General features: G+C 46.5%; 205 protein-coding genes, 3 tRNA genes, 1 other RNA gene, 1 pseudogene and 2 riboswitches (2 of these 212 running past the window's edge). Of the genes and pseudogenes, 142 read left to right on the top strand and 68 right to left on the bottom strand.

The features are described 5' to 3' along the window. Positions 1 to 991: the 3' portion of an AAA family ATPase gene (locus SPIBUDDY_RS08090; protein ID WP_013607263.1), read on the top strand. It extends 2,432 nt beyond the left edge of the window; the window shows 991 of its 3,423 coding nt (coding positions 2,433–3,423); its start codon lies beyond the left edge, outside the window; its stop codon occupies positions 989 to 991. Positions 992 to 1,029: 38 nt separating this feature from the next. After that, complete coding sequence (locus SPIBUDDY_RS08085; RefSeq protein ID WP_013607262.1) at positions 1,030 to 2,250, top strand: MFS transporter; 1,221 nt, start codon at positions 1,030 to 1,032, stop codon at positions 2,248 to 2,250. On the opposite strand, the gene SPIBUDDY_RS08080 is transcribed toward SPIBUDDY_RS08085, so the two are convergent. Beyond that, complete coding sequence (locus tag SPIBUDDY_RS08080; protein ID WP_013607261.1) at positions 2,219 to 2,719, bottom strand: cyclic nucleotide-binding domain-containing protein; 501 nt, start codon at positions 2,717 to 2,719, stop codon at positions 2,219 to 2,221. The two genes, SPIBUDDY_RS08085 and SPIBUDDY_RS08080, sit on opposite strands and share 32 nt — an antisense overlap. 235 nt (positions 2,720 to 2,954) lie before the next feature. Between SPIBUDDY_RS08080 and SPIBUDDY_RS08075 the strand changes: the two genes are divergently transcribed. From SPIBUDDY_RS08075 to SPIBUDDY_RS08015, 13 genes are all read left to right on the top strand, one after another. After that, entirely contained in the window at positions 2,955 to 4,085 is a 1,131-nt protein-coding gene (locus SPIBUDDY_RS08075) for a GGDEF domain-containing protein (protein WP_172634191.1), read from the top strand. Between the two features lie 111 nt (positions 4,086 to 4,196). Next, positions 4,197 to 5,504 (top strand): TolC family protein, encoded by a 1,308-nt coding sequence (locus tag SPIBUDDY_RS08070; RefSeq protein WP_013607259.1) that lies wholly within the window; start codon positions 4,197 to 4,199, stop codon positions 5,502 to 5,504. Between the two features lie 2 nt (positions 5,505 to 5,506). Beyond that, positions 5,507 to 6,442 carry an efflux RND transporter periplasmic adaptor subunit gene (locus tag SPIBUDDY_RS08065; protein ID WP_013607258.1) on the top strand — a complete coding sequence of 312 codons (936 nt, stop codon included), beginning with the start codon at positions 5,507 to 5,509 and terminating at the stop codon, positions 6,440 to 6,442. An 11-nt stretch (positions 6,443 to 6,453) separates the two neighbouring features. Next, positions 6,454 to 9,609: an efflux RND transporter permease subunit gene (locus tag SPIBUDDY_RS08060; protein WP_013607257.1), complete on the top strand. Its 3,156-nt coding sequence runs from the start codon at positions 6,454 to 6,456 to the stop codon at positions 9,607 to 9,609. A gap of 1 nt (position 9,610) precedes the next feature. Next, a complete protein-coding gene (locus SPIBUDDY_RS08055) occupies positions 9,611 to 9,883 on the top strand; it encodes a PG0541 family transporter-associated protein (RefSeq protein ID WP_013607256.1) in 273 nt (90 codons plus the stop codon). 8 nt (positions 9,884 to 9,891) lie between these two features. Further along, a complete protein-coding gene (locus SPIBUDDY_RS08050; protein WP_013607255.1) occupies positions 9,892 to 11,154 on the top strand; it encodes a serine hydrolase domain-containing protein in 1,263 nt (420 codons plus the stop codon). A 115-nt stretch (positions 11,155 to 11,269) separates the two neighbouring features. Next, the gene (locus tag SPIBUDDY_RS08045) at positions 11,270 to 11,908 is read left to right on the top strand and encodes a hypothetical protein (protein ID WP_013607254.1); all 639 of its coding nucleotides are present in this window, start codon (positions 11,270 to 11,272) and stop codon (positions 11,906 to 11,908) included. Between the two features lie 2 nt (positions 11,909 to 11,910). Beyond that, a complete protein-coding gene (locus SPIBUDDY_RS15680; RefSeq protein WP_013607253.1) occupies positions 11,911 to 12,438 on the top strand; it encodes a DOMON domain-containing protein in 528 nt (175 codons plus the stop codon). A gap of 89 nt (positions 12,439 to 12,527) precedes the next feature. Then, positions 12,528 to 13,412 (top strand): glycoside hydrolase family 43 protein, encoded by an 885-nt coding sequence (locus SPIBUDDY_RS08035; protein WP_013607252.1) that lies wholly within the window; start codon positions 12,528 to 12,530, stop codon positions 13,410 to 13,412. Continuing rightward, on the top strand, positions 13,403 to 15,448 hold the full coding sequence (locus SPIBUDDY_RS08030) for a hypothetical protein (protein WP_013607251.1): 2,046 nt from the start codon (positions 13,403 to 13,405) through the stop codon (positions 15,446 to 15,448). The genes SPIBUDDY_RS08035 and SPIBUDDY_RS08030 overlap by 10 nt, the downstream gene beginning before the upstream one ends. Before the next feature lie 58 nt (positions 15,449 to 15,506). Next, complete coding sequence (locus tag SPIBUDDY_RS08025) at positions 15,507 to 16,166, top strand: YczE/YyaS/YitT family protein (RefSeq protein ID WP_013607250.1); 660 nt, start codon at positions 15,507 to 15,509, stop codon at positions 16,164 to 16,166. 114 nt (positions 16,167 to 16,280) lie between these two features. Then, entirely contained in the window at positions 16,281 to 16,958 is a 678-nt protein-coding gene (locus tag SPIBUDDY_RS08020; RefSeq protein WP_013607249.1) for a SatD family protein, read from the top strand. Further along, positions 16,955 to 17,629: a DUF3307 domain-containing protein gene (locus tag SPIBUDDY_RS08015; protein ID WP_013607248.1), complete on the top strand. Its 675-nt coding sequence runs from the start codon at positions 16,955 to 16,957 to the stop codon at positions 17,627 to 17,629. The genes SPIBUDDY_RS08020 and SPIBUDDY_RS08015 overlap by 4 nt, the downstream gene beginning before the upstream one ends. Positions 17,630 to 17,680: 51 nt before the next feature. Here SPIBUDDY_RS08015 and SPIBUDDY_RS08010 read toward each other — a convergent pair whose 3' ends face one another. Beyond that, positions 17,681 to 19,138: a pyridoxal phosphate-dependent decarboxylase family protein gene (locus tag SPIBUDDY_RS08010; RefSeq protein ID WP_013607247.1), complete on the bottom strand. Its 1,458-nt coding sequence runs from the start codon at positions 19,136 to 19,138 to the stop codon at positions 17,681 to 17,683. Beyond that, positions 19,119 to 20,474, bottom strand: coding sequence for a diaminobutyrate--2-oxoglutarate transaminase family protein (locus tag SPIBUDDY_RS08005; RefSeq protein WP_013607246.1), 1,356 nt, complete (start codon positions 20,472 to 20,474; stop codon positions 19,119 to 19,121). The genes SPIBUDDY_RS08010 and SPIBUDDY_RS08005 overlap by 20 nt, the downstream gene beginning before the upstream one ends. Before the next feature lie 323 nt (positions 20,475 to 20,797). Between SPIBUDDY_RS08005 and SPIBUDDY_RS08000 the strand changes: the two genes are divergently transcribed. The 4 genes from SPIBUDDY_RS08000 to SPIBUDDY_RS16160 are packed head-to-tail and all read left to right on the top strand — an operon-like array spanning position 20,798 to position 22,997. Next, a complete protein-coding gene (locus SPIBUDDY_RS08000) occupies positions 20,798 to 21,682 on the top strand; it encodes an ABC transporter ATP-binding protein (RefSeq protein WP_013607245.1) in 885 nt (294 codons plus the stop codon). Then, positions 21,682 to 22,476: a hypothetical protein gene (locus SPIBUDDY_RS07995; RefSeq protein WP_013607244.1), complete on the top strand. Its 795-nt coding sequence runs from the start codon at positions 21,682 to 21,684 to the stop codon at positions 22,474 to 22,476. The genes SPIBUDDY_RS08000 and SPIBUDDY_RS07995 overlap by 1 nt, the downstream gene beginning before the upstream one ends. Beyond that, positions 22,466 to 22,846: a GntR family transcriptional regulator gene (locus SPIBUDDY_RS07990; RefSeq protein WP_013607243.1), complete on the top strand. Its 381-nt coding sequence runs from the start codon at positions 22,466 to 22,468 to the stop codon at positions 22,844 to 22,846. The genes SPIBUDDY_RS07995 and SPIBUDDY_RS07990 overlap by 11 nt, the downstream gene beginning before the upstream one ends. Further along, entirely contained in the window at positions 22,830 to 22,997 is a 168-nt protein-coding gene (locus SPIBUDDY_RS16160; protein WP_013607242.1) for a hypothetical protein, read from the top strand. The genes SPIBUDDY_RS07990 and SPIBUDDY_RS16160 overlap by 17 nt, the downstream gene beginning before the upstream one ends. A 72-nt stretch (positions 22,998 to 23,069) precedes the next feature. Here SPIBUDDY_RS16160 and SPIBUDDY_RS07985 read toward each other — a convergent pair whose 3' ends face one another. Continuing rightward, positions 23,070 to 24,068 (bottom strand): lactonase family protein, encoded by a 999-nt coding sequence (locus SPIBUDDY_RS07985; RefSeq protein WP_013607241.1) that lies wholly within the window; start codon positions 24,066 to 24,068, stop codon positions 23,070 to 23,072. A 122-nt stretch (positions 24,069 to 24,190) separates the two neighbouring features. On the opposite strand from SPIBUDDY_RS07985, the gene SPIBUDDY_RS07980 reads away from it, so the two are divergent. After that, complete coding sequence (locus tag SPIBUDDY_RS07980; protein WP_013607240.1) at positions 24,191 to 26,143, top strand: ATP-dependent helicase; 1,953 nt, start codon at positions 24,191 to 24,193, stop codon at positions 26,141 to 26,143. A 195-nt stretch (positions 26,144 to 26,338) separates the two neighbouring features. Next, positions 26,339 to 27,232 carry an InlB B-repeat-containing protein gene (locus tag SPIBUDDY_RS07975; RefSeq protein ID WP_013607239.1) on the top strand — a complete coding sequence of 298 codons (894 nt, stop codon included), beginning with the start codon at positions 26,339 to 26,341 and terminating at the stop codon, positions 27,230 to 27,232. A 750-nt stretch (positions 27,233 to 27,982) separates the two neighbouring features. Here SPIBUDDY_RS07975 and SPIBUDDY_RS07965 read toward each other — a convergent pair. Beyond that, a tRNA-Val gene (locus SPIBUDDY_RS07965) sits at positions 27,983 to 28,054 on the bottom strand. Between the two features lie 595 nt (positions 28,055 to 28,649). On the opposite strand from SPIBUDDY_RS07965, the gene SPIBUDDY_RS07960 reads away from it, so the two are divergent. Continuing rightward, on the top strand, positions 28,650 to 28,898 hold the full coding sequence (locus tag SPIBUDDY_RS07960) for a hypothetical protein (RefSeq protein ID WP_013607237.1): 249 nt from the start codon (positions 28,650 to 28,652) through the stop codon (positions 28,896 to 28,898). A gap of 314 nt (positions 28,899 to 29,212) precedes the next feature. Then, complete coding sequence (locus tag SPIBUDDY_RS07955) at positions 29,213 to 30,142, top strand: InlB B-repeat-containing protein (protein WP_013607236.1); 930 nt, start codon at positions 29,213 to 29,215, stop codon at positions 30,140 to 30,142. Between the two features lie 269 nt (positions 30,143 to 30,411). Here the strand turns inward: SPIBUDDY_RS07955 and SPIBUDDY_RS15675 are convergent, their stop codons facing one another. Beyond that, positions 30,412 to 32,226: a PAS domain S-box protein gene (locus SPIBUDDY_RS15675; protein WP_245523759.1), complete on the bottom strand. Its 1,815-nt coding sequence runs from the start codon at positions 32,224 to 32,226 to the stop codon at positions 30,412 to 30,414. A gap of 18 nt (positions 32,227 to 32,244) precedes the next feature. Then, a pseudogene (locus SPIBUDDY_RS16510) lies at positions 32,245 to 32,520 on the bottom strand (PAS domain S-box protein); the annotation flags it as partial. Between the two features lie 538 nt (positions 32,521 to 33,058). Here SPIBUDDY_RS16510 and SPIBUDDY_RS07945 point away from each other — a divergent pair. Next, positions 33,059 to 33,976, top strand: coding sequence for an AEC family transporter (locus SPIBUDDY_RS07945; RefSeq protein ID WP_013607234.1), 918 nt, complete (start codon positions 33,059 to 33,061; stop codon positions 33,974 to 33,976). A 37-nt stretch (positions 33,977 to 34,013) separates the two neighbouring features. Here SPIBUDDY_RS07945 and SPIBUDDY_RS07940 read toward each other — a convergent pair whose 3' ends face one another. The 7 genes from SPIBUDDY_RS07940 to SPIBUDDY_RS07910 all read right to left on the bottom strand — a co-directional run bounded on the left by SPIBUDDY_RS07940 (position 34,014) and on the right by SPIBUDDY_RS07910 (position 40,549). Continuing rightward, complete coding sequence (locus tag SPIBUDDY_RS07940) at positions 34,014 to 34,613, bottom strand: outer membrane beta-barrel protein (RefSeq protein WP_013607233.1); 600 nt, start codon at positions 34,611 to 34,613, stop codon at positions 34,014 to 34,016. Positions 34,614 to 34,724: 111 nt separating this feature from the next. Further along, complete coding sequence (locus tag SPIBUDDY_RS07935; protein WP_013607232.1) at positions 34,725 to 35,645, bottom strand: alpha/beta hydrolase; 921 nt, start codon at positions 35,643 to 35,645, stop codon at positions 34,725 to 34,727. A gap of 81 nt (positions 35,646 to 35,726) precedes the next feature. Then, positions 35,727 to 36,488: a GNAT family N-acetyltransferase gene (locus SPIBUDDY_RS07930; protein ID WP_013607231.1), complete on the bottom strand. Its 762-nt coding sequence runs from the start codon at positions 36,486 to 36,488 to the stop codon at positions 35,727 to 35,729. Positions 36,489 to 36,538: 50 nt separating this feature from the next. Beyond that, positions 36,539 to 37,120 carry a uracil-DNA glycosylase family protein gene (locus SPIBUDDY_RS07925; protein WP_013607230.1) on the bottom strand — a complete coding sequence of 194 codons (582 nt, stop codon included), beginning with the start codon at positions 37,118 to 37,120 and terminating at the stop codon, positions 36,539 to 36,541. A gap of 41 nt (positions 37,121 to 37,161) precedes the next feature. After that, positions 37,162 to 38,067 carry a hypothetical protein gene (locus SPIBUDDY_RS07920; RefSeq protein WP_155816081.1) on the bottom strand — a complete coding sequence of 302 codons (906 nt, stop codon included), beginning with the start codon at positions 38,065 to 38,067 and terminating at the stop codon, positions 37,162 to 37,164. 327 nt (positions 38,068 to 38,394) lie between these two features. Further along, positions 38,395 to 38,991 (bottom strand): methyltransferase family protein, encoded by a 597-nt coding sequence (locus SPIBUDDY_RS07915; protein WP_013607228.1) that lies wholly within the window; start codon positions 38,989 to 38,991, stop codon positions 38,395 to 38,397. Between the two features lie 103 nt (positions 38,992 to 39,094). Further along, positions 39,095 to 40,549: a carbohydrate-binding domain-containing protein gene (locus tag SPIBUDDY_RS07910; protein WP_013607227.1), complete on the bottom strand. Its 1,455-nt coding sequence runs from the start codon at positions 40,547 to 40,549 to the stop codon at positions 39,095 to 39,097. A 138-nt stretch (positions 40,550 to 40,687) separates the two neighbouring features. On the opposite strand from SPIBUDDY_RS07910, the gene istA reads away from it, so the two are divergent. After that, positions 40,688 to 41,947 (top strand): IS21 family transposase, encoded by a 1,260-nt coding sequence (istA, locus tag SPIBUDDY_RS07905; protein WP_013607226.1) that lies wholly within the window; start codon positions 40,688 to 40,690, stop codon positions 41,945 to 41,947. Positions 41,948 to 41,962: 15 nt separating this feature from the next. Further along, positions 41,963 to 42,745 carry an ATP-binding protein gene (locus SPIBUDDY_RS07900; protein ID WP_013607225.1) on the top strand — a complete coding sequence of 261 codons (783 nt, stop codon included), beginning with the start codon at positions 41,963 to 41,965 and terminating at the stop codon, positions 42,743 to 42,745. A gap of 25 nt (positions 42,746 to 42,770) precedes the next feature. On the opposite strand, the gene SPIBUDDY_RS07895 is transcribed toward SPIBUDDY_RS07900, so the two are convergent. Then, positions 42,771 to 43,127 (bottom strand): hypothetical protein, encoded by a 357-nt coding sequence (locus SPIBUDDY_RS07895; RefSeq protein ID WP_013607224.1) that lies wholly within the window; start codon positions 43,125 to 43,127, stop codon positions 42,771 to 42,773. Between the two features lie 222 nt (positions 43,128 to 43,349). Between SPIBUDDY_RS07895 and SPIBUDDY_RS07890 the strand changes: the two genes are divergently transcribed. Further along, on the top strand, positions 43,350 to 45,356 hold the full coding sequence (locus SPIBUDDY_RS07890; protein WP_013607223.1) for an FAD-dependent oxidoreductase: 2,007 nt from the start codon (positions 43,350 to 43,352) through the stop codon (positions 45,354 to 45,356). Here the strand turns inward: SPIBUDDY_RS07890 and SPIBUDDY_RS15670 are convergent. Genes SPIBUDDY_RS15670 through SPIBUDDY_RS07875 form a run of 3 tightly spaced genes read right to left on the bottom strand, consistent with a single transcriptional unit; the run spans position 45,353 to position 48,013 of the window. Continuing rightward, positions 45,353 to 46,342 carry a prenyltransferase/squalene oxidase repeat-containing protein gene (locus SPIBUDDY_RS15670; RefSeq protein WP_049787859.1) on the bottom strand — a complete coding sequence of 330 codons (990 nt, stop codon included), beginning with the start codon at positions 46,340 to 46,342 and terminating at the stop codon, positions 45,353 to 45,355. The genes SPIBUDDY_RS07890 and SPIBUDDY_RS15670 overlap by 4 nt on opposite strands. Before the next feature lie 38 nt (positions 46,343 to 46,380). Further along, positions 46,381 to 47,307 (bottom strand): metallophosphoesterase family protein, encoded by a 927-nt coding sequence (locus tag SPIBUDDY_RS07880; RefSeq protein WP_013607221.1) that lies wholly within the window; start codon positions 47,305 to 47,307, stop codon positions 46,381 to 46,383. Next, the gene (locus tag SPIBUDDY_RS07875) at positions 47,282 to 48,013 is read right to left on the bottom strand and encodes a hypothetical protein (protein WP_013607220.1); all 732 of its coding nucleotides are present in this window, start codon (positions 48,011 to 48,013) and stop codon (positions 47,282 to 47,284) included. The genes SPIBUDDY_RS07880 and SPIBUDDY_RS07875 overlap by 26 nt, the downstream gene beginning before the upstream one ends. A gap of 164 nt (positions 48,014 to 48,177) precedes the next feature. Between SPIBUDDY_RS07875 and SPIBUDDY_RS07870 the strand changes: the two genes are divergently transcribed. Further along, positions 48,178 to 48,921, top strand: coding sequence for a nitroreductase family protein (locus tag SPIBUDDY_RS07870; RefSeq protein WP_013607219.1), 744 nt, complete (start codon positions 48,178 to 48,180; stop codon positions 48,919 to 48,921). Between the two features lie 131 nt (positions 48,922 to 49,052). Here the strand turns inward: SPIBUDDY_RS07870 and SPIBUDDY_RS07865 are convergent, their stop codons facing one another. Then, the gene (locus tag SPIBUDDY_RS07865; protein WP_013607218.1) at positions 49,053 to 51,884 is read right to left on the bottom strand and encodes a hypothetical protein; all 2,832 of its coding nucleotides are present in this window, start codon (positions 51,882 to 51,884) and stop codon (positions 49,053 to 49,055) included. Positions 51,885 to 52,188: 304 nt separating this feature from the next. Here SPIBUDDY_RS07865 and SPIBUDDY_RS07860 point away from each other — a divergent pair, with 304 nt between their 5' ends. Together SPIBUDDY_RS07860 and SPIBUDDY_RS07855 are read left to right on the top strand one after the other, a co-directional pair. After that, positions 52,189 to 52,881 (top strand): P13 family porin, encoded by a 693-nt coding sequence (locus SPIBUDDY_RS07860; protein WP_013607217.1) that lies wholly within the window; start codon positions 52,189 to 52,191, stop codon positions 52,879 to 52,881. 100 nt (positions 52,882 to 52,981) lie between these two features. Further along, a complete protein-coding gene (locus tag SPIBUDDY_RS07855) occupies positions 52,982 to 54,235 on the top strand; it encodes a S41 family peptidase (protein WP_041380654.1) in 1,254 nt (417 codons plus the stop codon). On the opposite strand, the gene SPIBUDDY_RS07850 is transcribed toward SPIBUDDY_RS07855, so the two are convergent. From SPIBUDDY_RS07850 to SPIBUDDY_RS07810, 9 genes are all read right to left on the bottom strand, one after another. Then, on the bottom strand, positions 54,232 to 54,762 hold the full coding sequence (locus SPIBUDDY_RS07850; RefSeq protein WP_155816080.1) for a hypothetical protein: 531 nt from the start codon (positions 54,760 to 54,762) through the stop codon (positions 54,232 to 54,234). The two genes, SPIBUDDY_RS07855 and SPIBUDDY_RS07850, sit on opposite strands and share 4 nt — an antisense overlap. A 20-nt stretch (positions 54,763 to 54,782) precedes the next feature. Next, positions 54,783 to 55,742 (bottom strand): ABC transporter permease, encoded by a 960-nt coding sequence (locus tag SPIBUDDY_RS07845; RefSeq protein WP_013607214.1) that lies wholly within the window; start codon positions 55,740 to 55,742, stop codon positions 54,783 to 54,785. A 4-nt stretch (positions 55,743 to 55,746) separates the two neighbouring features. Beyond that, on the bottom strand, positions 55,747 to 56,874 hold the full coding sequence (locus SPIBUDDY_RS07840) for an ABC transporter permease (RefSeq protein ID WP_013607213.1): 1,128 nt from the start codon (positions 56,872 to 56,874) through the stop codon (positions 55,747 to 55,749). Then, positions 56,861 to 58,399 (bottom strand): ABC transporter ATP-binding protein, encoded by a 1,539-nt coding sequence (locus SPIBUDDY_RS07835; protein WP_013607212.1) that lies wholly within the window; start codon positions 58,397 to 58,399, stop codon positions 56,861 to 56,863. The genes SPIBUDDY_RS07840 and SPIBUDDY_RS07835 overlap by 14 nt, the downstream gene beginning before the upstream one ends. 66 nt (positions 58,400 to 58,465) lie before the next feature. Further along, positions 58,466 to 59,590: a BMP family lipoprotein gene (locus tag SPIBUDDY_RS07830; protein WP_013607211.1), complete on the bottom strand. Its 1,125-nt coding sequence runs from the start codon at positions 59,588 to 59,590 to the stop codon at positions 58,466 to 58,468. A 73-nt stretch (positions 59,591 to 59,663) separates the two neighbouring features. After that, positions 59,664 to 60,737, bottom strand: coding sequence for an S-methyl-5-thioribose-1-phosphate isomerase (gene mtnA / locus SPIBUDDY_RS07825; protein ID WP_013607210.1), 1,074 nt, complete (start codon positions 60,735 to 60,737; stop codon positions 59,664 to 59,666). 14 nt (positions 60,738 to 60,751) lie between these two features. Next, entirely contained in the window at positions 60,752 to 61,525 is a 774-nt protein-coding gene (locus SPIBUDDY_RS07820; RefSeq protein WP_013607209.1) for an MTAP family purine nucleoside phosphorylase, read from the bottom strand. Positions 61,526 to 61,540: 15 nt separating this feature from the next. Next, positions 61,541 to 62,293, bottom strand: coding sequence for a DeoR/GlpR family DNA-binding transcription regulator (locus tag SPIBUDDY_RS07815; protein ID WP_013607208.1), 753 nt, complete (start codon positions 62,291 to 62,293; stop codon positions 61,541 to 61,543). Positions 62,294 to 62,410: 117 nt separating this feature from the next. Further along, complete coding sequence (locus SPIBUDDY_RS07810; RefSeq protein ID WP_013607207.1) at positions 62,411 to 63,646, bottom strand: hypothetical protein; 1,236 nt, start codon at positions 63,644 to 63,646, stop codon at positions 62,411 to 62,413. A gap of 235 nt (positions 63,647 to 63,881) precedes the next feature. Here SPIBUDDY_RS07810 and SPIBUDDY_RS07805 point away from each other — a divergent pair, with 235 nt between their 5' ends. After that, a complete protein-coding gene (locus SPIBUDDY_RS07805; protein WP_013607206.1) occupies positions 63,882 to 64,754 on the top strand; it encodes a helix-turn-helix domain-containing protein in 873 nt (290 codons plus the stop codon). Positions 64,755 to 64,778: 24 nt separating this feature from the next. Here SPIBUDDY_RS07805 and SPIBUDDY_RS07800 read toward each other — a convergent pair whose 3' ends face one another. Next, positions 64,779 to 65,225, bottom strand: a complete 447-nt coding sequence (locus tag SPIBUDDY_RS07800) for an NUDIX hydrolase (protein WP_013607205.1) — start codon at positions 65,223 to 65,225, stop codon at positions 64,779 to 64,781. A 209-nt stretch (positions 65,226 to 65,434) separates the two neighbouring features. Between SPIBUDDY_RS07800 and SPIBUDDY_RS07795 the strand changes: the two genes are divergently transcribed. The 4 genes from SPIBUDDY_RS07795 to SPIBUDDY_RS07780 all read left to right on the top strand — a co-directional run bounded on the left by SPIBUDDY_RS07795 (position 65,435) and on the right by SPIBUDDY_RS07780 (position 69,944). Next, positions 65,435 to 66,406 (top strand): ATP-binding protein, encoded by a 972-nt coding sequence (locus tag SPIBUDDY_RS07795; RefSeq protein ID WP_013607204.1) that lies wholly within the window; start codon positions 65,435 to 65,437, stop codon positions 66,404 to 66,406. 137 nt (positions 66,407 to 66,543) lie between these two features. Next, the gene (locus tag SPIBUDDY_RS07790; protein WP_041381220.1) at positions 66,544 to 68,118 is read left to right on the top strand and encodes a phytoene desaturase family protein; all 1,575 of its coding nucleotides are present in this window, start codon (positions 66,544 to 66,546) and stop codon (positions 68,116 to 68,118) included. Between the two features lie 33 nt (positions 68,119 to 68,151). Beyond that, positions 68,152 to 68,529 carry a DUF3795 domain-containing protein gene (locus tag SPIBUDDY_RS07785; protein WP_013607202.1) on the top strand — a complete coding sequence of 126 codons (378 nt, stop codon included), beginning with the start codon at positions 68,152 to 68,154 and terminating at the stop codon, positions 68,527 to 68,529. 35 nt (positions 68,530 to 68,564) lie between these two features. Then, a complete protein-coding gene (locus tag SPIBUDDY_RS07780; protein WP_013607201.1) occupies positions 68,565 to 69,944 on the top strand; it encodes a deoxyribodipyrimidine photo-lyase in 1,380 nt (459 codons plus the stop codon). On the opposite strand, the gene dnaE is transcribed toward SPIBUDDY_RS07780, so the two are convergent. From dnaE to SPIBUDDY_RS15665, 4 genes are read right to left on the bottom strand one after another with little or no spacing between them, the layout of a single operon-like run. Continuing rightward, positions 69,925 to 72,837 carry a DNA polymerase III subunit alpha gene (gene dnaE / locus SPIBUDDY_RS07775; RefSeq protein ID WP_013607200.1) on the bottom strand — a complete coding sequence of 971 codons (2,913 nt, stop codon included), beginning with the start codon at positions 72,835 to 72,837 and terminating at the stop codon, positions 69,925 to 69,927. The genes SPIBUDDY_RS07780 and dnaE overlap by 20 nt on opposite strands. Further along, positions 72,827 to 74,005, bottom strand: a complete 1,179-nt coding sequence (locus tag SPIBUDDY_RS07770; protein ID WP_013607199.1) for a DNA polymerase Y family protein — start codon at positions 74,003 to 74,005, stop codon at positions 72,827 to 72,829. Before SPIBUDDY_RS07770 ends, dnaE begins: the two co-directional genes overlap by 11 nt. Then, positions 73,966 to 74,793, bottom strand: coding sequence for a DUF72 domain-containing protein (locus SPIBUDDY_RS07765; protein WP_013607198.1), 828 nt, complete (start codon positions 74,791 to 74,793; stop codon positions 73,966 to 73,968). Before SPIBUDDY_RS07765 ends, SPIBUDDY_RS07770 begins: the two co-directional genes overlap by 40 nt. 41 nt (positions 74,794 to 74,834) lie before the next feature. Next, positions 74,835 to 75,857, bottom strand: a complete 1,023-nt coding sequence (locus SPIBUDDY_RS15665) for a GGDEF domain-containing protein (RefSeq protein ID WP_013607197.1) — start codon at positions 75,855 to 75,857, stop codon at positions 74,835 to 74,837. Between the two features lie 180 nt (positions 75,858 to 76,037). On the opposite strand from SPIBUDDY_RS15665, the gene SPIBUDDY_RS07755 reads away from it, so the two are divergent. The 8 genes from SPIBUDDY_RS07755 to SPIBUDDY_RS15650 all read left to right on the top strand — a co-directional run bounded on the left by SPIBUDDY_RS07755 (position 76,038) and on the right by SPIBUDDY_RS15650 (position 87,200). Further along, complete coding sequence (locus SPIBUDDY_RS07755) at positions 76,038 to 77,546, top strand: catalase (protein WP_013607196.1); 1,509 nt, start codon at positions 76,038 to 76,040, stop codon at positions 77,544 to 77,546. Positions 77,547 to 77,661: 115 nt separating this feature from the next. After that, the gene (locus SPIBUDDY_RS07750) at positions 77,662 to 78,441 is read left to right on the top strand and encodes an HAD-IIB family hydrolase (RefSeq protein ID WP_013607195.1); all 780 of its coding nucleotides are present in this window, start codon (positions 77,662 to 77,664) and stop codon (positions 78,439 to 78,441) included. Between the two features lie 122 nt (positions 78,442 to 78,563). After that, positions 78,564 to 79,922, top strand: a complete 1,359-nt coding sequence (locus tag SPIBUDDY_RS15660) for a PAS domain-containing protein (protein ID WP_155816079.1) — start codon at positions 78,564 to 78,566, stop codon at positions 79,920 to 79,922. After that, a complete protein-coding gene (locus SPIBUDDY_RS15655; RefSeq protein ID WP_013607193.1) occupies positions 79,915 to 82,752 on the top strand; it encodes an HD domain-containing phosphohydrolase in 2,838 nt (945 codons plus the stop codon). The genes SPIBUDDY_RS15660 and SPIBUDDY_RS15655 overlap by 8 nt, the downstream gene beginning before the upstream one ends. 143 nt (positions 82,753 to 82,895) lie before the next feature. Further along, the gene (locus SPIBUDDY_RS07735) at positions 82,896 to 83,825 is read left to right on the top strand and encodes a carbohydrate ABC transporter permease (RefSeq protein WP_013607192.1); all 930 of its coding nucleotides are present in this window, start codon (positions 82,896 to 82,898) and stop codon (positions 83,823 to 83,825) included. A 3-nt stretch (positions 83,826 to 83,828) separates the two neighbouring features. Then, a complete protein-coding gene (locus SPIBUDDY_RS07730) occupies positions 83,829 to 84,674 on the top strand; it encodes a carbohydrate ABC transporter permease (RefSeq protein WP_013607191.1) in 846 nt (281 codons plus the stop codon). Positions 84,675 to 84,705: 31 nt separating this feature from the next. Further along, on the top strand, positions 84,706 to 85,986 hold the full coding sequence (locus SPIBUDDY_RS07725) for an ABC transporter substrate-binding protein (RefSeq protein ID WP_013607190.1): 1,281 nt from the start codon (positions 84,706 to 84,708) through the stop codon (positions 85,984 to 85,986). Positions 85,987 to 86,237: 251 nt separating this feature from the next. Then, positions 86,238 to 87,200, top strand: coding sequence for a GGDEF domain-containing protein (locus SPIBUDDY_RS15650; protein ID WP_013607189.1), 963 nt, complete (start codon positions 86,238 to 86,240; stop codon positions 87,198 to 87,200). On the opposite strand, the gene SPIBUDDY_RS07715 is transcribed toward SPIBUDDY_RS15650, so the two are convergent. After that, positions 87,191 to 87,595: a hypothetical protein gene (locus tag SPIBUDDY_RS07715; protein ID WP_013607188.1), complete on the bottom strand. Its 405-nt coding sequence runs from the start codon at positions 87,593 to 87,595 to the stop codon at positions 87,191 to 87,193. The two genes, SPIBUDDY_RS15650 and SPIBUDDY_RS07715, sit on opposite strands and share 10 nt — an antisense overlap. After that, positions 87,586 to 87,664, bottom strand: a riboswitch (SAM riboswitch). Its footprint overlaps the gene before it by 10 nt. 283 nt (positions 87,665 to 87,947) lie before the next feature. Between SPIBUDDY_RS07715 and SPIBUDDY_RS07710 the strand changes: the two genes are divergently transcribed. The 10 genes from SPIBUDDY_RS07710 (at position 87,948) to SPIBUDDY_RS07665 (ending at position 98,475) form a co-directional block, all read left to right on the top strand. Next, positions 87,948 to 89,291, top strand: coding sequence for an ABC transporter substrate-binding protein (locus SPIBUDDY_RS07710; protein ID WP_013607187.1), 1,344 nt, complete (start codon positions 87,948 to 87,950; stop codon positions 89,289 to 89,291). Between the two features lie 71 nt (positions 89,292 to 89,362). Beyond that, a complete protein-coding gene (locus tag SPIBUDDY_RS07705) occupies positions 89,363 to 90,205 on the top strand; it encodes a carbohydrate ABC transporter permease (RefSeq protein WP_013607186.1) in 843 nt (280 codons plus the stop codon). After that, the gene (locus SPIBUDDY_RS07700) at positions 90,202 to 91,044 is read left to right on the top strand and encodes a carbohydrate ABC transporter permease (protein WP_013607185.1); all 843 of its coding nucleotides are present in this window, start codon (positions 90,202 to 90,204) and stop codon (positions 91,042 to 91,044) included. Before SPIBUDDY_RS07705 ends, SPIBUDDY_RS07700 begins: the two co-directional genes overlap by 4 nt. Positions 91,045 to 91,051: 7 nt before the next feature. Then, entirely contained in the window at positions 91,052 to 92,590 is a 1,539-nt protein-coding gene (malQ, locus tag SPIBUDDY_RS07695; RefSeq protein WP_013607184.1) for a 4-alpha-glucanotransferase, read from the top strand. Between the two features lie 100 nt (positions 92,591 to 92,690). After that, positions 92,691 to 93,539 (top strand): DUF72 domain-containing protein, encoded by an 849-nt coding sequence (locus tag SPIBUDDY_RS07690; RefSeq protein ID WP_013607183.1) that lies wholly within the window; start codon positions 92,691 to 92,693, stop codon positions 93,537 to 93,539. A 42-nt stretch (positions 93,540 to 93,581) separates the two neighbouring features. Continuing rightward, on the top strand, positions 93,582 to 94,676 hold the full coding sequence (locus tag SPIBUDDY_RS07685) for a hypothetical protein (protein WP_013607182.1): 1,095 nt from the start codon (positions 93,582 to 93,584) through the stop codon (positions 94,674 to 94,676). Then, complete coding sequence (locus SPIBUDDY_RS07680) at positions 94,673 to 95,437, top strand: DODA-type extradiol aromatic ring-opening family dioxygenase (RefSeq protein ID WP_013607181.1); 765 nt, start codon at positions 94,673 to 94,675, stop codon at positions 95,435 to 95,437. Before SPIBUDDY_RS07685 ends, SPIBUDDY_RS07680 begins: the two co-directional genes overlap by 4 nt. A gap of 2 nt (positions 95,438 to 95,439) precedes the next feature. Continuing rightward, positions 95,440 to 96,315: a PhzF family phenazine biosynthesis isomerase gene (locus SPIBUDDY_RS07675; protein ID WP_013607180.1), complete on the top strand. Its 876-nt coding sequence runs from the start codon at positions 95,440 to 95,442 to the stop codon at positions 96,313 to 96,315. 11 nt (positions 96,316 to 96,326) lie between these two features. Beyond that, positions 96,327 to 96,617, top strand: coding sequence for a toxin-antitoxin system YwqK family antitoxin (locus SPIBUDDY_RS07670; protein WP_013607179.1), 291 nt, complete (start codon positions 96,327 to 96,329; stop codon positions 96,615 to 96,617). 73 nt (positions 96,618 to 96,690) lie between these two features. After that, positions 96,691 to 98,475: a bifunctional metallophosphatase/5'-nucleotidase gene (locus tag SPIBUDDY_RS07665; RefSeq protein WP_013607178.1), complete on the top strand. Its 1,785-nt coding sequence runs from the start codon at positions 96,691 to 96,693 to the stop codon at positions 98,473 to 98,475. 17 nt (positions 98,476 to 98,492) lie between these two features. Here SPIBUDDY_RS07665 and SPIBUDDY_RS07660 read toward each other — a convergent pair whose 3' ends face one another. From SPIBUDDY_RS07660 to SPIBUDDY_RS07650, 3 genes are all read right to left on the bottom strand, one after another. Continuing rightward, entirely contained in the window at positions 98,493 to 99,395 is a 903-nt protein-coding gene (locus SPIBUDDY_RS07660; RefSeq protein ID WP_013607177.1) for a DUF5131 family protein, read from the bottom strand. A 100-nt stretch (positions 99,396 to 99,495) separates the two neighbouring features. Beyond that, complete coding sequence (locus SPIBUDDY_RS07655) at positions 99,496 to 99,684, bottom strand: type II toxin-antitoxin system antitoxin (RefSeq protein WP_013607176.1); 189 nt, start codon at positions 99,682 to 99,684, stop codon at positions 99,496 to 99,498. 19 nt (positions 99,685 to 99,703) lie between these two features. Next, positions 99,704 to 100,708: an SPFH domain-containing protein gene (locus SPIBUDDY_RS07650; RefSeq protein WP_013607175.1), complete on the bottom strand. Its 1,005-nt coding sequence runs from the start codon at positions 100,706 to 100,708 to the stop codon at positions 99,704 to 99,706. A gap of 286 nt (positions 100,709 to 100,994) precedes the next feature. On the opposite strand from SPIBUDDY_RS07650, the gene speA reads away from it, so the two are divergent. Genes speA through SPIBUDDY_RS07630 form a run of 4 tightly spaced genes read left to right on the top strand, consistent with a single transcriptional unit; the run spans position 100,995 to position 106,102 of the window. Next, positions 100,995 to 102,908, top strand: a complete 1,914-nt coding sequence (gene speA, locus SPIBUDDY_RS07645; protein ID WP_013607174.1) for a biosynthetic arginine decarboxylase — start codon at positions 100,995 to 100,997, stop codon at positions 102,906 to 102,908. Positions 102,909 to 102,911: 3 nt separating this feature from the next. Next, a complete protein-coding gene (locus tag SPIBUDDY_RS07640) occupies positions 102,912 to 104,117 on the top strand; it encodes a saccharopine dehydrogenase family protein (RefSeq protein ID WP_013607173.1) in 1,206 nt (401 codons plus the stop codon). Between the two features lie 3 nt (positions 104,118 to 104,120). Continuing rightward, positions 104,121 to 105,236, top strand: coding sequence for a carboxynorspermidine decarboxylase (locus tag SPIBUDDY_RS07635; RefSeq protein WP_013607172.1), 1,116 nt, complete (start codon positions 104,121 to 104,123; stop codon positions 105,234 to 105,236). Between the two features lie 8 nt (positions 105,237 to 105,244). Next, on the top strand, positions 105,245 to 106,102 hold the full coding sequence (locus SPIBUDDY_RS07630; protein ID WP_013607171.1) for an agmatinase family protein: 858 nt from the start codon (positions 105,245 to 105,247) through the stop codon (positions 106,100 to 106,102). Here SPIBUDDY_RS07630 and SPIBUDDY_RS07625 read toward each other — a convergent pair. The 6 genes from SPIBUDDY_RS07625 to SPIBUDDY_RS07600 all read right to left on the bottom strand — a co-directional run bounded on the left by SPIBUDDY_RS07625 (position 106,079) and on the right by SPIBUDDY_RS07600 (position 109,540). Continuing rightward, a complete protein-coding gene (locus tag SPIBUDDY_RS07625) occupies positions 106,079 to 106,504 on the bottom strand; it encodes a flavodoxin domain-containing protein (RefSeq protein WP_013607170.1) in 426 nt (141 codons plus the stop codon). The two genes, SPIBUDDY_RS07630 and SPIBUDDY_RS07625, sit on opposite strands and share 24 nt — an antisense overlap. After that, positions 106,501 to 107,061, bottom strand: a complete 561-nt coding sequence (locus SPIBUDDY_RS07620) for a DUF3793 family protein (protein WP_172634190.1) — start codon at positions 107,059 to 107,061, stop codon at positions 106,501 to 106,503. Before SPIBUDDY_RS07620 ends, SPIBUDDY_RS07625 begins: the two co-directional genes overlap by 4 nt. A gap of 97 nt (positions 107,062 to 107,158) precedes the next feature. Then, positions 107,159 to 107,986 (bottom strand): tetratricopeptide repeat protein, encoded by an 828-nt coding sequence (locus SPIBUDDY_RS07615; RefSeq protein WP_155816078.1) that lies wholly within the window; start codon positions 107,984 to 107,986, stop codon positions 107,159 to 107,161. Positions 107,987 to 108,029: 43 nt separating this feature from the next. Further along, positions 108,030 to 108,803 (bottom strand): class I SAM-dependent methyltransferase, encoded by a 774-nt coding sequence (locus SPIBUDDY_RS07610; RefSeq protein ID WP_013607167.1) that lies wholly within the window; start codon positions 108,801 to 108,803, stop codon positions 108,030 to 108,032. Positions 108,804 to 108,853: 50 nt separating this feature from the next. Further along, positions 108,854 to 109,375 (bottom strand): RNA 2',3'-cyclic phosphodiesterase, encoded by a 522-nt coding sequence (gene thpR, locus SPIBUDDY_RS07605; RefSeq protein ID WP_013607166.1) that lies wholly within the window; start codon positions 109,373 to 109,375, stop codon positions 108,854 to 108,856. Positions 109,376 to 109,467: 92 nt separating this feature from the next. Beyond that, positions 109,468 to 109,540, bottom strand: a tRNA-Met gene (locus SPIBUDDY_RS07600). Between the two features lie 95 nt (positions 109,541 to 109,635). Here SPIBUDDY_RS07600 and SPIBUDDY_RS07595 point away from each other — a divergent pair. From SPIBUDDY_RS07595 to SPIBUDDY_RS07560, 8 genes are all read left to right on the top strand, one after another. Continuing rightward, positions 109,636 to 109,845, top strand: a complete 210-nt coding sequence (locus SPIBUDDY_RS07595; RefSeq protein WP_013607165.1) for a zinc ribbon domain-containing protein — start codon at positions 109,636 to 109,638, stop codon at positions 109,843 to 109,845. 174 nt (positions 109,846 to 110,019) lie between these two features. Then, on the top strand, positions 110,020 to 111,519 hold the full coding sequence (locus SPIBUDDY_RS07590) for an ATP-binding protein (RefSeq protein WP_081454627.1): 1,500 nt from the start codon (positions 110,020 to 110,022) through the stop codon (positions 111,517 to 111,519). Further along, on the top strand, positions 111,516 to 114,314 hold the full coding sequence (locus SPIBUDDY_RS07585) for a Z1 domain-containing protein (RefSeq protein ID WP_013607163.1): 2,799 nt from the start codon (positions 111,516 to 111,518) through the stop codon (positions 114,312 to 114,314). Before SPIBUDDY_RS07590 ends, SPIBUDDY_RS07585 begins: the two co-directional genes overlap by 4 nt. Further along, a complete protein-coding gene (locus SPIBUDDY_RS07580) occupies positions 114,307 to 115,257 on the top strand; it encodes a PD-(D/E)XK motif protein (protein WP_013607162.1) in 951 nt (316 codons plus the stop codon). Before SPIBUDDY_RS07585 ends, SPIBUDDY_RS07580 begins: the two co-directional genes overlap by 8 nt. Beyond that, positions 115,254 to 117,401 (top strand): AIPR family protein, encoded by a 2,148-nt coding sequence (locus tag SPIBUDDY_RS07575; protein ID WP_013607161.1) that lies wholly within the window; start codon positions 115,254 to 115,256, stop codon positions 117,399 to 117,401. Before SPIBUDDY_RS07580 ends, SPIBUDDY_RS07575 begins: the two co-directional genes overlap by 4 nt. Further along, the gene (locus SPIBUDDY_RS07570) at positions 117,398 to 118,948 is read left to right on the top strand and encodes a DNA cytosine methyltransferase (RefSeq protein ID WP_013607160.1); all 1,551 of its coding nucleotides are present in this window, start codon (positions 117,398 to 117,400) and stop codon (positions 118,946 to 118,948) included. Before SPIBUDDY_RS07575 ends, SPIBUDDY_RS07570 begins: the two co-directional genes overlap by 4 nt. Positions 118,949 to 119,075: 127 nt before the next feature. Beyond that, positions 119,076 to 119,852 carry a YesL family protein gene (locus tag SPIBUDDY_RS07565; protein WP_013607159.1) on the top strand — a complete coding sequence of 259 codons (777 nt, stop codon included), beginning with the start codon at positions 119,076 to 119,078 and terminating at the stop codon, positions 119,850 to 119,852. 1 nt (position 119,853) lies between these two features. After that, entirely contained in the window at positions 119,854 to 120,435 is a 582-nt protein-coding gene (locus SPIBUDDY_RS07560; protein ID WP_013607158.1) for a CYTH domain-containing protein, read from the top strand. Here the strand turns inward: SPIBUDDY_RS07560 and SPIBUDDY_RS07555 are convergent. From SPIBUDDY_RS07555 to SPIBUDDY_RS07525, 7 genes are read right to left on the bottom strand one after another with little or no spacing between them, the layout of a single operon-like run. Further along, the gene (locus SPIBUDDY_RS07555; RefSeq protein WP_013607157.1) at positions 120,420 to 120,914 is read right to left on the bottom strand and encodes a heme-degrading domain-containing protein; all 495 of its coding nucleotides are present in this window, start codon (positions 120,912 to 120,914) and stop codon (positions 120,420 to 120,422) included. The two genes, SPIBUDDY_RS07560 and SPIBUDDY_RS07555, sit on opposite strands and share 16 nt — an antisense overlap. Before the next feature lie 3 nt (positions 120,915 to 120,917). Then, complete coding sequence (locus SPIBUDDY_RS07550; RefSeq protein ID WP_013607156.1) at positions 120,918 to 121,886, bottom strand: Gfo/Idh/MocA family protein; 969 nt, start codon at positions 121,884 to 121,886, stop codon at positions 120,918 to 120,920. A gap of 49 nt (positions 121,887 to 121,935) precedes the next feature. Next, a complete protein-coding gene (locus SPIBUDDY_RS07545; protein WP_013607155.1) occupies positions 121,936 to 122,679 on the bottom strand; it encodes a hypothetical protein in 744 nt (247 codons plus the stop codon). Positions 122,680 to 122,681: 2 nt separating this feature from the next. Continuing rightward, positions 122,682 to 123,353 carry a lysophospholipid acyltransferase family protein gene (locus SPIBUDDY_RS07540; protein WP_013607154.1) on the bottom strand — a complete coding sequence of 224 codons (672 nt, stop codon included), beginning with the start codon at positions 123,351 to 123,353 and terminating at the stop codon, positions 122,682 to 122,684. Further along, on the bottom strand, positions 123,350 to 124,120 hold the full coding sequence (locus SPIBUDDY_RS07535) for an ABC transporter ATP-binding protein (RefSeq protein WP_013607153.1): 771 nt from the start codon (positions 124,118 to 124,120) through the stop codon (positions 123,350 to 123,352). Before SPIBUDDY_RS07535 ends, SPIBUDDY_RS07540 begins: the two co-directional genes overlap by 4 nt. After that, on the bottom strand, positions 124,113 to 125,093 hold the full coding sequence (locus SPIBUDDY_RS07530; RefSeq protein WP_013607152.1) for a FecCD family ABC transporter permease: 981 nt from the start codon (positions 125,091 to 125,093) through the stop codon (positions 124,113 to 124,115). The genes SPIBUDDY_RS07535 and SPIBUDDY_RS07530 overlap by 8 nt, the downstream gene beginning before the upstream one ends. Continuing rightward, positions 125,090 to 125,965, bottom strand: a complete 876-nt coding sequence (locus SPIBUDDY_RS07525; protein ID WP_013607151.1) for an ABC transporter substrate-binding protein — start codon at positions 125,963 to 125,965, stop codon at positions 125,090 to 125,092. Before SPIBUDDY_RS07525 ends, SPIBUDDY_RS07530 begins: the two co-directional genes overlap by 4 nt. A gap of 53 nt (positions 125,966 to 126,018) precedes the next feature. Then, positions 126,019 to 126,196: riboswitch (cobalamin riboswitch) on the bottom strand. A gap of 57 nt (positions 126,197 to 126,253) precedes the next feature. On the opposite strand from SPIBUDDY_RS07525, the gene rnhA reads away from it, so the two are divergent. Genes rnhA through SPIBUDDY_RS07510 form a run of 3 tightly spaced genes read left to right on the top strand, consistent with a single transcriptional unit; the run spans position 126,254 to position 127,796 of the window. After that, positions 126,254 to 126,703 carry a ribonuclease HI gene (rnhA, locus tag SPIBUDDY_RS07520; protein ID WP_013607150.1) on the top strand — a complete coding sequence of 150 codons (450 nt, stop codon included), beginning with the start codon at positions 126,254 to 126,256 and terminating at the stop codon, positions 126,701 to 126,703. Positions 126,704 to 126,705: 2 nt separating this feature from the next. Further along, positions 126,706 to 127,254 carry a chromate transporter gene (locus SPIBUDDY_RS07515; protein WP_013607149.1) on the top strand — a complete coding sequence of 183 codons (549 nt, stop codon included), beginning with the start codon at positions 126,706 to 126,708 and terminating at the stop codon, positions 127,252 to 127,254. Next, on the top strand, positions 127,251 to 127,796 hold the full coding sequence (locus SPIBUDDY_RS07510) for a chromate transporter (protein ID WP_013607148.1): 546 nt from the start codon (positions 127,251 to 127,253) through the stop codon (positions 127,794 to 127,796). The genes SPIBUDDY_RS07515 and SPIBUDDY_RS07510 overlap by 4 nt, the downstream gene beginning before the upstream one ends. Here the strand turns inward: SPIBUDDY_RS07510 and SPIBUDDY_RS07505 are convergent. Together SPIBUDDY_RS07505 and SPIBUDDY_RS07500 are read right to left on the bottom strand one after the other, a co-directional pair. Beyond that, positions 127,762 to 128,340 (bottom strand): tetratricopeptide repeat protein, encoded by a 579-nt coding sequence (locus tag SPIBUDDY_RS07505; RefSeq protein WP_013607147.1) that lies wholly within the window; start codon positions 128,338 to 128,340, stop codon positions 127,762 to 127,764. The two genes, SPIBUDDY_RS07510 and SPIBUDDY_RS07505, sit on opposite strands and share 35 nt — an antisense overlap. After that, positions 128,340 to 129,404, bottom strand: coding sequence for a uracil phosphoribosyltransferase (locus tag SPIBUDDY_RS07500; RefSeq protein ID WP_013607146.1), 1,065 nt, complete (start codon positions 129,402 to 129,404; stop codon positions 128,340 to 128,342). Before SPIBUDDY_RS07500 ends, SPIBUDDY_RS07505 begins: the two co-directional genes overlap by 1 nt. A gap of 168 nt (positions 129,405 to 129,572) precedes the next feature. Here SPIBUDDY_RS07500 and SPIBUDDY_RS07495 point away from each other — a divergent pair, with 168 nt between their 5' ends. Continuing rightward, positions 129,573 to 130,202: an adenylate kinase gene (locus tag SPIBUDDY_RS07495; protein WP_013607145.1), complete on the top strand. Its 630-nt coding sequence runs from the start codon at positions 129,573 to 129,575 to the stop codon at positions 130,200 to 130,202. A 1-nt stretch (position 130,203) separates the two neighbouring features. Here SPIBUDDY_RS07495 and SPIBUDDY_RS07490 read toward each other — a convergent pair whose 3' ends face one another. After that, positions 130,204 to 131,250 carry a LacI family DNA-binding transcriptional regulator gene (locus tag SPIBUDDY_RS07490; RefSeq protein ID WP_013607144.1) on the bottom strand — a complete coding sequence of 349 codons (1,047 nt, stop codon included), beginning with the start codon at positions 131,248 to 131,250 and terminating at the stop codon, positions 130,204 to 130,206. 145 nt (positions 131,251 to 131,395) lie between these two features. On the opposite strand from SPIBUDDY_RS07490, the gene SPIBUDDY_RS07485 reads away from it, so the two are divergent. The 8 genes from SPIBUDDY_RS07485 to SPIBUDDY_RS07450 all read left to right on the top strand — a co-directional run bounded on the left by SPIBUDDY_RS07485 (position 131,396) and on the right by SPIBUDDY_RS07450 (position 142,414). Further along, the gene (locus tag SPIBUDDY_RS07485) at positions 131,396 to 133,249 is read left to right on the top strand and encodes a glycoside hydrolase family 13 protein (protein WP_013607143.1); all 1,854 of its coding nucleotides are present in this window, start codon (positions 131,396 to 131,398) and stop codon (positions 133,247 to 133,249) included. Positions 133,250 to 133,358: 109 nt separating this feature from the next. Beyond that, complete coding sequence (locus SPIBUDDY_RS07480) at positions 133,359 to 134,867, top strand: IMP dehydrogenase (RefSeq protein ID WP_013607142.1); 1,509 nt, start codon at positions 133,359 to 133,361, stop codon at positions 134,865 to 134,867. Positions 134,868 to 134,936: 69 nt separating this feature from the next. Then, entirely contained in the window at positions 134,937 to 139,379 is a 4,443-nt protein-coding gene (locus SPIBUDDY_RS15645) for an EAL domain-containing protein (protein WP_013607141.1), read from the top strand. Between the two features lie 36 nt (positions 139,380 to 139,415). Next, positions 139,416 to 139,487, top strand: a tRNA-Val gene (locus SPIBUDDY_RS07470). Between the two features lie 81 nt (positions 139,488 to 139,568). Beyond that, complete coding sequence (locus SPIBUDDY_RS07465) at positions 139,569 to 140,402, top strand: putative ABC transporter permease (RefSeq protein WP_013607140.1); 834 nt, start codon at positions 139,569 to 139,571, stop codon at positions 140,400 to 140,402. Then, positions 140,395 to 141,081, top strand: coding sequence for a YggS family pyridoxal phosphate-dependent enzyme (locus SPIBUDDY_RS07460; RefSeq protein WP_013607139.1), 687 nt, complete (start codon positions 140,395 to 140,397; stop codon positions 141,079 to 141,081). Before SPIBUDDY_RS07465 ends, SPIBUDDY_RS07460 begins: the two co-directional genes overlap by 8 nt. Beyond that, positions 141,081 to 141,413 (top strand): hypothetical protein, encoded by a 333-nt coding sequence (locus SPIBUDDY_RS07455; protein ID WP_013607138.1) that lies wholly within the window; start codon positions 141,081 to 141,083, stop codon positions 141,411 to 141,413. The genes SPIBUDDY_RS07460 and SPIBUDDY_RS07455 overlap by 1 nt, the downstream gene beginning before the upstream one ends. Continuing rightward, on the top strand, positions 141,413 to 142,414 hold the full coding sequence (locus tag SPIBUDDY_RS07450; protein ID WP_013607137.1) for an RluA family pseudouridine synthase: 1,002 nt from the start codon (positions 141,413 to 141,415) through the stop codon (positions 142,412 to 142,414). Before SPIBUDDY_RS07455 ends, SPIBUDDY_RS07450 begins: the two co-directional genes overlap by 1 nt. Here SPIBUDDY_RS07450 and SPIBUDDY_RS07445 read toward each other — a convergent pair. Both SPIBUDDY_RS07445 and SPIBUDDY_RS07440 read right to left on the bottom strand, forming a co-directional pair. Beyond that, positions 142,347 to 142,955 carry an MBL fold metallo-hydrolase gene (locus tag SPIBUDDY_RS07445; RefSeq protein ID WP_013607136.1) on the bottom strand — a complete coding sequence of 203 codons (609 nt, stop codon included), beginning with the start codon at positions 142,953 to 142,955 and terminating at the stop codon, positions 142,347 to 142,349. The two genes, SPIBUDDY_RS07450 and SPIBUDDY_RS07445, sit on opposite strands and share 68 nt — an antisense overlap. Beyond that, positions 142,952 to 143,530 (bottom strand): pentapeptide repeat-containing protein, encoded by a 579-nt coding sequence (locus tag SPIBUDDY_RS07440; RefSeq protein ID WP_013607135.1) that lies wholly within the window; start codon positions 143,528 to 143,530, stop codon positions 142,952 to 142,954. The genes SPIBUDDY_RS07445 and SPIBUDDY_RS07440 overlap by 4 nt, the downstream gene beginning before the upstream one ends. Before the next feature lie 73 nt (positions 143,531 to 143,603). Between SPIBUDDY_RS07440 and rsgA the strand changes: the two genes are divergently transcribed. The 5 genes from rsgA (at position 143,604) to udp (ending at position 148,650) form a co-directional block, all read left to right on the top strand. Continuing rightward, complete coding sequence (rsgA, locus tag SPIBUDDY_RS07435; protein WP_013607134.1) at positions 143,604 to 144,578, top strand: ribosome small subunit-dependent GTPase A; 975 nt, start codon at positions 143,604 to 143,606, stop codon at positions 144,576 to 144,578. Further along, a complete protein-coding gene (locus tag SPIBUDDY_RS07430) occupies positions 144,559 to 146,907 on the top strand; it encodes an endonuclease MutS2 (protein WP_013607133.1) in 2,349 nt (782 codons plus the stop codon). Before rsgA ends, SPIBUDDY_RS07430 begins: the two co-directional genes overlap by 20 nt. A 194-nt stretch (positions 146,908 to 147,101) precedes the next feature. Beyond that, positions 147,102 to 147,329, top strand: a complete 228-nt coding sequence (locus SPIBUDDY_RS07425) for a GIY-YIG nuclease family protein (RefSeq protein WP_155816077.1) — start codon at positions 147,102 to 147,104, stop codon at positions 147,327 to 147,329. Further along, the gene (locus SPIBUDDY_RS07420) at positions 147,326 to 147,805 is read left to right on the top strand and encodes a DUF6530 family protein (protein ID WP_013607131.1); all 480 of its coding nucleotides are present in this window, start codon (positions 147,326 to 147,328) and stop codon (positions 147,803 to 147,805) included. The genes SPIBUDDY_RS07425 and SPIBUDDY_RS07420 overlap by 4 nt, the downstream gene beginning before the upstream one ends. 56 nt (positions 147,806 to 147,861) lie before the next feature. Next, positions 147,862 to 148,650, top strand: a complete 789-nt coding sequence (gene udp / locus SPIBUDDY_RS07415; RefSeq protein ID WP_013607130.1) for a uridine phosphorylase — start codon at positions 147,862 to 147,864, stop codon at positions 148,648 to 148,650. Here the strand turns inward: udp and SPIBUDDY_RS07410 are convergent. Beyond that, positions 148,606 to 149,034: a hypothetical protein gene (locus tag SPIBUDDY_RS07410; RefSeq protein ID WP_013607129.1), complete on the bottom strand. Its 429-nt coding sequence runs from the start codon at positions 149,032 to 149,034 to the stop codon at positions 148,606 to 148,608. The two genes, udp and SPIBUDDY_RS07410, sit on opposite strands and share 45 nt — an antisense overlap. 44 nt (positions 149,035 to 149,078) lie before the next feature. After that, on the bottom strand, positions 149,079 to 149,393 hold the full coding sequence (locus tag SPIBUDDY_RS07405) for a GIY-YIG nuclease family protein (RefSeq protein WP_013607128.1): 315 nt from the start codon (positions 149,391 to 149,393) through the stop codon (positions 149,079 to 149,081). A gap of 250 nt (positions 149,394 to 149,643) precedes the next feature. Between SPIBUDDY_RS07405 and SPIBUDDY_RS07400 the strand changes: the two genes are divergently transcribed. Genes SPIBUDDY_RS07400 through SPIBUDDY_RS07370 form a run of 7 tightly spaced genes read left to right on the top strand, consistent with a single transcriptional unit; the run spans position 149,644 to position 156,803 of the window. Then, the gene (locus SPIBUDDY_RS07400) at positions 149,644 to 150,246 is read left to right on the top strand and encodes an ATP synthase subunit E (protein WP_013607127.1); all 603 of its coding nucleotides are present in this window, start codon (positions 149,644 to 149,646) and stop codon (positions 150,244 to 150,246) included. A gap of 9 nt (positions 150,247 to 150,255) precedes the next feature. Further along, complete coding sequence (locus SPIBUDDY_RS07395; RefSeq protein ID WP_013607126.1) at positions 150,256 to 150,789, top strand: DUF2764 family protein; 534 nt, start codon at positions 150,256 to 150,258, stop codon at positions 150,787 to 150,789. A gap of 11 nt (positions 150,790 to 150,800) precedes the next feature. Further along, positions 150,801 to 152,558, top strand: coding sequence for a V-type ATP synthase subunit A (locus SPIBUDDY_RS07390; protein ID WP_013607125.1), 1,758 nt, complete (start codon positions 150,801 to 150,803; stop codon positions 152,556 to 152,558). Positions 152,559 to 152,568: 10 nt separating this feature from the next. Then, positions 152,569 to 153,873, top strand: a complete 1,305-nt coding sequence (locus SPIBUDDY_RS07385; RefSeq protein WP_013607124.1) for a V-type ATP synthase subunit B — start codon at positions 152,569 to 152,571, stop codon at positions 153,871 to 153,873. Between the two features lie 9 nt (positions 153,874 to 153,882). Continuing rightward, the gene (locus tag SPIBUDDY_RS07380) at positions 153,883 to 154,494 is read left to right on the top strand and encodes a V-type ATP synthase subunit D (protein ID WP_013607123.1); all 612 of its coding nucleotides are present in this window, start codon (positions 153,883 to 153,885) and stop codon (positions 154,492 to 154,494) included. Positions 154,495 to 154,507: 13 nt separating this feature from the next. After that, positions 154,508 to 156,334 carry a V-type ATP synthase subunit I gene (locus SPIBUDDY_RS07375; RefSeq protein WP_245523827.1) on the top strand — a complete coding sequence of 609 codons (1,827 nt, stop codon included), beginning with the start codon at positions 154,508 to 154,510 and terminating at the stop codon, positions 156,332 to 156,334. A 31-nt stretch (positions 156,335 to 156,365) separates the two neighbouring features. Further along, positions 156,366 to 156,803: an ATP synthase subunit K gene (locus SPIBUDDY_RS07370; protein ID WP_013607121.1), complete on the top strand. Its 438-nt coding sequence runs from the start codon at positions 156,366 to 156,368 to the stop codon at positions 156,801 to 156,803. Between the two features lie 63 nt (positions 156,804 to 156,866). Here the strand turns inward: SPIBUDDY_RS07370 and SPIBUDDY_RS07365 are convergent, their stop codons facing one another. Continuing rightward, positions 156,867 to 157,325, bottom strand: coding sequence for a methylated-DNA--[protein]-cysteine S-methyltransferase (locus tag SPIBUDDY_RS07365; protein ID WP_041381203.1), 459 nt, complete (start codon positions 157,323 to 157,325; stop codon positions 156,867 to 156,869). Between the two features lie 128 nt (positions 157,326 to 157,453). Between SPIBUDDY_RS07365 and SPIBUDDY_RS07360 the strand changes: the two genes are divergently transcribed. From SPIBUDDY_RS07360 to SPIBUDDY_RS07280, 17 genes are all read left to right on the top strand, one after another. Then, positions 157,454 to 157,906 carry a YhcH/YjgK/YiaL family protein gene (locus SPIBUDDY_RS07360; protein WP_013607119.1) on the top strand — a complete coding sequence of 151 codons (453 nt, stop codon included), beginning with the start codon at positions 157,454 to 157,456 and terminating at the stop codon, positions 157,904 to 157,906. Positions 157,907 to 157,939: 33 nt separating this feature from the next. Next, a complete protein-coding gene (gene ispG / locus SPIBUDDY_RS07355; protein ID WP_013607118.1) occupies positions 157,940 to 158,983 on the top strand; it encodes a flavodoxin-dependent (E)-4-hydroxy-3-methylbut-2-enyl-diphosphate synthase in 1,044 nt (347 codons plus the stop codon). Beyond that, positions 158,973 to 161,807 carry an excinuclease ABC subunit UvrA gene (gene uvrA / locus SPIBUDDY_RS07350; RefSeq protein WP_013607117.1) on the top strand — a complete coding sequence of 945 codons (2,835 nt, stop codon included), beginning with the start codon at positions 158,973 to 158,975 and terminating at the stop codon, positions 161,805 to 161,807. Before ispG ends, uvrA begins: the two co-directional genes overlap by 11 nt. Before the next feature lie 46 nt (positions 161,808 to 161,853). Next, a complete protein-coding gene (locus tag SPIBUDDY_RS07345; RefSeq protein WP_155816076.1) occupies positions 161,854 to 164,904 on the top strand; it encodes an LPS-assembly protein LptD in 3,051 nt (1,016 codons plus the stop codon). Between the two features lie 8 nt (positions 164,905 to 164,912). Next, a complete protein-coding gene (locus SPIBUDDY_RS07340) occupies positions 164,913 to 165,893 on the top strand; it encodes a PhoH family protein (protein WP_013607115.1) in 981 nt (326 codons plus the stop codon). Beyond that, entirely contained in the window at positions 165,890 to 168,118 is a 2,229-nt protein-coding gene (locus tag SPIBUDDY_RS07335; RefSeq protein WP_013607114.1) for an HD family phosphohydrolase, read from the top strand. The genes SPIBUDDY_RS07340 and SPIBUDDY_RS07335 overlap by 4 nt, the downstream gene beginning before the upstream one ends. 4 nt (positions 168,119 to 168,122) lie before the next feature. Next, a complete protein-coding gene (gene ybeY, locus SPIBUDDY_RS07330) occupies positions 168,123 to 168,623 on the top strand; it encodes an rRNA maturation RNase YbeY (protein WP_155816075.1) in 501 nt (166 codons plus the stop codon). Beyond that, the gene (locus SPIBUDDY_RS07325) at positions 168,620 to 169,390 is read left to right on the top strand and encodes a hemolysin family protein (RefSeq protein ID WP_013607112.1); all 771 of its coding nucleotides are present in this window, start codon (positions 168,620 to 168,622) and stop codon (positions 169,388 to 169,390) included. The genes ybeY and SPIBUDDY_RS07325 overlap by 4 nt, the downstream gene beginning before the upstream one ends. Before the next feature lie 80 nt (positions 169,391 to 169,470). Beyond that, positions 169,471 to 170,475: a type I glyceraldehyde-3-phosphate dehydrogenase gene (gap, locus tag SPIBUDDY_RS07320; RefSeq protein ID WP_013607111.1), complete on the top strand. Its 1,005-nt coding sequence runs from the start codon at positions 169,471 to 169,473 to the stop codon at positions 170,473 to 170,475. 102 nt (positions 170,476 to 170,577) lie between these two features. Then, positions 170,578 to 171,756, top strand: coding sequence for a phosphoglycerate kinase (locus SPIBUDDY_RS07315; RefSeq protein ID WP_013607110.1), 1,179 nt, complete (start codon positions 170,578 to 170,580; stop codon positions 171,754 to 171,756). A gap of 1 nt (position 171,757) precedes the next feature. Further along, entirely contained in the window at positions 171,758 to 172,510 is a 753-nt protein-coding gene (gene tpiA, locus SPIBUDDY_RS07310; protein ID WP_013607109.1) for a triose-phosphate isomerase, read from the top strand. Between the two features lie 17 nt (positions 172,511 to 172,527). Continuing rightward, complete coding sequence (gene secG, locus SPIBUDDY_RS07305; protein WP_013607108.1) at positions 172,528 to 172,872, top strand: preprotein translocase subunit SecG; 345 nt, start codon at positions 172,528 to 172,530, stop codon at positions 172,870 to 172,872. Positions 172,873 to 172,945: 73 nt separating this feature from the next. Further along, positions 172,946 to 173,359 carry a flavodoxin family protein gene (locus tag SPIBUDDY_RS07300; RefSeq protein WP_013607107.1) on the top strand — a complete coding sequence of 138 codons (414 nt, stop codon included), beginning with the start codon at positions 172,946 to 172,948 and terminating at the stop codon, positions 173,357 to 173,359. A 59-nt stretch (positions 173,360 to 173,418) separates the two neighbouring features. Continuing rightward, entirely contained in the window at positions 173,419 to 174,465 is a 1,047-nt protein-coding gene (locus tag SPIBUDDY_RS07295) for a peptidylprolyl isomerase (RefSeq protein WP_013607106.1), read from the top strand. 1 nt (position 174,466) lies between these two features. Continuing rightward, positions 174,467 to 174,925 carry a transcription antitermination factor NusB gene (gene nusB / locus SPIBUDDY_RS07290; protein ID WP_013607105.1) on the top strand — a complete coding sequence of 153 codons (459 nt, stop codon included), beginning with the start codon at positions 174,467 to 174,469 and terminating at the stop codon, positions 174,923 to 174,925. Beyond that, a complete protein-coding gene (gene map / locus SPIBUDDY_RS07285) occupies positions 174,906 to 175,661 on the top strand; it encodes a type I methionyl aminopeptidase (protein WP_013607104.1) in 756 nt (251 codons plus the stop codon). Before nusB ends, map begins: the two co-directional genes overlap by 20 nt. 16 nt (positions 175,662 to 175,677) lie before the next feature. Beyond that, on the top strand, positions 175,678 to 176,298 hold the full coding sequence (locus tag SPIBUDDY_RS07280; protein ID WP_013607103.1) for a phosphoribosyltransferase: 621 nt from the start codon (positions 175,678 to 175,680) through the stop codon (positions 176,296 to 176,298). On the opposite strand, the gene SPIBUDDY_RS07275 is transcribed toward SPIBUDDY_RS07280, so the two are convergent. Further along, the gene (locus SPIBUDDY_RS07275) at positions 176,295 to 176,858 is read right to left on the bottom strand and encodes a hypothetical protein (RefSeq protein WP_041380640.1); all 564 of its coding nucleotides are present in this window, start codon (positions 176,856 to 176,858) and stop codon (positions 176,295 to 176,297) included. The two genes, SPIBUDDY_RS07280 and SPIBUDDY_RS07275, sit on opposite strands and share 4 nt — an antisense overlap. Before the next feature lie 58 nt (positions 176,859 to 176,916). Between SPIBUDDY_RS07275 and SPIBUDDY_RS07270 the strand changes: the two genes are divergently transcribed. From SPIBUDDY_RS07270 to SPIBUDDY_RS07245, 6 genes are all read left to right on the top strand, one after another. Continuing rightward, a complete protein-coding gene (locus SPIBUDDY_RS07270) occupies positions 176,917 to 177,564 on the top strand; it encodes a DUF624 domain-containing protein (RefSeq protein WP_172634189.1) in 648 nt (215 codons plus the stop codon). Positions 177,565 to 177,771: 207 nt separating this feature from the next. Then, complete coding sequence (locus tag SPIBUDDY_RS07265) at positions 177,772 to 179,160, top strand: ABC transporter substrate-binding protein (protein WP_013607100.1); 1,389 nt, start codon at positions 177,772 to 177,774, stop codon at positions 179,158 to 179,160. An 81-nt stretch (positions 179,161 to 179,241) separates the two neighbouring features. Further along, complete coding sequence (locus SPIBUDDY_RS07260; protein WP_013607099.1) at positions 179,242 to 180,147, top strand: carbohydrate ABC transporter permease; 906 nt, start codon at positions 179,242 to 179,244, stop codon at positions 180,145 to 180,147. Then, the gene (locus tag SPIBUDDY_RS07255; protein ID WP_013607098.1) at positions 180,137 to 181,024 is read left to right on the top strand and encodes a carbohydrate ABC transporter permease; all 888 of its coding nucleotides are present in this window, start codon (positions 180,137 to 180,139) and stop codon (positions 181,022 to 181,024) included. The genes SPIBUDDY_RS07260 and SPIBUDDY_RS07255 overlap by 11 nt, the downstream gene beginning before the upstream one ends. An 11-nt stretch (positions 181,025 to 181,035) precedes the next feature. Beyond that, on the top strand, positions 181,036 to 181,755 hold the full coding sequence (locus tag SPIBUDDY_RS07250) for a glycerophosphodiester phosphodiesterase (protein WP_013607097.1): 720 nt from the start codon (positions 181,036 to 181,038) through the stop codon (positions 181,753 to 181,755). Continuing rightward, a complete protein-coding gene (locus tag SPIBUDDY_RS07245) occupies positions 181,748 to 182,656 on the top strand; it encodes a ComEC/Rec2 family competence protein (RefSeq protein ID WP_013607096.1) in 909 nt (302 codons plus the stop codon). The genes SPIBUDDY_RS07250 and SPIBUDDY_RS07245 overlap by 8 nt, the downstream gene beginning before the upstream one ends. 74 nt (positions 182,657 to 182,730) lie before the next feature. Here SPIBUDDY_RS07245 and SPIBUDDY_RS07240 read toward each other — a convergent pair whose 3' ends face one another. Further along, positions 182,731 to 183,933 carry a hypothetical protein gene (locus tag SPIBUDDY_RS07240; protein WP_013607095.1) on the bottom strand — a complete coding sequence of 401 codons (1,203 nt, stop codon included), beginning with the start codon at positions 183,931 to 183,933 and terminating at the stop codon, positions 182,731 to 182,733. An 11-nt stretch (positions 183,934 to 183,944) separates the two neighbouring features. After that, positions 183,945 to 184,535 carry a TP0733 family outer membrane beta-barrel protein gene (locus SPIBUDDY_RS07235; protein ID WP_013607094.1) on the bottom strand — a complete coding sequence of 197 codons (591 nt, stop codon included), beginning with the start codon at positions 184,533 to 184,535 and terminating at the stop codon, positions 183,945 to 183,947. A 206-nt stretch (positions 184,536 to 184,741) separates the two neighbouring features. Between SPIBUDDY_RS07235 and folD the strand changes: the two genes are divergently transcribed. The 5 genes from folD to SPIBUDDY_RS07215 all read left to right on the top strand — a co-directional run bounded on the left by folD (position 184,742) and on the right by SPIBUDDY_RS07215 (position 189,243). Next, the gene (gene folD / locus SPIBUDDY_RS07230; RefSeq protein WP_013607093.1) at positions 184,742 to 185,626 is read left to right on the top strand and encodes a bifunctional methylenetetrahydrofolate dehydrogenase/methenyltetrahydrofolate cyclohydrolase FolD; all 885 of its coding nucleotides are present in this window, start codon (positions 184,742 to 184,744) and stop codon (positions 185,624 to 185,626) included. Beyond that, positions 185,623 to 186,924, top strand: coding sequence for a tRNA (N6-isopentenyl adenosine(37)-C2)-methylthiotransferase MiaB (gene miaB / locus SPIBUDDY_RS07225; RefSeq protein WP_013607092.1), 1,302 nt, complete (start codon positions 185,623 to 185,625; stop codon positions 186,922 to 186,924). The genes folD and miaB overlap by 4 nt, the downstream gene beginning before the upstream one ends. A 16-nt stretch (positions 186,925 to 186,940) precedes the next feature. Continuing rightward, positions 186,941 to 187,729, top strand: a complete 789-nt coding sequence (locus tag SPIBUDDY_RS07220) for an NAD-dependent protein deacylase (protein ID WP_013607091.1) — start codon at positions 186,941 to 186,943, stop codon at positions 187,727 to 187,729. 75 nt (positions 187,730 to 187,804) lie between these two features. Further along, positions 187,805 to 188,182, top strand: a transfer-messenger RNA (tmRNA) gene (gene ssrA, locus SPIBUDDY_RS16015). 92 nt (positions 188,183 to 188,274) lie between these two features. Then, on the top strand, positions 188,275 to 189,243 hold the full coding sequence (locus SPIBUDDY_RS07215; RefSeq protein WP_013607090.1) for a calcium/sodium antiporter: 969 nt from the start codon (positions 188,275 to 188,277) through the stop codon (positions 189,241 to 189,243). Positions 189,244 to 189,252: 9 nt separating this feature from the next. Here the strand turns inward: SPIBUDDY_RS07215 and SPIBUDDY_RS07210 are convergent, their stop codons facing one another. After that, positions 189,253 to 189,984 (bottom strand): metallophosphoesterase family protein, encoded by a 732-nt coding sequence (locus tag SPIBUDDY_RS07210; RefSeq protein WP_013607089.1) that lies wholly within the window; start codon positions 189,982 to 189,984, stop codon positions 189,253 to 189,255. A gap of 97 nt (positions 189,985 to 190,081) precedes the next feature. Here SPIBUDDY_RS07210 and SPIBUDDY_RS07205 point away from each other — a divergent pair, with 97 nt between their 5' ends. Further along, positions 190,082 to 191,257, top strand: a complete 1,176-nt coding sequence (locus SPIBUDDY_RS07205) for an SLC13 family permease (protein WP_013607088.1) — start codon at positions 190,082 to 190,084, stop codon at positions 191,255 to 191,257. Here SPIBUDDY_RS07205 and SPIBUDDY_RS07200 read toward each other — a convergent pair. The 3 genes from SPIBUDDY_RS07200 to SPIBUDDY_RS07190 form a co-directional block, all read right to left on the bottom strand. Beyond that, a complete protein-coding gene (locus SPIBUDDY_RS07200; protein ID WP_013607087.1) occupies positions 191,177 to 192,472 on the bottom strand; it encodes a tyrosine-type recombinase/integrase in 1,296 nt (431 codons plus the stop codon). The two genes, SPIBUDDY_RS07205 and SPIBUDDY_RS07200, sit on opposite strands and share 81 nt — an antisense overlap. 634 nt (positions 192,473 to 193,106) lie before the next feature. Further along, positions 193,107 to 193,577 (bottom strand): SsrA-binding protein SmpB, encoded by a 471-nt coding sequence (gene smpB, locus SPIBUDDY_RS07195; RefSeq protein WP_013607086.1) that lies wholly within the window; start codon positions 193,575 to 193,577, stop codon positions 193,107 to 193,109. Next, positions 193,578 to 195,029, bottom strand: a complete 1,452-nt coding sequence (locus SPIBUDDY_RS07190) for a formylglycine-generating enzyme family protein (RefSeq protein ID WP_013607085.1) — start codon at positions 195,027 to 195,029, stop codon at positions 193,578 to 193,580. A 65-nt stretch (positions 195,030 to 195,094) separates the two neighbouring features. On the opposite strand from SPIBUDDY_RS07190, the gene lepB reads away from it, so the two are divergent. The 7 genes from lepB to queA all read left to right on the top strand — a co-directional run bounded on the left by lepB (position 195,095) and on the right by queA (position 201,313). Continuing rightward, a complete protein-coding gene (gene lepB / locus SPIBUDDY_RS07185) occupies positions 195,095 to 196,102 on the top strand; it encodes a signal peptidase I (protein ID WP_013607084.1) in 1,008 nt (335 codons plus the stop codon). Further along, positions 196,102 to 197,265 (top strand): radical SAM family heme chaperone HemW, encoded by a 1,164-nt coding sequence (gene hemW / locus SPIBUDDY_RS07180; protein ID WP_013607083.1) that lies wholly within the window; start codon positions 196,102 to 196,104, stop codon positions 197,263 to 197,265. Before lepB ends, hemW begins: the two co-directional genes overlap by 1 nt. Positions 197,266 to 197,348: 83 nt before the next feature. Further along, a complete protein-coding gene (locus SPIBUDDY_RS07175) occupies positions 197,349 to 198,098 on the top strand; it encodes a YebC/PmpR family DNA-binding transcriptional regulator (protein ID WP_013607082.1) in 750 nt (249 codons plus the stop codon). A 3-nt stretch (positions 198,099 to 198,101) separates the two neighbouring features. Continuing rightward, on the top strand, positions 198,102 to 198,593 hold the full coding sequence (locus SPIBUDDY_RS07170) for a crossover junction endodeoxyribonuclease RuvC (RefSeq protein ID WP_013607081.1): 492 nt from the start codon (positions 198,102 to 198,104) through the stop codon (positions 198,591 to 198,593). After that, positions 198,593 to 199,225, top strand: coding sequence for a Holliday junction branch migration protein RuvA (gene ruvA, locus SPIBUDDY_RS07165; protein ID WP_013607080.1), 633 nt, complete (start codon positions 198,593 to 198,595; stop codon positions 199,223 to 199,225). Before SPIBUDDY_RS07170 ends, ruvA begins: the two co-directional genes overlap by 1 nt. Positions 199,226 to 199,236: 11 nt before the next feature. Then, positions 199,237 to 200,298: a Holliday junction branch migration DNA helicase RuvB gene (ruvB, locus tag SPIBUDDY_RS07160; RefSeq protein WP_013607079.1), complete on the top strand. Its 1,062-nt coding sequence runs from the start codon at positions 199,237 to 199,239 to the stop codon at positions 200,296 to 200,298. Continuing rightward, a complete protein-coding gene (gene queA, locus SPIBUDDY_RS07155; protein ID WP_013607078.1) occupies positions 200,273 to 201,313 on the top strand; it encodes a tRNA preQ1(34) S-adenosylmethionine ribosyltransferase-isomerase QueA in 1,041 nt (346 codons plus the stop codon). Before ruvB ends, queA begins: the two co-directional genes overlap by 26 nt. On the opposite strand, the gene tmk is transcribed toward queA, so the two are convergent. Further along, positions 201,303 to 201,914, bottom strand: coding sequence for a dTMP kinase (gene tmk / locus SPIBUDDY_RS07150; protein WP_013607077.1), 612 nt, complete (start codon positions 201,912 to 201,914; stop codon positions 201,303 to 201,305). The genes queA and tmk overlap by 11 nt on opposite strands. 144 nt (positions 201,915 to 202,058) lie before the next feature. Here tmk and SPIBUDDY_RS07145 point away from each other — a divergent pair, with 144 nt between their 5' ends. The 17 genes from SPIBUDDY_RS07145 (at position 202,059) to murJ (ending at position 227,675) form a co-directional block, all read left to right on the top strand. Next, positions 202,059 to 206,699 (top strand): translocation/assembly module TamB domain-containing protein, encoded by a 4,641-nt coding sequence (locus tag SPIBUDDY_RS07145; protein WP_155816074.1) that lies wholly within the window; start codon positions 202,059 to 202,061, stop codon positions 206,697 to 206,699. Positions 206,700 to 206,721: 22 nt separating this feature from the next. Next, the gene (gene bamA / locus SPIBUDDY_RS07140; protein WP_013607075.1) at positions 206,722 to 209,274 is read left to right on the top strand and encodes an outer membrane protein assembly factor BamA; all 2,553 of its coding nucleotides are present in this window, start codon (positions 206,722 to 206,724) and stop codon (positions 209,272 to 209,274) included. A gap of 2 nt (positions 209,275 to 209,276) precedes the next feature. Next, a complete protein-coding gene (gene mutS, locus SPIBUDDY_RS07135; protein ID WP_013607074.1) occupies positions 209,277 to 211,874 on the top strand; it encodes a DNA mismatch repair protein MutS in 2,598 nt (865 codons plus the stop codon). A gap of 22 nt (positions 211,875 to 211,896) precedes the next feature. Beyond that, positions 211,897 to 212,547, top strand: a complete 651-nt coding sequence (locus SPIBUDDY_RS07130) for a ComF family protein (RefSeq protein ID WP_013607073.1) — start codon at positions 211,897 to 211,899, stop codon at positions 212,545 to 212,547. 155 nt (positions 212,548 to 212,702) lie between these two features. After that, positions 212,703 to 213,167 (top strand): LSm family protein, encoded by a 465-nt coding sequence (locus SPIBUDDY_RS07125; protein ID WP_245523825.1) that lies wholly within the window; start codon positions 212,703 to 212,705, stop codon positions 213,165 to 213,167. Further along, positions 213,157 to 214,650: a transcription termination factor NusA gene (gene nusA / locus SPIBUDDY_RS07120; RefSeq protein ID WP_013607071.1), complete on the top strand. Its 1,494-nt coding sequence runs from the start codon at positions 213,157 to 213,159 to the stop codon at positions 214,648 to 214,650. The genes SPIBUDDY_RS07125 and nusA overlap by 11 nt, the downstream gene beginning before the upstream one ends. A 19-nt stretch (positions 214,651 to 214,669) precedes the next feature. Continuing rightward, positions 214,670 to 217,618, top strand: coding sequence for a translation initiation factor IF-2 (infB, locus tag SPIBUDDY_RS07115; RefSeq protein ID WP_013607070.1), 2,949 nt, complete (start codon positions 214,670 to 214,672; stop codon positions 217,616 to 217,618). Further along, entirely contained in the window at positions 217,615 to 217,977 is a 363-nt protein-coding gene (gene rbfA / locus SPIBUDDY_RS07110; protein WP_013607069.1) for a 30S ribosome-binding factor RbfA, read from the top strand. Before infB ends, rbfA begins: the two co-directional genes overlap by 4 nt. Next, positions 217,961 to 218,854 (top strand): tRNA pseudouridine(55) synthase TruB, encoded by an 894-nt coding sequence (gene truB / locus SPIBUDDY_RS07105; RefSeq protein WP_013607068.1) that lies wholly within the window; start codon positions 217,961 to 217,963, stop codon positions 218,852 to 218,854. The genes rbfA and truB overlap by 17 nt, the downstream gene beginning before the upstream one ends. Further along, positions 218,851 to 219,687, top strand: coding sequence for an FAD synthetase family protein (locus SPIBUDDY_RS07100; protein ID WP_013607067.1), 837 nt, complete (start codon positions 218,851 to 218,853; stop codon positions 219,685 to 219,687). Before truB ends, SPIBUDDY_RS07100 begins: the two co-directional genes overlap by 4 nt. Beyond that, the gene (rpsO, locus tag SPIBUDDY_RS07095; protein ID WP_013607066.1) at positions 219,684 to 219,950 is read left to right on the top strand and encodes a 30S ribosomal protein S15; all 267 of its coding nucleotides are present in this window, start codon (positions 219,684 to 219,686) and stop codon (positions 219,948 to 219,950) included. Before SPIBUDDY_RS07100 ends, rpsO begins: the two co-directional genes overlap by 4 nt. Positions 219,951 to 220,070: 120 nt before the next feature. Beyond that, positions 220,071 to 222,179 carry a polyribonucleotide nucleotidyltransferase gene (gene pnp, locus SPIBUDDY_RS07090; RefSeq protein WP_013607065.1) on the top strand — a complete coding sequence of 703 codons (2,109 nt, stop codon included), beginning with the start codon at positions 220,071 to 220,073 and terminating at the stop codon, positions 222,177 to 222,179. Between the two features lie 19 nt (positions 222,180 to 222,198). Next, a complete protein-coding gene (gene dut, locus SPIBUDDY_RS07085) occupies positions 222,199 to 222,630 on the top strand; it encodes a dUTP diphosphatase (RefSeq protein WP_215904727.1) in 432 nt (143 codons plus the stop codon). A gap of 29 nt (positions 222,631 to 222,659) precedes the next feature. Beyond that, positions 222,660 to 223,895 carry an LptF/LptG family permease gene (locus SPIBUDDY_RS07080; protein WP_281047971.1) on the top strand — a complete coding sequence of 412 codons (1,236 nt, stop codon included), beginning with the start codon at positions 222,660 to 222,662 and terminating at the stop codon, positions 223,893 to 223,895. Next, entirely contained in the window at positions 223,892 to 224,977 is a 1,086-nt protein-coding gene (locus tag SPIBUDDY_RS07075; RefSeq protein ID WP_013607062.1) for an LptF/LptG family permease, read from the top strand. Before SPIBUDDY_RS07080 ends, SPIBUDDY_RS07075 begins: the two co-directional genes overlap by 4 nt. A 9-nt stretch (positions 224,978 to 224,986) precedes the next feature. Further along, the gene (gene tgt, locus SPIBUDDY_RS07070) at positions 224,987 to 226,108 is read left to right on the top strand and encodes a tRNA guanosine(34) transglycosylase Tgt (RefSeq protein ID WP_013607061.1); all 1,122 of its coding nucleotides are present in this window, start codon (positions 224,987 to 224,989) and stop codon (positions 226,106 to 226,108) included. Beyond that, complete coding sequence (gene murJ / locus SPIBUDDY_RS07065; protein ID WP_013607060.1) at positions 226,086 to 227,675, top strand: murein biosynthesis integral membrane protein MurJ; 1,590 nt, start codon at positions 226,086 to 226,088, stop codon at positions 227,673 to 227,675. Before tgt ends, murJ begins: the two co-directional genes overlap by 23 nt. Here murJ and SPIBUDDY_RS07060 read toward each other — a convergent pair. Next, on the bottom strand, positions 227,610 to 229,313 hold the full coding sequence (locus tag SPIBUDDY_RS07060) for a glycoside hydrolase family 2 protein (protein WP_013607059.1): 1,704 nt from the start codon (positions 229,311 to 229,313) through the stop codon (positions 227,610 to 227,612). The two genes, murJ and SPIBUDDY_RS07060, sit on opposite strands and share 66 nt — an antisense overlap. A gap of 66 nt (positions 229,314 to 229,379) precedes the next feature. Then, positions 229,380 to 230,686, bottom strand: the final stretch of a protein-coding gene (gene greA, locus SPIBUDDY_RS07055; protein ID WP_013607058.1) for a transcription elongation factor GreA. 1,414 nt of this gene lie beyond the right edge of the window; 1,307 of the gene's 2,721 nt are visible here — the last part of the coding sequence; the start codon falls outside the window, past its right edge — the gene reads right to left on this strand; it ends in the stop codon at positions 229,380 to 229,382.

Raw genomic sequence — 230,686 nt, 5'->3', positions numbered from 1 at the left:
CCGATTCTCCCTTGGTATGGGCAATGGAACGTTCACTGCCCTGGATACAACGCTGAATCGCAGTTTTTCTCTTTCCGAGCTTTCAAGTGGTACCCGTGTGCAAGTATTATTTGCAGTGAGGATGGCTTTTTTGGAAATGCTTGAAAGCGGCAGCGAGTACCATTTCCCTATATTCTTCGATGAGCTGATGGCCAATAGTGATGATCAGAGGTCGATGTCGATAGCCCAGGCAATTGTTGAGATTGCCAAGGACAGACAGGTGTTTTATTGCACCGCCCAAATGGATGAGGTAATAAAGCTCAAGGAAGTTGCACAAGGCAAACTGGAAGTGATCAGGTTGGAGGACGAGAAGCGTAAGTATCGCTTGCAGGAAAGTCCCTTTACCGCGGTAAAGGTTGAGCGTACACCGATTATCGAGCTGGTTGAGGATTATCAGGAGTATGCAAAAGCTCTTGGGGTTTGTGCTCCACAGCTTCATGAACCGGTCGGGGGTATATCCAGTTGGTTTCTCTGCAACGAGAGCCGTGAATTGGAACAGCTTCTTAGTCGAGGGTTTGCAACTGCCGGTCAAGCGGAGCGTGTAGGACAGCCTTACCAAAGTCGGTTTGAACTCTTGGCTAAAGCCCAGGCTTTGGCAATCATCGGAAGACCCAGGGTGTTTACCGTGCATGATGCCTCTGATGAGAATCTGAAACTGAACCGCAGCACCACCTACTATGAGAATCTGCAGGTATTTCTCCAAGAAGAGCGCAGAACCGGTAATGACGTACTGGCGGCTATCGAGAATAAGTCGTTGAAGGGTTTCAGGGACAGTGCAAAGGATACCCTGCTAACCTACATGGAAGAACATGCATTCTCTACCGCTGACCAGATGTATCCTCTATCTGAGATTTTGAATCGGCTCTGTTTGGACAACCCACAAATGCGAGTGGATAGTGATGAGTATGGTCTTGTACATCGGTACCTGAAGAGTCTGGATATCGAGAATTAAGGTTCCTTTTTCTTTTGGCTTGTCGTATACTCTGCTTCATGTATCGAGCAACCATCCGCGCCTGTTATCTGGGCAACTTCGTTGGGGCATTGACCTGCAATCTTGCCCCCTTGTTGTATGTGACCTTCATGCATGAATTTGGCATAACCTTCGAGCAAGCCGGAAGGTTGACGTTGCTCAACTTCTTTACTCAAATTGTAACTGATTTGGCCTTCAGCCGCCCGGTGGACAAGTGGGGGGTAAGGCCTTTTATCACATTGGGGCATTTTTTGGCTTTTCTGGGCTTCTTGCTGCTGGCCTTTGCCCCCAGGCTTTTTCCTGGAAATCCGTATTTTGGATTAATGGTTGCCACCGTTATCTATTCCATCGGTGGTGGGTTGTTCGAGCTATTGCTCAGTGCCATTGTCCAATCAATCCCCAATGACTCCAAGGAGAAGGCGATGAGCCTGCTCCATTCCTTCTATGCTTGGGGGTTCATCGTAGTAGTTGTTGGCACAACTGTGATGATCAAGCTTTTTGGACGCGGCAATTGGCCGATTTTGGTCCTCATATGGGCACTATTTCCCCTGATAAACTTTTTTAACTTCCTACGTGTTCCCCTTGCACCAGCGGTCAGCGAGGAGAAACGTACAAAAATCCGTGAATTGCTCAGCAGTCGGTATTTTCTCTTTGTCGTGTTGGGAATTGCTGTGGGAGGAGCTACCGAAGTCTCCATGTCCCAGTGGACCAGTGCATTTGTGGAATCGTCACTGGGCCTTTCCAAGGAAGTAGGGGACTTGGTTGGATTGTGCCTGTTTGCTCTCTTGCTTGGTACGGTACGGGCTGTGTACGGCTCGTGGGGCGACAAATTCCCACTCTATAAGGCAATGCTCTTTGGTAGCGTACTTTGTGTTGCCTGCTATTTGGTTGCGGCTTTCAGTCCGCTTCCCATCATCAGCCTTATCGCTTGTATTTTTGCCGGGCTTGGCAGCGGTTTGCTGTGGCCGGGTTCCGTAGTCAACGGAGCGAACCGGTTCCCGTATGCAGGTTCTTCCTTGTTCGCCTTCCTTGCCGCAGGCGGTGATGCAGGAGCGGCCTTTGGACCCTGGCTTATCGGACTAACCGCCGATGTGACTCCTTCCTTGGTGAAAGTGGCACCCTGGCTCAAGCATCTTACGCTTGAGGAATCAGCACTGCGCAGCGGTATGCTTATTGGAGCAATTTTCCCCATTCTGATGGTGCTGTTTCTTACAAGGATGAAGAAGCAGGCCCAAGCGTAGAGCGGTTCTTCGACAATGCGAGCATTTCATCGGCTGAACGAAGCCTTCGGCTGATATCTCGAGCAAGATTGAGAATGAGCATGGTATAGGTCTTCAGGTTTTGTAAAGAAATCTGATACAGATCCTTATTCGATAGCGTGATGATATGAGTTTCAGTCAAACTGATTACCGATGCCGCACAACTTTGGATGTCGATGAGTTCCATCTCACCAAATGAGTCTCCTTTGTGCAGGGTGGTAATGATTCTACTCTGCTTTTTGCTCGTCTCGGCTTGGCGAACTATGGCTACCTCACCTTCGACGATAAAGTGCACACTGTTGTTGCTCTGCCCTTGTTGCAGGATAACAGTATTCTGGGGATAGGTATGCTCCTGTAGATAACTCTTGATCAGCAAGAGTTCATCATCCTGCAATCCCCCAAACATACTGTGCTTGCAAAGAAATTCATTTGCTACTGTGCATTCGCTCATGCTTAATCGTACAGGCGATGGAATGCCGGCGCAAGTTTCTTGCCCGTTTATTTCTAGTAAAAGAGTACAAACCTTTTCTATACATAAGCAATTACCGGCAGAGTATTCCATCAATTGTAGACTTGCAGGCCATGGTGCAGTACTCTATGAAGAAAAGAGAGCATATCAACACGTACAAGTGCAGCAAAGGAGGCCCCCTCTGATAGTCTATTACCTTCAGAATAATATCCTTGGCATGATAGTACTCCTTGTGTTGGTCTATTTCTTTTTCAAACAGCAAGGCAAGTTGGATACTGAAGGACGTATGTTCCTTGCTCTGTGTGCCACCAACTTCGCCTTATTGGCACTCGAGCTAGCCATCGATGTGCTGGGGATTGTCTATCCCAGAGCTTTTCTTGCTCCGGTAGTAACAGGTATTTCCCTTCTGTTCTATGTGCTCAATCCAGTACCGGGAATATTTTATTTTCTCTATATACAACAAGTAATAGGAAAGCGTTGTAGTAGAAAGTTTATACTTCTGCTCCTGCTGCCTTGGCTTGCCAATGCAGTGCTCTCAATTGCAAGTCCCCTCACGGGCTGGTTATTCCAGGTCAATGAACAGTCGGTGTATAGCAGAGGGCCGTATTTCGCCTTATTGGTTGTATTCAACTACTCCTATTTACTCGCCGGTCCGCTGTATTTGATTACTCACCACAGCCAATTGCAACGCAAAATTTTTAATACCTTGTTGGTATTCCCCTTTCCGGTAGCCATTGCCGGTGTATTGCAAATTGCATTTTTTGGTGTAGAGATACTTTGGGTAAGCCTTACCATTTCGCTGTTGATTCTTTTCTTCAATGTTGAAGCCAGTCAGGTTAATCGCGATTACCTCACAGGGTTGTTCAACAGGCGGTACTTCCAGAAAATGGCTACCCTTGCTTTTGCCAAAAAGAGGGCGGTGAACCCACAATGGGCTGTTCTTTTGGATATCGATGGGTTCAAGTTTATCAATGATACCTACGGTCATGCCAAAGGCGATGAGGCCCTGATTCTTGTTGCTCGTATATTAGAACAAATTGCACCTCCCCAGACTGTTGTCAGCCGGTATGGAGGTGATGAGTTTGCATTGCTTACTGTCGAGTTGCCCAAACTGGAGATTCTTACCATGTATGAGCGGCTTGAGCAAAAGCTTTCTGCTTCAAATTCCAATGGTATTTTTCCTGATTCCATTACGATAAGCGCAGGGTGTGCACCCTTGAAATTGAAAGAATATGCCGACCTCGATGCATTTTTGCACCATCTGGATATGAGCATGTACAAGGCAAAGATGGATAGTAAGAAAACCAACACTAAAGGTCGTTCAGTAGTATTTCACCTCTGCGAATGAGGAAAGGTCTTACAAGAGTTCTGATTTTTATTACAATTTCCTGCCCTATCAGTTGCCGTTTTTTCTTGACATGAGTATTGTTTGCTTGTTTCCCACTGAAAGGAATTATCTATGTCCAAGAAACTACTGATACGGGCAACTTTGTTGCTGCTTCTCTTATTCCCCCTCTCTGCATTATCTGCCATTACATTGGAAGAAGCCATGCAAATGGGGCGCGCCAACAATCTCTCGCTTGCCAGCACGTCCATCGATGTGAATGCAGCCAAGCGTGATGTCGATACATCATGGAATCTGTTTATTCCCTCCCTTTCCCTTTCTCTTTCCAATGCGGGGACTACTCCTGTATTCAAAGCTTCACCAGGGTCTTCTGCCATAAATACAGGGCTTGGATTCAGCCTTTCTGCAACTCTTACCCTTAATCCAGCAGTGAAAAGCCAGATGGATTCCTATCAGATTGGGTATCAGATTCAACAGGTCAGCTATGAGCAGGCAAAGGCCGAGGTGGAGCGTACCATCACAAAGCTGTTCTACTATCTAGTGATGGAAGAGCAGAATATAGCTGTACAGCAGGCAAATCTTGAACTTGCCCAGAAGCAATATGAAGAAGTGACACTCAAGTATGAACAAGGCTTTGCTTCGGAGCTTGAGGTTCTTACCAGCCAGCTCGCAAGTGAAAGGCTGAAGCCCTCCCTGCAACAGGCAACAAATCAATATGCTTCGAACCTTCTCTCCTTGAAAGCAATGCTGGGTATGGAGCTCGATGAAGAACTTTCGGTAGAGGGTGAAATCCCGGCCTTGATAAAAGAGCTTGAGGTGCAGGATTTGAAAGAGTACCTCCAAAAGAGTTATTCGATAGCCTTGCTTGATTTGAATATGGCTCAGCTGAGGACTACAATAGACTTGAACAGTCAGCAGGCACTGCTTCCTACAATAATGATAAAAGGCACTTATGAAATGTCTTTGTGGAATGAGATGAATCCGGTAAGTGATTTCAGTGATTCCAGTATGTATACGATTGCTCTTAGCATCCCCCTGGATGGGTTCATACCGAATTCCCGTACCAAGGTTGGGCTTGCCAAGCTCGACGATTCTTTGCAAAAGCTGGCGCTTCAGCGTCAACAGGCAGTAAAGCAGCTTGAGGTGAGTGTAGTGGGGAAGGTACAGAATTTGAACATGCTCTCAAGTCAGGCACAACTGGCCCAACAAAGTTTAGAGCTTACCGAGAAAGTCTACATCATGAACCATATACAGTATGAAAGTGGGTATATCGGCTCTGTTGCACTTGAGGAAGCTCAGAACAACCTCTTGGGAGCCCGCCAGCAGGTACTCTCCCTCCAGTTCCAATACGTTTCCTCCCTGATAGACCTTATTTATGATTTGAATATCCAACATGAGTATCGCACGAAGGAGTTGATCTAAGTATGAAGCAGCACCATTCCAAAAAGCATATTGCAGGACTGATCGTCCTTATTGTTCTTATCATCCTTGCCACCGCTTTGGTGGTGATAAATCCCTTTCAGTACCTGAAGAATAATAAGGCAACGGTAGTGGCCACAACTGATGAGGGCCCTGTTGAAGTGAGTGTCCGGGTTATGGATGTACAGCTCGTTGACCTTCAGAATACCATTGTAGGTAACGGCAACGTCGTCGACCCTTCCTCCATTGATGTATACAGCGAAGTCAACGGAACGCTTACCACGCTTTCTGTTTCACTCGGACAGCGGGTGGAGAAGGATCAGGTTCTTGGAACCGTCGACCCCTCCCGGGCCGGTGTTACGTACAAGCAAAGTGTAATAAAGGCTCCGGTTGCAGGAACCATCCTGTTGTTGCCGTTCGTCCAAGGCTCGAACGTCTCCATGCAAGCTCCTATTGCCCGTATTGGACTGCTTGAGGATTTGGAAGTTGTGTTGGATATTGCCGAGCGGCACATTGGAACGGTGGGCATCGGGACGAAAGCCGAGCTTTCCTTTAAGGCATTTGACGATCAGGTATTCCAAGCAGAGGTGATACGGCTCAGCCCTGTCCTCAATCCTGCTACCAGAACCTTGGAAATTGCCTTGAAGTTGCAGGATCCCGAAGGCAAGGTGAAAAGTGGCATGTTCCCCTCGGTAGTCCTCTTTACCGAGCGCCTTGAACAGGTTCTTGCCATCCCTCGTTCCTCCTTGCTGTACCTTGGCAACCAAGCCTATGTATATACCGTCGACTCAAACGGCCTCGCTCAGAAAAAGAATGTAGAGGTTGGCATGCAAGTCGATGACAAGGTGCAGATTACAACTGGTCTTGTCGTAGGGGATACATTGATCGTACAAGGGCAGAGCCTGATGACCGAGGGTACGCTAGTGCGTATCCTGCAGTAAGGAATGCAAGCATGAGTCTAACCAATACCGTTGTTCGCCGTCCCACTACCATTATCATCATATACATTTTGTTGACGGTGCTTGCTTTGGTGGTGTATCCCAACTTGTCGGTCGAGCTTTTTCCTGAAATGGACCTTCCCATGGTCATTGTGTACTCCTCGTATCGGGGAGCAAGTCCTGAAACCATGGAAAGCAGGGTCACCAAACTCATCGAGAGTGCCGTCTCCAATGTTGGGGGGATAAAGCAAGTCAGCTCCACCTCCTCCGAAGGACTTTCGATGGTGATGCTGGAATTTGCCTATGGCACTGATTTGGATAAGGCAAGTCAGTCGATAAACGACAATATCAGCCTGTATACGGATGTATTCCCTGAAGATGCAACTAAACCTACCATCTTCAAGCTGAATACAAACATGATGCCGATCATGAATATCGCCCTCAGGGGAAGCAACGGTCAGGATGCCAATGAACTGCGTGCAGTCCTTGAAGACATGGTGCAAAGCCGTCTTGAACGGGTGGCGGGAGTCTCTTCCACCTCGATCAATGGAGGACAGGATGCCTTCGTGCAGGTTGCCATCGATCAGAACCGATTGGAAGCCTATGGCCTGACTCTTTCCCAAGTTGCTTATACCCTCAATCCCCAGAACTACCAAATTGGAGCAGGAACCCTGATTGAAGGCGACCTCTCTTATTTGCTTCGTACTGATGCACAGTTCTCTTCCATAGAAGAAATTGAGGATGCTATGGTAGTTTCGTATCCCAAATACGATGCAAAGGGCACAATCATCGGTTCCAATGTTGTACGGCTTAAGGATGTCGCTACGGTTTCGTACGCTTATCGTGATGCTACCAGCCAGGTCTACATCAACGGGGAGAGCGGGGTATACCTCTCAATAAACAAGGAATCGGATGCCAACAGTGTACAAGTAGCCAAACGAGTCAAGGAAGTCATTGAAGATCTTAACAAGGAGTTGCCCAAAGGGATGAGCCTTGAGGTTATTGTCGATACCACCGAGATGGTAGAATCGACAATCAACACCGTCTATGAATCCCTGCTGTATGGTGTTGTGTTGGTTATGGTGGTGCTCTTCATTTTTTTGAGGAGTATAAAGTCTACCTTGATCATCGGCATTTCAATACCGGTATCCATGCTGCTCACCGTACTGGTCATGTTCTTTATGGGCTATACGTTGAACCTCATGACCCTTACCGGCCTGATATTGGGGCTGGGTATGACCGTTGACGGATCGATCGTAATTCTGGAGAACATTTTCCGCTACCGAGAGCGTGGTGCAAAACTCCATGCGGCAGCAATCCTTGGCACCAAGGAGATGATCGTCTCCATTACCGCCTCCATTCTGACTACTGTTTGCGTATTCGTGCCGATGGTACTGCTGCGCAGTAATTTGGAGATGCTTGGAGAAATCCTTACTCCGATGGCGGCGACGATCATTATCAGTTTGTTAGCCTCCTTGGTAGTGGCCGTCACCCTTATTCCGGTGCTGACCAGCTCCTACGTTAAGCTGTATACACGCAAGCAGAAGCCGTTGAAACTGCGTCTTCTCAGATACATCGACGACAAGGCCGAAGCAGCCTTTGAAGCTCTCGACCGTGGCTACAAACGTACGCTAGCACTCTTGCTCGACTACAAGTGGCTTACGCTTGTGTTGGTTGTCCTGATTATGGTGTTAACCTTCCAAGCCTATCAGGCAATGCATCAGTCGCTGTATCCAACCATGAGTGAGACGTCGGTCTCCCTGAGTGTGACCCTGCCTCAGGGTACCACCCTCGCAACTACCGAGAGTTTGTTGCTGGATCTTCAGGACAAGGCTGAACAAGATATCAAGGGATACAAGGACATTACGGTCACCGCAGGCGGTGGTGGCATGTTCGGCAACGGTGGAACAAACGCCGGGTCGCTGCAGATTTCCCTGCTCGACGAAGAGGGCGCTGACACCATGCTGATCGTGCAGGAGAAGCTGAGGCGCTACTTTGACCTCTACCCGGCAGCCAGTTTCTCATTCAGTCAAGTATCGATGGGACTGGGAAACCTCAACCCGGTCGACGTCGCAGTAAAGAGTGACAATCTTGAACTTGCGGTACAGACTGCAGACCAGATTCGTGACCTTATCGCTGCGAACCTCAGCGGAGTAACCGAGGCTCGTACCGACTTCAGCAAGGGCCTTCCTGAACTGAGAATCACAATCGACCGTGAACGTGCCTATGCCTACAACTTGACGATGCAGAGTATCGCCAGCGAGATCAGCAATAGTGTAAACGGTATCACTGCAACGCAACTCAAGGACAATGGAACTGACACCGATGTCGTAGTTCTGTTGGATAAGGCTGACCGCTCCAGCGAACCGGACCTCAAGCGGATTTTCATCCGCAACAGTTTCGGTGAAAAAATCAGTCTTGACAACCTTGCAACAATCCAGCGGTCGACCGGCCCGGTAGCGATCAATCGCGAGAATGAAATGAGAACCGTGCATGTCATCGGCGGCCTTGCTCCATCCTATGCAGCAAGTCAGGCTGAAGCCGATATCAAAGCCCTTCTTGCAAAGGAACTGCCTCTCACCGATGAGGTATTCATTGAATACGGTGGTGACTTTGCCGATATGACAGCCATGTTCAGCCAAGTCGGCCTGATTCTTGTGCTTGCCATCGTGTTGGTGTTCGGGGTAATGGCCAGCCTCTTCGAGTCATTCAAGAACCCGTTCATCGTCCTGCTCTCCATGCCGTTGATGATGGTGGGGGTAGTGGGAATTTACCTGATAACCGGTGAGACGTTCAGCCTCATCAGTGCAATCGGTATTGTCATTCTCAGCGGTATTGTGGTCAACAACGGTATTGTTTTGATCGAATACATCAACCTGCTCAGAAAGCGAGGCCTTCCTATCCGTAGTGCCTGTATTGAAGCGGGTGGAAACCGACTCAAGCCGATTCTCATGACCAGTTTGACGACCATTTTTGGTATGATTCCGCTTGCCTTCTTTGGAGGTCAGGGAGCTGAACAGATTCAGCCTATCGGTCAGACCATTATCGGAGGCATGGCTATCAGCACGCTGATGACAATCTTTTTCACCCCGGTTCTGTATGCTCTCTTCAACAAGGACAAGCAGAAGAAGGATGTGGAACGAATAGAGAATTACCTTCAGGAGGTGTGAGATGAGAAGGGTGGAAATTATTGGAGCCCAGGCAATTCTTGACGATGTGCTGGAGGCTCTTTCCCATTATGAAGTGCCCATGCACTACACGATCATTCCCACCGCCCATGGGAAGGGCAACACCATCCCCAAGCTTGGGGATGGTGTTTGGCCGGAAGAGAACTTTATCCTGATCATGTACTGCGAGGATGAAACCTTGTCCCGTATCGAGCAAGCCCTTGAATTGGTGAAAAAGAAATACGACCATGAGGGAATAGGGTACTTCGTAATCTAGGAGGGAAGGTGAAGGTTCTGCTTCTGATACTTGTCAGCTTGGCGGCCGGCAGTGGAGCTTGGGCTCAAGAGTATGAGGTTCTTGAGCAAATTGACCGGCTGGTCAATCTCTCGGGAATCGTCATGGTAGCCGATAGAGGGGAGGTCGTATACCAACAGAGCTTTGGATTTGCAGACCATCAGAGCAAGCAGGTAATTGATGAGCATACGCTCTTTCCGCTTGCCTCATTGACAAAGCCGTTTACCGCGATGGCGATAGGCCTGCTTCAAGAACAAGGCAGACTCGACATCGATGACCCGGTAGCTATGTATCTGCCTGAATTTGCATCGAATCCAAAGCTGACAATACGAAATTTGATAGAGCATCGTTCCGGTCTCATTCGGGACATCACCGACGAACACAAAATTTTTCCCTATGAACAGATTCCCCTGGAAGCCTTGATCGCCGGCATTAGCCGTGCACCAACAAAAAACGCGCCTGGATTTGCATATCAGTACAGTAATGCAAACTATCAGGTTCTGGCTCGACTGGTAGAGGTGGTCGCGCACCAAAGCTATGAAAGCTATCTGAGAGAGTACATCCTGAAACCGTCCGGTATGGCTTCAACTACCGTCCTGTATGGTTTTGCACCGCCTATGCTTGCAAAAGGGTATTCCCAGGGTAGGTTGCTTGATGGGTATCACTTCAGCTACGCTTATGGATCGGGCAACCTTGCCTCAACTGCTGCTGACCTGCACGCATTTGCAAAAGCACTGAGAACCGGAGTATTCGGTTCTCCTTCCAACATCGTTGGTTGGATGCACGGTTCACTGCAAGACCGGGCATATAGTGAGCATACCGGACACTTGGGATCGGGATATGCGACCTGTTTGCGATTCTTTGAGGACGAGGATTTGGTGGTCATCGTGCTGCTGAATATGCAGTTTCCCGATATATTGGAAATTGTTGATGTCCTCAGTGCAGCTGCCTTGGAATTAACAGTCAGATTTCAGGATGTCAGACCGTGGCTACCCACCGTGCCTATGCTTTCTCCGATAACCTTTTACAGTACTGAAGGACAACCATTGATGCTTCAGATGCGCAACCGCATCCTTATTGTAAAGACACAGGACGGCGGAACAGTCTACCTCCAGAATGCGGGGGATGGTTTGTATCGTGATCCTGAGCATCCGTTGTATTCCCTTCATCTCATTGCTGATGATGCCAATACGCTTTGTGCGTATGAACTACGTGGTTTGGTTCGGTCAAAGCGTTATGATAGAGTGCCTTAAGCGTATTGCAAGCAATAAAATCAAGAAAAATACAAATATGCCGGCCTGGAAATCTTGACGATAGAGTACGCCTCCTATACCCTATAAAAATACTAGAGTTTTATGGGAGGACCACATGAGACAACGATTAACCTATCTTGGATTTTTCCTTACCCCCTTTATCCCTGTGATCTTCTACTTGGTTTCAGCACAGTCAGGATACGATGCCTATGCGCTTTCAATAGTTTTTGGAGTCTATGCCTTTGTCTTGGTTTGCAATCAGTTCTACTTGGCATCACAACCGGCATTCCTCCTTACTTTACTTTCAGCAAAGCAGGTGAGGGCCCTCCATAGTACAGCACCTCTTTTACTGTTGGCTTTGGGGGTAGGACACGCACTACTCAAACTTTCAGTGGGTTTTACGCTCACTTCTGGCCAAGCAGTCGTGGGACTTCTTGCGTTTGTGCTCTTTTTTGTAGGAATACTCTCAGCCTTGCTGTTGTTTGCCAACACAGTGTTGACCAAACGAGCAGCCTTTGCTTCCTATCGGACGAATGTGATGGCAAAAAGCGGACTTACGCATCAGAAAGCTCGGGCTATGCACAATCTGATGGTTCCAACGGGACTTTTGGTTTTGGTGCATATGCTGCTTGCCTCAACCTCTGACTTTACCTACAACCCTTGGGGGATGGCCATACTGGTCACCTGGATGGTCTATTCCCTCCTGTCGTATCTGAACTATCGGCTCTCGGGCCGAAAGAAGCGAGGTAGCTGACTATGAAAAAATATATTCTCACCCTGGTTATAGTAGCCTTAGCGTTGCCGCTGACAGCCCAGATTATCAGCAGCTCCCCCATTGATCCGAAAGTTGATGGTGTTTTTGGTAGCCAAGAATATTCCAACACCCAAGAATTGCAAGGCATGAAGCTCGGATATACGCTATCCAATGATGGCAATACGCTCTATTTCGCACTGCGGGCCCCCGCCAAAGGCTGGGTGTCGGTCGGCTTGGGAACGAAGAGGATGCACCTCTCTCATATGGTGATGGGCTTCGATGCCTTGACAAGCCAGACCATCAGTGAGGAAACAGGCAGAGGCCACAGCCACAGCCCATCGAAAGACAAAATTGTGAAACTGAGCATAGTCAAAGAGAGTGGCAATGAGACCACCCTGGAGTTCTCCATTCCCTCAGCACTGTATGCAAACGGGAGTGAGTTGCCCCTCATTCTTGCCTATGGAACCAAGGACGATTTGAGGAGCAAGCACTCCAAGTATGCGAGTTATACCATCACCTACACTAAGTAAGTGGTAGTTGCTCCGTGAACGGGCACGCAATCGAGCTTTGCAGTTTGTAGAAGGTAGAGTATACTTGCTCTGAGTAAGGAGTACCTGCAATGCACCTGCAAGACATTCAAATGCGCGACCCGTTCATTCTCGCTGACGATCGGTCAAATTGTTATTATTTATACGGAACTACGGACAAAGAACCTTGGAAATCAGAAGGGGTGAGTTTTGAGGCGTATACCAGCACCGATTTGGTGCATTGGGAAGGTCCAACTGTCATTTTCTCTCCTGTCGAAGGGTTTTGGGGAACGCAAAATTTCTGGGCACCGGAAGTACATCAGTATCAGGAAAAGTACTATCTGTTTGCATCCTTTAAAGCAGAAAAGCATTGTCGGGGAACCCAGATACTTGTTTCTACTTCTCCTTTGGGCCCCTTTCTGCCTGTTTCTGAAAGGCCTGCGACTCCGCTAGATTGGGAGTGTCTCGATGGTACCTTCTTCGTGGATGAGCAAGGCCAGCGTTGGATGGTGTTCTGCCATGAATGGGTTCAGGTCAACGATGGAGAGATTTGCGCCATACAACTTTCCTCCGATCTTTCTCAACCTATTGGGGAACCTCAGCTTCTCTTCAAGGCTTCCTCTGCTGTATGGCCGAAGCTGTTGCCTCGTCGGGATGGATCGGGTCTCGTCGATGCACGGGTTACCGACGGTCCCTTTCTCTATCGCACAAAGAGTGGCAACCTGCTGATGCTTTGGTCCACCGTTTCAGAAAACGGGTATGCCATGGGGTATGCCAGCAGTGAATCGGGTAGGCTGGAAGGGCCCTGGATACAGCAGAAGCAGCCACTTGTCCAGTGTGACGGTGGGCATGGCATGATTTTCCGTTCCTTTGAGGGAGTCCTGTACTTGACCTACCATAGCCCTAACAAGACACCCAATGAGCGACCCTTCTTTGTTACGTTGGAAGAAAAGGATGGAGGCTTGGTATGCCGCTAGATCGAAGGGCATTGGTTCAGGAACATAATCCTCATATACAGGCATATGAAAGCGGATCGTTTGTCAGTGTTGGAAACGGTAATTTCGCCTTCACCGTCGACTGTACAGGCTTACAGTCATACCTGGACAACCGGGAAGGGAAAACTCCCCTGTGTACGATGAGCGGGTGGGCTATGCATTGTTACCCGGGCAAGGAGAAGGCGCGGTACGACCTGCTCAGACTCAGACAGTACGATTGTAATGGACGTTCTGTGGGGTACATGACCGACTCAACCGGACAGGAAGAACTGTTCAACGACCTCAGGGTCAACCCACATCGGTTTAACTTGGCGCGCATATCGTTTAGAGCCAAGGGTGTGGATGACAATACCTTTATTTCCTCCCTTTCGCATATAGATCAGGAGCTTGACCTCTATAGCGGCCTTATCACCAGCATATTCACCTACAAGGGTGAGGTGGTAAGGGTGCAAACGCTGTGTCATCCTTTGCAGGACCAACTATCGGTCAGCGTGGAATCAGCATTGATCGCCGATGGAACACTTTCGGTGGTGATCAGCTTTCCCTATGCATCGCATACAATAAGCGCATCGGATTATGGAAAGCCTGATGCTCACGAAAGTGTACTTTCCTTGGAACAAGGTCGCTATCATACCATCAAGCGCACGATGGACAGCTCTCGGTACGAGGTGCGTATGTATACCAATGAGGAGTGTGTACTGACCGAGCAGCAAAAACATACGTTTCGTATTTGTTCCTCTTCATTGGTCCTGGAAGCAAGTTTGTTGTTTGTTCAGGACGCAAACAAGGCTAAAGTCAGCTCGTTTGCAGAGACGAAGGCTCTCTGTGCGAACCACTGGGCTCGCTTCTGGTCTGAGGGCGCTTTCATCGATTTTTCGCTTTCCACCGATCCCCGAAGCCATGAACTGCAACGCAGGATGTTGCTTTCCCGATACTTGCTGGCTATCCAATGCAGCGGTGAGACTCCTCCTCCTGAAACAGGTCTTACGTGCAACAGCTGGTATGGAAAGTTCCATTTGGAGATGCACCTGTTGCATGCATCCCATTTTGCCTTGTTCGGCCAGGCTGTCTTGCTTGCGCGTTCGTTGCAGTACTACAAACATATTCTTCCCCTTGCCATCGATCGCGCAGCTTCTCAGGGGTACAAGGGTGCGCGTTGGCCGAAAATGACCGATCAAAGCGGCAATGATAGTCCCTCATCCATTGGGACACTGCTCTGCTGGCAACAACCTCATCCAATTTTCTACGCCTCCTTACTGAAGAAAACCAATCCAAACTCAGCCATTCTCAAAGAATGGACGCAAGTAATTGAAGCAACTGCCACCTTCATGATCGATTACCTGCAGTGGGACGATACGCATAAGCGGTATGTCCTCGGACCTCCTGTTATTCCGGTACAGGAGAACCATACGCCAGAGGAAACGCTGAATCCAACCTTCGAGCTTTCCTATTGGAGATGGGCGCTCCAGGAAGCGGTCAGCCTGCTTGAGGAAGCGGGAAGCAGCGTGGATGAACATTGGCTGGAGGTGATTGGAAAGATTTCACCGCTTGCTCATGACGGGGACGTGTATCTTGCCCAGGAGAACTGCCCCGACACCTATGGGGCGTATGCTTACGACCATCCTTCCTTGTTGTTCAGCCTTGGTTTGTTGGATGGTAGGGATGTGGATGCTCAGATTATGAATAATTCACTGGATAGGGTCCTCAAGCATTGGAAGCTCAATGAACTTTGGGGATGGGACTTCCCGCTGATGGCAATGACAGCGGCCCGTCTGGGTAGGTGCGAGGATGCAGTTGACCTATTGCTGATGGACTCTCCCAAGAATACCTATACCGCAAACGGACATAACGCCCAACTACCGAAGGCAGACCTTCCGCTCTATTTGCCGGGAAATGGTTCTCTTCTGATGGCCCTTGCCCTGATGGCAGGTGGTTGGAAAGGTTCCAAACATCCAGCTCCCGGTTTCCCTAGCGAGGGTTGGGTGGTGCAAACCGAGGGGTTGCAACGATTTTGGTAGATTGAGCTATCTTTTATTCGTTGTTTTGGGTAAGGTAGCGCAAAGGTAGGACGGACATATGAAGGCGGTAGTGATTCGACTGTTTCGCTTGTTCTTTGGGTTGTTTCTGTATGCGATGGGTATTGTGCTTACCATGCAAGCCCATATCGGATATGCTCCTTGGGAAGTATTCCATGCAGGTCTTGCAAAGGTGATGGGCGTGCAGATCGGAACCGTCTCCATTTTAGTTGGGCTCATAATCGGTATCGTAGTGATGCTTTTTGGGGAACCCTTGGGATTGGGAACGGTTTGCAACATGGTTGTGGTCGGTCTGTTCATGAATCTTCTGCTTGGCAGCGGCGTATTTGTAGAACTATCCAATCCTGTGTTGGGCGTCGTACAGTTGATCGTGGGCTTGTTTGTCATCTCCCTGGCTTCCTATTTCTACATTTCCTCAGGATTCGGGGCCGGTCCCCGTGACAGCTTGATGGTTCTGCTCTCACGCAAGACCAAATACAAGGTAGGGACCATCCGTTCAGCTATGGAAGTTACGGTTACCTTCGTGGGCTTTCTCTTGGGTGGCTTACTGGGGTGGGGCACGCTGCTCAGTGCAGTTCTTATCGGCTTTTGCATCCAGATTACGTTTAAGCTGTTGCGTTTCGATCCCAAGAAAGTGGTGCATGAGGACTTTGTTTCAAGCTATCGCAAACTGGGTATGTTTGTGCATAAGCGAGCGTAATCCAAATATCAATAGAATAGTGTAGATATAATATAAATCAACAAAAAATAATAGAAAATATAAATATAAACATAAAATAGTTGATTATTATGCAAACTATGCTATACTGCTGGTATGCAATACTACGCTTTGGTAGGAGATTTGAAACAATCCAGGCAGTCATCTGACCGAAAAGCTCTCCAAGAGTTGTTGCTTGGAACCATGAATTCCCTCAACATCAGGTATACCGAACATATGGCCGCCCTTCTCATGGTTAATTCAGGTGATGCCTTTCAAGGACTATTTTTTTTGGATGCACCCATTCTGGAAATTTGCGATCGTATCAGATATGCGTTGTCCAGCCAAAATGGTATACGTATGGGTATCGGTTTCGGGAGCATTGAAACGGCTATTGAACGAAAGCAGAGCATTCTTGCAGATGGTCCTGCGTTTTGGAATGCTCGGTATGCGTTGGCTCAAGTTCAGGACCATGACTATTACAATACACGCACCTTGGCTTTACGCATGGGTGAGAATTGTCACGAGCAACTGGAGACGTTGGTCAATCAAGTACTGGTCCTGCAGGATCAGGTTGCCTCGAAGTGGAAGAATACACAACTGGAACTTGCAAGGCATTACCTGTCAAGCCATGGGTATGAGAGAGTCTCTCAGACCCAAGTGGCCAAAGAGATGAAGCTTAGTACCCAACAAGTAAATACTACTGTACAGGCAATGGGTTGGTTTGCTTTTCTCGATACACGCAAAGAGACTGAACGAGTACTGCAGACGGTACTAGGAGGAGTAGACTCATGAGTACAACCATGATAATGATATTGGGTATGCACATTTTGGGTGATTACTATCTCCAAACCGACAAGCTTGCTCAGAAAAAACAACACGAATTTGGACAAGTACTGATACATTCGATTCTCTATGCCATTGCTTTTGTTCCCTTACTATTTATTGCTCCCTGGTTGATGTTCGTTTTATTGGTTGTCTCGCATGCCTGTATTGATTCATTGAAATATTTGCTTCGAAAAGTTACCAACCGAACTGCGGTGCTTTTTATACTTGACCAAACCTGCCATATAGCGATTTTGTATGGAGTTTCTCTTCTGTATCAAGGTTCTATCTCCCTCCCTATCGATTGGGAGCACTTGCTTAAAATCATCGTTCTTATACTTTGTGTGACCAAGCCAGTCTCGGTTGTGTTCATGGAACTATTTGATCAATATCGACCCTTGCAGCAGAATTCCGGAATACAAGGAGCGGGTAAGGTAATTGGATATCTTGAAAGGCTTCTCCTTACTGCACTTCTGGTAGTCGGCGAGTATGGGGTAATCGGATGGATCATTGCAGCGAAAACGTTGGCCCGTAGTAAACAGCTCTCGGACTCTCAAGCATTTTGTGAGTATTTCTTGGTAGGAACACTGGTAAGCATTCTTTCAACCTTTACGCTGTACCTTGCTTTGTATCGTTGGTAAAAGAAAAGGGCCGAAGACATCTGCCCTCGACCCTCATGATGAAATTTCCTGTTACTGTACTTGGCTTCCCAGCTTCTTGATCAAAGAGAGCAGTTCATCCAGATGTTGGTGGGTAACCAACGGATTGAGCAGGGTGAACTTCAGATACGTCCGTCCCTGATATACCGTCTGACCGATCACCACCTGATGGTGATGCAACAGCTCCCTGCGGACCTGCTTGTTCTTCTCACAGCTTCCACTAAGTCGGAACACCACACTGGAAAGCTCCGGTGCAATGGCCAGCTCGAACTGGTTGTCTGAAAGGATAGCTTGTGCAAGATAGGCGGCATTCCCGATGCAGGTGTCGATGATGGAGGCAAAGCCGTCCTTTCCCCTGCATTGGAAGGCCATCCAGACCTTCAGGGCATCGAAGCGGCGGGTTGTCTGCAGGCTTTTGCCTACCAGGTTTGTGTAGCCGTCCTCTTCATCCTCTTCGCGGTTCAAGTAATCGGCATGCAGCGTAAATACATCGAATTGAGACTTGTCTTTGATAAGCAATGCACCACAACTGATGGGAAGCAGAAACATTTTATGAAAGTCCACGGTTATGGAGTCACACAGACCCAGGTTGCCCAAACGGCTCTGATAGGTCTGGGAGAGTTGGACACCGCTTCCGTATGCTGCATCGGCATGCAAATAGAGGTTGTATGCATCACACAAGGCCCTCAGCTGTGCTACCGGGTCGATAGAGCCATAGTCGGTCGTCCCGATGGTTGCAACGATACAGAAGGGTAAAAGACCCTCTTTTAAATCATCGCTAAGCATGGTCTTTAGGGCATGCATATCCATTCTGCAAAGAGCATCCACAGGAACCTTGCGAACTGCATCGTAGCCGAGGCCCAGCAGGTGTGCACTCTTCTCCATGGAGAAGTGTGAAACTTCTGAGGTGTAGATCCTCAGCCTCTGGTAGCAGGAGGGAAGGCCTTTCTTTTTTACATCGTGGCCGAGGACAGTATTGCAATACCAATCACGGGCCAAGGTAAGGGCACTGAGATTCGATTGGCTTCCCCCGGAAGTAAAGACTCCATCTGAATCGGTTCCAAAATTGTAGAGCTTGCAAAGCTCATTGACCACTGCAACTTCCACCTCGGTGGCAATGGGAGACTGGTCCCAACTATCCATCGATTGGTTGAAGGTACTGAGAATGAGCTCGCTGGCAATTGACTCAAGCAGGGCGGGGCTGTGCAGGTGGGCCATGTAGTTGGTCGACCAGGTCCTAAGAAAGTTGGGAAGAATGGTTTTCTTCACTTCCTCAAGCACTGCATCCCAACCAGTCCCAGCTTGTGGCAGGATGGTTGTCTGACCCATGAGGCTTTGCAGCTCATCGACACCAGCACCTTTATAGGCGCCGGTGTCGGTTACTGAACTCGTGATAGCCTCAACTGTCTGGTCGATGATGGTGCGATAGGCTTCTTTTGCTTCAGACTCAGCACCAAGAAAGTACGGCAGCTTAGTGATGGGCTTTGACATCTGCATCTACCTTGCGGATCGCCTTCTCGCTAATATCGAGCATGAGCTTTACATCATCCTTGGTAACGTTGAGGGCGCACAGGCAGCGCATGACCGAGCCATACCTTCCGCCTTTTTCCATAATAAGGTGGTTGAGGAAACACTCTTTCTGTACCTTGGCGGCAATAACACCGCTTTGGGGGTAGGATCCGAGGTGGTCGGGCTGGCCATAGGGATCGATGAATTCGATACCGAGCATCAGACCTTTGCTGCGGATGTCACCAATAATGGAGACTTCCTGCATCAGTTTTTTCATGTGGTCTTCGATCATTTTGCCTTTTTCAATCACTTCAGCCAAAAACTCAGGTTTGCTGACCCGTTGCATGACAACAGTTCCTGCTGCCATGGCGAGTTGGTTGCCCCTGAACGTTCCTGCATGAGAACCAGGCTGCCAAGCATCAAGGTCCTTGTGATACACAACCACACTCATCGGCTGTGAACCACCGATAGCTTTGGAGGCAAGAATGACATCGGGTACGATATCGGCATATTCAAAAGCAAAGAACTTTCCGGATCGACCGATTCCACACTGAATTTCATCAACGATCATCGGGATTTCCAGTTCCTTGGTTACACGGCGTACAGTCTGCAGGAATTTAATCGGGGCAGGGATAACACCACCTTCACCCTGGATGGTTTCCAGAATGACTGCTGCGGGTTTTGTAATGCCGCTCTCAGGGTCCTTGAGCGTACGCTCAAAGATTGCACAAGCTGCATCGATACCAGCCTCGCCACCCAGGCCGAAGGGACAGCGATAGGAATGGGGATAGGGGAAGAAATGAACATCAGGCATCAGGCCATTAACCTGGCTTTTTGCATTGAGGTTGCCGGTGAGGGCGAGAGCTCCATGACCCATGCCGTGGTAGCCGCCGCTGAAGGCGATAACACTACTTCGTCCGGTTGCTGTCTTGCACAGCTTAATTGCTGCATCGACGGCATCGGTGCCGCTGGGACTGCAGAACTGAATTTTTCCATTGGTTCTGAGTTCTTCGGGCAGAAGGGAAAAAAGGGTCTGAACAAATGCATCTTTCACGGGAGTCGTGAGGTCTAGGGTATGGAGGGGGAAATCATTGGTCAGAAGATCGACCATTGCTTGATTGACTTCTTCGTCATTGTGTCCAAGGGCAAGAGTGCCTGCACCACAGAGGAAATCGAGGTATTTATTGCCCTCTACATCGATAAGGTAGGAGCCTTTTGCTTGTTTGATTGCGATGGGGAACTTGCGGGGATAGGTGCGTGCGTTGGATTCGGTTTGATTTTGCCGATCAAGATAGAATTGGTTGGTAGATTCGTTCATTACCCTTATTCCTTCTATACCATGGTGTTTTTTTTGTCTAAATGTACTATTTAGCCCTTTCATATAAAGTGTTTCCAACCCTCTCTCAAGAGAGGTGAAGGATGTTCTTATCTGCTCATTGGAACCCAATGCGCAAGAACCGATACTACCAGCTTATTTCTAATTTTGCTAGAGATTGTTTGGCAATTGTCTAGAAATATCGTAAAAGTTCCAGCCGGATAGAAATCAACATAAAAATATGAAAGTTTTGTAGTGAGATACTGGACAAGATTGCAATATTGGTGTATTAGTAAGCTAGTACAGTAGCAAATTAGGAGGCATGCATGGCAAGCCAAGTAGTACAAGAAGCACCAGCTCTTGCAATGGAGATGGATGTGGCAGTTCGTATGAATGACATTGGGTTCTCATACCAAAGTAAAAAGTTGTTCTCCCATCTGGATCTTGAGATTCGCCGGGGAAATATCTATGGGCTTTTAGGAAAGAACGGAGCAGGGAAAACCACCTTGCTGAAGTTGCTGTGCGGACAGTTGTTTGCACAAAGCGGAGCGATTGAGGTGTTCAACCAAAATCCTCAGAAGCGAATCCCTTCGTTGTTGCAGGAGATTTTCTACCTGCCCGAAGAGTTTCCACTCCCCAAGATGAAGGCAAATGAGTACCTTGCAATGCTCAGCCCGTTTTATCCGCGGTTCGACCACACCATGTTCGGTGTGTATTGCAAGGATTTCGAAGTTGATTTGAATCAGAGACTCGACCAGATGTCACTTGGTCAGAAGAAGAAGGTTCTGCTCTCCTTCGGTCTTGCTTCCAACACATCGCTGCTCATCCTGGATGAACCGACCAATGGATTGGACATTCCCTCAAAAAGGCAGTTCCGACAAACGGTTGCTTCGGCGATGACAGAAAATAGGACCTTCATTATTTCAACCCATCAGGTACGTGATATGGAAAACCTCATTGATCCGATTATTATCCTGCATGACGGTTCGGTCATTTTCAACGACACGGTTGCCAGTGTAGCCGATAAGTATGTGTTGAACCTGACCACCAGTGAGCCAAAAACAGATACAGCAATGTATACCGAGAAGGTGCTCGGTGGCTGGATGGTACTGAGCGAACGTACTGAAGAAACCGAGGGGCAGCCCCTTGATTTGGAAACCCTGTTCAATGTGGTGGTCCAGACCTCGAAAGGCACCATGGGAGGTGTATGATGAATAGATTGCTTGCATTGATTAAGCGGGAATGGAAGACGGGTCAAAGAGATTATACAATCTATGGATTGGTTGTTGTTTTGCTGCTTTTTGGTTTTGAGACCATGCAGAGCCTGATTGTACGGTATACCGGTATGGCTTCCTTTCCGATGGAAGTGTACTCAGAGATGTTTCCCGGCTTCTTGCTTCTCGGTGGTTTCATTACTACCAGCATGATGTTCAGCGAGGATATGTACTCCAAGAATTCCCAGCATAATTGGCTGATGCTTCCTGCGACGAACCTGGAGAAGTTCCTCTCCAAGGCCCTCGTGTCGACCATTGCCTATCCGATTGCTGTGACATTGGTATTCTTCTTGACCAGCGTTGTCACCGAACCGATTCAGCTCTTGATCTTCGGCAGTCCCGTAGGTTTGTTCAATCCGTTCAAGGGTAACGAGCTGGGGATGTTGCTTGCCCAATACTGGGTATGGAACTCGGTATTCATCCTGGGGGCTGCCTACTTCCACAAAGCCCACTTTGTAAAGACTGTGTTGGCTGTTGGCGTCATTGCGCTTGGATTTGGTGGCTTGGCTTTATTGTTCACCAGACTTGTGTTTGCGATCAAGTTCGGTTCAACCGTAAATTTCTTCGATACCCTAAACTTCAATTATCCTGATTTCCCTGAAAATTCTATGCTTTCGATCAAGGTCTTTACGGGTATTTCGAATGTGTTGTACTACGCAGTGCTGCCACTGTTCTGTATGGTAACTGCGTTCTTCAGGGTTGAGGAGGTCCAAGCAACAGATGCAGTTTAATACACTCTCTCCAATCTATCTGCAAATAGCCGAGTACATCCATGACCTCATACTCAATCGAGTCTGGGACGACGGACAGCGAATTCCCTCGGTACGCGATATGGCCATGGAGTTGGAAGTGAATCCTAATACGGTTATCAGGACGTATGCCTTGCTGCAAGATGAAGGCACCCTGGAGAACCAGCGGGGAATTGGCTATTTCACCGCAAAGGATGCACGAACACTGGTGCTCAAGCAGCGCCGCGAGAAGTTCATCAAGCGTGAGTTGCCAGCATTATTCTCCACCATGGAGACGTTGGGCCTCACGATGGAAGATCTGCAAACCTATGCAAAACAAACCAAGGAGGCTGAACATGAAGTCCAAGCTTAAGAAGAGTAATACAATGTTGATAGGGGCGGGCATCTTTCTTAGTGTCTACCTTCTGATAGCCATCCTGTTCGGAACGTCCTTGCTGAGCAAGGCTATCGCAAGTGGTACTTCCAATTCAGTCACCAAGGTGACGATAGTGAAGAACTGGTAGGCAAGGTACACAAGAAGATACAATGTTGAAAGAAAAATGAGAGAGGGCTGGGAAACCGGCCCTCTCTCTGCCTTAGTCGAAAAAAGTCAGGCACACAGGCTCAATAAGCTCGATTCGATGCATCGCAGACGAAAGTAATCCTGTTATCTGGTCGATGACATGCACCGTTACCGAGTTGCTGCCGGCATTGCCAACCAGAACAAAGGAATCAGAAGGGGAGATGCAGAAGTTCCTTGGTTCTTGTTCCACCATACAGTGACCAAGCAAGGTAAGAGAGCTAGTGCTTAGATCAAGAGCATACATTGCAATGCTGTTATGCCCACGGTTGGAGCAGTACAAAAAGCGTTGGTCGGATGAGAGGTGGATGTCCGCTACCGTATTCTCACCAAGGAAATCAGCGGGTAGGGTGCTGATGGTCTGGACCACGCTAGGTTCAGGTCCTAGTTGGATTACCAATACTTCATTGGAAAGTTCTGAGGCAACAAAGAGGGTGCCTTGGTCCAATGAGAGTGCTAGGTGTCGTGGTCCGGTTCCAGCGGGCACGGTGATGTAATGTTTGCGAGTGAAGGAATCCGTATACCAGATTATTCGATCGAGGCCCAAATCAGCAACCAACAAGGATTTTCCTGCTTCCAGCCAAAGGCTGCTGTGGATATGGCTACTTTGCTGCCGATTTGGATGTTTTCCTTTGCCTGGGAAGGTTTCAATAAAGTCAGGCCTTCCAAAACCCAGGAAGGTGAACACCCCATCAGCATAATTTGCGACTGCAAGGCCTTTGCCAGTAGGCTCGAGGGCTAGATGGCAGGGAGAGTCACCCTGACTGGGAACACAGAACAGCTTTTCACACGTCAGGGCAGGAGAAACTCGATAGGCATATACATGCCCATCCGTCTCAGTTTCGCTGACGGTGTAGAGTATTCGTTTCTCACGATCAAAACATTGGAAGTTTGGATACTCCACTCCTCCAAAGCCCGAGAGGTGCTGTAAGGCACCTGTGTGTTCATCGAATGAAAAGAAGTTGATACCTTGCTTATCAGCGTGAACTCTGCTTCCGATTACCAGTGTATGCATAGCCTATGGTAGTCCCCATGCACAACAAAAGCAAATACCTGTAGGGATGAACTTCTCTGCTCTATGCAATCATGCAAAGAGGTGGTAGGCTGTAATAACTATACATATGTTGAGGTGATGAGGTGGAACTCAATCAGCAACAAATGGCTGCAGTTGTGTATGACGGGCCAAAAAGAAATATTCTGGTGAATGCCGGGGCCGGGAGCGGAAAGACGCGGACCATTATCGCTCGCGCCGCCCATCGCATTACCCAGGGGACGCAAGCGGATAGGCTTCTGGTCCTCACATTCACCAATCGTGTGGCACAGGAGCTTCGTCATAGGTTGGCTCATGAAGTCGGATCAGCAGGGGAGTCGGTGCAGATGGGGACGTTCCATGCTTTCTGTCTGAAGGTCATGAGTTCACTTCCCAAAAGTTTTGCTATCAGTGGCCTATCGATTATCGACTCTGATGACCAGGACAATCTGATGGGCATGGTGAGAAAATCCCTCATCAAGAACCTCAAGGGACCAAAAAGAGGATTTCCCAGTTCCGATCACCTGCTTTCTCTCTACTCGTACAGTCGCAATACACTTCAAAATACAGATGTTTATCTTCACGAGCAAACGGATCTGGATGAAGAGCAGATAGACCTCTGCATGCAGATATTCAGTTTGTACCAGCAGAGAAAAGAGGAACGGGGCTATCTCGATTACGATGACCTTCTGATAAAATTCGATGAGGCGTTGACTAAGAAGGCAGCATTGCGGCATGCAGTTTGCACCCTGTTCGATGAAGTGTTGGTGGATGAGATGCAGGACACAAATCCCATTCAGTTCAATATTCTCAAGCACTTCAGTAGGGAGCAGGTGAACTTGTTCTGTGTAGGAGACCCGGCCCAATCAATCTACCGGTTCCGGGGAGCCGAGTTCACCCACATGATGGAGTTCGGGACAATATTCAGTGACAGCATTTCCTTTTCCTTGTCATTGAATTATCGCAGTTACCAAGAAATTCTCGATGTTTCCAACTGGCTGTTGTCGTGTTCCTCCTATCCTTATCAGCATACTCTTGAGGCGATAAGAGGCAGAAGTGAGAACTTGGTCCGTCTCGAGGATTTTGAGAACCAAGCCGATGAATGTTCGTGGATAGCCGACCAAGTGGTTGGCTATCAGGAACAGAAGATTCCTCTCTCCGATATTATGGTGTTATATCGTTCAAGTTTTGAGGCCAAGACGTTGGAAGCCGAATTGATCAGACGAAAGATTCCCTATCGCTTCATCGGTGGGTTGGTGCTGACTAAATCTGCCCATGTACGGGATGTGTTTGCTCTGTTGCGTTTGGTACGCAACAGCTCTGATGATCTTGCTTGGATGCGCTATTTGCAGTTGTTCCCCAGAATAGGGGAGATTTCTGCTGAGCGGATTGTGAACAATGTGTATAGTGCGGGCACCGCAAGCGATTCAGTCATCCAAACGTTGGAGAGCTTGCTTGGGAAGGACCATGCAAGTGTCACCGCTCTAGCGTCTGCGATGAAAGCTGGTACCACGCCTCTAGCATGCATTCAGGCTGCAATTCAACAGTTGAGTCCATTGTTAGCTGAGCGATATGACCACTGGAAGCAACGCAAGCAGGATTTACAGTTGTTGGAAAAAGTTGCCCGCACCTATCATACACTGGGACAATTCATTGATGATTTCACGCTTGAGCCGATGCATGGTACCCAGTTGAGCAACGAGAGCAGCGACGATGCCCTTACCCTTATCACCGTCCATAGTGCCAAGGGGACTGAGGCTCCCATCTGTTTTGTTGCTTCAGCCATTCCTTCCCAGTATCCTCACTCCCGCTCCCTAGGTGATCTTGAAGCCGAGGAGGAAGAACGTAGGGTTCTCTATGTAGCCTTAACCAGGGCAAAGAACGAGTTGATCATCACCAGGTATTCCAGAGCACGGAATTCTATGTGGGTAGATTCTTCTCCTGCTAAAAGCCAAGCATACTTTCTGGAGTCAATTCCCCAGAACCTGATACTCACAACCCTGCATGGTTATACAAGCAGGGGTATCAGTTCACTGAGTAGCTTGAGGGATGAGTTTTAACTATCCGATTTTCCATAGAAGCTACCAACTTTTTCAGAGCAATCTCTTAGTTGTTGAGTTTTTGAGTAGAAATCAACCCTTTTTATGTGAAGGTGCCGCTTCGTACTCGCACAATTGCTATATTCAAAACCAAATTTGGATTGAATGCAGTATGAAATGAGTGCCGGATTGCAGTTCGGACGGTAGGGTAAGCGGATGAAAGCAGGAAAATTAGTAGTATGCATTGGGTTGTTGCTTGTGGTGTTCACTGGATGCAGCGATATGATCAATGAGTTGGCAAACAGGCAAGTGACGGTTACGTTCGATGATCAGGGCGCAGATTCCAATGTGTATCCTGCATCCAAGAATGTGTTGCGGACTGCAGGAACTGATACGGTCGGGTCATTACCGACACCTCCTGGCAAGAGAGGCGATACGTTCGGCGGATGGTACACGCAAGTCAATGGCGGGAGGACAGCGTTCGACGCCTCCACGCCATTGACTGAGGACATTACCGTCTATGCAAATTGGATACCTGATTATGTTCCTGGAGACACTGGTCCTGCCGGTGGGATAGTTTTCTATGACAAGGGGACGTATCAAGATGAATGGCGGTTCCTGGAGGCTGCCCCTTCGGATATTACGTCGGAATTCGACACTACAAGGCCCTACATTCACTTCTATGGACTCTACCGATCAACACCTGGTGGTGCTAACCTTGCAGTGGGCACAGGTACAGCGATAGGAACCGGCAAGGCAAACACAGAAGCCTTGGTGAATGCGATGGGGACCTCTGCCTATTACATTTCTGATTATGATCCTATGGTATACAGTCCGACGGAGCACTATGCTGCAAGGGCCTGCAGCCTCTATGCAAACGGAGGGTATACAGATTGGTTTCTGCCGAGCAAAGATGAGTTGAACGTAATGTACGAGAATCTCTACCATATTGAGGTGCCTATTGGGGGATTAACTGATAGCTATTATTGGAGTTCATCAGAATTAGAAAACTCTTCATTCTATGCGATGCTTCAGTTTTTCACGAATGGAATGCAAAGCATGAACCCTCGAGATGGTATGTATAGAGTCAGGCCTGCACGAGCTTTCTGATGAGCAATTCAGCAACATGGAGGCAGAGGGTATAGAGCCCTCTGCCTTTTAGACTAAAATTTTACTTGCACATGAAGTGGTGTGGCTTATCACGTTTTGGCGATCACGGTAGTACCACAACCAGGACAGGATATTTTGATTTTTCCTTTTCCTTTGGGGACTCTGTAATGGCGTCCACATTCGGTACAGATGAAATAGCTGTAAGTCTTTCTGTTTGCATACACTTCTTTCCTGAACGCAAACCAATCTCTTGGTTTCTTTGTGAGGCTGAGGAATTTTTCGTTTTCAAGCCTTCGCTTCGCGGTATGTTTGGAAGAGGTTCTGAAACTTACCAATACCACAAGTACCAAGGAGATTACTACCAAGAATTGGAAACCCGGGATGAGTGACAATCCGATACAGACAATGCTTATGAAGTATAAGACTTTTGACAACTGATCATACCCATATCGTCCGTATGACCACTGCCCAAGAGCACGCTTTAGTTGTTGAAGGAACTTTTTCACGTTCTATCCTTTTTCTGTTTCTTTTCTGTATGAGGTTCATCTTCATTTCGGTAGACTTGCCTGCTCATGAAATACTATTGCACCTTGATTGAGTCAAGGTCGGTCTGTGCTATTCTATCAAGCTTTGGATTTGAAACAAGCGTATTCAGAGTGGAATACGAAATATGCACAGCCCGGAGCGTTTTATAAAAATTCTCCACCTACAAAAAAGCAACCAACTCTTGTAATAGAGCCAGTTGCCTGTTGGGCGCGATTGGGTTTGAACCAACGACTTCTACCGTGTGAAGGTAGCACTCTCCCGCTGAGTTACGCGCCCGAGTTACTTTGACAATAATACGGAAATACTAGATGCCTGTCCAGAGGAATTTTTAGGTTATGGGCATAATTTAGGAAACTAGGCCACTCGTATCGTGTGAAGGTGAAAGTCGTTATCTTTTGCATTTCTTACTATGAATCTTTTCCGTTCATCACTGAACAAACTAAATCCAATATCAATTTGGTCCAAAATTCTGTCTGCACCTACGATGAGCGAGACCCCTTAGCTCGCCTGCCTGGATGAGCCGTTAAGTAACCCTGATATCGTCTGTGTTGGGGATGAGGATACCACAAGGTACGGAATTACCTACACAGAATATAAATACAACTAATATAACCATGGGTTTTTTCACAAATCTGGAGTCATTATAAAAGACTGAGCAAGTCTTGTTGCAAGTCACAGGTAAGAAAGCATAAATATTTCACAGAGTGAATATTCTGTATATAACTTTGTTTTTAAGTAGAAATTTCAGCCAAGTAAGTCAATTCCAATTTTCTGGATAGGAACTCTTTCATAATCAACCCATTTCAAGCGTCAAAAGACCTCTTGAACATACTTATAAACATAATTTAAAAAGATAGCGAGGATTTCGATTATGAAGTTTTTCATTCGGACGGCCGCTTGCACAGTCATCCTGTTCTTCCTGAATTCTGTAGCTTTGTTTGCTTCTAGCAATCAGCTCTACTTCAAGGTACGAAACTCCGACAACCGGCTCCAGTCATTCCGTTATCAACAAGAACCGGATGCAAACGGTTCTTGGAAAACGTTGGATGGTTCTATTCCCATTCTATTACTGCAAGATTTTGATCCGGCCCAAGACAAGTTGTTCATCCAGCAATCGTAGGATGGTGCATCTTGGAACTTTACCTATGCATTACATACTAGGCAAAGTAACAGTTACGTGGAAAGAGAAAATCCAAAGGCTCAGACATACTATATTAGTCTCTTCTAGATTGTCTCGATACTTCTACCATCTACTTCTTTCTTGTAGGAGGAATGCATGAATTAGCTTCGTTCACAGTAATGCTTTGGTGCCATCGTGGTCCTGCTTACGTTCAGTCTGCAGGCTCTCACGATAAAAGAATAGTTGTTCTATCTCGTACAGAATGACAGTTCTGTTAAATCTTATCACTATGGTTGCTTACTAAGGGAAAAACAATGAAAAAAACAAAGATACTTACACTAACAATATTCTTTACATCAATCCTTCTTTCAGTCCTACTGCTTGGCTGCAACGATACGATTGATCCCAAGACTTATGATTCCTACACCATCACCTACAACCTGGATGGCGGAATCAACGATGACGGCAATCCTGAAACCTACACCATCAAGACACCGACGATAACACTGCAAGCTCCGACGAAACCCGGCTTTGTGTTTGATGGGTGGTTCTCCAACGCTGCTTTTGAAGGTACTGCTGTGACTACTATTGCGCAAGGTTCTATGGGGGACAAGGCTTTGTATGCGAGATGGACAGAGTATGCGGTAGGTGATAGAGGCCCTGCAGGCGGGTGGATAATCTATGTTTCGGATGAGTTTTACATCGAGAATGGTTGGCGGTATCTTGAGGTGGCTCCTGCCGACCTTTGGGTGGCTGGTAGTGGATCGGATCGCAGGGTTTCGATTGATACGGATGATGTCCCGGAAAGAGCTGATTACAGCCATATATTTGGGTATCACCGGCCTTCAGGTAGCAATACTATTGTGACAGGAGGGACTGACGTAGGAGTCGGGAGATGGAATACGCAGGACTTGGTGGATGCAATGGGAGACGAAGCCTATAGCTCAGAATCGGGAAACGACAAGACGGGGGACTATGCTGCGAAGTTGTGTGACGAGCTGGTAGTTGAAAAAGACGGGGTTGTATATGACAACTGGTTTTTACCCTCGAAAGACGAGCTGAACTTGATGTACAATGAATTAGCTTTGCTAAGCGCGCCTGGTTTTACTGATAGCGGATACTGGTGTTCCTACGAGTGTGCTGTTTACGCAGCGTGGAGCAGGAGTTTTGACTTCCCTTCGAATTTTATGCAGGCCTATAAAGACGTCGATGCCAGGGTCAGGCCTATACGGGCTTTCTTATGAACTATTTGCCCAATACCCTATGTAGTAATTGAAGTTCGGTGCAGGGGGGAGATGAACTTTCCCCCTGCTGTTTCTACGGGAATCGTCCTGAGGTATTTTCATTACTGGTTAGATTAACAATACAAGCGTACAAAAATATGATTGCCCCCGATTGTTAGAGTCAGCCTAAACGTTTCCACCGGGGTATTCACCTTCGTTCTAGCCCGAAAACAGCGTAAGAGTAGGGCAGTACCTGCCTGAGGGAAGCAAACACCGTATGATGAGTGGGCTCAATCCCAAGAAAAGTCTTTTTCTGTAACCACTTTCATACAAGCATCAACAACTAGCGGGTCAAACTTGCTTCCTTTGAAATTTTCTATCTCTTGCATCGCGGCTTCAATTCCTAGTGATGCGCGATAAGGCCGGTGTGAAGTCATCGACTCAACAACATCAGCAACCGCTAAAATCCTTGCTTCGAGAATAATATCATCGCCGGGCAGCCCCAAGGGATAACCAGTTCCATCGAGCCGTTCATGATGCTGATGAATCATCTCTGCAACCTGCCAGGGGAAATCAATCTCTTTTGCAACGTTATAACTTTGCTCCACGTGTGTTTGCAGGATTTGGACTTCAAGATCAGTAATCTTTCCTGGTTTGTTCAGGATGTCTGAAGGGATGTATACTTTCCCGATGTCATGAATGAGAGCCCCGAATGATAGGTTGACTAGGTCCAGTGGAGAAAACCCCAAACTTTTTGCAATGGCACAAGCGAGTTTTTCCACTCGTCTTTGGTGACCTGCAGTATACAGATCCTTGAGCTCTCCAATCTTCGAGATTGCATGTACCGATTGCTCGAGCATTTTCTCCAATCGTTCGTTCAATACACGCAAGTTGTCTCGATTATTTCGTATTTCATTCTCATATTCCATGCGATCGGAGATATCTCGTACCAAACCTTCCGTCCCAATAATCTTTCCTTCCTCATTCTTGACGAATTGCACATTCATTGAGACCCAGAATGTTGTGCCGTCGGCACGTAATGTCTTGCAATTATAGTCGTTTACCGAGCCATCATGCCGCAATCTACGTATCAATTTTTTCATATCTTCAGAATCGGCAAACAGTATGTCCGCAGGTTGTCCAACCAGAGTATCCAGGGAGACGAACCCATACAGAGACAATGCCTTCGGATTGATGACTGTGAAAGTACCATGCAGGTCGGTTTGGAAGTATGCATCCTGAAGGTTTTCAAGAATCCTCTTGTTCTGTGTCAGGCTCGTTCGTAATTCATATTCAATCTTTTTCCGTTCAGAGATGTCAACGAAGGTTTCCATCAGCAGCTCCTCGCCATTCATCTCAATCGGGGAGACTGATTTGATGATGAAAATTTCTTTCCCACCACCACATTTCAACATGCGTTCACTATTGTCAACTTTTAACCCATCATCGAGTATCGGACATTTCTCGGGTGCGGCGGTACAGAAAATATCCGTACAGAATTTCCCAATAATTTCATTCTCTTTAAGCTGCATCATCGTCATAGCCGAAGGATTCGACCAACGTATCTTTTTGTTCTTGTCAACTATGACTATACCGATGAGCGAGTTCTTTAAAGCAGTGTCAAAGTTTCGGTTGGCCGTTTCCAATGCCTTCTCGGTCAGTTTCCGTTCGGTAATGTCTTGGCCAAATACCGATATTCCTATCGTTTCACCGCTGATTTTTACTTCGTTGAACGAGAGGTTTAGAATGCGTTTGTTCACCGATGTCTCATAGTCGATCCTATAAGCACCTTGGGAAAGAACTTTTTCATACATATGCTCCCATACAATAGCATACTCAGGGGGAAGCAAGTCCGAAGGTGTCATCCCACGCGTGATATCGAGGCTTCGGCCGGTCTTAAAGTAGTGTATCAAGCTCGAATTGAACATGATAAGCCCGAAGTTTACAGGATCGACCACCCAAATCATGTCATCCGTGCTTTCGATCAGGGCACGGCTTTTTTCTATCTCTTCTTGTACTTGCCGATTGGTACTCTCAAGGTCGGGTATTCGTATATAGGTTTCCAGTATTCCGTTGAGGCGCTCTGTATCTAATAGGTTTTTCATGGAAATTCGAATGCTGGCATCATGTCCATCTTTGCAAGTCATTCTCACCAGCACATGCCCAACCGATCCCGGCCCCTTTGCAAGGAGCTCCCCAAATATTCGGGAATACTGATTTCTATCTTCTTCTTGCAGGTGATCAAGGACATGGGTGCCTATGAGTTCTTCTGGATGGAAAGCGAATGCCTTCTCATAGCTCGGGCTTCTGTATTGAATGACCATATTCTTGTCTACGATACCTACAGGGTCATCTATCTCTTCGATTAGAAGTCTATAGAACGATGTATCTTCAACCATATTTCTTTACCTAACTAGGTGAGTATATTTTTTAGATCAGGACTTCAAGAGTTCGGCAAGTCATCGAACTTTGTGACTTGAGAAAATTCGTTGCAGCATGTATAAGCTGCAGTAAAATCCTGAACACCGAGAGTTCGAATAGTCATATTCTGATTGGGAAGAACCTTTCTTTACTCCCTCCTTGTTGTCACAGAAAAAGAATTACGAAAGTAGTTGCGTCCTGATGTAATCATACTACAGAGTATTCCATAATACATACAAATATTTTGGGACTTGGGAATATGCCATGACTAGTCTATTTTAAAGATTCGTATTTCAACGCCAAGTATCAGCTAGAAACTATTTTACCAAGTTGCCAGTTTCTTACATCGATGTGATTCTTTGCGTCTTCAATAGTACCAAAATGTATCATGCAATTTTACGAGGTAATTATCAAATGGCTGAACTCGGCTACTAGCCATCCCCATTCTGTCTTTTCTTGCACCCTCTGATTATGCATGGTACTGTTTACCTACGTACTATAAATGGCAGGATAAGCATGTATTCAATACTTCCCGTCCTCTTTCTCTTCATACTAGGGTTTCTCTTGCAGAAAGGAAGCACACTGACACCGCACTCGGTTGCCGGGGCTAAACGGATAGTCTCTGATCTTGCGCTTCCCGCACTCCTGTTTCAGGCGTTCTCTACGCTGGAAATTGAGGGAAAGTATCTAATCTTGGTTGTCACCATATTCTTGGTCTGCTTCTTCATGGTCTTACTGGGAAAAGCCCTTGCAAAACCCCTCCATCTGGAAACTCCCTATTTCCCCCTCCTGCTTGGAGGTTTTGAAATGGGAATGTTAGGCTATGCATTGTTTCAAAGCGCATATGGAAGTGAACACCTGGGTAAAATGGCATTGATCGACCTGGGACAAGTCCTGTTTGTGTTCTTTGTGCTCATGGCGCTCCTAATCAAAGAACGTGATGGCGCTCATACCACCAAAGCGTTGCTGCGACAGTTCATAACATCCCCGGTAATTCTTGCAATATTTGGAGGTATTGTTGTAAGTTTTGTAGGCAAGTGGTTTTCACCCCATCCACTCTGGACTGCCATCGGCGAAGGTATCTCCCTGCTTGCCAGTTTGACCACGCCTCTTATTGCTCTCTCCATCGGATACGGCATTCATATCAAAAAGGAAGGATTGGCTTGGTCGATCAAGACAATCCTAGTCAGAAAACTCGTATTGCTAGGCTTGGCATTGTTGATCAACCATTTCCTTATCGACCAATTCCTAGGCATGGAGGCCATCTATCGATATGCCCTGCTTGTCATGTTTCTCACTCCGCCTCCGTTCGTTGTTACCATCTACATGCGTCCCAACGACACAGTGAATGCCGATTATGTAGACAACACACTCTCCTTGGACACCCTCATTTCCATACTCATGGTGATGCTAGTTGCTGTGCTGTATGTGTAGGTTGGTTTCTCGGAAGAAAAAGTGTAATTCTGATTCCCTAATACTGGAACGCCAGCCCAACGTAGGTGCCGAACCCCGATCCACTCTCAAGGGAGACCGTATCAGTGGTAGAGGAGGAACCGCTTTTGGTTGTTGTTGAAACACGGAACGGAATGCTGAATCGGACTCCACCAAGAAGCAATAAGTCATTGCCTACCTCGTATACTGCACCAACTTTTGCCTCTACCTTGGAAATACGAGACGTTGTTTCACTGGTTGAGTCCTCGTATGAACTCTGGGTATACCCATAGCCCAAAGCAGTTTCCAGCGTCCAATCACGGTTCAATGTATGCCTGAATGTACCCATGAGGCTTCCGGTGAGCACTGATTTCGGATCGCCTTCCAGCGTAAGAATGGAGGTCACAAATTTGGGTGTGGATGTGCCAAACCCGAATTGATAGGTAAGCCCAAAATGCTCTGAGGCGGCAAAGTAAGTTGCTCCCTCTATAGAGATTGCCCCCTGGTTGAAAATTACTTTGTAATTGTCCTCACTATACGTATCTTGCATAAAAGACAGACTGCCACCGACATATGAGGAAGCAAAGGCTAGGGACACAGTGGCAAGACTCAAGAGAAAGACCAAACTATATCGTTTCATGGTTACTCCATTAATTAACAGAAGTATATCCTACTTAAGAAATATTTCCAATAGGATAGAATTTTGGTGCATTTTTCATATTCCTATTGATAACGAGGCAAAACGTTGATCCTAGTCAGAGAACTGCTTCTGCATGTACTCAATTCTCTGTCTGATAATTGCTTGGGTATACTCACTCTTCCAATTGAGCTCAAACCCATGTACAGTCCCTTGCGTCTGATTAAGTATCACTTCAATACCAACATCCTGCAATTTTTTGGCATATGCAAGGGCTTCATCACGCAGGCAATCAAACTCATTGGCCTCAATATAGGCTTTGGGTAATCCCTCAAAAGAAAGGGCCTGAGAGGGAGAGCAATAGGCAGAGTTATCAGTCTCTTTGCAGTAAAGGTTCCACATTTTCTTGTTTTGTTTTGCATTCCAAATTGGAGTATCAATAAACCGTTTCATGGAATCGGAATTCTGTTGTGCATCCAGAACTGGATAGATGAGCATTTGAAACAAGGGATTAGCCAGCTTTCGATCACGGATCAGGTGGGTCAGTGAAGCAGCCAAGGCCCCTCCGGCACTGTCACCGCACATTGCTAGCTTTGATGCATCGATACCCAGCTCGCTTGCATGTGCTACCATCCACGCATAGGCTGCGTAACAGTCTTCAAGTCCATAGGGGAAGCGATACTGAGGAACAAGACGATAATCGACCAATACCACCTTGGCAGAACAACCAAGTGCATATAAAGCTATCAACCTCTTATGAAAGTCGTTGGCCGGAAGGGCGAAAGCGCCACCATGGAGAAATAGAATGCAAGGTGAATTTTGCACATGGTTCTGAGGACTGAAGAGTTCCAGGGGGAGTGCATATCCTTCGTAACTCGGAATGGTGAATTTCTGCTGGCTGATCGAACTGGGAACAGCTTCTCTGTCGTAGAGCAATCGAGTGAGCCGTTGAAAGAAGGGCAGCAGAGGGGCCTTCATGGGAAAGCCAATTTGCAGTTTGCTATAGTCCTCATGCACCGGATACTTGTTTTTCATACACACTCTCTGTTCGCAATAGTAAGCTGGATGATTCGAAGAAAGCAAGCTTCTTCAATTGAATAGGGAAGCATAGCAGCGTCAGCTGTGTATCTCATACGCAGTATACGCATAATCGAAGTGATACCCCAATTTTTGGGCAAGATGCAGGGAGGTTGTTGTATGGGCATCCCAGGAGGGAAATATACCTCGCTGTACACAGCACAGAATGAGCTGGGCGCAGCAAGCTGCTGCCAATCCCTGCTTTCTATACTCAGGATGGGTATCGACCTCAATTTCGATTCCACTCTCATAGGAGTAATACGAAGAGGCACCACTGACGATTTTCCCATCCTTCAGTGCACAAAATCCCAGACCATGTGCAGCATACTGATCATAGGTCGTAAACAATGCAACCAAATCCTTTGACCAGCTCTCACTGAGGCACTGATGGTACAAAGACTCGTCGATGGCTCTCAGTACATAGTCTTCTTTCAGCGAATCAACAATTTTTTGCAATGACGATATAGTGAAACTCTGCTCATCCTTTTTCAGAGCGTACCGAGTGATGGCGTGTGCCCGGCTGCCATAGACTGTCTCGATGAGATCATTCCACGGTTGGTCGGGACCTACCAGAATAAGGAATTTCTCACCCTGCATGGCTGAAAAATCCCTTAGTAAAGCCTCAGAGGGTTCTCCACCCAACAAAGCGAAGTCGCCAATACTGGCAATTGCACTTCTTGGATGCTCAAAGCTGTCTGCATACACAGATCCCATACCGCTAGAAAGGCAGGCTTCAAAGAAATTGCTCTTCTTTCCGGTGAACAAGGCTTTGGCATTGTTGGGGTTCTTTAGATTATCCATACAAGGATGAAGATACCATAGCTGAATAGTTTTTCAAGCTGTTCATAGCGTTATCCTATACAGCGAGCCATGGTAGCAATATCTTCAGCGGCCATTGCAAACTTCGATTTCTCAATGAGAATGTTTTTGCCGGTCATAATATATGACGGTATGACACGGATACTTCCATAATAAAACTCACTGTTTCTCAATTTGTAGGTTGGCGTGGAAGGAACGACAGGCTTCTTTGCAATCATGTTAAATGCCTTCTTGGCCACATCCCCCATAAGCATAATAACAGTAACGTGTGGGAACATTGCAATTTCCTGTTCCAGATAGGGTAGGCTCTCTTCGATGCTGCTTTTTTCAATCGAATACGCAGACTTGGGGACTTTAACTGCGTTTGTAATATAGATGCCCATCTGTAAAATGTCCTGCATGGTTTCAACGGGCAATCCCGCTTTCCTAAAAAGCGAAATTGTTGTGTGCAGATACTCTGCATCGGCTTGTCCGTAGAAATCCTGGAAAGGGTCTGAAGGAACCACCTCATTAATCATGATTGCTCTGATTTTCAGGGGATCGACATCAACATCATTGAACTGCATATGTTGTGTAGTTCCCAATACCTGCTGCAAAACTTGCTTGACATGCATGGTTCATACCTCTTATTTACGTTTTTGATACTTGTATCACCCTATACAGTATCCTTGGGAGTGAGTGTAACAATAATAGTATCGCTGTAGGTGCCTTCTACCAGGGTATCAACATCATGCTCCTGAATTTGAGTCACGTACACACCCTTGGTATACGTACTATTCACAAAGCCAACCCAATCTACCAAATCACCTGGGTCTATGATAGTGCCATTGAAGGAAAGCTTGTACTTGAGGGTGCTGAGATTTGGATCCTCTGTATTCCTCATTTCAAAAAATTCAGTATTCGTCTGATTTGTGAAGGTAAGCGTAACACCGCAGGGATTGGAAACATCGGCATTCGTGACGATCACCTCGGCTTGTGCCACATACGCTGTACCAGTACCATACGCATCACTAAGTTGGAAGCTTTCCTGTATATCGGTAATCGTAAAATCAAAGATGGGATCGGTGGGATCTACATAGGGAACCGGGTCATCGGGCGTAATAGTTCCAGGCCCTAGATAGGGTTGTTCAGGAATAGGCTCACCGTTCGTACCGGTAACAGGGGTGAAATCAGCATTCCAAAAGCCAACATCCTCAGTGGAATAGGAAACAGTAAAATTTCCTACAGTTCCTGACATATGAGCATAACTCTTGTCAGGAAGAAACACGTTGTCTTGATTGTAGGAGATCAAGTAGAAATCAATGGTAATTACCCCATACATCGGTGTATCAGTAGGATAAATCGGGTTTGTGTATCCCTGGTTGAGATTTGAATTGGTTAGTTGTGACCCATACTTGAGAATCGCCACACCATGAAACCCAAGTTGATCGGTTGTTAACGTAGGATTCCATAGTGTCGGCCCAGTGAATACGAACTCATTGGAGATGTTTGAAAGCAAAGCGAACGACCTGACTGTCTGTCCTTGCGTGTCGATGCTGAACCTTCCAATGTGCATTGCCATCAAATTTGGGTAGTGGTTCGTGCCTATACCACCATACTTGTTTTGGTAGATGGAGTTGTAGCTTTCAAGCTTCAAAGGGTAGGTAGAGTAGGTAGCTATGACACCGGCAACAAGTAACGACGAAAGAAGGAGTAGAATTGTAAGGAATACAATTTTCTTCACTCGGAAATCTTACCTTTGTCTTGTATGAAAATCAATAAAATATTCTTTCAGTTATGAAAATTATCTATGAGTAATGATATTTATCTCATCTACAGCCATACAGAATACATTTAGTGTCTAAATATAGGTTGGAATGAAAAGTTTCCCGTGTCATTGCATCAGGGATTAGCGCGTTCTCCGTCTGGGAATGAACATTCCTGTTCTCTTCTGATACTCCCGATAGCTTTGCCCATATCGTAGTATAAGATCTTTCTCCTCAACAAAGCACCACATGTTCCAGATGGGAGTGTAGAGGGCTGCGACCAAGGTCAGCAAGGGTGAATGAAGCACGAGTGCACATACATTCCAAACGGTAAGCTCGGCTATTGCCTGCGGATGCCTGATCGTATCGTAGATACCTGTGTAGAGCGTATGCTCCTTATCAGGCTTCATTGTTTCTTTCCCTGCATCACGTATCGCAACAACCATAAGCAAACCGGCAGGGATACCCAGAACAATTGCCAAGACCAAGCTTATCCAATATGGCCAGGGAAAATTGACGGGAACAGAAATGAAGGAAACAGGAAACCAGCGATACAGAACAAAATTGATGAAGGCAACTCCCATACAGAGGGAGCAAACCATTCGGTATCGAGCGGCAAGTTTGTAGGCATCCTTTCTATTAGTTATTTCCATATGTGCAGGCCTGACCGAAAGACTATAGAAAACGGTGAACCCTATTGAACTTACAAGCAAGGAAACTAGATTGACCATACCGAGCATGACTGGTTATCTCCTAGCTGTTCAGTATAGCCCTAACTAGGAGAAAACCAAGACAGAACCCGCCTTCAGAGGGTAGAAAGCGGGTTCTTGCATCTGTTTTAGCTTACTGTTGGAATACAGGAGGCTCAAAACCATGGGGTGGGTTCGGACCAAAACCCATGGATCTCAATTCCTCTCCCAGATGTGTTACCGATGCACTAAGGGTAATCGCCTCGCTTGTTCCTCCCGTATAGGTTGCTTTTCCAAGGGCAAGCCCATTGAACGTAGTAGTGGCTTTTAGTTTCCCTCCTATTGAAAGGGTAACTTCTTTTCCTTGCGTGAGTTTGTCTGAACTAAGAAGGAGTGCAGCCCCCTGTTCATAATAGGCTGGGACGGCATAGGCAATGATCGTGTTCTCCTGTGCATCGGCTAGGACGAAAGAAGTATCTGCAGCAAGCTTTCCTCCATAGGTCAGCACATTGCCTGTTGTGTCTTGTGCAAGGGGCGTATTGTTGGCAGCACCCCCGATGGCAACCACTGTTCCCCCGGTATAGGTGAAGTTTTGATTGGCATCGCAATCAAGAGCTGTCTCCGGTGCTCGAGAACCAAGGGCAACTAGAGTCCCTGCTGTGATAGCTATTGTTCCATTGGAATCGACTGCGTCGGCCTGGCTGCTGTGAGCCATAATCAAACCACCATGTATTTGAATGCTGGAGCCGGCATTCAGGGCATCGTCGGTAGTGGATACCTGAATCAACCCTCCATTGATGATCAAACTCTGTTTGGCCTCCAGGCCTTCCGGACTTAAAGAAGCCTCGTCACTGATTTCGTACGGCTTACCCGTAGTTCTCAGCGTAATTACCCCGTTGTTGATAATGAGATTGGGCGTTGGATCATCACGTGTATCCTCAGTTTCAGCATCCTCATCCTTATCCCAGCCGGCAGTCATAGCTTTCCCTACAGAGGTGATACCAATAGTTCCTCCGTTTACTACGAGGTAGCCTTTTGCCCCTGACTCGCTTTCAATCCCGTTGACTTTAATGCCTTTCCCTTCTTCCTGGTATACCGACCCGTTGGCCTCAATAGTCAGAGATCCATCGTCCATTATGAAGGCTTCGTCCACACTGATACCGTTGCCTTCGCTTGCTTCATTCGTAGTAATGGAAATGGTTCCACTCTGTATTCTCAAGGTGCCGTCAATCTTGAGAGCATGCTTCTTGTTGGCGACAACCTCCAAAGAACCTTCACCATGGATGATTACATCGCCTTCTGCGGTCAGCACTCCTTTCTTCTCATTATCCGAACTGTCGGAAATTATATTCTGTGTGCCTTGGGCAAGGTTGATGAAAGCCTTGGTAGAACTCTTCAGCTGGAGAGCCGGAAGGGTAGTTCCCGTAATACTTGCATTCTTGAAGGTGATTGCATAGGTTGCAGCATCACTGGTAATGGTTACTGTACCGACTATTGTCCCTGAGAGGACATAGTCATACAGCTTTGTACCTTCATTGGTGATGGTCAGGTTTCCTTCTTCAGACCGAGTGATAAAAACCTCTGAATTTTCTGAAACTGGCTCTTCCATGTTGGCGTCGGGCGAAAACAACCACAAATAGCCGGATGAAAACAACCAATACAAGACAATAGAAAATAACCAAAACAGAAATGGGACATGAGGCCCTATACTGGTGGATAGCCAAATCTGCCAAGTAAAGGAGAACACATGTCCCAAGAGATTACACAGGACATACTATCACAAGCAGTGAAAGATGTTATAGCCAAGTTCGGCAAGATGAACCTTGCCGAGCTGGAACGAATGCTACATCTTTCACGTCAACAGTTGAGGCACCTGCAGAAGAATGACTTCAAGCTCATGCCAAACGGGAATACCGGGAAGTCGAAGACGACGAAGATTTCGCCCTTTTCGGAATTCATCAATACTGAATACCTTGCCAAAGGAATCAAGAATTCGTCTGTTATCTTTGATGCACTACGAAGGCAAGGCTACAAAGGCAGCCATACTTCGGTGAAGGCTTACATCAGTAAGCATCTTGACCTGGTGCCTGCCCGCAGGATCCTTGCAGCAAACACGCCAAACCGTGGTCGACGATATGTCACTGAGCCTGGAGAGATGTTCCAGATGGACTGGGGTTTTGTAAATGTTTGCGATAATTACGGCAACATCTGGCAGTGTGCATGCTTTGCAATGGTATGCCATCACTGCGGTCTCCGATACGTGGAGTTCTTTCCGTCAGCCAAGCAGGAGAACCTCTTCATCGGCATGGTACATGCCTTCATGGTGATGGGAGTCCCAAAGACAGTCCTTACTGACAATATGAAAAGTGTTGTGATAAAGAGACTTGGCGATGGGACTCCTGTCTGGAACAAGGAATACGAGGCCTTCCAGACTTTGATCGGATTCAAGACCAAGCTGTGCAAGGTTGCTCATCCCTTCACCAAGGGGGCTGTCGAGCGGCTGATACTCTATGTGAAGCAGAACTTCATAGTCGGAAAGACCTTCACCAACATAACCGATCTCAACAACGAAGCCAGAACTTGGTGTTACGAGAAGAACAACGTCATTACCAGAAGCAGGGATGTCGTACCGATGGAAGAGCACTATAAGCACGAAGCTTTTTCCATCCTTCCTGAAATTGCTCGTCTAATCCCGTATCTTGCTCCCATGAGGACAATTTCTTATGACGGATACGTGAATTACGAGAACAGGATCTACGGTGTGCCCCTCTGCTATTCTGGCAAATTCGTGAGGGTCCAGAGAACGGGTGATGTGCTCAAGATTCTTACTCCTGACACACACGATGAACTCTATGCGCATCACGTGAACTGGTCAAAAAACCGAACAACTGCATCGGACAATGGTCTCTTGAACCGGAGGAACAGCCGACACAAAAAGTCACCTCGACATTGGCATTTGTCCCTCCAAGGGATACAAGTAGGAGGTTTGATAGGTTCTCTATCCTGAAGGAGGATTCGTTCAATGACAAGTGACGAATTTCTCATCGGGTACGAGAAGGCCGTAATGGAGCTGAAATTGCCTTTTTCACCGGATGATTTCCTGGGATGGAGCCTGACTTCTGATGTTACACCAACCGAACTCGACATCTTGGACAGGCTCCTTGGCGCAATGGTTGCGAAGAAGAACGCGTCTTCGATAAGCACTTTGAAGAAGCTTTCGAGAATTCCACAGAAAAATCCTCTCCTGTTCGGCAACTTCAACATGGATCTTCTCAACGAGAAGGCAAAAAGGCAGGTTCTATCATTGAAAAGCCTTTCCTTCATCAGTTCAAAGAGAAATGTAATAATGATTGGACCGACGGGAACTGGTAAAACCCACCTTGCTATGGCCATCGGGAATGAATGCTGCAGCAACAAGATGAAGGCGTACTTCATCAAGATGGATGAGCTGAAAGATAAGTTTCATGATGCGATTGTCGGAGAAAAGACCGGAAAACTCCTGAACGGACTTTCCAAGTATTCCTGCCTTATTGTCGATGAGGTGGGATACTGCAAGCTCAACAGGCAGGAGACGCTTCTGTTCTTCCAATTGGTTGACCGAATAGGACTGAAGGAGACGGGAAGCATTGTTCTTACCAGCAACAAAGATCTTTCTCAGTGGCCGGAAGTGTTTGATGAGGATGATGCTCTTGAATGTGCCATCGACAGACTTTGGGACAAGGCCATCTGCATGACCTTTTCTGGGCAGAGTCACAGAGGTTCGGATAGGGAGCAGATTGAGTTGAACTTCCTCAAGTTCAGATAAAGAAATGAATCTTGGCAGATTTGGTTTATTTACTCTGACTTTGGTTGTGACTGACCCAAATTGGTTCTTTCTTCCTGTCTCCTAATGGTTCAATCCGCCCGACCCTAACATCCAGGTTGATTGCAACCTCAGTAAAACCTGTCTCATCTACCAGGTCTTGGGCATCGTAATAGGTTTGGGGATTGCTCAGAGAGGATACCGAAACAAGATAGGGTGTAGTATCGATTGTGGATGAAAAGAGCGCTGGTTGCCCCGCAGAAGCGGTGAAATCAAAGGCGGCAGGCTCTGCCTGCGTTTGCTCTTTGGTAGCTGTGCAACCGGTGGCACCTACGAGTGCTGCCGCCAGAACCAAAATACTGATCATACGTGTTGGGTGTTTCATTGAATTTGCTCCGTTATTCTTACTATGCACCGTATATACGAGAGGAAAGAATGTGTTGGCAAGCACGTTGCTTGCAACTTCATGAATCTCTATGGATTCACCAAGCACTCTGTGGATTTCTCCAATCAGGGTCCTTTTTAGGGAGGAAAAAAAATCTGTATGAAATACTTGCCACTAGCAACTAAAAGTACTATATTCTGACCGTTACTAGAGGAGAACAGGATGAAAAACCTTTTAATAATCGGTGGAGTTGCAGCAGGAGCTACTGCTGCGGCGAGAGCACGAAGACTTGACAACAACGTCAACATAACTTTGTTGGAAGCAGGAGCAGATGTCTCTTTCGCCAATTGCGGGCTTCCCTATTACCTGGGCAGGGACATTGCCTACCGTTCATCACTGATATTAGCCAGTGAAGAGACATTTCATGACCAGTACCGGGTCAATGTACATACCCATACCCAAGCAGTTGCGATCGACCGTGAAAAGAAAGAAGTAACAGCTCATAATTCCCAAACCGGCGAAACCACCGTATTCCCGTACGATTCCCTCATCCTGGCACAAGGTGGAAAACCCATTGTTCCACCTCTCCCCGGTGTTGATAAAAGCCATGTGTTTCAGTTGTGGACACTCGAAGACATGGACCGCATGGATCGCTATATAACCGAAAAAGAACCCAAGAGGGCCGTGGTAGTCGGCGGTGGTTTCATCGGACTTGAGATGGTCGAAGCTCTGACCAAGCGGGGTATCGCCGTGACGCTGGTTGAAATGGCCAGTCAAGTCATGCCCAACCTGGATGGTGAATTTGCGGGCATGCTTACCAAAGAGCTCCAGGATTACGGGGTAAAACTCAAACTGGGCAAATCACTGCAGTCAGTCGAGGACAAATGTGTGCGTTTAAACGATGGAACGGCCATAGATACTGATTTCGTGTTGCTTTCCGTAGGAGTGCGACCCACGCTGCAATTGGTAAAAGATGCTAATCTGGAACTTGGCACCTGCGGCGGCCTGAAGGTGGACGAGCATCTGCGTACTAGTGACCCTTTCATTTATGCAGCCGGAGACATGATAGAGATTACCCAAAAGGTATCGAAAAAATTAGTGAGGCTTCCGCTTGCAGGTCCTGCAAACAGACAGGGAAGAATTGCAGCAGAGAACGCTCTCGGAGGAAATCATCCGTATACAGGAGCTTTGGGCTCCTCCATTGTGAAAGTGTTTGAAGTGGCAGCTGGTTCTACCGGATTGAGTCTTAAGGCGGCAAAGGACGCCGGCTTTGATGCCGATGCAGTTGTGGTCCACAAGGCCAGTCATACTGCCTACTATCCGGGGTCGGAAAAAGTGAGCCTGATGCTCGTATGGGACAAAGCCTCGAATACCGTACTCGGCGCCCAGGTTGCCGGTCGGGTGGGGGTGGACAAGCGCATCGATGTGGTGGCAACAGCCATTGCCGGCGGCCTTACCATCGATGACCTTGCTGAACTCGACCTTGCCTATGCTCCACCGTTCAACTCCCCCAACGGTCCGGTGAACATGGCAGCGTTTACTGCGATCAACAAGCAGACTGATTTCAGCCCCTCCATCCTTGCCCATGAATTTGAGCAGTTTGTATTGGAACAATCGCCGATCGCCATCGACCTTCGCGACCCGATCAGCTATGCAAAGGCAAACCTGCGCGGTACGAACAACCTCAGTCAGAATGTCCTGCGTGAGAACCTCGATCGCATTCCCAAGGAACAAACCATACTTCTGCTCAGCGACGATGGGCAGAAAGGCCACGTAGCCCTCAGAATGCTCAAAGGTGCAGGATTTGAAAAAGTTTACAACCTCAGTGGAGGGTACATCAGCTTGGAGCGGCATGCTCGTGCAGTAGGGTTTGAACACCTGAGTGTGGGACTGTTCCCGATTGAGAGAAAGACTGTCCACGACAAGAAAGAGGATGTTTCAGAAGGTTTGCAAGCAGAAGCTGCTTGTGAGACCGAGGAGTCTGGTCCGATCATTCTCGATGTCCGTACCCCGATGGAGTTTTCCATGGGTGCATACCCGGGGGCGATCAATGTCGGATTGGATAGTCTTGCCCAGTGGGCGGAAACAATTGAGGACAAGAATCGTGAGATTCTCATCTATTGTGCTTCCGGTGCCCGCTCTAGCTATGGCATGCGCATGCTCAAGCAGATGGGTTTCACCAACGTGGAGAACGGCGGCGGCCTGCATGACATGATGGCTCGCCGCTAAGCAAAGTAATCTACACCGGTGCTTTCAACTGAAGGCACCGGTTTGTCTTTTTCCATGCTTTCACACCTTCGTAAACCTACCTCCGCAGTCTTGGAAGCTTGGGCATATTGCATGAGTATCTGAATAGCCTTTACCGTAATGAACCGGCTGAATTGATGCACCTGCTCAAACTGTACATGAACCTTTCCAGGATGCACAAGCTGTAGATTCCACACTCCATCGTGTTGCTTGCCTACAAGCCAAACCAATGCCTGTTCTATGCTTTCGTTCCAAGGAATTTGAGCGTTTGCTGCAAACTCCAAAAAGCGAAGCAAGTCGTACCGATACCGATACGGGTATGCCATGCGAATGTACCTAGGGTCTTCACCGATGCAGAGATTCCTCTGGTATAAGCACTGAAGGGCTTGCTTGAGGCATGAGTCGATGGATGATGTACCCTGCGTAGCATATCGGTATGCATACAGCCCTTCCAACACACAAATCGTTGTATGGGGATCACCGATCGGTGACGCATAGTCCCAACTGAATCCCCCATCAGGTTTTTGGAAGGAGCGAATACACAAGTCAAGAGCAGCCAGACGTGCATCCTTCGGACAAAAGTAGCTGGCATACGCTAAAAACATCCCGTTGATGGCAATGTCAGAGGGAATGTCACTTTTTGCAAAGTTCAATCCGCCGTCTTTAAGCTGGCACTCGGTGAGGGCTCTTTCAACCATTTCTTTTGCAATTGGATTGGATGGTGCAAGGCCAAGTCCTTTTAGGTCGCAAAGAGTATAATGGGTGCACGTCCACTTGGGTTGATAATACCAGATTCCCCAATACCCATTCTCATTTCTTGCAGAAAGCAGCTGAGCACCAAACCCCTCTGTTTCGATTCTCTTCTGCAGTTGCTCAAGAAGCATGCTCTCAGCTTGCAGCAGGTATCGCTGGGTCTGGTATTGGATTGAGACATCGCCTTGAAGCAGCCATGAAAGGACTTGATTCATAGTCGTAAGCATATACCAGAATTGACTATACCGTAAGCTTATGGCATGCCGATCGTTGCAACGACTTCTTCAGCTATCGTGTTGTCCCGCTTGCTTGCATATTTTACGATGGTAATGCTGTTACTCACAACATCATAGGTGAGCACATACCAGACGGGGAGGGTGTTTTCAATAAGGCTGTCACGCCCATGAAACGACTCACTGACAAATTCGTGGGTGGTATCGGTATATGCATAGAGCTTACTGTCAATATGTAAATGTCCTCCTACATAGAGTCCGACCTTGTTCTTTACCATCGTCTGTACGATGAGGGCCCGTTCAAGGGGATCCTTGAGGGAGAAATAGAACATGTCAGGACCGGCGTAGAGTGGGACATGGGCGCAGAATAGTTTTGGATTCGGATCAGCAGCTACTGCTTCCATCAGGTTATCCAGCTGAGTTTTGCCCAAACTTGCGTTACCGGTGTCCAAGAGGTAGAAGGAGAATCCCTTATGGCTGAAACGGCGGGCAGTGAGGTCATTGATATACTGACTGAACAGAGAGCGGCCATCGCTTCGTACATCATGATTGCCCAGTACTGCATGGTTTGGCAGTGAACGATCAGTCAGTGATTGCAGGAAAGCGGCATACTGGCGATACTCCGACTCAGTTGAATCGGCGGTACCATCGCCTAGGTGCAGGGCAAAATCAAGCGTTCCGGGATAGGCATCCAGCCATGCATAGAACGCATCGAAATCCCAATAGACACCGTCCTCGGCCCTTCCTACATGCAGGTCACTGAACAACAGGAATGAGAATGATTGTCTTTCTTCTGTCGTATTGATGGGTTGGTCGAAAGAACCTCCCGGATGATTGAACTCGATTCTGGAAAACAGGTTCTGTGAGCAACTGGTGCAGAACAGGAGGCTGGTGATGAGAAGAAATAGAATACGGTTCGTATTACTTCTTCGGTTTGTACATGCCATAGACACCTACCTCCTTGGAAGTGATAAGAACCGCCTCAGGGCTTACATCGGAAAGTTGTACGTGGAAATTTCCTCCTACGGTAATCTCCTTACTGAGTTGCAAGGCAAGTTCAGCTCCCACTATGGGGCTGATCGACTGGCAAGCATAATTGAACAAGGTGTTTGTGGTACTAAAGAGCGTCAGGTAGCACCGATCGAAGAAGTTGTAGCCAAGCTTTGCCTTAAGGTACGGACTGGCATTGAAAAGAGGTTTCTCAAGAAAAGGGAAACATGAAGCACTCCCCTGAATGCCGAAGCCAAAGGTGAATGATGCCTTTCTAAGCGTGAATACCTGCTCATACCCTAGTACCAGATCCGTTAGGATGGAGTCGGCTGTGCCAAGGGAAGAATGGAAGTACGATACGACTCCTATGCCTTCGGCAAGCTTGTGGTGTACATACAGACTTATATCTTGTACCGGTTCTCGATTTCTGTATCCGATATCCAGTGTATAGGCTTCATTTTCGAGGGTGAGAACAGCAGAGAGCGCTAGTGTACGCTCCTTAACAACAAAGTCATGCCTTCCAACACCCACTGTGATGGTTTGTATGGCTAGCGGTGATGAAAAAGCTGAAACACAGGGAAAGACCAGCAACAAGAGGAACAACACATACGTGTAGCGCAGGGATTGCAAATTTGATTGGTGTCCAATTACTCTTGTTTGCATAGTGTGTTTTCTGTGATTGTCAGTATATATGAGTATAACCTACAGTCAAGAAAAACAGCTGAAATCTTGTTTTGGCTGTGATAGCAGGGCCTACAATTCAGAGATTTTAACATTTTTGTGGCCAACCGCTTTTGTATATGATAGAGAGAATACGTGAGGTACCCATGCAGGAATACTACGATCAGATCTTCAGACGGAAATCCTTTCACCGGTTCACAAAACCATTCAAGAGTTTGACAGCCGAACAATTGGCACAAATCGAGCTATGCTTTTCAACCGTTAAACCATTAGTCGAAGATATCAGAACACTGCTGCGCATTGTTCCCATCAGTCAGACTTCCTGCAGGCAAGGTGAATATGCCCTGTTGTTGTATAGTGAGCGCAAGCAAGGGTATGCACAGAATATCGGCTACATCGGCGAGCAGTTGGACCTTTTTCTAGCCAAAGAAAATATCGGCGCTTGCTGGTATGGTATGGGTAGGCCGAAAGAACGCGAGTATGAAGGGTTGCATTTTGTCTGCATGCTCTGTATAGCCAATCAGGATGGGGATAGCTTTCGTACAAAAGAGAATAGCCTGAACAGGTTGGAAATACCGGAAATGTGGGAAGGCGAGGGTCGGGGTGACCTCGCTTGCGTAGTGCGGTTGGCCCCCAGTGCCTGCAATACCCAGCCATGGCTGATGGTGCAACAGGGGGATGTTTTACTCGTGCATCGGGTGTTTCGTAAACGAGGGATTATACCTCCCTCATTGGTTTCCTATTATCAAAGCATGGATATCGGAATCTTTCTGCTGTTCCTGGAGCTGGCCTTAGAACACGCAACCACCAAATACTGCAGAACCTTGTATATGGAGGACCAAAAAGACGAGAGGAGCGTGCTTACTGCCCGGTATATACTTCAAAAATAAGCATAGGTGTGGAAAAGAAATTAATTAATCACGTAGAGAAAATACTTTTCTTGAAGGTTATAGAAGAAGTGGTACTCTGCTACCACCACAAAACAATCCCTCCAGGCAGTAACTGCCTGAAGGGTCTTTGATTAGTCTGCAAGCAACACAATGGCGTCATGAGCCTTAAGAACCAACGAATCGGTAACCAGGGTTCCCGAATTGGTCTGTGTATCATAACGGCCCCTGATGCGTCTGATATTGGTCCTGTTCATACTTCCCTTGATTTCACTCAAGCTGAGCGTTTTCTCCTCGTTTGAAGCATTAACCAGAACAATTCCATGTTCAAAATCACGTCGATATACCCCGCAATCAGCAGTGGAAATTCTCAGATTGCTCAATTCCACCGTACCGAATTTTGCAACATTCAGATGGTACATGACCGAGCCCTTACTTTTCACCGTGGTATGGTAGGTAGCACTTCCACTACTTCCTTCCATATTTGAACTCAGATTGTAGTTACCCATCCATTCATCATTGACCGCAAAACTTACAGTGGCAAAATCTGTAGCAGTAGAAAGGTTCTTCCAGTCAAACTCGAGAATAATCTGACGGCTTTCACTGGTTTTGTTGCTGCCTTCATAGAGTTTGAACCACTTGGTTGAGCGATTGCCCAGTACGATTGGTTTGGCTTGCTGATACACCTCTTCCTTATTGCTTACCAGATGCTCGCTCATGGTAAGGGGTTTTCCCAACCATCCCTTATTGGCGGCATCGGTGGTGCTCCAGCCCTGCTTGTCTACTAACATCTCATCGAAGATGAAAGGGGCACTTCTGCCATCTACCAGTGCAAATTCATAGAATGCATCGGTCAACAAGGCTGTTCCCAAAGCGAAGCGATGGAATGCCATATCTGACTCTGTAGCTTCACGTTTATCATTTGGAAGCACCCAATCCTTATACACTGGGGTGCCTTCCAGCACTACAGCCGAGGGTTGGTGGTAGAGGTTCTTTACGTTTTCATACGTATTGATGAAGGATCCCCACTGGCTTTCATTGAATTTGTTCTGATCATACTCCAGATACCACGCATAGTTATAGTTTGGTATAAGTGCACCATTGGTAAACGGTGCAATAACAGGGTCGAGTCCATTTCCGGTAAGAAGAATTTCATTCCAACCGACTTGCTCTCTGATGCTTCTCAACATCGTAAGACTAGCTGAAGCTGTCATTTCAACAATCCACAGCGGAGTCTCATCCTTTTTCAGGTTTCGATTGTAGTCTGCATCGACACGTTTCTTGGTGAACATGCCAGGTATTCTCCAGTTACCCACAGTAAGCGGTTCTTCCAGGAACACTCCATCCCATGTACCGTCCTTAAGCTTTTGGTCGATGGTTGTCTCTGTCCAATATTGGAGGTAGGTCTTGCCTGTATCGTTATAGGGACAGAAAGCGGATACATTGAGTGGGATTTGTGCCCATTCTTCATTGTCGTTGATCACCTCAGCTTTGGAATTCTTCAAGAACCAATCCTTGGAAATACCTTGTACATACTGCTCTTCAGCATTCAACCACGGATTGTATGCAAGGTTTCGCATTTCTTTAGGAAGGTTGACATTGTGCGTCTGTGTTGTGGGTAAGAGCACTATGTTGGGATTGATGGCCTTCAGCCTTTTTGAGAGGGCAGGGTCATTAAAGAGATACAGAGGATGAAGGCTGGTGATTATATCGCTGAGGGCCAGTTGATTTTCAAGTTCAACCAGGCTTATCAGGGGAGTTGAGCCTTGTGCGCTGCCACTTCCATTGTGGGCAGTCCATTCCCCATACACCGTAAAATTGTTTCCCAGTCTTGGAAAAGGCGCCTCAGTAAGAGGATGAACATCCGTAAGTTTCTGCTCAACGGTTACTTGCTTTGAGAGCTGGATATTACTGATTTCCAGCTTGACCTCTTGGTTGAAGGCAACCTCAAGAATATAGATGTCGTCCTGTGAGCCTGTTTTAACACCTCCGGTATAGTGGCCTTCTTTCACCTCATAGCCGGACATGCTGACAGCCCTACGTTCCAAATGTGGTTTACTACCCGAATACAGGCGTATCCAACCAATAATTTCTTCCTGTTTTGGGTTGTTCAAAACCTTGTAATCAAAATCAATGATAATGTTGGTATCGGAGGGGAATTGTACACGTTGTGAATCTGTCCACAACTTGGCAAACCCATTGGTAATCATGCTGAAGCCACCATTCACACTGCTTGAAGGGGCAATGGTGAAATTACCTTCGCTATGCAAGAAAGGAGCATGGGTGTGCACGTTGCCCTTTCCATCCTCATTGGCAACAATAAGGCCGCTATCCAAGTCCTTGATCTGAATATTGGTCACAGCCAACGAACCATTGCTGACCAGATTCATCAAGAGCTGGTAGTCGTCATATTGCTTCAATGTGGCAGTGAAAGCAGCGGTACCGGTACTGCCTGTCGGCTCCTTGAAATACAGGCTCTGTTCAACCCAGTTGTTTTGGTTGGCTCCTGTCTGGGAGAAGAAAATGGTCTCGAATCCTTCACGGGATGCTTCCAGGACTTTGTAATCATACCGTACTTCGTACCGACCATAGGGTCGCAAGTGAAGTACTTGTGGATTGGTTTTAAGGAAGTCGATATACATTTGGCCCCCGGGGTGTGTCCCGGTAATCCAAATATCCCCATCCTGTGTAGGGTAGCTTCCCGCTTTTCCTGCCATGAAACCTTGTGAGGGGCCGCGAAATACCGTATTGAATGTTTCCACGCCCAGGACTTCGTATTCCCTGCCATATCCTGTAGCATCAGGTTGCAAGGAAAGTGGTGATGTCGCCAATTCGTTGAACGTTGGTGAGTACGACAGCGCTACATCAGTCTCTTGTTGTGTATGTGAGCAGGATGTTAAGAACAGCAACAACAGGAGTGTGAACACGAGAAAGGCCTTTGCCTTTGTGTGTGCATACCTGTCCATAATTTGCTCCTTCATCAATAGTAATTGAACATAAATATTGATTCGTCAAGTAGATAAAGCTTTTTAAAAGAAAGAATTAAACGTTTCGATTGGTAGGTAAAGTACAAGGATTTAGTAGTTTCTATCCGTAAATAAGGACAGAATCTTTATAAGAAGGGATTTTACAAAGAACTGAAATACTGGGGATTGAACAGAGGAAATTGTAATTTTTCAACGTCCCGCTATTTCCATATATTAAAAATATTTCCATGGGTACAGGGCTTTCTATGGTACACTAGAAGAACTGTTTTCAAGGAGTAAGGGTATGAAACGCTTTCTCATGTGTTCATTGGTTCTTTTCTTTCTTGTTGTTCCCCTTTGTGCACAGTCTCTTTTGTTGTCGTTGGTGGGTACGGGTTTGGATGCCATGGACACACAGGATGGGATACCTGTTGAGATCGAAGGAGAACGGGTATATCTGGGCGGATCGACCCTTGGCTCCTTGAAAAGAACGTTGAAGAACCATGACTTCGGGCAGCTACCATTTGACCAACGACTGGCACTTTATGAACAGGCACAGATCTCCATTGCTTGGCCGGCCTTCAAAAACCTTTTGGCAGGTTTTGGGAGTGGGTCCAAACTCCAAGGCGACCTTGGTGGTCAACTGTTTGGTCAGATTGCCGATTGGACTGCTGCAACCACCATCGGGGTAGGGTTGGGTACCTATCTGATCGATCTCTTTTTCATTCAGCTCTTTGCAGCATCATCAAATTTTGATGATCCCCTGCAGGATTTTGCTGTGGGCACCATGGCGGTGGGAGCAATCTTTCTCCTCACTGAACGGGTGATTCAAGCAGTATTACCCATTCCCTATGGAGCGAGATACAATAAGACGTTACGTAATGGCCTGGGTGTCTCTAAAGATGGAAGCGATGCCTTGTCTATCAGTGTAGCATTCGTTCCCGGTATGCAGGCCTCACAGCTTGGAATGAAGATAGGTGCTTCAGTCTATTTCTAATTTAAGGTAATCTGAATTGTAACTCAATTGTCTGAAAAACATCGGTGAATTACAGGCAATGCCAATGAAAGTAATGTGGGTTTATGCTATAGTAGCGTGTATGAAAACGCGTTTTTCTCTTATATTGCTCTCTTTTTGTCTGGCTGTTCTCTTATTGCTTGCAGGTTGTACAACCAAGCTTGAGGTGAACAATCCAATGCAGGCCGATATTACGTACCTGTATGAAAAGCTACCTCGGTTGCATGTGGATTTTTATCATGCGACATCGAAGGCAGACTTTAGCAAAGCCTACCACAAAGCGATGGAAAATGCTGAGTCGGCATCGGATCTCGACTTCTATTTCTCCCTCAGGGAGTTGGTCGGGTATGCACAAGACTCTCATACCGCTGTCGGCCTTACCGAAGGTTTTGTTGCACAGCTTTCAGCGATACCCGCCCAGTTCTCCTATGTACAGGGCGCTTGGCGCCTTGGGGTGGTAGAGCGAAGCCATGCACACTTGTTGGGCAGTGAAATCATTGCCATCAACGACGTGCCGATCGAGGAAGTACAGAGACGTGCCTCGCCGTTGTTCAGCCATGACAATGAAGTATGGCTGCGGTACTACCTCTCCCAGCAATTCAATCTGACCAACCTCTATACGTATATAGGTATTGCTGACTCTCCCTCACTTTCTGTAAACCTTACGCTGAAACAACGCAGTACAGACCAAATCCATACGATTACCCTTACTCCCGTTTCGGCCAAGGAGTATGGTATGTTGAGCTTTGCAACGTGGTATCAGGCCCATCCTGAAACGGGTGCAAGCAACGCCCCCTATCGGGCATTGCTGCTTGAAGAAAACAACACCCTCTTTGTGCAATACAATGTGTGTATGTCCTATGAAGAATACCCTCTGCAATCATTCATCGATGAAATAGTATCCTTGGTCACATCGAAATCATTTGGTCGTGTGATCGTTGACTTGCGGTACAACAGTGGCGGTGACTCTCGGCTGTTTGAGCCCATGGTCGACGGGCTTGCAGCATTACAGACCGAACAAGGGTTTGCACTCGATGTTCTGATCGGGGAGGGCACGTTCTCTTCGGCTCTGATGAATGCGATGCACTTTCGACAGAGGACCCAAGCTCGCCTGGTAGGCACTCCTACAGGTGGTAGTCTGAATCATTATGGAGAGACAGCACATTTTACACTGCCCAACAGCGACATCGCAGTATCCTACTCAACCAAGCATTTTGTGATGGATCGAAACTACAAGGGAACCTCTCTTGTCCCGGATGTAGTCATCGAACAAACCGTTGAGGATATTCTGCTAGGAAAAGATACCGTGGTGGAAACGCTTCTTCATTCCTACTAGAGCAGTGTTGCCAGTTTTTCCAACCTCTCTGCACCTTTGTGGATGGCGACATAGCCTTTGTCACTAATGGAAATCTGGGGCTGGGTATCCTGTCTTTGCGTGCTCAACCATACTGCATCGCCAGCAACCACCCCCTGGCAGCGCTCGATAAAGTGGGTAAGCTTGTCAGAGCTTTTCGTATAGGCAAGCAGACCTTCATTGACGAATGTGTGCTCTTGCTTGCCTAACTCTACAGCATATGCTTCGGTATCCTCCAGCACCTGCTCAGCCAAACTCTTGTTGGAATCAACCAACAAAAAACTCATATAGAGTGAAGTTTCCAAGGCAAGTGGCCTGAATAGGCGCAATTGCAGGGTAGAGGAGGTCTGTCCCAAATACATGCTGGTCAAATCGCCATACTCAGCATAGGCTTGCGCTATCTCGGTTGCTACTTCCCCAATTGTTTCATTGACAGCATCCAAACGCTTTTCATCGGTCATATTCTGTCCTCCCGTCTCAAGCATGCTCTGACTTGTCAGTTCTTGCAAGAGGGGAGGCATACAACGTTCTATCGCTTCGCTTGGTCGTATACCTCACCGAGGGCACGTGGCGGTTTATTGGTAGAAGAGAAGAAGAGCAGTAAGACCAACGTAACAATGTACGGCAGGGTTAGCACCAAATCACCATAGGAAGAAGGCAATTTGAGTTTCTGTACGAGGACATAGCCACCGCTGCGGGCAAAACCGAAAAGGATACAGGCAAGGAAGGTTGGTCCGATTTTCCAGGACCCAAAAATGTATGCTGCTATAGCAAGGTAACCGAAACCCATATAGATGTTTGGTGAGAATGTGGTGGAAATGGAATAGGCAAAGCACATGCCTCCCAAACCCGACAACGCCCCGCTGGTAATAACCGACCAAAAGCGTACCTTCTGTACATTTCCTCCAGCGGCAGCCAACGCATGAGGATTGTCGCCACATGCTCGGATATGCATTCCTGCCGGTGTCTTGTAGAGCAGATATGCCATGAACAAGGCTACCGCAATGATGATCAACTCGAAGATATAAAAGTCAGTGAACACCGCCCCAATTAGGGGAATACGAGAGAGTAGTGGGATGGTAGCTTTGGGAAAGACTTCCAACAAGAACTTGTTGGAGGGTTGCCCGAAGAATGAGGCGTTGATCTGGTTGGCCAGAAATGCAGTCAGGGCAACGCTGAGCATGTTGATCACCACACCGCTGATAACCTGGTTCGCTTTGAACTTGATGCACATCAGGGCATGCAGCAGGGCTAGCAATGCTCCTCCGACCATGGCAAAACCAAGGGAGGCATAGATGAGAATGGTGGGATCGCCGCCGAAGGTTCTACTCAGAATTGCATAGCTGAGACCGCCGAAGAATGCCCCAAACCCCAGCAAACCTTCCAAGGCCAGGTTGGTAATACCGCTGCCTTCGCTATAGATGCCGCCTATGGCGATGATGAAGAGGGGAAGTGAGAAGGAAAGTCCTTCAATAATGATGGTATTCATACGCCTACACCTCCTCTGCTTCTTGTTGGAATCGATCTGCAAGGTTTCTGAAGAATATGCCGATTGCACTGAACAGCAGCAAAATACTGGTGATCAGGGCGGCAATTTCTCTGAGAACTTGCATGCGGGATGACATATAGGTAGTACCACAATCAAAAATCATAACCAAAAGGGAAGCAAATAGGCTGCCGATGGCGCTTGTATTACCCAGTAATGCAACGGCGATGGCGTCAAAGCCCAATGCAGGAAGTACTCTGGGCTGTATGGATGCATTGCTTCCCAGGTAGTAGGAAACTCCTGCCAAACCGGCCAACGCCCCACTGATGAGCATGGTACATACAACAGCCCTTCCTACCTGAATTCCTGCATAGTTGCTGGCTTTGCTGTTGCTTCCCACCGCTTTCAGCTCGAAACCGAATCGGGTTCGGTCGAGCATGAACTTAAGAGCAAACACTGCCAACAAAGCTAGCGGAAAGACCAAAGCGATCTCCATTTTCAGATTTCCCACCGGATAGTCGAAGAGGGTAAGGCGGGCATTCTGGCCGACTGCCACCGACTGGCGGGTGATCGGGTCGATGAACCGGGTTTGTATGAAGAAACTCACCACATAGCTGATAATGTAATTCAGCATAATGGCTACCACAACCTCATTCATATTGAAGCGATGTTTGAGATATCCAATGAGAATGCCGACCAAGGCACCCGAAAGAGCACCAACAAGGACTACCAGGATTTTTGCCACCAAAGGATTCAGATCGGAATACCCGACCAGTACGGTAGCCATGAAAGCTGAGAATACCATAATACCTGAAACACAGATGTTGAATATCCCACACTTCAGGGCGACGGCAACCGACAAGGCTGCAAACACCATGGGGGTCGTGTAGTTGAGCAGACTCATGAAGTCGGTGAGCTGGTTCTTTCTTCCTGCATAGCGGGGCTTGGGCAGGATGCCTGCTCCCTGGAGAATGCTTCTGTATGCTTCCAATGGATTTTTTCCCAGCAAAAGCAAGAGCAGTATTCCTGCAAGCAGGCTCAGAAAAATGCAGAACAAGGAGGTTCTCAAAAGTTGATGCCTGCCCTTGCCGCAACAAAGGATGAACAGACGCTTGATCAGGTTAGTTTTTTTCAACGTGTACCCCCATCATATATTCACCGACCTGAAGTTTTGTCAGTTCATTCGCTTTGCGTATGGTCTGTACCTTGCCGTTGTACATGACCAGAATGGTATCGGCTAACTGTAGGACCTCGTCCAGCTCCAAGGAAATCAGCAAAATGGCTTTGCCTTCTTTTCGAAGGGTGTTGATACGGGTATGAATGGCTTCAATGGCACCTACATCCAAGCCACGGGTTGGCTGGACGAACATAATCAGCTTGGAGTCGAGATTGATCTCCCGGGCAATAATCGCCTTTTGCTGGTTGCCTCCGCTCATGCTGCGCACCAGCGTGTCGTTGCCCTTGCTGGTTCGTATGTCAAACGCTTCGATCAGGGATTTTCCCAAATCCTCCATAGCCTCATACTGCAGTATCCCTCCCTTGCTGCTATAGGGCGGGCGGTAATACTGTTTCAGACAGAGGTTCTCCTTGAGCGGAAAGTCAAGGATCAAGCCGACGGCATGACGGTCTTCAGGAATGTAGCTGAGGCCTGCCTCAATGCGCTCGCGAACCTGTGCATTGGTGATGTCCTTTTCCTGCAGTTGAATGGTCCCCCCCTTGATGGGGATAAGCCCTGCAATTGCGTCGGCGATCTCTACTTGGCCATTGCCGGACACCCCGGCAATCGCCAGTATTTCACCCTCATGTACGCAAAAGCTTACTGAATCCACCAAGGTGATGTGGTCCTGAGAAACTACACTCAGGTTCTCCACCTTCAGAACTTCTGATCCTCTCTCATGCTCTTCTTTTTCCAACGTGAGAGAGACCTCGCGACCAACCATCAAGGCAGACATATGCTGGACCGAAGTCGAAGCAACATCCAGGACATCGATGAGCTTTCCCTTACATAAGATAGCACATCGGTCTGCGATTTTCTTGATTTCATCGAGTTTGTGTGTGATAAGAATTACGGTTTTCCCGCTCTGCCGAAGTGTATTGATAATTTGCAGCAATGATTCTATTTCTTGAGGAGTGAGAACAGCTGTTGGTTCATCGAAAATGAGAATTTCAGCGTTACGATACAGCATTTTCAAGATTTCCACCCGTTGCCGAGTAGAAACAGGAACGTTCTCAATGATTTCCTTAGGATTGACCTCAAGCTGGTAGTGAAGGGATAACTGACGAACCTTTTCGTGGGAAGCCTCGAGATCTACGACGGGAAACAAGCCGAATTTACGTTTCTTCGGTTCGATGCCCATAATAATGTTTTCAGTGATACTCTGGTTCTCGACAAGCATGAAGTGCTGGTGAACCATTCCAATGTTCAATGAGTTGGCCACCAAGGGACTGGTGATAACCTCTTTTTTTCCACGGACGAAAATCTCCCCTTCATCAGGGGTATACATGCCAAAAAGCATGCTCATCAGTGTGCTTTTTCCCGCTCCATTCTCGCCAAGGATGGCAAGAATCTCACCCTTGTGTACTGAAAGGGAGATGTCATCATTCGCAACAATGCCGGGAAATCGTTTGGTTATATGCCGAAATTCTACAAGGTTCTCCACGTCGGTCTACCTCTCTCAGATAAACACCCGTGCCCTTTTCAGGCACGGGTGATAGCACACAGGTTCTCAGTTCACCTTGAACTGTTCAGGGGTGAAACCGCCAAAGTTGGAAGCAGGAACAATCGTTCCCTTCTGGACTAAGGCATACGATTCGTCAAGCTTCTGGATTGTAGAAGTAGACAGCTGATTGCGTCCGCCCTTCTTTACGAAGCCGGTGGAATCGGTATCAGCCTTCAAGAGCATGTTTGCTCCCTTGAACGTTCCATCCTGAATCTGATTCAGCACGCGCTCAACGTTGAGGCTCATGACCTTGAGAACGCTGGTAAGGATAATGTTGCCACTACCGACTGTTCCATCGTCCCATTGGTCAACGTCACAACCGATTACCTTCAGCTTTCCGTTGCTCTCTTTTGCTGCAGTGAATACACCGTTTCCGGTTGCACCGGCTGCCACAAAAATGATATCGGCACCTTGGGCAAACAATTGCTGACCGATGACCTTGCCGGTTGCTTCGTCAGCAAATGAGCCGGCATAGTTTCCGCCGACATTGGCCCCCGTTACATCGGTACCGGCACGTGAAGCAAGCTCAAGTACCTGTACGTTTGTGCCGAGTTTCTGGTTTGCATAGATGACACCGGTCTCAAAGCCATACTGATAGTTGACATTGGAGGGGTAGGCTACGCCGTTGACAACTGCAACCTTGTTGGTTTTGGTTTCGAGAGCGGCGGCAACACCGGCGAAGAAGCCTGATTCCTGCTCGGCAAAGGTCATTGCGTACACGTTCGGAAGCTCAACGCTGTTGCCCTTTGCATCGGTGGGGTAGGTGTCAACAAGAATGAACTTGGTGTTGGGGTTTTCCATGGCAAGTTCGCCGATTCCAGCAAACTGGAAACCGGTACAGACCAGGACATCGTACTCAGCTACGACATCGGCTGCTGCCTTCAGAGCTGCTGCAACGTCACCGCTGGGTTCACGAATGGCCGTTACTTTTGCAGTAGGATGATTCTTTACAAATGCAAGAATCCCGTTGTAATTGTCCTGATTGAATGAACCGTCATCGACACCCGATGGTGTGGTGATAATGGCGATATTCAAGCCAGCTTCGGCTAGAGGCTGCTTTTCTGCAGCACCCGCTGCGAAGAGCAAACCGGTGATCAGAACCAGTGCGATGAATCCAAATACTCTCTTCATAACCTTCTCCTTACCTATGAAATACCCTAAACCATTATAAAAGATGGTAGTAGGTTTTACAAAGCGCAATATTTCAAACACTCCCCATTTCCAGATGCTTACGTACCTTCTCGGTGGTGGGATGCTCAATACGTCCTTTTTCAGTGATGATGGCTGTGATCAAGGAAGCATCGGTCACATCAAAGGCAGGGTTGTAGACCTTCACATCCTTGGGGCCGGTGCGTTTGCCAAAGCCATTTACTACCTCTTCCCCGTCCCGTTTTTCTATGACAATATCCGAGCCATGGGCGGTTTTCAGGTCAAAGGTGGAACTAGGAGCAGCTACATAGAACGGAATGTTGTAATACTTGGCAAGAATTGCCACCCCGCTGGTACCAATTTTGTTAGCAGCATCACCATTGGCGGCGATACGGTCGGCCCCCACGATGACAGCATCGATTTTTCCTTCCTTCATGACCAAGGAAGCCATGTTGTCACAGAGAATGGTGACATCGAGGCCTCCTTTGTTCAGCTCATAGGCGGTAAGACGGCTGCCCTGCAACAAGGGTCTGGTCTCATTTGAGTAGACAGAAAAGTGATAGCCCCTTTCATGACCCAGATACAGCGGGGCAAGAGCAGTCCCATAGCCGCTGGTGGCCAAGCCTCCTGCATTGCAGTGTGTCATTACGCCCCACGTCTTGGTCTTGTCAAACAGTGTCAGTCCGTGCTCCCCAATTGCCTTGCTCATGGCCTGATCTTCTTCGAAAATGGCTGTGCTTTCATCCAAAAGAGCCAATAGGACGTCTTGCTGCCTGGCCTGGGGATTACTCAATACAGTGTCAAACCTGATTTGCATCCGCTGCAAAGCCCAGAACAAATTTACCGCAGTGGGGCGGCTGGAGGCAAAATATTGCTTCAGTTCAGCAAAATCGAGCTTCATAGCAGTAAGGCTCGGGTAGCTCTGTTGAGCTAGGCACACATACATGCCGTATGCTGCGGCAATGCCGATCGCCGGGGCTCCCCGTACCCGAAGTTTCTTAATTGCCTCATAGATTGAGTCTCGACTATCCAAATGCAAGAAAAGCTCCTCTTCGGGTAGTCTGGTCTGGTCGAGCAGTATCAGCTTTACTGGATCATGCTGTAAGCTGACGGGAATAGTGGTATGCATGTACGTCTCCTGGTTTATAAATAAAGAACTGCCTTGGAGCAGTCACACCGTTCTTGGGTGAGTTCTTGTGAGCGGAATATGTGTGAAATAATGTGCATTGCTGTTTCTTTTGCCTCTGCGACACGCTTGCCATGGTCAATTTGTGCAAGGTTTTCGCCACGTATTCCACAAGCCATATTGGAAATCAGACCGATGGCAGCATAGCAAATGCCAAGCTCCTTGGCCAAAAAAACCTCGGGAATGCCGGTCATGCCGACGAGCGTTCCTCCCATTTTTTGCAACATGGCAATTTCGGCCTTACCTTCAAAGCGAGGCCCTTCGGTACAGACGTAGACTCCGCCGGTGTGTATGCCGACTCCTTGTTGCTTTGCAGTCTGTACAAAAAGATCTCGCAGGGTTCTGCAATAGGGGTCGCTCATATCAGTATGGGCTACCCTTTGGTCAGAACCATCGAAGAATGTTTTGATGCGGCTTGTCGTAAAGTCGAGAAAGTCCTCGATTACCACAAGAGAACCTTCAGTGATTGAGCTCTCCATCGAACCACTGGTTGCAAGGGCATATGCATAGCTGATGCCTTCCATCTTCAGAGCAGTCATTTGGGCCCGGTAATTGATGGCATGGGGGGGCGTGGTATGGTGGCTTCCGTGTCTGGGAAGAAAGAGAACTTCTTCGGTTCCTATCAGGCAACGATAGGTTTCAACCTCCCCATACTTTGTTCTCATGGTATAAGGGCCGCTTGTGTTGGGTAAGGAACCAACTCCAGTCCCTCCGATAATGGCTTTATTCATGTAATTTCCTTTGTACTATGAAAGATCAGAGGTATCGGCGATAATAAGGTTTGGCATATCCTTGGCTTGAATACCTGCCTTGGCAGTAGTGATGATATGATTAAAATCCTCAATCTTGGCAAACACATGAGGAGAGAAGGCAGCGAATTTGGTGGAATCGGCAATGAGAATGCGTTTCTGTGACCGGCTGATAACCTTACGGTTGATAACCGATACATCACGGTCGAATGAGGAGACCCCTGTCAACGCTACGGAACTTGCTCCGATCAGGCAGGTGGAAAAATTCATTCGATCGATTTCTTCCAGTACCTCAGGACCGTGGGTGATGCCATAGTTGTGATCCAACTGTCCTCCGATCACAATGGTCTTGATCTTATACTCCAGTAATTTCGACACATGGTAGATGCCGTTGGTAACAACAGTAACATTCTTTCCAGCAAGAAAGCCGATCAAATAGTCCTCGGTAGTACCAGGACCTACATAGATGAATTCATTGTTCTCAATAAACGAGGCTGCTTTGCTGCAAATCAGATACTTCTCATCGGAGTTCACTTCAAGTCGAGCGACAACCGAGTGTTCCGCCTCCTCGGTAAGTCTGACTCCTCCGCCGTTGAGCAGAATGATTTTCCCTTCCTCTTCCAGTTTCTTGAGGTCACGACGCACAGTCGGAAGTGATACCTTGGTCAAGTCCAGCAGGTCGTCGATATAGGCAATCTGTTTCATTTTAATGTACGAATATATCTGACTTTGGCGGACGTATGGAATCATGCTATAGGTTTCCCCTTATGAATAGGTCTCTTATGGTACAACATAAACTGACTCATGTGTGCAGGTTTTACCGATAAAGTCAGGCAACGAGCAACGCTGCCTGACTTGGAAAACGACTTACTGATAATCGGAACCGGTAAGATAGCGATGAAAGGCATTGTTTACGAACAAAGAGCGTTCCTGAACTTCAAGACCACTGAGATTCTGAAGTACATCGATCAAGTTTTGTTTGTTCTCAAGCAAAGAGAAGGGATGGATGGAGTAGCTGTTCTCCTGGAGAACGCAATCGACGATTTCCTGATATGCGCTCTCGTCGGCTTGGAAGGTTGTGCTATACAGTGGTTGCCACCATGCGCCCTTAAGCAGGGCAGTCTTACTGTCCTTGGCTTGGTTGGCATCATTTTTCTTGGCATAGGTGTTGATGAGTGCATCAAACTTGAGCAGGTCCTCGTTTGAGCTGAACTCAAACTTTGCATCGTATTCTACAGCATAGGCCAGATAGAAGTTTTCTCCAAACGCAAGAACCATATAGTAGGGACTGGGTGCGGGCACCGGACCCCAGTCGAGGAGGTACTCGTAGATGGATACTTTGGGTTCAATCTGCAGTTTGGCATCAATACCTTCGCTATTGAGCAGCACGGTCAATTGTTTGAGGTGGGTTTCATCACTGTGCCCATATTGGATGGTGCGGGAGGGGAGGAACTGTGCTTCATCAGCATCCTTTTTGAGGTTGTATCCGGTTGAGGCTCGCTGTTGAACAGTCAATGCCCCAATTTCGTCCAGGTTGCCGTCGCTGAACAGCGTGTAACCATCAAAGGCATTAGAGATACGCATCAGAATATTACTGTCACTGACATTACCGATATAATTGCGGCTTGCTCCCTTGGCATTTGCTACACTCATCAGTAAGTTTGCAGCTGTTTCAGAATCAATATAGCTTGAGGATAACAATTCCTTGGCTACCGATACAGGCAATAGATGGGCATCGAGAGAGCAAGCGACATAGCGCTGCAAATCAGAGGGAACAGCTTCGGTGATGCCATAATAGGAGAGGCGTTCAGCTGTCTTCTTATTGCTGTATGTCAAGGCCAACTCCCTAAGGTCGGCTGCCTCTACAAGGGCTTGGAAGATATCACTAGAAGCCTTGAGGGTAACTGGCTTACCGGTTATGGAGCTGAGTGCTGAACCAAATTGTGCAGCATCCAAGCCCCCCGATCCTAGGGTTATCTGGAAATAATGCTCCAGATATGCAGCATTACCTGGATCGGCAAACTGTGTTTCTTCGCTGATCCCAGCACCGAACAGCAAGGCTGCTATAAGCAGCATGCCTACCAACAGTGAATACTTTTTCATTTTTAACTCCTTGTGTATCACCCCACGTATGTGATGCTTTCACTCTAGCATTGAATTATTGAGATGTCTAGAAAAATCAAAAAATGAAATAATGTGATAAAAATGTGAACAAATATGTAATCGTAGATGATTAACCAGAGCTGTAAAAATGTCTTAGTCGATGCGATAATAGCAAGGACGGTCAAGAACAGTGGGCTTTTCTCTAGTACTATCAAGCTAAAGGACGATATTGACGATGGATGAGTATCAGAAGCATGCGGTAATGCGGATGCTGGCCTACATTGAGGAACATCTTGACGATCCCATCACCCAAAGGGAACTGGCCTCGGTTGCAACGTATTCCCCGTGGCATGCACAGCGACTTTTCAAGGATGCCACAGGATGTACTCCCTTCTCGTACCTGCGAAGCAGAAGGCTTGCAAGTGCTGCCCATGTTTTGGGTACGAGTAAGAAGAGTATTGTCGATGTAGCTTTGGAGTTTGTATTTGACTCACATGAAGGATTCACGCGTGCCTTCACCAAGCAGTTCGGTATGACTCCCTCTGCATTCCGCAAAGCTCTCGCTGCCTACCATCAGAAATCGGCTCTTACAACACTCAGTGAAGGAGAAACACGTATGGAAACTGTATTTGTCCAGGTTGTACAGCGACCCGAACGGAAGGCTGTGGTGAAGTTTGCCCATAAGGCAACGCACTACTTTGCATATTGCGAGGAAGTTGGGTGTGACGTTTGGGATACCCTTGGTTCCATCGACGGTGCATTGTTTGAACCGATCGGGATGTGGATGCCCGAGAATCTCAGGAAGTTGGGAACTTCGGAATATCTGCAGGGGGTGGAAGTGCCTCTTTCGTTTACCGGTCCCATTCCTGAAGGCTTTGACATCATCACCTTGCCTTCCTGCTCGATGATGGTATTCCAAGGCCCTCCCTTCGATGAAGAGCAATTCGAGAATGCGATCAATACTCTTTGGGAGTTGATGAAGACCTACGACCCCACCTTGTATGGGTATCAGTTCGCTGACGAGGATGGTCCCCGTTTCCAACTCGCTCCCATGGGATACCGTGGGTATATCGAGGCTCGCCCTGTACGACCGGTAAACAAAGCGTAAAAAACTACCTAGCCCCTTTCCCGATTAGGGGAGGGGGCTTCTCACCTTCTTCAATTGCCGTACCTGCGACGGCACAAACACCACCATGGGTTTGGGAAGTGAATCCAAAGTACACCACGTATACTCAGAGAATTCGTCCACAAAGGGTGGTTTAATTCTCGTTTTCACATAATATCCAAAAACGTTGTAGTGGAAATAGGGTAGGTGTAGCGTCCAAACTAAAGCCAAGCGATCGGGCTTGTCCACCTGCATTCCCATTTCTTCTTTGGACTCTCGTATTGCGGCAGCCTGGTAATTCACCTTGCCGTCACGCATACGCCCATCTCTAGGTTCCCAACCTCCACCAGGAAACGACCAGCGATGATTCTGTGGTCTCATGTTGCGCTTTCCCATGAGAATGGAGCGCTCTCCACGTTCAGTTTGGGTCCAGAAAATAATGCCTGCTCCATGATAGGGGTGTAATCGTTTCATAGGCTCATTCTATACCAGAAAAAATGCACATGCAAATTTGCAATGACAATTAATCCCTAAGCGAGCAGCATTTTACAGAACATGAACTGAAATATGTGCGTAGGTAATAGTGAATATTCACTGTAATACTGAATATTCACTTGTATCACGTGAATATTCATAGTATCCTGTTTTTACCATGAAAAGTATGTGTGACAGGAGGCTTTCCAATGCTGTATGAGAGCGAATCATTTGAACTAAAAAGAAGTGTATTGCAGGATTTGACATTTGATACTGCTGAAGTAGAGTTCAAGAATAGAAATATTGCTTTCACACAAGACAAGTATCGTGCATTGTTTTTACGTGATCCGGCAAAAGGCTTGTACACAAATCTTGCGTTCATTGTATCTGATCAATGTATGCATTCTGTCAAAATAGCAGTATTTAGTGACATCAGTAATACTATTTTTATAGACAGACGTGAATTCAGCGGTTCGATTTTCAAACAACTGAACGATGCGTATACCTATATCATGCTCAATAATAAAACTGAATCTGTAATTACGGGTCTACTCCGTGTTGATAGTATGGAATATCCTCCTGAGGCGATTCGCGAAGCTTTGTTGAATGCACTCATCCATAGGGATTATAGTTTCAGCGGCAGTAGCATCATCAATATCAACGCAGAACGAATGGAGTTTATATCGTTGGGTGGCCTTCCTCATGGATTGACTAAAGATGATATTGTAAATGGTATCTCTCTGCCTAGAAATCCTCAGCTTGCTCAGGTTTTCTTTCGTTTAAAGCATATTGAAGCATATGGGACGGGCCTTCGCAGAATCTTTGACCTCTACCGTGATTGTTCTGCCAAACCATCCATAGCGGTGACAGAGAACTCCTTTCGGATAACATTGCCAAACATGAATCTTGCGAAAAAGCGTGCAGAACATGCTGAAGAAGTATCCGATAACGCATCGAACAAAACAATCTATATTACCGACCAAATGCACAAAGTACTCGATTACTTGACTCAGAACAGCGAATGCAATGAAGAGCTTTTGATGAACTTGCTTGGCATAAAACGAACACGTGCCTATCTGGTTGCCAAGCAGATGGTGGATATGGGGCTGTTGGATGGAATTGGGCGAGGAAAAAATAAGAAGTATATCCGAAAAAATACTCCGAACAACCAGGGTTTTTAATGGTCATGTAGCTGCACGAATTCATTATCAAGTTTTTGTAATCCCATGATAAAGTATTGAAAAGCAGGTAACCTGGGGTGTGGCTCGTAGGTTTCCTGAAGAAGAGTCTTCTTGAATGTTCGATAGGGAAGAAAGGTATGAAGAAGGCATATGATGTAGTGGTGGTAGGAGGTGGCATTGCAGGTCTTACTGCAGCCGCTTATTGTGCTCGTGCAGGACTTTCCGTATTACTGTGCGAAAAGCAGGACCGCATAGGCGGGCTTGTCCATTCCTTTAGCAGAAACGGCTTTGTTTATGACCAAGGTATCCGTGCCATTGAGAATTCAGGCATTGTATTTCCCATGCTCAAACAATTGGGCATTGAACTCTCCTGGGTCCGCAGTCTGGTCACCCTCGCACTAGCTGAGAAAAAAGTAGCAGTACAAGACACGGCAAGTCTGGATGTGTACCAACGGATGCTTGAAGAACTATTTCCAGAGAATGTGGGTGATATTGCCCTGATCATGGCTGAAATCAGGAAAATCACAACCTATATGGACGTACTCTACGGTATCGACAACCCGCTGTTTTTGGACAATTATCAGGACCTTGGCTATGTAAGGAAGACTCTGTTGCCCTGGCTGTTCAAATATCTAAGAACCATCGGGAAAATCGGGAAATTGAATGAACCGGTTGTTTCCTATTTAGGCAAGTTCACCAAGAATCAGGTTCTGATCGACATCATCAGCCAGCACTTCTTTGCCGATACACCCACCTTCTTCGCCCTGAGCTATTTTGGCCTATACTGTGAATACCAATATCCAATGGGCGGTACCGGAAAGCTGACAGAAGCTTTGCATACCTACTTGCAGCATCATAATGTTGACATTAGGCTCAATTGCCAAGTCACCTCATTTGATGCAGAAAATCGCAGGCTTCTTGAGGACATCAGCTATGGTACACTCATTTGGGCTGCTAACTTGAAGGCGCTGTATCGCAGTGTGGATGAAAAACAGCTTTCTCTTAAGGCAAACAGACACAAACAAACGTTGGAAACAAAGCATGGTGGGGATTCGATTTTTACCTATTACATAGCTGTAGACCTTCCTCCCACTTACTTCAGTGCACTTTCAACACCGCATCTCTTTTATACTCCCTCGATGGTTGGACAAAGCACCGTAGACCAAACAGCCTTGGAGGAAACCTGTCATGACAAGGCGATGATTAAGCAGTATTTGCAGGCCTATTGTGCTGCCACCACCTACGAAATTTCGATTCCGGTGCTGCGCGATAGTTCGCTTGCCCCCGAAGGTAAAACAGCCTTGATAGTAAGTACCCTTGCCTCCTATCAACTGTTTTCAAAAATTGAAAAGGATGGCTGGTATGAAGAGGCCAAACTCTTCATGCAAGATTGCATGCGTACAGTCTTGCATAGCGGAATGTATCCCTGCCTATCCGACCATGTGCTGGAGGAATTCAGCGCAACTCCGCTCACATTATCCCGATTGACGGCGAACAGCGAGGGAGCCATAACCGGATGGGCCTTCACCGAAGGTGAGGTGCCTGTGGTTCATTCACTGAAGCGGATAACCAAATCAGTACATACTGAAATTGAGCATGTTCTGCAAGCAGGCCAATGGACGTTCAGCCCCTCGGGTTTGCCAATTTCCATTATGACAGGAAAGCTTGCAGCAGAGCAGGCTATTAAAGCAGCAAAAAGAGGGCGACTCTAGCACGATTGCGCTTGTGGGTGTATCTTTGGCCTTATGGAACATGAAAAAGGATTTGCCTATTGCGGCCTTGCATGCTGCCTGTGCAGTGAGAATGCATCATGCCCTGGCTGTAGAAATGATGGATGTACCGGCAATGATTGGTGCAAGCACTATACCTGTTGCAAGGAACAGGGCTTTTCCGGTTGTTGGCAATGCCCCGATTTCCCTTGTGATACACCCATGTTTGCAAAAGAGCGGATTCGAGCCTTCGCAACCTTTTTGCAGCGTCATCCTGAGTCTACCTTACTGCAAGTGCTTGCTCGTAATGAAGAGCTGGGAGTGCTCTATCACTACGAAGGTCAGCTTATCGGTGATTACGACTCGCTTGGAGACGAAGAAGCCATACTTTCCTATCTTGAACACTCCTTGTAGCTGTTTTCTGCAATAATCCGTGGTATGCTCTTGGTATGATCGAGTCCCAAAGAATTACCTTGTTGTCTTCTATGCCGGTCAATAAAGCTGGCTCTTTTGTCGTGTACTGGATGCAAGCCGCCCAGCGCGTAAGGCAGAACGAAGCACTTGCATTCGCAATCGAGCAAGCCAATGCATTGGGCAAACCCCTGGTAGTCTTTTTCGGGTTGGAACGAAGCTTTGCCGGTGCACAAGAGCGGCACTATCGGTTCATGCTTGAAGGACTTGCTGAAGTACAGCAGCAACTGCGTTTGCTGGGCATTCCCCTTTGGGTGCATGGTGATGGAATCATACCAGGCCTTGCTAAACTCGTACCCTTTATCAGTGTATTGGTGACCGACCGGGCCTATACCAGAGTCGAGCGGCAGTGGCGCAAACAAGTTGCTTCGTTTGTTTCCTGTCCTTTCTATGAAGTCGAGACCAATGTAATAGTCCCTCTTGAAGCTGTTTCGGACAAAGAGGAATATTCGGCTGCAACGCTCAGGCGCAAGATTGAGAGCATGATCGCATACTTCGCCCAGATTGTTGCAATCCAAAAGCCTCTGGTGGATGGACTGTCTGAGGAACCCCTGTTCGCCTGTGTCAACCTTGGTGACACCGCCATGGTGTTGAAAGCACTTGCTTTAGGCAAGATGGGCGGTGTATGTCCTCACTTGGTCGGGGGAGAAATCCAAGCCCATCAAAAACTTTCCCAGTTCATTGAGTCAAAACTGAGTGGTTACGCAATACACCGTAATGATCCTTCACAGCAATTCAGTTCCGGTCTCAGCCCCTATCTGCACTTTGGACAGATAAGCGCAATCGATATCTACCACGCTGTGAGGGAAATCGAGGTTGAGGACGTCCCCGTCTTTTTGGAGGAACTCATTGTGAGGCGGGAACTCGCCTATAACTTTGTTTGGTTCAATCCCCTGTATGATGCCTATGAGGGGTTGCCCTCCTGGGCACAGAAGAGCCTTGCCTTCCACGAACAGGACAGACGCCCAATTCTGTATTCCTTCGCAGAACTGGAACAGGCTCAAACACACGACCCGTATTGGAATGCAGCCCAGAAGGAACTCACTGAACTGGGTACCATGCACAATTATCTGCGTATGTACTGGGGAAAGAAAATTCTTGAATGGAGCCCTTCCCCCAAGGAAGCCTTCATGCGTGCCTTGGCTCTGAACAACACCTATCAGATGGACGGACGCGATCCCAATGGTTATGCAGGAGTCGCCTGGTGCTTCGGCAAGCATGACCGGCCATGGGCTGAACGCCCGATCTTCGGCAATATCCGCTACATGAACGACAAGGGCTTGGAACGAAAGTTCAACATGAGTGGCTATCTTGCACGCATCGAAAAGGAAATAGGACTCAACTCCCAACTTTCTTGAGGTGCTGGACTTCCACGATCAAGGCGCCTTGGTCGTCCTGAACTAACCCAAAAACCACCAAAGGCCACAGCGATGAAAGCAAGGGGTAGAAGCGTTGATAGAGGTCGGGAAAGAGAACCGTTTCATACAACGCTGTCTCATCCTCGAAGGAAACAAAGCTCATGCTCTCTCCTGTTTTGGTCATAACCTGTTTTTGGGTGATCTGATACCCGATTAGATTCACATAGCGTCCGACATACTGACTCAGTTCCGATGCCCTGACACGTTTGAGACCTTGCAGGTACGACGACCAAAGCAGTAGTGGGTGGTAGGAGCGCAAAAAACCAAGAGCGGAAAACTCTCGGTGCAGTTCGTCCTCGGTATGTTTGACCTGTACCAGTGAGCGTGTTTGCCCAGGAATGTGTTTCTCAGGGGCAAAGAGCTCCAACTGATCGGAACGTGTCGTTCGCTCTGCATTGGTAAGCAAAATTCTCAATTGTTCACTGCGCCGGTACTGACGGCCAAGGCTGTCGCAGCATCCACTTTCCACCAAGGATACCCAATCCTCACGGCACAAGTCCAATCGGGTGGAAGCGTCCTTGAGGTCAAAGAACAATCCTCCTTTCCGTCTTTCTGCCAGTATCTGCATTCGAGTCTGCTCCTTCAGGTTTGCGATTGCCATCAGGCCGATGAACAGGGTGTTACCTTGGGCATGGTAGCAGATCCTGCTCGTATTGATATCGGGTCCCTCAACGTTGATTCCCATTCTCCGTGCCTCGCTTATATATGCTTGACTACGGTAGTACCCGCCTTGGTTGGACAAAACGGCGGCCATGAAATGGGAAGGGTGGTGAACCCTGAGGTAAGCACTCTGAAAGGAGACCATGGCATAGGAGGCTGAGTGAGGTTTGCAAAAAGAGTAGCCGTCGAAGCTGAGCATCATTTCCCAGATCTGTTGGGTTGTTTGCTCACTCACGGCATTGGCCTTGCAGCCGTCGAAGAACTGCTTGCGGTAGACACGCAGTTTCTCCCCGCCGGCTTTCTTGGCGATGACTTTGCGCAGTTTGTCCGCATCGGCTTCATTGAAGCCGGCAAGGGCCACTGCTGTCTTGGATACGTCCTCCTGGTAGCAGAGAATGCCGTATGTCTCATCCAGAATATAGCTGAGCCTTGGATGCAGTGGTTCCCACTTTTTTCCCCTGAGGCGCTCAACATACTCGGCAATGAACTTGTTCGCCGCAGGACGGATGATTGAGGAGTGGATGACAATATGTTCGAAATCACCACGGCCGGTCTTTTTCTGCAGCTGCCGCATCGCAGGCGATTCAATGTAAAAAACTCCCATCGAGTCCCCTTTTTCTAGGGCTGCGATAGTAGGCCCATCCTCAGTGGGATGCCACAGCCGCTGGTCAATAGAGAGTTCCTCTTCCTTAAGATTTTCCAGGGTGTCGCGGATGACGGCAAGGGAGCGGTTTCCCAGCAGGTCGATTTTGACAAACCCTGCCATTTCGGTTCCTTCCTTCTCCCAGGCAAGCAAGGGATACCCATCACTGCTGAGCCTCAGCGGTGCATAACAGTGTACGGGTTTAGGTGTGATGACCAATCCTCCGCAATGCATGGATATTTCCTTGGGTAAGCCTTCAAGCTTTGTTGCTATACGGCAGATAGTCTGCCACAAGGGGTCGTCGAGGTCTTTTTGTCCGCTGATGAACAGCTTCTTCTCGGCCTCGGTGATTTGTGTGTCACTGAGACCGTAGCAACGGCCGGTTTCCCTGACAGCCCCGCGCAGCCTGAAGCAGTTGTGATTGGCCACCCGTGCACAGTGGTCAATCCCAAAGCGTTCGAATACCGCTGCAAAGACACCATCGCGCTCATCCCAGGCAAAATCGACATCGATATCCGGGGGGTCGAGGCGGGAAGGGGAGAGAAAACGTTCAAAGTAGAGGTGGTAGGCCAGAGGGTCTACATTGGTAATGAACAGGCAGTAGGAAACGATGGAGGCGGCACCCGAACCGCGACCACAGGTGCGGCTGCTCATTTGTACAATATCGTGCATGACCAAAAAGTAGGGAGCAAACCCCTTGTCCCTGATGATGGCAAGCTCATAGGTGATACGCTCCATAATGGCGTCGTTTACTTCCCCATACCGTACTTCCGCCCCTTTCAGGACTCGTGCTTCCAGCTCCTTTGCCGCATCCTCAACCGGATACTCGGGGAAAATGAGAGAAGAGGGGAAGGGGTCGTACGCTTGAAGGAGGTTTGTGTTATCCACCGCCTCAGGCCAGCAGGAAAAAGCCTGATTCCATTGATCAGGATCGAGCAGGACATTGCATTGTGCTGCACAATCCTCTTCCTGCAGTGATCCCACGGTCTTGTGCAAATCCATGCAACGCAGGATGCGATGGACTTCCTTGTCCTCTTTTTCCAACAAGAGTGCATCGTCGCAGGCAAGAAGGGGAAGCGCAAGGTGGCGTGCAGTCTGCACGGCTTTGAGACAGGAAGGGGTTATGGCTGCATACACCAACAGGTTCTTTTGGGCAAAGGCATGGAGCAGAACAGCACTGGTGGTGGCAAGAACTAGGCCGTCGCTTTCTCTGAGCAGGGAAGGAAGGTACGAAAAAGAAGGGTCTTGTGCCCGCTGGGTAAGCAGCAGGCAGAGTTTCTCATACCCCTTCTGGCTTTGCACAAAGGCGTAGAGGGTGTCGCTTCCCTGTGTCAGGCAGGCAGCACAGATTAACTCTATGTTGCATCGTTGTGCTTCTTCCCTACATGCCGGATAGCCGCACAGGCTGTCCCGGTCGGTGATGGCTACTTTGCCTACATTCCACTGCTTGAGTTGGTCGAAAAGCCTATTCGGCTGCATGGTGCCCCAGAGCAGGGAATAGCTGGTAGTCAAGGCGAGTCTAGTTTCCATGATACAGCGCCGTTGCATGGGTGAGGATGCCCGGTCCGAACTTCTGGCGTACCTCGTCGATTGTGTGTTGCAGTGATTCTCTCTTGTGCAAAATCTCGGGTATGAACAAATCGGTCTGCTTTAGTGCAGGGCTTATGTCGAAGAGCTTGATGGTGAAGGCCAAAAGCCTGACTCTGCGTCCCAGCGCCTGTAGTGCAGCGCCGAAGAGCTCGCTCTCGATCTCATGGTCGTACAGCCACTGGCCCTTGGTACGTTTGGTGGCCTCACTTGTTCGTCCGTCGCTCCAGAAAAGAATAACCTGGACTGCTTGGCAACCCATGGCTTCTTGCCGCATCTGCAAGGCTGCATCCTCGGCTGAGGCGACAAGGGCAGCCTTGAGTTCCTCAAGATTGAGAATTGGCTCTGCAAAATTGACCTTTCTGGTGAAACAGCGCTTGTTCATCGCCCCTTTTTGCAGCGAAGAGGTGTCTAGTCCCCGGGCGGCATCCCGCAGTGCAAGGCCCCGTCTGCCCAAGAAAGCGATGACCTGATTGTCGTCCAAAGCGGCTATCTGCCCAATTTGGGTGATACCTGCAACCGACAGGATTCTCCCGATGGCATTTCCCACCCCCGACAGAAGACTGACATCCTGACTGGCCAAAAAGGAAGCTTCCTCGCCCTCTCTGATTTGGGCAAGGCCGCAGGGTCTTATCGCCCTGGTTCCGATTTTTGCCACCAGCTTGTTGGAGGCAACAGCAACGGCTCCTTCAAGACCAAGCTGTTCGCGGATTTCTTTGCGGATACGCAGGGCACTGTCCACCACCGGACCGAAAAGGCGGCCCGTTCCCTTCATATCGAGGTAGACATGCCCGCCCCTGTCACATTGGATATCAGGTGAATAGGATGCTACCAGCGAGGCTATGGCACTGTCTGCCTTGGCCGCAGATTGGAGGTCGGGAGGCAACACTTCCAAAGAGGGGAGCATGCGTTGGGCTGTACTGACCGGCATGCCGACACGGATTCCCTCTTCCCAAGCCTTGCGGGAAGCTGTGATGATCACCCGCCTTGCAGAACCCTCAAGGGCGATCGCAAACGGGCGGCTTGCAAGACGCGGCTGCTTTGCAATCGCAACCGCTGCTGCAAAGTCGGTTATGTTGATGTGGACAATGCTTGCTTCGCGCTCATGCATGCCTCACCTCCGCTTGCACCAAGCAGTTCCCTGAGCCGTTTGGCATTGGCAACCGCCTGTCCCCTGCGATGGTTGTTGAAGTACACCAGGATTTTGTTGGCTCCTACCGTCAGTGAGAGCACCCGCTCCAGCACGGCTTTCAACTCACTGTCACTGTACAGGTAGTCATATCTGCTTGCTGCATCGGAACCCCACCAGGTCTCCTTGTTTCTCCCATGCAGGCGTAGGTAGGCAAGCGATGAGGTGGGGACATCCATAACCGGGGGATTACCCTGGATTTGGGGAAGGTCGAGAGAGACAAACGAGACCTGCCTCTCGCGTAGGGAATCCAGGGTGCGGTTGTTGTACCACTGGCTGTTACGAAATTCCACCGCCAAGGGTAGGGGAGAAAGGACTCTGAGTAACGAGTCCAAATATTTTCTCTGATCGATTTCATAATGGAAGGAGGAAGGGAACTGCAAGAGTACAGCGTCCAGGACATTGCTTGTAAGCAACGGCTCCAAAGAACGGCGGAACAAACTTGCCATCTCTTTCCACTGTTGGGAATCGATGACATGGGTGAGACTTTGATGGGCCTTGATGGAAAACCTGAGAGAGGGAGCCCCTTGGTGCATCAAGGCAAGTTGGGCGGCTTCGGGCATGCGGTAGTAGCTGAAGTTCAGCTCCACAGTAGGAAATAGCTGTGCATAGCAGCTGAGAAACTCCTCACTCTTGGTGCCCTTGGGATACACGGGGCCTACCCACTCGGTATAGCTGTAGCCTGAAGTTCCTATCAGAATCGTACTCATACTTCAGATATACTATATATATGTTAAGTAATCAAGAGGAACTAGTAACCAGATACTTGGTCTTTTCCCTTCTCTTTTGCCTGATAGAGGGCTTGGTCTGCTCGCTTGATGAACTCAGTAATATCCTCTGTGGTATGGTTATAGATTGCACAACCGCAGGAGATGGTCATGCTTCCAAGCGATTTGCCCTTGTACATCACCACATGGTTGCGTACCTTCTTAACCAAGGTCTCTGCAAGAAGCATGAGTTCCTCTTTCTGCGTTTTGGGTAGGAGGATTGCAAACTCATCACCGCCATAGCGGCAAATACTGATGGAGATGTCGAAGTGATGAAGCATTATATTGGAAAGTTCTATGAGTACGGCATCGCCGGCGTCATGGCCGTAGGTGTCGTTGAAACGCTTGAAGTAATCCACGTCGAGCAGGAGAATGCCCAATGAGTAATTTACCGATTGTACCCGCTTCAGCTTGTTTTTCAGGGTTTCCTCGAAGTACCGTCGGTTGAACAGGCCGGTAAGGTGGTCGCGGATGGAACTTTCCTGCAACTGGTTGATCTGTGTCTTGATAAGGTGGTTAGCGATCGTGCTCAGTAAGGAAACAAAGAGAATGAATATGAAAAAACTCGGCCAGTTCTGTGTCTGAAGGATTGGGGTTTTCAGCACGACAAGTACCAAAAGTACTGCGTGAGAGGCAATAACGGCAAACGTGGCCGCAATGGGAAGAAAGAGGCTGGATAGAATGATTGAGCCGGTTATGTAAACCAGCGGGAAAAAATCGCAAAGGACTGCCCTGCTGTTAATCAGGAAGGAAGCCCAGGTACCGATAAAGGCAACTGCTACAATTAAAAAGGCACTGAACAGGTAGTACCCCTTGCGTAATACAAACAGGGAGACAAGCAACAGGATGAAGAGAAACGCCAGAAGAAGGGTGTAGGCTTTCTTGTCAGGGTTATGATACGAGACAGGAGCCAGTACTGCAAGCAAAGCGATGAGCACGATACCCAGCATGAAGGGGTGCAGTTTCTTCAGCAGTTTAGGTCGGAGATCAAGCGTATTGTCCTGCATGAGCTCATCCTCTCTTGTTGCAATACTATCACGACATACGCATTTCACCTAGATTCAAAGAGAAGGTTATTATAATACAAAATATCAATAAGTATTCATTTTACTTGTATTCCCCGTTGTCTACACTATACTGAGTACATGAGAAACTATTGTTTTAAAAAGAAATAAGGAGGACAAAGTATGGCAGATCGAGATGGGCGTGATGATTCGAAAAAGAAACCGTTGACTTCAATCAGTGGCCGTCCTATTGCACAGAATGAGAATATCCAGACAGCAGGCAAGCGAGGTCCGGCGACTTTGCAGGATACCTGGTATTTGGAAAAGTTGGCACACTTTGACCGTGAGGTCATTCCCGAGAGACGTATGCATGCCAAGGGTAGCGGTGCCTTCGGTACATTTACCGTAACCAAGGATATTACGCATTGGACCAAGGCAAATATTTTTAGTGAGGTGGGTAAAAAAACTGAAGTATTCGTTCGTTTCTCTACAGTTGCAGGCGAACGTGGTGCTGCCGATGCAGAGCGCGACATCCGCGGCTTTGCCATGAAGTATTACACCGAGGAAGGGAACTGGGATCTGGTTGGAAACAATACCCCTGTATTTTTCTTTCGCGACCCGATGCTTTTCCCCGACCTCAACCATGCAGTGAAGCGCGACCCCAGAACCAATATGCGATCGGCGCAGAACAACTGGGATTTCTGGTCAGCTCTTCCTGAGGCGCTGCATCAGGTGACCATAACCATGGGAGACCGAGGCATCCCCAAGAGTTTTCGGCATATGGATGGGTTTGGCTCTCACACATACTCTTTCATCAATGCAAAGAATGAACGAGTTTGGGTCAAGTTCACCCTAAAAACCCAACAAGGCATTGAGTTCCTTACTGATGCAGAAGCTGCAGCAGTTGTTGCCAATGACCGGGAGAGTAATCAGAGGGATTTGTTTGAATCCATCGAGCAAGGCAAATTCCCCCGTTGGACGATGTCTGTGCAGATTATGACCGAAGAACAGGCTGCAAAGCATCCGGACAACCCTTTCGACCTCACCAAGGTCTGGTACCATGACCAGTATCCCCTGCATGAAGTAGGGGTGCTTGAACTCAACAGAAACCCGGAAAACTATTTTCAGGATGTCGAGCAGGCTGCTTTCAATCCTGCCAACAGCGTTCCGGGCATCGGCTATTCTCCGGACCGTATGTTGCAAGGCCGTCTTTTCTCCTACGGCGATGCCCAGCGCTACAGGTTGGGGGTGAACCATTACCAGATTCCTGTCAACCGCAGCAAGGTGGATACCAATCACTTCCATCGCGATGGCGCGATGCGTATGGATGGGAACTTCGGTGGCAGTGTTCACTACAGCCCAAATTCGTATGGGATGTATAAGGATCAGAATGCCCTCACCGAACCTGCCTATGACGGGGGAGGGCCTGTCGATCACTATGACTATCGTGAGGACGATGACAATTATTACGAACAGAGTGGTAAATTGTTTGCTCTTATGAAAGCGGATGAAAAGCAACGCCTCTTTGAAAATACTGCACGAAACATGCAAGGAACTACACTCTTGGTGCAAAAGCGGCATATCAGGCACTGCTACCTCGCCGATCCTTCTTACGGGGAAGGTGTGGCGTTGGCATTGGGCCTTTCAATTTCCGAGGTCGACATGAAGGATACTTACGGAGCCCGAGGTTGATTTTTCTCCCTTGTTCTCGTTTTCCTATCCTGCAGTCTATTCTGTACTGCAGGATAATTGCTTGTACCAACTACTATTCTTTGTCATACTATTTGCAAATTGGGCGGAGGTAGGTGTGAGTTTGTATGCAGGCATGTTTTTCTGTGATGTGGATGGTACCATCCTTCCTCATGGCCAGCGTGAGGTTTCGTCGGATTTTTTCTCCTTGGTTCATGAAGCGAAGAAGAAAGGGTACCTGTTCTGCATTTCCAGCGGACGGTTTCACCTTTCCTTGCTTCCCCTCTTTGAGCAAGTCAAGGACGAAGTGGTCTTTTCCGCTTCCAATGGCTGCAGGATCTTGTACCAAGGTCAGGAGTTGCTACCCAACCATACCATCCAAACTTCAGATGCCCGCCAAATAACCAACGACTTGCTCTCTCTTGGTGCAATCCCTCTGCTCTCGGGCAAAAAAGCCATCCATCTGCCTTTTTCTGCATTGGAGCAGGAGAAAAGCAAGGGATATCTATCCAAGGGGTTTACCCAGACTTTCGATGCCTTCTCTGATATTGATGATGAGATTCTCCAAATAACGGGAGTCTGCAGGCAGAATAAGGCTGCAATCCTGAATCAAAGTCGTAAGACTTGGGCAGCTCGTTACCATGTGGTAACCACCGGCAAGGAACTCTTCGATATTTGTCCTACCAGCAAGGGGGAATCGCTTCTTGCCATCAGCTCGTATTTCGGCCTTTCTCGACAGAATACTTATGCCTTCGGTGATGATGAGAACGATATTCCCATGCTCGGTGCAGCCGGAAAGGGGTATCTGATGGGCACCGCCCACGAGACACTGAAAGCACAGGAATTCGAACATTGTCATGATGTAGTGGGTACTGTGAACGCAATTTTGTTGCAATAATGAAAAATCAATTGTCTGAAAGCTAAAAATCTAGCGAGTTTGTTGTGGCTATGCTATCGTAAGGTATACCTTTTGATAAAGGAGTGGCACAGGTGCTCATCCCCTGTTTTACCGAGGGTACAATGTACGTATTGCTTATCGCCATTCTTTTTCTGATAAGCTGTGTAGGCTTTGTACTGTTTCTCAGGAAAAAGACTGATCACCCTTCTGATGAGAATCAAGTTGCTACTTTGTTGCGATACATGCCTGAAGGATATATCGGTTTGGATGCGCATGGGGTAATTCGGGAAGTCAACGAAACCTACCTAACGATGACCGGGTACAAGAAAAGTGATTTGATCGGAAAGAGCCTGGATATTTTATTTTCCCCTACGCGAAAGGAGACTCTTGTCTCACAATTGAAGACTGTTGAGATGCAGAAATCAGTACTCATGGAAACGGAGCATCGCTGTAAGGGTGGTGCTTTCTTACCGTTTGAAGTATCGGTTACCTCCCTAGGAGAGAAATCCCCTGCTTTTATGTGTTTCTATCGCGATATTTCCTTACGCAAACAGTCCGAGCTTTCACAAAAATATTATACCGATTTGTTACGCTACGTCATCGAGCACACCAAAAGCGCAATTGCCATTCATGACAAGGATTTGAACTATCTGTATGTAAGTCAGAAATACTTGGACGAATATGGACTGAAGGATGCTGCGTCGATTATCGGCCGACATCACTATGAGGTGCTGCCCGATCTGCCACAAAAGTGGAGGGATGTTCATAAAAGGGCTTTGGCTGGAGAAGTTGTCAGTGCAGAGGACGATCCCTATGTTCGAGCCGATGGAAATGTAGAATATACGCGATGGGAGTGTCGTCCTTGGTATTCGCAGGAAGGTGCGATCGGGGGCATTATCATTTACACGGAAATGATAACCAAGCAAAAGAACATTGAGAACGAGCTCAGAGAAGCAAAGAATTATCTCGAAGCCCTGCTGACGCATGCGAATGCTCCCATTGTTGTGTGGGATGCAGCATTTACCATTACCTTGGCCAATCAGTCGTTTGCATCCATGTTCGAGCAACATGTCAACGAGGTACTCGGTAAAAAACTTACTGAATATGCAAAGCATATCCCAGAAGAGTTTCGGATTGATCTCTTTCGGCAGTTGGATGAAAACCTCGAAATTACATCTTCAGAACTTGCTATGCTGCAAAAGGATGGGAGCATTAAAACGTATCTCTGGAACGCAAGCCCCATATTCAATCCCACTAGCGGCGAGTTGGTAGCTACGATTGCACAGGGGCAGGACATTACACAACGAAAACAGATTGAGCAGGAGAATGCCCAGCAGTTGGCCCAGCTTAAGCGTTGGTATGCAGTGATGACGCATCGTGAAGACAGAATTATGGAGTTGAAACGAGAAGTGAATGCGCTCCTGAAAAAAGAAGGAACACCGATTCGGTATGCTGCAGTGGAGGAAAGCCCGAATGCGTAGGCTGATACAAACCCTCATCGCTTCAGTAATCCTGCTCATTCTGAGTACTACCTTGACCGCTGGAGTCGGCAGTACGGCATTCCTTGCACTCTTGGATGAGAGTGAAAAAAACTTTCTGGTTTCCCATCCAGTTGTCTCTGTCCTCTACGATCCTGCTTGGGCACCCCTGGAATACCTGGACATCGATGGCAAGCCTGCTGGCATGTCCAAGGAATATTTGGACAGAATTTCAGACATTACTGGACTTACCTTTGAAATTGATAGTTCTTTGGACTGGCAACAAGGGTATCAAAAATTGTTGGGCGGCGATATCGATATGACCGCCTCACTCAGTTCAACCGCTGAACGCCGAAAGCATTTGGTATTCACAGACCCGTATCTGAGTGCTCCTTTGGTCATTGTTGCCCGCCAGGATGCAGGATATATCGGTAACCTACATGAGCTGCAAGGACGTAAAGTAGTCGTTGTACAGGGGTACTCCAGCGAAGAATGGTTAAGGACCGACTATCCAACGCTCGACTTTATTTCTGTAGGCACCGTAGAGCAGGGCTTACGAATGGTACAGAAGGGCGAGGCATATTGCATGGTGGAAAACCTTCTGGTGATCAACCACTATAGTACGAACCTTGGCTTGAACTACGAAATTAAGGTTGTTGGCAATACTCCCTATATTCATGCACTTTCTATGGGCGTTCATAACAATGTAGCACCACTGTCGTCGATCCTGGACAAGGCTATTCAGTCTATTGCACCTGAAGTACGTCAAGAGATGTATGAAAACAATCTGCCTCTGCAGTATAAGAAGGCCATTGCTCCTGCTACCGTGCAATGGCTCATTGCGATATCCGTATTTCTGATTCTCATCCTGGTTTTTTGGATATGGACGTTGGTTCGCGAAATCAGGGGGAGGGAGAAGGCTGAAACAGAGAAAGAAACAAGCCAACAAAAGTTTGAGCAGCTTTTCTCCAACGCGCCTATGCCATTGGCCCTTATTGGTTTTGAAGGCTCAGTCATAGCGGTCAACAAACAATGGTATTCGGTGTTTGGTTTTCAAGGTTCCAGTATCAATCATGTATCGACTTGGTATGATACAGTGTATCCAGACAGTACCTATCGTAATTCCATCAAAAAACAATGGGACGAATCGATTGAGAAAGCCAAAAGTGCCGTAAGCTCTTTAATTCCACCGCTAGAATGCATCATCACTACACAGAAAGGCGTTTCCCATACCATGGAAGTTTCTGGAACGATATTTTCCGATAGTATTCTTGTTACGTTTTTCGATATTTCTGAAAGAAAGCTCGCCCTTGAAGAGGTAAGGCATTTGCATCAGGAAGCAGAACACAGCCGCCAAATTGTGCTCAGCGCCCTGGAGGACCAAACGCTGTTGCATCAATCACTGATGCGTAGCAGTGCGACGCTCGATGCCGCCATTAATTCCATGATTGATGCTGTGTTCATTATCGATGTCCAGAGCCATTTCATACTGGTCAATAAGGCTTTCCTTGCCTACTATCGATTCTCTTCTCGCGATGAATGTCCGCCAGACCTTTCTTCCTTCAAGCTTTTGTTTGAGGCTTATACCGAGAATGGCAAAAAGCTGGATACCCAGCAGTGGTCGGGCTTTAGGGCTTTGCAGGGTCAGTCGGGAACTACTGAGTACTCAGTCTATAAAATAGCCACTGCTGAACGTTGGGTTGGCAGCTATAGTTTTGCCCCCATTTATGACACGAAGCAAACACTCCTGGGTGCTGTTGTTGTTTGCAGGGATATTACTGAAGAAAAAGCTTATGAGCAGAAACTTTTGTTCCAGCGAAACCACGACTTCCTGACTGGTTTATATAGCAGAGTATATTTTGAGGCAGCATTGAAGAATCTGCGAAACAAAGTTCCTTTTACCCTGCTTATTGTTGACATCAATGGCTTGAAGCTGGTAAATGACTCGCTTGGTCATGAAATGGGTGATGCAGTGCTGAGAAAGACTGCGCAGCTCTTGAGCCAGTTATGCAGCAACGATAGTGTTGTCGCCCGGTATGGCGGTGATGAGTTTGTTTTTTTGCTTGAAGACAAAACTGCCGATGAAGCGGAGAGGTTTATCCGCAACCTTGAGAATGCTGCAAAGCAAGTAGCCATCGAATCCTTCCACCTCTCACTTTCCTATGGCTATGCCACCCGGTCTTCCCTCTCTGAGGATGTGCAACTGGTGATGAAGCGAGCCGAGGACATGATGAACCGCAACAAGCTCTATGAGAGCAGCAGTGCAAAAAACAAGTCCATCGGCCTTGTCATCAACTCCCTGTTTGCCAAAAGCAATCGAGAATCGGCACATTCACGGCGTGTCAGCTCGCTGTGTGCCTTCTTAGCCGAGCAGCTTGGGCTTCCCGAACGGGAGGTCAACCGCATGCGCGTTGCGGGTCTTATGCACGATATCGGGAAAATCGGGGTGGAAGAGGCTATTCTGAACAAGCCGGACAGTCTTACGAAAGAAGAATGGGAAGTCATGAAGCGGCATCCGGAGATCGGATACCGAATCCTTTCGGCTTCCAGTGAATTCAATGACCTTTCAGTAGCAATTCTGGAACATCATGAGCGTTGGGATGGAAGAGGCTACCCCAGAGGCTTGAAAGGGGAACATATTTCCAAGCAAGCGAGAATTATTATGATTGCCGACTCCTACGATGCCATGACCAGTGAAAGGTCCTACAAGAAACCGCTGTCCAGCGAGGAGGCTATTGAAGAGATTAGAAATTGCTCAGGAACCCATTATGATCCCGCCATTACAGAAGTATTTTTGGCAACAATCCATCGATTTGGCGCTATTTCAAACTAATCGTTAGCAAAACCAAGCAATTATATAGAGTTTATACTTTGTTTAAAATTTGTATGTGTCCGAGCACAATCACTTGTATTTTGGTAAAGTTGTGATAGTATGAAAATGAAATATCGCTTGTTTCCTACGGGGGAGATTCTTGCATGGTTGATTTGCACCGAAAGAAGGTTTGGAAGGAAAACCTCAGTTCCTATGCCTTTTTAGTACCTTGGCTGCTGGGATTTTTGGTTTTAACTCTCTATCCCATGATGTATTCGCTCTACCTTTCGTTTACGAAATTCAATATCCGTACCCCACCTGTGTGGATCGGATTGCGCAATTATCTGGTGATGTTTGCAGGAACCGATGCAATTCCCATGGATGAGCGGTTCTTAAACTCAGTGTTTGTAACCTTCAAGTTTGTGTTCATCTCCGTGCCGCTTAAGCTGATTTTTGCTTTGGCTGTAGCTATGCTGATGAACAAGAAACTCAAAATGATTGGATTATATCGTGCCCTGTACTATATTCCAACGTTGCTTGGAGGATCGGTTGCTATCGCTGTGCTCTGGAGACGATTGTTTGCAGGCGATGGTTTGATCAACATGATCTTACGGGGAGTCTTTGGACTGGAAAACTTGCCGGCTTGGATTTCCAACCCGACCTACTCGCTGTATACGCTTATTCTGCTTGCCGTGTGGCAATTCGGCTCTCCTATGATTATTTTCCTTGCGGGTCTGCAACAGATTCCCCGTGAGTACTATGAAGCATCAAGTGTTGATGGGGCCGGCAAGGTACGCCAATTCCTTGCAATCACCCTGCCTTCGCTTTCACCAATCATTTTCTTCAACTTTGTCATGCAGATGATTAGTGCTTTCCAATCCTTCACCCAGGCTTTCATCGTCAGCGGCGGTTCCGGAGGTCCTTTGGACTCCACTATGTTCTATAGTCTGTACTTGTATATCAAAGGCTTTGGCTTCTCAGAGATGGGATATGCAGCAGCCATGGCATGGGTCTTGCTGCTTATTATTGCAGGCTTGACAGCCGTTTCCTTTAAAGCCTCTGGAAACTTGGTTTCCTATGGAAGCGGGGAGTAAGCTATGCAAACCAAGAAAACGCTATTCAATCATCTCTTGCTCAATGCTTTCATCATTGCCCTGGGTCTTGGCATGCTGTATCCCATTCTCTGGCTTATCGGAGCATCCTTCAAACCCAGTAATATGATTTTCACCGACCCCGGCATTTGGCCGAAGGTTTTTACCTCTCAGAATTACCGAGAGGGTTGGAAGGGTATCGGTATCGTAGGGTTCAACACGTTCTTCAAGAATTCTTTCATCATTTGCCTGCTCAGCGCCTTTGCCAACGCAATGTTCTGCTCGCTGACAGCCTATGCATTTGCAAGGTTGCGGTTTGTCGGGAAGAAGTTTTGGTTTGCAATCATGATGATCACCCTCATGCTTCCTTCCCACGTCACTACCATTCCCCGTTACATCATGTTCCGCAATTTCGGTTGGATCAACACGTTCCTGCCGATCATTGTGCCCAAGTTCTTTGCCACTGATGCCTTTTTCATCTTTCTGTTGGTGCAGTTCATCAGAGGCCTGCCCCGTGATATCGATGAGTCAGCACTCATCGACGGCTGCAGCAAGTTCGGTATTTATACACGGATTATCATGCCCTTGACTGTACCGGCTTTGATCACGACCTTGCTTTTCTCGTTTCTTTGGACGTGGGATGACTTCTTCAACCAGCTGCTCTATCTCACCAGTCCGAATAGGTATACCGTCCCTATGGGACTTAGGTTGTTTTTGGACTCCTCGGGTATGTCTTCGTGGGGACCGATGTTTGCCATGTCAGTGCTGTCGCTGATCCCGGCATTCACCCTGTTCTTCTCCCTGCAAAAGTATTTTGTCCGAGGTATCGCTACTACGGGAATCAAGGGATAAGTACTATCCCTTAAGAATTAGGAGGATTTCTATGAAAAGAACCATGTTGGTTTTGCTTTTCGTGGCACTCGGTGTATCCCTGGTCTTTGGTGCAGGAACCAAGGAAGAGGCTGCAACTGCTGCTGGCCCGAAGACGATTCGTTGGGCTTACTGGGGAAGTGGAGAGCGAGTAACGATCAGCCAAAAGGCGATTGAACTGTATGAATCCCGCAATCCCGGTGTGAAGGTGAACCCTGAAGTATCCGGTGGAGCAGGCGATCATTTTGTAAAGGTTGACACCCAGCTCGCGGGTGGCGATGGTCCGGACATCATCCAGATGGGTGGAAACATTCCTGACTATGCCAGCGTACTGCTTCCTTTGGACTCGTATGCAGGCAACCTGCTGAACACTGCAGTCATCGACCCCAGTGCAGTAGCTAGTGGAACCATCGGCGGCAAGCTGCTTGGCGTATCCACCGGTGTAACCATGCCCGCATTGGTTTACAACAAGTCCTTGATTGAACGAGTCGGTGCTCCGTTGCCGAAGACTTCCATGACCTATGATGAATTCCGTGCATATTTGATGGTACTGAAAGGCAAGCTGCCTTCCGGTGTCTATCCGATGCAGGATATTGGTGTTATGTCTACCAACTCCACACCATTCGGTTACTGGAGTCGTTTCAACGGGACCCCGCTGTATACAGCTGCCACAGCTTCTACTGCAGTTACCGCAAAAGATGCCCAGAAGTATTTGGAACTCTTTGCCGATTTCCGCAAGAACGGCCTTATTCCCCCACCGGATGTTGCCGCAGGCTATGCAGAGAGCAATGCTGACTCTTCAGCCCTTATTGCAGGCAAAGTTGCGATTGGGTATTTGTACACCAACCAGCTGAGCGGTTATCAGGCAGCAACCACCGACGAACTTGCCCTTATTGAGTTCCCCGGTGCTGCAGCTACCAAGGCTTTGTGGCAGGCTCCCAGTCAGTTCTATACCGTCAACAAGGATTCCAAGAATGCTGAAGAGACGGTTAAGTTCATCAACTTCCTGGTCAACGATCCGGAAGCTGCCCGTATTCTTGGCAGCAACCGTGGAACTTCGGCTTCGGCTTCCGCCCGTGCTGCTGGTTCTTCCTCCCCGGTTGACCAGAAGATTCTTGACTACATGCAGGTTGCAGGTCCTCACTCATCTGCCGAGACCGACCACGTGCCCAACGACACTGAGTTCAACAGCACACTCTTCTTGATTTATCAGAGAGTTGCCTTTGGCCAGATCACCCCGGCACAGGGTGGCCAGCAGGTATATGAGCTTCTGCTTCGCTTGATCGCCAAGTAAGCATCATTTCTTGTGTGATAGGGGGCAGCAATGCCCCCGTTTTTCAGTATAAGCGATTGCTGTAAATACCTGTAGGTTTGCCATATTCTCTGAAGTTCTACCTTGGTACACCCACAAAACTTACGTATATAGCCTCTCTTTGGTACTGACACTTTCCCTGTGATGGGGTACAACACTACACAATAATCAACGAAGAGATAGCAATCAGGAAACACCTACGAAATATCAAGGCTACCAGAATCATAAGTTTTGTGCTTTGTATTGAGCAGGCAGTCTACGGTCTGCTCATTGCAGAGAATAATTCTGAATTACAGACACTCTATTTTGTCAGTGCTGCTGTAATTGGTTTTCTTTTTGTCTTCAGTTCGGTGATCCCAGTATTACTTAAGAACAAAACGAGTCTGGTCTATTCACTACTGGACATCCTCCCACTTGGCATCGGAATGGGAATTGCGTATGTGAGAATGATCTCAGTTTCCACGAGTTTCTTCAATATTCCAACTGTGTACCTTGCTATCCTGTATTGCGGGTCGGTCATATTTCTCTTGTCGTATCTTCAGAGTGCATTACTCTATGGAATCATACTTTGCATATCCATCTTTAGTGTAGGAAGAATAATTCCAACCGATCCTTCCATACCCTTTGCTGCTGATTTTTTGATTAACGGTGCTATTGCATGGGCAGTGTCAGCAGTTACGTATAACCGGTTTCTTCGAACTGAGAACCAACGCTTGCTGATTGAAGTACAAAACAAGCAATTGACCTTCATCAGTGAACACGATTGGCTTACCGGCCTTTACAACCGCAGGAAACTCGATAGGTATCTGCTCAATAAAGACTCGTTTACCTCTGCGATACTCTTCGACCTCGACCACTTCAAGACAATCAATGACACCTATGGACATCAAAAAGGTGACCAGGTACTCAAAGAGCTGGCTGACTTAGCGCAGTCGTTGGTTTTACCAGATGAAGTGGTAGGTCGATGGGGAGGCGAGGAGTTTCTCATCCTCACCCATCGTGAAGGGTATGCGGTTGCCCAAAATCTTCGAGAAGTGATCGCCGCATATCAATTTGCCAAGGGTATCACCATAACTGCAAGTTTTGGTGTTGCCAAGTGTAATCAACACCAGAGTGTACAAGCCTTGATCAGTACTATTGACCAAAATCTCTATACGGCTAAGTTGCAGGGACGGAACAGGGTTGTCTACACCTGATTAATGTGAGCGACATACCGATTAGGCTTTCGATTAATTGTCTGATACAGTAATACTTCATTGAGGTACTGCAATATCGCTTGCTCAATTGCTTGCTCACCTTTGGAAGTGAAGCGATACAAATCGGCGTCTTTCTTGTCTTTCACTAGATACCTGTCTTCACAAGTACATTCTGAAGCCTTGATTTTGGGAAATACAGCAGAAAAGTGTTCGATTGTAGTGGGATTTCTTTCATTGGTCAGCGATATGTCCACAGCAATAGGATCATACCCGGCCATCCCAAGGGCAAAGCCTTGGTTCAAAACATTCAATTCAGCGTAATAGGTGACACCTTCAACCTCATAGGTTTCGGTGATACGATGCCCTTTCTGGATATACATGAGTGTGTACTGCATACCTGGACTCCTTTTAGCAAGTTGTTTTGCGACGCTGCAAGTTGGTACTAAATCACGTCGTTGTTACAAGTATAAACCCTCTCTCATAGATAGGCAATAAACCTGATAAAAAGATACTGAACAGGGGAGCAACCTGTATGGAAGTTTTAAACGACTTGTAAGGTAAAAAACACATTTGTTTTCAAAAAAACATAGGTTGGTATAAAAATATACAATGAGTGATATATATATTCTAAAGGTTATTAATAAAATTAGTTGACCGGTTTATAAAACCGGTTTAGTATAACTATGTACTGATTGAAAATTGGGTGTATGTGCCCAATGAACGGTAACAAACAAGGAGAACGAATCCATGAAAAAGAACCTGTTTATCGCCCTGTTGATTGTCCTGTTGGCAATGAGCTCGGTTGTCTTCGCTTCCGGTGCTCAGGAAACTGCAGCAGCGAAGGAAGTGTATTTTTTGAACTTCAAACCAGAGATTGCCGATGTCTATGAAACCAAGATTGCTCCCGCTTTCGAAAAAGAAACCGGTATTAAGCTGAAAGTGGTAACCGCAGCTAGCGGAACCTATGCCCAGACGCTTAAAAGTGAAATTGCCAAGAGCAATCCTCCGGTAATTTTCCAGACCAACGGCCCGATCGGACTGGCAGATAGCAAAAATTATACTGCGGACCTGAAGAACACCGAGTTCTACAAAATCCTCAGCGACAAGTCCATGGCTCTCGGCGATGGCACCAAAGTACTGGCTATCCCCTATGCAGTGGAAGGCTACGGTATTATTTACAACGATGCCATTATGAGAAAGTATTTCGCTCTTCCCAACAAAGCTGTTTCCATCAAGAGTGCCGATGAGATCACCAACTTCGCAACCCTCAAAGCAGTAGTCGAGGATATGACCAAGAATAAAGCCGCTCTGGGCATCCAGGGAGTGTTTGCTTCAACCAGTCTTGCTGCAGGCAACCAGTGGAGATGGCAGACCCACCTTGCAAACGTTCCTCTGTACTTTGAAGTACGGGACGCCAACATTGCAATGGGAAGTAAAGTCCCTGAAATCAAGTTCACCTACAGTGCAAACATGAAGAACATTTGGGACCTGTACCTGAACAACAGTGCAACCGCAGCCGGATTGCTCGGAGGAAAGAGTGTGGATGACTCCATGGCAGAGTTCGCTCTGGGACAAGTTGCCATGGTTCAGAACGGCAACTGGGGTGCTGGCCAGATTCTTGGTGTCAAGGGCAACAAAGTCAGCGATGCCGACATTAAGTTCATGCCCATCTATACCGGCGTAGCAGGTGAAGAGAAGTACGGCCTCAATGTAGGAACCGAGAACTACCTCTGTATCAACAGCAACGTAAGTGCCGAGCAGCAGAAAATGGCAGACCAGTTCCTCACCTGGCTCTTTGCAAGTGAAACCGGCAAGCAATTTGTTAAGAACGACCTGATGTTCATCACTCCGTTTAATACATTCAAGGACAACGAACTTCCTACCGATCCGCTGGCCAAGGATGTCATCCGTTGGATGAACAAGCCTGGTGTGTCCTCCCTTCCTTGGGCTTTCTCCATGATCCCCTCCGAAGAATGGAAGAACCAGTTCGGTGCTGCACTTGCTGATTACAGCGTAGGCAGAAAGACGTGGAACGAAGTTGAGAAAGTAGCTGTTGATGCTTGGAAGACTGAATTCAAGCTCACCAACTAGGCACCTATTCGCTCGGGTTATCCGCCTTGCCTCAGGCTAGGCGGATTATCCATTTTCTTGGGGAGTCTGCTATGCAAAAATCCATTCAGAAATATTTTGCGCTCTTTGCCCTACCTGGACTTATCTGTTTTGCCATCGCATTCCTGATTCCCATGGTGATGGGCGTAGTCCTCTCATTTTTTAAGTTCACCACCGTTACCGATGGAACCTTCATCGGATTTGAAAATTATAAGCGCATCTTTATCAACAATGATTTCACCAGCGCCCTTTGGTTCACCGCCCGGTTTACTATTGTTTCGGTGATTACCATCAACCTTGGGGCTTTCACCCTTGCTATGCTTTTAACACGGGGCATACGGGGAACCAATGCATTCAGAACCATTTTCTTCATGCCCAACCTGATCGGCGGCATCGTGCTTGGTTGGATCTGGCAAGTGATCATCAATGGCGTATTACTCCCTCGGGGAGTGACAATCGTAAGCGACCCCAAGTATGGCTTCTGGGGTTTGATTGTTCTCATGAATTGGCAGAATATCGGCTATATGATGGTTATTTATATCGCCGGAATCCAAAATATACCGCATGACCTGATTGAGGCAGCCCAGATTGACGGGGCGGGGAAGGTGGCTATGCTTCGATCAGTCATTCTTCCTTCCATTATGCCTTCCATCACCATTTGCTCCTTCCTCACCCTTACCAACGGTTTCAAGCTGTTCGACCAGAACCTGGCCTTGACCGCTGGGGACCCGGGAAAACAGACTGAGATGTTGGCTCTGAACATTTTCAACACCTTCTATGGTCGTAGCGGCTTTGAAGGGGTAGGCCAGGCTAAAGCTGTTCTCTTTACCCTGCTGGTAGCCTTTATTGCGCTTACTCAGCTACGCCTTACCCGTAGCAAGGAGGTACAAGCATGAGCCCAAAGAATAATGAGAAACGCAATACCCTGATTTTGACCATCATTCTTGCCTTGCTTGCTATGTTCTTTCTCTCCCCCATACTTATCGTTTTCATGAATTCCTTCAAGTCAAAACTGTTCATCTCGAATGAACCGTTTTCCTTTCCGAGATCAGACACGTTCAGTGGAAGTGAAAACTACCTCAGCGGGTCGCAGAAAATCAAATTCTTCAACGCTTTCGGGTATTCCTTATTCATCACAGTATTCTCGGTAATCGGTATTTCATTGGTGACCAGCATGCTTGCTTGGTACCTTACGCGGGTAAAAACAAAGTTCACAAGCTTTGTATACTACCTGCTGGTATTCTCCATGATAGTACCGTTCCAGATGGTTATGTTTACGATGAGTAAAACGGCCAATATGCTGCATCTGGACAATCCCATCGGTATACTGGTTTTGTACATAGGCTTTGGTGCAGGACTTGGAACCTTTATGTTCAGCGGGTTTATCAAGAGCATTCCTCTCAGTTTGGAAGAAGCTGCCATGATCGATGGTGCCGGACCGGTGAAAACGTTCTTTCTTATTGTGTTTCCCATCCTCAAGCCCACCGCAATTACCGTGGCCATTCTGAATACCATGTGGGTATGGAATGACTACCTTTTACCCTATCTGACGATTGGAACCGAATACAAGACCATTCCTGTTGCCATCCAGTACCTCAGAGGTGGATATGGAGCCGTTGATATGGGAGCCATGATGGCCATGCTTGTTTTGGCAATGATTCCCATTATTGTCTTTTATCTGTCGGCTCAGAAATACATTATCCGTGGTGTAGTTGCCGGCGCAGTAAAGGGTTGATGCACGTATGAACAGCAAGCATATTCGCACTGCAGGAATACTTTTGCACCTCACCAGCCTGAGCTCGGACTATGGTATCGGGGATCTGGGAAAACAAGCCTATCGCATGGCTGACTGGATAGCTTCTACCGGTGTGGGCCTCTGGCAGGTATTGCCCCTCGGCCCAACAGGGTTTGGCAATTCTCCCTATGCCCCCAGATCGACCTTTGCGGGTAATGAACTGCTTATCAGCGTAGAGCAACTCGTCTATGAAGGGTTGCTCAGCAGCAAGGATTTGGAGCAGCATCCTGTCTTTTCACGTGATCATGTCGATTTTGATACAGTCCAAACTTGGAAACTTCCTCTTCTTAAAAAAGCAGCGAAAACCTTTCTTTTCGTCAAACAACACCAGAAGGAAGCGTTTGAAACGTTCTGCAAACAGCAGGAATTTTGGCTGGAAGAGTATGCCGCATTCATGGTCATATATGAGAAATTTGGTGATGCCAGGTGGTTCAGCCACTGGCCTGAGGATTTGGCTAAACGGAATGAAAAAGCCCTTGGTGCCTTCAAAGCGGAGCATGGTGAGGAAATAGCAGTCTGGAAAGTGCTCCAATTCTTCTTTGAGATGCAATTCAATGCTTTCAAGCACTACGTCAATGCAAAAAACCTCAAGTTGGTTGGGGATGCTCCCATTTTTGTTGCTGCGGACAGTTCTGATACCTGGAGTAATCTACACTTGTTCAAAACTGATGCAAAAGGACGATTCAGTGCAGTCAGCGGTGTTCCCCCGGATATTTTCTCTGCAACGGGACAGCTGTGGGGAAATCCCGTGTATGATTGGAACGTACTGAAACAGGATGGCTATGCATGGTGGATCAAGCGCCTACAGCGTCTTTTTGCCATGACCGACATTTTGAGGATCGACCATTTCAGGGGTTTTGATGCCTATTATGAAATTCCTGCAGGAGATACAACTGCCGAACGGGGAAAATGGGTTGAGGCGGGAGGCAAGGATTTCTTTAGAGCAGTGCACGATCATTTTGGGGAAGTACCCATTATTGCAGAAGATTTGGGCTTGATGACGCCATCCGTAGAAGCCTTGCGTGATACAAACGGCTTTGCGGGCATGAAGATTTTTCAGTTTGGATTCGGGATGGATAGAGCGGGAAAACCCAATTACTATGATGATTTCTTAGTGCATAACTGGGCTGAGAACTTCGTAGCGTATACGGGAACCCATGACAACAACACGACTTTGGGGTGGTTTTCCTCCCTCGATGAACAGACAAAGCACATGGTGCTTTCCTACTTGAATTGCTCAAAGGATGAGGTGGTCTGGTCGATGATACGTCAACTTATGCTTAGTCATGCTCGTACTGCAATCATCCCGATGCAGGACCTGCTCGAAAAAGATGCTCAGGCACGATTCAATTATCCCTCGTCTTGCAACGATCGGAACTGGAGTTGGAGAGTCCTCCAGGAGGAGTGTACCCAAGAGGTAGCACAAAAGCTTGCACATTTGGTCATGCTCTCGGCCAGGACCGGCAAGCTGGCAGAAGATGCTTGATACCATCGCCCCAGGGTGATGATCATGTTCCTTCCTTTTCAAGGTCGGACCTTTTGGGGCCGACCTTGTTTTATACAGGCAACTCTTGCTACAGTAGCGTATGATCTATATTGGTACCTGTTCATGGAAATATACCAGTTGGGAAGGCATGGTCTATGATTCGTTCAGCAACGAAGACCTGCTTGCCCAGTATGCAAAACACTACCGTTCTGTTGAAGTCGACCAATGGTTCTGGTCTCTGGGAAAGCAAAGTTACGGCTTGCCTGACCCGGCAACTGTTCTTAGCTATGACCAAGCTACCCCAGAACAATTTCGTTTCACCATCAAATGCCCCAACGCACTGACATTGCCGTTCGCCTATGGATCAACAGAAGCGATGAACCCATGGTTTTTGGATGCAGAGGTATTTTATCGCTTTCTTGAACGCTTGGGCCCCTTGGTTTCGAAAGTGGGGCTCTTCATGTTCCAGTTTGCTTACCTCAATCAAAAAGCCATCCATGAGCGAAAGGTGTTCGAGCAGAAGCTACAGACATTCCTAGGCATGCTCCCTGATTCCCTTGCGTATGCCGTAGAGATACGCAATCCCAACTGGATCGATTCATCGTGGTTTGAATTTCTTCACACGCAGAAGATTGCTCCTGTGCTTTTATCCGGATATTGGATGGAGAACCCGCTTACAACCTTGCAGCTGTTTGAACAATCAAAAGGGGATACGCTGTGCATCCGACTTCATGGTGATGACCGTTCTGGAATTGAACAGGAAACCGGGGGAATCTGGAACCGTATTGTCAAGAACAAGGATGATGAATTGGCAAGTATCGCACCCAAAATTGTTGCGCTTGCCAAAGAGGGCAGGGTGGTGTACATCAATGTGAATAATCACTACGAGGGAAGTGCTCCGATGACCATCGAAAAGCTCATAGCCTACCTTGGAGGTGTGTACGAATGAGTATTTGTGTGATAGGGTAAAAGACGAAAAGAGGAGGCAGGGATGCAGTCCATCGAGAACCTGCTTGCAACCGTAGCCATCAAGCGAAGTGTCGGATCGAAAGAGAACGACCAGCTCCTCTCTCTTTGTGAAAATTTTGCGTCCTCTTTAGGCTATGAGGTGCAAAGCCAGAATTTTCCCTCCCCTATCTGGAGTGGATCTCTCTCATTTCTTAGGCTATCGGAAGAGAGTTGTACTGTTCTGCCTTCACCTTTTTCTCCACCCTGCCAGGTTTCTGCTCCATTGGTTTTTGCCTCTCAAAAGGCAACGCTGACAGGGCTTGATGCATCTGCTTCCATTCTGGTTGTACACGGCTCGTTGGCTAAGGAACCGATGCGGGATTCTGAGCTGCTTGGCTTGCTTTCTCACACCAAGGCCAAAGCCATCATATGCCTGACCGGTATGCATGATTCGACCGGCCTCTCTCCTTTCCCCCTCATTACAAGTGCCTCTTTTTCCATCCCCAGCTGTTATGCGCCATCCTCGCTCATTGAATCGCTTCTGCAAGCAAAGGAGGACAGGCTTTCTGTTCCGCTTCAGCTATTTTGCGATGTAAAGCAAAAAGAAAGCAGGCAGTTGCTCATCACTGTTCCCTCTTGTAACCCCACCTTAATGGTGACAGCACAGATGGACTGCAAGTATGGCACGCAGGGAGCCTTGCATCATGCAAGTTCTGTGGCAACGCTCCTCTCTCTTATGCAGCAAAAAATTGACTCCTCGATTGCTTTTCTGCTTACCAACGGCCAAGCATACGACCAAGGAATCGGGTATACGACGTTCCAGCACTTCAACACCTTTCCCATTACAGAAGTCGTCAGATTGACGGGCTTGGGATGCAAACAATCAACGCTTGCGTTCCAAGATTTTAGTTCAACGCTTGCTCCGCTCTTGCGAAAGAGAGGGGTGCAAGAGATGCAGCTTGGTAAGGACCGATTCTCTTGCGTCCTACCAGAGCTCCTGGTTTCTTCATCGAATCAGAGCATGCTTGCACGGGTGGCTGATACGCAGCTCGATACCTTGCAAGCTGTGGATATGCAAATACTCACAAACCAAGCTCAACAATTGGGCGAACTACTTACCGCATGGAGGTCTCGATGAAAGCGCAAATACTGTACATTTCCCATGGAGGAGGCCCCCTTCCGTTGCTTGGCGACCAATACCATCAGAACATGGTTGCATTCATGCAGGATCTGAACACCAAATTGGTACGGCCCGATGCAATTGTAGTCATCAGCGCCCATTGGGAAATGGCTAGGCCGACTTTGCTCAGCAATGAGAATCCTGGTTTGTTGTATGACTATTACGGTTTTCCCAGAGAAGCCTATCAGATTACCTATCCGGCACCCGGTGATCCTGAATTGGCCCGTACGATTGCCACCTTACTAGCAGGGGATGTAGATGAGAAGAGGGGTTTCGACCATGGCATGTTCATTCCCCTGAGCCTGATGTATCCCGATGCAGGCATACCAACCATCCAGCTTTCATTGCTCTCTTCCCTTTCAAGCCTTGATCATTGGAACTTGGGAGAAGCGCTCAGGCCCTTGCTGGATCAGAATATTTTGTTTATAGGATCGGGCTTCAGTTTTCATAATATGCGACTGTTTTATCAGCAGGATGACAAGCAAAATCAAGCATTCCAGGAGTTTCTGATACACACTTGTGCTACTGACCTTCCTCTTGAAAAGCGAAAGGAAGCCTTGGTGGGTTGGCAGCAGGCACCTTTCGCCCGGCATTGCCATCCCCGGGAAGAGCATCTTCTGCCGTTGCACATCTGCTGTTCCCTCGCTCAGAAAACAGCACAGTTGGTTTTCGATGATGAGATACTTATGCGTAGGTCGGTGGGGTTCCTTTGGAGGTAAGTATGCAAATGCGAAGGCTATGGCAGGTTGATGCCTTTACCACGCAAGCCTTTTCGGGCAACCCTGCAGGGGTTGTCTATCCCTCTGATGGCCTTAGCCAGGAGATGATGCTGAGGATAAGCAGAGAATTGAACAATAGTGAAACGGCGTTCATCTACCAATGGGAGGACGCTGACGTCCAACATATACGTTTCTTTACTCCCAAACAGGAAGTACCCCTTTGCACCCATGCAAGTGTGGCAAGCTACCACATTCTTGCAACCGAATTGGGACTTCCCCCAGGTTCTCACCAGATGCTCTGCGAGGCAGGATTGCTTCCTATTACCATAGAATATGAAACTGAACATCCAACTATATATATTACTCAAAAAGAAGGCTTGTTTGGGCCGATACTCTCAGAACAGCAGAAACAGCAACTTCTTTCGGCCTTACGGTTGTCGGCTTCAGCTCTGTACGAGGATTTGCCGTTGCAGATTGTCTCAACCGGAAATGCAAAAGTCTTGGTTGGACTGAAGAGCAAACAGACACTGGATACCCTTTTTGTACAACGGGACCTTTTGATCGCATTGGGATCTGAGCTCGGAGTCCCGGGCTTCTATCTGTATACGTTCGACCAGGCTGAGGGCGAGGTAGTCGCCCATACGCGCATGTTCAGTCCGGGAAGCGGAGTTGAAGAGGACCCGGTAACCGGCAATGCAGCCGGAGCTTTGGCGTTGTATCTGCAACAGTATACTAACCGTATCCATCAAGGGAAGGCGATATTCATGCAAGGTGAGGCAATAAAGAGAACAGGATTGGTTATCGTGCAAGTAAACCAAAACCGTGCCACGGTGCTTGGACAGGCCTGCACCGTGTTCGAAGCGATGCTGAATGTATAGGAGGGACGAATATGGAGACAGATAACCGGTATGCAAATGGCCAAGTCCAACAAAGTCAGACTGGAAATACGCTGACCCACTATTTCAAGACTGGCATCATCAAAGCCCAAGGTCCCCTGAAGGATAATTTGATGGACGGACAATGGAACTTTTATCGGGAGAATGGAATGATCTGGCAGGTGGGAAACTTCAAAAAAGGGGTAAAACATGGTTCCTGGGTACGGTACAGCAAGGTTGGCGCCTTGGAGTACGAGGCTCATTTCGAAGAGGGGAAGGAAGTTTCGAAACGCCTGTATCACTAATTTGGTTTTCACGCAGTAAGGACTGCAGAATCACACAAACCGGTTGGAGGACAACCGGAAAAAGGAGTGCATTATGTACAAGAAAGGATTGAAAACAACGATTGTATTGTTGCTGCTGTTCTGCCTTTCGGTGAATTTCTTGGCTTCTCAACCCACCCTTGAGATCCCCAGCGCACAGAACCTCGTTATTCTGGGTACTACGGATTTACATGGTAATGTGTGGGGTTTCAGCTATGAGAACGACAAGGATACCACCAATACCGGTATGGCCAGGATCGCCACCTATGTAGAGAAAGTGCGACGTGAAGAGAACAACGTTGTGCTGGTGGATAATGGTGATACCATCCAAGGCAACATCATGACCGATGATTTGTACAACAAACGAGAAGGTGAACATCCGGTGATGCGGGCGATGAACATTCTTGCGTATGACAGCATGACACTGGGAAACCATGAGTTCAACTTTGGTCAGAATCTCATCAGTCGCCTTCAGATGCTTGCCAATTTCCCCATCCTTGCTGCAAATATGGCACGCATCGATGGAACCATGGGGGCCGAGCCGTATACAATTATCGAGCGTTCCGGCATAAAAATCGGCATCATCGGGGTAACCAACCCCAATGCACCACGCTGGGATGGCGAGAAGACCGATCCTTTTGTATACGCACCGGTGGGTCCTGCAGTACGCAAGGTGGTTGACATCATCAAGGATAAGGTCGATGTGATCATCGTAACTTCCCATGTCGGCATCTATCCCGAGTACGATGAGGAAGGCGGCAGTGACGGTGCAAAATCAATCCTTGAGCTCTGTCCTGAAGTCGATGTATTGATCGTTGGTCACGACCACAATGCAATCAAGGAAATTCGGGGAACAACCGTCATCGGCGGGGCAAGGAACCTCGGTCGGGAAGTCATCCGTATCGATCTTGCATTGAATGAGAATAAAGAGATAATCGATCGCAAGGTTGAACTCGTGGATATGGCAAACTATGAGCCAAGCGATCTTATCCGCAAGAATGCATTCATTGCCGAAGCGCACAAAGCAACCCGCGACTTCATCAGCGGTGGTGCACCTTCAGCCGATGGGAAGAGCAGCGGAGGCATTTTTGGCCAAGCATCAGTGGATTTCCAGCCCAAGAATGAGATTCTTGGCATACCTGAGGGCAAGCTACGTGATACCGCCGTCATGGATTTGATCAATGAGGTGCAATTGCTCAATAGTGGTGCCGATGTGTCGGCAGCAGCTCTATTTGCCGATACCAGCAACATTCCCAAAGGTGATATCAACTACGGTACAATCTTTGGCATCTACAAGTATGACAATACGCTGTATCGTGTTGAGGTTACCGGATCGGAATTAAAGGCGTATATGGAATGGTCGGCAGCTTGTTACAATCAATACAAGAGCGGAGACATGTCCATCAGCTTCAATCCGGAGAAACCTGGATACCTGTACGATATGTTTGCCGGTGTGGATTATGAGATCGACCTTTCAAAGCCGGTCGGACAGCGCATCCGCAATGTAATGTTCAAGGGCAAACCGCTTGCAAACGATCAACGGCTCACCCTTGCTGTGAACAACTACCGGTATTCTTCTGCCCTCAAGGCCCAAAAGTTGGTTGCAGGAACCAAGGAATGGGAGAGTCCCAACTCGATCCGCGACATGCTGGTAGAGTACATAAAAGCCCAGAAAACCATTGTTCCAAAGGTTGACAACAACTGGAAGATCGTGGGAGTCAACCTTGCTTCACCCTATCGAGATGCAGTGGTCAAGCTGGTGAACGAGGGAAAATTGGAAGTTCCCTATGCGAAGGCCTTGAATGTTGATGAGCTTAAGAAACAAGGCATTATCAAGTAAGTAAGAAAATTGATTGGTTATTCGGAGGTGGCAGCAATGCCACCTCTTTCTTGCATGCATGTGCTGCATGCACTACAACCATTGCAGATGAGACGGCTGCCGCATTGCTCACAACACGTTCTGAAGTGCGGTTTGTATAAGAGTTCTTTCTCTATCGGGCCGTATTCATCGACAAGGTCGAAATGCATCGGCTTGCCTACATGCTGTAAGCCTGATTTGCATGCCATACTGCTTTGTAATCGTTTTGACTTGAGGTGATAGGTTTTCCCATCCTTGATCAGGTAGGTTCCTGTTTCAATGAAACAAAACGTAATGTCTGACTGTACACAGGCTTGGTGAAGGCCTTTGACCCAATCGATGTCACAGGGGCGGGGATTGTCGTAGTTCTCCCCTCCGACGAGTACTTGCTCAATCTGGTTCGTAGCCAGATAAGCAGAGATGTCGATGGGACCCAAAAGGGGAGCGCACATGATTCCCTTGTGCTTGAAAGGAAGGTCGAGCAAGAGAGGAATACGCTGATCAGCCCTTTTTTGGTTCTCACAGGTGACGTTGAACATAACATGGTCCCACCCGTCGTTCCAATCTGAGGGAAGACATGTTGAAACCCGTTCAGGCCTTTTGGTTAACAAGAAAAATTTTACATCCCTGCGTTGTCGGATGAGACGCCATGCCTCATCCCTCCATGCGTCAGCTTGCTCGAGAAAGAAGTCGCTGGTCATACAGACGCGAAGCATCTCCCCGGACTGTACGGTATATCTGCCTTTTCTATCCTGATGTAAAGGGTAGGTAAAGCCGGCTTTTGTACGGAAAATGTCCCTACCGTCCATACCACGCTTACGGTCAAGGGCATACATATAGCAATTCTGACAGCCTTCACTGCATTTGATGCATCCATGCCAAGGGTTCCAAATGTCATGCATGTAAATACTCCACGCATGTATAGTACACTATGGATTGCCTATGGAGCAAGAAAAACCCCCATCCAAAAGGACGAGGGTTGGCAGCATTACTCACGTGAGCTTATTCTAACTCAGAACTTTCATCCTCAAATGACTTGTTCCTACGTTTTCTTACACAATCGGTAAGCAAGTATTCAATCTGCCCATTGATTGAGCGAAAATCGTCATCAGCCCAACGGGCCAACTCTTCCCACAGCGACGACGATAGACGCAGTAATACTTGTTTTTTAGCTTTATCCTTTGCCTCCATACGTCATCTTCCTTTCGTGTTAATAGAGTGATCCGCTGTTTACGATCGGCTGGACATCACGGTTGCCGCATAGGACTACCATCAGGTTGCTCACCATCGAAGCCTTACGCTCTTCATCAAGGGTTACAATACCATTTTTATTCAGCTGATCGAGAGCCATTTCCACCATGCCTACTGCACCTTCAACAATTTTCTGGCGTGCAGCAATAATGGCGGATGCTTGCTGTCGTTGCAACATGGCTGCAGCAATCTCGGGGGCATACGAGAGGTGGGTGATCCTGGCTTCGAGTATTTGCAATCCTGCTACCTCAACCTTCGACTGCAACTCACGCTGCAAATCCTGGGCGACCTCTGTGCTGCTTCCACGTAGTGATTTCTCATCCTCTTCGGAGTCGTAGGGGAAAAGTCTTACTACGTTGCGAAGGGCAGAGTCACATTGGATGGATAAGTATTCTACATAGTTGTCTACGCTGAAGACAGCCTTTGCCGTATCAACAACCTTCCAAATGACTACAACACCGATAATAATCGGATTTCCCAGGGCATCGTTCACTTTTTGCTTGTCATTGTTCAGTGTCAGCGCCTTGAGGGAAATCTTTTTCTTGGGGAATTGGATGGTATAGGTAGTAGACATTTTACCCGGTTCGGTTTTTGATTCAGGCTTTGAAGTGGAAGATGCTGTATCGGTATTGGTAATTGGATTAACCGCACTTACAAACGGATTGACCCAGAAGAACCCTTCTTTCTTGAGCGTCCCGTAGTACTTGCCGAACAGGGTGAGTACCAATGCTTCATTGGGCTTTACAATTTTCAGTCCGGCATAAAGAATGGGTCCAACGACGAAACCATAGAGAGCACTCACTACCACCACAAGAAAGCGTAGGAGAGCAGGCATGTCGGCAACAAAGCCTATGACAAAGAACACACAGCATGCAAGAATCAGGGCAGTGTTGAGCAGAAGGAATGCAAAACCATTCGCCACACTGGTCAAGATCTTTTCTTGGGAGTAGACAGGTTCATTCATACGAATGCCTCCAAAATGATTCATAAAGATATCAAAACGATATCATCTAGATATTCCTACGTTTGTGTTGTTTTGTCAAGCCGAGCATTCACTTTTTCATGCGTGTACTAGGTATGTATGAACTTTATTAAAAGATATTCATTTTGCTAGAATTACCATACAAACAAAGGGATATTTTTTTACAGGGAACATACTTGCTACATCATTCCTAGTAAAGTGCTAGGTTCTGTGTGCAATCCTCCCTTTTTCTGCTATACTATGACATACTAGCAATAAGGGAGCGCCTATGCAGAACTGGAAAATCAAAGATGCAGAAAAGCTATACCGAATCAATGATTGGGGAAACGGCTATTTCCATATAGCAGATACCGGGGAAGTAGAAGTAAGGTTGAAGGACAAGTCACCACAGTCCTCCATAAGCTTGCTCTCCATCGCCAAGGGGCTGCAGGAACGAGGGATGAAACTTCCCGTTCTCCTTCGTTTTTCCAATATTTTGGATGACCGCATCCAGCATATCAATGAGAGTTTCCTGAATGCAATCAAGGATGCCGGATACCAGGGAACCTATCGCGGTGTGTATCCGATAAAGGTGAACCAACAACAACAGGTAGTCGAGGAAATTTGCAAATATGGGCAGCAGTACCATCATGGGTTGGAAACCGGCAGCAAAGCCGAACTCATTATAGCCTTGGCCCATATTGATGATCCTGAGGCGTATGTCATTTGCAATGGGTATAAGGATGAAGAGTATATAGATCTTGCGCTCAAAGGATTGCAACTGGGTATTCAGACTGTGCTGGTTGTGGAAATGCCCGGAGAAGTCGGGATCATCCTCCAGCGATCACGGGCGTTGGGTATTAAGCCGAACATCGGCCTACGTATGAAACCCTCAACCATGGCAAGCGGCCATTGGACGGACAGCGGTGGGGACCGCAGCGTTTTCGGACTGAATACCACGCAGGTCGTCCAAGTTGTAGACCGGCTTCGCAAAGAGAATATGTTGGATTGCCTGAAACTGTTGCACTACCATCTGGGAAGCCAAATTCCCAACATTCACGATATTCGTGTCGGCGCAACCGAAGCCGCTCGGTTCTATGCAGGGTTGGTACACGAAGGTGCTGCCATGGGATTGTTGGATATGGGAGGCGGCTTGGCCATCGATTATGATGGCAGTCACTCAAACAGTTCAAACAGTCGAAACTATTCAACCAAAGAGTATTGTGATGACGTGGTTGAGGAAATCATGACCATCTGCAAGGAAGAAAACATTCCCCATCCAACGCTCATCAGTGAGTCGGGAAGGGCTCTTGTCTCCTACTATTCGGTTCTGTTGATGAACATTCTCGATACCAATGTATTCTGGGATGGGAAGAACAGCGAAGAGGATGTCTACGACGATGCTATGATGCCCGCCTTGGAGAACCTCTTGTATGTACGGACCATGCTCAACGAAAAGAATGCCCAGGAATGTCTGAATGACTTGAATTATTATCGCGAGGAAAATCGCAATAAATTTTTGTACGGCAAGGTGAACATGCGCGAGCGGGCCGCTGCAGAACATGTATATTGGTCGATCATCGCTGAGATCCAGCAAAAGTATGGCGATATTCACTCTTCCGAAATACAGAAGCTGGAGCACCAACTTTCCGATATCTATTACGGGAATTTCAGCTTGTTCCAATCGCTTCCCGATGTATGGGCCATCGACCAGATGTTTCCCATTATGCCGATCCATCGTTTGGATACCAAACCGGAACGCAAGGCGGTATTGTCCGATATCACCTGTGATAGCGAAGGAAAAATCGACAAGTTCATTACCAGCTCAGGCGTCTCCAACACCTTGCCGCTTCACAGCCTGACAGAAGATGAGGATTACATTCTAGGTGTTTTCTTGGTGGGGGCTTATCAGGAGACTTTAGGGGATTTGCACAACCTGCTTGGGGATACCAATGTAGTTTCCATCACGTATGATGACGATGGAACATTCAGTTTGCACAATGAGCTGGAAGGGGATACGGTTGCCGATGTGCTCAGCTACGTGGAGTATGAGCCGAAACGCCTTGAGGCCATGATTCGTACCAAGGCGGAAAAGGCAGTACAAGAGGGTAGGATTACGGTACAGGAAAGAAGACGGATCATCTCAGCCTATACTGCTGGCTTGAGGGGGTATACCTATTACGAGACCGACCAAGAGGAGTAAGGGATGAACAAGAAACGATTGATAATTATTGGTGCTGGGGGAGTTGGCAATGTTGCAGTGCGCAAGTCCGCACGCATGGAAGACCTCTATGAAGAGATATTGCTCGCCAGCAGAACCAAGGCAAAGTGTGACGCCATCGCCAAGGAAGCAGGACCTGTTCCCATCCGCACAGCAGAGGTGGATGCAGACGATGTGCAAGCCCTTGTTTCCCTTATCAGGAATTTCAAGGCGGATGTATTGCTCAATGTAGCCCTTCCGTATCAGGACCTTACTATTATGCAGGCCTGCCTGGAGTGTGGAGTGCACTATGTGGATACTGCAAACTACGAACCCAAAGATGTGGCGCATTTTGAATACTCGTGGCAATGGGCATTCAGGGAAAAATTTGAAAAGGCCGGCTTGACCGCTCTGCTTGGCTCGGGTTTCGACCCCGGGGTAACCAATGTGTTTACCTCGTATGCCGCCAAGCATTACTTTGACGAGATGCACTATCTTGATATTGTAGATTGCAATGCCGGCGACCATGGCAAGAGTTTTGCAACCAACTTCAATCCAGAAATAAATATACGGGAAATTACCCAGAACGGAAAGTATTATGAGAAGGGTGAGTGGCTGGAAACAGAACCGCTAGAAATTCACCAGAATGTAGACTATCCGCGGGTAGGTTCGAAGGAGAGCTATCTCCTCTTCCACGAAGAACTGGAATCACTGGTGATGCATTACCCCACCCTCAAGCGTGCCCGCTTCTGGATGACGTTCAGTCAGCAATACATCACCTTTTTGAGGGTCCTTGAGGAGGTCGGCATGACTAGTATCAAACCGATCGAGTATCAGGGTATGGAAATACAACCTCTTCAGTTCCTGAAGGCAGTGCTTCCCGAGCCTTCCTCGCTTGGCCCCAACTATCAAGGCCAGACTTCCATCGGTTGTCAGATCAGGGGAGTGAAGGATGGAAAGGAACGCACCTTTTTTATTTTCAACAACTGCAGTCATCAGATGGCTTATCAGGATACCAAAGCACAGGCAGTCTCCTATACCACAGGAGTTCCTGCAGCCCTTGGTGCCAGTTTGGTTGCAAGAGGAATTTGGAATGCACCAGGGGTATGGAACATGGAGCAGTTTGACCCCGACCCGTTCCTTGCAGAACTCGGGAAAATGGGTCTTCCCTGGGAAGTCGTTGTAGATGGCAAGCTTGCCTTTGGAAAATAGAGCATGATCGATACCAAGCAGATATCCCATACTCCAGCCTTTGTGCTGGAGTATGAAGCCTTACAAAAAAACCTTGCCCTTATCAAGCAACTGCAAGATCAGGTGCCGGTCAAATTTCTCTTCGCACTCAAGGGTTTTGCCATGCACTCTGTTTTTCCAGAGCTGGCGGCTTCTGCATGCGGGGCAACCATATCCTCACTCAATGAGGCTCTCCTCGCTTCTCCTTACTTTTCAGAAGTGCATGCGTATGCTCCGGTGTATCAAGACCGTGAGTTCGAGACCATTGCCAGGATTGCCAAGCATATTACCTTCAATTCCCTCAATGAGTATGAGAAACATACGAAAGACTGCCCAAGAGCCAGCAAAGGTCTGAGAATCAATCCACTGTATTCTGCAGTTGAAACAGAACTTTACGACCCCTGTGCGATCGGTTCACGCCTGGGTGTCCTTCCCCAAGCGTTGCCGACACTCCCTGAAGGCTTGAGCGGCCTGCATTCACACAACCTTTGTGAGAGCACGGCGCATGATCTTGAGCAAACCCTGGTTTCCATCGAAAAACACTATGGGCATTTGCTTCCTTCCATTTCTTGGCTCAACCTTGGTGGCGGGCATCTGGTAACCAAAAAGGGCTATGACCTTGAGCTGTTCAAGGCCGTCCTCTCATCCTTCTGTATGCGTCATCCCCATATTCAGCTGTATCTGGAACCCGGGGCGGCGTTTGTCTGGGAAACAGGGTACTTGGCTACCAGAATTCTTGATATCGTACAAAATCAAGGCATCACCACACTGATGCTTGATACCTCGTTTGCCACCCATATGCCCGATTGTTTGGAAATGCCGTATGCTCCTCAGGTGGTAGGAGCTGAAATCGTCCAAGAGGGAGGGTACCGCCTGGGAGGCTGTAGCTGCCTGGCAGGCGATTGGGTAGGTTCGTATCGCTTCAAGAAACAACCCAAAGTAGGTGATACGCTTCTTTTGTGTGACATGATGCACTACACCATGGTAAAAACTACCATGTTCAACGGTATTGCACTTGCTGACATCGGCATGGTTCGAGACGGGCTGTACCAGATTGTCAAAACGTTCAGCTTTGATGACTATCAAAGACGATTATCGTAGGAGAATGTATGGAACATTGGTTTCTTGACTCGGAATTTCCCAATGCTGATCCCCAAAAGGCACACTTTCATGTCATTCCTTTTCCCTTGGAGGAGACTGTCTCCTACATGGGTGGAACCAAACATGGTCCATCTGCCATTATTGAGGCTTCCGGACAATTGGAGCAACTGGTGGAAGGCTACGGCAATCCGGGACTGCTTGGCATTCATACAACCCTCAATGTAGAAATGAGTGAAAACGGTGAGGACTCCATCGAGCGGGCAAGCAAGGCAATGCTCAATGCACGTACCTGTAATGCTATTCCTGTTCTCTTGGGTGGGGAGCATTCGGTGACCAATGCCGCCATCGATTTACTGCTTTCCTATGAAGATGTTGGGGTATTGCAGTTCGATGCCCATATGGATTTACGCGATACATATGAAGAGAGTAAACTCAGCCACGCCTGTGTTATGCGTAGGGTGGTGGAGAAGGGTATACCCCTTTTTCAGGTAGGCATCAGGAATTTCAGTGAAGAGGACCTTGCCGCAAGAGAACGCTATCAGGTAGGGCATTACGATGCATCCTACCTCTATCGCTGTAAGGATCTCTCTACGCTACAGCTTCCTGCGACGTTCCCGAAAAAGCTCTATATAACCTTCGATGTGGATGGTTTTGACGCCTCGCTGATGAGCGCAACCGGCACCCCCGATCCAGGTGGACTATCCTGGTGGGATGCCATCACGCTGTTGGAAAGCTTGACCGAGGGTAGGACGATTATCGGCATGGATGTGGTGGAGCTTGCACCCAATCAACTCCACCACCCAAGCTATACAGCTGGTAAACTCGTCTACTTCCTGATGGGCTTAGCGGCCAAGCGCAACTCCTAAGGCTTTTGCCTCGGCCAAGGCTGTTTGGTCGGGAGTGTCCTCGGCAATTACAGGTTCTGCTGCCAGCAGCGCACCGCTTTTACGGGTGGTTTCCTGCCACTCTCGCATCCACTGACCATCACCCCAGCCATACGAACCAAACAGGGCGACGGTTTTTCCGCTGAGATGAGGCAACAACGATTCAAACATCGGCTCAAACACCTCGTCCTCCAAGCTTTCACTGCCCATGGCAGGACACCCAAAGGCAAAGGCGTCGTAACTGTCCAGCATATCTGCTGAAAACATACCGGCGCTGATGACTTTTGCAAAGGCTCCAGCTTCCCGTACACCCTCGATAACGGCATCGGCCAACGCCTGTGTATTCCCTGTTCCACTATAATAGACAACTGCAATCTGTTTCATATATGTTTCCTTTGAACCGTCAAATCCTCTAGTTTTTTTCCTTTCTGGTGCAACTCAAGGTAGAGACGGGTACATTTCTTATATTGTGCGAACACCTTTTTTGCTTGTTGGACATCCGTATACACTTTCCAACATCCATCACATTTACCGTCACACCCCTTATTACGGATAAAAGCTTGTACATCAGATGCCGGATACCCCAAAAAGAGACCGATTTCATGGGGAAACTGTTCTTCATGGTCCAAGCGGTGCATGAGATGCTCAATTGAATCCGCGAGCGGACAAATCGGATACCCCAAGGGACAGAGAATGTGTTGTACTTCCTTCTGCTTCAACTTGTGTTCCAAGAGGTTGGGCCGATGTACATACATCAAATACAAATCTTTTTTTTGCTGCAGGAGTGTTACAACAACGCCTTTAGGATTCAATTTAATGTTCCACTGCTCAACGGTCGTATGCAAAGCTTCAAAATCTGTAGTGCGGTAACTGATTAAACTACCTACCTTGAGCGCGGCCAAGGTAGGAGATGCAAAACGTATGATAAGTTCGTCTGACACGGCTTTCCTCAATGTATAGTAGGTTAGCATATGCTAACTCTTGCATAGTAGAACACAAAAGAAAGGATTTGGTCAATACCTATAAATATAGTAGGAATTAAGGCTGGGTAGTATCGATTACTCCCACCAGCTTTTTCATTTTTTGGGCCAAGGTCGATGCAGCGCCAAAATGTTTGGTCGCCTGATTGTGGGCCCAGTGATATAAAACCGTAGCGTCATCAAAGTTACCCAGTTTTCGATAACAGCGTCCGATATGTACCAAAAGGCCGATTTTTTCAGCTTCCGTGGCAAATTGCTCCTCGCTATCAAGATAGGAGCGTACTACCAAGTAGTGGTCGAGGGCCTGTCGATACTTTTTCATTTTCTCCAGGCAGAAAGCGAGGCCGCAACGGGCCATGACTGCCTGGCTGGAAACAGAACCCGCCAACTCTTCCAGAAGGGAAAGAACATGCTTTCTGATCACCAATTCCTGGGAGTAGAGTTGTTTGGCATGCTGAATATCCGCTTGGAAACACAAGGCATCGATATATAGGTCATATCTGCTTCCACTATCCTGTGACCATGGAAGGGCGAGCAGCGAAGTAGCGATGCCCAGTGCCTCATCCAGTTGATTATCATCAAGATAGGAAAGGCCGAGGGCAAGTAGTGCCTCGAGGGTTCGTTCATCTTCCTGGTCGTACAGTGAAAGGCTGGTCTGATAAATTTGTTGGGCGATTTCCAATTCACTGGAGGTATCACGGGCCTGTAGATACGCCATATTCAACTCACTCATCACCACGACATATTGGGGGTTCATCGGTCCATGTTCGTTGAAGTGGGCGATACGCTGCTTCTCAAGATCTGCTATCTGCTGGTGGATCTTGGCAAAGTAGATGGGATCGTCGAGTTCACTCGTCAACAAAAGTCGTGCAAAGTAGTTTTCCATACAACAAGTATACACAGCTTGCAGGTCAATCAACAAGCGTTTGTCAGTTTTTGCAGGCCCTGAGTGCAAGATAACAATCGTGTACATAACTATCCATCATCATGCAACCGGCTGTATCGGTATAGAGATCGGTAATGTGAAAACCGCAGTCGGTAACTCCTCCAAGCAAATCCTCAAGCGTATGGCTGAACTCGACGGTATCATGGTTTTTCATTCGCTTCTCCAATTGTTTGGCACTCAGACTGTTCAGATCGGAGTAGGGAAGTGTGTATTTGACACGCAGTTTGTTTTTCAATGCACGTTTCTCGTCAAACATATAGAGTACTGGATTGGTTATCGATGTAAGGAAATAGCCTTTGGTCCGTAAAATCCTATAGCAGTGACTGTACATGGCTTTTACATCGTCAATGAAACAGGATGAGGTGGGATTGTAGATGAGGTCGAAAGAAGCATCCTCAAAGCAGGAGAGATCACGCATATCCCCACGAACCAATTGAATATCCAAGTTGAGTTTCTCAGCATATGAGGCATCTTGGGCCAATTGCTTCTTTGAAACATCGAAAACAGTTACCTGGGCACCTGCTAAAGCAAGGAGTACTGCTTGCTGCCCGCCACCTGAAGCAAGAGCCAAGACTTTTTTGCCGGCAATGTCCGAGACCCATGAAGCAGGTACTTTCTTAAAAGGAGAGAGAACCATATCGAGTTCGCCTTTGCGGGCTTTGTCGATTTGTTCTTGTGTGCAACCATCAGTCCATATATTATTGCGACCGACTTCCCAGTCCCATGCTTTAGCATTCTGTTCTACGTACGTATCCATGGTCTGACCATAGCATACAAACACATTCGATGCAATTATGGAAAAACCAACTATTTTTCTGATAAATAGTTAGAAGAAATTGGCGTATAGGTAAGCACTCCCTGTACTTGGTGGGAGTGCATGAGCCTGATTGCTTGGATGGAACAGTTCAATCTTGTAGTCTCTGGAAGGCTGACCAGGTGTGCGTTGCGAAACAGCGTAACATGCTCTGTAAACGGAGAATCGGTGAATTGTACGGGAAGTTCCTTCAACATCGAAACCAAGTAGGATTGTAAAGTGCGTAGTTGCTGACTTTTGGTTATGCCAAGCCAAATAATGTTTCCCCCGGGCTTGGTAAACATGCCAAGCTGTGAGAACTCAAGCGAAATAGGGTCGCAGGGAAGCTTTTGGAGTCCCTTGGTTAGATTGGCAAGCAGCCGAGGGTCCTGCTCACCCAGAAAGCTGAGGGTGAGGTGCAGATTGTTGATAGCAGTCCTTCTTCCTTTGAGAAGCAAAGGCTGTAGTGTGTCCTGAATCTGGCTCAGTGAACGGAGGGTTTGTTCGTCAAACGTAAGGGCATAGAAAAGTCTCATAGGCATACTATACGTTTTGGGCTGGGGGAAATCCATACGATACCATGCAGATAAAACGAGACCTCCCTGGATTTCCAAGGAGGTCTTTACACTAGCGGCAAAGGGACTCGGACCCCTGACCGAACGGATATGAGCCGTTTGCTCTACCAACTGAGCTATGCCGCCATAACAACTCTGACACTATAACTAAAGGCGTTTGGTTTAGTCAAGAGGGTTTTTATCCCTTTTTTCTGTGATGAAACTATGGTAGAGTAGTGGCCATGGAAAAACAGCAGTACGTATGTCCAAAATGCGGTTGCACCCACTATGAGAGCGACCGGTTTCAAGCTACCGGAGGCAATTTTGCCAAGATTTTCGATGTGCAGAACAAGCGGTTTGTTACCATCTCCTGCCAACAATGCGGTTATACTGAATTGTTCAAGCAGAGTGAACAGACCGGGTGGAATATTCTGGATTTCTTGACAAACTAAGATTCGCTTTGCATTGTAGCCAGTATTGGTATCAGACCAAGTATCCTGATTCGGAACCTGGCGGGTTTTTATGGCTCAATGCTGACATTTTTCAGTTTTTAATCGGCAAAACTAGTATTCTCTTGTTATTCAGATCGCAACATAATAATATAAACAATACTATATGCTATATTTATGGAGTTTGAGGTGATAATTGACCATGCACGCTTTGAAGAAGTTGAAATTGCCCCGAGAGCAATAGATATAATGAATGCAACCCGTTCTATGGGGTATACAACTGAGTCAGCAATCGCGGATATTATCGATAATTCTATATCAGCAAATGCAAAGAAAATTAGTATTTACTTTCCTCCAAGTGCAGATATTATTAAAATTATTGATGATGGGGACGGTATGTCCTCTGATGAATTAAAAAATGCAATGAGATACGGTTGCGATTTAAATTATAAAAGGGAAGATTCAGATCTTGGTAGATTTGGGTTAGGACTTAAGACAGCGTCCTTCTCTCAATGTGAGGTGTTAACAGTAATTTCTAAGAAAAATGGAAGAACAAATAGTTTAAGATGGGATCCTACATATATTGAAAAAAATGGCTGTGGATGGATAGCACTATCCTTACAACCTGAAGAAATTTTTAAATATTCCCTAGATACAAAATTTGATGCACAACACTCAGGTACAATAGTAATATGGGAAAATCTTTCTTTAATGTTGGCGGGGGAGTCTGATTATAGTAGCGCCCTTTCGCTAAAAATGGAATCAGTGAGAAATCACATTAGGCTTGTCTTCCATCGGTTTCTATCAGGAGAGGATGGGCTTTCAAAGATTGAAATTTCATTTAATGACAAAGTCATCCAACCAATAGATCCTTTCCTCAAGTCAAAATCCATGCAAATCTCAGATGTTCAAAAGATACTTGTGCCGGAGCTTGGAGGAAATGAGGTGTCTGTATCAATAAAGCGTTATCTATTGCCTTCAGTTTCAAAGTTAAGTAAGACTGAATTAAACATGCTTTGCGGGGATTCTACACTTGCAAGAACTCAGGGGTTCTATGTTTATAGAAATAAACGGCTCCTTGTATGGGGTACCTGGTTCCGTCTTGCTTTAAAAACAAATACCTCTAAGCTTTCTAGAATTCAAATTGATATTCCTTCATCACTAGATAAGCTTTGGTCTTTAGATGTGAAGAAATCAACAGCAAAGCCACCAGAAATTATTAGGAAAAATCTAAAATCATTAATTCATTACTCACAGAATACAAGTAAAAATACTTTTATCGCAAAAAGTAAACTTGAACTCCATTCTAAAATTAATCATTTTTGGGAAAGAACTATTTCTAGTGATGAAAGTATCAATTACCAGATTAACAAGGCACACCCCTTAATTTTGGAATTTTCGGATAAATTATCTAATGATCAGCGTAAAGTATTCGAGAGGCTTTTATTTGATCTGGAACAGTTTATCCCAATTAATCAGATGTTTCTTGATATGGAAGATGAAAAAACAATTGGCTTTGCTTCTGATGAGATGGAATGCTCTATCAGACAGGAAATTGGTGAAATTCTTGATAGAGATCATAGCAAGACAATTATCCAGATTTTAAAAACAGTTGAGCCTTTTGCTCGATACCCAGAATTGGTTGAAGAGATTTTAAATCAGAGAGGAATTCTGTGAAAGATATTCAGTTTGACATTTTATTAAGAGTAATTGTAGATAGTATTCCAGCAGAGGAAAGTATTACGGAAAGCGACTTGAGAAATCAGGTGGAAAGTGTTTCTAATTTAGCAAGTTTGTTTCTTAGAGATCCCTCCATTGGGCTTCTTTCCGATGAAATAAAAACAGAGCTTTTTCAAAAAGCCAAAGAAAAAGTTTACATAAATTGGGAACCAGCTATTGGAATCTATGATAAACGTACAAGGCTAATACCTTGGTTTGAAGAATCTATTCCTGAATCAAATAGATATTTTTGGAACAGGTATAAAGAATTCCTTCTGAAAAAGAAAAATTGGTCTCCAAAGCAGGTCAAAGAATTAGATGATATTTCTTCTCTTGTCATTAATCAAGCAGGAAATCCAAAAAGCGAGACAGAGTGGAACCGCTACGGCCTTGTAATCGGTGAAGTCCAATCAGGTAAGACTGCAAATTATACTGCTTTCTGTAATAAGGCTGCTGACGCGGGATATGATGTAATTATTATTCTCGCTGGTATATCTGAGTCTTTGAGATTTCAGACTCAGACTCGATTGGATATGGAATTCGCTGGGAGGGAAACTGGCTCTACTGTTGGGAATTCAGGAAAATTCTTCCCTACTGGTGTTGGGTTATTTGCAAATCAGCAGAGATCACCTGCGAACTGTACTTCAGCGAACTCTGACTTTAGTATCAATCTTCTCGAGGGTCAACAATTCAGTCTCAATGGGTGGAAGGAAACCACATTTTTTGTATTAAAAAAACATGTCAAAGTACTCGAGAATGTTGTGACTTGGCTGACTAAGAACAACGAAGTCGGAAGCACTGGAAAAATTGAAAAAACGTTATTACTGATTGATGATGAATCTGACAATGCATCACAGAATACAATGGCTCAGGAATGTAATCCTACAAAGACAAATGGATGGGTGAGGAAAATACTCAATCAGTTCACAAAATCGTCCTATATGGCTATAACAGCGACTCCCTTTGCGAATATTTTTGTTGATCCGGATGTGGATGATAAGGATTTTGGAGCAGGGCTATTTCCAAAAGATTATTTATTCAAGCTAGCCAAATCCTCAAATTATCTTGGAGTCAATGAGATTTTCGGTGATGATAGTAAACTCGAAAATATTTTAGTAGAAATCAATTTGAATCAGATTGAAGGCACAAAAGACAATCCTGGAATTTTACCTCTGTCACATAAAAAAGATAGCAAATTAGAATCCTTACCTGACGATCTGTATGATGCACTTCGCTATTTTCTACTGTCAAATGCAATCTTAGATAGATTGGAAAAAGAAAAGCACCAAAGACTTTTACATAGATCTATGCTAGTGAATATTTCACGGTTCATCATTAAGCATGACGAGATTACTGTTCTCATCAATGATTGGTTGCTACAGGCAAGAGCAGACATAAACAACTATGCAACACTAGCCGAAAGATATTCAAGCAACCAAGATTCTGGAGAACTTTATGAAATTCACAGAATCTGGCAAAAATTTTTCAACGACCCAGAATCATGCTGGATAGACTTAGCTTTGAACTATCTTTCAGAAGCAATAAAAAGCATTGAAGCAGTTCCTGTTAATCAAAACAAACAAGCAAAAGAAGCTTTGGATTTTGAATTGGCGACAAAGAAAAATGAAGGTCATAGATTTATTTATATTGGAGGATTTGCTCTTGCTAGAGGTCTAACTCTAGAAGGTCTGATTGTTAGCTATTTTTATAGGCGGACATGCTGCTATGATACATTGCTTCAAATGGGGAGATGGTTTGGCTATAGGCCGAATTACAGTGATTTAGTGAAAATTTGGATGTCAAAAGATCTCATGGATTCATACCACGATATTGCATGCGAAGTGCTTCCAGATCTTTATAATCAGATAGATACAATGAATGAAACAAATCTATCTCCAATTGACTTTGGGTTGATGATACGAAACAATGTTTCTTCTTTAGAGATCACTGCCAGAAATAAAATGAGAACGGCTAGAGACTACATGCATCCTTGTGAAATCAGAGGCCATTTGATTGAAACTCCTAGATTAATTAATAAGAAAGGAATAATTCGTCAGAACAATACAGCCGTGTTGAACTTTTTGTCTACAGTCCTTTGCTATTCAATGAATAGTAATACCGACTATGGTACAAAAGGTTTGTTTTGGAAAGGTGTATCGGGACATGACATTGCTTCTTTGGTAAAACAATTCAGGGTTCATCCTTGGCACTTATCTTTTCAAAGTGAGACACTGGCTGAATACATAATTGATAATGAAATCACCAATTGGGATTTGTACATTGCTGGTAATAATGAACCATCATTTTTAGGAGATGGAATTCCAATTCAACCTATTTACATAAAAGGTATTAACCAAGAAATCAATCCATTTCCAAGAAAGATGGACTTGAATAAGCAAAACGCAAATATGCTTAGAGTCTCAGGTTCAAAGTTGAAAGTTGGTTCAGGTGCCATGGCTAGGATTGGTCTCTCGGAAGATGAATATAAGAATGTGAAAATGAAGAATGATTATAAATCTCTTTCTGACTCAATGCTCCTAAATGTAGAGGGAAGAAGGCCACTGTTAATAATTTATCCATTAAAGATGTTGTTTGAGAATCAAATCGATGGTGAAGAAACCAAAGATTTTGAATATGTTTTTGCAATAGGTCTCGGTTTTCCTGGAGATAAGAATCAAAGTATAAAGAGACAATATAAAATCAATTTAGTTAAAGCAAGAGAACTCTTTGAAGAGGAAGAATACGATGAATAGTGAGTTTGACCAGACGAATACTTTTAAATCCTGGAAAAATAGGGATTTAATTAAACCTCACAGTTATATATCAATTCCAGAAACTGTAACAGGAATCTGTTGGTATTACGGATTTGATAATGCTTCGCATAATGCTTTTAGGTTTGAAATCAATACTAACTACAAACTATCAAGATCTTATTCGTCGGCATCAATTACGGTTTCAACTTATTTTGGTAGCAATCAGGTAACAAATATATTGTTTGTACTTCTTGATGATTCCCTTAATAATATCTTCTCGGAAGTTTTTTTGGATTTAGTTGAATCCTCAAAGAAAGCTTGTACGTCTTTAGAAGCAAGCAAATGTATATTTAATGAATATGAGAGATGGATTAAGCTCTTCACTACTGGTCGCAAAACAGGACTTACTGAGATTGAACAAAGAGGCCTGTTTGGAGAACTATATTTCATTGAACAGGAATGTAATAAAGAGCATTCTATTACTGATATTGTATTGAATTGGTCAGGTCCAGCTTTTGGGGAGGTGGATTTTGTCTTCGAAAATGGGTGGACCGAAGTTAAAACTCATTTGATCAAGGAAGATACAATTATCATTAGCTCCGTTGGCCAATTGGATCATCCCAATAAAGGAAATCTTTTAGTATATGCCTTGAATGTTGATGAGGATGGTAGGTCTCTAAATGATCAATATAATATCGTAAGGGACTTGGTTAAAAATATTGGGGATTTTAATTTTCTTGAACACTTTGAGAATATACTCAACGAATTTGGATATTTCCATTTACCCCTTTATGATAGGATTCACTATTCTGTTATAGAAACTCGTAAATATTCAATTTCTGATTCTTTTCCCAAGATTCCTAGAACAGTGAAATTACCAAATATTAAATCAATAACCTATAAGCTTATTATTGATAGTTTGGAAGAATGGAGAGTTCAATGATTAGTTTAGCTGATTTCAGATCTGATCTTATTCAGAATTCCAAAATTGAATCACAGGAAAATGGACAAGGTGATTGTGCTGCATTCGTAGAGAGAGTAATGGGCCTCTTTGGAGAAAATGGATTCTGGCAAGATTTTCAGCCCTGTTTCTTCAACAAACGTTTCAAAAATAATGCTGAAATACGATTTGATGGTTTTGCAACAGAGGAGGCTGAAGAAACACTTTGTGTTGTCATAGCTAGTTATTCAGGGATGGATCATGTTCAGACTGTCACGCAAACCGAAATTCTCAAATCCATCGAAAAAGCCTCACGTTTCCTTCAGAATGCATTAGGACCAAATAAACATGAATTCAGGAAGGAGAATCTTGAAATAGGACATCCTGCTTATGATTTATTTACATTGGCAAATGAGTTATTCTCGAAAAATGAAATTCAAAAAATAAAATTTATATTTATTACTGATGGATTGATAAGTGACAGACTTAAATCTCTAGAATTAAAAACAATTAATGATATTCCTGTTGCCTTTGATCTAATCGATATCAAGTATCTTTATCAGGTTGTGATATTGTCAGGTGAGAGGGAAGAACTCGATATCGATATCACTAGATTTGATACATCAACTCAAGGTTTTCTATGTGTTGAGATTCCCCAGAATACAGATTTGTTTAAATGTTACCTTGCTGTTATTCCCGGTGCTACACTTTCAGCTTTGTATACAGAATATGGTAGTAAATTACTTGAGGGGAATGTACGTTCATTCCTAACAACAAAGAAAGCAGTTAATAAAAAGATTAGAGAAACCATTCTTCAAAAACCAGAATATTTCTTTGTTTACAATAACGGCATCGCTGTAACTTCAACAGGAATTGATTTAAAACGAACTGAATCTGGCCTGTTTATCACAAGCATCAGGAATCTCCAGATTATAAATGGAGGGCAAACCACTGCAATACTTGCTAGTACAGCCTTCAAAGACAAAGCAAATCTTGCTGCTGTTGCGGTGCAGATGAAACTTACAGTAATAAATAATGAAAACAAAGAACAGAATGCAGAATTAATTCAGCAGATTTCAAGATCTTCGAATAGTCAGAATCCTGTCAATAATGCTGACTTTTTTTCAAATCATCCATTTCAGCAACAGATTAAACAGCTTTCAGATCTTGGTGATTGTGAAGCTCCAAAAGTAAACAATTTGGTATATAGAACAAGATGGTTCTATGAAAGATCAAATGGTGAGTACAGTCAGAAGAAAATGTTTTGCACTATCGCAAATGCAAAGAAATTTGAAGAAAGAAACCCAAAAAGCCAAATTATTACAAAAACTAGTTTGGCAAAAGCTTATAATCTCTATTATTGCCATAAGCCAGATGTTGTAAGTAAAGGAGCAATGACAAACTTCTGTAAATTTGCTGATGAGATATCAACAATTTGGGAAAAATCTGAAAACGACAAGGCACGATTTAATCCATGTTTTTATAGACAAATAGCATCAATCCATATTTTACTTGCAAAAACAGGGATAATTGTCTCCTCTCAGAATTGGTATGATGGTTCCTATAGGGCAAACGTTGTTGCTTATTCTGTAGCTTGGTTTTTTGAGCAGATTGAACAAAAATTTGGTAAGGATAGGGTATTTAATTATCATAAAATTTGGGATAAGCAGGCAGTTGATAATGATCTTACTGAAATGTTTATGAGTCTTACTACTTTTGTTTACAATTATCTTATTAACGAAAAAGACGGTAGGACAACTACAAACGTGACTCAGTGGTGTAAAAAAGAAACGTGTTGGGCAAACTTGAAAAAAATGGAATACAATTTTCCTGGGTTGATAGAAAATTATCTTATTGATAAGAAAATCATAAAAGATGAAGAGAAAGCAGAAAGGAATAATTCAAAAGAGATTTCGGAAATTAATACCCAGACATCCATATTCACTTATAAACTTACAGATTGGAAAATGCTTGAAAATTATGCTTATTCACAGAAAAATTCTATTTCAGAATCTGAAAAAAATGCTATTGTAGCAATCATAAAAATGTATGAAGGTAAAAGTGGAAATCCTCCCAAAAAGGTTTGTGATATGGCCCTGAATGCGATGCAAAAAGCGTATGAAGATGGAATGCAAATAACAAAATGAGTTACCGAGTATTAGATTTATTTGCTGGAGCGGGCGGACTAAGTCAAGGCTTTAAAAATGCTGGCAACTTTTCTATTGCTGTTGCGATAGAAAACAATAAATATGCCCAAGAAACTTGTCGAGAAAATCATAAAGAAACTACTATGTTAAGCGATGTTTTGGATTATTCGGATTTTTCTGATTTTAAAACTAAGTATGGTGAATTTGATGTTGTTATTGGCGGACCTCCCTGCCAAGGATTTTCCAATGCAAATCGTCAACATAACCAGATCATTAATTTGAATAATCTACTTGTAAAGAAGTATATAGAATTTATCGAAGGTATCAAACCTAAAGTATTTGTTATGGAAAATGTGAAAATGATTCGTTCAAAGACACATTTTTATTTACTATCTGCCAAAGATATTGATTCTGAGAGATTTGATAAAGCATTGTTCAGAACGCAAGTATTGTGTTTACCAAACATAAAATATGAAGAAGCTTTAACTTATAACATTGATCACAAGATGCAATTTCATTCAAGTTCAATTTTACTGCTCAAGAAAAAAATTAGAACTTATGAGAAAGGAACAAAAGTTACTGATCTTGATAAATTCCGTGCGGAACTACTGAATCTCATAAGTGAAGATAAGGATTTGAATAACCTTTTTTTATCCGATGTTTTAGGTTATGCACTGACAGAGATAGACAGCCGTCTTTATGATAGAGTTTCTTCTTTTGTTGTGATGGAAGAATTATCTAAACAAAAAATCTATATCAAGGAAATGAGAAGTACAGATGCTGGGATTGAATTGGATTGTCTATCTATTGGTGTTGAAGAATACATTACAAATTCCCTGAACCAAGATTATGAAATTACTGCAGATATCTATAATACGGTCAATTTTGGAGTTCCTCAATTAAGAGAAAGATTTGTGATGATTGGGGTATTGAAGCAATTAAAAGTAGAACCAAGAGGCCCAGAACGCACGATTACTCTAGAAGAAGATTACAGAACTGTAGGGGATGCAATAAGAAACTTGGAGAATTACGAACCTGGGTATTCAGAAAATTCTAAAGGAATTAAAGTACAAGACATTATAAAGAATGAAAATAATCCTCTTAATAAGCTGTTTGATTCAGATAGAATATATAATCATTTTATTACAAACACAACAGAAGTTGCACTTCAACGCTTTGCATTGATCGAGCCGGGGAAAAATTTTCATTCTTTAGATGCGAAATATACTAAAACATATGCCAAGCCTGAACGAACTCAAAACTCAATCTATCGTAGACTTGAGTATGATAAACCATGTCCAACAGTAACTAACGTAAGAAAAAGTATGTGGATTCATCCAAAATTTAATCGAGCTATTAGCATTAGGGAGGCAGCTAGGCTTCAGTCCTTTCCTGATTCATTTGTATTTAAAGGTACGAAAGATCGGCAATATCAACAGGTGGGAAATGCTGTGCCCCCACTATTTGCAACAGCGATAGCGAAGACTGTATTACTGATGTTAAGCAATGCAGAGAATAATTTAAGTAATTCAATTTCTGAAAATTGAATAGAAAAGTGGTTTTCTAAATCCCAAAGCAACAGAAATTTTCTTTTAATATAGTTGATTTTTGTCGTATAAACATAATTTTCTGTTCCCTCTTGCTTTCAACCTCGTGTATGAGTACTCTTACAGCATGACTGGATTCTTTCTAAAAAAAGCGTTTTTCGATGGCTGGGACAACCTTATTTCGATGGTTGTACTCAATCTTGGGTTTCTCATGATTCTGCTTGCCTTCATGGGAAGTATGTCGCTGATGGATGTTAATACAGCCCTTGCACTGGTAGCCTTGCTATTGAGCGCTGGATTGTTCTCCTTTTATAGTGCCGGAGCGGCAGCTTCAACACATGCCTATGCCAACTATGAACGACCTGGCTGGGAAGGATTCAGACGGGGAATCAGAGAGTCATGGCGCCATGCGTTGCTGTTCTGGCTTCTGATTGTACTGGATATAACCCTTATTCTCTTTGTCATACCGTTCTATCTCAGTTACGGTAATGCTGTGGGAATGCTGCTCAGTGTTCTGCTGTTCTGGCTTTTCCTCGGGTTGACCTTTGCTTTGTTCTACTATTTCCCCTTGTTCTTTCTCATGCAGGGAGATAGACCGACAAAAACACTGAAAAAGAGTTTTATCATTGTGTTTGACAATCTCTTTTTCACCTTGTTTTTTGCCGTTTACCAACTAGTCAACTTGGTTTTCTCCGCCTTGCTCGCAGGGCTTGCCCCAGGCGTGACCGGTATGCATCTTGCATCCAGCGACGCAGTAAAACTTTTGATGCTCAAGTATGACTATTTGGAAGAGCATGCTGATGCTGACCGAAAGCACCTGCCCTGGGATGAACTCCTCTATGAAGAACAGGAGTGTGTCGGACATCGTTCCCTGAAGAATATGATCTTCCCCTGGAAGGACTGACATGGGTTTCGAGGTAGAGCTGAAAGCTCATGTCAGTGATCCCGAGCGGCTTCGTATCGCAATCGAGGCTCTTTCACTGATCGGAGGACCCACCTTTGAAATCAAGGAGGACATATATTATGCCCTCCCCGGTGAGGATGCATTGTTTCGGCTCAGACGCGAGAGTAGTGGACCTTCGTTTACCGATCTCAGCGGCCAGCTCATCTTCACCCGTAAGTATAAAACTCTGAAAGACGGAATTGAAGTCAATCAGGAGTTGGAGTTCTGTGCAAGCGACAGTCAATTCGAACAAGCCCATGCTTTTTGTCTTTCTTTGGGGTACGAAGTATATATCCGGAAAACAAAGAAAGGGTACTTGTATTCGTATAGTGTCACAGAGGATTTTCCGCTTCTGCACCTCGAATTGGTCGAGGTACCACCACTTGGATGGTTTTTGGAAATGGAGTTTGTCCTTGAGGATGAAAAGAAGGTCCCCATGGCGAGGACCTTCCTGATACAGATGCTACAAAAACTAGGTATCGATCAATCCAGCATTGAGAGCAGGTACTACATGCACCTGCTCAAGGCTCAGACTATCGGATAACGCGGTACATCCTCAACACTCAAGTACTTGCTGATACAGCGAATCAAAACTTCGTGATCCTCTACATCCCTCAAACCAGATACCATAGCAGCTGCCACACACCCGACTCCCTCAACAAAAATGGGGAAGCCACCGCCGCATGCGACGAATTGTGTCGGATCCAAACCTCGTTCGGAAAGGGTTGCCCCTCGCTTCTTCAGAAACAATGAGTAGCGCAACGTGCTCATCTCAAAGTACTGTACGGTGCGGAACTTGCGATCGATCCATCCGTCGTTGCCCAAATTCGTTCCTTCCAAAGCATAGTGGAACAAGGTTTTCCCGCTGAGCGACTTGATGGCGATGGCAATCTTCAGGTCATTGTCCATTGCATCGGCAACGAAAACCTTGCCCAGTTCCCATGCATCTTCACAGGTGAAGGTCTCGAACTTGAGCAGTTCTTCCTGTGCCACAACGATTGCCATTCTCTCTTCCAATTCCATAGATCACTCTCCTGGGAAGCGGATACCCCATTGTGAACGGAGCGTATCCATAACTTCCATGACTTTGATGATTTCGCTATGAGGCATTTGTTTGCACTCAAGCTCTCCTTCCTCGATGGCCTTGCGGCATGCTTCAACCTGGTGTTCGAAGCCGGTAATGAACTTGAAGGGCTTGTAGGTCTCCACCAGATTGTAGTCACGATCGTACACGTTGATTCCCTCACAATTATTGATGTTGAGGAACTCGATGAACCCTCTGCTTCCGAAAATTGAGCCGCGCCTGTCAGAGGTGCTGACCATGGAGGAATGCAGTACTGCCATCTTATCTCCCTTGAAGGTAAGAGTAATGGAGTTCGATTCATCCACTCCGCTATCAGTTTTGATGCAGCTTGATTCGATGGTCTCAATTTCGTTGCCGAACACCATCATGGCAAAGTTAATCGGATAGACTCCCACATCGAGCAAAGCCCCTCCAGCAAGGGCGGGATCGGTCAACCGCTTAACACCCTTTATAGGATAGCAGAGGTTTGCCGTAAGAGCATGGGGTTCTCCAATTACTCTTCGTTCCAAGATTTGGTCCAATACCAAACGCATCGGTAAATACCGAGTCCAAATAGCCTCTGCAACCAACAATTTTTTCTCTTTGCCGTACGCAAGTACTTTTCGAGCCTGATCGGCATTCATCGTAAATGATTTTTCACACAATACATGCTTGCCCTTATCCAGGCACATCATCATATGTTCAAAATGCAGTGCATGGGGGGTGCAAACATAGACCAAGTCTATCTCAGGATCGTTGAGCATCTCCTCATAGGATCCATAGGCTTTGCGTACATTCCATTTCTGGGCAAATTCGCGAGCTTTCTGCACATCTCTCGATGCTACTGCGTATGCTTCGACATGCTCCATCTCATTAAGCGTAGCGGCCATTTTGCGAGCAATATTTCCAGCTCCTAGAATACCTAGTTTCATATGGCTCCTCCTGCCTACCAGTATAGGCTCTACAACGGGAGTTGAAAAGTCAAATCATCACTTCTGTAAGCTGGAAAGCAAGAGAAAGCAATCCTACCAGGGCAAACAGCGAAGTAGTACGCATGCGGGACTCTGTTTTGCTCACCAAGGCAACCACCGACCACAAGCAAAAGAGGAGGACACGGATACTGCTCTCCAAGCTCATACCTGAAATAAGTGATACAAAGGGAAGAATTGCAGTGACAACAAGGCTTACCCGCAAGGAAAGCTCGGTCCTTCCCAACAGAAACAAAAGGCTCAGTGCTACCAGAACCAAGGAAAGTGATTGGATGACTTGAAGTTTTGAGCTATCAAAAAATGCTGCAACCGAGAGGTTGATGAGTGCCAAGGAGAGTATTTTAGAAATCTCCTTGAGATTGGCAAACACCAAGCTGCTTCGTTTTTCCCGATGCATAAAGTGATAGAGTGCGGAAAAGACAAAGACCGCGACCATCGAGGAGAAAGCGAGAACCAAATCAAGCACTATGTAGTCGGCTCTTTGCATGCGTAAGGTAAAAGAAACCAGAAGCCAGGTACAAACCGAAGCGGAAACGATATCAAGGATACCATTGAAAATGGAAATCGGGTGATAGTTCTTTTGGGGGGCGAAGGTGTCGGCATTATAGTTGAAATGGAAAGCGGTGCCATTCTTCAGCTCAGCCTTGAAGGTAAGTTTCTGTACCTGCTCTGCATGGGTGGCTATCTCTTGCACTTGGGTCTTGAAATTGGAAAATACGTTCTGTAGGTCATCCATGGTCAACTCCAGAATTTGTCGGTCTTGATCTCTCGAATCAAGGCTTCTATTCGTATGCTAAGCTCATCGAGTATGATCCGACAAGCCTTACTTCTATCTTCTGCGGCACACCTGATCGCCGAATCAAATTCCATCGGCTTTCCCATATTTGCATAATAGTTACGGCTCACCACCGTCATGGTTCTCCCCGCAGTCCTACTGAGCTTGTTTCGTACTCTCCGTTTCGGGGCGATAAGCCCGATGGGGATGACAGGGCAGGGGTAGGTAAGATAGATTTCAGCAATACCACGCTTGAAGGCCATAAGCGTCTCCTGCGTATTGAGATCCCCTTCGGGGAAAATATATACGCTCTCACCCTTCTGCAAATACGAAACAGCGCTTTCTATCACTTTGCTTCGGTCTTCTTTGGTAAGCGCTCTGATCTGTTCGGTCCAGCCTAGGAAGGAACCGACAACAGGGATGCCGAAACCAGGTCCGATGACAATATGCAGTACATCATCCATCAGGGTGGTTACGAAATGAACGTCGCTGCTGCTGAAATGGTTGGAACAGAATATCTTTGGACCAGGAGGAAGCTCTGTTTCCTGCCAGGTCTGGAAATCATAGGAAAGGGCAAGGATGATTTTCACCACCTTACGATAGGTGCGATGCAAAAACAGACGAAACGCATTCATGATGAGGAAACCTTGTACGTAGGAAGCCAAAGCATGCGGTCCAGTGTCGGGTCGTAAACCTGATGGGCTTGAATATCATACACCTCTTGGAGAAGTTTTTCAGTGAGCACCGTTTGTGTAGGTCCATAGGCTACGACAGAGCCTTTTTGTAGTACAAGAGCAATCTGGCTGTAAATCTGGACCAATAAAAGATCGTGAAGTACACAAACAACGGTATACCCTTTCTCAACCAGACGACAAAGCAACTCCATAATGGAACGTTGATGTTTTACATCCAGATGATTTACCGGTTCATCGAGCAACAACAGTTTTCCTTGTTGGCAGAGAGCCCTTGCCAGCAGGACACGTTGCAATTCACCGCCGCTGAGCTCGGTTACCAGTTTATCCTTCAGGTGTTCTATGTCGCACTCCACGATGGCTTGTTCAATGGTATGTAAGTTGTCCTCTCCATCATACGCATAGCGCCCCATGCTTACCGCCTCTCGGACACTGAAGGCATAGTCGAGTTTGCCGTTCTGAGCAACAAACCCTAGATGTTTTGCTAGTTCCTTCTGGGTAAAGTTTGCTACATTCTTACCCTCAACGAGAACCTTGCCCTCACTGGGCTTGAGGTGTTTGTAAATGAACTTAAGCAAGGTGCTTTTTCCGCTGCCGTTGGGACCGGTCAGTGCGATGAAGGCACCCTTGGGAAGATTGAGGTTCAAATCCTTGAAAATTTGTTGGGTATCGTAGCCACCATGAAGGTGGGAGAATTCCAGGCTATCCATAGAAGTACCTTCCCCTGCGAAGCAGGTAGATGAACAAGGGAACCCCCAGTAAGCTGGTTATGATTCCAACCGGCAATTCTCCGGACGGAAGAAGAATGCGTGAAAGGGTATCGCTTGCAAGTAGTAAAAAACCGCCGAATAAACTGGATGGCAGCAACAGGTTCTGATGCTTGGGACCGACCAAAAGGCGTGTGGTATGGGGAGCCATCAAGCCTATGAAGCCGATCACCCCGAAGTATGACACACACAAGGCGGTGGCGAAGGAAGCCAGCATAAGAAGTGCGATACGCGTCCTTTTCACGGACAACCCACCAGCTCTTGCCGATAGTTCATCGAGCAGCAGCATATCCATGCTTTGATGTTTGAGGGAAACCGGAATAAACAATGCAATCCAAGCAATAAAGACTACGATTACTTGTGCATACGTGCTCGAGGAGAAACTTCCCAGTGTCCAGAACAGGATTCTCTGATACTGTTCCTTATGCAGGAACATAAGCAGTGTCATACCCGATGAGAGAATATAGTTGAATGCCACACCGGTAAGCAGCAACGTGGTACTGCTGTTTTTGCGTCGGGATGCAAGAAAGACAATGCATAGCGTAGTAAGCAAGGCCCCGATTAGTGCACTGGAGGGGAGACCGAAAAGTGGTGCAAATCCAACAAAGAGGGCAAACGCTACCCCAAACGAGGCTCCTGAGCTGATGCCTAAGATGAAGGGATCTGCCATTGGATTGCGTAGGGCTGCCTGGAATACAGCACCGCTGAGCCCAAGAATGGCACCGGTAAGGAATGATGAAAGAATTCTGGGAAGTCTGAGCTGCCAAATGATGTACGACTGATTAGCCGAACCGCCCTTCCCTGCAAGAATGGCAAGTGTGTCGGAAAGCTGGATGTGTGAGGGTCCGAGCGTCAAGGAAAGCAGCATCAGCAATAAGGCTGCACCTGATAGGGCGAAACTCAGCGTTCGCTTCATTGCCCCTCCACATTATGGATCAGGGTGTATAGCACTTGAAGCGCTTGTGCGCTCCGAGGTCCTTGCCTGCTGATTAGGTCGGCATCGAATACTGTAATCGTACCACTGAGGTCTGCATACGGCTTGGTGGTGGTGAATTCCTTACGGGTCTGTTCACCGGTTTCTCCCCACCTCGGACTGAGCAAAATTACCTGCGGATCGTGGGACATCAGCAGTTCCTTGCTGTATGTCCAGTTCTGAGCGTCATCAGCGATATTTACACCACCGGCCAAGTCAACCATTTCACTGAGAAACGTATCGGCTGTGGCACTGGAATCGAAAGAACCGAAATCCAAGGCAATATAGATAGTCTTCTTGGGCTGCAAGGCTGCTTTGCGGATGACACTTTGTACCACATTCTGCATTTCAAGAATCATCAGCTCCGCTTCAGCTTCCTTGCTGACTTGATTAGCTATCTCCCTGATCAGGGTATAGGCACCTTGAAAATTCTGCTGTGTCTCAAGCGACACTATGCTGATGCCGGCTTTCTCTATTGCCTGCAAGAACTGTTCAGGTACAAAGGCACTGCTGATAACGAGATTGGGTTCAAGCGACAGAAGCTTTTCCAAGGAAGGATTATACAGTGTTCCCACTGAAGGTAAATCTGTGGCTTCTTGCGGATAATTGCAGTAATCGCTGCGTCCGACCAAGAAGGAGCCGGCACCCAAAGCATAGAGAGTCTCGGTCACATTGGGAGACAAGCTAACGATTCTCAAGCTCTCTTGTTCAACAGCCTTCGGCTCAGTCATTCCCAATGCCCACAGGCGTGGCAGCCCAAGACAAAAGAAGAGACAAAGAAATATAAATACATGTCTGAGTGAACGGTTGTGCATAGCGCCCCTTTACAAATGGGCATGGAACATACCCTGACCTATACTCCGTAGGTCGTCGGAAATTATCCATGTCAGGTCTCCTGGCTTAGGCATACCCAGAATCTGCGACTTCCCGCAGTACGTTCCTGCAGTGTCTTCTTACAGATTCCCAGCCTCTACAGTGGCGGGACCGCAGGGGCTTAAACCCCTTTCCCTTGGCACGGATAGTGTATCGTAAGGAGTTGTTTATCCTTCTGTCAAGAGTTGATATGGTTGACCACATGGGGCCTCTATATTACTATCCGGCCTATGATGTACAGAGAAATTGTGATCTATACCGATGGTGGGTGTCTCGGAAATCCAGGTCCTGGTGGTTGGGCCTATGTGTTGAAGGCTGATGGCATATTCGAAAAGGAAGCCAGCGGAAATGAGCGTGATACCACGAACAACCGTATGGAATTGACAGCTGTCATCGAAGCTCTGAAAGCCAGCCAAGCCTTGGGTGCCCAGAGTATCAGCCTCAATACCGACAGCCAGTACGTGAAGAATGGAATCACCAGCTGGATTAAGAAATGGAAGGTCAATGGCTGGCGGACTGCAGCCAAGGAGCCGGTGAAAAACAAAGAGTATTGGGTTGAGCTGGACCGCCTGAATGCCAATCTGCCGGTACAATGGAACTGGGTCAAAGGTCATGCCGGTGTTGAAGGCAATGAACGATGCGACCAGCTTGTACGTATGGCGATGGATGCATTGGCCTAACCATGCATACGGTACGTTTGTGGGATTTATACAGTTCCTTTTTCAGAATCGGCGGTCTGACCTTCGGTGGCGGCTACGCCATGCTTCCCATGTTGCAACGTGAGGTTATTACCAAACATCGCTGGGTCACCGAAGAAGAGGTGCTGGACATCTATGCCATCGGGCAGTGTACTCCAGGCATCATAGCGGTCAACACTGCTACCATGATCGGATATCGCAAACGCGGGATTCTCGGTGCAATCGTGGCTACCTTGGGGGAGGTGAGCCCCTCCCTCCTCTTGATTACCGCCCTGGCAACCATACTGCTGAATGTACAGGATAATCAGTGGGTTCAGCATGCATTTACAGGAATCCGGGTAGCAGTCTGCGCCCTCATCACCCAATCGGTACTTACCCTTGCAAAGAAAAGTCTGATCGATATTCCCACCATCCTGCTCTACTTGCTGGTGGTGGTAAGTACGTTCTTTTTTGCCGTATCACCGATTCTGATAGTAGTGTTTGCTATTTTCTTTGGCTTGAGTGTGCAAAAGATAAAACGGAGTTTGCAATGATTTTCCTCCAATTGTACTGGGAATTCTTTAAAATCGGCTTGTTTTCCATTGGTGGGGGTCTTGCTACGCTTCCATTTCTCTATACGCTTGCACAAACGCATCCGCAATGGCTGACAGCTAAAAGTATTGCCGACATGATTGCCATCAGTGAATCCACTCCCGGACCAATAGGAATCAATATGGCAACCTTTGCCGGCTATCAGGCAGCAGGTATCGTAGGCGGTGTCGTCGCTACCCTGGGTGAAATAACCCCCAGTGTAATCATTATTATCTTTATTGCCCGCTTTCTGGGCCAGTTCGATAAGAACCGATATGTCAAGGATGCCTTTTATGCCCTACGGCCAGCTGTGGTAGGTCTTATTACCTTTGCAGGTTTACGGCTATTCTCGGTGACCTTGTTTCCTGAAGGAATGGTTCGGATACAGGAAACAATTCTTTACGCAATCTTGGTATTTTTCGTTCTACGCTTTAAGAAAGTGCATCCGCTTATTTGGATTGTATTGGGAGCTATTGCTGGGATTGTGATTGCTTTTCTTTCGTAACATAGGCAAGCGCCAATGCATACCAAGTATCATCGCCTGCAATCTCTGAAAGTACACCGAGTGCCTTTTTCTCATAGGCTTTTTGGTTAACAAGACCGAGGGCAAGGTCCTTAGCAGTTTCATATTCCTTCCAGAGAAGTGCTTGCTCCATTACTGATGCCTGTGTTTCATACGAAGCAGGGTCGAGTTTGAAGAGGCGGTTGTACGTAACTAACGCCTTCTCATACTCTTGTTTTTCAGCATATGACTGTGCTTGTATGAGGAGAAACGAAAGATTGAAGGGAAATGTTTCAAAGGCTTCTTCACTTTGGACAATCACTTCATCGTAGTGTCCCTGCAGGAACAGGGACAAGAGATAGTTGTAACGATACGTATGATTCTTGGCATCTTTAGTGCTTGCTTTGGCAAATAAAACACTGGATGCATCAAAATTCTGACCCTGCATGTGTTCGTACCCTTGCTCTGCAAGTCTGTTTGCCTGATAGGTCTGACAGGAGACAAGCAAGAGTGACGAACAGAGTACGAACACCAACAGTTTTTTCATCAGTTTTCCAATACAGTCTTCTCAATCTCCCTCACCTGTGAACGGTAGAGGTTGGTAATGGAACTGCCATAGTCGGCAACAAGTTGGATGATGTTGCGTGGATTATCGTGTTCATCCTTACCGTTGAGCCTGTCTCCCGCATCACCGAGGCCTGGCAGGATATAGGCAGCATCGTTGAGCACAGGATCCATCCACAACGTATATACCTCAGCACCCTCGATGGCGCGAGCAATCCGCAGCGAGCCCTTGAGTGCACTGATGACGTTAATGAATTTCACCGACCTGGGTTGGACATGGTTATCCTTCAGGTACTTGACGATGGTTACCAGAGAGCCGCCGGTTGCATTCATCGGGTCGGCAAAAATCAAATCCTTGTCGTTCAGCGAAGCGAGGTCGAAATATGACTTATCCAGATCCAGGATATAATCCATATTGGACTCTTTCTTTGAATCGTCGCGCTTAATCTTGAAGAGGGCGAAGGGAGTGACAAAATCGTTGGATGAATATTCCTGGATTTCCTTACTGAGAATCATACTCGGCAGCAGGGCTCCACGAAGCATGACGCACATGACACTATTATTGATGATCGAGTCGACATCGGGAATTCTATGTACGGCATAGTTGCGTACCGGGTCGGTAACCGGTGTCTTGGTGATGATTGAACGTTTGCTGGGCAGTGCGGCATCGGCAAAGACATGGGAGAAAAGCATTTCATACGCTCGCTGGATATAATACAGGAACTCCTCATGTCCGGTGGAGGGGTCGCGTAGCTTTGCGATGAGACGGCTAGCCTGACCATGTTGTTCCTGCGGGGTCTCAAAGGAATATACATGTATGCTCGGTTCCTCTGCGCAGATATTTTTCAGATACCGTCCAATCTCGCCAGCGCTTTCAACCAAGCCTTTCCGAGCTTCCTCAAGTTGCATTACATCACTTGCAGTCTCCAAAATCGAGCAGGTATTCAGTGATTTCTTGTACAACTCATCAACATGTGCAATTCTCTCTTTATCCGATTCCTTGAGATACCCGTCAAGGTCTGTGGCATGAAGGATAATTTTATTCATTAGTACTTGTCTCCTGTATCGCTTGCGATTCTAACTCATGACCGAGCTTTATACAAGGAAGGGTTTCGTTCATATGTGGCTATAAAACTATCGATAAATTCTGCAACTGGGATGCAAAAAGAACTCGTTTGTGCTAGCATAATTGCATCTTCTGTTGTGAGGTGAACCATGAATCTAGTATTTCTAGGCCCTCCGGGTGCCGGAAAAGGGACCATCGCGTCCGAAGCAAAAACCTATTTTGACATCCCCCATATTTCTACCGGGGATCTGTTTCGCAGCCATATCAAGGGCGGCACCGAGTTGGGAAAGCAAGTACAGGCTATCCTTGCAAGCGGTGATTTGGTTCCTGATTCGGTAACCATTGCCATGGTACAGGAACGCTTCAAGGAAGCTGATGCTCAGAAGGGTTTCATTCTTGATGGGTTTCCCAGGACCATCGCTCAGGCGGATGCCCTGTCTGCAATGAAATCATTGGACAAAGTGATTAATTTTGTTCTGGACCGCGAACAGATAGTGGCTCGCCTCAGTGGAAGACGCATGTGCAAGTCCACCGGAAGAACCTACCATGTACTGTACAATCCTCCAAAGGTTGAAGGAATCGACGATGAGACCGGTGAAGCGTTGATCCAGCGTGATGACGATAAGCCTGAGGCAATTCTGAACCGTCTCTCTGTGTACGAAGCACAGACCGAGCCCCTGATCGCATATTATCGGGAACGCAATATGCTGTTGGACATCGACGCCTCTCCCTCACCGGATGTGGTGCTGGCCGATTTGATCAAGGCACTAGCAAAATAAGCTAGATTCTTTTCAGAGATTCCCTGCTGATGATTCGGTAGGGAATTTGTATATGGGCGCTTTGAAGCGGTTCCTTGTTGATCATTGTAAACAAGGCTTCTGCACCAAGACGCCCTTTTTCCTTTGCCGGCTGGTCGACAGTTGTCAGCTGCGGCATAATGCAGGAGCTTTCATCGATATTATCAAATCCAACCACCGAAATATCGTCAGGAACACAAAGGCCGGCTTCCTTGAAAGCTAATATGCAACCAATGGCTACAATATCGCTCATTGCCACCACACAGGTTGGTCGGTTTTCAAGGTCGAGAATGGTCCTTCCGATACGCATACCATCCACCAACGTACATTCACTTACCAAAACTTGTGAACTTTCCAGGACCAGGCCGGCTTCGCCTGCTGCCCTTAGATACCCTCGCATTCGCTTATTCGGAACACTTTCAGATTTGGTAGGGGAGGCAAACGCGTCCTCCGAAAGGCTGATCAGAACCAGATTCCGATGTCCAGCTTCCAGTACCAGATGCATAAGATCGTAGCAAGCCTTTTCATCATCAATATTAACACTGGGCATTTGCGCATCAGGAGTTCCGTCGATGGTCACATAGGGAAGCAGGCGGGTTTGCATAACGGAAACTATTTCCATTTCCACCTGCATTCCCATGGTGATAAGACCATCTACAGCTGCATTGCGTACAGCTTCGGTGATACTCTTATGGAGCGGAGGAATGAGGGTGAGGGTATACCCATACTTTTCACACACAGTACCAATACCCTGTATTACCTGCAAGGTATACGGGTTTTGCAGGGAGTACTGTACTATTTGAGGTAACAAAAATCCAATGCTCACATGACGTCGAAGGGAAAAATTGCGGGCCATAGGGTCCGGGATGTATCCAAGTCGCTGCGCAGTTGACAGAATTTGTTGGCATGCCTTTTCGCTGATCCTCGAAGGGTCGTTGAACGCAAAGGAAACTGCTGTTTTTGAATACCCGCTCTCACGGGCAATATCCTTGATTGTAGGCCGTTTGGCCATAGGTACATTCTCTTCCATTCGCAGTATCCTTGCCACTGAAATTTGATTGTAGCATACGAGTGCAGACAAGACAAATACTGAATATTGCATCTGCCTGAAAGATTGTATACACTTTATCCTAAACCGGTTTTCATTTGCAGTCAACGGTAAAGCGAGGTAGTGTATGCACGCAGATTCCTGGAAGAGCGGAGTGGATAGTAGTGTCTCTTTTGTCTATGTACAGCCTCTGTTTCCCAAAAAAGGGGAACCTGTTAAGCTGAGCATCCAGATAGGTATAACCGATCAAGTCAAAGAAGTCCGACTTGTCAGTTTTCAGCTTGGACGGGAAAAGCATATCATTCTCAGCAAAGTAAAAGAAACACCCTTTGCAATCTACGAAGGTACGATCAAGGTGATGGATGAATTGATGTACTGGTACTTTCTGATCGATGCAGTGGATCGTGCATACTCATACAGTGCAGCCGGGTTGAAAGCCTCGGTTCCTCCCCTCAGAGAATGTTTTTCCTTGCGAGCCGATCTTCAGGAAGTATCGTGGGTCGGCAGTGCTACCTGCTATCAGATTTTCCCCGACCGTTTCCGTAAAGGCAATGATACGATTGGCCGTAAGGAGGGAGAGTATAGCTTCGATGGTGGTATGGTTAGCGTCCATACCTTTGATGAAAGTCCTTTGGAATACGAACAAGGCCGGTGTCTGGATTTCTTCAATGGAGACCTGCAAGGGATTGAGGATTCGATCGATCACTTCAAGAAGTTGGGTATCGATACGCTCTACCTGAACCCCATAGGCCGTGCCAGCACTACCCATCGTTACGATTGTACGGATTTTTTCCATGTTGACGAACACCTCGGCGGGGATATGGCCTTTGCCCACCTATGCAATACGTTGCATGAACATGGGATGAAAATCATCATTGACATTTCCATAAACCATACAGGTATCGAACACCCCTGGTACCGGAAAGCTGAGAGCGAGCCGGATAGTACGGAAGCTGGGTTTTATTATTTCAATGATGATCACTCGGTTGCCTGTTGGCAGGATGTTCCGACCTTGCCCCAACTCAATTACACCAGCCAGAGCTTGCGTGATCTCATGTATCGCTCTCCTGATTCGGTAATGCGTTCCTTTCTCAAAGCTCCCTACCTTCAGGACGGTTGGCGTTTGGATGTTTCCAGTGAAGTGGGCCGAAGAGGAAATGACCAACTCTGTGAGGAAATCTGGAGGGAAGTGCGTAAAGCAGTCAAACAGGAGAATCCCCAAGCGTACCTAGTAGGGGAGGATTGGGTTGATTCAACTCCTTTCCTTGCAGGCGATATGTGGGATGCAACCATGAATTACTTGGGCAGCAGCCGTCCTATGCGCTCCTGGATGGGGGAAACAGACCGCTATATGACCAACGGGTGGGGCCATCAACCTCCCAAAACGAGACCCTTTAGCGGATTTGAATTTGCCCAAGCGTTGCAAAGTCATCTCACTTCCGTGCCGGGTCAAATGCTAGGCATGCAGATGAACCTCATCAACAGCCATGACACGCCAAGGCTCTACAATAATAAAACACTCTTCAACTGGCCGATGTATCGGGGCCTCATCCGACTTATGTACCTCCTTCCCGGTATGCCGAATATCTACTATGGGGAAGAAATTGCCCTGCAAGGGCCGTATGGGTCGGTTGAACGTGCCCGCTATCCGATGCAATGGGACCAAACGCAATGGAATCAGGATTTTTTTGCTCTCTATACCGAATTGGGTGCTTTGCGAAAAACCTATGCATCAACGCTTAAGCATGGCAGTTGGGTGATACTTGCAAGCGATGATACATCACTGGTGTTTGCCAGATATGACAATACGCTTGCACTTATTTGCGTACTCAGTCGTTGTGAGACGCCTAGAATTGTATCCTTCTCCAACCAAATGCTCTGCATCAGAGCGTTGGTAGAGGGCAAGGCCACTATAGGCACCGATGCAGTGCAGGTAGATCTAGAACCGTATGAATCAACCCTCATTATTGCAAAGAGGTGATTAGAAAATGGTGTAATGCAACATATTTAGGTATATTTGTTGCATTACCCTTGCTTTCTTTCGGTAATCTGGTCAAAATAGAGTGCCAAAACCCTCCAGGAGTTGCGTGATGGCATACTTTTTTGATGAACCCTCCAGAACCTTCAGTGAATACCTGCTCGTACCCGGGTATTCGGATACCAATTGCATTCCTTCCAATGTTTCGTTGCGGACTCCGCTTGTGAAGTACAAGAAGGGACAACAGCCTCTCTTAAGCCTGAACATCCCCTTGGTAAGTGCCATCATGCAATCGGTAAGCGGTGAGCAGATGGCTAAAGCTTTGGCAAGGGAAGGTGGACTGAGCTTCATCTATTCAAGTCAGAGTATTGAAGAACAAAGTGCAATGGTTGCGAGAGTGAAGGCATTCAAAGCCGGTTTTGTACCTTCGGACTCCAATCTACGTCCCGAGCAAACACTGAAAGATCTTATTGCGCTAAAAAAGCTGAAAGGCCATTCTACGATTGCCATCACCGATGACGGTAGTGCCAACGGCATTCTTTTGGGCGTTGTCTCATCCCGGGACTGGCGACCAAGCAGAATGAGCGAGGATACTCCAATTGCAACCTTCATGACCCCCTTCGAACGATTGGTCTATGCTCGTGAAGGTGTTTCCCTGTCTGAAGCCAACGATATTATTTGGGAGCATAAGTTGAATACGCTGCCGATTGTGGATGCATCCAATCGTTTGCGTTTTTTCGTATTCCGCAAGGACTATGAGAGTCATAAGGAGAATCCAAACGAACTGCTGGATAAGCAGAAGCGATATATTGTCGGTGCCGGGATAAATACACGGGACTATAAGAGCCGTGTACCCCAATTGATCGAAAGTGGTGCCGATGTACTATGCATCGATTCCTCCGAGGGGTTCTCAGAATGGCAGAAGCTGACTCTCTCATGGATAAAGGCACAGTACGGTGATGCGGTAAAGGTTGGAGCCGGTAACATTGTAGACCGTGAAGGCTTCTTGTTCCTCGCAGAGAGCGGGGCGGACTTTGTAAAGGTTGGCATTGGTGGAGGGTCCATCTGTATCACCCGGGAGACCAAGGGTATCGGACGTGGACAGGCTACCGCCCTTATTGAGGTTGCCAAAGCAAGGGATGAGTACTTCGAGCGAACCGGTGAGTACATACCGATTTGCAGTGATGGCGGTATCGTGCATGATTATCATATGACGCTTGCTTTAGCCATGGGTGCTGACTTTCTCATGCTAGGGCGGTATTTCGCTCGCTTTGATGAGAGCCCGACTGAAAAAGTGAATGTGAAGGGCTCCTACATGAAAGAATACTGGGGTGAAGGTTCGGCAAGGGCAAGAAATTGGCAACGCTATGACTTGGGTGGTGATGGGAAACTGAGCTTTGTTGAAGGAGTCGACTCCTATGTCCCGTATGCAGGTCCGCTGAAAGACAATGTGCAGCTGTCGTTGAGCAAAATCACCTCCACAATGTGCAACTGCGGAGCGATCTCCCTTGATGAGCTCCAGCAAAAAGCGAAGCTCACGTTGGTATCATCCACATCCATCATTGAAGGCGGTGCCCATGATGTGTTGCTCAAGGATTCGAATGATCTTCCGAAAAAATAAGAATACTGCTACTTCTTACACTAATTGTGCTATAATTGGTCAATTTTATCCTGTTGAGGTGTAAGAGGCATGAAAGAAGTGCAGAGGAAAGTCAATGAGGCGGGAGCTTTCCTCTCAATCAACAATTTGCCCGGCGGGGTAGGCGTCTACGAACTTGGGGATACCATTCGGGCTACCTACCTAAGCCGGGGATTAGCAAAGTTATTGGGCTACACGAGCGCTGAGTTTCATACCTATACCGATTTGCATCTGCTCAATGCTGTGCATCCACAGGATAGAAAGAGAATCAGTTCCCTTTTTTCAAGAATTAAGAAAAGTCATCGAGAAATCGATGTTGAATTTCGCATCAATACGGAAGAAGAGCACTGGATACGTCTGCTCGGTCGTTTCGCCCGCTTCCACGGACAATTTCCGGTCTATTACTTTGTAGCAAGTGATACCTCTGAAGCGCATCAAAGCAGTGTTTTATTGGAACAACAGAATACTCGACTGCAGTTTGCCTTCTCGCATTCAACCCTGGAAATGTGGGAGTATCACATCGCCCAGGAACGGGTGACAACCTTATCGCGAACCATCCTTGGTGGACATCAGCCAATCAACACACCCAATCCAGTTGCCTATCTGCTGAAGCAAGGGTACATCCATCCTTCCTTTGAAGAGACACTCAAACAGGATTTTGAGGATTTGAATCAAGGCAGTGCCCCCGACTCAATCGTTAAAATCAAGGACAAGGATGGAATGTATCGATATTTGCGTTACAGTTACTCATTTTTGAAAGACAACGAGGGACACAGAGGCAGTGCCATCGGTGTTTTTCAGGATGTCCATGATGAAATAGAAACCCGACTGCAAGTGCTTGGCAAGAACAAGGCTTTTTTTGCTGCATTCAATCTGGAAACTGGTAGACCTGTGTTGGCTGACAGTGCAACCAGGAAAATCATGAAAGGTCAAACAAACCTATATGAGGTGTTTGAACAGGTACTGAAAACCAGCGTTGAACCTTCCTATTTTCACTTGTTTTGTGATATTGCGGATTCGCAAAAGTTGCAGGCCTTTTTTACCTCAGGACGCAAGGAGCTCTCCATCGAGGCTCGCATGCAACACCCTTTTTATAGAGAAAAAGGCTATCCTTGGGTGAGATTCAACCTGAGCATTTCCACTTCAACATCCCAGACCATCGGATACATTGCCATCCAGGACATCGATGCAGATAAAATACGCCAACAATTGCTTATTGAGCGCTCACAGCGCGATTCACTGACTGGCCTGTTCAATCGAATTTCTCTTGAAGAGATGATTCAGGACATACTGAAGAATCAGGAGAGCCTGGGTGGGTTCTATCTCATTGATATAGACTCTTTCAAACAGATCAATGACACCTATGGACATGAACGTGGTGACTGGGTGCTCAAACAGATTGCTGAAGAATTGCAGGCACATTTTCCTGGTGAGACTATCATTGGGCGGCTTGGTGGCGATGAATTTGTTGCCTACGTACCTGATTGCCAGACGCAGTCTCTAGCTTTTTCCTTGGGTGCCTCCTTTTGTAAAAAACCAACCTTGGAAATTCCTTGCACATGTTCGGTTGGATTGTGCATGAAGGAAGGTGAATTTCTTAGCTTCGAACAGTTGTATCAGAATGCGGACCTTGCTCTGTACCGTGCAAAGGAACTGGGGAAAAATCAGTGTGTACTGTACGATCCTTCCATGGATGCTGCTAAAACGTATTCCTGGACCAACCATGAATGGATATTGGACAATTTGCCGGATACCATCGCACTCAGCGATGCAGCAACGTGTGAAATGCTGTTCCTTAATAAAGCTGGAAGGTATCGCTATGCCCCTTTGGGTGGGTACCTCGGCAAGAGTTGCTTTGAGGTTCTGTATGGCAGGCAAGACGTATGTCCAAGTTGCAAGACTCATGCGTTGAACTATGACTCGTATCAACTCTGGGTATCCAATACGGACGATGGCACTTCCGTTCTGCACAAAGAAAAATTGGTAATGTTTCATGATCGACCTGCTAAATTGACCGTCCTTGTCAACCAAATCAAACAAGCAGAGGTAATTTCTTCCTTGGCATTCCAGGGCTTGAAACCAGAGAAAAACAATCTAAGTACCTATTTTGCCAGCCTGCACTATGGTGGGGAGAGCTGGGATTATGACGTTCAGCTCGATCTTCTGACGGTAATGCGTGTAGAAGGAAACCAACCAAAACATTACCAATTTTCCGCATTCCTGAAGCAAGGGGAATTTGTTTCGTGCATGCATGAAAAGGATACCCTTTATTTGCGCGATGCCTTGAGAGCGAAGTTTGTTCAAGGTGACTCCAATCCGTTCATCGTCCGCTTGAAAAAACGAGCAGATTCCGATACATACGTTTCCTGTCTGCTCACCTGTACCTATTCAACGGACGAAACAGGGAAGGTTATACGGCTTGGCGGACAGATTATTGAGTTTGCGGAGTATGGTTTTGCGTGTAGAAAAAACCTGATGCCCTCAATTCTGAGTGAAATGAGCATTCCTCTGTTGGTTTTCAGTTTTGATGTAAAACCAATTTTCATTTTCTGCAATAAACAGCTTCAGCAAAAATTGGAGATGGATGAGTCGACACTCAAGAACAATCCTTTTGCTTGGCTGGATGAGCAAGACCAAACCCAATTTCTCCAATACCTGCAAGGGATGGTACAGAAGAATCAGGGTTCGGGTTCCTTTGTTTTTAAGGATGTTCAGAACCGATATTTCAATCTGAGTTGCCATTTTGGTCCCGTCTATGGAAAGGAGCAGGTGGTCACTGTTGCTGTCCAGGATGTAAGCAGGGAACGCCATCTTTTAGCTTTGAACCAGCGTATGCAAAATTATGTTGATCAGGCACTACAGGGAATAGCAGTGTTCCAGTTCAAATCTGATGCACTGCAGGTGCAATATATCAATGGGACGTTGGCACAATTCTTGGACTTTGAGCGTGGTACATTGTTGGAATTGTTGCATGGTAACGCATTATTGCTGTTCCATCCTGAGGACAGCAGCTTGTTGCTTCGCAATGTTGAACAGATGTGCATGAGCGGCCACTACGGGTCGCTAAGGCTGCGTCTGATAACCAAAAATCAAACGGTATTTTGGAGCAAGGTCACCGTCAGGCAGGTTGGAGTAGTCGGCTGCGGACAGCCGTTCAGTTTGTTGTTTGACGACATCAATGAAATAATGGATAACCAGAAAGAGAAGGAACAGACCCTGAACCAACTCTACTATGCACTCGGACATAATTTGCTTACCGGTCTGTATACCCGACAGCGTTTTTACGAGGAGACCCGAGCTTTGCTGGATGAGCAACGAAATAATGCCTTTGTGATGGTATATTGGAATATCGAGCGATTCAGCATCATCAATGAACTATTGGGATTTGAGACCGGCAACCAAGTACTGCAACTGTTCGCGAAATCCTTACGTAATTTCATCAAGGATGCTGGAGTCTATGCTCATTTGGAAAGTGATCATTTTGCTGCCTGCCTGCCCAAAGAAGTATGTGATCTGGACAAGTTGGGCAAAGCGATTGAAGTGGATGCCATTTCTCAGAGTATTGGGTATACCGTCACCGTTGTCTTCGGTCTCTATGCGATTGAAGATCGGTCCATGCCGGTCAGCCAGTTGCTTGATCGCGCTCACAGTGCAGCAAAGTCAACCAGACACAACTACCATAAAAGTTATGCATTCTATAATCCTGCATTCCGGTCGGACACGTTCAATGAACAGGATGTCCTCAATGAAATGCACCAAGCATTGGAAGCCGGCCAATTCACGTTCTACCTTCAGCCGATTTATGATGTACAAAAGGAACATATAATCAGTGCAGAAGCATTGGTTCGCTGGGTGCATCCCAAGCGCGGTATCATCGCTCCCATCCAATTCATTCCTGTCTTTGAACGCTATGGATTTATCACCACACTCGATCTCTACCTTTTGGATGCCATTTGTGCTTTCCTCGCTTCCTGTTTGACAAATGGGGAGGCTGTAGTGCCGATTTCACTCAACCTATCACGTATAGACTTGAGTAATCGACAGATTGTACAACGCATCAAAAATACCGTGGAAAAGTACCATCTGGATCATCATTTGATTCACTTGGAAGTGACTGAGTCGGCCTATATTGATAATCCTGACCAGATGTGCCAGGTGGTGAAAGAGTTGCAGGAATGTGGGTTTATCATTCTTATGGATGATTTCGGGACCGGTTATTCCTCCATGAACATGCTGTATTCGCTTCCCTTGGACATATTAAAGATTGATCGCTCGTTCATCCAAGCCTTGGAGGGCAGCATCCGAAGTCGACATATTATTGCTTCACTTATCACATTGGGAAAGAATCTTGACTTTCCCGTCATTGCAGAAGGTGTGGAAACTACTGATCAGCGAGACTGTCTGAAAGATTTAGGTTGCAATCTTATCCAAGGATTTCTCTATTCGAAGCCGGTTGCACAAACGGATTTCAGACATTTGCTAGCAAGAGGTTGACATCAATTCAACCTTTATGATACGTTCACTCTCGTCGGCCGGATAGCTCAGCGGGAGAGCGGTTGCCTTACACGCAACTGGTCGGGGGTTCAAATCCCTCTCCGGTCATAGAACGTACCTTCGGGTACGTTTTTTTTGTTATTGCCTCTCTGTTTGAGATTGGGTATAGTGACCTAGGCGAGGTTGGCTATGCAATTGGATTTACTCATCAGTTATTTCTTTTGCTACGCTATCGTTGGATACCTAGTAGAAGTAGCATACTGTTCTCTCATTGAAAAACGGTTTGTAAACCGTGGGTTTTTACACGGTCCCTATCTACCCATCTATGGTTTTGGAGCGATAAGCATCCTGTTGCTGTTTCAAAACTGGGCTGCACACCCGCTTCTTGTCTTTTTGCTCACGTTTGTGCTTGCCAGCATACTGGAATACCTTACCAGTTTCTTGCTGGAGCGACTTTTCAATGCAAAACTGTGGGACTACAGCACCTATCCGTACAATCTGCATGGCAGAGTCTGCCTGCTTAATTCAACGCTCTTTGGGTTGTTGGGCTTGTTGGTCATCTATGTGCTGCATCCTCTACTCACCACAGCTCTGCAACGTTTGGACATTCAACTTCTTGATTCATTCTCTAGTGCCATCATTTTGGTTATCAGTATCGATACTACTAGTTCTGTTGTCAGGATGGCGGCATTCCAAACGCAGCTTGGTGAATTCAAGAAGAAAGCCCGGGAGATTGAAGAGCGGTTGCTTTTACTCTCCAATTTTGCCGGCAACAAGAATCTGGAGCTCTTGAAAAATCGGTTGGATGAGGAACTTGATGAGCTGAAAGCAAAGCTCAATGCTTCATCCAAAAGAATTTTGGATGCTTTCCCTTCAATTACCAGTGCGAATGAAGAAAAACGGTTGCAGTTTGAAACACTCAGACTGAATGCAAAAGAGTGGAGAGTAAAACAAAAAGTATTGCGCAACGAGCTGAAGCAGAAAGCGCAATCGTTTGCGAGGAGACATACAAAGCGTGACTGATCTACAAAGGAATCGTGAAGAATTGCTTGCTGAAATAGGGCAGGCTGCAACCTTGGCGGGACGAAAACCTGAAGATATCAAACTGATGGCAGTCAGCAAAACCCATCCGTTTAGTGCAATACAAGAACTGTATGGCTGTGGTCAGCTGGTATTCGGAGAGAATCGTGTGCAAGAAGTTGAGCAGAAATTTCCTTCTTTGCGTCCTTCTCTCATGCAAGTACACCTGATCGGGCACTTACAAACAAACAAAGCCAAAAAGGCTCTTGAGTTGTTCGATGGGATAGACAGTGTAGACTCGCTCAAACTAGCGCAAAAACTTGAAGCACTTGCCGAGAAACCTGTTTCCATCCTGTTGGAATTACGGACGGCTCCGGAAGAGACGAAAAGTGGTTTTGAGAATGAAACAGAATTGTTTCGAGCTTTGGATGTACTCTCAACCTTTTCCAACGTACGAGTGAAGGGTCTGATGACCATCGGTCCTTTGCATGGGAATGAAAAAGAGATTAGGGAGGCCTTTTCTCTGCTCAGGGAAACGGCCGAGCGTGCAAAAGTACGATTCAGCCATCTGGATTTCTCAACCTTGAGCATGGGAATGAGTTCTGATTTCCGCCTGGCTATTGCCGAGGGGTCCACCCAGATACGAGTGGGAAGCCGTCTTTTCGGGAAAAGGGAGGCCTGATGCGAACCTTCACCCTGATACTCTGCCTGCTTGTCCTGTGTGTCTCATTACCACTTAGTGCAGAACCACTGAAAGACTATGTTCCGTATGAGAGTGAGGAATTTCCTCTTTGGACGTATAAATTACGTAGGGCCGAAACCCTATTTCTCGGTTCTCTTGTTATTACGTTGCCCGTTGCAATGCTGTTGTACAAGCTTGGGCAACAGACTTCCCTTATTACAACACCAGACAGTGATTTGCAGTCCCTGTTGGTGCAAGGTTCCCTTGCAGCGTCACTGTCTTTGGGAATCAGCTTAGCCGATTTTATTATCGGTGAGGTAGGAAATACCTGATGCCGACAAAAGAACGAATACTTGAAATGGTGGTAGAGAATGATAGTGAGGCGATGCGCCTGGATATCTACATCGCTACCAAGCAACAGAGTGTCTCACGCTCACAGCTGTCTGAAGAGAAGACACACTTGTTTCTCAATGGAAAAGAAGTGAAGAAAAGTAAGCTCGTCAAAGCTGGTGATTGCATTAAAGTCATTTACTATGAGGACTTTTTTGAAGGCATTATCGCCCAGGACATTCCATTGGATGTTCTGTATGAGGATCAGGACTTGCTGATCATCAACAAAAAACAAGGCATGGTGGTTCATCCGGCTGCAGGAAACTATGAGGATACGTTGGTCAATGCTCTGCTGTTCCGCTATGGCCAGGACTTTTCCCCTTCTCTCGAGGACGATGAGGAAACTGAGGTTGAGAGCCCTGATATGGCGTTGCGGCCCGGTATCGTGCATCGTCTGGATAAGGATACGAGTGGGGTTTTGGTCATTGCCCGCAATCGGCAAAGCCACCGCAATCTTAGCCAACAATTTAAGGATAGGACTACACACAAAGTATATATCGCTCTTGCAAAAGGAAATTTCAAGGGAACAGAGGGGAGTATCCGGGCGAATCTTAAGCGTGACAGCAACGATCGGAAAAAGTTTACCACCTGCTCCGATACCGAGGGCAGGGACGCCCGTACCGATTATACGGTGCTCAGGCAATACCGAGACTTTGCCTTGGTTCGTATTACCTTGTTTACCGGGCGCACGCATCAGATTAGAGTCCACTTCAAGTCAATCGGCCATCCCTTGGTCGGTGACCCGGTGTATGGAAAACCCGAAGGGCTTACTCTGATGCTGCATGCACTCGTCCTTGTGGTTTTCAGTCCTTCCAGCGGTAAGCAAATCCGTTGCGTAGCCCCGATGCCTGAGCGTTTCAGAAAGGTTCTTTGCTCTACTCCTCGTCCCGCCAATGCTCGCGTTCGGTCTGGATCGTTCCCAATTGCAACAGGTCGTGATTGAACATCCGCTCAATGCGGATTTTAGTCGCCGTGCCATGACCGGGAAAAATGAGGGTGTTCTCATCAAAGTTCATGAGTCTTTGATTGATTGAGTTGATTAAAAGTGCTTGTTCTCGGTAACCCGGAGTTGAGCCGATTCTTCCACACAACAGCGTATCGCCGGTAAAGAGGGCATGGTCGATTTTATACACCATGCTGTCCAACGAGTGCCCGGGGACATGAATGACTTCAATCTGTAAATTGCACAAGTTCAGCACTTGTTTATCCTCGACGGACTCGTATTCAAAATCGTAGGAACTGAATGAAGAGCCATGCACCGTTACTCCATAAATTTTCTGCAGTGTTCCCAGTCCCTCAATGTGGGACATATGGCGATGGGTGAGCAACACGTGCTTGAGGTGGTAGTTGTTCGATTCGATGAGATTGATCAGTTCCAAATCTACATGTCCCGGATCAATAAGCAGAGCTTCGCTGTGGGTTTTTGAAGCAACCAAGTAGGTATTGCAGAATCCCACTACCGAGAAGTGTTGATAAATGTTCAATGTCGGGCCTCCTCGTAGTTGGAATAGCGGAAGGATACTCTTCTTTGATCGGTGTGGACAAAATCCGCTTTTTTCAAATTGCAATCCTCAAATGTCGTATCCCTGAGATAGCTGGAGTTGAATGTGCTGAAATAGAGATCCGAATCGTTGAAATTGCATCGATAGGTATCCACTCCGCAGAAATTGGTGTGGATGATGATGGAACCGGAAAAATCACAGTCGATCATTTTGCTTCCTGAAAAAACCGAATACCTACTGAGAATACTATTGAATTTGCATCGCTCAAACAGGCAGTAATCAAAAAAGGTGTTGATCAGGGTGGAGTGGGAAAAATCGATATTGCGAAATGTACACCAAGCCAGATTGGAAGCAGTGATTTCTTTCTTGGGAAGTACAAGGTCCTCAAATTCACTGCCGGTGAGGGAGAAGTCGACCATCGGCTCTTCATTGAGGAATGTTTCGATGCAGCGCTTCTGGAGCACTTGCTTGTCGGGTGCGTGACGGAAGCAGAACGGTCCATCCTCACAGATGTATGTGCGGCAACCTGGGTGGGCGCAAGTCATAAAGTTGAACATAGCTTAACAGTATCAAATACGCTTAGGTTGTCAAGAGAAGGTTTTGCAGATACAGTACATTCGGGGAGTATCCATGGAGAACCATACCGGTCTGATTTGCAGAGGGATTAACAATATTTATACGGTGGAGGAAGGAAAAGCGACTTACCTGTGCCGTATCAAGGGCAAGCAACTTTACCAAGTCACCGATGAGTATAATCCTCTTGCAGTCGGGGATCGTGTAACGTTTGTTCCTACCAATGAGCATGAAGGCCTCATTCTCGATCGGCTTGAGAGGCGTAACTGTTTTCAACGTTGGAATGCCAAAGGCGGGAACAACCAGACCGTCGTTGCAAATATGGATCTGATAGTATGTGTCACCAGTGCCGACACCCCACCGTTTAGGCCTCGCTTCATAGACCGTGTCATCGCCTGCAGCCAGGGAGTCGATGTCATGATTGTTATGAATAAGTGCGACTTTTTGCTTACCGAAGATGAATATGAGCGGTTCAAGCTCTATAAGACACTTGGGTACAGTATTCTTGGGGTGAGTGCAAAGACCGGTGAGAACGTACAAAAATTGTACAAGGCATTGGAAGGCAAGACCGTAGCGTTCGTAGGTCAGAGCGGAGTAGGAAAATCAACGTTGATCAACCGTTTGCTTGGCAGCGACCAACGTACCAGCGAGGTTTGCGAGAAGTATAACCGAGGCAGGCACACTACCAACCATTCACTTTTGATCAGCGGTCCTTTGTTCAATGTTGTCGATACCCCGGGTGTTCGGGAAATCCAGATACCCCATCGCGAGAAGGCAACTCTGCAAGAGGCTTTCATTGAATTTGCACCGTTTGCAAAAAATTGCGAATATGAACAGTGCCTGCATCAGGATGAACCCGGATGCAAGGTGAAAGAGGCGGTTGAAGCGGATACAATCCACTATGACCGTTATGAGAGTTACTTACGGATGCTTGCCTCACTTGACGACAAGGCCCCTGTATGGGTTGGCAAGAATGAACGTTCAAATTCCTGGCGTACGAGAATGGACAAGGATGAATCACAAGAGTATTGATGAACTGGGTTTCAATCAGGTAATAAAGCAGATACAGGCTCATGCCCACGCAGAAGAGGGCTTGAGTTGTCTCACCCAACTACCATTTTTAACGGATAAGGCTCTTCTTCTGAAACGTCAGCAAGAGATTGCAAGTTTCGTGAAGCTGCTCGGAACTGCAATGGCGAGCTCTCTTCCTTCTTTTCCTTCTATCAAGGATTCCCTGGAACTGGTCAACGATCCTATCAAAGCTCTTGAGGGACCTGAATTGGTTGCTATCGCCCGGTATATTGCCAGTGCACAAATTCTTCAGACCTTCAGCAACCAAACCTTGGAGGATGGCACCTCTTTTAGTTGCCTTCGGTCATTGATCGGTGAATCAATCGATGAAAACCTAAACCATGCAAGCAATCAGATTTTGGAAGTGCTTGACGATTCGGGGCAAGTCAAGGAGTCCCATCCAGCCCTCAAACAGCTGCGAAGGGAAGTTGAGATGCGCAAGAATGAACGGGCTCGTTACTGTAGTCAGTTCATTCATACCAATAAGGAAGTTGTCCAAGCCGATCAGGAAGCTCTCAGGGATGGCAGACTGGTGATTCCGGTGCGTAGTGATCGAAGGACCAATGTGCAGGGATTCATCACCAGCAGCTCGGCAACCGGTAATACAGTTTTCATGGAACCCTATCCTTTGGTTGAGATGAATAACTCGGTAGTCATGGCCCAGAATCAGATTCTGATAGAAATAGCGAAAATTCTTAGACAGCTCAACGAAGAAGTACGATCGTGTCGCAGACAGCTGGATGATCTCGCTAAGCGCGTCGGGCAAACCGATGCACGACTTTCCATCGCATTATGGTCTTTGGAAAAGGGGTGCAGCAGAACCGATTTGGATAGCGAGCGCTGTACGCTTCTGAAGGCCAGACACCCTTTGCTTGGCCGGAAAGTCATCCCTATCACCATGCAGCTCGATTCGAAAATTAAGGCAGTGGTTATCAGCGGCCCGAATGCCGGTGGAAAAACCGTCACCATCAAAACGATTGGGCTGTTCGCGTTGCTCAATCAATATTGTGGGTATATTCCCGCCCAGGAAGGCAGCTCCCTTCCCATTTTCGATGATATATTTACTGATATCGGTGACGAGCAGTCAATTGAACAGGAACTTTCGACCTTCAGTGGTCATATGAAGCAAATCGCACACATTCTTGCGCATATGACTGAGCGTTCCTTAGTAATTCTCGATGAGCTGGGAAGTGGAACCGATCCGGTGGAAGGTTCAGCTATTGCCCGTGCCGCCTTGGAGTACTGCCTGCAAAAAGCAGCATTGACGTTGGTTACCAGCCATCACGGAGTGCTGAAGCAATTTGCGTATGCCAAAGAGGAGGTAATCAATGCCTCCATGGAGTTCAATGAGAACTCGCACCTTCCTACGTTCCGCATTATTCAGGGGCTTCCCGGTGAAAGCCATGCTCTGGACACGGCAAGGCTTATGAAGCTTCCCGAGCAAGTCTTGGCAATGGCCGAACAGTACCTTGGCAGTGAAGCAGTTCAAATCGGTTCGATCATCAAGGATCTGGAAGCAAAAAGACGGGAACTTGAGCGTGAAGAGACGGCCATGCATAAGCGATATCTCAGTCTGCAATCAGAGGTGAAAGACTTGCAATTGAAAGAACTCAGAGTCAAGCAGCGAGAAGCACAGTTGAAACAGGAACAAACTACCGAACTTGCCCGGTTTATGCAAAAGAAACGCAAAGAGTTGGAGAATCTTGTTGCAGAGCTCCGTAATGGGGAGATAACCAAGGAGAAGACCAAGCAGGTCAAGACCTATATCGAAAGTCTTTCTGAAAAGGTGGACGACCAGCAAGAGCAATTGCAGCAGTATGAAGATGAAATTGAATACCTGAAACCAGAGGACCCCATGCAATTGGAAGTCGGTATGGATGTTTTATGTGGAAGTGCAAAGCGCGAAGGCAAAATCCTTGAAAAGAAAGGGAGAAACAGCTTTGTTGTGGCTATCGGCACCATGAGGATGACACTTTCAGCTTCGCAACTCTTTTTACCCAAACGGCAAGATCAAAAAGTATCGGTGCTCTTTCAAAGCAGTGCCCCTGAACCTAAATTGGTGCTGGATGTCAGAGGGCTCATTCTTGAAGAAGCCTTGCGCTTGCTTGATCAACAAATTGAAAGTGCATTGGTGCATGGAATGAGTACCTTTTCCATTATTCATGGCTATGGGGATGGAATTTTAAGCAAAGGAATTGGAGGGTATCTGAAAGAACATCGTTCAGTTCAGGACTATCGTTTTGCTCTTCCTGAAGATGGGGGAATGGGAAAAACGTACGTAATGCTCTAAATCCTGGTTGCCTCTCTTTACAGGAGAGGCTTTTTTCTGTATATAGTAAATTAGTAAATTACTAAATATCAAAGAGGCTTTGGATGAATCGGAAGGAAATGAGACGACACTATGAGCAAATGCAAACCGTTAAGGGATGCTTTCTGCTCACCTGCAGCCGTACGAATGAGCGGTATATCGGCATTTCTCATGATATGGAAAAGGTTAAGGATCGCATTTTCTTCAGATTGTCTGTAGGAGCGCTTGCTACTATTCCCACATTACAAACCACGTTTACTAGGTATGGTGAAGAAAGCCTGTACTTTGAAGTAGTACAGGTGCTCCCTAAGACGGAAGATGAAACCTCTATCGATGAGGATTTAGCTATTCTTTTACAACTGCAAAAGGAAAATTTTCCTGATGCGAAGGAGATACAGGTATGAATATTCCTACAACGCTCAAGCATAAGCCGGTAATCGTGGTGCCGAATTACGAGAATGTGGATGGCATCCAAGCCCAGGCAAGCGACGCAAAGGGCCTGTCGATAGGATTGGCCCAGTGGAACGATCGCGGTAGTGTGGAAGCCTCAGCAAAAGTATGGCGGCATACAGGTGAAAAGTGGTCTCGCCAGAGCGAGGAATTGCCCTTGCATAGGGTTTTGGATTTGGCAATTTTGGTTTGCAGGACCAGTCAGTATTTCCAGGATGCCTATCGCTTTCCCAAGTATTATGATCCAGAACACACCCAGATCGACCGCATCGGCATGCAAGGGGATGCAATGACGGTGCAAGTATGCACCGATAATGAAATGATTGATACCGATATTCGTCTTCTAGCTGATGCAATCGGTTTGGAAGGGGAACGGTTGGGCGAACGCTTTACAATCCTTGCCTCCCTTCTGAAGACGCTAGGATATTAAGCTTCCTTGCACTTCTGTTTTTGTGGTGATACCATGGTGGGTATGAGGAGTCTTCTATGTCTGACTATATGAATGGAACGGGTATTCAATATCATCTACAGATAGCCGAGGGCGATGTAGGTCGTTATGTCATCCTTCCCGGAGACCCAAAGCGGGTCAAGCTCATTGCAAAATATTTTGACGATGCCCATCAGGTTGCTGACAGTCGTGAGTATGTAACGTATACAGGGTACCTGGACGGTGAGAAGGTTTCAGTTACTTCTACGGGAATTGGTGGGCCTTCGGCATCCATTGCCATGGAAGAACTTTTCAAGTGTGGAAGCGATACCTTCATCCGTATGGGTACGTGTGGAGGAATCGCTCTTCCGGTCATGGGCGGCGATGTGGTTATTGCAACTGCAGCTGTACGCATGGAAGGAACCAGTCGTGAATACGCCCCCATAGAATTTCCTGCTGTAGCCTCTTTCGAGGTGGTGCAGGCTTTATCTGAAGCCGCCAAACAGTTGGGAAAGCGAAGTCATATCGGGGTGGTGCAGTGCAAGGATTCCTTTTATGGGCAGCATGACCCCTCCATTATGCCGGTCAGCTACGAGCTGCTCAACAAATGGGAAGCATGGAAACGCTTGGGTGTATTGGCCAGCGAAATGGAAAGTGCCGCACTCTTTGTGGTTGCAGCCCGCCTAGGAGCGCGATGCGGCAGTGCCTTTTCCGTAGTAGGGAACCAGGAGCGAGAAATACTTGGTATGGATAATCCGAAGTTGCATGATACTGAGGATGCCATTCGGGTAACGGTGCAAGGTCTACGCAATCTCATCGCCCACGATCGCCAGCAGGCTCTTGCTTGATTGCCGGCGTTTAACTTTCAGAATAACGGACAGCGGAAAGGGCAGGGCACAAGATCCTGCCTTTCCTAATGCTGCATAACAATTGCTGCAATGGTAGAGTTCGTAGGTTCCGCAGAATGGATAGTTTTTCCCAAGTTTCCCAACCTTTCCAAAAAATGAGAGGAGTTGGTGCTCCTCGATCTGGTCAATGGAATATGCATTGGTCCGGCAACACGTAATGGTGCCTTGTACGATAAGCTGCAGCGAATGCGGCAGCAATAGGTAGTCTATCAGAATACAGTCACACGCAGTCAGCTTATGTTGACAGGCTTGCAGGAGATGAAACGCATCCTTCTCTGTGCTGAACAAATTCTGTTGTGTTCTCAATACCAGGTAGTAAAACATCTGCCGCCTCCTAGAGAGGCAGGTTCAATGCATACTCTTTTGCTTCAATACATCGGCTTTGCTTGTGCTATACATTGTTTTATATGTTCAGAAAGCAAGGCTGCCAAATCTTCTTCTGCTGTTGCATGGATGTAGGCGTCAATGCTAAAAAGTTCAAGGCCGATAGTTTCGTACTCTTTTTGGAGAACAGCATGTTCATAGGTTCCTAAATCCAGAGCGAAGCGGATACGCTGGATGTCAGAGGCGATGTCCTCGCTAGGGACAAGCAGGATTTTATTGTTCTGCATGTTCTTGATACGGATCAAGCCACGTACTTTCTGATTGGTGAAGAGATGGGAGTATCGTTCATTCAATAACATGGGTGCATCCTACCAAATGGATGCCATGTATGCAAACCTATACCTTTTTGGTGCAGTGCTTTTAACGGTATACCGAGGATTTTCAGCAATTGATGAAGAACTTTTATAAGTTATTTCGAAATAGGTTGAATTTTCTGTATCATTGCTAGATAATTGGCGGAGTTTGTCCTGAAGGTACGGGCTTTCCTTTGATTGCACAAGTCAGCGTTATCTCGTATCATTATGCTCACAGTAGAAGGTAGGAAATCAGATGGCTCAACAAATTCAAGATTTGGTTGCTTCCATCCGCAAGGATGGTATTGAGGTTGCCCAAAAAGAGGCTGCCCAAATTATTGCTGATGCGAAGGCCCAGGCCGAAGATTTGATCAGAGAGGCAAAAAAAGAAGCAGCCTCCTTGCTGGAGAAAGCCCAAAGGGAGATGGATACCCGAGACCAGAGTGCTCGGTCGAGTCTGCAACAGGCCAGCCGTGATGTGCAGCTCTCCTTGAAGAAAGCTATCAGCACACAGCTTGACAGATTGTTGGTTGAACAGGTTGAAAAGGCCTATACCTCCAACGATTTGATAACACTGATCGGCAATGTTGTTGCATCACTAGGTGATGTCAAGAACCATGAAGTGCAGCTTGGACAAAAGGACTTTGAGAAATTTGCCAAGAATCTTTCTGCTGAATTGAGCTCAGCTATCAAACAGGGACTTGAGATTAAGGCAATTCCTTCACTTGCTTCGGGCTTCAGGATCGCAGAAAAGAATGGTGCTTCATTCTATAATTTCAGTGCAGATGAGACAGCAGCGCTACTTAAGCCGTTCCTTTCTCCTGCAATCGAAACAATCGTCTTCAGTTCGGCGAAGTAAGGAGACACAGTGGCTTCCTACTATTATTTGGTGGCGACCTTGCCAACGCTCCGCTTGGATGGCCCGCTTATGTTTTCCACCAAAAGCTTCCTCTCCCTTTGCAAGGAACAGGTTAGTGAAAAGCACTATCAACTGCTTTGCAAAGCGTTGAGTGGGGAACAGGCTTCCCACCCATTTTTGAAGTCCTATCAACACTTTGAAACAATGGTGAACAAGGAGCTGGTTGAACAGCGAAGTCGAAAACTGTCTCTTTCCGACCCTGTCTATAAAAATGATGCAGACAAGGAAGGAAGAATTAGTGATACGGTTCGTCAGGCTCTTGCCCAAGAAAATGTGCTGGAAGCAGAGTTGCTTTTGCTTGCCTTGCTTTGGAAATTTTTGGATGAGCTTGCAACCTTGCATACATTTGATATAGAGGCTCTTATAAGTTTTGCTCTGAAGCTGAAACTGTTGGAGCGCAAGAGTCTCTTTACCCGTGAGGAGGGAAATGCCGAGTTCAAGCGTCTCTTCTCCAATATTCAAACTGAAATAGAGAACAATTAGTGGAGTTTGATATGGCAAATACAAGTGGGCGTGTACTGGGCGTCAATGGAAACATGGTAACAGTCGAGTTCGACAGCGCCATCTCCAAGAATGAAGTAGGGTATATTCAAGTCGGTTCAGACCGCCTCAAGGGTGAAGTCATCCGAATCAATGGAAATACCGCAGCCTTGCAGGTGTTTGAGATGACCAATGGTATTACCGTAGGTGATCGTGTTGAATTTACCGATGAAATGCTCAGTGTTGCCCTTGGTCCCGGCCTGTTGCAACAAATTTATGACGGTCTACAGAATCCTCTTCCCCAGCTTGCCGAGCAGTGCGGATTCTTTTTGCAGCGTGGAGTCTACCTCGATGCAATCCCCAAGAAAGACTGGGATTTTACCCCAACGGTACAGGTTGGCGACACCTTGTATCCCGGTGATACCTTCGCTACGGTTCCTGAAGGGTTGTTTACCCATCAGATCATGGTTCCGTTTACTCTTGCCGAAGTTCCCTACAAGGTAGTATCAATCAAGGAAAAAGGCACCTATGGGGTGCGAGACACTGTCTGTGTCATCGAGGATCCCAAAGGCAACAAGAAAGAACTTTCCATGGTCTTCACCTGGCCGGTCAAGAAAGCGATCAAGCTGTATGAAGAGAGACTTCGCCCTGATGAAACCCTGGTTACCAAAATCAGGATCATTGATACATTCCTTCCCGTTGCAAAAGGCGGAACCTATTGTACTCCCGGACCTTTTGGTGCAGGCAAGACGGTTTTGCAGCATTTGACCAGCCGTAATGCGGATGTGGATATTGTAATCATCGCTGCTTGCGGTGAACGTGCCGGTGAGGTTGTAGAGGTTTTGAAAGAGTTCCCTGAACTGACCGACCCGAAGACAGGCCGCTCGTTGATGGAACGAACCATTATTATCTGTAATACATCTTCCATGCCGGTAGCCAGCCGGGAAGCATCGGTATATACCGCAGTAACCTTGGCCGAGTATTATCGCCAGATGGGTCTGAACATCCTGCTTCTTGCCGATTCAACAAGCCGTTGGGCACAGGCTATGCGTGAAATGAGTGGAAGACTTGAGGAGATTCCTGGAGAGGAAGCTTTCCCGGCATACCTTGAGAGCAGAATTGCTGAATTCTACGAACGCGCAGGAAAAGTAAGGCTTAAGGATGGCCGCCTTGGTTCCATCACCATCGGCGGAACGGTAAGTCCTGCCGGCGGTAACTTTGAGGAACCTGTTACCCAGGCGACCCTGAAGGTTGTCGGTGCTTTCCACGGGTTGAGCAGGGAGCGCAGCGATGCACGCAAGTATCCTGCCATTGACCCGCTTTCTTCCTGGTCGAAGTATACGGGTGTCATCAAAGCTGAAAAAGTTGCTTATGCACGTCACATACTTTTCCGAGGAAGTGAAATCAACCAGATGATGAAAGTCGTCGGTGAGGAAGGTACTTCTGTTACCGACTATACGGTCTATCAGAAGAGTGAACTCATCGATGCTTGTTATCTGCAGCAAAACTCCTTCGACCCGGTAGATGCTTCCGTCCCTATTGAACGGCAACAGTATTTATTTGATTTGCTGTTCAAGGTATTGGCAAGTGAATTTGCCTTGGAGGATAAGAAACAAGTTCGCTCATTCTTCAATACCATCAGGCAAAACTTTCTTGACTGGAACAACGTTCCTTTCAAGAGTGAGCGGTTTGTACAGATTGAGAAAGAGATTGAGACTCTCTACAAGGGTAAGCAGGTAGCTGTTGATCCTGATGCCAAGAAGCTGATCTAAGGGGTTGCAGATGCAAAAGGTATATTCAAAAATTGAGTCCATTGTCGGAAACGTCATTACCGTGCGTGCCAAGGGTGTGCGCAACAGTGAGTTGGCCATTGTTACTACTGGTTCTACTCAGAGTTATGCCAATGTAATCAAGCTCGACAATGATCTGGTTTCCCTGCAGGTGTTCAGTGGTGCCCAGGGAATTTCTACCGGCGACCAGGTTCGCTTCCTTGGTGTTCCTATGCGTGTTTCCTACACAGAAAACCTCTTGGGAAGAGTATTTGACGGTACTGGTACCCCACGAGACAATGGTCCGAAGTTATCCGACAATATGATTGATATTGGTGGACCTGCGGTCAATCCTGCCAAGCGTATTATTCCTAGGAACATGATCAGAACCGGTATCCCGATGATTGATGTATTCAATACGTTGGTCGAAAGCCAGAAATTGCCTATTTTCTCGGTTAGCGGTGAGCCGTACAATGAATTGTTGGCTCGTATAGCCATGCAGGCTGAGGTAGATTTGATCGTCCTCGGTGGCATGGGTCTCAAGTATGATGACTATCTGTTCTTCAAGGATACCTTGGAAAGCAGTGGTGCCATGAGCCGAACCATTATGTTCATTCATACGGCAAGCGACCCAACCGTAGAGTGTATGCTGGTTCCGGATATGGCCCTGGCTGTTGCTGAGAAGTTTGCTCTCGATGGTAAGAAGGTTCTGGTTCTCTTAACCGATATGACCAACTTCGCTGATGCTATGAAGGAAATGGCGATCACCATGGATCAGGTTCCTTCCAACCGTGGATACCCGGGAGACCTCTACAGTTCATTGGCTTCCCGCTATGAGAAGGCTGTAGATTTTGAGGGTGCTGGTTCAGTTACTATTCTGGCCGTCACAACCATGCCTGGTGATGACGTCACCCATCCGGTTCCTGATAATACAGGGTACATTACCGAAGGTCAGTACTACCTCAAGGGTGGCCGCATCGAGCCCTTCGGCTCGCTCAGCCGCTTGAAGCAGCAGGTCAACAAGGACACCCGTGACGATCATCGCTCACTTATGGACGGTATGATCAAGCTCTATGCCTCCTACAAGGAATCGGTAGAGAAAAAGTCCATGGGCTTCATGATGACTGAATGGGATGACAAGCTACTGAAGTATGGTCGTTTGTTTGAAACTGAATTGATGGATTTGAGTGTGAATATTCCCCTTGAACAGGCTTTGGACCTGGGTTGGGAGATTCTGTCTCAGTGTTTCGAGCCGAATGAAACCGGCCTGAAGAGTGACCTCATCCTCAGCCGCTGGCCGAAGAAGTTGAACGACTAAGGAGCTGGCATGGCCGTCAAACTGACGAAGAACGAGCAAAAACTGCAGAAAGACCGGTTGAAGCAATATCAGCGGTATCTGCCAACCCTGCAGCTGAAAAAACAGCAGCTGCAGATGGTTATCAGGCAGATTGAGGCTGAGGTTGCTTCATTGAGAGTGAAGCAGGAGAAGCTGGTTCAGGATATGCAGATCTGGATAGCTGTATACCATGAGAATACGGCATTCAGTTCTGCCCATAACGTTGAACAGCTGGTGAAGGTTGATCGGGTGGTCCGTAACAAGGGCAACATTGCCGGGGTTACCATTCCTGTATTCAAAGAGTTGACCTTTATCCCTATTTCTTATGATTTAAGGGATTATCCGCTGTGGGTCGACAAAGGATTGGAAAGTCTACGTGACTGTGCTCGGTACGATGCCCTGATTTCCACGTTGGAACAACAGATAAAGTTGTTGGGCAGAGAATTGAGAACCACCAGTCAGCGGGTCAACCTGTTTGAGAAAGTGAAGATTCCCGAAGCGAAAGAGAATATCAAACGCATCGGGATTTACCTGGGAGACCAGCAGACTGCTGCTGTTGTCCGGGGTAAGATTGCGAAGAAGAAACTGGTGCAGGGGGCCTGATATGATAGTACCAATGAAAAAAGCCTATATCATTGTACAGGCGCATAATGGTCGGTCCATGCTCAGAGACTTGAGAAAAGCGGGCCTTTTGCATATCGAGTCCCAGCAAGTTCGCAATGAGAAAATTGAGGAATTGGAAAAGGCGTATAATCTGGTCAATCAGCTAGCCTCCTCCATTGCCGATTTGCAGGATAAGAAAACCAAACCGAAGCAGAGTTCGCTTTCTGAAGAAGCCTTTGCAGAAGTAATTGAGCGTTACCAGGGACTGTTGGAACGGAAAAAGAAACTTGAAGAAGAGATGGCTCAGGATAAAATCCAGATTGAGAGTCTCATTTCTTGGGGTGATTTTGATCCTGAACAGGTTCGTTCTCTCGCCCAACAGGGAATTCGGCTTTATTTCTATACACTTTCCAAGAAGGATTTGCAAAAGCTGGATCCATCCATTTCATATGTATCGCTTGCTCCGGTGGGCGGCCTGGAAGCGATAGCTACCGTTGGCATGGAACTTCCTACAGAAGTCTCTGCTACTCGGTTCTTCCTTCCTGAATATGGTCTTGGCTATTTGCAAAAGCGGTTTGCTTCTGATGAGAAACACTTGTCACAGACTCTGGACAGCCTCAAGGAAGGGGCGGTGTATCTTGATGCCTTTACCTTGCAAGCCAAGAAACTCGAGATGGCTATGCGGTTTGAACGTGTTGGGCAGTCGCTTACGGTAGAGCAGGAACTTACTTGGATTAATGGCTATCTGCCTGAAAGCGAGGTTGAGAAGTTCTCTTCACTTGCAAAATCACATGCATGGGCTTATTTGATCGATGATGTTTCAGACGAGGATACTCCTCCGACGTTGATCAAGTATGCGAAAGGTGTGGGGATCATCAAACCTGTTTTCGATATTTTGGGTACCGTCCCTGGATATCGGGAGAACGATATCAGCACATGGTTCTTGCTTTTCTTCACGCTCTTCTTTGCAATGATCATCGGTGATGCAGGGTATGGGTTGATATTCTTGGGTTTGGCGATTGGTTTGCATGCAAAGCAGAAGAAGGCAACGACGTTGGTGATGCTCATCTATGTATTGAGTGTTGCAACGTTGATTTGGGGCAGCCTTACGGGAACATGGTTCGGGTCCAAAACGATTTTGGAAAGTATTCCCTTCTTGCAAAAGTTGGTTATTCCTTCCATCTCCAACTACCCTGAGCTCTTTGGGTTGTCTGCTGTTGAGGCACAGAATCAAGTGATGAAATTCTGTTTCATCATCGGGACTGTACAACTTTCGCTGGCTTGCGTCATGAATGTTATCCATAAGATTCCTGAAAAGAATCTGAGTTTTATTGCTGATATCGGTTGGTTGATTGATATTCTGGCACTGTATTTCATCGTGTTGCAGCTTGTAGTCGGGGAACCTGCCAATGTTGCTGTAATTTTCAGTATCGTTGGGGTGGGCTTTCTGTTGGTGGTCGGATTCGGAAGCCAAGCTCCTGGAGTTCCTTTTGTAAAGGGATTGCTCAGTGGGTTGGGTGGATTTTTCACTACCTTCCTCAACACCATCAGTGCATTCTCAAACATTATGAGTTATATCAGATTGTTTGCAGTCGGAATGGCCTCGGTTGCCATTGCACAAAGCTTCAATAGCATGGCCAGCGGCATGCTCGATGGGTGGGCTTTCATCGCAGGGGTCCTGATACTGGTCATCGGGCACTCTTTGAACTTGGTTATGGGTTTGCTCAGTGTAGTCGTACATGGTGTACGTCTGAATCTCTTGGAGTTCTCCGGTCAGCTTGGAATGGAGTGGACCGGGATCGCATATGAACCGTTTGCACAAACGGTGGAAGAAAACTGATCGTTGTTTGGTAACAACTAAGGAGAAAATCATGGCAAATTTGGAATTTATCGGAATGGCTTGTGCCTTGGCTCTTTCTGCTCTTGGATCCGGTCTCGGCGCAGGTGCTGCTGCACAGGCAGCTGTTGGTGGTTGGAAGAAGTGCTATGCCAATGGTAAACCCGCTCCCTTCATCATGGTTGCGTTCGCTGGTGCTCCGCTGACCCAGACCATCTATGGCTTCTTGTTGATGAACTTCATCTCAGCAGCCATTGCTGCAGGTGCTGCTTCTACTCTTGCTCTCGGTGTAGGCGTTTTTGGTGGTCTTGCTATCGGCCTTTCTGCTTGGATGCAGGGTAAGGTCTCAGCCAATGCATGTGATGCTCTCGCTGAAACAGGTAAGGGAACTGCAAACTACTTCATCGTAATCGGTATTGTTGAGACCGTGGCACTCTTTACCTTGGTCTTCAGTCTGCTCGCTCTGCAATAAGCAGCTTACCAAGCAACGTTTCATCATAGATGAGCGCCCTTTCGGGGGTGCTCTCATTTTGTTTCAACAATTATTTCGTTCAAATGCAAGCAGCCACTCTTTTTTATCCAACCCCCCTGCATACCCAACCAAGGAACCATTCTTGCCAACTACCCGATGGCAGGGTACCAGCAAGGCAATTCTGTTGCGGTTATTTGCCATACCGACGGCCCGGCAGGCTTTGGGATTACCGATTTTACATGCAATTGCTTCATAGCTTGTAGTTTGGCCGTAGGGTATACTCAGCAATGCATCGTACACCTGTTTCTGAAACGGGGTTCCTTCTATGAGTAAAGGAAGCTCAAAAACTTTCCTGTTCCCTTGAAAATACTCGTTCAGCTGCAGGCATGCTTCATCGAGTACTGTATGTTCCTTGGGTAGGTTTTCGTTCTTGGTAGAAAAGGATAGTTCTGTTATATGCGTTCCATTACATCTGAGATGCAATGGGCCAAGTGGGCTTTGATAGGTTGTTTCATACTGCATGAGAACACTGTACGATACCATCATCAGGTTGGCAAGAAGGGTAGTTGTGGATAGGTATTCAAAGCTGGTTTTCCTCTTCTTGTAAGAGATTTCTATTCGGTATATCCTACTTTTCAGGTGAGGTAGCCATGATTCACGACAAACTTGCAAATCTTATGTACTATGCACCCATTTTGGAGCACATTGACCAGATTAATGAGGTTCTTGCAACACCATACGAGGTAGGCACCTATCAAATTGGTAGGCTCTCCTTTGAGGTTGCCGAGTATGTTCCCTCCTCCTTTTCGGGAGTTTTCAAGGCTCATGACTGGGCTACAACCTTGGTGATTATGCTTGAGGGTAGTGAATTATTCGCTTTGACGTATGCAGAGCGATCAAAAGGCGCACCAAAGGATGACGGAGGTTGGATTACCGTTGAGGACAGCCCGATACAAACCGTTGTTACCGCAAAAGAAGGCATGTTTACAGCTTTTATGCCCCATGAACCGTATGCGCTTGGAATAGCGAAAGAAAATAGTTTGTCGCGGGTAAAAAGGATCATAATCCTGCTGGAGCCCTCATACAATGCTTTACAAATGTAAAGTGTTTGTGTACGATAGACGAGGAGATACACAATGACAGGTGACCATCAAGTAATGATAGGGGGAAAAGTCCTCGGCAGAGGTTTTCCTATACTCATTCAAACGATGTATGATAGCGCTCTTCCCAAGGATATCGAAGCCTTGGATGAACTGTTGAGGCGTATTGGGAAATTGAATGCAATGGGATGTGATATCATTCGGTTTTCCTATCCCTCTCCAGACGATCATGAATCATTTTCCTATATTTGCAAACGCAGCCCCATCCCCGTGGTTGCGGATATTCATTTTGATTATGCACTTGCCTTGGATGCAATTACCTGCGGATGTCAAAAAATCCGTATAAATCCAGGTAATATTGGTGCAAGATGGAAGGTCGACGAGGTCGTGAAGAGTGCAAAGGATCATAATGTTGCCATTCGAATCGGTTTGAACAGCGGCTCTCTTCCAAAAGGTAATGATCCGGTTCCCCAATTGATGTGCAATACAGCCCTGACGTACCTTTCCTGGTTCGAGCAGATGAATTTTACCAATACGGTAGTGTCTCTCAAAGCGAGCGATGGGGATGTTACCATGGAGGCCAATCGCTTGTTTGCTGCACAAAGCGAGTATCCATTGCACCTTGGGGTAACCGAGGCGGGTTCGGTGGTCAGCGCCATCACCCGTTCAACCTGGGCTTTGGGGCAGTTGCTCAATGAAGGCATCGGCAATACCATCCGCATCAGCATAACCGGGGATATTGAGACGGAAGTACAGGCCGGTGCGGAGTTGCTCAGGACGCTGGGTCTACGAAAGAAAGGCATCCGGATTGTTAGCTGTCCGCGTTGTGGACGGCATAGTTTCGATTCACAAGGTTTTTTGCAGTCGATTGAATCGGAATTGTTGACCATAGACAAGGATTTGACGGTAGCCATCATGGGCTGTCAGGTAAACGGCCCTGGAGAAGCTAAATCTGCTGATTTGGCTATCACAGGAATTGGGAATAGTATTTTTCTCTATGAGAAAGGTACGTTGGTAAAGAAAGTAACGCAGCAACAAGCAAAAGCTGCATTGTTGGAAGCTATTGAACATGCTGAATAAATTGATTATCAAGGGTGCAAGAGAACACAATCTCAAGAATATCGATCTGGAATTGACGAAAGACCAGCTGATTGTAATCAGCGGTATTTCGGGAAGCGGCAAGAGTTCTCTTGCCTTCGATACCATTTTTGCTGAAGGTCAACGACGGTATGTCGAGAGTTTGAGTTCGTATGCCCGTATGTTTCTGGACAAAATGGATAAGCCCGATGTTGATTACATGGAAGGGCTGAGTCCAGCCATTGCAATTGAACAAAAATCGACACATCGCAATCCTCGATCGACGGTGGGTACGGTAACAGAAATATACGATTACTTTCGTCTCTTATGGGCACGGGTTGGAGAACCTCACTGTCATGTGTGTGGTCGTCAAATCACGGAAATGAGCATAGACCAAATCATCGATGCAATTTTCAAGGCTCAGGATGGGACGAGAATCATTGTCAGCGCCCCGGTTGCCATCGGCAAGAAAGGGGAGTTCAAGAAAGTATTCGAAGATGCCAAGACTTCAGGGTTTGCTCGCGTGAAGGTTGATGGACAAATGCTCAATCTTGAAGATCCGATCAAGCTCGACAAGCAGCACAAGCATTCCATCGATGTTGTGGTTGACCGACTTATTCTCAAGAATGAGGTACGTACTCGTCTGGTCTCCAGCATTGAAACGTGTATCGAGATGACGCAAGGGTTGGTAAAAATCACCTTTCTCGGTGAACACGATGAGGAGCATGAGGAGATTTACAGTGAACGCAATAGTTGTGCCCACTGTGGGATCACGATTCCGGAACTGGAACCCCGGTTGTTCAGTTTCAACAATCCCTTTGGAGCCTGTCCCGAGTGCAATGGACTGGGTGTGAAGACTGAGTTCGATCCGGATATGGTGATTCCCGATTACTCGAAAAGTTTCAACCAGGGAGCCATTGCAACCATGAACCCTGATGCCCAATGGTCTCGTTCCCAATTCGAGGCCCTTGCCAAGCATTTTGGTTTTACCTTGGATACCCCGTTTGCCGATTTGAGTGAAGAGGTAATCCAAGCAATCCTGTATGGAACAAAAGTACACGTTTTTGTTGAATACACGAGGGAGAAGTCGAGTCAGACTTATCGGGTGGAGAAACCTTTTCCCGGCATCATTCCTGATTTGCAACGCCGGTATTACGAAACCAACAGCATGCAAATTAAAATGTGGATGAACAGTTTCCAAACATCAAAAGTATGTCCCGCCTGTCATGGCAACAGGCTCAGGGAAGAAGCATTGGCCGTGACCATCAATGCATTGAATATCATGCAAGCTACCGGACTTTCCGTAAAAGATGCAAATGATTTTTTTCAGCAGTTGACACTTACCGAGAGCCAACAGCAGATTTCCTATCAGATTCTCAAAGAAATTCGCAGCCGCCTATCATTCTTGCGCGATGTTGGTCTGAACTATCTTACTCTCGACCGCAGCAGCGCCACCCTCAGCGGGGGAGAAGCACAACGCATTCGTCTGGCTACCCAGATAGGATCCGCCCTCAGCGGAGTCCTCTATGTGCTGGATGAACCTTCCATTGGATTGCACCAACGTGATAACCAGAAGTTGATCGATACTCTGAAGCATCTCAGAGATCTTGGTAATACCGTGTTGGTTGTAGAACACGATGAAGCAACTATTCGTGAAGCTGACTATTTGGTGGATTTGGGACCAGGGGCGGGAGTCCATGGTGGGTATATTACGGCCCAAGGAACGCCACAAGAAGTTGAAAAAAATCCTAATAGTATCACTGGACAATACTTAAGTGGTGCCTTGAGTATGGATATTCCCCAGAAACGGAGAAAGGGTATCGGCAGTGTTATCCGCGTGGAAGGGGCAAACAAAAACAATCTCAAACATATCGATGTAGAAATCCCTTTGGGCAAGTTGATTGTCTTCACCGGTGTTTCCGGAAGCGGAAAAAGTTCGTTGCTCAACGAAGTGCTGCTTCCTGCTGTACGTAGGCAACTGGCACGCAAAAATCCGAATTACGATGGATTCTCGGCAATCTCCGGGGTAGAAAATCTTGATAAGGTTATCAATATCGACCAAAGCCCGATAGGAAGGACGCCAAGAAGCAATCCAGCAACCTATGTTGGGGTTTTTACTGCAATCAGGGATCTTTTTGCCTCCTTGCCTGACAGCAAAGCGAGAGGCTATAAGAGCGGAAGATTCTCTTTCAACGTACAGGGTGGACGCTGTGAAAATTGTCAGGGTGATGGAACGCTGAAGATCGAGATGAATTTTCTGCCTGATGTGTATGTCACCTGTGATGTGTGCCACGGTAAACGCTTCAACAAGGAAACGCTGGCCGTAAGGTACAAAGGAAAGAATATCCACGAGGTTTTGGAGATGACCATGGAAGAGGCAAGTGACTTCTTTTCCGCCATTCCCAAAATAAAACGTAAGATAGATACCCTTATTTCAGTAGGCCTTGAGTACATCAAACTTGGACAGAGTGCACTTACGCTCAGTGGAGGAGAGGCTCAACGGGTCAAGTTGAGTCTTGAGCTTTCCAAATATGGAACAGGAAAAACCTTATATGTTCTGGACGAACCTACTACTGGTCTGCACTTTGCTGATGTAAAGAAATTGATGGAAGTACTGAATCGTCTGGTGGAACAAGGCAATACCGTACTGCTAATTGAGCATAACTTGGATGTAATCATGCAGGCCGACCATGTAATCGACCTGGGACCTGAAGGTGGTGATGGCGGCGGAATGGTCGTAGCAACTGGAACTCCTGAGCAACTTGCCCTATGCAAGGACTCCCACACAGGGTATTATCTTGCTCAGATGTTCCATGAGAAAGGCTGAACGAATACAAAAAAGAATCCTTTGCCTTATAGCCCTGTTTTACATCATGGGTTCAGTTTTGTATGCACAATCAGATAGCTTGATGCTTAGTCTCAGCATCCAACAAGCGGATGAACAGACATTGTTGGAAATGGCTCGGCTGAGAAACATTGCAAGTGTAGAAACAGATGTATTGAGGCAAGCACTTCTTGATTATCATGATCTTGAGCTGTATCCCATCGCTTTGGAACAGGATGTCTCACAACAATACCAAATGACCATAGTCCAGGCGGATACCCTCTCTACGGATGCAGATTCCTCACTCGTCCAACTGGAGGGAAATGTTGTAGTTTCCTTCAAGCTACAAGGAGAGACCAAGGAGAAAAAGCTTTCCGCCCAAAAGATGCTCATCGACCTTGATCACACAATGCTCAGTGCCCAAGGTTCAGTAACCTATGAAGACCCACAAATTGATAGCGCGCTGCAAAAAGTGGATGGTACGATTATCACACTCGATTGGTCCAGCTCGTCTCTCTTCATAAAGGGAGCAACCACCCAAAGTGAAAAAACCAATAGTGAGGAACAAAAGGTTACTCTCTATACATCCGGTTCCCAGATTACCTATGCAGGTAAAACTACAAGCCTTTCCTATTCCGACGGATGGATAGGCACAAAAAAAGTTGATCCCCTTTCCTCCATCAGGGCAAAAAAACTCCAATTTTTACCCGGAGGGGACTTGATGGTCCAAAGTGCATCCTTACAGATGGGCAGGGTGCCGGTTTTTTGGACTCCTTTCTTCTTATTTCCCGGTAATAGGATGGTAGGAAATCCTGCTATGGGTTTTGCCAGTGAACGAGGGATGTTCGTCTCAACTACGTTTGAACTATTTGGATCCAATCCCAAACTTCAGGAAGCAAACAGTTCCAGTTTTGCAAGCCTACTTGCTTCGTCCAACAATCAAGCCCTTTTTCCCGATGGCCCCATCTATTCGGATAGGTCGTCGGGATCAGGATTGCAGAACTGGGCTAAAGGTAACGGTTCGTATCTGAGCCTGATGGCAGATGCCTACGAACTTGCAGGATTGCATACCGCATTGAATGGGCAAATATCCCTATTGAATAAAAAACTTACTATAGGCACCCATGATTCTCTAGCTCTGTATGTCGAGGGGAAAGAATTGGTAGCGGAATACGCTGATGCGCCTCGCCTCCGATACTATGGGGAACATTTGCTCAAGCTGGATACCACGTATGCAGATGTGAGCCTAGAATTTCCCTATTACTCCGATCCCAAGGTAAAAAGGCTCTATGCAAATCGCCTGACAGCTTTCTCCTTCGATGCCCCTTTGGGAAAAGCACAGGAATTTCCTCTTGATTTCGCAAGCGATATCACCAGTTACACATGGAAGCTGACCAGCTCTTTCAAACTCCCTAAAACAGTTCTTTCTCCCTATTTGTCTTCACTTACGATAACAAGCCTCAGTGCCCAAGCGAGGTGGGATTGGCAGAAACAGGACGGTGAGTACCGATACTTGCTCAAGAAAGTGATCCTCCCTGAATTACAGATGAACATGGAAGGCTCACTGTTTTCCTTCACCGCTCCTTTGGCATCCGATGATATCGAGCAAGAACAGCAGACTTCCCTCGAACTACCACCCTTGTTGCCCAAAGCGTATGAGATTGGTGTTTCAAGCACACCAAAATCATCCCCAACTACAGAGAGAAACCTTTCCTTGACGTATTCGATCGATCAAAAGCTGACACATTCTGTTACCGAGACAACTACAGCCTTGGATTGGCAGGACGATGCATATCTTTATACATTCACTAAAGGCTCATTTATCCTCTCCGCTTCCCCGCATTCTCAGATGCTCAAGCTATCCCAGGAACTGATTCCGCAACTCAGCATCGTGGAAGATCAGAGCAAGAATGTGTTCTATAATCAGGAAGTACAGCTGTTCAGCGTAACCAAGGCAGAGCTGCCAATACTCGGTCTTTCCTATACACTCAGCCAAAGGCTGTATCGCTTTCAAGAAACCCAAACCCGCAGTACTGGAACTTCTGAGGTACTCATTGCCACCAATGAAGAGGAATATGCATTCACCAAAGATACGGTAACTATCCATCAAGTTAAAATAGAAAAGGCTATCACCCTTGGATTTGGGACTTTTACGCCGTCCATTACTGCCAATATGTATCCAGTAACCCAGTCACTGCTACCAAGGCTGCTGTATACGAATGGTCCTGTATCAATTTCTCTTTCCTTTCGCTGGACCGAAGTTGCGGGAGTCCTTCAGAAGGATGCTCTCTTTGGACAAGTAAAATATGCCCGTCCTGCATGGACGTTTCAAGTCGATGCAAACTACGACCTTACTACCATACATCAACGAGCCTTGGATGCTCTTTCACTGCAACAAAGCATGAGTGCCTCATTTTTCAAAAAGGCTGTAAAAATTTCTCAAAACGTTTCTTATATAGCTCTTTCTACGCAGAATGTTCAGGATTGGGTGGAACAACTTACATTCAAGGCAGAAGTTCCTTCGCTCTCGTTTACGTATACTATGCAAGGGCAAGTACACGATTTGCATTCACAGAAGATGATTGCAACCATCAGTGCCAAGAAATTGTCGTTCAGAGTATGGAAACGACGTGTTGAACTTACCCTCGGTTTGGATACTTCCTTCAATTTTCACTTCATTGATCGCTATGCCAGCAGTCTTGATGTTGTAGGGAGCCTGGGCTTCAGTATTGCAGAGTTCTTGGATTGCTCGCTCTCGGTCAAGAGTTCAAATACCGGATTTTTCCGCTACTACGATGACCAAGGCTCCTTTTCACTACCGCTCTTGTGGGAGGACTTATTGAGGAGTTTTGATATGACCGGGGATGGAAGGTATCATACTCAATTCAACCTAAGCTCAATCTCGTTCGATTTGGTTCACTATTTGGGAGATTGGTCCTTGAATTGTAAATACACCGGAAGTGTTGTATTATCGAACAACCAATACAACTGGGTTCCTACAGTATCGGTTTTCCTCACTTGGAATACCATCCCAGAGTTGAATGTAGAAGAAAAGTGGACGCAATCCAACCAAGAATGGATTCGTACACAGGCAACATAGGATCGCGAATGGAAAGAAGTGTGGATTTCTCCAGTGAAGAACAGATGCAGCGGGTGCTAGGGATCAATGATCGGAATCTGCCCTATCTTGAAGCTCTGCTTGGCTGTGATTTGTATCTGAAAGGCAATACCGTCTCTTGCCTCAGCAAGGATGAGATGGTTGTCAATCGGTTTCTTCAATTGATAGCCAAACTGCAAAAAGTGGCTGAACACCAGCACTATTTCAGTGAAGCTGAAATTTTTATGGAATTCCAAAGCCTTAAACATGCCGATGTCAGCCTGGATGAGCTCGTACAACCCCAAGCAAATGACAAACCCTATATCCTTGTTCATAATCGTTTCGCATACCCGAAAAACCCTCGCCAGGAATCATACATCAAGAGTATGGAAGATAGTCAGATTGTCTTTGGAATCGGTCCAGCTGGAACCGGCAAGACTTTTTTAGCTGTTGCATATGCTTTGAGCCTGCTGCTTTCGGGTAAGCGACATAAATTGATCCTCACTCGACCCATTGTGGAAGCAGGGGAGAACCTAGGTTTCCTGCCAGGGGATTTGGCACAGAAAATCAATCCCTATCTCAGACCTTTGTATGATGCAATGGAAGCAATGATCAGCGTGCAGAACATCAGACGATTGGAAGAAAACGGCAGCATTGAAATATCCCCCTTGGCGTATATGCGAGGGCGTTCATTGCAAAATGCCATCGTTATTCTTGATGAAGCACAAAACACCACCAAAGAACAAATGCAGATGTTCTTGACACGCCTTGGGGAAAATTCCAATGCAATCATTACCGGTGATATCAGTCAGGTTGACCTGCCTCGCAACAAAGATAGTGGATTGGTGCATGCAATGCACATTCTCAACGGCATTGAGGGACTTGAGTTTGTCTTGTTTGACTCACATGATGTAGTTCGTTCAAGAATTGTGAGCCGTATCATCGATGCCTATGCCCAGGATTTGAACATGCAGAAACGGAGCAGCCTATGAAAGCTCAACGCTTGGGTCTTGGAGAAAAAAGCAAACCGAATAAGCTTGAACGTCAGTTGTCTATCGCCCTCATAATTGTGATTGTTATTCTTGCCATGTTGGTTCCTCTCTTCAGCAGCAGGTCGGCTGATAGTTTCTTACGTGATAGGGGAAAACACTACCAAATCGGCGAGTTGTCAGACGAAGATGTGTATGCAACCGAGAATTTTACCTATATCGATGAAATTCGCACGCAAGCCCTCATTGCAGAGAAACAAAGGGCGATTCTTCCTTTGTTCTCCTTCTCTTTGCGTTCTACGATACTCAGCGTCCAACGCGTTGAATCCTTTATAGCGTTGATCCGTAGTCCATTGCCGGAACAAATCCAAGTATTCCAAGACAAAGAAACCTTACAAGATGATGGTAATGTTATCCAACGCATTCTTTCTTTGGGTGCATTGGACCAACAGTTTTTCTTACAGGCTCTCGAAGAAACTTCTGATGAGATTCTCAAGAAAGGACTTTTCTCCCAGGCGGTTGTTTCAGCTATCAGGGGACAAGGATATGAAGAGTATTTGCTGCAGAACACCGTTTCCATGGAGAAGAATCACAACAAAGAGGCTCACCTTTTCAGTGAAGTCCTCACCAAGGAAAATCTTGCAAATGGCTTGGAAGCCTGGATGGAAGGGTATCGAAGCGTTAATGCAACGTTCCAGCCATACTTGCTTTCTGATGCTCTCTCCTGGCTGTTGCAGGAAAACATTGTGTATGAGGAAGTTGAAACCCTCAATCAACGCCAACATGCTGCTGAATCTGTACAGGAAATCGTGGTTTTGGTTGAAAGAGGAGAAAAAATCATCTCCAAGGACACGGTAATCAATGCCCAGCAATTAGCCTTGCTTGAGAGGATGAGTAATGAGACCTTCCATTACACATTGCTTGAGTTGATCGGCAGGGCTGTGTTCATCCTGCTTTCCACCAGTATTTCCGTGTATGTTTTCATTCAATTTCTCTATTCAGAAAAACGGCTGTATTTGTATCTGAATCTCATGCTTGCTTCCATTGCTGTTTCTTTGCTTGCCATGTATGCCGTCTCGCATCTGTTGCAGACACAATCGATCCTCTTTCTTGATTCGTTCCTCCCGACTCTTTTTGCACCGCTTTTTACTGCTCATATAACCAGCAAGAAGCGTCTGGGTTTGGTAGCAGCCTTCTTGTTGTCCAGCTATGCATCCTTGATGCCCCAGGCTTCAGCCATGACATTTTTCTTCAGCCTGACAGCTGCAGGCATCTGCTTATACTTTTTCCGCTATACCTTCAAACGATTGGAAGATTTGTTTAACTGGTTCTATGCTTGTGTAATATGCAGTTTTGCCGCCCTTTCATTGAATTTATTAATAGGACTCTCCCTTCATTCGGTACTACCTTTGATTGGGGGTATGATTCTCAATATCACTATAAGTCTGGTGTTGGTGGAGGCATTGGTTCCGCTGTGTGAGCGTATGTTCAATATTCCCACCTCCTATCGCCTTAGTGAACTTGCATTTTCAGACAGTCCCGTCCTCGACCGACTTGGAACCGTTGCACAAGGTACCTATAATCATTCGCGGTATGTTTCCGATCTTGCATATCAGGCTGCAAAAGCAATTGGGGCAAATGCCATGCTTGCACGAGTCGGTGGTATTTACCATGACATTGGAAAGTCTGATCATCCTGAGTACTTCATCGAAAACCAAGGGACTGAGAACAAGCACGATGACATAAAGCCGAGCTTGTCGGCGGCCATCATCAAAAGCCATGTGAAACTTGGCCTTGAAAAGGGTAGGGATGCCGGTCTTCCCCAGGAAGTATTGGATATCATCGCCCAACACCATGGCAACGATATTATCCAGTTTTTTTATAATGAGGCAAAAGAGCAGGCTCTGCTTGCCGGAGTTGAAGTTAAAGCTGATGACTATTCCTATACGGGAAATCCGCCCACCTTCCCGGAATCGGCAATAGTGATGCTTGCTGACTGTGTTGAAGCTGCCAGTAGAACCATTAAGAAACCAAATCATTCAAAATATCAGAAGTTGGTGCATGCCATCATTATGGGGAAGTTTGAACGGGATCAACTCAAGGATTCACAACTTTCCATAACCGATCTCGATCATATTGAGGATGCCTTTGTCCAGACTTTGATCGGACGTGATCACCATAGAATTGAATATCCAGAAGAACAAGAACCAAAGACTAGGGGAGAATAGAGGCTTGGAAACGTATTATATCGATGTGAGTTATGAAATTGAATCGTATGTACAGGAAGTGGACCAGCAGCGTGTCATAGACCGTTTGGAAGAAGTGCTGGTTTTGCTTGGACAGGGAAGCTGTGAGTTTTCAGTCAGTTTTGTCAGTGATGCAGCTATGCAGGAATTGAACAAGACGTATCGGGACAAGGATGAACCGACGGATATTCTATCATTTGTCCAGGAAGATGATGTGGAAGATTTTTCCTGGCCTGAGGTTGTCTTTGAAGAAACGGAATCACTTCCTCAAGAAATTCGTGTCCTTGGAGACATGGTTATTTCTCTTGATACCTTGAAAAGAAACGCACTATCCTTTAGTGTAGAACCAGATGAGGAGTTGCATCGTCTGTTGATTCATGGTCTTTTGCACCTATTGGGTGAAGATCATCATACCAATGACGCTGATGAACCGATGTTGGTGAAACAAGAGCAACTGCTACAGCAAGTGAGGGGGAGCAAACGTTGAGCTTGCCATGGAGAGGTCTGTTCAAGAAAAGCTTGGATGGCAAAGATCGTGAGTTGCAGTCCAAGGTAGATTTGGAAGAACGGCAGACCATGATAGAGGGCATACGGGAACTGAGGGACAAAACGGTCAAGGAGATTATGGTTCCTCGGGTGGATGTCCAGTTTATCAGCAGCGATATCAATGTGGATGATCTCTATACGATTATCCAGGAACAAGGGTATTCACGCTATCCGGTCTATGAACAGACCATCGACAATATTGTCGGCGTGTTGTATGCCAAGGATATTCTCAGGCATGGCATCGAGAATGGGTTCAATGCCAAGGCGTTGATGCGTAAGCCCTATTTTATTCCTGAAAGCAAGCACTTGGATGATTTACTCAGGGAATTCAAACTGAGAAAGGTCCATATTGCCATCGCTATCGATGAGTACGGTGGAGTCAGCGGCATAGTCTGCATGGAAGACATTCTTGAGGTAATCGTTGGCGAAATCCAGGATGAATTCGATGAGGATGAAGACGATGGAATTTGTAAACTTGACGACAATACCTTTGTCGTTGAAGCACGAACATCCATAGAGGAAGTCAACGAGTCGGTCGGGCTCCACCTCTCCGAGGAAGAGTTTGAGACCATTGGTGGCTATGTATTTGAACTGTTCGGCAGGATTCCCCTTAAGGATGAATCTGTCGAAGATGATGAAGCTATTTTTACCGTCGAGGATATCGACGGCCACAAGATCATTCAATTGAAATTGGTGGTTAAATCATAAGTATATACGTTGACCCTTAGAGAGGGAAAACAGTATATTAATATCGATACACAACAAGAATTCCCGGAGGAAAACAAACAATGAAAATTGCAATTAATGGTTTCGGAAGAATCGGACGCAATGTTTTCAAGGTAGCATTTGAAGATAAGAACATTCAGATCGTCGGTATCAATGACCTTACCGATCCTAAGACTCTTGCCCATCTTCTGAAATACGATTCCACCTATGGAGTATATTCCAAGAGCGTTGTTGCTACAGAAAACGCCATCGTAGTTGATGGAAAATCCATTCCTGTCTATGCAATGCGCAATCCCGCAGAACTTCCCTGGAAAGAACTCGGAGTCGATGTAGCCATCGAATCAACCGGCGTATTTACCCAGGCAGAGAGCCCGAAGGGTGGTTATAAGGATCACATCAAGGCTGGAGCAAAGAAGGTAATCCTTACCGTTCCTGCAAAAGACAAGATTGACCAGACCATCGTTTGCGGTGTAAACGACGACAAGATTGACCACAGCCTGCTTGCTTACTCCAACGCTTCCTGCACCACCAACTGCTTGGCTCCTCTTGCCAAAGTTCTGCAGGACAATTTTGGAATTGAACGCGGCTTGATGACCACCGTCCATGCTTATACCAACGACCAGGTTATGCTCGACCAGCCCCACAAGGACCTCAGAAGAGCAAGAGCCGGCGCTGTCTCCATCATCCCCACCACCACCGGTGCTGCAAAGGCTGTCAGTGAAGTAATTCCTGAGCTCAAGGGCAAGCTCAATGGCATGGCCATGCGCGTACCCACTCCTGCAGGTTCCGTTGTTGACTTGGTTGTCCTTCTTGAGAAAGATGCAACCGTTGAGGAAGTGAACGCAGCAGTCAAGAAGGCTTCTGAAGGTGCTATGAGCTATGTGCTCGAGTATACCGAGGATCAGATTGTTTCCCACGATATCGTTGGCAACAACCACTCCTCAATCTTTGATGCTTCTCTTACCATGAAAATGGGCGAGAGGATGTTCAAGGTTATCAGCTGGTATGACAATGAGATGGGGTATTCTACCCGTGTTGTCGACCTCGCCAAGAAGTTGGTGAAATAACGTTTATTCCACATTTGGGTCAGGCCTGTTGTATAGCAGGCCTGATTTGCTCATTAGGGCTGTAGATACAATTTTCGCCCTACCAATCAAAAGAGGAAACCTATGATTCTTAATACTATTCGGGACTATGATTTCTCAAATAAGAAAGCCTTGGTTCGTGTGGATTTCAACGTACCCTTGAAGGATGGCGTTGTAACTGACGATACCCGCATTCAGGCAGCTCTTCCTACTATCAGTTATTTGCTGGAGCATGGTGCAACCGTTGTGGTCATGAGCCATTTCGGCCGGCCAAAGGGGAAGAAGAACCCTGAATTTTCCATGGCGCCTATCGCGAAGCGTTTTTCTGAGCTGTTGGGTAAGCAAGTAATCCTTGCCAAGGATGTAATTGGTCCTGAAGTGGCACTTCAGGTTGCCGGCCTGAAAAAGGGTGACGTATTGTTGCTTGAAAACGTTCGCTTCTACGCTGAAGAGGAAACCAACGATCCCGAATTTTCAAAGAATCTGGCTAGTTTTGGTGATGTGTATGTCAATGATGCGTTCGGCACTGCCCATCGTGCTCATGCTTCCACAGAAGGTGTTGCACACTTTCTTCCTTCCTTTGCAGGATTCCTGATTGAGAAGGAAGTTAAGTTCATGGCACCGCTGCTGGAGAATCCTGACAAGCCATTTGTTGCAATCATCGGTGGTTCGAAGGTTTCCAGCAAGATTAGTGTTTTGGAAAGTTTGGTTCGTACCTGCAATACCATCGTTATTGGTGGCGGCATGGCCTATACCTTCCTTGCTGTACAGGGTCACAGTATCGGCAAAAGCCTTGTAGAAGAAGATTACAAAGAGACTGCAGCATCCTTTCTTGCAAAGGCCAAGGAAAAGGGCGTACAGGTTATTCTTCCTGTAGACCACCTCTGTGGTGAGGAATTCAAGGAAGATACTGCTGTAGTTACCATCGATTCTGCAGACATTCCACAAAATTTGATCGGAATGGACATTGGACCTAAGACCGTAGCGCTTATTGTAGCTGCTGTCTCACAAGCAAAGAGTGTAGTTTGGAATGGCCCGATGGGTGTTTTTGAGTTCAACTCCTTTGCGAACGGAACCCTTACGGTAGCCAAAGCTTTGGCTCAAAGTAATGCAACAACGGTTGTCGGTGGCGGAGACTCTGTAGCAGCCATCAACAAGTTCAATCTAGCTGACAAAATCAGTCACGTCAGTACCGGTGGTGGTGCTTCCCTCGAGTTCCTCGAAGGCCAAGTGCTTCCTGGTATTAAGGCATTGGAGAAATAACATGAGAAAACCCTATATTGCAGGCAACTGGAAAATGAATATGACCCCTAGCGAAGGTGCTGCCTTCGCCAAGGAGTTGGTCAAGGCTTTGCAGGGCTCTTCAACCAAGGTAATGATTGCTCCCCCCTTCGTTACCATTCCCGCTGTCGTAGAGGCTGTAAAAGGCTCGTCCATTATTGTTGCAGCCCAGAATATGAGCGACAATCTCAATGGCGCGTTTACTGGTGAGGTGAGTGCTCTGATGCTCAAGGACCTCGGGGTTACCAACGTCATTCTTGGACACAGTGAAAGAAGAGCCTTGTATGGTGAGACCGACCAGTTTATCAACAAGAAGGTATTACTTGCTCTCTCTCAAGGCATGGATGTTGATTTGTGCATTGGCGAAACCCTTTCTGAACGGGAAGGCGGCAAGCTTGAGGAATTATTGACCAGGCAGATCACTGAAGGTTTGAAAGGTGTTACCGAGCTTCAGATGAAGCACATTACCTTGGCATACGAACCGGTGTGGGCTATTGGAACCGGGAAAACAGCAACTCCCGAAGATGCTGATTCAGCTCATGCTTTTATCCGCTCTCTTATTGAAAAACTCTATACAAAGGGTGTTGCAGAAGAGCTCATTATACAGTATGGTGGTTCAGTGAAGGCTTCGAATGCGAAAGCCTTGATGTCCAAGGAGCATATCGATGGTGCATTGGTCGGCGGAGCTTCTCTTTCAGTGGAGCAGTTCCTTCCGATTGTGAACTTCGATAGGTAAGTAACCGGAGTAGAGAAATGGGTGTTTTGAGCATTATTCTGTTGGTATTATTCGTAATCGTCAGCCTGCTTTTGATCTTTCTTGTCGCAGTACAGGATGAGCAGAGTGAAGGCTTGGGTGGCATTTTTGGTGGTGGAAGCAATACTGCCTTTGGTTCACACGCAAGCAGTGTTGTAACGAAAGCCACGGGAACACTTGCCGTACTCTTTTTGGTACTAGCTCTCGTAGTAGCCTTTGTCAACAAGACACCGTCTCAAGACAAACTGCTCGATTCTGTAACCACTGAACAGGTACAGCAGACAACAGACTGGTGGAATGCCAGTGAAGCTGCCCCCGCCGAAGTTGTACCCAGTACAAACTAGGACGGTAGCTGTATTCTAACTATCGACTACCGGCCGCGTAATTGCGGTCGGTAGCTGTTTCAAGGGAGGTATCATGCGAGTTTGTGTATTATACGCGCCGGCATCAAAAGGCAATGAGAAAATGAAAATGATCGCTAAAGCGCTGTCTGAGGGTATTTCAGCTCAAGGACACGTTGTTGATGTCCTGGATATGACTCTTGAGACTGGAAAAATCGTTTCGTTCTATGACTATTTGGTAATCGGAACAGAAAGCCCAACCTTTTTCGGAGGAAAAATCCCTTCATCAGTATCAAGTTTCTTAAAGACTGCTGGTTCGATTTCCGGAAAACGTTGCATGGCTTTTATCACCAAAGGCGGGGTTCGATCCATGAAAACATTACTTTCCTTGATGAAAGTCATGGAGAAAGAAGGAATGTTCCTCAAAAAGAGTGAATTGATTCCGAAGGTGGAATTTGCCAAGGCTGTAGGCAAACATCTGCAGATTTGATTGATTCTCTTCCTGCAAAAGAGTACCTTGTGAGCATGAAGATCCTAGGAGTATCGTATATGAAACGTAGAGCAATTGTTATCACACTCATGCTGCTTGTTGGTTTTCAACTTGCTGCTGCCACCATCGGAGCACCTGCTGCAACTGTAAGGCTTACCAAGACTACACCTATCAGCATGGCTGAGCTCGATGCCGAAGTTGCCGAATATCAAGCAAGTGCCAAAGCAGCGGGACAAGACCCTGCGACTATAGATCCTTTACAGGTACTTAATCTTCTTATCAACAATGAACTCTTTCGTCAGGGAGCCGCCCGTGATGGGGTCAAGATTACTGATAGCATGATTGATAGTGCGTATGCTTCACAAAAAGCAAACTTGGAAGCTTCCTACAACCAGGTGATTAGCGATGAACAATTTGCTGAAGTTATTACAAATAACTTTGGTTCCGTTGAGGCATATCGGAAAATGGTAGGTGAGCAATTGATGGTTGACTCCTATATCAGGCTGAAGAAGGCTGACACGTTGAATACGCCTGTTTCCATCACTGAAGCGGAAATCAGCAGCTTCTATAGAAAAAACAAAACCCAGTTTGTCAGTCCAGAAACGGTAAAGCTCAGTCATATCTACATTCCTTTGACTGATGATCAAACGGCGAATGCCAAGAACAAGGCAACCTTGGAAGATGTGGCTGCAAAAATCAAAGCAGGTACCCTGACCTTTGAGAAGGCTGTTGTTGACTATTCACAGGATCCTCAGAGTAAGAGCAAGGCAGGCGATATCGGTTGGCTTACCATGGATAATGCTGATGCTCTGAGTGGACTCGGCGATGCCTTTTTCGATGTAGCATTCACCACTGAAGTGGGGACTACCAGTTCAGTGGTGACGTCCTTGACTGGATATCATATCCTGAAAATCCTTGCATACAACGAAACCAAGATTCTTGGTTTGGATGAAGCAATCAGTCCCAATACTACCAGCACGATTCGCGATTATATCAAGAATGAGCTTTCTTCTGCCAAACAGCAGGAGACTTATTACAAAGCTATCAATAGCCTTGTTGATGAGTTGCGCAAGAGTGCAACGGTAAATATCCTCTATAAGAAGTAACATGAAGACAAGACATAAAGCACGAGAATTGGCCTTACAAACATTGTACGCCATGGATTTTAACAAAGAATTGGATGTGCTTCACATTCCCGCTATTTTCAGCGGGAACACTGAAGAAGAGCATGACCAGCTGGAAGAAGAAGTAAAAATCTACGGAATGTACCTTGTTCGGGGAACGTTGGAGAACCTTTTTGAGATTGATGAGTTGATCAGCAAATACTCGCTTAATAGACCGATTGAGCGTATCGACATCGTCGATCGCAATATTTTACGGATGAGCGTCTTTTGCCTGCGTTTTGGTAATATCCATCCCCACATCATCATCGATGAGGCGGTTAAGCTCAGTCAGGATTTTTCAACTGAGGTAAACTACAAGTTCATCAATGGAATTCTTGATACGATGCAGAAACAACTTTTCCCGGTTAAGGAGCAGAATAGGCATGATACGTTTGAAGACTGAAGAACAGATCAAAAGGATTCGCGAATCATGCCATATTACAGCAAAGTTGATGGAGCAACTATCTACGTTTATTGAACCGGGTATGTCAACCTGGGATATAGACCAATATTGCTATGAATTCATTGTCGGACACAAAGGCGTACCCGCTTTCCTTCATTATGAAGGGTTTCCGGCTACTGCATGTATTTCCATCAATGAGGAAGTGATTCATGGTATTCCTTCCAAGAAAACCATAATCAAGGAGGGCGATTTGGTGGATGTCGACTTGGGCATCAACCTGGATGGTCATTTCTCAGATATGGCACGCACCTTCATCATTGGCAAGACCAAGGATGAATATCGCAAACTTTGTGAGGTAACGGCACAGTCGCTGGTTCTGGGCATTGAAGCTGCTTCGGCTAAAAATGCAAGAATCCAGGATATCGGATCTGCTGTATATAAGTATGCTACAAAGTTTGGGTATGGAGTAGTACGGGATTATTGCGGTCATGGAGTAGGCCTTGCGGTACACGAGGAGCCTGAGATTCCCAATTATGCCTCATCATATATGCCCAATCCCCGAATTCGTGAAGGAATGGTTTTAGCAATAGAACCGATGATTAACCTTGGCACCCATAAGGTCAAGGTTCTAGCCAATGATTGGACGGTCGTTACCCTTGATGGGTTGCCATCAGCACATTTTGAGGATACTGTAGCGTGTACAAAGAATGGTCTGGAAATTTTAACGGTAGTCTGACCGCAAAGGAGAAGTTATGGTGATCAAAGAATTTATCAGTTGCGATACTATTCGTGACAGTGCATTAAAACTTGCCCATCAGATGTACAAGCAAGATCACTTCGTACCAGATATCATCTATGCTTCCTTGCGCGGTGGTGCTTACATGGCCAATGTGTTCAGTGAGTATTATAAAATGGTACGTATCAGAGAACAGGGAAGGCCAGTCTTCTATGCTGCTGTGGTTGCACGTTCCTATGGGTATCTGAGAAGCCAGACGAATGTCATGGTCGATGGTTGGACGTATTCTCCTGAACATCTGAGAACAGGTGATAAGATTTTGCTAGTTGATGATATTTTCGATACCGGCAAAACAGTAAATGCACTTGCGCAGATAATCATGCAGAAGGGTATTCCCCGTGAGGACTTGAAGATTGTGGTTTTTGATTACAAGGTGCCTTTGTATAAGAAAGAGGAACCGCTTCCAATTCAACCCGATTACTTCTGTCGCAAGCACGTGCTCAACAGTCCCGATGATGAACGCTGGATACACTACAACTGCCATGAGTTCCTTGGCTTAAGTTCCCAAGAAATTGATGACCAGTTCAGTGATTCTGAAGTTAGGGATATCCTGCATGAGGTCCGAGGCGACAACTAGAGGGGAAACACGTACTTCAATAGGTTCGTAATTGCGTGTAGATGCGGTGCACTTGAGGGGATTGCCATATACATGGCATCAGATGAGGAATACCTGCTTTGAGTCAGATCAAGAAGGTATTCATTTTTCTGTCCGTCTGCTGAGGTTGTGCGAATCAGGTAAGGTTGCAGGTGTTGTAAGAGCTCAGGTTCATCTTTGAGCAGGGTGGGGTAATCGAGCATCGGCAATCCTTGGGTGTAGTGCTGAACCACCGCCAGAGGAGCGATGAGTACATCGAGTTCCTTAGCCGCCATATAGGCATAAATTTTAGCGAGACTGGACTCAACATACGGATCGCTGCTATCGAATACTACATACAGTGAGTCATCTACAATAATCCGTTCATGGTTACCGATGGAGAATACATCTGCGAGCTCAGCTTCAATTTTCTTAGCTTCAAAGGTGTTTTGGTCGTCATTTGCGACAAATATCTGCAACACAATGGATTTGGTGCGTTGGACAAGCAAGTCAGCTACATAGATTGTTGCTAGCAAGCCCACAAGAATTACCAAAATCTTCATGCTGCTTGGTTTCTTACATCTCTTCATTCCTATGTTGCCTCACTTTTCCAATCCACGTATGATACTACCTATCAGTATCTATGAAAAGCGAGGAATACACTTGAATATCCAGACACTCTTCGACCCCGATAACGCTGTTTGGTCTTTCCTGCAAAAATTCTATTCCCTCTCACTGGCAGGTTTGCTGTGGTTTATATGCAGTCTGCCTATCATTACTCTGGGGCCTGCGACAATAGCTCTGTATAGGTACAGTTTTGCTGTATTGGATGGGTGTGAATCATATCTATTCAAATCATTTTTTTCAGTTTTTGCAAAGTCCCTAAGACAAGGAATTGCAGTTACCCTTCAATTGCTTCTCGCAACATCGTTTCTGATTTTTGATGCCTGGTTTTTTCTTAATACTATACCCATTCTCTTTTTTGTTGCGGTAGCACTGTTCTTACTGGTGCTGTTTCCAGGATTACATCTCTTTGCGCTTATGAGTATAAAGGCTTCCACGATAAAGGGGTTTGTCTCACAAGCATTTTATCTTTCCATTAGACATCTTTCCACAACGGTAACGCTCATTGTAATAACTTGCCTCTGGTTTTTAAGCATCTATGCTCTGCCTATATCAATTCTCTTTTCAGCAGGACCTGCTTGTATCCTCTCAGCTATGTTTCTGAGAGCACTCTATAAACGAATCGATGTTTACAAAACAATATGATACTTTGCAAAAACATACATAATTCTTTTCCAATTACTATGTTTAATATTGCTTAATTTATATAAATATATTCATTGATTTTTAGCAATTTATTATACAATAATTCAAAATATTAACTTGACGGCATACTTTTACGGCTGTAGCATTGATATGCCCTTATATATGGAGAAGTTTTGTACATAAGGGAAAAATAATTTGGAGGAAAGGATGAAAAAAATTCTATCTGTTGTTCTTATTCTATCCGCAGTATTTGCACTTTTTATTTCCTGTGGAAAGAAAACAGAACCTGTAGCTGCAGCTACTGCAGCACCTGCTCAGGCGGTTGTCGCGACTGCTGCTGAAAAAGCCCCGGCTGTTGTAGCAACACCTGCTGCACCGGCAGTTTCGTATGAAGTTACCGAACCGATTACCATTGAATGGTGGCATGCACTTGAGCAGCAGTATTGGCCGTTGGTTGATGAAATCGTTGGAGGTTTCAACAACTCCAACCCTTTGATCAAAGTCGAAGCCAAGTACATTGGAAACTACACCACGCTTAATGAGACGTTGGTTGCAGCCCATGCAGCAGGCACCGGACTCCCAGCCCTCAGTGCTGCTAATACTCCGTATGTAGCAGAATATGGCAAGGGTGGGTTGACTGAGAACCTGTCACCGTACATCAAGGCAACCGGTTATGATATCGATGATTTCGGTGCAGGTATGATTGCGGCCACAAGCTATGAAGGCAAGCAGGTTACGGTACCGTTCCTTATTTCCACCCAGGTTATGTATTACAACAAGACCATGGCGGAGAAAGAAGGCATTGTCATTCCTACCAGAATTGATGACATGGAAGCTTTCCTTGCTAAGGCAACCAAGAAAGCTGCTGACGGCACCACCACTCGTTGGGCCACCATTGTCCCAGGTTGGGACCAGTGGTATTTTGAAACCTTCTTCCTGAATAGCGGTGTGAAGATTGTCAATGACGATCGTATCAGCACAGACCTTGCCGGTCCTGCTGCCACTGCTCTCACCAAGAAGTTCCAAGACTGGGTCAAGAAAGGCTACACCTACTGGGCCTCCGGTACCAGTGCATCTTCCAACATGAGACAGAACTTCATCGACCAGAAGGCATTCTCTGTTATTCACACCAGTTCGCTGTACAACACCTATGTCAATTTGGTAAAAGATTTTGAAGTAGGAATGGCATGGCTGCCTGCTGGCGATACCAAGAAGAGTGAGATCGGCGGTAGCGTTCTTCTCATTCCTGCAAAGAACGACCAGAAGACCAAGAATGCTGCATGGGCTTTCCTGCAGTATCTGATCGGAAAAGACGTAAACATGAAGTGGGCTGATGGAACCGGGTATATTCCGACCAGAAACTCTGTCATTACTACCAGCGAAGGTCAGGAATTCCTGAATAGGAAGCCCGCTTTCAAGGCAATCTTTGATAATCTTGACGAGATCAATCCCCGTATCCAGCATGCTGGTTGGAACCAGTTGGCAACCATTTGGAGATCGTATCTCGACCAAATCATGATCGAAGGTGTTGAGGTTGATGCACAGCTTGAAATGATGGCTGAAGAGATCAACGAAGTTCTTGAGGACTCTGAATAGTCTTTTGTATACTGTCTTGCCGTCCAGCACTATGCTGGGCGGCATTATCTCTTTCATATTGGATAAGGATACATAATCATAATGAAACAGCAAAAATCCTTGCATAGACGAATACAGGAAGGTAAAGATTTTACAACAATCTTGCCAGCTTTGGTATTCCTGGGCATATTTGTCTACTATCCAGTGGTACAGGTGGTACGCATCAGTTTCACCAACTGGAATCTCATCAACGATAATTTTTCGTATGTTGGGATGAAAAACTGGATCTGGCTGTTCCAAGGATCTGGTACCAAGTACTTGATCAACTCATTGAAAGTAACAGCTTTATATACTCTCGGGGAGCTTACCATCACCATCGTCGGTGGCATGCTCTTTGCTATCATACTCAATCGTATTAGTACTTCGTTCTCGATCATGCGTGCTTTGGTCTTCCTTCCAAAATATGTGGCTATGTCCAGTGCAGCTGTCGTATTCATTTGGATACTCAATACCCAAAACGGTATTTTAAACTATGTGCTTGAACTGTTCGGACAGAATCGAGTCAACTGGCTGGGTGACAAGAATAGGGCCTTAGGCTCTATCCTCATGCTTACAGGGTGGCGAACCGTCGGCTACGGCATGATGATTTATATCGCATCCATGCGGGGAATCAGCAAGAACTACTACGAAGCGGCATCCATCGATGGAGCCAGTAAATTCGTACAGTTCACACGCATCACCTTGCCTTTGCTCTCACCGACTACGTTGTTTCTGTTTGTAACTACATTCATCTCTGCAATGAAAGTCTTCCAATCGGTCGATGTGTTAACCGGAGGCGGTCCCTATCGGTCCACCGAAGTGATAGTATTCATGATTTATAAATACGCCATGGAAGACTTTAGAATGGATAGAGCTTCTACGGTTGCCGTATTCTTCTTTATTGTCCTGCTTGCTATTACAGCAGCTACGATGAAAGTTTCCAGCAAGAGGGTGAGCTATGACGTATGAACCTCTTTCTCCTGAGCAAGCGACACTGCTCAACCAGAGAGCGATTGCAAAACGCAAATTCGCAACCGTTCTGCAATATGTTTTCGCTATCGGTGTTACTCTTTTCATGCTCTTTCCACTTTACTGGATGTTAATTACCAGCGTGAAATCACAAGAAGAAGTCTTGCGTGCCCTTCCTACCTTTTGGCCGAAAGAGTGGCATTTTGAGAACTACAGCAATGTACTCCATCGTGCAAACTTCAGTAAGTATTACTACAACACTATTGTGATGACTGCCGGTATTCTGGTAAGCCAAGTAGTTACGGGCGTCCTTGCTGCATATGGATTTTCCAAAGGTCGATTCAAGGGACAGAAATTCTTATTTCTTATTGTTCTTGGTGCTTTGATGATTCCTCTGCAAGTCACCTTTATTCCTCTGTACATCATGTTTGCAAACTGGAAGCTTACCGATACATTCCTTGGCCTTATCCTTCCTGAGATGGTCAGTCCGTATTACATTTTTATGATGCGTCAGGCTTTTCTTACTGTCGACGATTCCTATATTGAAGCAGCAAAACTGGATGGTATGGGACGGCTCGGAATTATTACCAAAGTCTTGGTTCCTATGTGTAAGTCAACGCTGATCACCATCACCTTGGTTACCTTCACCAACGGTTGGAATTCCTACTTCTGGCCAAAAATCATTGCCAAGAATGAAACGAGAAGGGTATTGACGGTTGGTTTGGTTCATTTGCGTAATACATTCGCAGGGCTCGACACTATGAACAACCATGAAATTATGGCTGGCGCTGTATTGGCTGTTTTGCCCGTAATAGTCCTGTTCTTCATTTTCCAGAAATATATGCTTACCGGTTATGAAAAGACCGCAATGAAATAAGGAAGGTGTACATGAGAGTCTTCGCGCATCGGGGATACAGTGGTTTGTATCCCGAGAATACTATGTTGGCATTTGAGAAGGCCCGAGAAGCCGGATGCAAGTCCATGGAACTTGATGTACATCTTTCCAAGGATGGGGAACTGGTTATCATTCATGATGAAATGCTCGACCGAACCACCAATGCCAAAGGATTGGTATGTTCCTATATGCTTTCTGAATTGCAGGCTATCAATGCCGGTACCAACGAGAATTTTCAAGGCATACCCTGCCTCGATGAATACTGCCAATGGGCAAAACAGTATGGCATTTTTACCAATATCGAGATTAAGACCAATTTGATGTATTACCCTGGTATTGAGGATAAGCTCCTAGCGATGCTCAAACTGTATGGTTTGGTAGAGCAGACACTGATAAGTTCTTTCAACCATGGTTCAGTCATCAGGATGAAACAGCTGTGTCCGGAAATTCAGTGTGCTTTCTTGGTTGGCGGCAGGGGACTGGCTAATGCAGGCAGCTATGCTAAGAATTTCTCTGTTGAGTATTATCATCCTGATGGGGCCTTCCTCACCAAAGCGCATGTCGATGAATGCAAGGCCCAAGGTGTTGGCGTGAATGTTTGGACGATTGACGACTTGGGACTTCTCTCCAAGATGACCAGTTGGAAGGTAGACGGAGTGTTTACCAATCACTGTGCCCCTGTAATGAAACTTTTGGGTGAAACTCATGCATAAGAGACGTTTTCTTTCAATACTTCTAAGTATCGTTGTTTCGATATCGTTATTTGCTTCAACACAATTATCAAGAGAACCAGGCAAATTAGCCCTGTACTTTCTCGATTTAGAGGTGAGTGCCCAAGCCGTCGATAAGAGTGGTGATGCTACGATTCTGATTAGTCCTGAAGGGAAGGTCATGTTGATCGACAGCGGCCATCCCGAGACTGCTCACCTTGTTCTTGCTGCCTTGGAGGCTCTTGATGTACAAGCCATCGATATATTTGTCGCTACACATCCGCATATTGACCATATCGGGGGCTTTCCACAGGTGGCTGCCAGGTATCCTGTCAAACAGGTGTATCGTTCAAACGTCGAGTACGATACCAATACCAATAAGGCAGCTTTATCTGCCATGAAGCAGTATAACCTTCCTGTTACCATTCTTAGTGAAGGTGATTCCTTCCCGTTTGGAGAGTATATCAAGGTGGATGTTTATAATCCTCCGTTGGAGATAACGTATCCACAAAACTATCCTGATAATGCAACCCAGTTCATCAACAACCAATCTCTGGCGTTGAAGTTGACGTATGGTGAATCTACTGCTTGGTTCTCCGGTGACCTGTATATGGCTCAAGAACGTGCTCTGATAACCAAGTTTGGAGAGAAGCTGCAGTCAGATGTGGCGAAAGCCAATCATCATGGGGGTGATACCTCAAACAGCCTCAGATGGATCAGAACCATTAATGCCAAGATAGTTGTTGCCATGCACGATCAACTAGACAGCATGACCGTCTACAGCAATTACAAGCGATATGGGGCTGAGTACCATCTGACACTCAACGATGGACTTATCAAGGTAGTGATGGACGACAAGAAGAACTACCAAGTCTTTGATACAAAAGACAGTTGGATGAACTAAGACTACAAGAAAAGGCTAAAAAGAAAACACCCCGGGGAAAAATCCTTGGGGTGTTCTCTTACCTACAAATTTGTTTATAACGTGTAGTCTTCAGATACTGAAGAAGTTCCGTTGCTGGTTGAATCGTCATTCGTAGATGCTGGAATAATGGTAATATCGAACATGCCATTTTCAGCAGTTGCTACCAAAAGATCATTGGGTGCTTTTTCATAGGTGCTGACAATTTCTGCAGAGTCGAGGTATTCACCATAGCCATAGCGAATCGATTTTCCTGTAGCAGTCGTAGCTCCATTTGTAAACGAGATTACATACAAAGGATCATTCTTGCTGTTGGATTTAGTGATGATATAGTTCGTGCTCGTTCCACTGTCATACACTCCAAACATGAATGCATTGACGTCGTAAACCTTGGCTATGTCCAGCAAAGGTGTAGCTGAACTGAGGTCAATAGCAGCCCCTACAGGAGTAGCTCCAGCATGATACAATTTTCCATCGATGGTGAGGATGTATAGCTTGCTATTGATGATTGCAAAGTTTGCCAACCGAGTATTCAAGGTGATCGTATAGGAAGTTGCTCCATCAGTAATGAAATGCTTATAATTCCCCGCTTCATTCACAAACGATACAATGACCGGCTGAGTACCGATAGCAACCGTTTCTTTTCCGGTAGCCTGCAATACTGATTCAAGACTGTAGCCGGAAAGTAGATTATCAATCTCATTGAAACTGATTTTTTTAGTAAATACTGGTGAAGCAGGTACAGTATCGTCATAGGTGGCTAAAACGAATGTCTTGGCATTCGAATTTGCAGGATCTGTTCCTTGGAGCAAAAAGAGACCATTTGTATACAGATTATGAATAGTGACTGAATCAAGCGCAGCATATGTAGGAGCAAGATTGGGAGATTCAGTATAAGAACCGACAATCGAAACACTCTTGACTATTGAGTTGCTAATATCTGGATCGGAATTGTTGATTAAAAACAAAACTCTACTATTGGTACTATCCAGGTATGCTGCACGATTGAGGCTGACATCGGTATTAGCCTTGATCTGAGTCGAGGTATTGGTATCAGTCTTGTAAATTCCCTCTGTTGTGGTGAAATAAATATCTGGGCTCGATATCCCTAGAATCTGCCTATACCGTATACCCACAGGAGTAGTTGACTCACTAATCTGTCTGAATAGGCCGGCAGAAGCATCAGCATTACAGCCGGTAATTGCCGCAATGATAGCAAGAACGGAAAATATCTTGATGTATTTGTGATTGGTCCTCATAGTTGCTGCTCCTATTGTCTATACGTAATGGAAAGGGTAAGCGGTATGAAACCGGCTAGAGCGTTGTCCGCTCGTAGTTCTTCCTTGTAGTTGAATTCCGGAATCAACCAAAGGCCTGTAGTAAGTCCAAAACCCCAATTATCACCAGGGTACCAGGTAAGGCCGACCTGCACATTGCCAAACAGAGTCATCAGCGAGGCATCGTTGTATTTAATGTAAGCTCCACCGAGTCCGAAGGAAATTGGAAGGTCTACTTGTCCTTGCACAGGAAAGAGGCTGTATTTGGCGTAGAAGGGGACTGCAGTGAACAGCATATTGGATGCGGAGAAGTTGAAATCGTATCCGATCTCACCGCCTATTGCTGAATTTTGGGAGTTGAAAACCTGGTAGCTTATCGCACCATAACCACCAACTTTTCCACCGGTATTCCCTTCTCCAAGACCTGAACGGATTTCATTGCTATCAAAAAAATACGTGAACGTAGGGAAGGATGTTCCTATCGTAAACGAAAACATCTGGTTTCCCTTATCATAATACGGAACGGCAAAAGCCGAACTGACAAGTATACCCATCATTAAACCAAGTAGCAGGAATTTTTTCATTCAATACCTCAATGTACGTAGAGAACAATTCCAATGAATGTTCCGTTACAATAAGCGTTGCTTTGACTATACTGGATACCAAGCAGTATGCATACCTGTTTGTAAGTATAGTAAGTGTCGTACCGAAAGGCAAATCCAGATGCACGGTTTGTTGCCAAAAACAAACGTTTTAGGGTACTGTACACAATGAATGTGAGGAGGAAGCGATGCAGATACTAACAGGAAAAGAAGTAGCAGAAAAAGTATATGAAACACTGCAATCTGATTGCAATGCATTTGTGGAGAAGTATGGTTTTCCTCCCACATTGGCTGTTGTTCTGGTAGGAAATGACCCAGCAAGCCAAAGTTACGTGCAAGGAAAGAAGCAAGCCTGCCTGTCCTTGGGGTTCGGACATAGGGATTATCATCTTGCCCAAACTACCAGTCAGAAAGAACTCCTTGATCTGATTCATGAGCTGAATGAGGATAAAACCGTACATGGCATTCTCGTACAGATGCCTCTGCCTGCCCATCTGGATGCTGATACGGTAATTCAGAACATCAAGGTCGAAAAAGATGTCGATGGTTTTCATCCTCAGAATGTCGGCAACCTTCTGATTGGAAAGCATGGCTTTGTCAGTTGCACTCCACTAGGAGTGCTCCAAATCCTCGATTATTATGGGATTCCTGTTGAAGGTAAGCATGTCGTTGTTCTCGGCAGAAGCAATATTGTAGGGAAACCTATGGCAAGTCTGCTGATGCAAAAGGGTAGGGATGCTACAGTAACCGTTTGCCATTCCAAGACAGAAAACCTGACAAGTATTACAGTCCAGGCAGATATTCTGATTGCTGCCATTGGCAAACCATTATTTGTGACCGAATCCATGGTCAAAGAAGGCTGCATCGTCATCGATGTCGGCATCAATCGTGTTGAAGACGCCAGTCGAAAACGTGGCTATCGACTGGTTGGCGATGTGGATTACGAACACGTCTCCCCTCATTGTAAGGCCATTACCCCGGTTCCCGGTGGGGTCGGAGTAATGACTATAGCCATGCTCATGAAAAATACTATGCAAGCGGCCTTGCAACTTGCACAGAAGGAAACGCAATGATTCATACCTATTGGCTGGAAACCTATGGTTGCCAGATGAATGTAGCAGAAAGTAATGCACTGGAGCTTCAATTGAAAGGAGCTGGGCTTGTACCGGCATCCCGTGCCGAGGATGCAGATTGTGCCATTCTCAATACCTGTACCGTTCGCAAGAGCGCCGATAACCGTATTTGGGGTAGATTGGGATACTTTACCTATATCAAGAGCAAGCATCCGCTGACGCTGATCGTCACCGGGTGTATGGCCGAACGCCTCCAGGAAGACCTGAAGGATGAGGCACCCCAAGTTGATTATGTCATCGGAACCAATGACAAACAGAGAATAGTAAACATCCTTACCTCGGTTGATGGTAAAATGGATGAACACTCCCAATCCTATACCTTTGGCAACTCCTATTACCAAGAGGGTGAGTTCAGTTCATATATTCCCATTATGAACGGATGTAATAACTTCTGTGCCTACTGCATTGTTCCCTATGTTCGCGGTCGCGAAGTATCTCGCCCGGTTGACGATATTCTTGCAGAATTAGCCTTTTTGGACTCCAAAGGAGTCAAGGAAGTTACGTTGCTCGGACAAAACGTCAATAGCTATCACTTTGTTGAGGCTGACGGTCGGGTAATAAACTTTCCGAAGTTGCTGAAAAAACTCTGCAGCCAAAAGAACCATATTAAGTGGATACGCTTTGATAGTCCGCATCCCAAGGATTTCTCGCAGGAGCTCATTCAGGTTATCCAGGAAGAGAAACAGATTGCAAGGCATCTGCACATCCCCCTGCAAAGCGGCTCATCACGGATTCTCTCGCTGATGAATCGTAAGTATTCACGCTCTCAGTTTCTTACGCTCATCGATGATTTGCGTCGTGCCATTCCAGACATAACCTTCTCAACCGACGTCATGGTAGGATTTCCCTCTGAAACCGAAGAAGAGTACCAGGAGACCCGCTCCGTCCTTGCCCACATGCAGTGTCTTGAAGCCTTCATGTACTACTACAATCCACGGGAGGGTACGAAAGCTGTTGAGATGAACGAGCAGATCGATGAGGAGGAAAAGGGCAGAAGATTGCAATCACTCATCGAATTCCAACATGCCATATTTGCACAGCAAAAACAAAAAAGAGTGCAATCTGTTGTTGAGGTGTTGGTTACCCAGGTTTCCAAGCATGACTCAAAAAGCATGCTTGGAAAAACTGAACACAACGAGATGGTAGCATTCCCCTCAACTGCAAAACTCGGGGAAATCATTACCGTTCAACTCACATCGCTCAACGGGAATACCTATACGGCATTGCAGCAATGCTGATGAAGGGAGAAAAAGCGTGGTAGAAAAGGAAGCTGTATTTGCAAAGAAATTTGAAATACTCAAAGCTCTCATCAAAAATTCTCGGTCTACGGTTGTACTCACCGGGGCCGGCATTTCCACGCTTTCAGGAATTCCCGATTTCCGAAGTTCGTCGGGTGTCTATGCCAATACATGGAAATCCTATCAGGTAGAAGAAATTCTCAGTATCTCATTTTTTAAACATAATCCTGAAATTTTCTACGAATGGGCCAAGGAGTTTTGGTATAAGCTGGATCTCTATCAACCCAATGCAGTACATACTGCATTGGCTTTACTGGAGCAGAAGGGGTACCTGGAAGGTCTTTTTACCCAGAACATTGATATGCTTCATAAAAAAGCAGGAAGCAAAAAGTGTTACGAGGTACATGGGAGTGCAGAGCATCATCACTGTACCAACTGCAATGCATACTATTCGTATCAACATGTTGCTCCTTTGGTGTTGGCCGGGCAAGTACCGCTGTGCAAAGATTGCGGTGGTGTAATTAAGCCAGATATTGTTTTTTATGGGGAGAATCTGGACTCCTTCATTCTCTCAAGAGCCTATGAGATGTTCAATCATGCCCAGTTGTGTATTGTGTTAGGTTCCTCATTGGTAGTTCAACCGGCTGCTTCATTTCCTGCTTATACGGTACATCGCGGAGCTCCCCTGGTTATCGTAAATGCACAGAAAACAAGTTTTGATGGATCGGCTACTATCAAATTCAATGATTTACAGCAATGGGGTCAGGCTCTCCTCCCTTGGATTGAAACACTCAAGCCTCGTTGATAGAGAAAAGTTTGATATATTGATTACTTTTACAATTATGAGTATAGTTTACATACCTCGATGGAGTAATCCAAAGGGGGTGTTTCGGTTTCGACTGGCGGCAGATCAGGCCAGGGGCTGCAAGCGGAGCGCCAACTCCTAAAACTAGCAAAAACAATTAACTGCCAAAAAAGAAGACGAAGTCTCCTTCAACGCAGAATACGCCTTCGCTGCCTAATAGCACGATGACGTACAGGTCCGAATACTGCCGCTCTTAAGTATCGGATACCTGTAAAAGTAGGGGCTTACCCTTCCTAGTGCCTATGGATGAAGGGAACACCAAAGTAGGATACAGAGGATGGACGTTTTGTCAGTGAACCCAACGTCTTCTGGAAAATTTGATCACCGGCTAAGCTTGTAGACGTCACTGGGTGGCACGTTAGGACGGGGGTTCGAATCCCCCCACCTCCAAAACACCGAGACCGGATTACTCAATGTATGAGTGGTCCGGTTTCTTTTGGACTAGCTTACAGATACGTAATGCGTTTGATTAGTAAAGGAAATGTATGATATTACCTATTCTTGCCGTAGTACTCGGCCTCGTTGTTTTGGTTATCAGTTCGGACCGCTTTGTTGATGGAGCTGCAGCTACTGCGAGGCATTTTGGTATGCCGTCCTTGCTCATAGGGATGGTGATTGTTGGATTTGGTACGAGTGCCCCCGAGCTTGTAGTTTCTGTACTCTCTGCAATCCGAGGAAATGCAGGAATTGCCATCGGCAATGCGTATGGTTCCAACATAGCAAATATTGCTCTCATTTTGGGTTTGACTGCATTGCTCAGCCCGGTTCAGGTGAGTTCTAAAATTCTTAAAAAAGAGTTGCCTATACTTACCTTGGTAACCCTTCTTTCCTTTTTTCTCTTGTATGATTTAAATATTAGCCTTTTTGATGCAGGTATTTTACTTCTATGTATTGCGCTGTTAATGGTATGGTCCATTTTCAATGGATTGAAGAATGAGCCTGATACGCTTGCCGATACTATCGATGAAGCAGTTCCCGAACCTATCAGTATGAGAAGGGCAGTGCTCTATTTGATATTCGGCTTGCTTTTCTTAATTCTTAGTTCACGTCTTCTTGTTTGGGGTGCTATTGAAATCGCACAATTTTTTGGAGTAAGTGACTTGGTCATCGGCCTAACCATCGTGGCAGTAGGAACCTCGTTGCCTGAATTGGCTTCCTCCATTATTGCAGCAAAGAAAGGTGAACATGACATCGCAATGGGCAATGTCATTGGATCTAACCTTTTTAACTCCACAGCGGTTGTGGGCGTAGCAGGTGCCATTTATCCGTTTGAAATCGAAAGTTTGGTCCTTAGACGTGATATGTCCACAATGCTAATTCTCACTGTCTCCCTCTTTATTATCGGCTATGGTTTCAGAAAGAATAGGCAGGGCAGGGTCAACAGATTTGAAGGTGCAGTATTACTGAGTATGTATATTGGCTATACAATACTGCTCATGCGAACTGCTGTCTAGGAAAGAATATCAGGTTTTTGGTCTGCCGTATGTTAAAGCATACACCAGTCTATCAAGAAGTTTAAAACCCTCTGAAGCGTGTTCAACTTCCTTGAGATAGTGTTTGATGTCATACTCAACTCTGCGGATTTTACACGTAGCCACACCCTCGGAAATGCTCAACAGTGCATAGCTTGCACGTACATCCCCATCCAAAGAATACCCAACAGCTCCAGGATTGATGTAACGAATTCCATCCCTCTGGAAATCAGCTGGAACATGGGTATGAGCACTCAATACAATATCAACGTTCTCAGCTGCTAATTGCTTTGCTAGAGAAGGGGAGAAAGGTTGATTTTGGCACAGGCCTTCCGTGTCGCTGTACGGTGTCCCATGACAACAGAGCAGGGAGAGACCTTCTATATCGATATGTTTTGTGGGAAGAAAGTCTGCAAGCTTCTTTTTTGCTTGTGTATTCATACGTATATCAGCATATTTTACCAATTTTACCATAGGTTCATCATACAAGGCATTTGCTGTCTTCAGTTTGATCATCTCTAGGTTCCCATCGGTATTACCCTTGATGGTTACCAATGGCTTCTGTTCCATGAGCAAATCGAAACAGAGTTGTGGATCAAGACCCATAAATACAAGGTCACCAAGAAAGATTACGCTATCGGCACCAGAAGCTTTTGCATCAGCTAGTACCGCTTCGAAGGCTCGAATGTTTCCGTGGATATCACTAAGTACTGCACACTTCAATTTGTCGCCTCCTCTTATGGTATATATTGTATATTGTATCATACTGTATGACCCAAGAAAACCTATGCACCTATTGCTATTTCCAATTTCATAATTCATGGAAATTTATTACGGATTGCAAAAAGAAGGAAAGAACAGTATCGTACGTACGGTGAGGGTGGTAGGGATGAAAGCTCGCTCTTTTCGCGTCTTTATACAGAAAGAACCGGTTCTGAGTATTGCCCTGGTTCTTGCATTCTTTTCTCTCTTTCTTGTTCCCCCAAACATTGGATATAGCGAGTACATCGACTGGAAAACACTTGGTTGCCTGTTTGCTCTGATGCTTGTTGTGGCTGGCTTCCGAAAAATGTTTGTATTTACCAAACTTTCCTCGATCCTTCTTCATTACTCACATACTCCACGGCAAGTAAGCTTGATTTTAGTCGGGATAACCTTCTTTTCTTCCATGCTGGTAACAAACGATGTGGCTCTTATCACTTTTGTCCCGTTGACCATCGTAGTTTTCACTGTATGCAAAGAGACAAAACCTATTCTCTTTACCATTGTCCTTCAAACGTTGGCAGCCAACGTAGGCAGCTCGCTCACACCGGTGGGTAATCCACAAAATCTCTTCATGTATTCGTATTACCACGTAAGCCTCAGCTCCTTTTTCTCAACAATGCTTCCCTATGTGTTTTCTGGCGGTTTTTTAATTGCATTGCTTCTTCTCTTTATCCCAAAACGATCAGAATCGTTTAGTCTTCAGGTTCAGGAGGTTCCTCCAATCCATACGGGGAACCTCATTCGGTATAGCTTTCTGTTTCTTCTCTCTCTTTTAGCAGTTTTTGACCTCGTTCCCTGGCCGATTGTAGTCTTGCTGGTTATCATCGGAAGTGAGAAAGTGCTGCTCAAGGAAGTTGATTATTCCTTGCTCTTGACCTTCATCGGTTTTTTTATTTTTGTAGGGAATATCGGACAACTCAAGCAGGTTACCAATTCCTTAACCAAGCTGCTTGAAACACGGGAGTTCATAGTTTCCTTACTAGCGAGTCAGCTCATCAGCAATGTTCCTGCAACCTTGTTGCTTGCACAGTTTACCGATAACGCAACCGAATTGCTCAAAGGGGTGAATGCCGGAGGTTGTGGAACGCTTATAGCCTCCATGGCCTCAGTCATCTCCTTTAAAATATTCGCCCATTACGATCCAAAAAGGTCACTTGCCTATCTTGGCCTCTTCACCCTCGTCAATATCCTCTTTGTGATCCTGTTCCTGCTCATTCATCGTTTCTGGTGACAAAGCAAACGACTGCTCCAATAAGGGTAATATATTGTTTTGCTGGGCCAAGGCGACGCTCTTCATGCCCCTTTGGCTGAGATGTGTATACAGATCACTCAGTTGTTGGCTACTGTGCCCGATGGTCATACGCAGTACATGTTCATCGACAGATCCCCTGAGCAGCGTATTAGCCATATGACGCAATGAGTGAAACGTTATGTTTCTCTGTTTCAATACAGTTTCTGTGAATACTGTAGAACGGATGAGCTCTTGGCCAAACCGTTCAGCAAAGTAATGGCTTGAAACTACTGACCCATTTTTTTTACTCCAAAACACCAAGAGAGGTTCGTTGGTGAATGGATTCTCAAGTGCCAGTTCTCTCAGAGCTTGACAGAGGAAGGCAGGGCAGGGTACATAACGGGTCTTTTTCCCTTTTGGTACCTTTATCCCTGCTTTATCAGCATACGCTTGGTCGATGGTGATCATCTCATTTCCTACAGCATCATACCTGAGTGCTCGTAGCTCACCAGAACGCATGCCCGTCAACAACGCAACCAAACAGGCCAAATATATCCGCTTCTCACTCGATTCTTTTGCATACTGCATAAAGGCAGACAGCTCCATCTCACTCAAAATGCCTCTTGGCGTATGCATGCATGATAACCCGGCAATCGAAAGAGACGTGGAGGAAGGAATATCTCCTTTTCGTTGAGCCTCTCGCAAGGCAGTCAAAACTGCCGTCATACATATATTGATAGTTGCATGATGGATTCTACCTTGCTCAACCAATTGTAGTTGTAATGCTTCAAGTAAGCCAACCGTTACTTTTGATAGTAACAGATTCTTGTCAAGTCTTGGCAAAACGTGGTTTTCAAGCAGACTTTTTCTCGTCCCGATATAGTCAATTGAAATGCTACCTGGAGATAGAGTGTTTCTGCGCTTCACATACTCACTTATCTCCCAGGTATAGAAATCACGGATATAGGAAACGAGGGTGCGTTCCTGATGTTTCTCAAAAACCAGTCCTTGTTCTAAAGCTTTCTGGCAGATACGGATAGCTTCATCTCTACGCTTTATCGGTGTATTTTCAATAATCCCAAGGTCCTTACGCAGCATCTCAACACTTTTCTTATTGGTACGTTTACCGGTCGCTGGATTACGGAAAAGAGCATAATAAAAAATCCTTTCACCCCTGTGAATCCTGCAGAGTGTGTACGGTGCCGGGCTTGCCATGGTCAACCTCCGTTCATTGTATTTGTTCACTATATTGTTCAATCTGAGAAATATGTTCAATAACTAAAAAATAATAGAAAGTTTTTATTTCCTTTCTATAGATTATATTGCTATAGCTATTTTGTCTAGACATTTATTTCTTCTACTTACTTATGTAGAGTAAGTAGTATCTATATTCGATATTTTTATATATATTGTAATATTTTTGTATATACATTTCATATGTGTTATTTATGCGTTACTACACATGTATGTTATATGTAATTATAAATACTATATAAATTTTTTTGACATATATTAAATGCATCAAATACATATTAAGTGTCTTTGTAATACCATTCAGCATTTATATTATATTGTATATTGTTTTTATGATACTATATGGAATATTACCATATGTTTAATTTAATGTAATAATATGCTTATACATTTATTTATGCATTTCAACAAATTATAATTGACATATTCTTTTGTTGTGTAGTTTATAATAGTGATACCTGTTAGGAACTGCTCCCTGTCCTTCCTATGTATTGCTAGCTTTAGTTGAGATATATATCTACCAGTGATAAAAAAAATCACCAAGGAATTGCTTCCCTGATGATGTAGTAAAGTCGTATATTGAGCTATTTTATTATTAATATTGAAGTTGCTTAACTTCCCTACGCATATCACGATTCATATCACGCTCCTTGGTTGCTGCACGCTTATCATGCAACTGCTTTCCTCGGCACAAGGAGACTTGCACTTTGACTAGGTTGCCTCGCAGGTAGATGGAAGTAGGAACCAATGTGAATCCTTTCTCGATCACCCTACGCTTCAGCCTCTTGATCTCGCTCTTATGGGCTAGCAGTCTTCTGTTTCTGTTTGGATCATGATTGTGAATATTGCCGTGTGTATACGGCTGGATGGTAAGGCCAACCAAAGTAAGTGTACGATCGGTGACAGTCACATAACTGTCTGCAAAACTGAATTTTCCCTCACGCAGCGACTTGACTTCTGTACCTACCAAAGCGATACCACATTCCAAATCTTCTATGACTTCATAATTGAAGTATGCCTTCTTATTTTTCTGAAGCGGCTTGAATACATTCTTATCTTGTTTCATTTATTCATACCAAGCAACACGGAACCCAATTAGGTCTCCGCATACATCGGGATCGACAACTCCAACAGTATTGGATGAGATGGTTTTGGCATCATTGAGATAGCTGCCACCTTTCACAATGGGCTGAGTAGTAAGGCCAAAGCTTTCATGAAGGGCAAGCGCTTTCTGGTAATCCGTAATCCTGGCCAAGGGGATATAGGGGGTTTGTGTCAGTTCCCATACACCGCCAAGCAAGGAAACAGGTTCCTTGAGTGGAGAAGGAATAGGGCTGAGTGAAGCATCGAATTTTAGATTGCTATGGCTATAAGCTGCTATCGTCCACATACTTTCAGAGGGAAGGAAAACTGTTTTACCTGTTTTAGAACTGAGCCATTCACAAAAAGCCTGGGCTGCAAAATAACTAATAGTGTGAATGGGTTTATTCGTCACAAAAATCGTAGAGGGGGATAAGCCTGCCAAGTATGCCTCATCGACCAATCCTTGTTCAACAAGGGATGCCAAATTAGCTTTCTCCCACATGGGATTCTCTTGTAAAAAGAGAGCCCATTGATATTGGCTGACTTCATACGTGGAAAGGGCGAAAGAAGGTGTTGTGACCTTTATACCCGCTTCATTGATGGCAGGATAGTTTTGACCTGTCAAAGTTCCCATGACAAAACTTGCCTGAGGATAGCGATACCCTGGTATCTCAAATTCTCCAGCTTGCAGGGATGTCTCTTTCTTTACTAAGGAACCTACCTTTTCAGACAAACCAGTTGAAGCATTTGCTGTTGCAAATAGAGACGTTGCCGATTCCAGTGTCTGCTGCATGAAAGCTGTCAGTGCTATTTGATACTTTTGCAGTGCTTGTTGAGCATCAAGGAGCATGGTCTCATTGGTGATATACAGAAGTGCAAGCTCGAGAGCTTGTTCAAATGTTTCTTTCTGGATGTCCAAACTCTTAAGGTCTGAGACCAAGTTGGAGAAAACAGGTTCGTATCGGGTAACAGCATCGTAGGTAAGAATTGCACTTGCTTGCTGTATCTGCTCAAGATCAAAGTGAATAATCTTGAACTTCATATCCGAACCAAGAGCAAGTTGAGGTGCATCGATAGTTTTTGTCCGATGAAAAAACCACGTCAAAAAGACAGGATGGTCGACATCAAGTGCATAGGTTGCATACTGAACGCCTCCTTTCATATATGCCACCTCGTGCTCTCCGCTGGCAATGAAATATTGATTGTCTGTAGCACCCAGATAGGTACCGTCGAGAACGATTCCAGTCTCAGCTAAAGGAGCAGAGAAGGTGACGTATCGACCACCCTTGAGAATACCAGGGAGGTAAGCAACACAAAAAAGAATTACAATCAGAAGTATTGCGTAGAGGATGAAGAGGTATACACCTGGTCTCATGTTGAAGAGAACCGGTAATTTTACCGCTTCCACCTCTGGAAGTACGATGCGTCTTTTCATACATAGTAAGGTAGCGGTCCTCCCTTGGCTTGTCAACTCAGACCTATTGTGATAGCGTGCTTGCTATGGAACAATTGTTGAGTTTTATTGAGAGAAACACCATACGATTACTCACTCACCGCAAAGCGTTGAAAGCCTACGAATTGGCCAACAAACCCAAGCGCACCTTCATCGGTGAAGTCAAGGGTTGGGCTGATGCTCTGGTGTTTGCAGTTTTTGCCGTACTCTTGATCAACCAATATATCTTTCAACTTTTTGTCATTCCTACTCCTTCCATGGATGGAACACTGAATGTGGGAGATCGCGTTTTTGTAAGTAAAACCATCTACGGCATTGAAATCTATCCCAGCGGTCCAAAAATGCTCTCCTCTAACAGGAACGTGACGCGTGATGACATAATCACGTTTTACAACCCAGAATACGTATCCAAAGGTCCATTCTTTGATATCCTGTCACAAATCATCTACATGGGTACCTTTTCGCTGGTAAATATCGACCGCAATGACGATGGCAGCATAGCCGAGCGGCTGTATGTAAAACGTGCCATCGGATTTCCCTCTGAACGGATTCGCTTCACAGATGGAAATATTGAAATACGAAGAGCAGGGTACAACGATTACATCGACGACAACAGTTTCCGTACCTCACTTGATTTGGTCGATGGTCCGCATCGCAGCATCGATGAGAGCCTGTACAGTGGCATCAAAGCATGGGGATCTTTGTTTGGATATCAGGAATCGGGAGTGGACATGACCTCAGTTCCTTCCTATTTAAAGAGCCAATATGCTCTTGTTCAAAATGACAACTATCCAGATGACATGTATGCATTTGAAACAGCTAAGAACCGTACAAAGCAATTATTCAATCCTGCAGATAGCAATGCCAGAAGTGCAAGTGCTGCCTACCAGAGAGGAATCTATGTTCCACAAGGCTCTGTGTTGCCTTTGGGAGACAATCGGGACAACAGCCGCGATGGCCGATATTTTGGTCCTGTATCACAGGGAAAAATCAATGGCAGCGTCCGGTTTCTTTTCTGGCCTTTGAACAGAATCAGGTACATGGGTAACAAATAGTGCTTAGTATCCCCTCTCATGGTGAGCTATCACTGTACGTGCATATTCCTTTTTGTACCACATGTTGCTCCTATTGCGCCTTCTATTCTGAACCTAAAGAAGCAAATAGCAAGTATATCGATGTATATGTGGACCGGCTTGAACAGGAAATCCTTGCGTGCGCTTCGTCCGTCGATCGGTTCACTACCATATTCGTCGGCGGAGGGAATCCTGGATGTTTATCAGCTAGTCAGTTGAGACGCTTACTTGTAGCGGCCAAAGCTGGATTAAGTGATGAAGTGACGATAGAAATGAATCCGGAAACCTTCAGCCAGGATTTCTTTTGTCTCTTCTCTGAAGGTTTGGTCACACGCTTGAGCATGGGTATCCAAAGTATGGATGATCCCACCCTTGCACGCCTTGGCCGCAATGCTCACAGAAAAGACAATCTGAGAGCCATCGCCCTTGCACAGAAAGCACATGCTTTGTATGGCATAGAACTCTCATTCGACCTGATGGTTTGCCTGCCCGGCCAAACAACTGAGTTGGCAATTTCCGATCTTCAGGAAATTCTTTCGTTCAGTGAAGCTGACCATATCAGCCTGTATTGCTTGACCGTTGAAGAGGGTACTGTCCTGGCCCAACAAATTGGGCTTGGCCAACTACACGTGTTGGATGAGGATGGACAACAAGCATTCCTGCAAACACTTTGGAATGAATTGGCAAGGCTTGGATTTACCCACTATGAAGTTTCCAATTTTTGTAGAAATGACAAAAAAAGCAAACACAATCAAGTTTATTGGAGACTGGATAATTATATAGGTTTAGGAAGCAGTGCGGCATCCACGGTTCACGAAGGGACTCTTTCTCGTCATTATTCGCAAATTCAGGACCTGAAGGAATACGCTTCAAGCTCTCTTTTCAGTGGATATGAACAGGAGTTCGTTGATGCAAATCAGCAGATTGAAGAGTATCTGATGATGGCTCTACGCACCAATGCAGGTATTGACAAGCAAACCTTCAATACACGGTATTCACAAGACTATGACAAGCTCTTTGGCTCTGCAATTTCCACCCTTGATTCTGCATGGTATCGTAATACGAAACAACTCTATGTATTAACAGAAGTAGGCTTTATGGTCCTTGACGAAATCCTGTTGCGTTTGGCTCTGGAAATCTCGTAAGCCCTTGACCGCCTCTACCGGTTGTGATAGCTTAATTAGGTTGAGACTATTCACGCATTCTAAAAAAGTTAAGAGGTTCAATTATGTCCGGCCATAGTAAATGGGCTACAATCAAACACAAGAAGGGTATCGCCGATGCAAAGCGCGGTCAGAAATTTACAAAGCTGATTAAGGAAATTTCCGTTGCAGCAAAAATGGGTGGTGCAGACCCCGAAACCAATGCTAGGCTTCGTACCGCCGTACTGAAAGCCCGTGCAGAGAATATGCCCAAGGACAATATTGACCGGGCAATCAAGAAAGGTGCCGGAGAGCTCGACAACTCCACCTATTATGAACTCACCTATGAAGGGTATGCTCCTGGGGGCGTAGCCTTGATTATTGATACATTAACTGACAACAAAAATAGAACGGCAAGTGATGTTCGTTCAACACTTACCAAAAACGGTGGTACCTTGGGTGCTTCAGGTTGTGTTTCCTATATGTTCCAGACCAAGGGTATCATCACGTACGATACGGAAAAGTATAGCGAAGAACAGATTTTTGAAGTTGCCTTGGAAAATGGGGCTGACGATGTGACCACCAATGATGGTGTCATCGAAGTGATTACCACTCCCTCTGATTTTGGCAACGTTTTGGAAGCAATGCAGAAAGCTGGTTTCGAGCAAGAGAGTGCTGAGGTGGAGAAGGTTGCAGACCAGACCGTAACACTGGATAGTGATAAAGCTCGCAAAGTGCTCAAGATCATCGATAAACTCGAGGAATTGGATGACGTCCAGCTGGTTTCCTCAAATCTGGAACTCCCCGATGATTTTGAGGATAGTGACGAAGATTAACGCATGCGAATCCTAGGTATTGATCCAGGATATGCACAGACAGGCTGGGGTGTTGTCGAATCTGATGGACAGCATAACCGGCCTGTTTCGTTTGGTGTCATAAAAACCTCTCCGACGCAACCTGATTGTGAACGAATTCATTTCATCGCAAAGTCGATCGGTGCGTTGGCATTGGAAAACAAAGTCACTATCTGTGGTATGGAAGACATCTTCTTTACCAAGAATGTCAGTTCAGCCATTCCTGTTGCCAAGGTGATCGGAGCTTGCATCCATCAACTTGCGCTGCTTGAGATTCCTGTTCGGTTGTACAGTCCTCCAACGATTAAATCAGCCGTTACCGGCTATGGGGGAGCAGAAAAACATCAAGTTCAGGAAATGGTGCGTATACTTTTGGGCTTTGAGAAAATCCCAAAACCCGACCATGCTTCGGATGCCTTGGCTGCAGCCTTATGCCTTGCTGTCTATGATTTTGCCCAAATAAGGATGAAATTGTAATGATTAACGCTATCATTGGTGATGTAGTACGTGTAATGGACGGTGAGGTTATCCTCAGGGCAGGGTATGTTGAATATATGCTCTCTGTGTCGGCACAGACAGCAAGCAAGCTCAGCAATCTATCATTGGAAGAGAGAAGGGCTGTTAGGTTGCTTACCGTTTTAATACATCGCGAGGACAGCATGTCCCTTTTTGGCTTTTATGATGAAGCCGAACGCGAAGCTTTTTTGCAGTTGCAAACCGTCTCCGGCATAGGCTCGAAACAAGCTCTCAAGATTCTCAGCGGTATCAGCGTTCGAAATCTGGCACAAGCACTTGATACGGGGAACCTGAAGCTTTTATCCTCGATTCCGGGCATTGGTCCCAAGACAGGTCAAAAAATGATTCTCGCCTTGCGTGATGTATTGGTCTTTGAAGATGAAAAGAGCAAAACCAATGGGCAGCGTAGCCAAAGCAAAGCCAGTCAGTGGTCGGACATTATTACTGCATTGGTGGATATGGGGTATGATAGACGTAAAGTTGAAGAGGTAATCGATTCGTTAAGCGAACAAGAATCTGAAGCAATCGGCAAACTTAGCCACCATGATGCTGAGCAACTGTTGTTCCGCAGTGCAGTCAAACTGCTTGGATAAAGGGAGAAGAAATGGACACACACGAGTCGGAATTACATGATTTGATACAAAGCTCCGTGGTATCCACCTCCTTCCAACAGGAGGCGGACAAACAGGAGAATATCCTCAGACCCAAAATGCTCAAGGATTTCCAAGGCCAGCAGCGTTTGAAAGACAACCTTGCCGTCTTTGTCCAAGCAGCCCGTGAGCGAAAGGAACCGCTTGATCATACCTTTCTTATCGGTCCCCCGGGTCTTGGAAAGACCACCTTGGCAAGTATTATCGCCAATGAGATGGGTGCTGAAATCAGGATGACCAGCGCACCTGCTTTGGATAAACCCAAAGACCTTGCAGGAATTCTTACCAATGTAACCGAAGGTTCTGTATTTTTCATCGATGAGATTCATAGACTCAAGCCAGCTTTGGAAGAAATGCTCTATATTGCCATGGAAGATTTTGAGATTGACTGGGTTATCGGTCAAGGGCCTGCCGCACGGACGATGCGCATTCCTCTTCCCAAGTTTACCTTGGTAGGGGCTACAACCAAAGCCGGTTCAGTTTCCAGTCCTCTCTCCTCGCGATTCGGCATCACCTGCCATATCGAATTCTACAACGAACAGGAGCTCGCCTCGATTATCGCCAGATCGGCTCAGATCATGGATGTGCAAATCGACAAGAAAGCCATTGTCCAGTTGGCACGGTGCAGCCGTGGAACTCCTCGAATAGCCAATCGTCTTTTGAGGCGGCTCAGGGACTTCGCCATGGTAATGGGTGATGGAACGGTGACCGTTGCAGTAGTCGACCATGGCATGGAGCGACTGGGCATCGACAATAATGGTCTTGAAACACAGGACCGAAATATATTAAGAACAATCATTGAATTTTATGACGGAGGACCGGTAGGGGCTGAAACTCTTTCGATCAGCGTAGGGGAGGCTATAGAATCTTTGGAAGACTTCTATGAACCATATCTGATACAAAAAGGATTCCTCAAGCGTACTCCCCGTGGACGGATGACCACCAAAAAAGCCTACGACCTGCTGGGCATTCCCTGCAAAAGGAACTTGGATGACAATCAAGGAATACTCTTTTGACCTTCCGGAGCATCTGATAGCACAGACTCCCATAGACCGACGTGGCGAGGACCGATTGCTGGTTCTCGACAAGCATAGTGGAACCATCATAGATGAACAAATGACACATTTTGCTTCCTATCTTCAAGAAGGAAGTATTCTTGTTGTCAACAACAGTAAAGTGCGCAAGGCACGTGTATTTGCCATCAGCGAGACTAAAAGCCGCGTGGAATTTCTTTTTCTGGAAGAAAACCTCGACCATAGCTGGAATGTCATGGTCACCAAAACAAAAAAACAACATGTCGGCAAGCATTATACATTCTGTACTGCCGACCAGAGCTATGTACGTACCGGATGCATTACTAAAGCCAATGAGGATGGGACAAGAACCATCACCTTCAATCATGTACTTGATGAGGATTTTTTCCTCAAGCTCGGTCATGTCCCACTCCCCCCATACATCAAGCGTGAGGATTGCTTTGCCGACGAGAATAGGTATCAGACAATTTATGCACAAAAGGAAGGGTCGGTAGCAGCCCCGACTGCTGGATTGCACTTTACCCAAGAAATCCTGGCATCCATTCGTGCAAAAGGCTGTACTATTGTTCCAGTTACCTTGCATGTTGGACCCGGAACCTTTTTGCCCGTTCGTACCGATAATCTGGAAGACCATCACATGCATTATGAATCGTATGAAATTGAGGAAGAAAGCGCTCGCATCATCAACCAGGCAAAAGCGCAGGGGCGTAAGATTGTTGCCACAGGGACGACCAGCGTGCGCACTCTGGAGAGTGCTTTCAACACTGAAACAGGGTTATTGGAAAGCGGGCAAGGTCGGACAAATCTCTTTATCCGACCTCCTTATACGTTTAAAATCGTGGACCAACTGTTGACGAACTTTCATACTCCGGAATCGACACTCTTGGTCTTGGTCTCCACGTTCGCAGGAAAAGAAAAGATTGATCGCGCCTATCGGCATGCAGTCGAACAATCCTATCGTTTCTTCAGCTATGGTGATGCAATGTTTATTTGCTGAAGAGAATTTGCTGGATTTGGGAAGCAATTTCCTCTATCTTCAGGAGCCCATCCAAACGGACAAGGGTTACCTGAGGATCGAGCGAGCTGAAAATTCGTTCGTAGTTCTCTTTCACTTTATGGAGAAATTCCTTTTTCTCAAAGAGTTCCACTTCATTGCCTCTGCTGTTGATTCTTCTCAGGCACTCATCAACCGGTGTGTCAATGAAAAAGACGTACTGGGGAGAAGGGAACTCGTTAAGGCTTGCAATTTTCTCAAAATCACATTCTACGCCTTGATAGGAAAGTGATGAATACAAGTAGCGATCTGAAATAACAAGTTTGCCAGCTTCCAGGTCATGGATGATTCCATAGACCGGATTATTCAGGTGATCCTCCCTGTCGGCTGCATACAACATTGCCAAAGCCAAAGGGGTGGTCAGGATTTGCTTTTGTAAAACTGAGCGGACCAAGCGTCCGATAGGTTTATCGGTAGGCTCAAACGTTGCACGACACGGAGTATCAGCGCGGTCACACGCTTCGGCAAGCAATTGCATTTGCGTAGTGGTACCGGCACCATCCAAACCCTCAAAAACAATAAAATTGGTCAATACTGAAGGCATATGCATATCTCCTATCATGTCTCTATGGTACGGTAAAAGCGAAGTAAGGTAAATGAGTTTTTCATGATAGGCATACCAAACTCCATCGAACCAACATGAAAATAGGTGCCCAAGAATTCGACAATGGGCTATACTGGGAAAAAGGTGAGATATCATACAACACTAAAAGACATTGCGGTTTCGGTTCTTGTTCTCATAAGCTGCGCCATTCTCTGTTTGTATGGAATGGCTAGGCTTGGTATGGCCAATCCAAGTCAGTATATTGCAGACCGGCTGATGCAAAATCTCAATTCAGGTGGTCCAGTCTCTTTCAAGGCTGAAAGTATGGACCGTATGTTCCTCAAGAACCTGATCATTAATAAGCCATCCCTTTCGCTCACCCAAAATACCTCTGCTTCTGCTTCCGAAATAGAGATACAAGGGGGCCTTCCCTTATTACTCAGCTCATATATGTTCGGTTCCAAGCAAGTCAATGTCAACGTCCGTGATCCAGAACTGGTAATCAATGAGAGCCTTCAAAATCTGTCCCTTGAATCTTCCTCCTCAAATTCGCACCTGCAAACGTGGCTTGAGTCCAATACATTTTCCATTGAAACTCAAAATTTGCGTGCATCGATGGATGCTCCTGAATTGGCTTTAGAGCTAGAAATGTCTTCCTTGGACTTGCTGTTTGACAACAACAAACCGTTCCCCACGATACGGGGCAGCGCTCCTATCCTTACGTTTGATACAGGAACGTTGCAAGCAACACTCTTGGACTCCGAAATTGGACTGAATGAAGAAGGCAGTGCCTTGATAGAAATCAGCAAGGTTTCCTTGTTGCAGCAAGGATTGGAAGTTTCCTTTGCGCAATTGGTTGCCTTAGGTACGCTCGAATCCCTTGCATTTGCGAATTCGGATATAACGATCGATTTCTCGCTTGCCGATCTCAAGGCTGAAAGGGAGCGGCTAACCCTAGCTGTTCCCATACTTACCAGCACTATACAATTGAAGCATGGTGCCTTTGATCAGGCAACACTATCGTACGATCAGCTCTCATTGAGCATTGAGGGTATCCAGGTACATTCCCCAACCGCCACCGTAACGGGTAGAAAGGAAGGAGAAAAGTTCTTGTTCGGGCTTGCTACCAAGCAAGGGGATCTTTTCAAGGTCACCTACGCTCAGACTCTCTCTCTTGATCTTCATACACTCCAGGCGAATGCTCAGTATGAAGCCAATACGGCCTCAATCCAACTTTCGCTTGGACAGATACAGTATTCTCTTAATGACTTGGAGGCAGACCTCAGCTCATTGTATCTCCAAGCCAATACTCAACTCGAAGGTATGAACCTGATCGAGGCTGAGCTCAATCTGCAAGCTGATGCACAAGCCTCCTTCAAACATAGTGATATCAACTTCTCATCACCACTGGTATCAGAGCTGAGCTATCGTGCTTCCGATGCAGCAATGAGCAGTTCTGCATACCTCACCAATCTGGCTTCTTCCTTCACGACCGTACCGCTTTCGGCACGCATGTCTTTCCAGTCAAATAGGCAAGGTAGTCAGCTTCAGGCAGAACTTGACTACCAAGATATGCTTTTTATACGTTCGGTCTATGATATGCCAACTACTGCCGAAGGAACTTTCTTCTTTACCTCCCGCCTGAATGACTTCCCCTTGAGCATTCTCTCTCCAACTTTTGAAGCATTTGCACCGTTCATTAAGCCATATTACCAGGATGCAACCAACTTGATTGGTAACATCTCATTCCAATCATCCAGGGGAGGGGGAAGCATTCTCCCATTTGATGGTAAAGCGGCTATTGAATTGGCTTTGTTGTCAGCCAAAGTTGGAAAGGTCGAATTGGATGCAGGATTTACCTTTTTGGCTGATATCAAGGGTGATTCGGTTTTCGTGAACGCCATGACGCTGGCCAGCAGCGGTTATCGACTTGTCTTTTCAGGTTCCACTGAACTCAACTATTGGTTGCCCCGCGGAGAACTGGACCTCTATCGCATCGATGATGGACAGCGCTTGCTTTCCGTTAATTTCTTCGATCAGCCGCCATCGGCATATCGCTTCAATGTCACCACTCCCTTTGAAAAATCCCTGCTTGTTGATGGAACCATTAGAAGGGAAGGCTCTGAATTCATTGTGGGAAGCGCTGATTTCTCCATTTTCAAGACAACATTTCCCTTTACCTTCCGCCTCGATACAAGCACCCTCCAATTCTTGCTCTCCCAACAGGAGCATCTGTCTCTTTCTGCAAATCTTGCACCCCCCATTACGGGGCGCCTGGTAGCAAATGACCTTCGCTTGCCCGATGCAGGTTTCTTTGCCTTGGCGGCTATTTCAGGCGATCTGGAAGCTGAGTTTTTCTCACTTCGAGATTGGCAATTGGCAAGCAAGGAATTCAGAATCGAGGGGGTGCAATTCAAGAACCGTAGCTATGATTTACTGACTTCCCTTACTGCAAAGGAAAATCAGGTACTTCTATCCAATATGCAACTGAAAGAAGGCGGACACATATTCCCCAGTCGCTTCAGCTATACAGGTACCGACTTTGTTTCTCTCGTGCAAGCCTCCTTCCTCGCTCCCTTTGAGGCAACCTTCAGCCTGGATGCAGACGAGGAGAGAAAAATCTCAATCTCGTTGCTTGGTTATGAGGACCGTATCAATGGTGCACTACAGATTTCTTCGCTTCCCCTTGACCGATTCTTTCACCAGTTGCAGGGAACCGTACTTGATTTTTCCGCACTCGGGTATTCTGATTTCAAGGAAACCGCAAGTGTCGATGGCTTCGTTGAGTTGACGAAAGGCAATGCCAAATTCACATCCAAACTTGCGTTCGACCAAGATTCTCTTACCCTCTATGATTCTGCTGTGCAAATGCCGGATTTCACCTATATCGGCCAAGCACTATCCATTACCGATCAGCTTGCTCGTTCTACAGGAAAATTTGAACATATCCGACATCTCACGTACAAAGACCAGGTATCCCAACTTACCTATGACTTGGCAATCGACTTAGGGCAATTCAAAACAATTTTCGATCTTCCCAAGGCACTGAAGCCAATCTTCGAGGGCTCTCTCATCGCAGAGCTTAGCTTATCTGATATTCTCTTATATGGAGAGGGTGGCATCAATGACGGTACCTATTTGATCAATCTCTCTGATGGTTTATTCACCATCGGAGGGGATCATCTGGACCTCTCCTATCAGAGCGCATCCAAACATCTGCAAGCAACTATGAATACATCATTTGGTATTGGCTTCGCAGTCGAGGGTTCACTTGCTTCCTCTGATTTCGGCTTGAGTATTGACTCCATCTACCTGCCACTTCCGCTCTTGAACAGAACGTTCCTCAAACCGATTTTCTCGTTCCTTGATGGTGTTGCCCAAGGTGAACTCTACCTTGCAAAAACGGCTGATGGCCTCAGGCCGTACGGGCAATTATGGGTCGATTCGGCGCGCATGCAACTGTTCTGGCTGCCCCAGGACATCATCACCATGAAAAACATCAGTGCATCCAGCGATGGAAGTAGGGCGATTACCCCAAGAATTCCCTTCTTTTCCACCAATACGGTTACCGGCAAGACTATTGAAGGGTATGGCTGGCTCGGTGCCTCCTTCGACGGCTTGCGTTTTGAAAATTATGAAATCCACGCAGAAAGTGGGGATCAGATGGTTTTCATTTGGTTGCCGATGCAAGGTTTCGATGCAGACATCAAAACGTATGCCGGTGGCACCTTCAATCTGTTCGGTGTTGGATTTGAGACTTGGTTGGACGGAAAAGTCATGATCCAGGATAGTACCATGACGCTCGGGATCAAGGACTTGCCATCCTGGTATATAGCCAACAACCTTACCACTACAGAATTTGAGGTAGTAACAGGAAAGAATGTTTCATTCTCGTATCCCAATACGCAGAACCCGTTCATTAAGGCAACCATTACTGAGAATCAGAATATTTCTTTCCTGTATGATCATATAACTGATGAGTTTATCGCTGATGGGACGCTTTCTTTCAGAAGTGGGGAAATTTATTACTTCCAGAAGAACTTCTTCATCACCGAAGGGTCGCTTGCTTTACATACCGATGCTTTGACAGGAAAGAACCAGATTCAGCCGACCATCAACCTTCGAGCAAAAATGACAGACTTTGATGCTCAGGGAGAACGAATAGATATATTCCTAGTTTTGCGTGATTCAGGCCTTTCCAACCTGAATCCGCAGTTTGAATCAATTCCTGCAAAGGATATCAATGAAATTCTGGAGATTTTGGGTCAATCGATCCTGCCTACCGGTGCATATGGCGAAGTGAATCTGTATAGTGTAGTAAGCCTTGCCGCTGCAGCAACCGATGTGGCAGAGCGACTGGGCTACATCGATGCAAGTCAAACAACAGCACTGACAGAGTCCATTCGTATCTCTTTGGGGCTTGATATGTTCAGCATACGCAGCAATATTCTGCAAAATATTCTTTTTGATGCGTTGCCCGGAAGCAACATCGGCGGGGTTTTGACTCCCTTGGCACGGTATTTGAACAACACTTCCATTTTCATGGGCAAGTACGTCGGTCGGCAATTTTTCCTGCAGGCATTGGTTCACCTCAGTGCAATGGAAAGCTCGCGGGTAAAGCGTTCATTCATTTCACCAGACCTCTCGCTAGATCTCGAGCTCTCGCTTGACTGGGTAAACCCACTGGGGACTTTCTCATTCTTTACCCAGCCGAACGAGTTGTCGTTCACCAATATTTTGGATACCATTGGCTTTAGTGTAACCAAACGAATAGTTTTGCGTTAAACAGGTTTATAGAGGAGACATCATGGACAAGCGCCATACACGCTTTCTTGTGGGCATCGTGCTCATTTTAGCCCTTTCTTTTTCCTTCTTGAGTGCTGCTGATACCGACCCTTGGTATGTAGGCAAGCGAATTGCATCCTTTTCCAACAGTGGTTTGCAGAATGTGAAGGAGAGCGTTGTATTGGACATCCAATATGACTATTTAGGTAAAACCTTTACTGACCAGCTGTTTAATGAACTGCAAGGTGAACTGTATGGATTGGAATATTTTCTCTATTTTATTGCCGATGCCCAGAGGACAGGGGAGGGAAACAACGAATTACAAATCGCCATGACCTTCTATGAATTACCCTACATCAAGACAGCAACAGTACAGGGAAATCAGGGAATAAAGACCAAGGACATCACTGAAGTACTGATCGCCAAGGAAGGATTCTTCCTCGATGAACAGAATATCGAGTTATCCAAACAGAAGATCCTGACACTCTACCAGGAAAAAGGATATGCCGATGCTACCATCGACAGCGAATATGTCACAGACGAGACGGCAAATGCAGTAGATCTTAAGTATATCATTACCGAGAACCAGCAGAAGCGTATCGGCCAAATTGTATTCGAGGGCAATGAGCAGCTTTCGTCCGATATGCTTTCCAAGCAACTGTCCTCTAAGCAGGTAAGCTATTTCAGCTCCGGTTACTACAATCCTTTGACTATTGAAACCGACAAGCAAAAGATCATTGCCTTTTACCAGAGCAGAGGCTACATCGATGCAGCCATTCTTGATGTCCGTACAGAGGATATCAGCACAGAGGACGATACGTATTCTCGCTTGAGAGTGGTATTCTCCATTGATGAGGGAGAACAATGGTTCTTTGGCGGCATTCAGGTTGAGGGCAATACCGTCTTCAGCAATGAACAATTCCAGTCCTTGATCTCCATGCGTCAGGGTGTAGTATTGGATGTATCCCGGGTGCAACAGGAAATTACTGCCGTCACAGACCTGTATTGGAACAACGGCTACATTTTCAATTTGATTTCCACCGACCTTATCCGCAACGAAGAAACAAAAACTGTTACGTACATCCTCAAGGTGCAAGAGAATCAACAAGCTGTAATCGAGGATATCCGTTTAGAAGGGCTCACCAAAACCAAACCCTATGTCTTCGAACGGGAACTGACATTTTCGAAGGGCGATATTTTCTCCAAGGAAAAACTGATCCGAAGCGCCCAGAACATTTACAATACTCTCATTGTAACCGATGTTCAGTTTGATATCATAAATGGGACCCAGGAAGGTAGTGTGATTCCCGTCTTCACCGTAGTCGAAGGGAATCAGATGGACATCCAATTTGGAGCAACCTTTGGCGGAAATGTTGATGGTTTCCCGGTATCCGGTTTCCTGCAGTGGTCCGACAAGAACCTTGGGGGAACAGGACGTGATCTGGCGATTGCCACCAATCTCAGTCCCGATACCCAGAATATCTCTGTTTCCTTTACCGATGGTTGGTTCAAAAACAGGCGTTGGTCGAATGGCTTGAGTTTCAACTTTGAACGAAGTGTAAAAGATTCCGCTCTTCAGAGGGGTATCGGCAGCAAGTATTATACCGGTCACGATGGAGACAACGCTGAATCCAATCCCTATCCCTATGGTTATGACAGTTATGCAAGTTATTTGGCGGCCGACCAGGCCCTGCCTTCCTCACGCTACTTGATGAGCTATACCTATTACCGCATTTCGCTGGGGTACAACACCGGCTATACCTTCATGTTCCAACCCGGATCGCTGAATGTCGGTGGTGGTATTACCGTAGGACTCAACTACGCCCAATACGATGACAACGTCTATGATCCGTATGAACGACTGATTGATTTGTATCATGAAAGTTGGCAATTCAGTAATCGCCTTACGCTCTCTTTTGCCTGGGACGGAAGGGATCTCATCGAGAACACCAGCCGGGGGTATTACCTCAGCCAAAGTTTCACCTATGCCGGAGGTATTCTTGGAGGCCTTTCCAATTATATCCGTACCTCGAGTTCAGCTAGTGGATACCTCACCCTGTTTACATTCGATTTGGACGAGAAGCCGGCTAACGTAGTGTTGGGGGTAACCACCAGCCTGAGTGTGATGCTGCCACAGTACTATAATCATTATGAAAGTGGTTGGAATTGGTACGATGCAAAACAAGGTGCAACCCGTTATGAGATGCTCTACATCGATGGCATGAACACCGGTCGCGGATTCAGTGTCGTATTCGATCAGGCATACCTGTGGGATAACCAGATTTCAATCAGTTGGCCGCTAGCTCACAATGTGCTCTCTGCAGAAATGTATGCAAGCGCCACCGGGGTAAGTACCGACCTGAGTTCCATCAAGGCTTCCAATCTTGCCTGGTACTTCTCCACCGGAATTGGAATCAAGCTCAAGGTACCCGGCTTCCCGCTCGGTTTGTATTTGGTTAAGAATGCGAGTTACATCAATGACTCATTTGCTTGGGTTGAAGGTAATATTTTCAAGGGCGATCGCGAGGGGAGCGGACTGAAACTGGTCCTTGCCATCACCACGACATTGTATTAAGCATGGAAACAGAAGCAGAGAAATTGACTCCTATGATGGTACAATACCGTCAGATCAAGGAGCAGCATCAGCAGACCATCCTCTTCTTTCGTCTCGGTGATTTCTATGAGATGTTCGAACAGGATGCTGTTGAGGTTTCCCGTCTTCTCAACCTTACGTTGACCAAGCGGAATGGCCAGCCGATGTGCGGTATTCCTTATCATGCGGCAAAGGTATATATCAAACGTCTGTTGGAGGCCGGCAAGAAAATTGCCATCTGTGAACAGACGGAACTGCCTGAGGGTGGTCGGCAACTGGCAAAGCGTGAGGTGGTGCAAGTTGTCACCCCTGCAACGGTAGTGGAAGAGGACTTTCTTGAAGCAAACCGTGACAGTTTTGTAGTAAGCCTCTCGTTTCAAAAACAAGGGCTATCAATCAGTTATGCAGACATTACCAGTGGGCAGTTTTTCCTGCGCATGGTTGAGAAGGACAGTCGGTATGCGATGCTGCTCAGTGTTTTGCAGCAGGTCAATCCTCGTGAAATTTTGGTCAATGAAGACGATTACTTTTTGTATCAGGATTTCCAATCCCTCATAGACGCTCATCCCGCCATGGTTACAAAACTGCCCTCCTGGCATTTCTCCATTTCTGAAGGATACACGCGACTTTGCAACCACATTGGATCCACATCTCTGAAAGCCTTTGGCTTGGAGAATAAAAATCCTATGCTCAGTAGTGCGGGAGCTCTTCTGTGGTACCTCAAAGAGACGGCTAAAACCAGTCTCAACCAGATAGAAGGGTACACGCTAGTTTCTGAATCCGAGTACCTTCACATTGATGAAGCGAGCCGAAAGAGTCTGGAATTATTAGCCAATCTTGCAGATGGTACTGAAAAATACACGCTCTTTTCCTCCATCAATGCAACATTGACCAGCATGGGAGCACGTCTTCTCAAACAATGGATAGCCAGTCCCTTGACTGATAGGGAACGCATCCGATTCCGTCAGAGCTGGGTTACCCTATTATGTGAAGATCGTGATGAACTTGCCCGTGTGCGGTCGCACTTGAAGATGGTGCTGGATTTGCAGCGTCTTTCGAGCCGGCTGGTCATGCACCGCCATTTGCCCAAAGACTTGGTGGGTATCAGCCAAACCGTCCGTGCCTTTTTCAATCTGGTGGATGACAGGTACCATCCGCTTCTCGGGGATGCCCTTTGTGAACAAACTCTTTCATCCTTGGCCATCATGGCAAAAAGCATTGCCGACGGCATCTCTGATGATCATCAAGGACCATTTGAAGAAGGTAAAGTCATTGTAACCGGTTTTGATGCCGAGCTCGATACCTTGAGATCCATCAAAGGTGGTGGCAAGGCAATATTGGATGTGTATCTGGATAAGGTTCGGCAGGAAACCGGTATTACCACACTACGCCTTTCCTCGAACAAAATCCTTGGCCATTTTATTGAAGTCTCGAAAAATCAGGCCGAAAAGGTTCCTTCCACATTTTACCGGAAACAAACCCTGGTCAATGCGGAACGATTTACCAGCGATGAGCTCATTGCCTGTGAACAAAAAATCCTCGCCAGTGCCTTCGAGGCTGAAAAACGGGAACGACAGGTCTATGAATCGTTGGTGGAGGAGGTGATGAACCATCAGCAAGCTCTGCTGGCGATCAGCCGTTTCCTCAGCGAACTTGACTGCCTGCAAAGTTTTGCTTCAACTGCCATTACACATTCCTACTGCAAACCAACATTTACCGATGAGGATGTATTGGAGTTTGAGGGGGGTAGGCACCCGGTGGTTGAGCAACACCTCGGTACCGGTCAGTTTATTGCAAATGATTTGACCATCAGCAGTACCGGAAAACGTTTTTGCCTGATAACAGGCCCTAATATGGCCGGAAAGTCCACTTTTCTCAGACAGACCGCACTCTTGGTTATTCTCAGTCAAATCGGCAGTTATGTTCCCGCTACAAAGGCCCGGCTTGGTATTGTGGACAAATTGTATTGCAGGGTGGGTGCTAGCGACAACCTTGCACGCGGAGAGTCCACATTCTTGGTTGAGATGCAGGAAGCAGCCCATATCCTGCGCACCGCCACTCGAAATTCACTGGTCATCGTCGATGAATTGGGAAGGGGAACAAGCACCCAGGATGGTATGTCCATCGCCTATGCAATCATGCAGCAATTGCTGGGCATGCAGGCTAAAGCATTATTTGCAACGCATTATCACGAACTTGCAAGAATCGATACCTCAGCCCTCCAGTTGCTTACATTGCAAGTTTCAGAGATGGGAGGTCAGGTTCGATTCCTTCGTAGGGTTATTGAGGGCATTGCAAACTCTTCCTACGGACTCAACGTTGCACGGATGGCGGGAATAGGCAGGGAAGTATTAGCCCATGCCCGCACCTTCCAGAAGCAACACTTTGCTGAGTATGATCTTGGATCCATCCAACCCGATTTGTTCAGTGCGATAGGTGATGAATCGGCACAACAGGTGTTGTACGATGAGACGGAACAAGAGATTCTGTATCAACTACGTTCGTTTTCCATAGAACAGTCATCCCCGCTACAGGCCTTGTTGTTTCTCAAGACGCTCCAGGAAAAACTGCAAGCAAAATGACAGGGGTTTTCCCTTCCTGGGTATGTGGTGCCTATCATGCAATAGTCTTTCAGATTCGCTGCTTTGCCCAACATGTAGTGCAGAGCTTGCTGCGTCTTCGTTCACAACCTTCTATGCTCTCAAATGTCCCACCTGTGGAAAGCCGGTCCTTGATCCTATCTATGGATGTGATTTCTGTCAGAAGGCCTTGCTTTCCTATGGGTTTTATGATGGGATTCTCGAACACTTGCTTACCGAGTACAAGCATGCCGGCAAGATTATGGCCAGTGTAGTACTCTCCGGTTTATTCGAATCTATGCTACAGAGCTTTGACCATCCTGTTCTGATTCCAATTCCTTCCTCAAGATCTGGCAAACGTTCCCTGGGTTTTGACCACATGGCCCTTGTTACGGCTATACTCGGAAAACGACTCAATCTTCAGTCAATTCATTTGTTCAGGCAAAAAGCCAATTCTCTTTATACTGTACTGTCCCGCAGTCAAAGACAACAAACCAGCAACCTGGAAATAAGAAAGAGAGCTGCGAAACAGATGCAAAAGTTGCTATTGCAGAACAGAACATTCCTTATTCTTGATGATATCTATACTACAGGCAATACATGCAAAAGGGCACAAGAGCTACTTTACACCGAATTTTCAGTCCAGGCATCTATTTGTGTCATCGCACGTGCGTAAAACGGTGCTGTAGTTGACAAAAGTAGAGCAAGTGCGTACTATCAAAGCAGGATATGTTTGATTATTGGGGGATCGCCGGCAGGCGTATCCCTTTTTTATGAATTTTTTTTAGGAATACTATGTTAGCAACAGGAATACAGAAAAACAAATTGTTTATGGAGTATGAACCACTGCTTAATGCGATGGGGATTGCTTTGGTTGAAATCAATCGCGTCGATCGGGGAAACAGTGTCATCGTTACCATGGTGATAGTCGCAAAAGAAACTGAAGTGAGCATTGATCACTGTGCCAAGGTATACCGCCTTGCGTATCCCCGCATGGAACTCCAGCTAGGTGAACGTGATTTGCAGTTGGAAGTAAGTACCCCGGGACTGCAACGCACCTTCAAGGATGTGTATGAGTTCAGCTTGTTTACGGGCAAGCGGGCCAGGGTTTATGATACGAGCAAGGAAGCTTGGGTCAGTGGAATTATCACACAGGCCGATGAAAAGACCGTTCAGCTCGCACAGGTATATATTGAGGATGAAAAAGAGATGATTGACACTATGTCTGTAGAGTTTTCTGTGATTCAGAAGGCAAAGCTCGACTATAGATGGGAGGACGATTCACATGGCAACTGAAATTGGTGACGCTATCCGGAGTATGGTAGCGGAAAAGAACATTTCCGAAGAGCTGGTTATCAGCACTATCGAGGACATACTTCGTGCAGCGTACAAACGAAAATTCGGTACCGATGAGAATGCCGTCATTGAATTCAGTGAAGACTTCCTGTCTGTCGAACTTGCCAGCCGCAGGAAAATTGTTGATGACGATAACTGGTATAATGAGGTGACAGAGATTCCCCTCAGTGAAGCAAAAGAGATTCACGAGGATTGTGAGATCGGCGACGAGCTGCTTATTCCTGTAGATCTCAAGGATTTCGACCGTATCAGTGTCCAGAGTGCGAAACAGCGTGCACACCAGAGCTTCAGGGATATCCAGAAGGACACGCTCTATAGTGAATACAAGGCCAAGGAAGGCCAGTTGATTATCGGATACTACCGCCGTCAGCTTCCAAACGGGGACATTTATGTGGATATCGGTACTACCGAGGGTTTGCTTCCGAGAAGAAACCAATCCAGCCGTGAAAGTTATGGCAGCAACGACAAGATCAAGTGCTATGTTGAGAAGGTTGAAAAAGCTGAACGCGGTTTGCGTGTTGTACTCTCCAGAACCAGCCCTGATTTGATCCGAAAGCTTTTCGAGGTCGAAGTACCTGAAATTGCCCAGAACCAGATTGACATCATCAAGATTGTTCGTGAGGCAGGCTATCGTACCAAGGTTGCAGTAGCGAGCCGCAACGACGATATCGATCCTGTGGGAGCTTGTGTTGGGTTGAAGGGAAATCGAATACAGACTATCATGAGTGAGATAGAGGGAGAGAAAATCGATATCCTGCGCTATGACACCAATCCAGTAAACTATATTCGCAATGCTCTTTCACCTGCCCAAGTCAAGGATGTCGTGGTGCTTGATAAAAATATCTATCATGCAGTAGCCATCGTTGAGGATACCCAGCTCTCTCTGGCTATCGGCAAGCAGGGACTGAATGTCCGCCTGGCAAATAAACTGGTCGACTGGATGATTGATGTGAAGACTCAGTCACAGTTCGATGAGATGGATATCGCCAAGGAAGCACGTTTCAAGGCAGAAAGCTTTTTCGGTACTGGAGAACCTGTGTTTGAGGAAGCATTGCCCCAACTCGAGTTTGAAAATACTGAGGTTGCTGTTGAGTCTGAAGTTGAAACGTTTGTCGATGAGGATGAGATTGCACTCTCTGAACTCCCTCTCGATTCCATGCTTCTTAAGAAACTACAGTTCCATGACGTGTATAGTGTTGAAGAATTCATCAACCTTAGCGATGAGGACTTGACTGGGTTCGGCGATTTGAGTGAAGAAGAGATTATCGCAATCAAGGACACCATCAACGAATATGTCGATATTGTTGAGGACGAAGAGGATGGAGAGACCGAGTATGTCTGCCCCAATTGTGGTGCCTCCATCACCATGGATATGACCGTGTGCCCAAGCTGTGGAACAGGTCTGGCATTTGAGGTAGAGTAAAACCATCCAAGAGGAAATAATGACGGAAGAGAATAATAAGCCTAAAGCAACGTTGATCAAGCATGTAGTAACTCCCTCAGAGCAGAAGGAAGAGCCGAAGAGCCCCGCCAAGGAACAGGATACAAAACCTAAAGCCCCGGAAAAACGTCGGGTCGTGGTAGTAAAGAAAAAAGTGGTGGTGGTAAAACCTCAGCCTAAAAGTGAAACGGAACTGAGTACATCTGATAACGCCGTTGAGGCACCTAAATCAGAAGAAAACACCAAATCTCATGACAAACAAGGCGCACAGCATCGCTTAGGTGGAGTGCGTAGAACGCCGCGTCCTTCAACAGACAAACTTACTGCATCCCCGTTGCATAACGGTCCTGTTGTGATCAGGCCCACCAATCTTCCGCCGGTGCCCAATCAGGGACTTACGGTCAAGGATCATGCAGAGCTACAGAATCGTGCACCTGATGCTTCAGCAGTGCAGACTCCTGTTCCTTCAAGCGGACCTCGTATTGCCGGTACGGTAGGCGGTCGTCCTGCACCAGGAACACGTCCTGCGTATCAGGGCACTCGTCCTACATCCGGTTATCAGGGACAGAATCCTCGACCGCAAGGACAAGGCGCACCTGTCAGCCAAGGCTATCAGGGACAGAACCCCCGTCCGCAGGGACAGGGCTATCCCGCCAGTCAGGGTTATCAGGGGCAAAATCCTCGTCCGCAAGGCCAAGGCTATCAAGGCCAGAATCCCCGTCCGCAAGGACAAGGCTATCAGGGTCAGAATCCTCGTCCTCAGGGACAGGGTTATCCCTCAAGCCAAGGGTACCAGGGTCAGAACCCCCGTCCTTCAACTCCCTATCAGGGAACGCAACCTCCTCGTCAAGGTGGATTCCAGAGTCGACCTCCGTATCAGGGTCGTCCTGCTGGTGGAGCACCCGGTCAGAGACCTTCTGGTCCCGGTGGTTTCAGGCCGCAGGGCGGTGGTGGCGGAAGGCCTCCATTCGGTCAGCGTCCCGGCGGCGTAGGTCAAAGACCTGGTGGAGCCCCCGGCTCTCAGGACATGGATACACTGAATCAGCGTACCCCCAAGAAGACTTTTACCAAAAAGAAAGACCAAGCTTCGTATAAGAAACGTAATGCTGAAGAGGAAAAAGAATTCCTTATTCAGCGACGTAAGGAACAAGCAGCTGCCAAGTTGGCATCAGTACCCAAGACTGTTGATATGATGGAAGTCATCAGTGTCAGTGATCTTGCGAAGAAGATGAATCTGAAGGCTAGTGAAATCATCGCCAAATTGTTCAAAATGGGAATGATGGTCACTATCAACCAACAGATTGATTACGAAACAGCTGAAATTATCTGCGGTGAATACAACTGTCAGGTACACCTTGTTTCCTTGTATGACGAGACCTTGATTGCCAGTGATCCTGACAGTGAAGATAATTTGGTCGATCGCGCCCCGATTGTTACGGTAATGGGCCACGTTGACCATGGTAAGACCAAACTGCTCGATGCCATTCGGTCCACCAAGGTAGCAGAAGGTGAGTTCGGCGGTATTACCCAGCACATCGGTGCCTACAAGGTGAATCTTCCTGGCAAGGGTGAAGTCGTATTCCTCGATACTCCGGGTCACGCAGCATTCTCCATGATGCGAGCCCGCGGTGCTCAGGTGACTGATATTGTCATTCTGGTAGTTGCTGCCAATGACGGTGTCATGCCCCAAACGCGTGAGGCAATTGACCACGCAAGGGCTGCCAATGTTCCCATTATTGTAGCCATCAACAAATGTGACCTTCCTGAGGCCAAGCCTGAACGTGTCATGCAACAGCTCTCTGATTTGGGATTGATGCCCGAAGAGTGGGGTGGACAGACGTTGTATTGCCAAATTTCTGCACTTAAGAAAATTGGTATTGATGAGCTGCTGGATACTGTTCTGTTACAGGCGGAGATGCTGGAACTGAAAGCCAATGCAGGTTGTAGGGCTGAAGGTAAAGTCATTGAGAGCCGCATTGATCAAGGACGTGGTATTGTTGCATCTGTTTTGATCGAGAGAGGAACACTCAGACAGGGTGATTACTATGTTGCCGGTATTTATCCCGGTAGAGTAAGAGCAATGTTTGATGATAAAGGCCGGAAGATTGATATAGCTGGTCCTTCCACTCCCGTCGAAATTATCGGTTTGAGTGACATTCCCGGTGCAGGTGATCCGTTCCAGGTAACTGAGGACGAACGTCAGGCTCGCCAGGTTGGTACAAAGCGTCAAGAATTGGAAAGACTTGGAGATAGCCGTAATGTGAAGAAGGTCACCCTTGACAATCTGTATACGAAGATCAAGGAAGGCGCCATTCAGGAGTTCAATGTCATCATCAAGGGTGACGTACAGGGCTCTGTGGAAGCGTTGCAAGGTTCTCTTGAGAAGCTCTCCAATAATGAGATTCATCTCAATGTCATCCGTGCAAGTGCCGGTGCGATCATCGAAAGCGATGTGACCTTGGCAAGTGCCTCTGATGCTCTGGTTATCGGCTTCAACGTGAGGCCTACGCCCCGTGCACAGGCTTTGGCAGACCAGGAGAAGATTGAAATCCGCAAGTACAACATCATTTATGATGTGGTGGATGATATCCGCTTGGCAATGGAAGGCATGTTGAGTCCCGAATTGCGTGAGGTTGAGATTGGTACGGTTGAGGTTCGCGATACCTTCAAGGTGCCCAGAGTCGGAACAATTGCCGGTTGTATGGTTACCAAGGGCAAGATCAAGCGTAACAGCCTGGTCAGGGTCATTAGAGATTCCATTCAGCTCAACAGCACAATGGTCAAGATTACGAGCCTGAAGCGGTTCAAGGACGATGCCAAGGAAGTTGCCGAAGGCTTCGAGTGTGGTGTTGGTCTTGAAAACTTCAACGACCTGCATGTTGGTGATATTCTTGAGGTTGTAGAAACCGAGGAAATCGCCCGCAAGCTGGAAAGCAGTGAGAAGATATGAGTGAGTACAGTCAGAAACGAATAGAAGCAAGACTCTCTGAGGCGATCAGTACGCTGATCGTCAAAGGGGAGATTAAGAATCCGCTGCTGAGCACGCTGTGCTCAGTCAGCAGGGTTGAACTCTCGGTGGACAATGCTTTTGCTACCGTCTTTATTTCAAGTGTACTGGATGATGATTCCCTTCATGCAAGTGTTGATGCATTGCAGAAAGCCAGCGGATTCATCCAAAAACGGGTAGGGGCTTTCCTGAAAACAAGGAATACTCCCGTATTGACCTTCAAGGCAGATGTTTCCCTTAAGGAAGGACAAAAAATCAATGCCCTGATTGATGCACTGGTGGAAGATGGGAACAAACGCTAGCATTCTTCTCATAAATAAAAAACCGGGCCTTACCAGTTTTTCGTCCCTCAATGATATCAAGCGTACCATCGATCCCAAAGTGGGACATGCTGGTACGCTTGATAAGTTTGCCCGTGGACTCTTGGTTGTTTTAACCGGAAGCATGACCAGATTGAATGTGTTGTTTTCCACCATGGATAAAACCTATCGGGCTGAAATTCAATTTGGCATGGAAACCGATACGCTCGATCCGGAAGGGCAGGTGATAGCAACAGCAGCTCTCCCCAGCTTTGAAGCAATTCAAAAAGCCATTCCGACTTTTTTGGGCACTATCGAACAGCAGCCTCCTCAATATAGCGCGCTTCATATCAATGGAAAAAGAGCAAGCGACCTGGCCCGAAGCGGAAAAGAAGTGGAAATGGCTAAACGCCCCATAACCGTATATCGCTTTATTCCCATTTCCTATGAACAGGGAATTCTTATCGCTGATATTCATGTTTCCAAAGGCACCTATATCCGCTCGCTAGCCCGTGATTTGGGTTTGGCAGCAGGCAGTAGAGCTCATCTGATTGGCTTGGAGCGTACCAGTATCGGCCCGTTCTCCTTAACTGAGGCAGTTGATGCCAAAGAAACAGAAACCCTTGTAGCTTCAGTCTCACAAACTGACGAACGTCTGAGTCGGGTGGATTCAGTAAGCATCTTCGAAATTGGTGAGGATGAACTGTTTCGCGTGGCCAATGGAGCGTTTCCCAATTCATGCAAGATACTACGACAAAGTAATAATGAGCTGTTCGGGGCACTGTATAGTACAGATGGGGTGCTTCGCGCAGTCGCAGATATGAGAGAAGGACGACTTATCGCCCAAATCCATCCATACCGCAAGGAGATAGTAGGGTGAAACGGTATGATTTCATGCATCTTTCGGCTCATCCCGTGCTCTGGCAGCAAGACATGGCTGTCTGTATCGGTGTTTTTGATGGGCTTCACAGCGGTCATCAAGCTATCATCAGACGATGTGTTGAACTTGCTGCCCAACAAGGGCTGGAGAGCATGGTCATTACGTTTGATAAAAATCCCAAGATGATAATGAAAAGTCAGCCCTACCACTCTAAGTTGGCAAGTGAGTCGCAAATCGAGCAAATACTTGTAAATATTGGTGTTGACCATCTTGTTGTCATTGACTTTTCTGCTGATTTCAGTAAACTCACAGCTGAGGAGTTCCTCACTTTAGTATGTGCATTTTGCCATGTTAACGTGATGGTTGTCGGAGAGGATTTCCGCTGCGGTGCCCCGGTTTCAAGTGCCGGACCTGTTCAGCTGCAGGAATATCTATCCCGATTGTCACCGGAAGCTACCGTAGAGATTCCCCCATTTGTCCTAACCGCTGATGGAGAGATTACTTCAAGTACTCTGGTGCGTAAAAAACTTCTTGAGGGCGCTTTGGAAGAAGTCCAAAGTATGCTCGGTAGGCCTTATGAGCTGGATTTGGTGGCGTATCCATCCAAATTCATGGAAAAGGGCTTGCTGTACCGAACTGCTTCCTTTATGCAGCTCCTGCCTCCGGTAGGTGTGTATGAGGCTCAGTTATCGCTTTCTGATGGTTCTGTAGTGGACGTTCATGCACACTTGGGTGAGGATGAGCTCTTGATAGTACCAGATCAGGCGATGTGGGATTGGATTGCAGCACGTACAAAAAGACTTAGCTTTCGGGCTAAGGGGAGTATTTCATGATTTCTAAGGAACAAAAACAGGAAATCATTGCCAAGTTTGGCGGTGATGAAAAGAACACCGGTTCGACCAAGGCACAGGTTGCCCTGCTTACCGCTCGCATCAACGACCTGCAGCCCCACTTCAAAAAGAATCCGAAGGACCATGCAGGAACCAGAGGTTTGTTGTTGATGGTTGGTCAGCGCAGACGGCTCCTCAAGTACTTGAAGGATACCGATATTGAAGCCTACCGTTCTCTGATTGCCGAACTCGGCCTGAGAAAGTAGTCGTGGTGTTGCATTCGTAAAATTGTATGAATAGCTCCGATGGCTTTTCAGGCCGTTGGAGCTATTTTATTTATTGAGTCGTGTAGAAAGAACGAAAAGAACAAAGAAAGGAATAAGAAGATGGAAGTAAAAAAAGTTTCTGTACGGATCGGCGATGCCGACCTGGTGTTTGAAACCGGGAAAATCGCCAAGCAGACCAGTGGTACTGTGTACGCCCATTATGAGGGTAGTGCTGTTATTGCAACTGTCTGCTGCGGAAAGGAGCCCAACGAGGCTCTGGATTATGTACCCCTGAGTGTTGAATATAATGAGAAATATTATGCCGCAGGCAAAATCCCAGGCGGATTCCTCAAACGAGAAGCCCGCCCCAAGGATAAGGAAATTCTGGTAAGTAGGCTCATCGACCGCCCGATGCGCCCCCTCTTTGACAAGGCCTTCGGCCGTGAAATCCAGGTGGTTCCCACTGTTGTATCTTCCGATATGAACAACACCCCTGACATCATCGCCATTAACGCTGCCAGCGCTGCAGTAACTATCAGTGACATCCCCTTCAACGGGCCTATTGCTGCTGTTCGTATCTCCATGGTGGACGGTGCCTATGTCGTCAACCCTACCTTCAGTCAAATCGAGCGTTCCAGCTTGGACATCGTTGTTGCAGGAACTCGTGATGGTATTACCATGGTCGAGGGTGGTGCTAAGGAAGTAAGCGAAGAAGTGATGCTTGAAGCCATTGCTACCGCCCAGCCGTACATCACCAAGCTTTGCGATGCACAGCTTGAGCTGAAAAAGATTGCTGGCAAGGAAAAGCTTCCGGTAGTAACGTTGACGGTTGACCTCTCCTGGCTCGCTCCTGTCCGTGAGTATGCCTATCCCCTCATCAAGCAAGCTTCCTTTGTAAAAGGTAAGATGGAGCGGTATGCCGCCCTTGCGAAGGTACAGGGTGAAGTCAAGGAGAAGTTCCAGGACGTAATCGCTGAAGATTCCAAACGCGATGGGCAACTCTCATCCCTGTTCGAGGATCTCGAGTACGAAATTCTTCGCGCTTCAATTCTCAATGACGGCAAGAGAACCGATGGTCGATCTGTTGACCAGATCAGACCCATCACTTGTGAAGTTGGATTGTTGGACAGGACCCATGGTTCTGCACTTTTTACCCGCGGTGAGACACAAGCTTTGGCTGTTACCACACTCGGTACTGCCAGCGACGAGCAGATGTTCGATACCATCGACGGCGAGAAGAGCTTCAGTTCCTTCATGCTTCACTATAACTTCCCTCCGTATAGCGTAGGCGAGTGTGGAAGGCTGAGCACCGGTCGTCGTGAGATCGGCCACGGTCATTTGGCACAGCGTGCTCTTGAAGCAATCGTCCCCAACAAGGAGTCATTCCCCTATACAGTGCGTGTAGTCAGCGAGATTATGGAATCCAATGGTTCCTCCTCCATGGCTTCAGTCTGTGGTGGTTGTCTCTCGTTGATGGATGCCGGTGTTCCCATTAAGAAGCCGGTAGCTGGTATTGCCATGGGTTTGATTACCGAAGGTGCTGATTACTCCAAGTATGTCGTGCTTAGCGACATCCTCGGTGAAGAAGACCACCTCGGCGATATGGACTTCAAGGTAGCCGGTAGCCGCGATGGTATTACCGCATTCCAGATGGACATCAAGATTGCAGGGGTAACACCTGAAATCATGAAGAAGGCTCTTGAGCAGGCTAAACAAGGCAGAATGCACATTCTTTCCATCATGGAAGGAGCACTGAGCAACTCACGTGAGGAAATCAGTGAATATGCTCCCAAGATTCTCACCATGAAAGTGGACGAAGAGAAAATCGGGGCAGTCATCGGAACCGGTGGAAAGACGATCAAGGCCATTGCCAGCCAGAGTGGAGCTGAGGTCAACATCGCCGACGACGGAACCGTTACCATCTATGGTAGAGACAATGCATCAGCCCAGCTGGCTAAGGAACTGGTAAAATCCATTGTTGAGGAACCGGAAGTAGGCCGCATCTATGAAGGTACGGTAAAGCGCATCATGGATTTCGGTGCCTTTATTGAAATCCTGCCTGGAAAGGAAGGGCTCTGCCATATTTCCAAGCTTGCAAAGACACGTGTCCAGAATGTTGAGGATGTACTGAAAGTTGGTCAGGTAGTTCCGGTTAAGCTCATTGAAATTGACCGTCAGAACCGCTTGAACCTCAGTTACATCGATGCAATCGAGACTCAGTCGAAGTAAGATGGATACTGACTCAATCATGGTTCATGTAGTGAAGTTGAGACCGGAAGCATTGCTTCCGGTCTATGGTACCGCAAACAGTGCTGGTGCCGACATTTCTGCCTGCCTTGATGAAGATCTGGTGCTTGCCGGCGGCTCGTATGGCAAAGTACCTACAGGCTTGAGTATTCAATTACCGGTAGGGTATGAGGCACAAGTACGGCCGCGCAGCGGGTTGGCTGCCAAGTTCGGTTTGACGGTTCTCAACAGTCCTGGTACCATCGATGCTGATTACCGCGGGGAAGTCTGTGTACTTCTGATAAACCACGGAAGAGAGGAAGTGCGTATCCATCACGGTGACAGGATTGCCCAGATGGTTATTGCACGGTGCGAACAAGCCACCTTCACTGAAACGATCAGCTTGGATGCAACAGAGCGGGGAAGTGGAGGCTTTGGTTCGACGGGAGTATAGCTTTGGCTTCATCCGCTCGTTTTTCATTAGTGTATCGCCATATAGGAAGAGAGTATCTCCTCTCATTTCTTGTGGCGTTTTTTTTCTTCTTTTTTATTTTTTTCATCAATCAGATTCTTCTCATTGCCCAACGTATCCTTCTCAAACAAGTCGACTACTTCTCTGTATTGCAGCTCGTGCTGCTCTCAATCCCGCAATTCTTGCTCTATACCTTTCCTTTCAGCTCCCTGACGGCAAGCAGCATGGTAATCGGAGATCTTTCAGGCAACAATGAGATACTTGCCATCCGCAGCAGCGGCATCTCCCTCAAACATGTATTTATTCCCATCATCATCATCTCCCTTGCATTCTCAATGCTGACGTTCCTAACCGCAGACAAGGCACTTCCTTGGAGCACCAAGAAGTATCGCGAACTCTATACGGATTTAATGCGCGACTTACCCACCTTGGAGCTTATGGCCAATAGTACCAATACGATAGCAAACACCGTTATGGTAAATAAGGGAGTTGAGGGGAATACCGTACACGATATCATTCTTTTCGAGACATCCTCTGTCAGAGGGGGACAAATCCTCAGTGCACCCAAGGCGGAAGTCTCGCTGTATGACTTGCAGTCATTCATCTATCAGCTTGAGCTTGACAATCCTTTGATTCTCAAGAGCGAGACACAAGGCGGATGGGCTCTCTCGAAAGCAGAGTCTGCACAGTTTTTCCTGAACTTTTCGGGTCAGATAGCCAGCATTGCCTCAGCCCTACCTTCGCAGCTTTCTATCAAGGAATTGCAGCAGAATATCCAAGAACATAAAATCGCCTTACAAGCGGAAAAGAAACGATATCAAGAGAAAGTGCAAACGCTCGAACTTTCGCTGGCGGAATTGGTAGACAAAGCAAAAACCGATGCAGAAGTATCTGTTTCTCACATAGAGGAGCTAGAGGTACAACTGAAGCAACTGAAAGATCAAAAGCCCATCAACTTTTATTATCAATATTATCGAGCGGAACTTCATAAGAAGTATGCACTCAGTGCTGCTTGCTTCATGTTGGTGTTCCTCACATTCTCGCTCTCGTTCTTCCGTGTCAAACATGGCCGGCTCATCGGCTTCGGCCTCTCCATGTTGGTCGCTGTCGTATATTGGTATCTTTTGTTCTTTGCCCAAATGCAAATTTTCTCCCTATCAATTTCACCAGCGTTGCTCATATGGTCGCCAAACCTGCTTATGTTTTTCGGTGGACTGCTTTTCTTGCTGCATGCGAGGCGCTTATGAAAGTAATCGATCGATATATCATCCGCAGCATCGCTTCTGTAGCCTTTGTCACGTTGATGCTCTGCACCTTGATGCTGCTCAGCGTCGATTTATTTGCCAATCTTGACTCATACCTCACCCGCAAGGTTTCTTACCTTATGATCGCCAAACTTACCTTGTTGTACACCCCCGAGGCGGTTCTCTTCGCCCTCGGTCCAGCGCTATTATTCTCCGCCTCGTTTTTTCTCTCGCAACTGCAAGCCAACAATGAATTGATTTGTCTGATGGGCAGCGGTCTTTCCTATCGGAGGATAGTCATTCCCATTCTCATGTTTGGGCTTGCATTATCCACCTTCCAGTTCGGTTTTTCCGAATATGTACATATTCCACTAAGTAAGGAGCGGGAAGTTCAGGAGGATTCATTGTTTGGGCTGCGCAGTACCTATGATAACCGGAACATCACCCTGCGCGATCCCGAAGGTGCATACGTAGTCCACGCCCGTCAGTACAGCGATCGCGAAAAACGTCTCGCCCAAGTCATGCTTGTACTCATTGATGAGAAAGGATCGCTAAAGTCGCGTATCGATGCTCCTTGGGCATACTGGGAAGAAGAGAAGGGGATATGGAGATTGGAACAAGCGCGCAACCAACAAGTTGACTCATCTCTTTTGGTACTGCATCAAACTGAAGAACAGGTACTCTATGTCGATAGTTTTACCTTGCAGCCTTCCTTCTTCAGGAATGTAAGCAATGACATCAAGACCATGGAACTGAGAACCGCTTATCATTACCTACAAAGAATCGCCGAGCTTGACCCCAACCGGTATCCACAGTTGGCCACCGATTTCGCCAAGCGGTTGTTGGATTCTCTCAATCCTTTGGTTATGCTATTCATAGCCTGTGCCATCAGTTACAAGTATAAGAAAAATGTGCTCCTCTTCTCCATTATCACCAGCCTTGGAATTGCTGTTATTTACTATGTTGTACAAATGGTTACCTTGATTATGGCCAAGCAGGCTGTGATCGGGCCACTTTGGGGTATGGCAATCCCCATGATTGTGATAGTATGCATAGCGCTGGCAGAACGAGCCGCAATACGATAGAGGGTAGCTATGAAGATATTTCAGGAAATTCATCAGGACACCACCAGCAAAGCCCGTCTTGGCCTCCTTACGCTCGGACATGGACAGGTAGAGACTCCGGTGTTCATGCCGGTTGGCACCAACGGGACCGTCAAAGGTATGTTTCACGAAGATGTTAAAAAAATTGGCTATACGTTGATTTTGGGCAACACGTACCATTTATACCTGAGACCGGGGCTCGAGGTACTTTCACAGTTTGGTGGACTGCATTCGTTCTCCAACTGGGACGGGAACCTTTTGACCGACAGTGGTGGCTTTCAGGTTTTCAGTCTCTCCGGATTACGAAAAATCGGAGAAAAGGGCGTGACCTTCCAAAGTCACATCGATGGCTCCAAACATATATTCACCCCCGAAAGCGTGGTGGACACACAACGTGTCATTGGATCGGATATCGCCATGTGTCTGGATGTTTGCACCCCTCCGGAGATCGATCACCGTGCAGCCACCGAAGCAATGCATATCACCCATGCTTGGGCAAAGCGAGCACTGGACCATCGCACCCAGCTGGCAGGTGATTTCAAGGGTAATTTATTTGGTATCGTACAGGGCAATTTTTATGAGGACCTACGAAAACAGAGTGCGGAATTCTTCAATGAGATGGACTTTCCCGGTATTGCCATCGGCGGCTTGAGTGTAGGGGAGACCAGTGAGCAATTCACTCATTTTCTTCAGTATACTGCTGATTTGGTAACACGGGAGAAACCACGATATGTGATGGGCATCGGCAGTCCCGATTATATTCTTGAGGCTGTTGAAAACGGCATCGATATGTTTGACTGCGTTTTGGCTACCCGCATGGCACGCAATGGTGCTGTATTCACCGACGATGGGGTGGTAACATTGAAGAAAGCCATCCATAAGTTCGATCAGCATCCCATTGAGGAAGGTTGCACCTGTAGAGCCTGCACCCAGTATAGTCGAGCCTACATGCATCACATGGTCAAAACCGGTGAGATGCTGGGAGGGATGTTGGCAACAGAGCACAATCTCACCTATTTCTATCGCCTTATGCAACAAATTCGTTTGGCGATCAGGGAAAACCGATTTGCTTCCTTCAAAAGGGATTACCTTGCACGATTCTACGCCAAATAGAAAGACAGCAAAAAACAGCCTGGTGATCATGGTCTGCACGCTCATGAGCAGGCTTTTGGGGATTATCAAAGCCCGGGTCCTGGGTTCGGTGTTTGGAGCCTCTGCAGTTGCAGATGTAATAAACTTCACCTTCAACATCCCCAATAACTTTCGTAAGCTTTTTGCAGAGGGGGCGGTCAATGCCGCCCTGATTCCGGCTTTCTCTTCGTTACTCGGCCGTAATGAGAAACAACGCTCCGTTCGTCTCTTTGCCCTGCTCTGTACATTCCAAAGCATTCTGCTCACGCCATTGGTATTGGTCTCGTATTTCTATGGGGAACAGCTGATCGCCTTTCTCAGTGATTTCGATGTACAACAAATACAGTTGGGTGCCCGTTTGCTGCCGTTTTTTATGGTCTACCTTGCAACCATCAGCCTAGCTTCCATTTTCAACGGAGTGCTCCAAGCCCATCAGAATTTTATACATGCATACCTTTCCCCCTTGCTCTTCTCCATCTGCGTCATACTGGGTGTGTGGTTTCTTTCCGATCGCTATGGGGCGATGAGCATGGCCTATTCAGCTCTTGTTGGAGGCCTACTGCAAGGAACGTATTCGTACCTTGTGGTCAGGCGGTACGGCTACCGTTTCAAACCGACACTCAAGGCTCAGAATGCTCCTATAAAGGAAGTGCTGAGCGCATGGGGTCTTGTTTCACTGGGTATGGGCATACAAATCATCACGCAGATGGTCAGCTTCCTATTCGCTTCACGCCTGGGGGAAGGAAGTGTCACCGCCTTTACCAATTCTACGATTTTCTATCAGACTCCGTATGGCATTTTCTTCAATGCCATCAGTGCCGTCAGTCTTCCACTGATGAGCAGGGCAGCCTCGCAAGGGGATACCAAATCCCTCCAAACCTATACGCGCAATTCTCTGATCAGCCTCTTGGCCCTTTTGCTTCCCAGCACCATCATTCTCTTCTTTCTCAGTCAGGAAAGCGTCAGCGTGGTGCTGCAAACCGGCAATTACACCTTATCCGATGCAAGGCTGACCGCTTTGGTTCTCAGGCCGTATCTGCTCTTCATGGTGTTCAGCGCTTGGTACGCCTTGATGCTTCGCCTCGGCTACAGTGCCAACCGACATGCCTTAATGACCAGAATCGTCTTTCTGCAGAACCTGCTCGATATTGTTCTGATGTGGGTTTTTCTCAAGTTTGGCTTGGACATCGTATCACTGCCTTTGGCGAACGGCCTGGCCTATACAATCGGCTTGGCACTTCTGATTTTTTTGCTCCGGGACCTCTATGCATTGCCAAAAGACCTGCTGTTTCTGAAAGGAATCGTACGGATAGTATGTGCCAACCTTCCACTTTTCATCGTTTGCATGTTCTACCATAGTTTGGATTTGACCTGGCATAGGGAAGGCTCAAGCTTCAAGAGCCTGCTGTATTTAGTTCTTATCGGCTTTGTTGCTCTTGGTATTCTATTACTGTCCTACAAGGTGGCACGCATACCCTTGCTTTCACTCCTGCGCTCCAAGAAGAAGAGCGGCAACCTGAAGAGCGACGACCTCGTCCAATTTGACTGAGAGCCGGTCGAACGTCACCAATCCATTGAGTTCCTGTTGTACATCGGAGAACTGGGTATACACCGAGGCACTGAGGCCGTTCTCCTTAGCCGGTACAATTTCACGATTATATAGATCAAAAAATGCATCACAGAAAGCTTTTCGATCAGCGAACTTCTTGTATCCAAAAACCTTTGTCTCATCATCATGACCTATTTCGCGATAGACATATCCTCCAAATTCGGAGAGGATAACCACCCGGCCCAATGCATCAGGGGTATGCTGATAGGCTTTGAAATACACATGACGGGAACAGAAACTGCCAATTTTCTGGTCATACCAGCCGCTGCTTGGGTCGATGGTCCGGCTTGCGTCCAGCTTTTGTACCAGACTGAGGATGCGGGCGGTATCGAATTGTCCCCATCCCTCGTTGAACAATACCCACATGGCGATACTGACACAGTTGAAGAGTGTTTGAATCATTTCAGTCAGCTGCTCTTCATAGTCCTTCCTATACTGTACATCCTGACTGCCCAATAAGGTGTACAGGGAGTCTGATACTGAGAAGCTCTTAAGGAAGAGCGGTCCGCTCATGATCGGTTGGATGGGTTTTCTCCCTCCGCTGACCATGTCCTGCCAAACAAGAATGCCCAAACGGTCACAATGGTAGTACCAACGCAGATTTTCAACCTTGGCATGCTTTCGTACCATATTGAACCCAAGTTTTTTCATAAGCAACAGATCATCGACCATAGCCTGATCGGTTGGAGGAGTATAGAGACTGTCCGGCCAATATCCCTGGTCAAGAATGCCATGATGGTAATAGGGTTTTCCATTAAGGCACAATCGGCCGAATTCAAGGGTAAAGCTGCGCAATCCTACATAGCTGGTTACGCTATCATCTCCAAGGGTGACACTGAACGGGTAGAGATAGGGATCTTCAGGGCTCCAGGGATGTACATCATCGATCTGGCAGCTCAGCCGTTGTCCGCTGAAGCCTTTTACTTTTCTTTGACCATCAAGGTAGGAGACCACCACTTCCAAGCCGTCCATGTCGGCGATAACGGTGACATGCCAACACCTTTGTTCCAGATTGCTGGTAATCACCAAGGCCTTGATATAATGCTGGCTCACTTGTTCAAGCCATACACTTTGGTATATGCCGCTTTGTCCGCTATAAAAAATTCCCTTTGCAGTTCTTGCTTGTTTTCCCCTAATGATGCTCTGGCTGTCACAAGGGTCAGTTACCTGGACAATCAGCTCATTGTCCGGGCGAATAGACTCGGTGATGTCAAACCAGAAGGGTAGGTAGCCGCCTGTGTGACTTCCTATCAATACTCCATTCAGATACACCGTACAGCTGTAATCTACCGCTTCAAAGTGTAGTATCGTTCGTTTATCCGATTCACCAGAGAAATTGAATATTCTCTTATAGGTTAAGGTTTGCTTTACACCGACAGACTTCTCAAGTCCTGAGAGCTTTGTTTCAGGAGAGAACGGGACTAAAATTGTATAGGGGAAAAAATTTGGAAGGGAAGGTTCATCTGTTATGGCACATTCCCATTTCCCATTCAGTGAATAATAGGAAGCACGTACCATTTGGGGACGTGGATATTCCGCAAGTATATGATTAGGGTCGATTGTATAACGGGTTTGCATGCAATCATACTACCATGCACAATACAAAGGCCCCAGTCTTTTTTTTCAACCGGGGCCTTGTATCAGTTAGAAATCCAGAACGGTAAGTTCCTTGACCGTGAAATCGTAGGGTTGATCATTGAGAACAAACGTGAAGCGTTCCCCAATTTCGTGGTTCAGAAGTGCCCGCCCAAAAGGTGCAGAGAGGTTGATGATGTTCTCATCAGGATTGGACTCCCACGGCCCCATGATGGTGTAGACGACCTCTGATCCCTTGGTGTGGTCAACCAAAACCACTTTAGTTCCGAAACCTATCTTGGTCGTGTCGACTTTATCCTTGCTAATAACCGTTGCGCGGTCGATTTCCTCAGCAAGTCGGCGCAGTGTATTGTTCAGCAAGTTCTGTTTCTCCTTGCCGTACTTATATTCACTGTTCTCCCTAAGATCTCCCATTTCGCGAGCGGTTCCGATTTCTCGAGCAACTTCAGGCAACTCAACATGCTGGATGTATTCCAATTCCTTCTTCTTCGCTTCCAAAGAGGCGGCGGTGCAGAAGAGACCGGTAGGGACAACCGATTCCTTGTCGATGGGCACAACTTCATCAAAGAACCTGAAAGAAGGATACTTTTCACTGATGGCGTGTTTGATTTCAATTTTCTTGCCGCCAGGCAGGTCGAACACATTCGCGACAAGGCTGTAAATCTTTTGTGCATTTTCTTCCTTGCCATCTTCGATATACTTGAAAATATCCTTTTCATCAAAAAGCAAACCCATCAAGGTCTTTGCATTCTTGCGATTCTCCTGGACTTCCTTCTTGTTGTCGATGCAGCGATTGGTATAGTCAAGAAGCTGCAGCTTGGTAAACAGCAGTTGTTCTTCGCTGATACCGGACTTTATCCACAACTTGGGATCACCATTCTTCAACAGATAGAGCAGGGTATTGCCCTTCTCCTTGAAGTTCTCGGCAACATCCTTATATACCTTCACAAACTCAGTCGTCTTCTTGTTCTGTCGGAAAATGTCGGGAATATATCCGGTAAGATAGAAGGGGAACAATTGGCTCAGAACCTTCGGCCAGTTGGCAATCTCATCTACTACATGGTCGATGAAACTCTTCTTAAGCTCAGGATCCTTAATTGCAGCGAAGCATGACTCAACGTTTTCAACCCGCTCAAAGAGCATGGCAAACGTCAGACTCTCCGGCCTGTTTACAAAGTTCATATTTTGCTTCTTTACCAGATCTTCGAGCAAAAGGAACGAACTGAAGGTGACATCATTGGCTACAACAATTGGTTTGAAGGCGCCATTTTCCTCAAGGAACATGTCACTGAAATATTTCACCATCTCAAAGAAGAAGTCACTCTCAACATCACCCTTGCTTGCGATGAAATCCT

The sequence above is a fragment of the Sphaerochaeta globosa str. Buddy genome (assembly GCF_000190435.1).
Taxonomy (GTDB): domain Bacteria; phylum Spirochaetota; class Spirochaetia; order Sphaerochaetales; family Sphaerochaetaceae; genus Sphaerochaeta; species Sphaerochaeta globosa.
This window is presented reverse-complemented; position numbering and strand designations above follow the sequence as displayed.

Bases quoted from the DNA above. Each gene is read 5' to 3' on its own strand.
- SPIBUDDY_RS07265 (WP_013607100.1), top strand. From the start codon at position 177,772: ATGAAAAAAATTCTATCTGTTGTTCTTATTCTATCCGCAGTATTTGCA.
- SPIBUDDY_RS08085 (WP_013607262.1), top strand. From the start codon at position 1,030: ATGTATCGAGCAACCATCCGCGCCTGTTATCTGGGCAACTTCGTTGGG.
- SPIBUDDY_RS07680 (WP_013607181.1), top strand. From the start codon at position 94,673: ATGAAAGCGCAAATACTGTACATTTCCCATGGAGGAGGCCCCCTTCCG.
- SPIBUDDY_RS07790 (WP_041381220.1), top strand. From the start codon at position 66,544: ATGAAGAAGGCATATGATGTAGTGGTGGTAGGAGGTGGCATTGCAGGT.
- SPIBUDDY_RS07845 (WP_013607214.1), bottom strand. From the start codon at position 55,742: ATGAATACCATCATTATTGAAGGACTTTCCTTCTCACTTCCCCTCTTC.
- map (WP_013607104.1), top strand. From the start codon at position 174,906: ATGATACGTTTGAAGACTGAAGAACAGATCAAAAGGATTCGCGAATCA.
- thpR (WP_013607166.1), bottom strand. From the start codon at position 109,375: ATGAGACTTTTCTATGCCCTTACGTTTGACGAACAAACCCTCCGTTCA.
- SPIBUDDY_RS15660 (WP_155816079.1), top strand. From the start codon at position 78,564: ATGTACGTATTGCTTATCGCCATTCTTTTTCTGATAAGCTGTGTAGGC.
- SPIBUDDY_RS07190 (WP_013607085.1), bottom strand. From the start codon at position 195,029: ATGAAAAGACGCATCGTACTTCCAGAGGTGGAAGCGGTAAAATTACCG.
- SPIBUDDY_RS15655 (WP_013607193.1), top strand. From the start codon at position 79,915: ATGCGTAGGCTGATACAAACCCTCATCGCTTCAGTAATCCTGCTCATT.
- SPIBUDDY_RS07635 (WP_013607172.1), top strand. From the start codon at position 104,121: ATGATCGATACCAAGCAGATATCCCATACTCCAGCCTTTGTGCTGGAG.
- SPIBUDDY_RS07430 (WP_013607133.1), top strand. From the start codon at position 144,559: ATGAATCACAAGAGTATTGATGAACTGGGTTTCAATCAGGTAATAAAG.
- SPIBUDDY_RS07530 (WP_013607152.1), bottom strand. From the start codon at position 125,093: ATGAAGCGAACGCTGAGTTTCGCCCTATCAGGTGCAGCCTTATTGCTG.
- SPIBUDDY_RS07890 (WP_013607223.1), top strand. From the start codon at position 43,350: ATGAAAAACCTTTTAATAATCGGTGGAGTTGCAGCAGGAGCTACTGCT.
- SPIBUDDY_RS07490 (WP_013607144.1), bottom strand. From the start codon at position 131,250: ATGGAAGAGAATGTACCTATGGCCAAACGGCCTACAATCAAGGATATT.
- tmk (WP_013607077.1), bottom strand. From the start codon at position 201,914: ATGCCTTCAGTATTGACCAATTTTATTGTTTTTGAGGGTTTGGATGGT.
- SPIBUDDY_RS07175 (WP_013607082.1), top strand. From the start codon at position 197,349: ATGTCCGGCCATAGTAAATGGGCTACAATCAAACACAAGAAGGGTATC.
- folD (WP_013607093.1), top strand. From the start codon at position 184,742: ATGCAGATACTAACAGGAAAAGAAGTAGCAGAAAAAGTATATGAAACA.
- SPIBUDDY_RS07400 (WP_013607127.1), top strand. From the start codon at position 149,644: ATGGCTCAACAAATTCAAGATTTGGTTGCTTCCATCCGCAAGGATGGT.
- SPIBUDDY_RS07075 (WP_013607062.1), top strand. From the start codon at position 223,892: ATGAAAGTAATCGATCGATATATCATCCGCAGCATCGCTTCTGTAGCC.
- SPIBUDDY_RS08070 (WP_013607259.1), top strand. From the start codon at position 4,197: ATGTCCAAGAAACTACTGATACGGGCAACTTTGTTGCTGCTTCTCTTA.
- queA (WP_013607078.1), top strand. From the start codon at position 200,273: ATGACAATCAAGGAATACTCTTTTGACCTTCCGGAGCATCTGATAGCA.
- SPIBUDDY_RS07365 (WP_041381203.1), bottom strand. From the start codon at position 157,325: ATGCAGTATGAAACAACCTATCAAAGCCCACTTGGCCCATTGCATCTC.
- SPIBUDDY_RS07655 (WP_013607176.1), bottom strand. From the start codon at position 99,684: ATGGAGGCAAAGGATAAAGCTAAAAAACAAGTATTACTGCGTCTATCG.
- SPIBUDDY_RS07130 (WP_013607073.1), top strand. From the start codon at position 211,897: ATGTGGTGCCTATCATGCAATAGTCTTTCAGATTCGCTGCTTTGCCCA.
- SPIBUDDY_RS07700 (WP_013607185.1), top strand. From the start codon at position 90,202: ATGAGCCCAAAGAATAATGAGAAACGCAATACCCTGATTTTGACCATC.
- SPIBUDDY_RS07170 (WP_013607081.1), top strand. From the start codon at position 198,102: ATGCGAATCCTAGGTATTGATCCAGGATATGCACAGACAGGCTGGGGT.
- SPIBUDDY_RS08015 (WP_013607248.1), top strand. From the start codon at position 16,955: ATGAGTACAACCATGATAATGATATTGGGTATGCACATTTTGGGTGAT.
- SPIBUDDY_RS07240 (WP_013607095.1), bottom strand. From the start codon at position 183,933: ATGAGGACCAATCACAAATACATCAAGATATTTTCCGTTCTTGCTATC.
- SPIBUDDY_RS07590 (WP_081454627.1), top strand. From the start codon at position 110,020: ATGGAGTTTGAGGTGATAATTGACCATGCACGCTTTGAAGAAGTTGAA.
- SPIBUDDY_RS07440 (WP_013607135.1), bottom strand. From the start codon at position 143,530: ATGTTCAACTTTATGACTTGCGCCCACCCAGGTTGCCGCACATACATC.
- rpsO (WP_013607066.1), top strand. From the start codon at position 219,684: ATGATTTCTAAGGAACAAAAACAGGAAATCATTGCCAAGTTTGGCGGT.
- SPIBUDDY_RS07535 (WP_013607153.1), bottom strand. From the start codon at position 124,120: ATGGATAGCCTGGAATTCTCCCACCTTCATGGTGGCTACGATACCCAA.
- SPIBUDDY_RS07670 (WP_013607179.1), top strand. From the start codon at position 96,327: ATGGAGACAGATAACCGGTATGCAAATGGCCAAGTCCAACAAAGTCAG.
- SPIBUDDY_RS07235 (WP_013607094.1), bottom strand. From the start codon at position 184,535: ATGAAAAAATTCCTGCTACTTGGTTTAATGATGGGTATACTTGTCAGT.
- SPIBUDDY_RS07545 (WP_013607155.1), bottom strand. From the start codon at position 122,679: ATGGATGACCTACAGAACGTATTTTCCAATTTCAAGACCCAAGTGCAA.
- SPIBUDDY_RS07710 (WP_013607187.1), top strand. From the start codon at position 87,948: ATGAAAAAGAACCTGTTTATCGCCCTGTTGATTGTCCTGTTGGCAATG.
- speA (WP_013607174.1), top strand. From the start codon at position 100,995: ATGCAGAACTGGAAAATCAAAGATGCAGAAAAGCTATACCGAATCAAT.
- SPIBUDDY_RS07555 (WP_013607157.1), bottom strand. From the start codon at position 120,914: ATGGAATTGGAAGAGAGAATGGCAATCGTTGTGGCACAGGAAGAACTG.
- SPIBUDDY_RS07955 (WP_013607236.1), top strand. From the start codon at position 29,213: ATGAAAAAAACAAAGATACTTACACTAACAATATTCTTTACATCAATC.
- SPIBUDDY_RS07640 (WP_013607173.1), top strand. From the start codon at position 102,912: ATGAACAAGAAACGATTGATAATTATTGGTGCTGGGGGAGTTGGCAAT.
- SPIBUDDY_RS07625 (WP_013607170.1), bottom strand. From the start codon at position 106,504: ATGAAACAGATTGCAGTTGTCTATTATAGTGGAACAGGGAATACACAG.
- SPIBUDDY_RS07340 (WP_013607115.1), top strand. From the start codon at position 164,913: ATGGAAAGAAGTGTGGATTTCTCCAGTGAAGAACAGATGCAGCGGGTG.
- SPIBUDDY_RS08035 (WP_013607252.1), top strand. From the start codon at position 12,528: ATGCACCTGCAAGACATTCAAATGCGCGACCCGTTCATTCTCGCTGAC.
- SPIBUDDY_RS07630 (WP_013607171.1), top strand. From the start codon at position 105,245: ATGGAACATTGGTTTCTTGACTCGGAATTTCCCAATGCTGATCCCCAA.
- SPIBUDDY_RS07450 (WP_013607137.1), top strand. From the start codon at position 141,413: ATGCCGACAAAAGAACGAATACTTGAAATGGTGGTAGAGAATGATAGT.
- SPIBUDDY_RS07510 (WP_013607148.1), top strand. From the start codon at position 127,251: ATGATTTTCCTCCAATTGTACTGGGAATTCTTTAAAATCGGCTTGTTT.
- SPIBUDDY_RS07855 (WP_041380654.1), top strand. From the start codon at position 52,982: ATGAAAACGCGTTTTTCTCTTATATTGCTCTCTTTTTGTCTGGCTGTT.
- SPIBUDDY_RS07410 (WP_013607129.1), bottom strand. From the start codon at position 149,034: ATGTTTTACTACCTGGTATTGAGAACACAACAGAATTTGTTCAGCACA.
- SPIBUDDY_RS07390 (WP_013607125.1), top strand. From the start codon at position 150,801: ATGGCAAATACAAGTGGGCGTGTACTGGGCGTCAATGGAAACATGGTA.
- rnhA (WP_013607150.1), top strand. From the start codon at position 126,254: ATGATGTACAGAGAAATTGTGATCTATACCGATGGTGGGTGTCTCGGA.
- SPIBUDDY_RS07420 (WP_013607131.1), top strand. From the start codon at position 147,326: ATGAATATTCCTACAACGCTCAAGCATAAGCCGGTAATCGTGGTGCCG.
- malQ (WP_013607184.1), top strand. From the start codon at position 91,052: ATGAACAGCAAGCATATTCGCACTGCAGGAATACTTTTGCACCTCACC.
- SPIBUDDY_RS07465 (WP_013607140.1), top strand. From the start codon at position 139,569: ATGCAATTGGATTTACTCATCAGTTATTTCTTTTGCTACGCTATCGTT.
- SPIBUDDY_RS07930 (WP_013607231.1), bottom strand. From the start codon at position 36,488: ATGGATAATCTAAAGAACCCCAACAATGCCAAAGCCTTGTTCACCGGA.
- pnp (WP_013607065.1), top strand. From the start codon at position 220,071: ATGGAAGTAAAAAAAGTTTCTGTACGGATCGGCGATGCCGACCTGGTG.
- SPIBUDDY_RS07525 (WP_013607151.1), bottom strand. From the start codon at position 125,965: ATGCACAACCGTTCACTCAGACATGTATTTATATTTCTTTGTCTCTTC.
- SPIBUDDY_RS07870 (WP_013607219.1), top strand. From the start codon at position 48,178: ATGCAGGAATACTACGATCAGATCTTCAGACGGAAATCCTTTCACCGG.
- SPIBUDDY_RS07565 (WP_013607159.1), top strand. From the start codon at position 119,076: ATGACTGGATTCTTTCTAAAAAAAGCGTTTTTCGATGGCTGGGACAAC.
- ispG (WP_013607118.1), top strand. From the start codon at position 157,940: ATGACAGGTGACCATCAAGTAATGATAGGGGGAAAAGTCCTCGGCAGA.
- SPIBUDDY_RS07345 (WP_155816076.1), top strand. From the start codon at position 161,854: ATGGGTTCAGTTTTGTATGCACAATCAGATAGCTTGATGCTTAGTCTC.
- SPIBUDDY_RS07260 (WP_013607099.1), top strand. From the start codon at position 179,242: ATGAAACAGCAAAAATCCTTGCATAGACGAATACAGGAAGGTAAAGAT.
- infB (WP_013607070.1), top strand. From the start codon at position 214,670: ATGACGGAAGAGAATAATAAGCCTAAAGCAACGTTGATCAAGCATGTA.
- SPIBUDDY_RS07920 (WP_155816081.1), bottom strand. From the start codon at position 38,067: ATGGCAATGCACATTGGAAGGTTCAGCATCGACACGCAAGGACAGACA.
- SPIBUDDY_RS07715 (WP_013607188.1), bottom strand. From the start codon at position 87,595: ATGCAGTACACACTCATGTATATCCAGAAAGGGCATCGTATCACCGAA.
- SPIBUDDY_RS07275 (WP_041380640.1), bottom strand. From the start codon at position 176,858: ATGAAGATTTTGGTAATTCTTGTGGGCTTGCTAGCAACAATCTATGTA.
- SPIBUDDY_RS07805 (WP_013607206.1), top strand. From the start codon at position 63,882: ATGGATGAGTATCAGAAGCATGCGGTAATGCGGATGCTGGCCTACATT.
- ruvB (WP_013607079.1), top strand. From the start codon at position 199,237: ATGGACACACACGAGTCGGAATTACATGATTTGATACAAAGCTCCGTG.
- SPIBUDDY_RS07860 (WP_013607217.1), top strand. From the start codon at position 52,189: ATGAAACGCTTTCTCATGTGTTCATTGGTTCTTTTCTTTCTTGTTGTT.
- SPIBUDDY_RS07685 (WP_013607182.1), top strand. From the start codon at position 93,582: ATGCAGTCCATCGAGAACCTGCTTGCAACCGTAGCCATCAAGCGAAGT.
- SPIBUDDY_RS07830 (WP_013607211.1), bottom strand. From the start codon at position 59,590: ATGAAGAGAGTATTTGGATTCATCGCACTGGTTCTGATCACCGGTTTG.
- SPIBUDDY_RS07495 (WP_013607145.1), top strand. From the start codon at position 129,573: ATGAATCTAGTATTTCTAGGCCCTCCGGGTGCCGGAAAAGGGACCATC.
- SPIBUDDY_RS07880 (WP_013607221.1), bottom strand. From the start codon at position 47,307: ATGGCATGTACAAACCGAAGAAGTAATACGAACCGTATTCTATTTCTT.
- istA (WP_013607226.1), top strand. From the start codon at position 40,688: ATGTCCCAAGAGATTACACAGGACATACTATCACAAGCAGTGAAAGAT.
- SPIBUDDY_RS07515 (WP_013607149.1), top strand. From the start codon at position 126,706: ATGCATACGGTACGTTTGTGGGATTTATACAGTTCCTTTTTCAGAATC.
- SPIBUDDY_RS07300 (WP_013607107.1), top strand. From the start codon at position 172,946: ATGCGAGTTTGTGTATTATACGCGCCGGCATCAAAAGGCAATGAGAAA.
- SPIBUDDY_RS07610 (WP_013607167.1), bottom strand. From the start codon at position 108,803: ATGGATACGTACGTAGAACAGAATGCTAAAGCATGGGACTGGGAAGTC.
- SPIBUDDY_RS07975 (WP_013607239.1), top strand. From the start codon at position 26,339: ATGAAAGCAGGAAAATTAGTAGTATGCATTGGGTTGTTGCTTGTGGTG.
- SPIBUDDY_RS07770 (WP_013607199.1), bottom strand. From the start codon at position 74,005: ATGCATGAGCGCGAAGCAAGCATTGTCCACATCAACATAACCGACTTT.
- SPIBUDDY_RS07865 (WP_013607218.1), bottom strand. From the start codon at position 51,884: ATGGACAGGTATGCACACACAAAGGCAAAGGCCTTTCTCGTGTTCACA.
- SPIBUDDY_RS07925 (WP_013607230.1), bottom strand. From the start codon at position 37,120: ATGCATGTCAAGCAAGTTTTGCAGCAGGTATTGGGAACTACACAACAT.
- tpiA (WP_013607109.1), top strand. From the start codon at position 171,758: ATGAGAAAACCCTATATTGCAGGCAACTGGAAAATGAATATGACCCCT.
- secG (WP_013607108.1), top strand. From the start codon at position 172,528: ATGGGTGTTTTGAGCATTATTCTGTTGGTATTATTCGTAATCGTCAGC.
- mutS (WP_013607074.1), top strand. From the start codon at position 209,277: ATGGAAACAGAAGCAGAGAAATTGACTCCTATGATGGTACAATACCGT.
- SPIBUDDY_RS07485 (WP_013607143.1), top strand. From the start codon at position 131,396: ATGCACGCAGATTCCTGGAAGAGCGGAGTGGATAGTAGTGTCTCTTTT.
- SPIBUDDY_RS07060 (WP_013607059.1), bottom strand. From the start codon at position 229,313: ATGCAAACCCGTTATACAATCGACCCTAATCATATACTTGCGGAATAT.
- SPIBUDDY_RS07910 (WP_013607227.1), bottom strand. From the start codon at position 40,549: ATGGAAGAGCCAGTTTCAGAAAATTCAGAGGTTTTTATCACTCGGTCT.
- SPIBUDDY_RS07425 (WP_155816077.1), top strand. From the start codon at position 147,102: ATGGAAAAGGTTAAGGATCGCATTTTCTTCAGATTGTCTGTAGGAGCG.
- SPIBUDDY_RS07570 (WP_013607160.1), top strand. From the start codon at position 117,398: ATGAGTTACCGAGTATTAGATTTATTTGCTGGAGCGGGCGGACTAAGT.
- SPIBUDDY_RS07405 (WP_013607128.1), bottom strand. From the start codon at position 149,393: ATGTTATTGAATGAACGATACTCCCATCTCTTCACCAATCAGAAAGTA.
- SPIBUDDY_RS08065 (WP_013607258.1), top strand. From the start codon at position 5,507: ATGAAGCAGCACCATTCCAAAAAGCATATTGCAGGACTGATCGTCCTT.
- SPIBUDDY_RS08080 (WP_013607261.1), bottom strand. From the start codon at position 2,719: ATGAGCGAATGCACAGTAGCAAATGAATTTCTTTGCAAGCACAGTATG.
- SPIBUDDY_RS07795 (WP_013607204.1), top strand. From the start codon at position 65,435: ATGCTGTATGAGAGCGAATCATTTGAACTAAAAAGAAGTGTATTGCAG.
- SPIBUDDY_RS07205 (WP_013607088.1), top strand. From the start codon at position 190,082: ATGGAAATTTATTACGGATTGCAAAAAGAAGGAAAGAACAGTATCGTA.
- rsgA (WP_013607134.1), top strand. From the start codon at position 143,604: ATGGAGAACCATACCGGTCTGATTTGCAGAGGGATTAACAATATTTAT.
- SPIBUDDY_RS07125 (WP_245523825.1), top strand. From the start codon at position 212,703: ATGGAGTATGAACCACTGCTTAATGCGATGGGGATTGCTTTGGTTGAA.
- SPIBUDDY_RS07270 (WP_172634189.1), top strand. From the start codon at position 176,917: ATGATACTACCTATCAGTATCTATGAAAAGCGAGGAATACACTTGAAT.
- SPIBUDDY_RS07730 (WP_013607191.1), top strand. From the start codon at position 83,829: ATGCAAACCAAGAAAACGCTATTCAATCATCTCTTGCTCAATGCTTTC.
- SPIBUDDY_RS07250 (WP_013607097.1), top strand. From the start codon at position 181,036: ATGAGAGTCTTCGCGCATCGGGGATACAGTGGTTTGTATCCCGAGAAT.
- SPIBUDDY_RS07940 (WP_013607233.1), bottom strand. From the start codon at position 34,613: ATGAAACGATATAGTTTGGTCTTTCTCTTGAGTCTTGCCACTGTGTCC.
- SPIBUDDY_RS07295 (WP_013607106.1), top strand. From the start codon at position 173,419: ATGAAACGTAGAGCAATTGTTATCACACTCATGCTGCTTGTTGGTTTT.
- SPIBUDDY_RS07705 (WP_013607186.1), top strand. From the start codon at position 89,363: ATGCAAAAATCCATTCAGAAATATTTTGCGCTCTTTGCCCTACCTGGA.
- SPIBUDDY_RS07455 (WP_013607138.1), top strand. From the start codon at position 141,081: ATGCGAACCTTCACCCTGATACTCTGCCTGCTTGTCCTGTGTGTCTCA.
- SPIBUDDY_RS07675 (WP_013607180.1), top strand. From the start codon at position 95,440: ATGCAAATGCGAAGGCTATGGCAGGTTGATGCCTTTACCACGCAAGCC.
- SPIBUDDY_RS15675 (WP_245523759.1), bottom strand. From the start codon at position 32,226: ATGAAAAACCTATTAGATACAGAGCGCCTCAACGGAATACTGGAAACC.
- SPIBUDDY_RS07780 (WP_013607201.1), top strand. From the start codon at position 68,565: ATGATCGAGTCCCAAAGAATTACCTTGTTGTCTTCTATGCCGGTCAAT.
- SPIBUDDY_RS07370 (WP_013607121.1), top strand. From the start codon at position 156,366: ATGGCAAATTTGGAATTTATCGGAATGGCTTGTGCCTTGGCTCTTTCT.
- uvrA (WP_013607117.1), top strand. From the start codon at position 158,973: ATGCTGAATAAATTGATTATCAAGGGTGCAAGAGAACACAATCTCAAG.
- SPIBUDDY_RS07900 (WP_013607225.1), top strand. From the start codon at position 41,963: ATGACAAGTGACGAATTTCTCATCGGGTACGAGAAGGCCGTAATGGAG.
- bamA (WP_013607075.1), top strand. From the start codon at position 206,722: ATGGACAAGCGCCATACACGCTTTCTTGTGGGCATCGTGCTCATTTTA.
- SPIBUDDY_RS07500 (WP_013607146.1), bottom strand. From the start codon at position 129,404: ATGAATAAAATTATCCTTCATGCCACAGACCTTGACGGGTATCTCAAG.
- SPIBUDDY_RS07800 (WP_013607205.1), bottom strand. From the start codon at position 65,225: ATGAAACGATTACACCCCTATCATGGAGCAGGCATTATTTTCTGGACC.
- SPIBUDDY_RS08020 (WP_013607249.1), top strand. From the start codon at position 16,281: ATGCAATACTACGCTTTGGTAGGAGATTTGAAACAATCCAGGCAGTCA.
- lepB (WP_013607084.1), top strand. From the start codon at position 195,095: ATGGAACAATTGTTGAGTTTTATTGAGAGAAACACCATACGATTACTC.
- dnaE (WP_013607200.1), bottom strand. From the start codon at position 72,837: ATGGAAACTAGACTCGCCTTGACTACCAGCTATTCCCTGCTCTGGGGC.
- SPIBUDDY_RS07385 (WP_013607124.1), top strand. From the start codon at position 152,569: ATGCAAAAGGTATATTCAAAAATTGAGTCCATTGTCGGAAACGTCATT.
- SPIBUDDY_RS07580 (WP_013607162.1), top strand. From the start codon at position 114,307: ATGAATAGTGAGTTTGACCAGACGAATACTTTTAAATCCTGGAAAAAT.
- SPIBUDDY_RS16160 (WP_013607242.1), top strand. From the start codon at position 22,830: ATGAAGTCCAAGCTTAAGAAGAGTAATACAATGTTGATAGGGGCGGGC.
- udp (WP_013607130.1), top strand. From the start codon at position 147,862: ATGTCTGACTATATGAATGGAACGGGTATTCAATATCATCTACAGATA.
- SPIBUDDY_RS07895 (WP_013607224.1), bottom strand. From the start codon at position 43,127: ATGAAACACCCAACACGTATGATCAGTATTTTGGTTCTGGCGGCAGCA.
- SPIBUDDY_RS15645 (WP_013607141.1), top strand. From the start codon at position 134,937: ATGAAAGAAGTGCAGAGGAAAGTCAATGAGGCGGGAGCTTTCCTCTCA.
- SPIBUDDY_RS07875 (WP_013607220.1), bottom strand. From the start codon at position 48,013: ATGCAAACAAGAGTAATTGGACACCAATCAAATTTGCAATCCCTGCGC.
- SPIBUDDY_RS07690 (WP_013607183.1), top strand. From the start codon at position 92,691: ATGATCTATATTGGTACCTGTTCATGGAAATATACCAGTTGGGAAGGC.
- mtnA (WP_013607210.1), bottom strand. From the start codon at position 60,737: ATGCATACCACTATTCCCGTCAGCTTACAGCATGATCCAGTAAAGCTG.
- tgt (WP_013607061.1), top strand. From the start codon at position 224,987: ATGAAGATATTTCAGGAAATTCATCAGGACACCACCAGCAAAGCCCGT.
- SPIBUDDY_RS15670 (WP_049787859.1), bottom strand. From the start codon at position 46,342: ATGAATCAAGTCCTTTCATGGCTGCTTCAAGGCGATGTCTCAATCCAA.
- SPIBUDDY_RS08010 (WP_013607247.1), bottom strand. From the start codon at position 19,138: ATGTCAAAGCCCATCACTAAGCTGCCGTACTTTCTTGGTGCTGAGTCT.
- SPIBUDDY_RS07665 (WP_013607178.1), top strand. From the start codon at position 96,691: ATGTACAAGAAAGGATTGAAAACAACGATTGTATTGTTGCTGCTGTTC.
- SPIBUDDY_RS07615 (WP_155816078.1), bottom strand. From the start codon at position 107,986: ATGGAAAACTACTTTGCACGACTTTTGTTGACGAGTGAACTCGACGAT.
- SPIBUDDY_RS07245 (WP_013607096.1), top strand. From the start codon at position 181,748: ATGCATAAGAGACGTTTTCTTTCAATACTTCTAAGTATCGTTGTTTCG.
- SPIBUDDY_RS07315 (WP_013607110.1), top strand. From the start codon at position 170,578: ATGATTCTTAATACTATTCGGGACTATGATTTCTCAAATAAGAAAGCC.
- SPIBUDDY_RS07335 (WP_013607114.1), top strand. From the start codon at position 165,890: ATGAAAGCTCAACGCTTGGGTCTTGGAGAAAAAAGCAAACCGAATAAG.
- SPIBUDDY_RS08045 (WP_013607254.1), top strand. From the start codon at position 11,270: ATGAGACAACGATTAACCTATCTTGGATTTTTCCTTACCCCCTTTATC.
- SPIBUDDY_RS07650 (WP_013607175.1), bottom strand. From the start codon at position 100,708: ATGAATGAACCTGTCTACTCCCAAGAAAAGATCTTGACCAGTGTGGCG.
- SPIBUDDY_RS07380 (WP_013607123.1), top strand. From the start codon at position 153,883: ATGGCCGTCAAACTGACGAAGAACGAGCAAAAACTGCAGAAAGACCGG.
- SPIBUDDY_RS07735 (WP_013607192.1), top strand. From the start codon at position 82,896: ATGGTTGATTTGCACCGAAAGAAGGTTTGGAAGGAAAACCTCAGTTCC.
- SPIBUDDY_RS07550 (WP_013607156.1), bottom strand. From the start codon at position 121,886: ATGAAACTAGGTATTCTAGGAGCTGGAAATATTGCTCGCAAAATGGCC.
- SPIBUDDY_RS07540 (WP_013607154.1), bottom strand. From the start codon at position 123,353: ATGAATGCGTTTCGTCTGTTTTTGCATCGCACCTATCGTAAGGTGGTG.
- SPIBUDDY_RS07960 (WP_013607237.1), top strand. From the start codon at position 28,650: ATGAAGTTTTTCATTCGGACGGCCGCTTGCACAGTCATCCTGTTCTTC.
- SPIBUDDY_RS07480 (WP_013607142.1), top strand. From the start codon at position 133,359: ATGGCATACTTTTTTGATGAACCCTCCAGAACCTTCAGTGAATACCTG.
- SPIBUDDY_RS07200 (WP_013607087.1), bottom strand. From the start codon at position 192,472: ATGGCAAGCCCGGCACCGTACACACTCTGCAGGATTCACAGGGGTGAA.
- SPIBUDDY_RS08060 (WP_013607257.1), top strand. From the start codon at position 6,454: ATGAGTCTAACCAATACCGTTGTTCGCCGTCCCACTACCATTATCATC.
- SPIBUDDY_RS07985 (WP_013607241.1), bottom strand. From the start codon at position 24,068: ATGCATACACTGGTAATCGGAAGCAGAGTTCACGCTGATAAGCAAGGT.
- nusA (WP_013607071.1), top strand. From the start codon at position 213,157: ATGGCAACTGAAATTGGTGACGCTATCCGGAGTATGGTAGCGGAAAAG.
- SPIBUDDY_RS08055 (WP_013607256.1), top strand. From the start codon at position 9,611: ATGAGAAGGGTGGAAATTATTGGAGCCCAGGCAATTCTTGACGATGTG.
- SPIBUDDY_RS07995 (WP_013607244.1), top strand. From the start codon at position 21,682: ATGAATAGATTGCTTGCATTGATTAAGCGGGAATGGAAGACGGGTCAA.
- SPIBUDDY_RS07915 (WP_013607228.1), bottom strand. From the start codon at position 38,991: ATGCTCGGTATGGTCAATCTAGTTTCCTTGCTTGTAAGTTCAATAGGG.
- SPIBUDDY_RS07575 (WP_013607161.1), top strand. From the start codon at position 115,254: ATGATTAGTTTAGCTGATTTCAGATCTGATCTTATTCAGAATTCCAAA.
- SPIBUDDY_RS07255 (WP_013607098.1), top strand. From the start codon at position 180,137: ATGACGTATGAACCTCTTTCTCCTGAGCAAGCGACACTGCTCAACCAG.
- rbfA (WP_013607069.1), top strand. From the start codon at position 217,615: ATGAGTGAGTACAGTCAGAAACGAATAGAAGCAAGACTCTCTGAGGCG.
- SPIBUDDY_RS07990 (WP_013607243.1), top strand. From the start codon at position 22,466: ATGCAGTTTAATACACTCTCTCCAATCTATCTGCAAATAGCCGAGTAC.
- SPIBUDDY_RS07505 (WP_013607147.1), bottom strand. From the start codon at position 128,340: ATGAAAAAACTGTTGGTGTTCGTACTCTGTTCGTCACTCTTGCTTGTC.
- SPIBUDDY_RS07215 (WP_013607090.1), top strand. From the start codon at position 188,275: ATGATATTACCTATTCTTGCCGTAGTACTCGGCCTCGTTGTTTTGGTT.
- SPIBUDDY_RS07755 (WP_013607196.1), top strand. From the start codon at position 76,038: ATGGCAGATCGAGATGGGCGTGATGATTCGAAAAAGAAACCGTTGACT.
- nusB (WP_013607105.1), top strand. From the start codon at position 174,467: ATGAAGACAAGACATAAAGCACGAGAATTGGCCTTACAAACATTGTAC.
- SPIBUDDY_RS07815 (WP_013607208.1), bottom strand. From the start codon at position 62,293: ATGATTCCATACGTCCGCCAAAGTCAGATATATTCGTACATTAAAATG.
- truB (WP_013607068.1), top strand. From the start codon at position 217,961: ATGGGAACAAACGCTAGCATTCTTCTCATAAATAAAAAACCGGGCCTT.
- SPIBUDDY_RS07360 (WP_013607119.1), top strand. From the start codon at position 157,454: ATGATTCACGACAAACTTGCAAATCTTATGTACTATGCACCCATTTTG.
- dut (WP_215904727.1), top strand. From the start codon at position 222,199: ATGGTTCATGTAGTGAAGTTGAGACCGGAAGCATTGCTTCCGGTCTAT.
- SPIBUDDY_RS07945 (WP_013607234.1), top strand. From the start codon at position 33,059: ATGTATTCAATACTTCCCGTCCTCTTTCTCTTCATACTAGGGTTTCTC.
- SPIBUDDY_RS08025 (WP_013607250.1), top strand. From the start codon at position 15,507: ATGAAGGCGGTAGTGATTCGACTGTTTCGCTTGTTCTTTGGGTTGTTT.
- ruvA (WP_013607080.1), top strand. From the start codon at position 198,593: ATGATTAACGCTATCATTGGTGATGTAGTACGTGTAATGGACGGTGAG.
- SPIBUDDY_RS15665 (WP_013607197.1), bottom strand. From the start codon at position 75,857: ATGCAGGACAATACGCTTGATCTCCGACCTAAACTGCTGAAGAAACTG.
- SPIBUDDY_RS07785 (WP_013607202.1), top strand. From the start codon at position 68,152: ATGGAACATGAAAAAGGATTTGCCTATTGCGGCCTTGCATGCTGCCTG.
- SPIBUDDY_RS08000 (WP_013607245.1), top strand. From the start codon at position 20,798: ATGGCAAGCCAAGTAGTACAAGAAGCACCAGCTCTTGCAATGGAGATG.
- SPIBUDDY_RS07820 (WP_013607209.1), bottom strand. From the start codon at position 61,525: ATGAATAAAGCCATTATCGGAGGGACTGGAGTTGGTTCCTTACCCAAC.
- SPIBUDDY_RS07935 (WP_013607232.1), bottom strand. From the start codon at position 35,645: ATGAAAAACAAGTATCCGGTGCATGAGGACTATAGCAAACTGCAAATT.
- SPIBUDDY_RS07765 (WP_013607198.1), bottom strand. From the start codon at position 74,793: ATGAGTACGATTCTGATAGGAACTTCAGGCTACAGCTATACCGAGTGG.
- SPIBUDDY_RS07810 (WP_013607207.1), bottom strand. From the start codon at position 63,646: ATGAAAAAGTATTCACTGTTGGTAGGCATGCTGCTTATAGCAGCCTTG.
- SPIBUDDY_RS07660 (WP_013607177.1), bottom strand. From the start codon at position 99,395: ATGCATGACATTTGGAACCCTTGGCATGGATGCATCAAATGCAGTGAA.
- smpB (WP_013607086.1), bottom strand. From the start codon at position 193,577: ATGAAACAAGATAAGAATGTATTCAAGCCGCTTCAGAAAAATAAGAAG.
- SPIBUDDY_RS07595 (WP_013607165.1), top strand. From the start codon at position 109,636: ATGGAAAAACAGCAGTACGTATGTCCAAAATGCGGTTGCACCCACTAT.
- miaB (WP_013607092.1), top strand. From the start codon at position 185,623: ATGATTCATACCTATTGGCTGGAAACCTATGGTTGCCAGATGAATGTA.
- SPIBUDDY_RS07560 (WP_013607158.1), top strand. From the start codon at position 119,854: ATGGGTTTCGAGGTAGAGCTGAAAGCTCATGTCAGTGATCCCGAGCGG.
- SPIBUDDY_RS15680 (WP_013607253.1), top strand. From the start codon at position 11,911: ATGAAAAAATATATTCTCACCCTGGTTATAGTAGCCTTAGCGTTGCCG.
- SPIBUDDY_RS07375 (WP_245523827.1), top strand. From the start codon at position 154,508: ATGAAAAAAGCCTATATCATTGTACAGGCGCATAATGGTCGGTCCATG.
- SPIBUDDY_RS07280 (WP_013607103.1), top strand. From the start codon at position 175,678: ATGGTGATCAAAGAATTTATCAGTTGCGATACTATTCGTGACAGTGCA.
- SPIBUDDY_RS07725 (WP_013607190.1), top strand. From the start codon at position 84,706: ATGAAAAGAACCATGTTGGTTTTGCTTTTCGTGGCACTCGGTGTATCC.
- SPIBUDDY_RS08030 (WP_013607251.1), top strand. From the start codon at position 13,403: ATGCCGCTAGATCGAAGGGCATTGGTTCAGGAACATAATCCTCATATA.
- gap (WP_013607111.1), top strand. From the start codon at position 169,471: ATGAAAATTGCAATTAATGGTTTCGGAAGAATCGGACGCAATGTTTTC.
- SPIBUDDY_RS08075 (WP_172634191.1), top strand. From the start codon at position 2,955: ATGATAGTACTCCTTGTGTTGGTCTATTTCTTTTTCAAACAGCAAGGC.
- SPIBUDDY_RS08005 (WP_013607246.1), bottom strand. From the start codon at position 20,474: ATGAACGAATCTACCAACCAATTCTATCTTGATCGGCAAAATCAAACC.